This window comes from Mesorhizobium sp. M0292 (assembly GCF_040321695.1).
In the GTDB taxonomy this organism is placed as follows: Bacteria; Pseudomonadota; Alphaproteobacteria; order Rhizobiales; family Rhizobiaceae; genus Mesorhizobium.
The window spans coordinates 57672-286601 of sequence record NZ_JAMYSB010000002.1 but is presented as its reverse complement, the minus strand read 5'-3'; the positions used below and the strand labels follow the sequence as shown (position 1 = coordinate 286601).

The window sequence follows — 228930 nt, the reverse complement described above, 5'->3', positions numbered from 1 at the left end:
TGTCGATGCCGAGCGTCACCGTCTCGCCCATAAGCGGCGTGCCGTCGGGGTCGAAACGGCCGGTGATTTCCTTGCCGCCCAGGCGCAGGACGGCCATGGTCTCCGCGCCTGTCGGCTCGACCAGTTCGACCACTGCATCGATCTGCGCGATGCCCGGCTTGCGGCGCGCAAGGTCGGGATCGAAGCGGTAGATATGCTCGGGACGGATGCCGAGCACAAGCTGTCGCGGCGTGTCGGATGGGAGCGCCTGGACGATCGGCAGGCTGGCCGTCTTGCCGTCGGCGGTCTGCAACACAACAGTGGCGTGACCGCCTTCCTGGCTCAGTTCCGCGGCCAAAAAATTCATCGCCGGCGAGCCCATGAAGCCGGCGACGAACATGTTGGCCGGACGGTTGTAGATCGTGGCGGGATCGTCGAATTGCTGGACCTCGCCCTGGTGCATCACGGCGATGCGCGACGCCAGCGTCATCGCCTCGACCTGGTCGTGGGTGACGTAAACCGTGGTCTTGCCGACGCGGTGATGCAGCTTCTTGATTTCGGTGCGCATGTCGACGCGCAGCTTGGCATCGAGATTGGAGAGCGGCTCGTCGAACAGGAACAGTTTGGGATCGCGAACCAGCGCCCGGCCCATGGCGACGCGCTGGCGCTGGCCGCCCGAGAGCTGTCCGGGCTTGCGCCCAAGCAGCGGTTCGATCTGCAGGAAGGCAGCAACTCGACTGACGGCCTCGTCCTGCTGCGGCTTCGGGACGCGGCGGCTTTCCATGCCGAAGGTGATGTTCTCGCGCACCGTCATCGTCGGGTAGAGCGCGTAGGACTGGAACACCATGGCGATGTCGCGGTCCTTCGGCGGCACCGAATTGACCAGCCTTCCGTCGATGCGGATCTCGCCGGAGGTAACAGATTCGAGCCCGGCGATCATCGCCAGCAGAGTGGACTTGCCGCAGCCGGACGGTCCGACCAGCGCGATGAACTCGCCGTTCCGCGCTTCGAGATCGATGCCCTTCAGCACCTCGACCGCGCCGAAGTTCTTGCGCAGCGATCGGATGGTCAATGTCGACATGCGATGCCCTTCTTGGCGGACGGGACGATCGGCGACAGGAGACAGGCTCCGCTCACTGGATCGCGCCTCACTTGACGGCGCCTCACTTGATCGCCCCTTGGGTCAGGCCACGAACGAAATACTTGCCGCCGAAGAGATAGATCAGCAGCGGCGGCAGCGCGCCGATCAGCACGGCGGCGCTCATGACATCGTAGGCGCGCACATTGGTGCCGCTTGCCGTCAGCGCGACGAGCGCTGCCGTGATCGGCTGTTGCTGCCCGGAGGTGAAGACGACGCCGAACAGATATTCGTTCCAGATGCCGGTGAACTGCCAGATCACCGTGACGATCAGGATCGGCGAGGAGAGCGGCAGAATGATCTTGCGGAAGATGCGCCAGAAGCCGGCGCCGTCGATGCGCGCCGCCTTGATCAGGTCGTCGGGGATGCTGACGTAGTAGTTGCGGCAAAACAAAGTGGTGAACGAAATGCCCTGGATAACGTGGATGAGGACGAGCCCGTAGACCGAATTGCTGAGGCCGAGATTGCCGAGGATGAACGCCCACGGCATCAACGAAATCTGGCCCGGAATGAAGACGCCGAGCAGCATGCAGGTGAACAAAGCTTCCGAACCTCTGAAGCGCCATTTCGACAGGATGTAACCGTTCATCGCGCCGACCGCCGTCGAGATGATCGTGGCCGGGATCGTCATCTTCAGGGAGTTGTAGAAGTTGCGCTGCATGCCCTCGCAGGTGCCGCCGATGCAATAGGTGCTCCAGGCCTGGCCCCAGGCATCGAGGCGGAAGCTGCGCGGCAGCGAGATCAACCCGTTGCGCGCGATCTCCTGCTGGTCGCGGAATGAATTCAGCACCACCACCAGCAACGGGACCAGGTAGATCGCCGCGAAGACGACCAGCAGCCCATAGATGGCGAAGCGGGTGAGAAAATGCCGGCGCGACGCGACTGCGGCAGCGCGACGGTCGAGCGACTGGTCCAGGGAGACGTCAGCCATGGCCGGCTTCCTTGCGCCGGCGCCAGACCACCCAGAATGAATAGGGCACCAGCACCACGGCAACAGCGGCAAGCATCATGATGGCGGCGGCCGCACCTTCGCCGATCTGGCCGCGTTGGAACATCAGGTCATAGACGTAGATGGCGGGGAAGGTGGTCGAGATCCCCGGGCCGCCCTTGGTCAGGGCCGCCACGAGGTCGAAGGTCTTGATGGCGAACTGGATCTGGATGACGGCGACCGCCAGGAAGATCGGCGCAATGGTTGGCAGAAGCACCTTGCGATAGATGCGGAACGTCGATGCGCCGTCGATCTGCGCGGCCTTGACGAGGTCCTGATCCACCGAGCGCAGGCCGGCCAGGAACAGCGCCATGGCAAAGCCCGAGGCCTGCCAGACACCGGTGATGATCACCGCGTAGATCGCATAGTGCCGGTCGCTGGCGAGTGCGAAACTGAAGCTCGCCCAGCCGAAACCGCGCACCATGGCCTGGATGCCGTCGGTCGGATTGTAGAGCCAGCTCCAGACCGTGCCGGTGACGATGAAGGAGACGGCCAGCGGATAGAGGAAGATCGTGCGCCAGGCCGCTTCGCCGCGCACGCGCTGGTCGATCAGGATCGCCAGCAGCAGTCCCACCGCCATCGAGCCGACGATGTAGAAAGCGCTGAAGAAAAACAGGTTGTTGTAGGCGATGTTCCAGCGCCGGTTCGCCCACAGCGACGCGTAGTTGTCCAGGCCGACGAAGCCGTAGGTCGGCAGCAGCGAGGAGTTGGACAGCGAGATATAGAGCGTCCAGCCGGTGAACACGAAGACGTAGACGAAGCTCGCCACGAGAGAGGGGCCGAGCACCAGCAAGGGCATCGCGGAGCCCAGCCGCTCGCGCCAGGGGCGGGCGGGCGCCGGTACCGACAGGATCAGGTCGTGATTTGACATTCAGAGCACGGAGATTGGCAGAGCACAGGACTGGCGGAGCGCGGGACCGGGATGGCGGATGGCCGGGTGCGGATGGCGCCCGGCCATTGCCATCTATTTCTGTGCTTCCGCCGCGTCGGCCATCGCGTTGGCGCCATCCTCCGGCGACATGTCCGGCGTCGCCACGAACTCGGTAATGGAGTCCATGATCGCGCCGCGCATCTTCTGCGGGATGGTCATGTTGTGGGCCATCGAGCGGACCAGTGTGCCGTCCTTGATCGAAGCCTGGAGATCCTTCTGCGAGAGCTGCTGGCACGGATTGAAGCCCTTCGACAGATCGATATCCAGGCGTGCGGGGATCGAGCCCTTGGCCTGGTTGAAGACCGTCTGGAAGTCGGGCGACAGGATCAGGCTGGCCAGCAGCTTCTGGCCGTCGATGTAATCCTGGTCCTTCTGCTTGAAGAACACGACCGAGTCCGAGTTGAGGATGAAGCCGGGTTTGCCCCAATCGGTCGGCGCCTGGGCGCAGACATAGTCGGTGCCTTCCTTGAAGCCGGCGGCGGTCAAAAGGCCGATCGTCCAGTCGCCCATGATGTGGAACGCCGCGTCGCCCTTGCCGACCAGCGCCGACATCGAATCCCAGTCGCGGCCGACCATGCCCGGATCCATGTACCTGCTCGTCATCAGGCGCATCTGCGTGAAGGCCTTGACCATCCCCGGGCTGCGCATGGACTCGACATCGCCTTCGACGAAGGCCTTGCGGTAGAGATCGATGTCCTGGCCGTAGAGCACGACCTCGAACACCGTCGAATCCGTCCAGTCGGCGGTCGAATGCGAGATGCAGATCTTGCCTGTGGCGACGATCTTGTCGCAGGCGGCATTGAACTCGGCCCAGGTCTTCGGCATTTCCGCCACGCCGGACGCTTGCATGACCTTGGGCGAGGCCCAGAGCCAGTTGATGCGGTGGATGTTCATGGGTGCGGCGACCCATTTGCCGGTCGGCTTCATCACCGGAAGCAATTCCGGCGCCACCACTTTCTCCCACCCTTCCGAGGCCGCCAACTCGTCGAGATCGGCGGTCATGCCGGTCTCGTTCCATTCGGCGATCTCAGGGCCTTTGAGCTGCACGGCAGGCGGGGCATTGCCGGCGATCACGTCGGCGCGCAGCTTGGCCAGCGTATTGGCGGTGTGGCCGGCAATCGAGGTCTGTTCCCATTTGCCGCCCTTGGCCGTGAACATCTCGCCGAGCTTGGCGATCGCCTGGGCGTCCGATCCGGTCGCCCATTGGTGCAAAAGGTTGGTCTTGGGCTCGGCGAAGGCTGTTCCGGCGAAAAATGTGCACGCAGCAGCGGCCGCAAGCGCGGTCATGACGGACTTCATCGTTTCACTCCCATATCGTGTTGCACGGTTCGTCTCGACCGCTTATGGCCGCGGTTTGAAGCCGCCGCCGGCGAGATGCGTCAATCTCGAGTTCTTTCCAAGATGACATATTGGAGCTATCAGTCAACGATGTTTATGTTGAGCTATGACAAAACCTTCGCTTAGAACCTGGCTGATCGACAGACCCTCCGCGTCGCCGGAGAGCATGATCGTGCGCTGCCTGAGCGAGCGCGGCGCACTCTCGGCGTTGCAGATCGCACGCGCCACCGGTCTGGCGCGCTCGACGGTGTCAACCGCGCTTAACGGCTTGAAAAAGTCTGGAATGGTGATCGAAGCCCCGACCAGCCGCGACGGCATCAGAGGCATCGGCAGGCCAGCCGCGGCGGTGACGCTCAATCCGACAGCGGGCACCTGCGTCGGCATTCACCTGGCTCTTCAGCAGATACGGCTCATCGTCGCCGATGTCTCGCATTCCGTCATTGCCGAACAAAATATTCCAATGGCGCTGGACTACCAGCCGCAACAGGCGGCCCAGGCGGTCAAATCGGCGATTGCCCAATCCTACAGGGAAAACGGTCTGCCGGTAGCGGGGCTCCTGGGGGTTGGTGTCTCCGTCTCCGGCCCTGTCAGCCGCGATGGAGTGGTGCTGCGCGCAAGCATGGTTCCAACATGGGCCGGCGTCAACATACGAGATGTGTTCGGACCCGTCCTGGAACAGCCGATCTTCGCCGACAATGAGAGCAACTGCGCGGCCATTGCCGAGCTGATGTGGGGTGCGGCCGTCGGCCAGGACGATTTCGTGCTGTTCAAGATCGATCTGGGTGTCGGCGGCGCCATTGTCCAGCATGGCCGGCTGGTGACGGGCGTCGCCGGCGGCGCCGGCGAATTCGGGCACATCAGCATCGATCCCGGCGGCGACCTTTGCCGCTGCGGCAATCGCGGATGCCTGGAGCTCTACGCGAGTTTTACCCGGCCGCTGGAACAGATTTCGCGTGTCGTTGGGCGGCAAGTCACCATGGACGATGTCATCGCCATGGCCGAGCAGGGCGACGTCAGGGCGTTGCGGATGATCGAGGATACCGCCGAGATCGCCGGCCGGGGTCTCGGCCTGATCGGCTCGGTGCTCAATCCGCCGCTTATCATCATCGGCGGCCACATGGCTTTGGCAGGGGACATTCTGTTGACGCCGCTGATCGCGTCCTATGAACGCCACACGCTGATCAAGTCCCGGGATGTCGCTCCCGCGCTGCGCACGCGCATCATCGTTGGCAGGCACACCGAGAACGATGCCTTGCTGGGCGCGGTCGGCCTCGTTTTGAGACACCAGACGAAGGAACTGTCGCTGGGGTGATCGTCAGGACCTGCCTGTGCTTGTTCAAGTCAATTGCACGTGTCGGCAGCCTTGAGCGCTTCGGCGCGGGACGATTTGGGCAAATCCGCGATCCGCCGGACAGAAGCGTAAAACCTCGGATAGTCGCCGGAACACAGGTCGAACAAGCGAAGAAAGGCCGGAACCTGTTCACCGTAGACAGAAGTTGCGGCGAGCTTGGCGTTGTTGATCGGGGCAGCGAACCAGGCGTCGTATCCCCGGTATCCCGCCCAGTGCCTGTCGCGCATCCGCCGATAGCGCGCCCGCATCCTCTCGATCGCGGCTGCCTTGGCAGTCGCCATCTTTTCCGGGGTGCGGGGACTACCATAGACCTGCCTTAGCTCGTCGCGCGTCTTCGCCACCAGTCCAAGAAAATCGGCGCTGCGCTTGCGGTCGGCTTCGTATCGGCGCAATCCGGCCCGGTCGCCGGCGGCGCGGAGCCATTTCCTGACGCCGCTGGTTTCGACGGCAACGGCGAACGCCTCGTTGAATGCGGAATCGCCATCCACATAGAGGCGCTGATGCGCCAGCTCATGAAAAACAAGGCTGGCGAGATAGGTGTCGTCCTGACGCAGCATGGTGCTCAGTAGCGGGTCACTCGACCAGCCAAGCGTGGAATAGGCGGTGACGCCCGAGACATAGACGTCCAGCCCCTGTCTTTGAAGTTCGACTGCGTTCTCAGTCGCGGATTTCCGGGAGAAATAGCCCCTGTATGGAACGCAGCCGAAGACCGGAAAGCACCATGTTCGTGGCGCAAGCGAGAATTGCGGCGCGGCAAAAACGGCCCAGGTCACGGCATCGCGATGGATGTCGACATAGCTGCGGTAGCTGCTGTTTTCGGGCAATGCCAGCTCATCTGTCGCAAACCGTCTTATGGCGCTGGCCGACGTCAATTTGGCGCGCAATGCCTCGGGCGTCGAAGGATCACGGATGAGTTTTCCAATATTTTTGCGGGCGGCCATGATCTGCGCGTGACCCTGCAACGACTGCGCGTAGTAGGAAATGCTCGTGCAGCCGGTCGCCCCGGACGCCATGACGACCGCGGCAAGCATCCGAAGAACGCGCTTCACTGTTTGCCCACCTTGCCCATCTCCCCATGCAGCAACGTCCTGGTCCCCCCTCAAACAGGAGGCACCGGTTTCCGTCAAGAGCTGCAGGGGCAGGGGGTGACACCGACCTGGGCAGGGGCAATGCGGGCATTCGCCTAGGATTGACGAAAGTCCACCGCAGGGCGGAGCGGGCGAGATACGGACCGTCCGTCGAGACGCGGTTCCCCCAAGCTGCCGCGCGCTACTGGTCCGAAAACTTCACGCTCACGCCGCGCTGGCGAAAATAAGCCTGCATCAACTTACGGCCCGAGCGGTTGTTCTGGGCCAATTTGGCCGGATCGAACACCGCCTGTTTTGCGCCCTCTCGTGTCAGCGCAGCCTTGAGCGTCGCGATATGGGCGTCGATGTCGGCATTGTCCGCCCGCAGCGAGGCATAGATACTTTCGGTCGCTTCGGCCACAGTCGGTTCGCTCACAGATGTCGTCCTTTGGTTGGTTGGGCGGCGGCTTTACCACAGATTTGCGGCTCCGACGATATCGACTGAACCGTCAGAGCACAGCGCCCAGGGCGCAAAACCGCAAAACGTATGTATTCGGCCCTGCTAAACATTGCCCGGCAGGCGAATGGGTCTAACTATCGCTAGGAAACGGGGGGAATCACGTGGCTGCCAATCGTCGAAACGACATCTCATCGTCCGAGGGGGGGCTAGGACGGATTCTTGCGGCAGGCAATGCCCATCCGCGCACAGCTCTGCCTACCGTGGCAACCATCGTCACGACAGTAGCTGCGCTGTATTTCGGTCGTGAGGTGTTCCTTCCCATTGCCATCGCGCTGCTTTTGACCTTTGCTCTGGTGCCGATGGTCTCCGCACTGAAGCGTGTCGGCTTGCCTCGGCTGCCCGCAGTGCTTCTGAGCGTGATTGGCGCATTCGCGGCCCTGGGCCTGTTCAGCTTCATTGTTGCGACCCAGGTAAGCGAGCTTGCTCAGAACATTTCCGTCTACCAGACAAACATTCTGACCAAGGTGCGTTCCCTCAAGGAGACGGGCGTTGGTGGCGGCATAATTGCCAGGCTGAGCGGGGTGATCGAGCGTGTCGGTCAGGAGATCGACAAGCAGGATGTGGCGCCGCCTGCGGCCGACAAGCCCCGGCGCGAGCCTGTTCCCGTCGAGATCGTCGCCCGCGAGAGACCTCTGGAGGTATTGCAGAACATCATCGGACCGTTGATCAGCCCGCTGGCATCAGCTGGCCTGATCATCATCGTCGTCATCTTCATGTTGCTTGAGCGCGAGGATCTGCGCGACCGGTTTATCCGCCTCGTCGGCTATGGCGACCTCCATCGCACAACGCAGGCATTGCAGGATGCCGGCAAACGGGTTGGCCGCTATCTGATCATGCAATTGGTGGTCAATATCGTCTACGCGATACCAATCGCGATTGGCCTTTGGGTGCTCGGCATTCCCAACGCGCTGCTGTGGGGGTTGCTGGCACTGGCGCTGCGCTTCGTTCCCTATATCGGCCCTGTTATCGGCATGCTGCTGCCCTTGTTTCTGGCCTTGGCGGTTGCGCCCGGCTGGTCGCTGGTGCTGTGGACCGCCGCACTGTTTGTCGTCATGGAATTGGTAACCGGCAACGTCATCGAACCGTGGCTCTATGGCTCGCGCACGGGACTTTCTCCTTTGGCAATCATCGTTGCGGCAATTTTCTGGACATGGTTGTGGGGGCCGCTCGGCCTGGTCCTTTCGACGCCGCTGACAGTTTGCCTCGTCGTCCTCGGGCGACATGTTCCGCAGTTCGAATTTCTCGACGTCCTGTTTGGCAACGAGCCCGTCCTTGAAGCTCACGCCCGGCTCTATCAACGGCTCCTGGCCGGCGATCCCGACGAGGCAACTGACCATGCCGAGGAGATCCTCGAGGAGAAGTACCTGATCGATTTCTACGACACGGTCGCCATTCCTGCTCTCCTGTTGGGCGAGCAGGACCGCATGCGTGGCGTGATGGGCGATCAACAGCGAAGGCAGGTGGCGGCGAGCGCCCAAATTCTTGTGGCAAATCTTGCCGACGATGCACAGGAAGAGGCAAGCGAGGAAGATGCGCCGACAACCATCTCGGAAGGGAGCGCGAGCAAGGAAACAGATGGCGTCGAAGAGGAAGAGATCGAGCTGCCCGACGGCAAGGACATGTCGGTGCTTTGTGCCGGCGGTCGCGGCGAACTCGACGATGCCGCTGCCGCCATGCTCGCTCAGGTGCTGGAGGTGCAAGGTGCTACGGTGGCGAAGGCCAGTTTTGTCGATATGGAGCCGGCAGGTATTCGTCGTCTCGAACTAGAGGCGATCGACACCGTCGTGGTCGGTTTCCTGAACCGGGATTCGCTCAAGCATGCCCGCTTTCTGGTCCGCAGACTGAAGCGCGCCAAGGCAGGTTTGAGAATTGGGATTGTGTTCTGGTCAGACGCGGAGCAGGGCGATGTCGGGCAAGAAAGGCAAGCTTTGGCCGCCGACATCAGCGCCGATTTCGTAGCGCACGGCATGGTCAACGCTGTGCTTGGCGCACTTTCTCCAGCGCCGGCCGTTCCCCTCAAAGTCGTTTCGAAACGCCGCGATCGACGCCGTCCGGCCCCTCGAAAACGGATCCCGGCCCAGGCAACGGCCGCAACAGCCTAGCCGCACCGCCATGTCTCAGATTGCCGCGCCGGCGCTGGAATGCCTGGTGAGACGGCAAGATCGTCCCCCACTCGCAAGCCATGGAACAATCTCGCGGCCTTGCGGTTCCTAACATCGAAGGAGACCCCCCATGCTTAGATTCCTTATCCGCCTTGGCGCGATCTATGCAGCGTTCCAGATCGGCAGAGAGTTCGGCCGCAAGGAGACCGAAGTCGTGCTCCTGCCGCCGCCCGTTGACTACGAGCGGCACCCGACGTCAAGAAACGAAACCGAGTTCGGAGAGACATAGGACTGCTCAATCTGTCCGGTCGATCTGGCCCATGCTGGCGCGCGGGGCGCATTATCGTGCGAACGGACCGGCCACTTGGCTGTGCCAGGATCGATCCTCGCAACGCACTAAGCCGCTATCTCTGCCGTTCAAACGCGGCACAGCGAGGTTGACCGTGCGTCGAGGAATGAGTCTCTCGCAGATCTTGGCGTTGAGCCGATGGAGAAGGCATGATCAGCACGGGCAAGGCACGACCCTAAGAAAGTGGAAGGGAAGAAGCACTGGTGCTGTCAATTGCCAGGGAGACCGGCATCACCGAGGATCACGGGCGCGAACTTGTTCGCCTGATCGGCACCGGCCGCAATTCGCTGCTCCGTGAGGCGCGGCAGCTGCTCCGGCAGCGCCTGGCTAATTTAGACCAAAGGTGCTCAGAGCACGGCTATCCCGTCGCCTTATGCTGCCCGGCGGTCATCGCTTTGAGAGCCCGGACCACCTCTGCAGGTCCGGCTGGTTTCATCACTCTTACGCCAGACGAGAACGCTTCGGGGGTTTCCTCGATCCCCAGGCCGGAATAGACGATGAAAGGAACCGCCCGCCCTGCCAAGGTTTTTGCCGCGTCAACAGCCTCGCCGTCCGACAGCCTGACGTCCAGGATCGCTGCGGCGGGGGTATGGTCCGCAAGAAAACGTTTCGCCTGGGAACATGTCGCCGCCAATGCCACGGCAAAGCCCGCCTCCGAAAGAGTGGACTCCATATCCAGTGCTATCAAGGCTTCGTCGTCGACGACAAGGACCAAGGGTTTGCCCATGCGCGGATGATCGCACGTTTGTAGATGGAAGACGAGTCGAGGCTACGACCCTTCGGGTCCGGTTCCCGTACGCAGCGGGTCGAGATCGCGAGCAATGGGAACCAACTGATCCAAGCCGCATTATATTTGGTTGGACTGGACAAGGTGTTTGGGATGCATGAAGCAACACAGGCGACTGTTGTCGCCTTCGAAAACCCGGGAGTGTCCAGCAATGACAGTCTGGATTTCGATTACAAGGATTTCTTCGAAAACGGCGCCGTTGCCCTCCATCTGGTGAACGCAAACGGCGTGATCGTGCATGCCAACCAGGCTGAGCTCGACCTTCTCGGCTATCCCGCAGAGGACTACCTCGGTTGCCACATCGCCGAGTTCTATCCCGACCGGGACGTCATAGAGGACATTTTGGGTCGCCTTGCCAATGGCGAGAAGATCGTAAGATATCCGGCGCGATTGAGGGCCAGCGATGGATCGATCAAGCACGTCGAAGTCACCTCAAGCGGACATTTCCGGGACGGCAAGCTGATCAACACCCGGTGCTTCACGGTCGATGTAACCGACTTGGTACACACCCGCTCGGAGCTCAGGCAGCATGACAGTACCTATCACCAGATACTCGACGGCCTACCCGTCGCCATTTACACGACCGATCAGGATGGGACGATCACCTACTACAACCGCGCCGCGGCCGATCTGGCAGGCAGGGAGCCTGAAATCGGCAAGGATAAATGGTGCGTGACGTTCAAGCTGTTCACTGCCGACGGCAAGGAATTGCCGCACGATGAATGCCCGATGGCCATCGCGCTCAAGGAGAATAGGCCGGTCCGCAATCAGCAAGCTGTTGCGCAGCGTCCCGATGGATCGTTTTTTCCGTTCCTGCCCTACCCGACACCGCTGCGGGACGAGCACGGCGCTCTGATTGGCGCCGTCAACATGCTGCTGGACCTGACGGACCGCCAACGCGCGGAAGAAACCAGGCAGCACCTGTCGGCGATCGTGGAATCCTCATTTGACGCTATCGTCAGCAAGGATCTCAACACCATCATAAAAAGCTGGAACCAGGGCGCCGAACGGCTTTTCGGCTATACCGCCGACGAAGCGATTGGCAGGTCGGTGACCATGCTGATCCCCGAAGACCATCAGGACGAGGAACCCCGCATCCTCCGACGCATTCGCCGCGGCGAACGCGTCGAACCATTCGAAACGACCCGCCAGCGCAAGGATGGCAGCCTGGTTCCGGTTTCGCTGACGATATCGCCCGTGCGTAACGCAACTGGGCAGATCACCGGCGCATCGAAGATAGCGCGAGACATCACGTCGACGAAGGAGAATGAGTATCGCATCCGCATGCTGATGCGCGAGGTCAACCACCGGGTGAAAAACCAGTATTCGGTCATCCTGTCGATGATCCGGGAGACCAACAAGCGATCGGAGACGCCAAAACAATTTGAAACCCAGGTGCGCGAGCGCATCATGGCGTTGTCACGATCTCACGACCTGCTTGTATCGGCGGATTGGAAGGGTGCCACGATCAGCGACCTCTTGGCGGCCCAGGTCGAGCCTTTCCCGCGGGGGGATGTGATCGAAATGTCGGGCCCATCATTGGTGCTCAGTCCCAACGCAGTTCAGTATCTCGGGATTGCCTTCCACGAACTGGCGACCAACTCGGCCAAATACGGCGTGCTCTCAGGGGACAAGGGCCGGATTTCGGTCACATGGGGCATCACCGGTTCCGGTGCTTCGAGGCTCTTTCACCTCACCTGGGCCGAATCCGACGGTCCGCAGGTTCAGACTGTCGGACAAGGTGGCTTTGGAACCGTCGTGCTGAAGCGGGTTGCGCCCGCAGCGGTCAGTGGGCAGGGAAATCTTGAACACGGTCCGCATGGCATAACATGGAGCTTGGAAGCGCCTTTGGCTTCCGTGGCAGCTTCTGCCGTCCATGAAGCTTAGAAGCACGAAGCAGCCCGGCGACGAGCATTCGTCAATTGGAAGCCCTTGATGCGGCCTTCGTCGAGCGGAAACCCCGTTTCCGCTAAAGATCGCCAGAGCCATTGCTAAAGTCGACAGAGCAAATCACCGGCAGAGGGCGCATTTCGTTGCACGGAACGGGACAGGACCGGCGTAGCCAGAGGCGAGGTAACTATGGACATCGACGAGTTCCGTGCGACCCTTCAGGGAGTAGAGCCCCCGGCGAATCTTGGGATGGCGCTCCACGCTCTATGGTGGGATAGACAGGGCGATTGGGAGCGGGCGCATGAGTGTGTGCAGGCCAACGAATCTGATCCGGCCTCTGTATGGGTTCATGCCTATCTGCACCGCAAAGAAGGCGACCTTTCTAATGCAGCCTACTGGTACCGCCGCGCCGGGCAGCCTGTGGCAACTGGCAAGCTAGACGCAGAGTGGGAGTCGATTACAGAATCACTTCTTGCAGGATAGTGAGGGGTCGCCCAAGGGGCAGCCTAGCGCCTCATCGCCCCCGTAGAGGCGAAACTCACCTCCGCCCGATGGGATCGGCTGGAGCCCAGGAGGTCCGAACGTTTCCGCATAAATTGATGCAGCGAGATTGTTCTCGCGATTCCGTAAGGTCTCTGTTTAATAAGCTATATCTAATATTGACTACTTTCTGTCGCTCAAAAGTCGCAGACTTCATTTTACTGATCACCGTTAGCTTCTTGGTAGCTCTCATGACTATAAACCTCTTGCGGGCGAATAGCTTTCATGCTGCCTTCGCGCACTCAGGAATCAGGAAGCTTAGGCATGGCGGAGCGGATTGCGCGTGATGGGTTTTGGGTTTTGCATCTCGCGCGCTTGCCGCAAGTCGTGTCGCTTCGCTCCAGCACTTCCGCCTTGATGATCCTAACTGTTGCCCTTGCGCTGAGCGCCGCGCCGGCTCGGGCCGATGGCGGCAATGGTAGCAGCGCAGGCGCTGGACAAGGTGGCGTTGACGGCGCGCTCGCGAGTGCCTCGGGTCAGAATGCCGCCAATGGCGCGACCGCTGGTGGCGGTGGTGGCGGCATTGACCTCACGACGGGTGACGGGGCGCCAGGAGGATCGGGAGCGGTAAGTGGGACAGCCAACAACCCAAATGGCGTTGCCGGTGCCACTGGTGCTACGGGTCTGGTCATCTCGACAGACGGGACCATTGCAACCAGCATCAGCGGCGGGGCCGGCGCTTTGGGCTCCCCTGGCACGAATGGCGTCGTCAGGAGCGGCGGCGGTGGCGGTGGCGGTGTGGGCGTCAGTGCCACGGCCGACGTTACAGTCACTGGCACAGGATCGGTGAGTGGTGGCACTGGCGGCCGAGGTGGGACCAATGGCAACAGCGGCAGCGGTGGTGGCGGCGTCGGCATATTCTCGTCCGCAAACGTGTTTGTAGAGGCGGGCGGCAGCGTTACCGGCGGCACGAGTCTCTCCACAATTGGGGTCCAAGCAGGTGGTGGCGGCGGCGCAGCTGCCATCGTCCTGATGGGCGGCGGGACAATCCAGAACAGCGGGAATCTGCTCGGGGGTGCCGGTGGAAGAACAGTTCTCGGCGGCGGTGGGGACGGTGGCGCCGCTGTTCTGCTGCTTTCAGGTGGAACCGTCATCAACAAGCTAGGTGCGACGATCGTTGGCGGCAGTGGCGGTCAGGGCTCCTTGGCAGGCGGCGATGGCGCCGCAGGGATCAAGGGCGCCAACATCGCGGTCATCAATGCGGGTACGATCAGCGGCGGTGCCGTCGGCACCGGTGGCGGAACGCCGGCAGCCGGCAAAGCCATCCAGTTCACCGGCGGCGTCAATTCGCTGGAGATTCAGGCCGGCTCCACCATCGCAGGCAATGTGGTCGCTTTCAGCGCCGCGGATACATTCAAGCTGGGTGGCGATATCAGCGCCAGTTTCGGTGTGTCGCAGATCGGCGCTGGCGCCAAATATGACGGGTTTGGGTTCTACGAGAAAACCGGAAACAGCACCTGGACCCTAACGGGGACGACAACTGCCGTCACGCCTTGGACCTTGTCCGGCGGGATCCTGCAGATTTCGAACAATGACAATCTGGGCGCCCTCTCGGGCGGCTTGACCTTCGACGGCGGCACGTTGCGCACGACCACCAGCTTCGCCACCAATCGCAATGTCCTGATCAATTCGACCGGCGGGTTCGACACGGTGGCAGGCACGCAGTTGGACGTGTCAGGCCAGGTGACCGGCACCGGCACACTGGTCAAGAGCGGCGCCGGCACCCTCAACGTCACCAATTTGTCCAACAGCTATACGGGTGGCAACATCGTCAATGCAGGAACGCTTGCCGGCAACACCGTGGCGATCCGTGGCGACATCCTGGACAACGGCGCTGTCTCGTTTCTCGACCTCGGCCCCCACACCTTCGGCGGAAATATCTCCGGCTCGGGCAGCGTCGACATCGAAGGCTTCGGCACGCTGACGCTGACCGGTGCCAACACCCACAGCGGCGGCACGAAGGTCGGGACCGGCAAAAGCATCTCGGTCGCGTCGGACCAGAATCTGGGTGCCGCGACGGGCCTGCTGACACTCGACGGCGGCGAACTCGGCACGACAGCAAGCTTCGCCATGAGCCGCGATGTCAACCTCACTTCCGCCTATGGCTACTTCCGCGCGGCGGCGGGTACGACGCTGACCGCCAATGGCGAGCTGAGCGGCGTGGGCGGCGTCTACAAGGAGGGCGCCGGCACCCTGGTGCTCAAGGGCGACAGTAACTATTCCGGCCGCACCACCGTCGACAGCGGCAAGCTTATCGTCGAGGGCTCGCTCGGCAGCACCGAAACGACGGTCAACAGCGGCGGCACGCTGGGCGGCTCCGGCTCGATCGGCGGCGCGGTGATCGTCGCCGATGGCGGTGTGCTGGCGCCGGGGTCCAGCCCTGGCACGCTTACGGTCGGATCGCTCAGCCTGAGCTCCGGTTCTATGCTCGACTACGAGCTCGGCCAGGCGGGCATTGTCGGCGGCGGTGTCAACGACCTGATCGAGGTGACCGGCGCGCTGACGCTGGACGGCAGCCTCAACATCACCGATGTCGGCGGCTTCGGGCCTGGCGTCTACCGGCTAATCAATTATGGCGGCGCACTCACCGACAATGGTCTCGAGCTCGGCAATCTGCCGGCCGGTGTCACGGCCGCCGACCTGACGGTGCAGACCTCCGTCGCCAACCAGGTCAATCTCGTCAGCAGCGTCGGCACCGACTTGCTCTTCTGGGATGGTGACGCGGCCGGCAATGCCAACAATGATCTGGTCGACGGCGGCAACGGCACGTGGACGGCGACAAGCCTGAACTGGACGACGAGCACCGGCCTGGTAACTGGCGCGATGAAGCCGCAGCCCGGCTTCGCCATCTTCCAGACGCTCGGCGGCACCGTCATCGCCGACGGCAGCGCCGGCGCGCTTGCGATTACGGGCATGCAATTCGCCGCCGATGGCTACCGCATCGAAGGCGACGCCATCACGCTTGATGGCGCTGGCGGCGAGAGCATCATTCGGGTCGGCGACGGCACGGTGGCCGGAGCAGGTTACACCGCCACCATCGCCTCCGTGCTAACCGGGACCAGCAGCCTGACCAAGACCGATGCGGGCACGCTGGTGCTGTCCGGCGCCAACACCTACACGGGCGGCACCACCGTCCTGGGCGGCGTGCTATCTGTTTCAGCCGACAACAATCTCGGCGTTGCCGCTGGCGGCCTAACGCTCTCCGGCGGGACGCTGCGCAACACAGCGGCGTTCAGCTCGGCGCGCGACGTCACGCTTTCGTCGGCCGGCGGCACCTTCGACACTGTGGCCGACCTGACCTTGTCCGGTGCGATCTCTGGCGCTGGCAGCCTTGCCAAGACCGGCGCCGGCACGCTGACGCTTACGGGAACGAACAGCTATGGCGGCAACACGTTGGTCAGCGCTGGCACGCTGGTCGGCGATGCAACCTCGATTCGTGGCGACATCGGCAATTCCGGCACTGTCGTGTTCGACCAGGCGGCGGACGCCAGCTTCGCCGGCGATATCTCCGGCACCGGCGCAATGATGAAGGATGGCGCCGGCGTGCTGACGCTGTCAGGCACGTCGCTGCTGGACTGGACCGTCAATCAAGGCGGCCTCGTCTCGGCAGCCGAGCGCTTCGGTGGCGATGTCGCGATCGGCGCCGGCGCCTCCTTCACATTCGACCAAGTCGCCTCCGCCAGCTATGCCGGCGTGTTCTCGGGCGCCGGTACGTTCATCAAGGACGGCCAAGGCACGCTGCTGCTTGCGTTGGACAACTCAGGCTTTACCGGCGCCACTACGGTCAGCGGCGGCACGCTTGCCGCGGGCGCTGCGAACGCGTTCAGTTCCTCCTCGCAGTTTTCCGTCGCCTCGGGCGCCACGCTCGATCTTGCCGGCACGTCCCAGACGATTGCGGGGCTGAGCAACGCCGGAACGGTGCGCATCGCGGGTGGCGTCCCAGGCGACACACTTACCGTAAGCGGCGACTATGTCGGCAATAGCGGCGCCGTCGTTCTCAACGCTGCGCTCGGTGGTGACGGTTCGCCGACAGACATGCTGGTGATCGCCGGCAACACGTCAGGGACGGGTACCCTTCAGGTCGTCAATTTCGGCGGGTCGGGCGCCCAAACGGTCGGAGGCATCAAGATCGTCGACGTCGGCGGCGTCTCGAACGGCAGCTTCTCGCTCGACGGCAATTATACCTTCGAAGGCGATGCAGCGGTCGTCGCGGGCGCCTATGCCTACAGGCTTTACCAAGGCGGCGTCAGCACACCGGCCGATGGCGATTGGTATCTGCGCTCGGCCCTGGTCAACGGCGATCCCGATCCGCAGCCGCTCTATTCGCCCGGCGTGCCGCTGTACGAGGCCTATGAAGGGGTGCTGCAGGCGTTCAATGAACTGGGCACCATGCAGCAACGCATTGGCAATCGGTCGTGGGGCGAGGGTGCTACGCCGCAAGGTGCGGACCTGCCAGGCCAGGGCTCGGTCGACGGCAAGGCGATATGGGCGCGCATCGAAGCTGCCCATGCCGAGATCAAGCCGGAGACGTCGACCTCCGGCACGAACTATGATGTGACCACCTGGAAGCTGCAGGCCGGCGTCGATGGCCTGCTGCACGAAAGCGACGCCGGTACCCTGATCGGAGGGATTACGGCCCACTACGGAACCGCGTCGTCGGACGTCTCCTCGATCTTCGGGGCAGGGTCGATCGCTGCCACCGGCTACGGCGTCGGCAGCACGCTCACCTGGTTCGGCAGCGGTGGCTTCTACGTCGACGCGCAGGCCGAGGCGACATGGTATGACAGTGACATCCGGTCGGCCACGCTGGGCACCACGCTTGCGGACGGCAACAACGGTTTCGGCTACGGACTGAGCGTCGAGACCGGACAGAAGATCGCCCTCAACGGCAACTGGTCGCTGACGCCGCAGGCCCAGCTTGCCTATTCCTCGGTCGACTTCGACACGTTCACCGACCCGTTTGGCGCCGTCGTGTCGCCCGGCAGCAGCAACAGCCTCGTCGGCCGGCTCGGCCTCTCCGCGGACTATGAAGACCAGTGGGTGGACGATGCGGGGCAAGTCAGCCGCACGCACATTTACGGGCTCGGCAACCTTTACTACGACTTCCTCGACGGAAATGATGTCGATGTGTCTGGCACGAAACTGGTCAGCGAAAATCAGGCGCTGTGGGGCGGTGTCGGCCTTGGTGGCTCGCTGAGCTGGGCGGACGGTCGCTACGCCGTCTTCGGAGAAGGAACAGCGCGGACAAGCCTCAAGGATTTTGGCGATAGCCACGCCCTGGGCGCCAAGCTCGGGTTCGCTGTGAAATGGTAGCGGCGATCGAGATGGACATGTCGACCTTGGCTTGAGCGTCGTGTCCGGCACGGTTATGGATCCGGACTTGCGGGCCACCCGGCTCGTCGGCCCTCGGACGTTTCCTTACCGGCTGCCGGCATCAAGTACCAGGCTCGAATCCGAAGCACCCTGGCGCTCGATCACAGGGATGCCAGCGCGCTGGACATGCGCTCCAGCCCTTGGCGCAACAGGGGACGCGGGCAGCCGACATTCAGGCGAATGAAGCCTTCGCCGCCAGGCCCATAGACGCGGCCGTCATAGAGATTAACCCCGGCCCGATCGACAAAGAATTTCTGAATTCCACCCACTCGGCCATCGAGCGCGCACGCGTCCAACCACACCAGAAACGATGCGTCGGGCCGCATGGGCGTGATGCCTGGAAGGTGTTCACCGGCGAACTCGCAAACCAGATCGATGTTGCCGGCGATGTAGCGCGTGAGTTGGTCGAGCCATGCCGCGCCGCTGCTGTAAGCAACCTCCAGGGCCAGGCGGCCGAAAAAGTTCGCATTCACCATGAATGACGCCTGCATTGCGGCAAGAAGCGCCTCGCGGCGCTTTTTGCTGGCTACCGAAATCGTTGCCGAAGGAACCCCGGCAAGATTGAAAGTCTTCGTTGGAGCGGTGCAGATGAACGATTTCTCCGCAGCATCTTCCGAGATGGAGGAGAAGACGATGTGAGGACGATCCGACAACCTTATGTCGCAGTGAATGTCGTCCGATATGACCAGGATCCCATGGCGCTCGCAGACGTCGTTGAGCGCCGCCAATTCTTCGCGTGTCCAGGCCATTCCGGCAGGGTTGTGAGGATTGCACAGCAGGAATGCCTTGGCACCGCCGGCCGCCAGTTTCTCGAAATCCTCCAGATCGAGTTCATATCTGTTGTTCCGCAGCCTCAGCCGGTTCGTAAGCAGAACCCGCCCGTTTCCCTGAACAACTTCGAAATAGGGCGAGTACACGGGCGACTGCACAATGACGCCGTCACCGGGCTTGGTGAAGGTTCGCAGTATCGCAGCCACCGACGGCATAATCGCCGGCGCGGGAAGCAAGGTCTCCAGTTTCGGCGACCAGTTGTGCCGGTGCGCGAACCACGATTGCACGATCTCATAGTGGCGCGGATCGCGGCGTGTGTAGCCGTAAATGCCATGCTCCGCGGCCTCGCGCAGTCGCGCGATGACGGTTTCTGGAGCGCGGAAGTCCATATCCGCCGTCCACAGCGACAGCAGGTCCTGGCCCTCGACCTGGGGAGAGAACTCGTCCCACTGGTTGGCCCATTTGACGGATCCGAACTGCTGACGGTCGTGGATCTGGTCGAAATCTATTCCCGCGATATGTCGTTGCCCAAGCGCCGATGCGGGCGTGTCTGCACAAGCCATTTGATAGTCACCTTGCCGCGGGCATTGCTTGCGGCATCATCAGCGCCTCCTAGGATTTGTGGCCACGCGCCAATTCGCGCTCCACAGATTGCGAGTAACGCGACATGCCGAAGCAAAAGCTCCAGTAGACCAGCCCCGCAAAGAGGTAGCCGGTTGATGAGATCGTCGGGCCTGCCCAGTTCGGATCGACGCGCGCCGTTTCGACGGCCTTCAGAAAATCCGCGATGCCGACGACGGCGACCAGAGTCGTGTCTTTGAACAGACCGATGAAGGTCGAGACGATGCTCGGTATGACGATCGTCAACGCCTGAGGGAGGACGATCAGGCGCATCATGTCGAAGTAGCCGATCCCGAGCGCCTTGGCCGCTTCGTATTGGCCCTTCGGGATCGCCTGAAGGCCGGCTCTCACGACCTCGGCCATATAGGCGGACGAGAACAACGCTATCGCGATGAGCGGGCGCAACAGACGATCAGGCGTCAGATAATCCGGGACGAAGAGCGGCATCATGAAGTTCGCCATGAACAACACTGTGATAAACGGCACGCCGCGGACGACTTCGATGAACGTGACGCAAACCGTCTTGACGAAAGGGAGTTCCGACCTGCGTCCAAGCGCCAGGATAACCCCGATCGGAAGCGAGAAGACGATACCCACGGTCGACATCAGCAACGTGATCAAGAGACCGCCCCAGAGCGTCGTATCGATGACAGGCAAATGAAGCCAGGCAACGCCGCGCACGAGAACGAACGCGGCCACGGGGTAGACGAGGAAGAACAGCAACGCCGCCACTTTGCGCCGCGGAGCCTTCGTCCACAGGAGCCAAACGATGAGGATGGCGCCGATCGCCTGCGCAAGGTCCACCCGCCACCGCTCGGAAACCGGATACGCGCCGTATCGCAGGTAGTCGAACTTCTCGGCGATGAAAGGCCAGCAAGCCCCCTGGCTGTTCGCACGGCAAGCTTCGTGGCCGCCGCTCCAGACCGCGTTGAAGATCGCAAAGCTCAGGAAGTGATGCAGCAGCCACGCGGCGAGGAGGACAAAGCATATTGTCAGCGCGCCTGAAGACGGCGTCGAAAACAGGTTCTTTTTCATCCAGCTCACTGGACCCGGTCGAACGTCCGCGGGAGGCGCCATGGCTGGTATGAGCGCGCTGATGTCAACTGGCGAACGCATGGACTGATCGCTCATCCGTCACCTTTCAACAATTGCAAAATGTCGGTTACACGCGTTCATGACCAACGACGTGGCAAGGGAGATGACGAGATAGACCGACAGGGTAATCGCCATGACCTGGACGGCGGCTCCGGTCTGATTGAGCACCGTGCCGGCAAAGATCTGAACGAGGTCGGGATAGCCGATGAACACGGCAAGCGACGAGTTCTTGATGAGGTTGAGATACTGGCTTGTCAAAGGGGGAATGATGATGCGCAGCGCCTGGGGAACGACGACCAGACGAAGCGTCTTGCCCGGCGCCAGCCCCAGCGCATGCGCAGCCTCGGTCTGGCCCTTTGGCACTGCCTGGATTCCACCTCGCACGATCTCGGCGATGTATGAACCGGTGTAGACCGACAGACCGATCAGGAGAGCGGCAAACTCCGGATAGAGCTGATGCCCGCCTTGAAAATTGAAACCCCGCAGCTGCGGAGCGACGAACGAGACCGGCTCGCCAGCCGCCAGGAAAAGGACCAACGGAAATCCTGTCAAGATCGCCAGACTGACCAGAAGCACCGGCAGCTGCTTGCCCGTCCGTCTCTGGACGCTCCTGGCGCGAAACCAGAATGCAACGCAGCAGGAAATGGCCGCAACGAATGCCAGGCCCACCAGACCCGCTCCCGGATGCAAATGAATCTCCGGAACGATGAGGCCGCGATTGTTGAGGTAGATGCCGCCGGGAATGGCGATGGACGCCTTCGGCGAGGGCAACGGCTTGAGGACGGCGTTGTACCAGAACAGCAGCTGCAGCAATAACGGAACATTGCGCACAAGCTCGACATAGGCGGTCGCCACCTTCGAAACGATCCAGTTCGGCGACAGGCGGGCAACGCCGATGACGAAGCCAAGCAAGGTCGCAAACAGGATTGCGAGGACACTGACGTAGAGGGTGTTGACCACTCCCACCCAGAACGCCTGACCGTAGCTGGACAATGCATCGTACGGTATCAGGGTTTGATTGATGTCGAAGCCGGCAGACTCATTCCAAAAGTCGAATGAGAGCGGAATCCCCCGGACCCGCATATTCGATGCAGTCTGCATGCCGATGCCCAGGGCCAAGGCCAGCAGGCAGCCGGCGAGCAAGAGCTGGTAGAAGATGCCCCGCACCTTCGTATCGTGCAGCGACAACCTCCTGCGCGACGGCGCGGGAAGCGACAAATGGGACATGGGCTGTTCCTATCGGGTCCGTGCAAGGCGCTGACGGTAACACGCCAGCGCCTTGCAACCATGCCTTTGCCTAAAGCGCGTCGCCATTGAACGGACTCAGGCGACGCGCTTTAGGGTCTTCGTTATGCATGTCGTGTCTCAAAACCGGGGCCATTTTTGAGCGACATGCGTTAGCGGATCGGCGGAGCGTATTGAACGCCGCCTTGGTTCCAGAGCGCGTTCATGCCGCGCTCCATTTTCAGCGGCGAATCCTTGCCGACATTGCGATCAAACACTTCGCCGTAATTGCCGACCTGCTTGATCACCTCGACCGGCCAGTTATCGCCGAGCCCGATGTCCTTGCCTATGCTGCCGTCCACGCCAAGCAAGCGGCGGATGCTGGGGTTGTCCGACGATTTCATGGCATCGACGTTCTTGGAGGTGACCCCGTATTCCTCCGCGGCCACCATGACGTAGAGCGTCCACTTCGCCACATTGAGCCACTGGTCGTCACCCTGCCGCACGGCCGGGCCAAGCGGCTCCTTGGAGATCAGCTCGGGAAGAACAATGCTGTCGTCCGGCTTGGCCATGCGAAGCCGCGACGCGTTCAAGGTGGAGGTGTCTGCGGACAAGACGTCGCAACGTCCCTCCTCATAAGCCTTCACTACAGCTTCCTCGTCTGCGAAACCAACCGTCGTGTACTTGATCGACTGCGAGCGAAAATAATCGGCAAGGTTCAACTCGGTCGTGGTGCCCTGGGTGACGCATATCGATGCGCCGTCAAGTCCCTTGGCTGACGTGATATTGTCCGCCTTGCGCACCATGAACCCCTGGCCGTCATAGAAATACGTGCCGGCAAACAGTATGCCTAGCGACGTATCGCGGGACGATGTCCAGGTTGCGTTGTGGGCGAGAATGTCGATCTCTCCCGACTGCAAGGCGGTGAAGCGATCCTTTGGCGTCAATGGGATTAACTTGACCTTTTGCGCGTCCCCGAGCACGGCAGCGGCCACGGCGCGACAATAATCGACGACAAATCCGGTCCATTTGCCTTCATTGTCGGGAAGGCTGAAGCCAGCCGTGGCCGAATTCGTGCCACAGGTCAGCACGCCATTTTTCTTGACATTATCGAGGGTTGCGGACCACGCCGAGGAGGCGGTGCACGCGATGGCGAGGGCAAGTAGGCCCTTGAACGTTGATCTCATTTCGGCATTCCCCTGTTATTGTTGAAGGGAATGTGCTCTCCAGCCCAAGTATTCGTCAAATCGATTGTTCTCATGGTGAAAATGAGCGCTGCTCATAGTTGCGAAGCACTCCCAGCTGAAAAGCGGTTGAGTGGTGAAGCAGCGCGCGCGACCTATTTTACGGCCGACCCCGGTGCTCCGACGGTGCCTTGGTGTCTCTTGCTCCGCGATTCGTTGTAGATTCCCACGATGATTTCCCGGAGCCACCTGGTTCCCGGGTCATTCGCCATCTGGCGGTGAACAATAAGCCAGGCATTCACATTCGCTATCGGAAGGGGTGGCGGGACCAACGTCACCTCACTCCTCTCATCCAGCATTTGCAGGATGGCATCACCGCAATGGGTAATCAGTTCAGTGCCGCGAAGCGCCCAGGGCAGCACCGGATAGTTCGAGATGGTCGCAACGACATTGCGGCGAAGACCCATCTGTTTGAGGGCGGCATCCGCGAGGCCTTCCGCCAGGCCATCTGCGGAAATCTGGAGGTGAGAACTGGCCAGATAGGTTTCCAGCGTCATTGCGCTTCTGGCGATCTTGCTTCCGCTCCACACTGCGCAAAACAATCGGTCCTGGCCAAGCTCCACCTTCAAGAGACCTGGGTCATCGCGTATCGCTGCTCCCGTCAGCGCGCAGTCAACTTGTCTCAGATAGACCGATGAACCGATTTCGGGTCCGTTTGCGGGAATGACGTTCAGCGTAGCGCCAGGAGCTTGCCTGGAAAATTCTCGAATGAGGCCCGGGATGAAAACCATGGCATGATAATCTGTAAGTCCAACGCGAAAGTTGCGCCGCGTCGTTGCTGGATTGAAGATCTGATGCCGGTCGATCGATGCGCGGATCGTTGCGAGTGCGGCGGAAATATTCGACAGCAGCTCAACTGCCCGGGGAGTCGGCCGCATCTCGCCGCCATCTCTGGTGAACAATTCATCCCGCAATAGATACCGAAGCTTCGACAGGGAGTGGCTTACAGCTGATTGTGTTCTGCCCAATTCGGTAGCCGCCCGCGTCACGCTCCTTTCCCGCATCATCACGTCAAAGACCCGCAATAGATTGAGGTCGATATCGTTATAATTCATGGAATTACCTCATCTGCGACCTGAGACCGCACCAGGCGGCACTAACGCGTTGGTTGCGACGGTGACAGATGGGGCACGAAGAGTGAAGACAGAGGTCCGGCTACGCCTTTGAAACTCTGGCGGTTGAACAGGTGACGGCGACCGCCGGATCGCTCCGCGGCATTTCTGAGCCTGGCTTGGCGAGCAAGCCGGCAATCCGCCATGAACCCAGGGCGAGCATGTGAAGTAAAGTCAGCCGCACCCGCTGGGTGGGAAATCGCAGGCGGTTTCATTGGCTTGATAATGGCGGAGAGAGCGGGATTCGAACCCGCGTTACGGTCTCCCGTAAACACACTTTCCAGGCGTGCGCCTTCAACCACTCGGCCACCTCTCCGTCCTTGCATTCGCGCCGGCCGGTTTTGCCACGCGGGTTGGGGAGATGCATCCCTTTGGGATTTGCGGGAAGACCCGCTTGATGGACACCGCCAACCAGCGGATGCCCTTCCCGGCGCCCGTCAATCAAACAGGCGCGGGGCTCATCTAGTCGATCCGGCGCCGAATGCCAAGCCATAACGGCAGTCTATTCGCTTTGCCGGCCATGCATCGTTTCGCGGGGCGTTGAACGGCTCCGCTTCTAAGGCGCTTCGGTTCTGAATGGTGTGCACGGGCAAGGCGGCAGGGCCGGCCGCGCTTGACTTCGCCCCTCGCCACCTGTCGAGTGCGGCGGAGGCTTTGCGGGGGCAACGTCCAGACATGACATCGAGCAATGAACAGCCGGCCAGCGGAACGCCGGCCGGAGGCATGCCAGGCGGGCTGACGCCCGCAGGGCGTCCGGACAGCGGGCTCTCCTTCGTGCCCGTGGTCTGGCTCCTCTTCGTCATGGCATGGTCGGTCTACTGGCTGGTCTCGGCGCGGTGGCTGTTCGAGAGTTCCGGCCTGCCGGACAGGGTCTTCTATTTCGTGCTTGGCGGACTGGCCTTCGACATCGTCACCATCGTGTGGGGGCTTTATCTGCTCGGCCTCGCCTTAAGCCGTTCCGCGCGCTTTCCGCGTCATTTCACCATCTGGCAGATCACCACCATCGCCTGGCGGCTGGCCGAGCAGGTCTATGCGCTGACCGTGCCCGATTTCACCGTCTCCGCCAGGGAGCTTGCGATCGCCGCCACCGAAATCGTCATCGGCCTGTTTTGCATTTACCTGCTGCGCCGCCGCGACGAGGCCAAGGCCTTTTATGCAAGGGCGGAAGCGCAGGCACCGTCAGCCTTTAGTTCGATCGTCGCCGCGCTGGCCGGCATCACCCTCGGCGCCGTCGTCGGCACTGTCGCCGGCTTCGCGCTCGGCGCGGGGATCGCCGAAGCCACCGACATCAGCTGTTTCGAAGGCGGCTGCGGCTACTTCGCCGTGTTCATCGGCCTTGCCGGGCTGGTGGTCGGGGCCATTGGCGGCGGCGTCCTCGGCGTCTGGCTCGTCCATCGGCGGAGCCGAAAGGTGGCCATATAGGCGGGCGATAGGCTTCAAATTCGCGTATGGCGATTGCACGCCGGGCGTGCGCATTCTATTCCTCGCCTTTGACCGGAAGGTCCTCGGGAGGAACTTGAGGACCGGGGAAGATTTCGATGTTGCGTTTTTTGTTTCGCCTCGCGGCCATGATCGCACTCTCGGTCGCCGTCATCATGGCCGTGCTCGACGCGACGCGCTCGGTGGCGGCTTCCACATTGGTCATGACGCCGCTGAATTCGAGCTGGCTGGCGGTTTCGCCCGACACCCGCGCGGCCTTCGAGACCTTCGTGCGCGCCAAGGTCAATCCGATGATATGGGATGGCGGCATCGCCTGGGTGCTTGCCCAGCCGGGGTTTGCCGTGTTCGCGGTGCTTGCCTTCATCCTCTATGCGATCGGCTACCGGCGCCGGCGGCGCGGCGGAGAATTCGCGCCGGGCTGATGGGTTGTGCCGGCGGACTTGCGACGACAACGCGGCAATCGTCCACAGCTGTCACCGCATTGGGCATGTTTTTCCAACGGGGGGCATGCTTTTCCAAAAGGTCAAAATTCCGCGTGAATTTTGTTTCGGGCCGTGCGAGATTGCCTTGAGCGGGAGGGGAGTACACTCCTGGCTGATGCCGCATGCCTGCCGGAGAACCGGGCAGGCGGACGGCGCGTAACGGAAAAAAATAACCGACAGGGTGTGGATCACATGAAACGTATCGTTCTCGGCCTCCTGGCCGCAACCGCAATGGTTCTTCCGGCTTTCGCCGCGGATGTCCAGCCGGCCATCCTCTACGATCTCGGCGGCAAGTTCGACAAATCCTTCAACGAGGCTGCCTATCACGGCGCCGAAAAGTTCAAGACCGAGACCGGCACCGCCTATGTCGAGTTCGAAGTGTCGAACGCCTCGCAACGCGAGCAGGCGCTGCGCCGCTTCGCCGAGGACGGCCGCAACCCGATCGTCATGGCCGGGTTTGCCTGGGAGGATGCGCTGAAGGTGGTCGCGAAGGAATATCCCGATCTCAACTTCGCCATCATCGACGATGCCGTCGATATGCCCAATGTCCGCTCGCTTGTGTTCAAGGAAAACGAAGGCTCCTATCTCGTCGGCATCCTGGCGGCGATGGCCTCGAAGTCCAAGAAGGTGTCCTTCATCGGCGGCATGGACATTCCGCTGATCCGCAAGTTCGAATGCGGCTATGTCGGCGGCGCCAAGGCGGCCGGTGCGACCGATGTCATCCAGAACATGACCGGTGACACGCCCGCGGCGTGGAACGATCCGGCCAAGGGCGGCGAGATCGCCAAGACACAGATCGACCAGGGCTCCGACGTGGTCTATGCTGCGGCCGGCGGCACCGGCGTCGGCGTGCTGCAGGCGGCGGCGGATGCCGGCAAGCTCGGCATCGGCGTCGATTCCAACCAGAACGGCCTGCAGCCCGGCAAGGTGCTGACCTCGATGCTGAAGCGCGTCGACGTGGCCGTTTACACCGCCTTCATGGACGGCAAGAACGGCACCTTCAAAGGCGGCCTGCAAAATCTCGGCCTCAAGGAAGGCGGCGTCGACTACGCCATGGACGACAACAACAAGGCGCTGGTCACCGACGAGATGAAGGCTGCCGTCGAAAAGGCCAAGGCCGACATCATCGCCGGCACGATCCAGGTGCACGACTACACCGCCGACAACGCCTGCCCGTATTGATTGATAAGAATTCGCTTACGAACCGCCGGGTGAAAGCCCGGCGGTTTTGTTTGAGGGCTTTAAAGGACGTTGAGGATTGGCGGAGGTCTCGGCGACGTCCGATCTCCCCCCTTGCGGGGGAGATGCCTGGCAAGGCAGAGGGGGGTGCTGTCCCTCGGCCTAACAGCCAATTACGGTTCATTCTGGAGCCATTCAGGTTGGCGATCCTTCACACCCCCCTCTGGCCTGCCGGCCATCTCCCCCGCAAGGGGGGAGATCGGCAGTTCCGGCGTTGCGGGTCCTTCTTCGCAAGAATCCATATGCGATTGCCTTGGACGTCAGGGCAGAAGCGCACCGCCGGTCGACAACAAGCCCAAGAGATAACCCAGCGCAAACACCACCATCAGCGTAATGGCGATAGCGAAGCCGCGTCGGCCACCGAGCGAATGCACGCCGACGCCATAGGGCTTCCGCTCCAGTCTGCCGATCACCGGCTTCGCTTCGTCGTGGCCGACCACACGCATCTGCGGCAGTTCGGCGATGCGTTGCGAGATCAGCCGCCAGCGATCGCCGTCGCCCGAGGGCCGCCCCGTGCGGTCGAAGACATGCATGCGCTCGGCCAGCCGCATCACCGTGTCGCGGAAGGCGGGATCGATCTCCAGGTCGCGCTCGGCACGTTCGCGGTCGCGATCGTTCATCAGGCCAAGCACATAATCGCCCGCCCGCGCAACGCGGTCGCTTTCACCGGCCATAGGCTTCTCCTTGCTACCAGTGCGGCGGTTTGGTTATCGGCACGTCGGGTGCCGATTGTTCCTCCAGAGCCATGAAGCGCCCGGTCAGGGCATCGAGCTTGCGCTGCATGCGTTCGATCGCCGTCCACTGTTCGGCGATCTGGCCCGACAGTTCCTCGATGGTTTTTTCCTGCTCGGCGGCGCGGATTTCCAGCGTCGTCAGCCGGTCGACAGGCATGATCATTCGAAACTCCCCAGGTCCTGGTGCACGCAGTTGCAGCATGATGCGACTGTTGAGCCTTGCATATTAGTGAATGTGAAGGTCTGCGGCCACGTTCGAAATTGACAAGCGCACCGGGATTTGTCGAGAGTGGCCACTGCGCCGCCAATTGGCACGGGTGGGGCATCATGCTAGGCGTTTTGACCAAGCGATAAAAAAATAAGAGTGGGACAGGCTGCATGGCGCAAGCCGCAATCGAACTGATCGGCATCAACAAGAGTTTTGGCGCCGTTCGCGCCAATCGCGACATCAATCTGGAGATCGCACGCGGCACCATCCATGGCATCGTCGGCGAGAACGGCGCCGGCAAGTCGACGCTGATGTCGATCCTCTATGGCTTCTATCAGGCCGACAGCGGCGAGATCCGCGTCGGCGGCAAGCCGGCGTCGATCAAGACCTCCAACGACGCCATCGCGCTCGGCATCGGCATGGTGCATCAGCACTTCATGCTGGTCGACAATTTCACCGTGCTGGAAAACATCATCCTCGGCGCCGAAAGCGATGCGCTGTTGAAAAAGAGCATCGCCAAGGCGCGCTCCGAACTGGAGCGGCTCGAGCGCGAATACGGGCTGGAAGTCGATCCCGACGCCATCATCGAGGAATTGCCGGTCGGCCTGCAGCAGCGTGTGGAAATCCTCAAGGCGCTTTATCGCGGTGCCGAAATCCTGATTCTCGACGAGCCGACGGGCGTGTTGACGCCGGCCGAGGCCGACCATCTGTTCCGCATCCTCAGGCAATTGAAGGACCAGGGGAAAACGGTGGTGCTGATCACCCACAAGCTGCGCGAGATCATGGCCATCACCGACAATGTCTCGGTCATGCGCCAGGGCACGATGGTGGCGACGCGCGAGACCAGCAAGACGACAGTCGGCGAACTGGCCGAACTGATGGTCGGACGGCGCGTGCTGCTGCGGGTCGAAAAGGGCGAGACGGAGGCCGGCGCGGTCAAGCTCGCGGTCAAGAACCTGACGGTGAAAGACCAGCGCGGCGTCACCATGGTCGACGACATCTCCTTCGATATCCACGCCGGCGAGATCGTCGGCATTGCCGGTGTCGCCGGCAACGGCCAGTCCGAACTGCTCGAGGCGATTTCCGGCATCAGGCGCGCGGTTTCCGGCTCGGTGATGCTCGATGGCAAGCCGATCGACCTGACCGGGGCCGCCGATCCCGGCGAGTTGCGCGACCGTGGGCTCGCCCATGTGCCGGAGGACCGCCATCATGTCGGCCTGGTGCTGGCCTTCGAGGAGAACGAGAATTCGATCCTCGGCTACCATGACGACCCGCGCTACCTCAAAGGGCCGTTCCTCAACATCGACGCCATCATGACCGATGCCAAGGACAAGATCGAGAAATACGACATCCGTCCCGGCAATCCGCGTCTGAAGACGGCGAATTTCTCCGGCGGCAACCAGCAGAAGATCGTGCTGGCGCGAGAAATGGAGCAGGATCCCGGTGTTCTGATCGTCGGCCAGCCGACGCGCGGCGTCGATGTCGGCGCCATAGAATTCATCCACAAGCGGCTGATTGCCATGCGCGACCAGGGCAAGGCGGTGCTGGTGGTGTCGGTCGAGCTCGACGAGATCCGTTCGCTGTCGGACCGCATCCTGGTGATGTTTGCCGGGCGCATCGTCGGCGAACGTGGCCCGGAGGCGACCGAGGGCGAGCTTGGCCTGCTGATGGCGGGCGTCGATCGCCAGGAGGCGGCAGAGTGAGCACGCCTTACGCCAAACTGCCGGCCTGGGCCGATTATGGGCTGATCCCGCTGATCAATCTGTCAGTGGCTTTCATCGTTGCCGGTTTCGTCGTCATGCTGGTCGGCGAAAACCCGTTTCGTGCCGCCGTCATCCTGGTCGAGGGCGCTTTCGGCAAGGGAACCGGCATTGCCTTCACGCTGTTCTATGCCACCACCTTCATCTTCACCGGCCTGTCGGTGGCGGTGGCCGCGCATTGCGGCCTGTTCAACATCGGGACGGAGGGCCAGGCCTATATTGCCGGCCTTGGCGTGGGCGTGGTCTGCCTCGCCTTCGACACTGTGCTGCCGTGGTGGCTGACCTTTCCGCTGGCGATCGTCGCCGGAGCCGCCGTCGGTGCGCTGTGGGCGCTGATCCCGGCCTATCTGCAGGCCAAGCGCGGGTCGCACATCGTCATCACGACCATCATGTTCAACTTCATCGCAGCCTCGATCATGGTCTACCTCCTGGTCGGGCCGTTGAAGCCGGCGGCGTCGCAGGCGCCGCAGACGCGCAACTTCCTCGCCGGCGCCGAACTGCCCAAACTCAACTGGATCATCGAACTGTTCGGCGCCAAGATCCGCTCGGCGCCGTTCAACATCTGCTTCCTGCTGGCGCTGCTCATGGCATTCCTGGTCTGGCTGCTGATCTGGCGCACCAAGCTCGGCTACGAGATGCGCACCTATGGCCACAGCCCGAAAGCGGCGCGCTATGCCGGCATTTCGGAGACCCGCATCATCATCATCGCGATGATGATTTCGGGCGCGCTGGCCGGCATGATGACGCTGAACCCGGTGATGGGCGACCAGCACAATGTGGCGATCGATTTCGTCTCCGGCGCCGGCTTCGTCGGCATCGCCGTGGCGCTGATGGGCCGACTGCATCCGGTCGGCATCGTGCTGGCGGCGATCCTGTTCGGCATGCTCTACCAGGGCGGCGCCGAACTTGCCTTCGAAATGCCGGCGATTTCCCGCGACATGATCGTCATCATCCAGGGTTTGGTCATCCTGTTTGCCGGTGCGCTGGAGCACATGTTCCGGCCCTACGTCCAGGCGCTGTTCGCCTCGTTCAGTCCAAGGTCGGTCGGCATCGAAGCGGTCAAAGGGAAGGGCGCCTGAGATGGACGTCTTCATCGCCATCGTGCAGATCCTGGACTCGACCATACGCCTGTCGGTGCCGCTGCTACTCGCTTGCCTCGCCGGCCTCTATTCGGAACGCGCCGGCGTTTTCGACATCGGGCTGGAAGGCAAGATGCTGGTCGGCGCCTTTGCAGGTGCGGCCGCCGCTTCGGTCTTCCATTCGGCCTTCCTCGGTCTCGGCATGGCGATCGTGATGTCGGTCGCCTTTGCCCTGGTGCACGGCTTCGCCTCGATCACCCATCGCGGCAACCAGATCGTCTCCGGTGTGGCCATCAACTTCGTCGCCGCCGGCTCGACCATCATTCTGGGCCAAGCCTGGTTCCAGCAGGGCGGGCGAACGCCGGCGCTGCAGCCGGGCGAGCGTTTCGAGGCCATCACTCTGCCTGGTGCTGCCGCGATCCACGACGTGCCGATCATAGGGCCGATCTATTCCGAGCTGCTCTCTGGCCATTCGATCCTGGTCTATCTCGCTTTCGCCATGGTGCCGTTCACCTGGTGGGTGTTGTTTCGCACCCGCTTCGGCCTGCGCCTACGCGCCGTCGGCGAGAACCCGGCCGCCGTCGACACCGCCGGCATTTCGGTCGCCTGGCTGCGCTACCGGGCCCTGATCTGCACCGGTGTGCTGACCGGCATTGCCGGCGCCTACCTCTCGATGGTGCAGAATGGCGGCTTCGTGAAGGACATGACCGCGGGCAAGGGGTACATCGCACTGGCGGCGCTGATCTTTGCCAAATGGCGACCGGTGAACGCCATGTTCGCCTGTCTTCTGTTCGGCTTCCTCGACGCGGCGGCGATCCGCCTGCAGGGTTCGCCGCTGCCGTTGATCGGCAAGGTGCCGGTGCAGTTCATGCAGGCGCTGCCCTATGTGCTGACCGTGATCCTGCTTGCCGGCTTCATCGGCAAGGCGATCCCACCGCGCGCCGGCGGCGTGCCTTATGTCAAGGAACGTTGATCCGGGCGCCCAGGAGCACTGTGTCGAACATGCGGCTGGTGCTCGAAAGGCGCCAGGAAAACGCAAATGGCCGGGTTTTGACCACGATCGTCGGAGAGAACGTCTAGATGTCGCATGATCTGTTCGAAGCCGCGCAGGAGGCCATGGCCAAGGCCTACGCGCCCTATTCGAAGTTTCCGGTGGGTGCGGCGTTGCGCACCGAAGACGGCCGTGTCTTCACCGGCGCCAACATCGAGGTCGCGTCCTATCCGGAAGGCTGGTGCGCCGAGACCACGGCGCTCGGCCATTACATCATGGGCGGCGGCGGCAAGATCGTCGAGATCGCCGTCATTGCCTCGCGCATGGCCAAATGCTCGCCCTGTGGCGGCTGCCGGCAAAGGCTGGCGGAGTTCTGCCGGCCGGACACGAAGCTCTATCTTTGCGACAACACCGGCGTGGTCGAGACCGTGACGATGGGCGACATGCTGCCCTACGGGTTTCGTGGCGACATTTTGAAGTGAGAGTTGGCTGATATGAAGGAAGCTCTGGACCACCTCGTTGAAAGGCTGGACGGGTTGGCGCCGACAACGGCGATGGTGCTGGGGTCGGGCCTTGGCGGGCTTGTCGACCAGGTCGAAAATGCCGTGCGCATCTCTTATGCCGACCTGCCGGGTTTCCCCCGCAGCGGGGTGACTGGCCATGCCGGCGAGGTGGTCGCGGGGCTTTTCGCCGGCACGCCGGTGCTGATGCTGTCCGGCCGCGCCCATTATTACGAGCACGGCGTTGCTGCGGCGATGCGGCCGGCGCTGGAGGTGCTTGCCGGCATCGGCATCACCAAGCTGATCCTTACCAATGCCGCCGGCTCGGTCGATCCCGACATGCTGCCTGGATCGGTGATGCTGATCACCGATCACATCAATTTCTCCGGCTCCAACCCGCTGATCGGCGAGCCTAGCGACCGCCGCTTCGTCGGCCTGACCGAAGCCTATGATGCCGGCCTGCGCGCGGCGATCGAACGGGCGGCGAAGGCGACAGGGACGGCGCTGCACAAGGGCGTCTATATGTGGTTTTCCGGTCCGTGCTTCGAAACCCCTGCTGAAATCCGCATGGCGCGCGTCATGGGCGCCAATGCGGTAGGGATGTCGACCGTGCCGGAGGTCATTCTCGCCCGCTTCCTTGGGCTTCGCGTAGCCGCCTGTTCGGTGATCACCAATCTCGCCGCCGGGATGACCGGGGCGGAACTGTCGCACCAGGAGACCAAGGACATTGCGCCGATCGGCGGCGCACGGTTGGCGACGATCCTTGCGCATGTGTTCCAGGATGGGTTGCCGGAGCTGAAGGGCGACGCCTGATGCTTCCCCAGGAAATCATCCGCCGCAAGCGCGATGGCCAGAAACTGTCGGCGCAGGAGATTTCGGCCTTTGTCGCCGGCGTGACTTCGGGCAGCGTCTCGGACGGTCAGGTCGGCGCCTTTGCCATGGCGGTGTTCTTCAACGGCATGAACCGCGACGAGGCGGTGGCGCTGACGCTCGCCATGCGCGATTCCGGCGATGTGCTCGACTGGTCGGACCTGCCGGGTCCGGTCACCGACAAACATTCGACCGGCGGCGTTGGCGACAATGTCTCGCTGATGCTGGCGCCGATCGTCGCCGCTTGCGGCGCCTATGTGCCGATGATATCCGGCAGGGGCCTTGGCCATACCGGCGGCACGCTGGACAAGATGGATGCCATCCCGGGCTATATCAGCCAGCCGGATATCGCGCGCTTCCGCAAGACGGTGCTCGAGACCGGCTGTGCCATCATCGGACAGACCGCCGATCTCGCGCCCGCCGACCGTCGCCTCTATGCGATCCGCGATGTGACCGGAACGGTGGAATCGGTGCCGCTGATCACTGCTTCTATTCTGTCGAAGAAACTCGCGGCCGGCCTGCAGTCGCTGGTGCTCGACGTCAAGGTCGGCAATGGCGCCTTCATGGAGAAGTCGCGCGACGCGACAGCACTGGCCAACAGCCTGGTCGAGATCGCCAACGGCGCCGGCCTGAAGGCCTCGGCGCTGGTCACCGGTATGAACGAGCCGCTGGCGTCGGCGGCCGGCAACGCGGTCGAGGTGCGCAACGCCGTCGATTTCCTCACCGGGAGGCTCCGCGACAAGCGACTGGAGGATGTGACGCTGGCGCTGGCCGCCGAGATGCTGCAATCGGCAGGGCTGGCGTCCTCCAATCAGGACGGTCTCAGGCGCGCGGCCGAGACGCTGGCCGGCGGCCGCGCGGCAGCCGCCTTCGCGCGTATGGTCGCAGCCCTAGGCGGTCCCGCCGATTTCGTCGAGAAGCCGGAAAAATACCTGCCGAAAGCGGCGGTGGAGTTTGCGGTCAAGGCGACAGGCAACGGTTTTGCCACCGCTATTGCCACCCGCGATATCGGCCTTGCTGTGGTCGGGCTCGGTGGCGGGCGCACGCGGCCGGACGACAGGATCGACCATGCGGTCGGCATCACCAGGCTGCTGCCGCTCGGCGCCGAGGTGCGGGCCGGCGAGCCGCTGGCGCTGGTCCACGCCCGCACGCAAGTGGAGGCCGAAGCGGCCGCAGCCGCCGTGCTTTCGGCCTATACGATCGGGGCGTCGAAACCAGCCACCGACAAGACTGTCATCCGGCGCGTGCTGCCGCGCGGGTAGCGGAACGCGCTACTGCACCAGCAACAGTGTGCCGTTTTCGACCTGGTATTTTGCCAGCCGCTGCAAAAAGCTCATGCCAATGAGGTTGGTGCGCAGAGCCTTGTCGTCGAGCACTACCGCCTGGACGTTGTCGACGCTGATCTTGCCGATCTGCAGGCGATCGATGTTGACCACGGCGGCCCTGATCGCGCCATTGGCGGTGTTGACCTGCTGGTTGAAGTCCGACGGGTTGAGCGAGATGCCGATGCGGCGCGCCGTCGAGGTGTTGATGGCGACCAAAGTGGCGCCGGTGTCGATCATGCCGTCGACCTGGCGGCCGTTGAGCTTGAAGGCGGAGGTGAAATGGCCGCGCTCGTCGGCCGCCACCAATACTTTGCGCCCAGTGGGCAGCGGTGCGGCCGGCTTATCGGGAACCGAGGCGAGGCTCAGCTCGGGCTGCGGTTGCGGCTTGCCGGCGACGTTCGACTTCAACAGGTTGTCGAGAATCTGCGGGTTCGACTGATAGACGATCGGGATCGATGCCGACGTTCCGGCGAACACGCCCAGAATGAGAAGCTTGCGCAGCATGAACGGACCTTCGTGAAGGCCCATTCTCGTGCGCACATGGTGTTTGCCGCTTTAACGCCAACCCGAAACCGCGGCTTTGCGTAAACGGGCGGTAAACGACTGGATGCCAGCTGGCCTTGCCAGCCGCCGTCATTTGGTTCCGTACATGCGGTCGCCGGCATCGCCGAGGCCGGGCATGATGTAGCCCTTCTCGTTGAGCTGGCGGTCGATGGAAGCGGTAAAGACCGGGACATCCGGATGCGCCTTGGTGAAGCGCTCGATGCCTTCTGGCGCCGCCAGCAGGCAAAGGAAGCGGATGTTGGTGGCTCCGCGCTCCTTCAGCTTGTCGATGGCCGCGATGGCCGAGTTCGCGGTCGCCAGCATCGGATCGACGACGATCACCAGCCGGTCGGCGAGATCGCTCGGCGCCTTGAAGAAATATTCCACCGCCTCCAGCGTTTCGTGATCGCGGTAGAGGCCGACATGGGCGACGCGGGCCGCCGGGACCAGGTCGAGCAGGCCTTCGAGCAGGCCATTGCCGGCGCGCAGCACCGAGGCGAAGACCAGCTTCTTGCCTTCCAGCGTCGGCGCTTCCATGGTTTCCATCGGGGTTTCGATGGTCGTCGTCGTCAGTTCGAGGTTGCGGGTGACCTCGTAGCCGAGCAGCAGCGAGATCTCGCGCAGCAGTCGCCGGAAGCCGGCGGTCGACGTCTCCTTCTTGCGCATGATGGTCAGCTTGTGCTGGACAAGCGGGTGGTCGACGACGGTGACGCCCTGCATGGGTTGCTCCAGTGAATGGTGAATAGTGAATAGTGAATAGTGAGCAGGTTTGCGAGTCCCGATGGATCGATCATTGCCGTTGACAGGCCGAACCGCCGGCAAACCAGTCACCAGTCACCTCTTCGCATCGAGCCGGGCAAGCAGCGCGCTTTTCGTCTTCCTGTCGACGAAAGCCGCTTCGATCGCCGTCCTGGTGACGGCGGTCAAAGCTTTTTCATTCATGGAGAAATGCTCGGCGGCGATGTCGTATTCGCGCTTCAGCGAGGTCCAGAAATAGGGTGGGTCGTCGGAGTTCAGCGTCACCTTGCAGCCGGCCGCCTGCAGGGCAGGCAAAGGGTGATCGGCGAAACTGTCGTAGACCTTGAGCGCGATGTTGGAGCCGGGGCAGCATTCGAGCACGATGCCCTCATCGGCGATGCGGCGCACCAGGTCGGGATTTTCGATGGCGCGCACGCCATGGCCGATGCGCGAGGGGCGGATGTGGTCGAGTGCGGCCTGCACCGTCTCCCAGCCGGTCAACTCGCCGGCATGGATGGTGATGCCAAGACCCGCTTCACGGGCGATCTCGAAGGCCCTGACATAATCCTCCATCTCGCCCATGCGTTCATCGCCGGCGACGCCGAAGCCGGTGACCAGCGGATTTCCGCAGCGCGCCGCAAAGCGCGCCGCCTGCTCGATCGACTCGACGCCGACATGGCGTACGCCGGTGACGATCATGCGGCCCTCGATGCCGGTCTTGGCTTTGGCGCGCAGCATGCCTTCGCCGAGCGCATCGGTATAGGCCTTGGGCGACAGGCCGGCCCTGACGGCATGGTCGGGCGAGGTGAAGACCTCGGAATAGATGGCGCCGTCGCGGGCAAGGCTGGTCAGATAATGGTCGGCGAGGCGGGCATAATCCTCCTCGGTGCGGAACAGGTCGGCGGAAAAATCATAAGCCGCCAGGAACGAGGTGAAATCATGCCAGACGAAGGAGCCGTTCTGGATATAAAGCGAGGTGTCCTTGCCGTATTTCTGCGCCTGACGGATGACGAGTTCGGGCGCCGCTGCCCCCTCGATGTGGCAGTGCAGTTCTGCTTTCAAAGGCATGCAGTTATCCCGTCTCATCAGTCCAGGCCGTAAAGCCCACCACCTGGAAGCGCGGCCGAACACCGCGCCTTAAACAATAGCGCCCGCACCATCGATCGGCTATGGTCCCGCCGGTTTTATGACGGATCAAAATAATGTCAGTTGAGAGAACCACGGCCGCGGGCGGCATGGAAACCTCCTATGGTTTCAAGAAGGTAGGGCCAGGCGACAAGCAGCCTCTGGTCAATGAGGTTTTCCACAAGGTGGCGAACCGCTACGACCTGATGAACGACCTGATGTCGGCCGGGCTGCACCGGCTGTGGAAGGATGCCATGGTGACATGGCTCAATCCGGCGAAACGTCCGGGCTGGAAAGTGCTCGACGTGGCCGGCGGCACCGGCGACATCGCCTTCCGCATTGTAGACGCCAGCCATGGCAACACGCATGCCACGGTGCTCGACATCAACGGCTCGATGCTTAGCGTCGGCCGTGACCGTGCGGAGAAAAAGGGCCTGTCCGGCAACACCGATTTCGTCGAGGCCAATGCCGAGGAACTGCCTTTCACCGATAGCACCTTTGACGCCTACACCATCGCATTCGGCATCCGAAACGTGCCGCGCATCGATGTCGCGCTGACGGAAGCCTTTCGCGTGCTGAAGCCCGGCGGACGGTTCCTGTGCCTGGAGTTTTCCGAGGTCGAGATGCCGCTGCTGGACAAGGTCTACGAAGCCTGGTCGTTCAACGCCATTCCGCAGATCGGCAAGATGGTGACGGGCGAGGGCGAACCCTATTCCTACCTGGTCGAATCGATCCGCAAATTTCCCAATCAGCAGAACTTTGCTGCCATGATCACCCGCGCGGGCTTCGAGCGCGTGTCGTTCCGCAACTATTCCGGCGGCATTGCCGCCCTGCATTCGGGCTGGAAGCTTTGAGGCACCACAGTTTGCAGCAGCAGGGTAGGCGATGAGCAGCGTCGGCGCCGCCTTTCGGCTCGCACGGGCCGGCTGGGTGCTGGTTCGCGAAGGCGTGATCGCAGCATTGCCGGGCGACGAACTCGGCGGCCTGCCGAAATTCGGCTGGCGCATGGCCCGGCTCTTCACCCGCCGCCGCGCACTCGCTTATGAGCGCAGCGACCGGCTGGCCAAGGCGGTGGTCCGGCTCGGACCCTCCTACGTCAAGCTCGGCCAGTTCCTGGCGACGCGGCCCGATGTCGTCGGCAACGACATGGCGCTCGACCTCGCCATGCTGCAGGACAAGATGCACACTTTTTCGCAGGCGGAAGCGGTGGCGGCGATCGAGGGCTCGCTCGGGCGCAAGATCGGCGAACTCTATACGCAGTTCGGCGGGCCGGTCGCGGCGGCCTCCATCGCCCAGGTCCATCCCGCGCAGGCCATGCATGACGGTGTCGATACCAAGGTGGCGGTGAAGGTGATCCGGCCTGGCGTGCGCCGCCGCTTCTTTCAGGATCTCGAAAGCTATTTCCTCGCCGCCCGGCTGCAGGAGAAATACATCCCGTCGTCGCGCCGGCTGCGGCCCGTCGAGGTGACCGAGACGCTGGCGCAGACCACCAAGATCGAGATGGATCTGAGGCTCGAGGCGGCAGCGCTTTCGGAACTTGGTGAAAACACCAAGGATGACCCGGGCTTTCGCGTGCCGTCGGTCGACTGGGAGCGCACCGGGCGCGATGTGCTGACCATGGAATGGGTCGACGGCGTCAAGATGAACGACATCGCCGGCCTCGCTGCGGCGGGCCACGATCTGAAGGCGATCGCCACCAACCTGATCCAGTCGTTCCTGCGTCACACGCTGCGCGACGGCTTCTTCCATGCCGACATGCATCCAGGCAATCTGTTCGTCGAGGCCAATGGCAATATTGTCGCCGTCGATCTCGGCATTGCCGGACGGCTCGGCAAGAAGGAGCGCCGGTTCCTCGCCGAAATCCTCTACGGCTTCATCACGCGCGACTATCTGCGCGTCGCCGAGGTGCATTTCGAGGCCGGCTACGTGCCGCGCCAGCACAATGTCGCGGCTTTCGCGCAGGCCATTCGCGCCATCGGCGAGCCGATCCATGGCCAGCCGGCTGAAACCATCTCGATGGCGAAGCTTCTCACGCTGCTGTTCGAGGTCACCGAACTGTTCGATATGGCCACGCGGTCGGAACTGATCCTGTTGCAGAAGACCATGGTGGTGGTCGAAGGCGTCGCACGCACGCTCGACCCGGCCTTCAACATGTGGAAGACGGCCGAGCCGGTGGTCGGCCAGTGGATCGCCGGCAATCTCGGGCCGAGCGGCCTGCTGATGGACGCGCGCGACGGCGCCAAGGCGCTGCTGGCGCTGGCCCGCCAGGCGCCCGATCTTGCCGCCCGCACCGAGCGGCTGTCGCGCGAGATCGATTTTATGGCGGAGCACGGCCTCCGCTTCGACGAGGCGACATCGCGCGCCATCGGCAAGGCCGAAGCCCGTTACACCCGCTCGGGCCGGCTGGCGCTGTGGGTGATCGCGCTGACGCTGGTTTACATCGCGTGGAAGCTGCTCTGATCGCTTGCAACGCTAGCAACGGTGGTGCTAGCGTTGCAGTCGCGCTATTGATGTCGCGGAGCAAGTCATGGGCACCATTACTGTCCGCAATCTAGCTGACGACGTGAAGCAGAAATTGCGTGAGCGCGCTGCGGCGCGCGGGGTGTCGATGGAGGAAGAGGCGCGTGATGCGCTTGCCAAGAGCGTGCTGTCGGCGGAAGCCGGCATGCCCGCGAGCGAAACCCTCTATGCAACAATCCGCCGCTTGGTTGAGCCTCATGGAGGTTTTGACATCGATCTGCCCCAGCGAGGTCAATCCACAAAAACGCACAAAACCCTCGACGGCAAGCGCATCCTGCTGATCATCGGCGGCGGCATCGCCGCCTACAAGGCGCTCGACCTGATCCGCCGGCTGCGCGAGCGCGGTGCTGGCGTGCGCGTGGTGATGACATCGGCCGCGCAGGAATTCGTCACCACGCTTTCGGTCGGCGCGCTTTCGGCCGACCATGTCTTCACCGAACTGTTCGACCGCAATGACGAGCACGATGTCGGCCATATCCGCCTGTCGCGCGAGGCCGACCTCTTGGTGGTGGCGCCGGCCACCGCCGACCTGATGGCCAAGCTCGCCAACGGCCATGCCAACGATCTGGCCTCGACGGTGCTGCTCGCCACCGACAAGAAGGTGCTGATGGCGCCGGCGATGAACCCGAAAATGTGGTCGCATGCCGCGACGAGCCGCAACCGGGCGACGCTCGCCAAGGATGGCATCGCCTTCGTCGGCCCGGCCAAGGGCGAGATGGCGGAAAGCAACGAGGCGGGCGAGGGCCGCATGGCCGAGCCGCTGGAGATCGTGGCAGTGATCGAGGCACTGCTCGACAGCAGGCCGAAGCCGCTGGCCGGCCGCAGGATCATCGTCACCTCGGGGCCGACGCATGAGCCGATCGACCCGGTGCGCTACATCGCCAACCGCTCTTCGGGCAAGCAGGGCCATGCGATTGCGGCAGCGCTGGCAAGACTGGGCGCGGATGTACGCCTGATCTCCGGTCCGGTCAGCATTGCCGATCCGGCCGGCGTTGTGACGACACATGTCGAGACCGCGGCCGAGATGAAGGCGGCCGTCGAACAGTTGTTGCCGGCGGACGCCGCGGTCTTCGTAGCTGCCGTCGCCGACTGGCGCACCGCTGGCACGGCCGGCGAGAAGATCAAGAAGGTGGCGGGCCAGGGCCCACCGGCGCTGCAAATGGTCGAAAACCCCGACATTCTCGCCAGTGTCGGTCATCACGGGCAACGGCCGGGGCTGGTTGTCGGCTTCGCCGCCGAGACGCAGGACCTGATTGCGAATGCCGAGGCCAAGCTGAAGAAGAAGGGCGCCGATTTCATTGTCGCCAACGATGTCTCGCATGAAAGCGGCGTCGGCCCCACCGGCGTCATGGGCGGCGACCGCAATAAGGTGCGCATCGTCTCGAAGGACGGTGTCGAGGAATGGCCTGAGATGGGCAAGGGCGAGGTGGCGGCGCGGCTCGCCGCGCTCATCGCCGAGCGTTTGCAAGCCTGAGCGGCCGCCGGTTCCGCAATCGGGCAGGCCATGGTCTTGCAAGCAGCCTTGTGGCCGAGGGCATTTGACGCCGACAGCGCCGGCGGAATGCTGTCGCCAAATTCTCGATCGGCCGTGCCCTCAGCCTGGCGCCAGTTGCGGCCGGCGTGCCGCCAAAGCCATCTTCAACGCCGCCAGGCAACCGACAATGCCGAGTGGCACGAAGGCCAGGTACAGCCAGCCGGCGACGTGCGCTGCTGCCTCGCGGTTCAGTCCGTCCGAAAAGCCGCTGGCATTGGCGATGATGCCGGCCATGGCGGCGCCCACGGCGTAGCCGATGCGCTGCATGGTCGGCACGGCGGCCGAGGCGATCGTCTGCTCGCCGTCGCGGGCCGAGGCGACGATGATGCGGGTCAGGAAGGGCCATGACACGCCGAAGCCACCGCCTTGCAACAAAGCGCAGAGCAGGATCAGCGGGATCGAGCCGGCGGGGATGGCATAGGCGAAACCCGCGAGGCCGGCTGCAATCATCAGCGCGCCGATGACGAGGATCTGCCGTTCGCGCTGCAGCGGCGCATTGGCGACGGCGATCGACAGGATCGACCAGGCGATCGATTCGGCGGCGATGATGTAGCCTGTGGTCAGGATCGGGATGCCGTGCAGCGTGGTAAGCAGAAGCGGCCCGTAGATGGAAAAAGAGACTGTCGCCACCGAGAAGGCGGCAACCATGGTCATGCCGCTGCCGACCGGCGAGCGCCATGAGAACAGGCCCGACGGGAACAGTCGCGATTGCGGCTTCATGGCGTCGACGAAAACGAACAGCGCCAGGCCGGCGAGGCCGAGGGCCAGCAGCAGCGACGAGCGCAGCAAGGCGACGTCGACGCCTGCGGTGGCGATCAGCACGACGGCGATGGCGAGGCAGCCAAGTGCTGCATAGGGGAAGGGCGGCGATGTGCCGGCGGCGGCCTGCGGCTTCGCCGCTTCCGGCGTGTTCAGGACGATGAAGCTTGCCGATGCCATGGCAATGCCACCCAGCACGAAGACGCCGAAGGCCCAGCGCCAGGACAGGAGCTCGACCATGATCGCGCCGAGCATCGGGCCGCTGAATGCGGCGACGCCCCAGATCGCCGACATTATGCCGAACAGCTGTGGCCAGATGCTGCGGTTAAACAGCCGCTCGACCGAGACGAAGGCCAGCGACACCAGCGCACCGCCGCCGAGACCCTCGACCAGACGGCCGCCAAGAAACACCGGCATGGACGGCGCGGTGGCGCAGATCAGTGCGCCCACGGCATAGAGCAGGGCGGCGACCGTGACGTTGGAGCGTAGAGCGACATAGCTGACCAGCCGCCCGGCCGCTGCGCCGGCGACAATGGCGCCGAGCTCGTAGACGGCCAGCGACCAGCCGACGAACTGCACACCGGCGAGGTCCCCGACCATGGCCGGCATGACCGTCGCCACCATCGTCTCGTTGGTGGCGTGCAGCAGGATGCCGAGGCTGATGAAGCAGAAGCGCGCGAGGTCGCCGCTTGCCCACAATGCCCGCCAGTCGACCTTGTTGCTGGTGATTCCAGTCATTCTTTTACCCTGCCTTTGCATATCTCGATGCCGGCGCATGGCGCCAGAAGCCAGTCAGGCTTTCCGGCGGGGCCATGCGCGCTGTTTCAGTCAGGCGAGTTGTAAAACCTCAAGCGCAGTTGAGCTCAAGTGGCTTTTTATCGAAGTGCAAACGGTCGAGATTGGCCGGAAGCCTCTCCGCTTGATGCGCCGGTCAGTTCTCAATGCTGCGCAGCTGAAACTGGCTGACGCCGATCGCAATGTTGATACCGGTCTGCGTCTGCAGGCTGAGCGGCTGCAGGGTGAAGGCCTGCGAGGAGCCGCCGACCAGGAGATTGGCGCCGGCGCCGACCGCCGCGGTCACTTCGGCGCTGGCGCCGATATAGTCGCCGGCCAACGCGCCGGGCGCATAGATGTTCCTCAGCGGCGTCAGCACCAGCCATTGCATGACGGTCTGCTTGGTGGTGCCGATGTCGAGCCCGTATTTGTTGACGGCGCCGAAATAGGCTTCCGGCGAAAAGCTCTTGTCGGCCGGCGTGAAGGTGCAGCTCAGATCCTTGCTGGAGCCGAAGATGAAGCCGGTGCCGCCGCCGATGGCGCAATCGAGCACACCGAGTTCGATACCCTGGCCTTGCGCTTGGGCCTGGGCGGTACAGATGATGGTGATAGCGGCGGCGATGGCTGGTTTCAGCACGGCGGATCCCCCAAAAAGCATGCGGCGCGAAACAGTAACCTGTTCCGCGCCGCGCGTAGAGGGATCAGTCGATCCTTATTTGCCCATGCTTATTTGAACGAGTGGATCAGCTCCAGGGAGGTCACGGCGACCGCTACATTGACGCCGGTCTGCGCCTGGACGCTGAGCGGCTCCAGCACAAAGGCGCCGTCCAGCCCGCCGACCAGCAGATTGGCGCCGCCGCCGGTCACCACGCTCGCCTCGGCGTTGACGCCGTAATAATGGCCGGCAAGGTCGCCCTCGTCATGGCCGCGGGTGGCGGCCAGAACCGCCCACACCAGCTGGCCCTGATGCGTCTGGCCGAGATCGACGCCGAGCTTGGAGATCATCCCCGTGTATTTCTCGGACGGCCCATGGTGATAAGGGCGGAACGTGCAGTCGACGCCCTTGTTCGACGTGATGACGTAACCGACGCCGCCGTCGATGGTGCAATCGAGCGTGCCGAGCTGAAGCTTGCCGGCGCTGGCGGGAACGGCAAGCAGCGTCGTGGCAAGTGCCGCGGCACAGATGATTTTCTTGATCATGGGTCAGTCCTTTCGAAAATGCCTTCAACAACGGTTGAATGGCCCGGAGCGTTCCGCTGAAAACTTGGCGCGATCAAGGCAGGGGTTAACGCTTTGCCCCTGGTGGTTAAGATTGGGTGATAGTGGGGTTTTCTGGATACGCAATCTCAAGGGGAAGCGCTCTGCGCTTTCCCTTGGGAGAAACCGCTCACGCGGCGCACTGCATCAGGAATAGAACGTTGTTATAAAAGGCCGCCGATGGCGGCGCGCCGGCTGCATCTCAGCCGGCGGTGGCGCCCGATGTGCGCGACAGGCCGTCCTTGGCCGGCTGGTAGGTCGGGTCGAGATGGACGGCTTCGCGGTAGGCCTTCGAGGCCTTGACCTTGTCGCCGCGGCGCTCGTAGATCAGCGCCTGGTTGGACCAGGCTTCGGCGTTCTTGCCGTCGAGCTTGATGGCCATGTTGAAGTCGGAGAAGGCGTTGTCCTCGTCATTCATGGCGAGATAGGAGAGGCCGCGGCCGTTATAGGGTTCGGCCGCGTCCGGCGCCAGGGAGATGGCGGTCGAGAAATCCTCGATGGCAAACTTGTGCTGGCCCTGGCTTTGATAGATCAGGCCGCGATTGTGATAGGCGCGGGCATCCGTGGTGTCGAGCTGGATCGCCTTCTGGAAATCGTTGAAGGCCTGCTGGGTCTGGCCGGCCTTGCGATAGAGGTTGCCGCGGCCGATATAGGCGGCGTCATAATTTGCATTGATCTGGATCGAGCGGTTGTAGTCGGCAAGGGCGGCCGCCTGGTTGCCGAGGAAGCGCTGGATCAGTGCCCGGTTCGAATAGGCCTGGTAGAAATTCGGGTTGAGCTGGATGGCGGTGTCGAAATCCTTCAGCGCCGCCTGGTACTGGCCGCCACGGCCATAGGCCGAGCCGCGCACATTGTAGCCTTCCGGATCCTGCGGATTGCGCTGGATCACCGCCGACAGCGAGGAGATGTTCTCGCTTGAGCCTTGCGCCTTGTCGATGTTGTTGAATTCGCCGGTCGGAACGCTCTGGCAACCGGCAAGCACCAGGCCGGACATCAGGGCTGCCGCCAGGGCCAAACCGCGCATTGTGGTTTTGCGCTCTACGCCGATTGCGTTCATGTCTGCCCTGTCCTCACTTCAGCCGCGCCGTCCAGGTCCCCCTCCGGGCCGGGTCACAGATTGTCGTAACAAAATCTAGAACGCCGTTTGCGCGTTCAAGGGAACGGCCTCCAACAGAATGGCGGCGCTCCAAACAAAAAGGTGGCGGCGATTCCGCATCGCGCCACCTCAGAGTATCCTTCGAAAAGGACGAAAAATTGGCGTCAGAACCGCGGCGGACGCGGAGCACCACCAGGACCACCGGCGGCGCCGGCAGCAACCGGGCGCGGCGTCATCGGCAGCAGGCCTTCGCGCTGGGCGCGCTTGCGGGCCAGCTTGCGGGCGCGGCGAACGGCTTCGGCCTTTTCACGGGCGCGCTTCTCGGAAGGCTTCTCGTAATGGCCGCGCATCTTCATTTCGCGGAAAATGCCTTCGCGCTGCATCTTCTTTTTGAGAGCGCGAAGCGCCTGATCAACGTTATTGTCGCGGACGAGTACCTGCACGGGCAATCCTGTCTTTCGGGTTTGATATCAACAGGCAAGTGACCATAGCCACATGCCTCCGCGGCGCTTTACACCACGAATTGTGGCGGCTGATAGCAGAATCAGGCCGCGCTGTCCACACTGGAAATGAAGGACAACCGCCAATTTGCCACGGCAGCCCCGAGATAGGGCGCCAACTAGGCGCTGGCCAGATGGAGCCGTGCGAAATCCTCGAAGAATTCGCCGTAATCGCAGGTAATTTCCTCGCCGGCTGATATATCTCGAGTGGCGGTGGCGCCGCCATATTGCGAAAAATCCGTGTTCGGCCGCTCGGCGTGGTTCATGAAGCGGCCATTATCGACTTCATAGACCATGAAGCCGGGACGGTCGGGGCTCGGATAGGCATAGCGGTCGAGCAATTCCTTGAGGTGCGGCGGCGCCGCCTCGTATTTGTCCGTCGGGATCAGCCGGTCGAAATCCGGATCGAGCCGCCAGATCGAGGCGCCCTTCCTGATCGGCTCGGCGGCGAACACGCCGACGCCTTCGATTGCGCTCTGGGCGACATAGGTCCTGATCAGCAGCATGTCCGTCCTCCTCACCCGAAACCGAATCGCCAAATCGCGAGGAAAAAGCAAGTCCGGTTTCGGGTTCTATGGCTGATCGGCGCGGGCGATGACCCGCGAAATGCTTCACGTCCGGGTGATCGAGACGCCGCCATCGGCAAACAGCGCCGATCCTGTGGTGAAGCTCGACGCATCCGATGCCAGGAAGAGCGCAGCGCGGGCGATCTCTTCAGGCACAGCGACACGTTTCAAGGCATGCAGGTTTTCCACGAAAGCGCGTGATTCCGGCGTCTTGAATGTTGCCGACGGGGTGTCGGTGCCACCCGGCATCAGCGCGTTGACCCGCACGCCCCTGGGGCCGTATTCGGCGGCCAGCACCTGCGTCAGGCCGATCAGTCCGGCCTTGCTGGCGGCATAGCTGGTCATGCCCGGCATGCCGACTGTGTGACCGACGAAGGTCGAGGTGAAGATCAGCGATCCGCCGCCGCGTTCGACCATCGCCGGCACCTGGTATTTCGCGCCGAGAAAGGCGCTGGTCAGATTGGCGTCGAGCGTCTCGCGCCATCCGTCCAGCGACAGTTCCGAAATCGGACCCATCGTTCCGACGGAGCCGACATTGTTGAAGGCGATATCGAGCCCGCCGAATTTTTCGACGGCGAGATCGACGAGGGCTTTTGCATAGGCTTCGTCGCGGACATCGCCGGCAAGCGCGACTGCCGTGCCGTCGGCGTCCTCGATTTCGACGACCAGCGCATCGAGTTCGGCCTGGCGGCGGGCGGCGATGACGACCCTGGCGCCTTCTTCGGCGAAGAGTTTTGCGGTGGCGCGGCCGATGCCGGAACTGGCGCCGGTGACGATCGCTATTTTATTGGTGAGTGCGAACATTTTTTGCATCCTTTCATCGCGCCGGCTGTGCCGGCACCCGGGATGTTGATCGCAGTTCGGGACGGTGCTAGCCACCCGATACGTGCTCGACTTGCTGAATAGCTTCGCAGCGGCACAAGCGCCGCGCGCCGGACTATTGCTTCAGCAGCCAGCCGAGGCGATCGAGCGAAAATGCGTAGCTGATGGCGATGAGCAGCGTGATGACAACGCCCGTGGTTGTGTGACCGGCGGCATAGAATCCGGCTGCACCGCCAAACAGGATGGCCAGTTCAAGCACCAGCCTGACTGCGCCTGGTACAGGAACCGGCGCGCGTCCGGACCGGCTCGGATCGCCGCGCACCGCGAAGGTTCCCCACAGCGCAGCTGCAATGAACGGCAAGGCCAAGGCGAAGAGCCAGCGCCACCATCCGCCGGAGAGGCTCCAGCCGGCAAAGCCGAGGCCAAGCAAGGCGGCAAGTTCCAGCAGGAAACGCAAGGTTAGATTCCACCAGGCGTTGCCCATATCCGTCCTCCAGAGTCTCGCGATCGCCAGTGTGTCCGAACGCAGCCATGCCTGCCAGCCCGGGCAGGTCTTTTCCACCGCGGCGCAAAACGGCAAGCGCCGTCGCAAACAGCGCAAGGGTGGAAGCGCCGTTTCGCTAGTGATACACCTCGCGCGCCGGGGCTGCGTAAAATACCCCATCGCCATTTGCGAGGCTGGAACGTTGAAAAAATATTCGGTATTCGCCATCGCCCGCGAGGCCATGCGCGGCCACAAGGGCTGGGAGGAACAATGGTCCTCGCCGGAGCCGAAGAAGGAATATGACGTCATCATCGTCGGCGCCGGCGGTCATGGCCTGGCCACCGCCTACTATCTCGCCACCGTGCACGGCATCACCAATGTCGCGGTGCTGGAAAAGGGCTGGCTAGGCGGCGGCAACACCGGGCGCAACACCACCATCATCCGCTCCAACTACCTTTACGACGAGAGCGCCGGCATTTACGACCATGCGCTGAAGCTGTGGGATGGGCTCTCCCAGGAACTCAACTACAACGTCATGTATTCGGCGCGCGGCGTCATGATGCTGGCGCACAATGTGCACGACATCCAGGTGCTGAAGCGCCATGTCCATGCCAACCGTCTCAACGGCATCGACAATGAATGGCTGACGCCTGAGCAGGCGAAGGAATTCTGCCCGCCGCTCAACATTTCCAGGCAGGCGCGCTATCCCGTCGTCGGCGCCGCCTTGCAGCGGCGAGGCGGCACGGCGCGTCACGATGCGGTGGCCTGGGGCTATGCGCGCGGCGCTTCGGCGCGCGGCGTGCACATCATCCAGAATTGCGAGGTCACCGGCGTCAAGCGGGCGGCCAATGGCGCGGTCATGGGCGTCGACACGACGCGCGGCTTCATCGGCGCCAAGAAGGTCGGCGTGGTGGCTGCAGGCCACTCCTCGGTGATCATGAACATGGCGGGCGTGCGCATGCCGCTGGAAAGCTATCCGCTGCAGGCGCTGGTGTCGGAGCCGGTCAAGCCGGTGGTGCCTTGCGTGGTGATGTCGAACACGGTGCACGCCTACATCTCGCAGTCCGACAAGGGCGAGCTGGTGATCGGCGCCGGCACCGACCAGTATGTCTCCTATTCGCAGACCGGCGGCCTGCACATTTTGCAGCATACGCTGGACGCCATCTGCGAGATGTTCCCGATCTTCACCCGCATGAAGATGCTGCGCTCGTGGGGCGGCATCGTCGACGTGACGCCCGACCGTTCGCCGATCCTGGCCAAGACGCCGGTATCAGGCCTCTATGTCAATTGCGGCTGGGGCACGGGCGGCTTCAAGGCAACGCCCGGCTCAGGCCATGTCTTTGCCCACACGATTGCCAAGGACGATCCGCATCCGATCAACGCGCCCTTCACCATCGAGCGCTTCCGCACCGGGCGCCTCATCGACGAGGCAGCAGCGGCGGCGGTGGCGCACTGATGATGGTGGAACTGGCTGTAGCGGTGCCGCTGGTGCTGGCGGGGGAGCAGGACCTGTTCCATTTTCCGTCACCGGACGAGGTGCGGACGCAGCCGATCAGCCGCGCCGGCAACGAAGCCAATTGGCCGTTTTCGATCGACGCCGGCATTCTGGCATGCGTGTGGAGCGGTGGCCAGAAGGTGGTCATCTTCATGGAGAACAGGCCCTCCGATCTCGGCGAGGACGACACATTCGATGCGCGCAGCGTCATCGTAACGACCGATCCGTTTCAGCTCACGATCGGCAACATGGCGTATCGCGAGCTGTTTCGCCCCGCCGCAAGTGTAGAGGAGCGCATTCGGCTCGTCGCGCCTTTTGCGGCGATGGGCCAGAGGCTTTGCAACCAACCGGCCGGCGCGCATGTCGGCCACGGCGAATTGTAGGAACGAACGATAATGCTTCTCATCCGCTGCCCCTATTGCGAGGAAGAGCGCCCGGAGCTCGAGTTCCGTAACGCCGGCGAGGCGCATATTGCGCGTTCGGCCAACATGGCGGGCGAGAGCGACGACGACTTCGAAAAGTTCTTCTTCATCCGCTCGAACCCCAAGGGCATCATCTATGAGCGCTGGCGCCACATCCATGGCTGCGCGCGTTTCTTCAACGCGGTGCGCGACACCGTCACCGACAAGTTCGTCATGACTTACAAAGCCGGCGAGCCGAAACCGTCCAAGCTGCCCAAAAACTCCAACGAAATGGCTTCCAAATGAGCGGCGCGTTCCGCATTCCGAGCGCCGGCCGTCTCAGCCAGGCCAAGACCGCGCGGTTCTCTTTCGACGGCCAGTCTTACACCGGCATCGAAGGCGACACGCTGGCCTCGGCGCTGCTTGCCAATGGCGTGCATCTGGTGGGACGTTCGTTCAAGTATCACCGTCCGCGCGGCTTCCTGTCGGCCGGAGCGGAAGAGCCAAATGCGCTGGTCGAGGTCAAGCGCGACGCGGCACGCAAGGCGCCCAACATCCGCGCCACGGTGCAGGAGCTCTATGACGGGCTCGTCGCCAACTCGCAAAACCGCTGGCCGTCGCTCGCCTTCGACGTCGGCGCGGTCAACGATCTGGCATCGCCGCTGTTTTCGGCCGGTTTCTACTACAAGACCTTCATGTGGCCGAAGGCGGCCTGGAAGAGTCTCTACGAGCCGAAGATCCGCGCCGCGGCGGGTCTCGGCGTTTCGCCCGACAAGCCAGATCCCGACCATTATTCCTCGCGCTATGCGCATTGCGACGTGCTGGTGCTGGGCGGCGGTGCGGCCGGCATCGCGGCAGCGCTTGCCGCTGCCGAAACCGGCGCGCGTGTCATCCTCGTCGACGAGCAGGCCGGCTTCGGCGGCAGCCTGCGTTTCGAGAGCGGCGCCAGGATAGACGGCCATGACGGCTTTGGCTGGGCGCAAGCAGCGGTAGCCAAGCTTGCCGCCATGGACAATGTCCGTGTGCTCTCGCGCACGACGGCGTTCGGCTATTACGCGCAGAATTTCGTCGGCCTGGTCGAGCGGGTCAGCGACCATCTGCAAAACCCCGGCCACGATTTGCCGCGCGAGCGCCTATGGCAGGTACGCGCCAAGCGCGTGGTGCTGGCGACCGGCGCCATCGAACGCCATATGGTGTTTGCCGACAATGACCGGCCCGGCATCATGCTGGCCTCGGCGGCGCGGACTTATCTCAACCAGTACGGTGTCGCGGTCGGCAAAAATGTCGGCGTCTACACCGCCAATGACTCGGCCTACTCCGCCGCGATCGACCTGAAGAAGGCCGGCGTCAACGTGGCGGCGATCGTTGACCTGCGCGACCATCCGACCGGACCTGTGATCGACGAGGCGAGGGCGCTCGGGATCGAGGTCAATTTCGGCCGCGCGGTGATCCGCGCCGGCGGCAAGTTGCGCGTGACCTCGATGACGGTGCAGCCGAAGAATGGGGGCGGCGAGCGCACCATTCCGGTCGACGCCATCCTGATGTCGGCCGGCTGGACGCCGTCGGTGCATTTGTTCTCACAGTCGCGCGGCAAGGTCGCCTTCAATGACGAGACCAAGCGCTTCGTGCCGGGCATCTATGCGCAGGACTGCGTTTCGGTCGGCGCCTGCAACGGTACGGATGGGCTCTCGGCGTCGATCGACGAAGCCTATGCGGCCGGCGCCAAGGCGGCGAAGGATGCGGGCGGCAAAGTGGCCAAGGGCGTTAAGCCGAAGGTCGACGCGTCGGAAAGCTGGTCGCGCGGCATGCTGGGCGCGGCGCCCGGCGCCGGGCCGGACAAGACGGTCAAGGCCTTCGTCGATTTCCAGAACGACGTCACCGCCAAGGACATCCGCCAGGCGGTGCATGAAGGCATGCGCTCGATCGAGCACGTCAAGCGCTTCACCACCAACGGCATGGCGACCGACCAGGGCAAGACCTCCAACATGCACGGCCTGGCGATTGCCGCCGAGACGCTGGGCAAGCCGATCCCCGAGGTCGGGCTGACCACGTTCCGCGCACCCTATACGCCTGTCACTTTCGGCGCGATCGTCAGCCATTCGCGCGGTCCGCTGTTCGACCCGACACGCAAGACCGCGATCCATCCCTGGGCGGAAGCTCAAGGCGCGGTGTTCGAGGATGTCGGCCAGTGGAAGCGCGCCTGGTATTTCCCCAAACCCGGCGAGGACATGCACAAGGCGGTCGACCGCGAATGCGTCGCTGTGCGCAGCAATGCCGGCCTGTTCGATGCCTCGACGCTGGGCAAGATCGAAGTGGTCGGACCGGATGCGGCCAGGTTCATGGAACTGCTCTACACCAATCCATGGGAGAAGCTGGAACGCGGCCGCTGCCGCTATGGCATCATGCTGCGCGAGGACGGCTTCATCTATGATGACGGCGTCGTCGGCCGACTGGCGCCGGATCGTTTCCATGTGACGACGACAACCGGCGGCGCGCCGCGCGTCATGAACCACATGGAGGACTATCTCCAGACCGAGTTCCCGCATCTCAATGTCTGGCTGACGTCGATCACCGAACAATGGGCGGTCATCGCCGTGCAGGGGCCGAAGTCGCGCGACATCATTGCACCGCTGGTCGAAGGCGTCGACATGTCGGACGAGGCGCTGCCGCATATGTCGGTGCGCGAAGGCAAGATCTGCGGCGTGCCGACCAGGCTGTTTCGCATGTCGTTCACCGGCGAGCGCGGTTTTGAAGTCAACGTGCCGGCCGATCACGGCCAGGCCGTCTGGGAAGCGCTGTGGGCCGAGGGCCAAAAGCATGGCGCGACTGCCTACGGCACCGAGGCGATGCACGTGCTGCGCGCCGAAAAGGGCTACATCATCGTCGGGCAGGACACGGACGGTACGGTGACGCCGAACGATGCCGGGCTCGACTGGGCGGTCGGCAAGAAGAAGACCGATTTCGTCGGCATTCGCGGCCTGACGCGGCCCGATCTGGTCGCCAAGGGCCGCAAGCAGCTGGTCGGCTTGAAGACCAAGGACCCGAAAGTGGTGCTTGAGGAAGGCGCGCAGATCGTCGCCGACCCGAAGCAGGCGATCCCGATGAAGATGATCGGTCACGTCACATCCAGCTACTGGTCGGAAAATTGCGGTCGCTCGATCGCGCTGGCGCTGGTTGCCGGCGGGCGCGACCGGATGGGCGACACGCTCTATGTGCCGATGCCGAACGGGATGATCGAAGTGGAGGTTACCGGCATGGTGTTCTTCGACGAGACGGGAGGGCGCCTCAATGGCTAAGGCTGCTGCAAAGAAGACGGCCCCAGCTGCAGCGCCGTCGGTCGAGCGCCGCCCGGCCCTGGCTGAACGCGTCGTTTCCGCAACGGATGTCAAGGTCGAGGTGCTGCCGCCGGCGGAGCGCATGTCGCTGCGCGCGCCGGAGGCTTCCGTCGCGGCGCTGTCGAAGGCGCTCGGCCTGACCTTGCCGAAGCAGCCGAAAACTTCGGCGTCGAAGACAGGGCGCACGGCGCTGTGGCTTGGCCCTGACGAGTGGCTGGTTATCGATGAGGCTGGCAAGGATCCGCTGGCCGATCGTGCTGGGGTTGCCGCATTGCATTCGGCGGTCGGCATCTCGCACCGCAACGTCGCCTTCGCCGTCACCGGCCCGGCGGCTGCCGCCGCGATCAATGCAGGCTGCCCGCAGGATTTGTCGCTCGAGGCTTTTCCGGTGGGCGCGGCGTCGCGCACCATTCTCGGCAAGTGCGAAATCCTGCTGTTGCGCACGGCAGCCGACGCTTTCCGGGTCGAGTGCTGGCGTTCCTTCTCGGACTATGTCTTTACTCTCCTGTCGGAAGCAGCCAGCGACGCGGCGGCGTAGGAACGTTTGACGGGTCAAGCCGTTCTGCTTCCCCCATCAGGGAGAACATACGATGCCGTCGAAAGCGCCGCCGAAGTCAGCTGGCAAGACGTCCGCCGTGCGCTCACTCGAACATGAGCAGCATCACGAGGTGACTGCCGAAGAAGAGGAACTCGAGGAAGGCCTCGAGGACACGTTTCCGGCCAGCGATCCGGTGTCGATCACCTCGACCGCCATCCCAGGCGCGCCGGCAAGACCCGGCAAGGCCAAGACGGTGCCGGGTCGCAAACCGCGCAAGAAATAACCCGTTCGGCTACGCCAGGTTTGAACTCAGGAAAAGCCGACTTGCGCTGAGGAAAAAACGGGCGGCCGGGATTATCCTGCCGCCCTTAAATTAGTCGTTGTGCTGTGGTCGAGCCCGATCAACTTAGAACGTGCTCGGCACGATCCATGGGTTGATCTCGATGCCGAGACGCGGGCTCTTGGCCTTGACGTCGGACTTTTCGACCGAGCCGGTCACGGCGCAATCGAGCTTGGCATTGGTCGTGGTGTCGACGCAGGTGGCGGCGGGGGCCTGCTTGGTCGAGTGTGTGTTGTTGGCGGCGAAAGCCGAGCCGGAGAGAGCCAGCACGGTGGCGAGGGCGAGAAGGGTCTTGTTCATGTCAGTCTCCATCGGTTAAACTTTTTTCGTACATGTACGATACAACGTACACATACGTCCACCGAGATGGGTTTTCAAGTCGAAAAACGTACGCGTACGACAAATTTTTTTGAATGCCGAAAATTGCGGCGCACTGACACAGCCGAAGCTGTCAGGCCGGACGTTGAATTGGAGGGGCGGGGATGCTCAGCAGTCGACCGGGGTCTCGGTCAGCGGCGGCACATTCTGGGTGCTGAGCGTGGCGAGTGTGAAATCGCACATCCGCGTCACGAAAGCCTGTGGATCGCCGAAGGGGTAGAACGGGAACGTGATCAAAAGCGAGATGGTGCCGTGGCCGACTGCCCAAAGCATGGTGGCGATGGCGCGCGGATCGCCCTGCAGCTTGCCTGCAGCAACGCAGGCCTCGACCCTGGATATCAGCGCTTTCATCGCCGGGTTGGCCTCTTCCATGTCCTCATAGCTTCTGCCTTCCGGCAGCTTGGTCTTTTCGGTCATGAACACGGTGCGGTATTCGTTGGGATTGCCGAGCCCGAAGGCAGCATATTCGGTCATCACCGCACGCAAGGCCTCGATCGGATCGTCGGAAGGATGCTCCTCGATGCGGCGGGCAAGTGTTTCGAAGGCATCCTCGGCCAGCGCAAACAGGATGTCTTGCTTGTCGGCGAAGTAGGAATAGACCGACATCGGAGCATAGCCGACCCGCTTGGCCAACTTGCGGATGGTCAGGCCTTCATAGCCCTCTTCCTTGACGAGCTTGTGGGCTGCGTCGAGCAATTCGGAACGCAGTTCGGCTTTTTGTTTTTCGCGGCGTTTCTGGACGCTCAGTGGCAAGACCCGGTGCCTTTGGTTGGTTGTGCATGGCTAAATATATACGCTGTACGGAAACGGGCAAGGGCGCTGCCAGGGACATCAAAAAGCGACCCTCAAGCTATCTCTCGAATAGTCGTGTCCGTTCTGGTCTATTTCGCCAGCATCTATGTCACAGCATGTGTAACATGGGCGCTCGCAGGCAACATCGGACCGTTACAAACAAAGCCTATCTGGCGGCTCTGCAAGAAATTTCGGTTTTGGGGGGCCTCTATGGCTGCGATAGAGCTTTCGTCCGGGCTGCCGGGCGCACATCCACTTTCTCATGGCGCCAGGCTGGCGCTCAGGCGAGTCGTGATAGTCGCATGGCTGGCGATCGCAATCGGCTTCGCCATGGAAGCGCTTATTCTGACTGCCGGATTTGCGGCAGGTTCGCACCCGGCCCCGACCCAGGTTCTGATCGACTTGGCGCAAGGCGTGACCTGGTCATTCTTCGTCTGCGCCGGCGTCAGCCTCGGCACGGCGATCACCAAGGTGCGAGCCTCGCTTGGCGGCCTGATCGCCATGATCTCGGGGCCGCTGGCCATGGGCATCGCCAAAGGTACGCAAAAGGTGATGGTGAGCGCGCTTGATGTATCGGCAAAGCCCGTGATCCTGTCGCTCACCACGCTCGGTATGTTGCGGGCGATCGAGTATGGTTTGCTGGGCTGGATGCTGGCTTCGCTCGCATCCAAGGAAGAACCTCGCTCGCTGCATTTCATGCTGGCGGGTGCCTTGGCCGGCGCGGTGTTCGGCGGCGGGATCACGGCGCTGACGATCGAGACTGCCGCAGCCAAGGACATTGCGCTGGCATTGCCGCAGGCTGTCGCCACCGGCCTCATTGAGATCGTGTTTCCGATCGGATGCTCGCTGGTCGTCTACATCGCCCTGCAAGTCAGCCGGCACATGAAGTTCATTTCCAGCGATGCGCGCTAGAGCCGGATGATTTCAGGTCGAATTGACCTCAAATCTGAAACCGGCTCTAATCAAATAGATAGAGCATGATGTCGTCCGAAAACCGCTTCACACTTTTCGGCATCATGCTCTGTCTACAGACGGTGATCGGTTTGCGTCCTGTTTCCAGGCCGGTTGCCACCACCTCCGTATGGGCTTGCTCCCCGGTCGGGGAACGGAACTGATCCGATCTGTCATCAAATCGCGCCGACCACAATATCTCATTGTCGAGTCAGGTTCGGTCGATCAGGTTGGCGGAAAGGTGCGACAGCAGCTTCACCGCTTCGCCATAGGTTTTTGCCTTTTCGGGATTTGAGGCGTTGCCGTCGAGCGCCCGCTTGTAGACACCCTGGCAGATGGCCGCCAAACGGAAGAAGGAGAAGGCGAGGAAGAAGCTCCAATTGTCGATGCCGCCCAGCCGGCGCCGCCTGCAATAGGCCGCGACATAGGCTTCCTCCGAGGGCAGGCCGAGGGCGGCGCGGTCGACGCCGCCAAGGCCGCGAAAGCCTGAGGCGTGCGGCAGCCGCCATTGCATGCATTGATAGGCGATGTCGGCGAAGGGATGGCCGAGTGTCGACAGTTCCCAGTCGAGAACCGCCAGCACTTTCGGCTCGCTGGGCGCGAAGATCATGTTGTCCAGCCGGTAGTCGCCATGCACGAGGGATATCCGGCCGTCATCGGTCGGCATATGCGTCTCCAGCCAGGCGATCAGCCGGTCCATGTCGGCGACCGTGCCGGTCTCCGAGGCGCGGTACTGGCTGGTCCAGCGTGCCAGCTGGCGTTCGAAGTAATTGCCGGGTTTGCCGAAATCGCCGAGCCCGACCGCCTCGACATCGACATCGTGCAGGGCCGCAAGCGTGGCGTTCATAGCATCGTAGAGGGCGGCGCGCTCATCGTTGCCAGCGGCCTCCGGCACTGCCGGATCCCAGAAGATGCGGCCGTCGAGAAAGTCCATGACGTAGAACATGCGGCCGATCGGCGTCGCCTCCGCCGACAGATGCAGCATCGCCGGCACCGGCACGGCGGTGCCGGCCAGGGCCTTCATGACCGTGAATTCGCGGTCGACCTGATGCGCCGATTTCAGCAACTGGCCCGGCGGCTTGGCGCGCAGGACATAGCGGCCGCTGGCCGCGGTCAGCAGATAGGTCGGGTTGGACTGGCCGGACTTGAATTTTTCGATTGCGGAAAGTCCGGCAAAACCCGGGATGTGCAACTCGAGATAGGGCGCAAGTTCTGTCTGATCCAGCGCATTGGCGTCGCCGCTCATGCGGTCTCCGGCTCACGCTCCATCAGCGTCAGCGTCAGCCAGCGCGCGGTCAGCGCCGGCTTCTTCGAGCCTTCGATCTCGATGGTCACGTCATGCGCCGTCTGCACCCAGCCCGACGGCCTGACCTTGACGTCGGCCAGCACGAAGCGGGTGCGGATGCGCGCGCCGGTCTTCACCGGCGCCAGGAAGCGCAGCGAATCGAAACCGTGGTTGACGCCCATCTTGCCCTTTTCCAGCGGCGGCATGGTCTCGAAGGTCATCGCCGAGAGCAGCGACAACGACAGGAAGCCATGCGCGATGGTGCCGCCGAACGGCGTCTCGTTTTTGGCCCGCTCGGGGTCGCAATGGATGAACTGGTGGTCGTCGGTGGCGTCGGCGAACTGGTCGATCATGGTCTGTGTGACCTCGCGCCATGGCGAGACGCCGACTTCCTTGCCGACGCTGGCCAGAAGCACATCGAGACTGATCGGTTCCACTGCGGTGTCCTCCCCTCGCCGCCGACCGCGGCTCATTCCTTGAACAGTGTCAGCCCATGCTGCACCGACTGCCCGCCGTCGATCGGCAGGATGGCGCCGGTGACATAGGAACCGGCACGGCTGCACAAATAGAGCGTTGCGCCGCCGATGTCATCCGCCACGCCGATACGGCCGATGGGGACATGGCTGCCGACATGTCTGGCCTTTTCGTCGGTGCCCGTGGCAAAGGCGGTCATCCGGCTCTGGAAGGGACCGGGCGCGAAGGCGTTGACGGTGATGCGCCGCGCCGCGAGTTCGATCGCCAGCGTGCGCGTCAGGTGGTGAACGGCGCCCTTGGACGCGGTATAGGAATAGGCGTCGTCGGCCAGCGGCTGCGTGCCCATCACCGAGCCCAGATTGATGACGCGAGCCGGATCGGCATCGCTGGCCGCGGCTTCCAGCAGCGGCAGCAATTCGCGCGTCAGATGAAAGACGGCGGTGACGTTGACGGCGAACACCTTGGCCCAGCCGCTATAGGGAAAATCCTCCAGCGAGGCGCCCCAGGATATGCCGGCATTGTTGACGAGGATGTGCAGCTTCTCGGTGCGCGCCTTGACCTCGCTGACCAGCGCGGCAATGCCTGCTTCGCTCGAGACGTCACCGGCGAAACCTTCGGCACTGCCGGAGCCGCCGAGCCCGTTCAACTCAGCGGCGACCTTGATGCAATCCTCGCCCTTGCGCGAGGCGATCATCACGGTAGCGCCGGCTTGGACCAAAGCGGTCGCCACCATGCGGCCGATGCCGGTCGCGGCTCCCGTCACCAGCGCTGTCTTGCCGGCGACTGAGAACAGTTCTTCCAGATAGCTCATCGCAATTCCTCCGCGCCTCTCTGCTCACGGTCTGGGGCGAAAGGGCTCGCGTTGACAAGGCTACCCGAAGTACGGTCATCGTTGCCACGGGTAAAGTGCCCCAGATGCGTGAAAGGGTTGGAGACCGATGGCGGACATGAATCTCGGCATGACCGAGCGGCTGAAGCCGATCCACGCCCGCGTCGCCACCATGGTGCGCGATGAGATCATGCCGCTCGATCATGAGTTTTTGAGCGAGGTCGGCAAGGGCGGCGACCGCTGGGTCTACACCGCGCGGCAGACCGAGATCCTCGAAGGGTTGAAGAAGACGGCCAAGGAGCGCGGTCTGTGGAATTTCTGGCTGACCGGGTCCGAGCGCGGCTACGGGCTCTCGACCGTTGAATATGCCTATCTCGCCGAGGAGATGGGCAAGGCGCATCTCGGCGCCGAGACCTTCAACTGCTCGGCGCCCGACACCGGCAATATGGAGGTGCTGGAGCGCTATGGCTCGGAGGATCACAAGCAGGCATGGCTGGCGCCGCTGCTCGAGGGGAAAATGCGCTCGGCCTATCTGATGACCGAGCCGGACGTCGCTTCCTCCGACGCCACCAACATCGCCATGCGCTGCGAACGGCGAGGCGACGACTATGCACTCAACGGCGAGAAATGGTGGGCGTCGGGGGCCGGGGACCCGCGCTGCGCCATCTACATTGTCATGGTTCGGACCGGCGGCGAAGCCGAGCCGCAGCACCGCCGCCATTCGATGATCTTGGTGCCGTCCGGTACCAAGGGCGTGACCAAGCTGCGGCCGATGCAGGTTTATGGCGACGACGACGCGCCGCATGGCCACATGCATCTTCGCTTCGACAATGTGCGGGTGCCGGCCGGAAACCTGATCCTCGGCGAGGGCAGGGGGTTCGAGATCGCCCAGGGGCGGCTTGGCCCCGGCCGCATCCACCATTGCATGCGCGCCATCGGCCAGGCCGAAATGGCGCTGGAGCTGCTGTGCCAGCGCTCGGTGCGCCGCGAGGCCTTCGGCCAGCCATTGGCCAAGCTCGGCGCCAATTTCGACATCATCGCGGAGTGCCGCATGGAGATCGAGATGGCGCGGCTGCTCTGCCTCAAGGCGGCGTGGATGATCGACCAGGGCGATGCGCGCGCAGCCGCGCCCTGGATCAGCCAGATCAAGGTCATCGCACCGCGCGTCGCGCTCAAGGTCACCGACGAGGCAGTGCAGATGTTCGGCGCGCAAGGCATCAGCCAGGACACGCCGCTGGCACGCTCATGGACGCATCTGCGAACCCTGCGCCTCGCCGACGGGCCGGACGCCGTGCACCGCCGGCAGGTGGCGCGCACGGAGCTCAGGAAATACACGCAGGAAAAGGTCTGAGTGGATGAAAACCCTCATCGCCCGCGATCGCGCCGCTCGGCCACCTCGTCTATGCCGACAATCTGAAGGAGCTGGGTCGGCTGGCATCGCGCCGGCAAGGTTCGGCCGGTCATCGAAGGCACTTATCCGCTGGCCGATGCCGCCGCCGTGGTGACGCGCGTGCTTGGCCGTGGCGCATCCGGCAAGCTCATCCTCAAACTGTAAGGAGCCCCGCCATGGCGATCCCCTCAGACATGAAAGCACTGCTGCTGACCGGCGACGGCTACACCAGGACGCCCTCCGGCAGTGCGCTGGAGGCGATGGAGCCGTATCTCAAGCTTGGCAGCATCGGCGTGCCGACGCCCGGACCGAGCCAGGTGCTGATCAAGGTCAGCCTCGCCTCGATCAACCCGTCCGACGTCATGTTCATCAAGGGCCAGTACGGTCAGCCGCGCGCCAAGGGCCAGCCGGCCGGCTTCGAGGGTGTCGGCACGGTCGTTGCCAGCGGCGACGAGCCCTATGCGAAAAGCCTGATCGGCAAGCGCATCGCCTTCACCACAGGCGTCACCAATTGGGGCGCCTGGGCGGACTATGCAGTTGCCGAAGCTGCCGGCTGCATTCCGCTGCTCGACACGGTCCGCGACGAGGATGGCGCGGCGATGATCGTCAACCCGCTCACGGCGCTCGCCATGTTCGACATCGTCAAGGAGACGGGCGAAAAAGCCTTCATCATGACCGCCGGCGCCAGCCAGCTTTGCAAGCTGATCGCGGGTCTCGCCAAGGAGGCTGGGTTCCGGCCGATCGTCACCGTGCGCCGCGACGAGCAGATTCCGCTGTTGAAGGAGATCGGGGCTGCCCATGTGCTCAACGAGAAGGCGCCGGATTTCAAGGCAGCACTACGCGATGTGGTCAAGGCCGAGCAGCCGCGCATCTTCCTCGATGCCGTGACCGGGCCGCTGGCCTCGGCGATCTTCGACGCCATGCCGAAGCGCTCGCGCTGGATCATCTATGGACGGCTCGATCCGGACACCACTGTCATCCGTGAGCCCGGCCAGATGATCTTCCAACACAAGCACATTGAAGGCTTCTGGCTGGTCGAATGGATGCGCCAGTTCCGCGACAAGCGCTGCCCGGCGATCATGGAAGCACAGAAGCGCTTTTCGGATGGGCGCTGGTCAACCGACGTGACGGCGGTGCTGCCGCTGGATGAGGCGATGGCGAAGGCCCCGGCGGAGCTGGCCAAGCCGAACGGGAAGGTGTTTATTAGGCCGTGACTTTCTACCCTCCCCCTTGTGGGGAGGGTCGACGAAAGAGCAATTTTGCTCTTTCGTCGGGGTGGGGGTCTTGGCTCCTACCTCTGTTATTCGCGGGAGCGCTGGACCGACGTTAGTTGGCGCTGCACCCCCACCCCGGACCTGCGGTCCGACCCTCCCCACAAGGGGGATGGTAAGCGGAGCTACTCCGCCGGCTCGACATTGGCGTACGCCGCTTCCTCAAGCTCCCGCTTCAGCCTCGCTTCCTCATGCGTCTTCGGCGTGACGAAGCGGCCGAGCAGGAGGTAGGCGACCGGGGTCAGGAACAGCGTCGAGACGGTGGCGAGACCCAGCCCGCCGACAATGACCCAGCCGAGCGCGATGCGCGCTTCGGCACCGGCGCCGGCGGCCAGCACCAGCGGGACCCCGCCGAGAATGGTGCAGATCATCGTCATCATCACCGGCCGCAGGCGGATGATCGAGGCCTGCTCGATCGCCTCGCGCACGCCGAGGCCGCGGTCGCGCAGCTGGTTGGCGAATTCGACGATGAGGATGCCGTTCTTGGCCATGACGCCGACCAGAAGCACGAGGCCAATCTGGCTGTAGGCATTGAGGCTGGTGCCTGACAAAAGCAGCGCAAAGATTGCGCAGGCAAGGCCGAGGGGGACCGTCGCCATGATGATGACGGCGCTGACGAAGCTTTCGAACTGGGCGGCGAGCACCAGGAGGATGATGACCAGCGCGAAGCCGAAAATGGTGATCATGGCGCTGTTGGTCTCGCCGAGCGTCGCGGCTTCGGCCAGCGGCAGGACGCGGCTGCCCGGCGGCAGCAGCGGGGCGGCGATCTGCTCGGCAACGCCGAGCGCGTCACCCAGTGCGAAATTGCCGTTCAGGTTCGAGGTGATCGCCACCGAAGGCTGCTGCTGTTCGCGGGTCAGCGACGGCGGCACGGCGCGCTCGGTCAGCGTGGCGATGGTCGACATTGGCACGAAGCGGCCGTCGGCGGTCTTCAGGAAGATGTTTTCCAGATCGGTCGGATCATTGATCGGGTTGGTGGTCGAGACCAGCTTCACGCCATAGCTGCGGTCGGCGATGTAGACATCGACGACATCGTTGCCGTCGAGCATCGCCTGCAAGGTGTTGGCGAGACCCGATATGTCGATGCCGAGATCGGAGGCGCGCTCGCGGTCGATCGCCACCGCCAGCTGCGGCTGCGTCGGGTCGATGGAAAGCCGCGGCGTCTGGAAGCGCGGATCGGCCTGCATCCGGGCGATGATCTTCACCGCCGCGTCGCCGAGCGCCTTGCGGTCGTTGCCGACCAGCGCGAATTGCAGGCCGTTGCCGGCGCCGCGAATGCCGAGGCTATTGGCCTGCACCGGGAAGATGCGCACGGATGGCACCTGCCGGGTCAGCTGGCTTATCTGCGCCATGATCTCCTGCTGGCTGCGCGTGCGCTCGTCCCACGGCGCCAGCGTCATCACCATGAAGCCGGAATTGTAGGCGCCGTTCTGGCCGGCGTTTTCGAAGGTCGAGACGATCTCGCCGGAATCGCGCAGCGGCTGGATCAGCCGCTCGATCTTCTGCATCTGCTGCGTGGTGTAATCGAGGCTGACGCCTTGCGGCGCGTTGATGCGCAACAGCACGACGGCGCGGTCCTCGCTCGGCGTCAGTTCCTGGCGGATGGTGCCGAACAGGCTGAAGGCGACGCCCGCAAACAGCACCGCAACCAGCAGCACGATCCACGGCGCGCCGAGGCAGGCATGCAGGGCGCGCTTGTAGGCCGCGTTCAGCGCGCCACCGACGCGCGCGCCAATGCCGTGACCGCCTTCATGGTGGAGCGATGCGCCGGTCAACATGCGCGAGGCCAGCATCGGGCACAGCGTCAGCGCCACCACGCAGGAGAGCAGCACCGACATGGCGAGGACGAAGCCGAATTCGCGAAACAGGCCGCCGGTCTGTCCCGGCAGGAAGGAGATCGGCACGAAAACGGCAACGAGCGTCAGCGTCGTGGCGATGACTGCGAAGAACACTTCTTGGGCGCCGAGCACGGCGGCGGCACGAGGCCCCATGCCTTCGTTGCGCCGTCGCACGATGTTTTCCAGAACGACGATGGCGTCGTCGACGACAAGGCCGGTTGCCAGCACCAGCGCCAGAAGCGTCAGGATGTTGATGGAGAAGCCGGCGAGATAGATGGCGGCGATGGTGCCAATCATGGCGACCGGCATTGACAGACCAGGGATCAGCGTCGCGCGCCAGTCGAGCAGGAAGATGTAGATGACGATCAGCACCATGGAGATCGACAGGCCGAGCGCGATCTCGACCTCGTGCACGGCGCCGTTGACGAAGACTGCGTCGTCGCTGGTGATCTTGATCGACATGCCCTTGGGCAGGTTTTCCTGCAGCTTGGCGACGGCTGCCTTCACTCCGGTGGAAATATCCAGCGTGTTCGATTCCGCCTGGCGGATGATGCCAAGGCCAATGCCGGTCTTGCCGTCGGAGCGCAACGAGGTCTGGCCGATGTCGGGACCGAGCGTGACGGTGGCGACGTCGCGGATGCGCGTCGTGCCGCCGATGATGATGTTTTCGAATTCTTCCGGCGTCGTCACATCGGCCGTGGTGCGGACGATGAGATCCTGGTTGGTGGTGGTGATCGAACCGGCTGGTGAATCGAAAGCGACCGAGGCAAGCGCTGCCCTCAGATCGGCCACAGTGAAGCCGAGGCTGGCGAGCTTGTTCTGGTCGACATCGATGCGGAAGATCTTGTCGCGGTCGCCATAGACCTGAACGTCGGCGACGCCAGGCACGGCAGCCAGTTCGTCCTCGATCTGGTCCTGGACGATCACCGTCATGTCCTGCACCGACATGGTGTCGGAGGTGACGGCCAGTCGCATCACGGCATCGGAATTGGCATCGGCCTTGACGATGCGCGGCGGGTCGGCGGTCTCCGGTATCATGTTGGCGACACGGCCGACCGCGTCGCGCACGTCGGAGGCGGCGACGTTCAAATCGACGCCGTCGTTGAACTCGATGGTGACGCGGCTCTGGCCGAAGGAAGAGGTCGACGAGATCGACTTGACGCCGGAGACGCGGGCGACCGCGCCCTCGATGGTGTCGGTCAGTTCACGGTCGACGGTTTCGGCGGCGGCACCCTCGAAGGCCGTCGACACGGTGACCACGGCGCGGTCGACATCGGGCAGTTCGCGGATTTCGACGCCATAGAAAGCGGCAAGGCCGGCCACTGCGATCAGCGTGTTCAGCACGAAGGCCATAACCGGCCTGCGGATGAAGAGTGCGGTGAAGCCGGTTTCGCTGGCGGTGCTGACGGGTGCAGTCATGAGCCTTCGGCAGCTTCCGCGGCGCGCTGATCCTGGCCGGCGATGCGGACCGCGCCGCCTTCGCTGACGCTCTGGGTGCCTTCGGTGACGACCATGTCGCCATCCTCGATCTCAGCGTCGATCAGCACCGTCTCAGTGTTGCGCTGGATGATGCGCACGGGAACGCGCCTGGCCTTGCCGTCCTCGACCTGCCAGACATAGGCGCCGTCGGAACCCCACAGGATTGCCAGCGGGCTGACGGCCGGATAGGTGTCGCCGGGGAAGCGCATGGTGATGCCGAACGACATGCCGGCGCGCAGCGAATCCGCCGGATTGGCGATTGCAGCCTTGACCAGCAGGGTGCGGCTCTTTTCGTCGATGTGGTTGTCGATGGCCGACACAGTGCCGGTATAGGCCTTGCTCGGATTGGCGATCGGCGTCGCCGACAGTTGCGCGCCGACCTTGACGGCGGCGGCGAAGCGCTCGGGCACCAGGAAATCGACCAGGATGGAGGAGCGGTCGTCAAGCGTGGCGATCGCCGACTGGCTGGTGACGTAATTGCCGGCCGATATCGGCAGGATGCCGACCGTGCCGGCGATAGGGGCGACGATCGAACGACGCTGCAAGGCGAGTTCGGCATCCTGCAGCGCCAGTTTGGCGCCGGCCAGCACCACTTGGGCATCGGCGACGGCGACCGGGGTCGCGGCGTTGGAGGCCCTCAATGATTTCACCCGCTCGAGCTTGTCCTGGGCATCCTGCAAGGCAAGCTTGGCACGATCTTGCGAGATCACCTCGGTCTCGGAATCGAGAACAGCGATGATCTGCCCCTTGTCGACGCGGGTGCCGGATTGGACGAGAAATTCAACGAGGCGCCCAGAGCTGTATGGGTTGACCGTCACCGAGGCGTTGGCGCGGCCGGTGCCGATCGCCTGCAGGCGATCGTTGATGGTGGCGGTGGTCGCCGGCAAGGCGACGACATTTGCCGGGCGGCCGGCAGCGTTGCGGCCGCCTGCCTGTTTTGTCGTGTCGACCGCACCGGTTGTGGCGGGCGCCGAAGCATAGGTCCAGTCGATGCCCCAGCGTGCTAGAACCTCCGGCGCGCCCGGGAAGAATCGCGCCCAGGCGAGGACAGCCGCGACCAGGATCACAAGCGCAAAAACGATCTGTTTCCAGGCGGCCATCGACACTCCGGTTGGCAAAACGTCTACCGGTTTCGCCAAGCAAAAAAACGCGCAGCGACGCACCCGGTATGTGCGAAGCCGCCGCAATATCATGGCTTTATGGCAATTCTGCCGCTTCCATGCACATTAAATCTGCGTAATTTTGCGCACCTGCGGCGGGGATTGAACGTGTCAGCGCAGGCTTTCGAGGTCGCGGATGCGCCTGGCGCTGTCGGCCTCGAGCTGCCTCGTGACGGCGCCGATCAGCGTCTCGGCGACAACGAACAGAGCGGCCGAAGAGTCCCACGCCGAAGGCACGGCGGTGCGTCCGGCAATGACATGGCGGGCAAAGCGGGCGATCGGCGATAGCCACTGGTCGGTGAACAGCACGATCTGAACGCCGCGCTGATGCGCGGTCTGGGCAAAGCGGACCAGACTGTCCTGGTAGCGCCTGATGTCGAAGATCACCAGCACGTCGCGCTTGCCCATGTCGATCAGCCGGTCGCGCCAGATGCTCTCCTGGCCGGCAAGGTGATAGACATCGGGCTGGATGATGGCGAGGTGGGCGGCCATGTAGCGTGCCAACGGATCGGTGAAGCGGCCGCCGATCAGGAATGTCTTGCCGCGCCGGTCGGCAAGCCTTGCGGCGATGTCGGCAAGCTGTCTGTCGGAGAGATGCCTGAAGGTCTCGCGCATATTGTCCAGCGTCGCCTCCAGCATTGGCGATACTGCACCGCTTGGGGAGGCCGGGTTGAGCGTGCGCGATGCCGGCGACTGCAATTGCGCCGCCAGTTCGTCCTGCAGCGCCGACTGGAATTCGGGATAGTTCTGGAACCCCAGCCTGGAGACAAAGCGCAGGATGGTCGGCGACGATACGCCGGCGGCGGTCGAGAACTCGGCGACCGTCTTCAGCCCGATCAGCGGATAGTTCGCAATCAGTGTCTGCGCGGCGCGGCGCTCGCCGGCCGGCATCGTGCCGATGCGGTCCGAAATCAGTTCGGCAATGCTGGAAATCATCGTTTTCCCCACCCCTGAGCCCGTCCAGACCGCTTCCCCGAAATCGCGTTGACAAAGCCGGACAAACTGTATGAAATCATCCACAGGGACGCAATGAGGCAAAATACGTAACATAAGATACAGCGCTCCCCAGGGGACGGCAGACTATGGAGAGAGCACGGCCCGCCAGCCTTGCATCGTCTGATACCGTAGGGGTGACGAACCCCGGCGGGTCCAGCCCTTTCGTGCTGACCTGCGACCACGCTTCCAACTTCCTGCCGTCCGAATTCGGCACGCTTGGCCTGCCGGCCGAGGACCTCTCCCGCCACATCGCCTGGGACCCCGGCGCGCTGCCGGTGGCGCGCCGCATCGCGACCGCCCTCGATGCGACGCTCATCGAAACCCGCATCTCGCGCCTGATAATCGACTGCAACCGTCCGCTCGAGGCACCGGACCTGGTGCCGCCGGTAAGCGAGACGACGGCCATTCCGGGCAATGCCGGCCTGTCGGACAGTGAGCGCGCCGAGCGCATCGCTTTGTCGTGGCGGCCGTTCCACGACACGATCGCATCGATCATCGACGACCGGCAGGCGCGTGGGCAGGACACCCGGCTGGTGTCGGTGCATTCCTTCACGCCGGTCTACAAGGGCAAGAACCGGCCCTGGCATATCGGCATCATCCATGATGACGACCGCCGGCTGGCGTCGCCGCTGATAGCGGCGCTGCAGCGGCTCTCCGGCGTCACTGTCGGCATCAACGAGCCCTATTCGCCGGCCGACCGCGTCTATTTCACTTTGGAGCGCCATGCACGCTCGCGCGGCCTTGCCTGCGCAATGATCGAAATCCGCAACGACGAGATCTCCGGCGAGACCGGGCAGCGGAAATGGGCGGATCTGCTCACAGGCATTTTTTCTGACCTGGAACCCGAGGAGGCCAAGGGTTCCCGGCGACACGCAATGGGAAAGTCAGTTCAATCGGCCAGCTAGAAAAACAGGGGACGAAAATGGCAGGACCGGACAAATCAGACGCTGAAAGATCGGAGGATGTAAAAACCCTCCATAGCATGGGCTATGCCCAGGAGTTGGCTCGCCGCATGAGCGGCTTCTCGAATTTCGCAATTTCCTTTTCGATCATTTGTATTCTGGCGGGCGGCATCACGTCCTTCCCGCTGGCCATGGCGACCGGCAGCGGCTTCGAGGCGACTGTCGGCTGGGTCATCGGTGGCGTCTTTGCACTTGTCGTTGCCGCGTCCCTTGGCCAGATCGGCTCGGCCTACCCAACGGCCGGCGGTCTCTACCACTGGTCGTCAATTCTCGGCGGGCGCGGCTGGGGCTGGGCCACGGCCTGGATCAACTTGCTCGGCCTGGTCTTCGTCGTCGCCTCGGTCAATGTCGGCGTCTACGCGCTGTTCAAGGACCTTGTCTGGTCCGGCGTGTTCGGCAACGACGTCTCCGCGTGGGGCTATCAGGAGCAGGTGATCGGCGTTGTGATCATCACGGTCGCACAGGCGCTGATCAACCATTTCGGTATCAGGCTCACCACCATGCTGACGGATTTCTCGGGCTACCTCATTCTGGTCGTCGCCGTCGTGTTGACCGCGATGTTCCTGATCTGGGGCGCAAGCTGGGATTTCTCGCGGCTCACCACCTTCGTCAATAACACCGGTGATCCAGGCGCAGGCTACGTTCCGACCGCACGGACGGCACTCGTCGCCTTCCTGATCGGCCTGCTCTACCCACTCTACACCATCACCGGCTTCGACGCTTCGGCCCACACGTCCGAAGAGACCCACAATGCCCGCGTGGCGGTGCCGCGCGGCATGATCCATTCGGTCCTGTGGTCGCTGGTGTTCGGCTTCGTCATGGCCGTTTCGTTCGTACTGGCCAGCCCCGATCTGGCAGCGACGGCCAAGGATGGCGCCAATGCCTGGTTCAATCTCTTCAACAACCTGCCGGCACCATTCCTGCTGAAGAGCATCATTGCCATCGCAATCGTGCTGGCGAACTTCATCTGCGCTCTCGCCGGACTGACGTCGACCTCGCGCATGATCTTTGCCTTCGCGCGTGACGGCGGCCTGCCCGGTTCGTCGGTGTGGAAAACCGTCAGCCCGACATGGCGCACGCCGGTGGCGGCAATCTGGCTCGGAGCGGTGCTCGCGGTCGCAGCGACATTGTACTCGCCGGCTTTTGCCGCACTGGCGGCCGGCTGTGCATTGTTCCTCTACGTGTCCTACGCCATGCCCGTGGCCGCCGGCCTGCTTGCCGAGGGCAAGAGCTGGACCGAATTCGGCCCGTTCCGCCTCGGCATCTGGTCCAAGCCGTTCGCCGTCATCACGGTGCTTGGCGTTCTGGTGCTGATGTATGCCGGCATCCAGCCGCCCTTCGACATCCTGATCAACTATGCCATCGGCCTGATCGTTCTGCTCGTGGTGCTGTGGTTCGGCATCGAATCGCGCCGCTTCAAGGGCCCGCCGATCGGCGCCGACATTGCTCGCCGCGCTTCGGAGATCGCGGCCGCGGAAGCAGCCGTCGGCCAGACGGCAGGCTAACAGCAAAGACGAGATGCTCCGGCCGGCGCAAGCCGACCGGGGCAGGGCCGGCCAGCTAAGAACGCAAAGGGGACTACAATGGCAGCACCGGGTTATTCAGACACAGACAAGGCGGAAGACGTAAAGCACCTCCATTCCATGGGCTACGCCCAGGAACTTGAGCGGCGGCTAAGCCGCTTCTCCAACTTCGCCGTTTCCTTCTCCATCATCTGCATCCTGTCCGGCGGCATCAATTCGCTAGCGCAGGCAACGTCGGGCGCCGGCGGTATCGGTATCGGCATCGGCTGGCTGGTCGGCTGCTTCGTTTCGCTCACCTTCGCGGTCGCCATGTCGCAGATCAGCTCGGCCTATCCGACGGCCGGCGGCCTCTATCACTGGGGTTCGATCCTCGGCAATCGCGGCACCGGCTGGGTGACGGCCTGGCTCAACCTGCTCGGCCTGATCACCGTGCTTGGCGCCATCAATGTCGGCACCTGGACGTTCTTCATCGGCGCCTTCGGGCCGACGCTCGGCATCGAGGGTACGCTGACCAATCAGATGATCTTCCTGGTCATCATCACTGGCGCCCAGGCCCTGATCAACCATCTCGGCATCAAGCTGACGGCGAAGTTGACCGATTTTTCGGGCTACCTGATCTTCTTCGGCTCGATCCTGATTGCGGTCGTCTGCCTGTTCTCCGCCGAGACCTGGGATTTCAGCCGGCTCTTCACCTTCCACAACTACTCGGGTGAGGCCGGCGCCAGCGTCTGGCCGTCCGTCTCGAACGCCTGGGTGTTCGCTCTCGGCCTCTTGCTGCCGATCTACACCATCACCGGCTACGATGCTTCGGCACACACTTCCGAGGAAACCATCAAGGCGGCCTCATCGGTGCCGCGTGCGATGGTGATGTCTGTTATCTGGTCGGCGGTCTTCGGCTATTTGTTCCTGGCCGCCTTCGTGCTGATGATCCCCAACATGGACGACGCCGCCAAGCAGGGTTGGAACGTGTTCTTCTGGGCCTTCGACCAGCGCGTCAGTCCCGGCCTCAAGGAGTTCGTCTACCTCGTCGTGTTCATCGCCCAGCTGTTGTGCGGCCTCGCAACCGTCACCTCGGCTTCGCGCATGATCTTTGCCTTCTCGCGTGACGGCGGCCTGCCGGGCTCGTCGGCACTGGCCAAGGTCAGCCCGACCTATCGCACGCCAGTGGCGGCCATCTGGACGGCGTCGGTCCTGTCGGTGCTGTTCGTTTGGGGTTCGACGCTGGTTTCGGTCGCCGGCACTTCGGCCTACACCATCGTCGTCTCGTGCACCGTCATCTTCCTGTTCCTGTCCTTCACCGTGCCGATCGTGCTCGGCATGGTGGCCTGGGGCACGCCGAAGTGGGACAAGATGGGACCGTGGAACCTGGGCCGTGGCATCTTCATGCTGTTCGGGGTCCTTTCCATAGTGTCGATGATCCTGATCTTCATCATCGGCATCCAGCCGCCGAACGACTGGGCGCTGTACATCACCGTCGGCTTCTTCATCCTGACGGCGATTGTCTGGTTCGCCTTCGAGCGCAATCGCTTCCAGGGCCCGCCGCTGGGCGACATCATCGCGGCGCGTCAGGCAGCGATCAAGGCTGCCGAACAAGCTGTCGGCGAAACCGGCCACTGACGTCACCATCATGGCCATGGCCGGCGTGCAGCCGGCTATGGTTTCGTCCTCAACGACCAAGCACTGGAGTGCCAAAGGAATGGCCGGAAATTTCTCGTTCGATCAGTTGAAGAAAGCGGTCTCCAGTGGCGAGATCGACACGGTGCTGGCCTGCATCGTCGACATGCAGGGGCGGCTCGCGGGAAAGCGTTTCCTGGCGCAGTACTTTGTGGATTCTGCTCATGACGAGACGCATGGCTGCAACTATCTGCTCGCCGCCGACATCGATATGGAGCCGGTGCCGGGCTACAAGGCGGCAAGCTGGTCGAAGGGCTATGGCGACTTCGTCATGAAGCCGGACCTTGCCACGCTGCGGCGGGTTCCGTGGCTGGAAAAGACCGCGCTGGTGATCTGCGACGTGCTCGACCACCACACCCATGACGACCTTCCGCATTCGCCGCGCGCGATGCTGAAAAAGCAGGTCAAGCGGCTCACCGAACGCGGCTATATCGGCTACTTCGCCTCCGAGCTCGAATTCTACCTGTTCAACGAGACCTACGATTCCGCCCGCAAGAAGCACTGGCAGGGGCTCGACACCGCGTCGCCCTATATCGGCGACTACCAGATCGGCATCACCACCAAGGAAGAAGGCGTCATGCGCCGGCTTCGCAACGAGATGGAAGCGGCGGGCATTCCGATCGAAAACTCCAAGGGCGAATGGGGCCCGGGGCAGGAAGAGATCAATGTGCGCTATGCCGAGGCGCTCGACATGGCGGACCGCCACGTCATCCTGAAGAACGGCGCCAAGGAGATTGCCGAGTCCGAAGGCAAGTCGATTTCCTTCATGTCGAAATACAATTACGGGCTCGCCGGTAATTCCAGCCACATCCACAATTCGCTGTGGAGCGCCGATGGCAAGACGCCATTGTTCTTCGACAAGAAGGCGGACTGGACTTTGTCCACGCTTGGCCAGCAATGGGCGGCTGGGCAACTGAAATATGCCAGGGAGTTTACCTGGTTCCTGGCGCCCTACATCAACTCCTACAAGCGCTTCCAGGCCGGCACCTTCGCACCGACCAAGATCATGTGGAGCGAGGACAACCGCACCGCCGGCTTCCGCCTGTGCGGTGAGGGCACCAAGGGCATCCGCATGGAATGCCGCATCGGCGGCGCCGACCTGAACCCCTATCTCGCTTTCGCGGCGCTGATCGCCGCCGGCCTTGCCGGCATCGACGAGAAGCTCGAACTGCAGAAGCCGTTCGTCGGCGATGCCTACCAGGCCTCGCGCCTGCCGGAGATCCCGAAGACGCTGCGCGACGCCACCGAGACGCTGGCCAAGTCGAAGATGCTGAAGCAGGCGCTCGGCGACGATGTGCTCGAACATTATGTCCACACCGCAAAGTGGGAGCAGTTCGAATACGACCGCCGCATTACGGATTGGGAACTGCACAGGGGGTTCGAGCGGTATTAAAACTTTATACAGCTTTAATGTTGACAATGTAGTGAAGTTAGTACCATATGGTACCTGTAAACTGCAGTGCGCTACATTGAGGAGTTTGCAATGTCCAAATATGCGCCGCTCAAGGACTTTCTCATTGCCCAAAATGTCGATCGCATTCCGATGTCATTCGCCGAAATCGAGAGAGTGCTCAATCTGCCGCTGCCCGCATCGAAGCAATACCCTGCATGGTGGAGCAACAATCCGAGCAACAATCCCATGACAAGGGAGTGGCTTGAGGCTGGGTTCGAGACCGAATCCGTCAATATAGGGAGTGGGAAACTGGTATTTCGCCGCGTTCGCAAAGTACCCATTTCGGCGCCGCCCAGTGGTAGCGTGCCTGCCGCGCCAAAGGAGGCGCGCGCGGATCGCCACCCCGGTTTTGGTTTCATGAAGGGCCTGATAACAATCGAAGCCGGATTTGATATCACCAAACCTTTCGATGACGAGCCATGGGACCGGGGCTATCTGGGCGGTGAGGCTGACGCGCGTGACGGCAAACTTGCGGTGCGTAAATGAGCGAAGAGCCAAACCTGCTTCTGGATACATGTGCGATGATCTTTGTCGCCAACGATAGTCTGATCGATCCGCACGCAAGCCGGGAGATTTCGGAAGCGGCCTATGACGGCCGTCTGTATCTTTCGCCGATGTCGGCATGGGAGATCGGAATTGGCGTAGCCAAGGGCCGGCTCAATCTGCCATTGGCGCCACTCGACTTCGTGGAGCGATTCATCGAGCGAATGTCGGCGAAGCTCAGCGCTATCTCACCAGCCATTCTGATTGCGTCATCCAACCTGCCCGGTCCGCCTCATGGTGATCCCATGGATCGGATACTGATGGCAAGTGCGAGAGCGTTGGACATGGTTCTGGTGACGCGTGACGAGCCCATCCTTCGCTATGGCCGCAATGGCCATCTGCGCACCCTAGCCTGCTAACTTGGAGTATCCTTTGGAAACCGTAAAACTCAAATCGCCCATCGATGGTTCGATTTACGCCGAGCGGCCGATCGCGACCGACCAGGCGATCAATGCCGCGGTCGAGCGCGCCAAGGCGGCGCAGGAGAAGTGGGCGCTGACGCCGATCGTCGAGCGCGGCAAATTTATGCTGGCGATGCTCGAAGCGCTGGTCGCGATGACCGACGAGATCGTGCCGGAGATCGCCTGGCAGATGGGGCGACCGGTGCGCTATGGCGGCGAGTTCGGCGGCGTCAGGGAACGCACCAATTACATGGTCGAGATCGCTGAAGCCGCGCTGAAATCCGTGCCGGCATCCAACCCGAAGGACGGCTTCCGACGCTATGTGAAGAAGGATCCGCTCGGCGTCGTCATGGTGATCGCGCCGTGGAACTATCCCTATCTGACCGCCGTCAACACCATCGTGCCGGCACTGATGGCCGGCAATACCGTTATCCTCAAACATGCGGCGCAGACGCTGCTGGTTGGCGAACGGTTCCAGCAGGCGTTCGACAAGGTTGGGCTGCCCAAGGGCGTGTTCCAGAATGTCGTGCTGAACCATGCCCAGACCGAGAAGCTGCTCGGCTCGGGCAAGATCGACCATGTCAATTTCACCGGTTCGGTCGGCGGCGGCCGCGCCATCGAGAAGGCGGCGGCCGGCACCTTCATGACGCTCGGGCTCGAACTCGGCGGCAAGGATCCGGCCTATGTGCTGCCCGACGCCAAGCTCGACCATGCGGTGGCCAATCTGGTCGACGGCGCCTTCTACAATTCCGGCCAGTGCTGCTGCGGCATCGAGCGCGTCTATGTGCATGAGAAGGTCTACGACCAGTTCGTCGAAGGTTTCATCGCCGAGACGAAGAATTATGCCGTCGGCAATCCGCTAGAACAGGCGACGACAATGGGGCCGATGGCGCAGGCGCGCTTTGCCGACCTGATCCGCGAGCAGAAGGCCGAGGCGCTGCGCAAGGGTGCAATCGCACACATCAATATGAAGGTGGCTAACGACAAGGCCGGCTCGCCCTATCTCGCGCCGGAAGTGCTGACCGGCGTCGACCACCAGATGAGCGTCATGCGCGAGGAAAGTTTTGGCCCGATCGTCGGCATCATGAAGGTGCGCAACGACGAGGAGGCGATCGCGCTGATGAACGACAGCCCCTACGGGCTGACCGCTTCGATCTGGACCGACGATATCGAGCATGCGGTGGCGATCGGCGACCGCGTCGAGACCGGCACCGTGTTCATGAACCGCTGCGACTACCTCGATCCGGCGCTGGTCTGGACCGGCGTCAAGGACACCGGCAAAGGCGTCGCCCTTTCGGCGCTCGGCTACGACAATCTGACCCGGCCGAAATCCTTCCATCTGCGCGAAGCCATCTGATTTTTTGAAAGACAAGACATGTCCAAGCTGATCTCCAAATGGAACTACCCGACCACCGTCCGCTTCGGCGCCGGGCGCATCAAGGAACTGCCTGAGGTGCTCGCTGCCACCGGCATTAAGCGGCCGCTTTTCGTCACCGATCCGGGGTTGGCGAAACTGCCGGTCGTCGCTTCGACGCTGAAAATCCTCGACGACGCCAAGGTATCCTATGGCGTGTTCTCCGAGGTGAAGCCGAACCCGGTCGATTCCAACCTCACCGCCGGCATCGCCGTGTTCAAGAAGGGCAAGCATGACGGCGTCATCGCCTTCGGCGGCGGTTCAGCGCTCGATCTCGGCAAGCTGATCGCGTTCCAGGCCGGCCAGACGCGACCGATCTGGGACTTTGAGGATGTCGGCGACTGGTGGACGCGCGCCAATTCGGATGCCATCGCGCCGATCATCGCCGTGCCGACCACTGCCGGCACAGGCTCGGAAGTCGGGCGTGCCGGCGTCATCACCAATGAGGCGACGCACACCAAGAAGGTCATCTTCCATCCGAAGCTTTTGCCGGCAATCGTCATTGCCGATCCGGAACTGTCGGTCGGCATGCCCGGCTTCATCACCGCCGGCACCGGCATGGATGCGCTGGCACATTGCCTCGAAGCCTATTGCGCGCCGGGCTACCATCCGATGGCCGACGGCATTGCGGTGGAAGGTGTGCGCCTGGTGTTCGAGAACCTGCCCAGGGCCTACGCCAAAGGCAAGGACCTTGTCGCGCGCGCCCACATGATGAGTGCGGCCGCCATGGGTGCTGCCGCCTTCCAGAAGGGTCTTGGCGCCATCCACTCGCTGTCGCATCCGATCGGCGCGCTCTACGACACCCATCACGGCATGACGAATGCGGTGTTCATGCCCTATGTCTTGGCCTTCAATCGCGACTCCATCGAGGAGCGGATTGCCCGGCTCGCTGCCTATTGCGGCATCAAGGGTGGCTTCGACGGCTTTGCCAAAGCGATCATCAAGCTGCGCAAGGAATTGAAGGTGCCGCATGCGCTGCCCGATCTGATCAAGGGGCTCGACATGGACAAGAAGCGCAAGGGGCTGATCGCCGACATGGCGGTGGTCGATCCGACAGCCGGCGGCAACCCGGTCAAGCTGACCAAGAAAGCAGCGCTGACGCTGCTCGAGAACACTATCGCCGGCACTGTCTGAGGCGGTTTCTGCGCCGGACGTGATCTAAAAACGAAGGGAAAGGAAGGGCAAGGGGGCAAAAAGCAAGGCAATAAACCATTAGCCGGGAAATTAAGTCGAGGCTAATTGCTACAGCCGGTTAAAAAGAGTTAACTTTTCGTACCGCCGGGGGCCAGTTTCAAAAAGCTTTCATCTGGCTGTCATATGAAACCGATACCGCATCGCAGGCGTCCAGGACGCCAGTTCAACGGAGAGAACACATGTTCAAGTTCACAGGGAAAGTGCTTTCCCTTTCGGCCGTCGCCCTCATGGCGACCTCTGCTATCTCGTCGGCCCAGTCCATGGATGAACTGGTTGCCGCTGCGAAGAAGGAAGGCCAGCTCACGACAATCGCGCTGCCGCATGACTGGTGCGGCTACGGCGCCGTCATCGACGGCTTCAAGGCAAAGTATCCTGAGATCACCATCAACGAACTCAACCCCGATGCCGGCTCCGGCGACGAGGTCGAGGCGATCAAGGCCAACAAGGACAACAAGGGCCCGCAGGCGCCCGACGTCATCGACGTTGGCCTGTCCTTCGGCCCGACCGCCAAGGCTGACGGCCTGATCCAGCCCTACAAAGTGTCGACCTGGGACTCGATCCCCGACAGCGCCAAGGATGCCGATGGTTACTGGACCGGCGACTACTATGGCGTGCTATCCTTCCTGGTGAACAAGGACCTCGTCAAGGAAGCGCCTGCTGACTGGGCTGACCTGCTGAAGCCGGAATTCGCCAACACCGTGGCGCTTGCCGGCGACCCGCGCGCCTCGAACCAGGCCATCCAGGCCGTCTACGCGGCCGGCATTTCCGGTGGTGCGGCTGCCGGCGAAGCTGCTGGCACTGCTGGTCTCGACTTCTTCAAGAAGCTTAACGCCGCCGGCAATTTCGTGCCGGTCATCGGCAAACCGGCGACCCTGGCACAAGGCCAGACGCCGATCCTGGTGACCTGGGATTACAATGCACTTGCCGGTCGCGACACGCTGAAGGGCAATCCGCCCGTCGACGTCGTCGTGCCCAAGACCGGTGTCGTTGCCGGCGTCTATGTGCAGGCGATCAGTGCTTTCGCACCGCATCCGAACGCTGCCAAGCTCTGGCTGGAGTATCTCTACTCCGACGAAGGCCAGATCGGCTGGCTGAAGGGCTATTGCCACCCGATCCGCTTCAACGATCTTGCCAAGAACGGCAAGCTCCCGGCGGACGTGATGGCCAAGCTGCCGCCGGCCGAGGCTTACGCTGCCGCGGTGTTCCCGACGCTGGACGAGCAGGGCAAGGCAAAGGAAGCCGTCACCAAGAACTGGGATGCCGTCGTCGGCGCCAACGTCAAGTAAGGCTTGAAACCAACCGGGCGGCCTCGCGGCCGCCCGGTGTTCCTCGGAGACGGTAGCCGGCGCATGACAGATATCTCGCTTTCCGATCACGCAGTTGCCGGGAAGACCGCGCCCCCCAGCGAGGCGCGTGCAATGCGACTGCCGACGCAATGGCTCGGCGTTGCGCCATTCTTCATCTTCGCCATCATGTTCCTGATCCTACCCACGCTCTATCTGATGCTGGGTGCATTCCAGAACGATGCCGGCGAATTCACGTTCGAAAACATAGCAGCACTGGCGCAGCCATCGATTGTCGCCGCCTACTGGATCTCGCTCAAGGTCAGCCTTTCCTCGTCGCTGATCGGCGCCTTCGCAGGTCTCGGCATCGCCATCGCCATCGTGCGCGGCGGCCTGCCGGAGTGGATACGTTCGGCGACGCTGACATTCTCCGGCGTGGCTTCCAATTTCGCCGGCGTACCGCTGGCCTTCGCCTTCATCGCCACGCTCGGACGCCTCGGTCTCGCCACGGTGCTGCTCAACACCGTGTTCGGCCTCAACATTTATGCGCACGGCTTCAACATCCTATCGTTCTGGGGCCTGACGCTGACCTATGTCTATTTCCAGATTCCCCTAATGGTGGTCATCATCACGCCGGCGATCGACGGCTTGAAGAAGGAGTGGGGCGAGGCTGCGGCGACGCTTGGCGCCACCCAGACGCAATACTGGCGCATGGTGGTCATCCCGGTGATCTGGCCGAGTTTCCTCGGCACGGTCATCCTGCTCTTCGCCAATGCCTTCGGCGCCATCGCCACCGCCTATGCGCTGACCGGCTCTTCACTCAACATCGTACCGATCCTGCTCTATGCGCAGATACGCGGTGACGTGCTGCACAATGCCCATCTCGGCTATGCGATCGCCTTCGGCATGATCGTCATCACCGGGCTGGCCAATGTCTTCTACATTTGGTTCCGGACGCGCTCGGAGAGGTGGCTGAAATGAAGTCCGGAAAATTCTGGGCCTGGGTCGTCTTCGGGCTGGGCGCGGCCTATTTCTTCATTCCGCTGATCGCGACGGTGGAATTTTCCTTGCGCATGCGGCGCGGCGCTTATTCCTTCGACGCCTATCAGATCGTGCTTGGCGACCCTCGTTTTCAGGCGACCTTTGGCTACTCAGTGCTTGCCGCCATCTTCACCATCATTCTGGGCGTGTTGATCGTGGTGCCCGCCGCCTACTGGATTCGACTGCGCCTGCCGCAACTGCGGCCGATCGTAGAGTTCATCACGCTGCTGCCGCTGGTCATTCCCGCCATCGTCATCGTCTTCGGCTATATCAGGATGTACGGTTCGAATTCGCCGCTGCCGTTCCTGGCGACCGACATGGGCACAAATGCCTTGCTGGTCATCGGCTATGCAATGCTGGCGCTGCCCTACATGTATCGCGCGGTCGATACCGGACTGCGCACCATCGACGTCAGGACGCTGACCGAAGCGGCGCAGATCCTTGGCGCCGGTTGGGGCACGATCATTGGTCGTGTGATCCTGCCCAATGTGCTGATCGCCGTGCTGTCGGGCGCCTTCCTTACCTTCGCCATCGTCATTGGCGAATTCACCATGGCCAGCTTGCTCAACCGGCCCGCCTTCGGCCCCTATCTGCAAAACGTTGGCGCCAACCGCGCCTATGAGCCGGCGGCGCTTGCCATCATCGCCTTCGCCATCACCTGGGGCTGTATGTCGCTGATCCAGATCCTGTCCCGTTTCGCGCCGAGATCGGCGAACCGCCCGAACTGATCGACAAAGTACTGATCGAAAGAAAAAGCCATGGCCGAACCATTCCTCTCCATCCAGCATGTGCGAAAATCCTTCGGCGCCACCACCGTGGTCGAAGATTTCAATCTTGATGTCGAGCCGGGCGAGTTCGTATCCTTCCTTGGGCCATCGGGTTGCGGCAAGACCACCGTGCTGCGCATGGTCGCCGGTTTCGAAGAGCCGTCGGCGGGCAAGATCGTCGTCGCAGGCAAGGACATCACGAGGCTAAAGCCCAACCAGCGCAATGTCGGCATGGTGTTCCAAGCCTATGCGCTGTTCCCCAACCTGACGGTGGCGCAAAACATCGGCTTTGGCCTGAAGGTCGCCGGCATGCCCAAGGCGGACATCGACAGACGCGTGGCCGAGATGCTCGACATCATCAAGCTGCCGCAGATGGCCGACCGCTATCCCTACCAGCTCTCCGGCGGCCAGCAGCAGCGCATCGCGCTGGCGCGTGCCATCGCGCCGAAGCCGAAGCTGCTTTTGCTCGACGAGCCGCTGTCGGCGCTCGACGCCAAGGTACGTGTGTCGTTGCGCGAGGAAATCCGCTCGATCCAGAAGAAGCTCGGCATCACCACCATCTTCGTCACCCATGACCAGGAAGAGGCGCTGTCGATCTCCGACCGCATCGCGGTGATGTATGGCGGCAAGGCCGAGCAGGTCGGCACGCCGTTCGAGATCTACAACCGGCCGGCGACCAAGTTCGTCGCCAACTTCGTCGGCACGCTGAACGTGCTCGAAGGCAAGGTCACTGACGCCGCGGCCGGCACGGTGCAAGTCAACACGCAGGAAGTCTCGCTCAAGGGCAAGCTCAACGGCTCGAAGTCGGGCGACACGCTGTCGCTGGCGCTGCGTCCCGAGGCGATCTCGCTCGGACGCCAGCCCGGTCGCGATTCAAGCCTGTCGGGCGAAATCTCCGAAGTGCACTTCCTCGGCTCGGTCATTCGCGTTCGCGTCGGCATCGGCGGCAACACGGTGTCGCTCGACACCTTCAACAGCCCGGCAACGCCACCGCCGGCTGTCGGCGAGAAGGCCGACATATCGTTCTCATCGAGCGATATGCTGGTGCTGCACTAGCAAATCAGCATCCTGGGGCGACCGAGGCGGTCGATTCAAGCTGGCGCGATGAACGGCCGTATCATTGCCGGACCCCGAGTGCTGGATAATCAACAGCATCTTGCCATCCAGCCACTGCCCATGATGCCGCTTCGCCGCTACGATGGGCCATGGCGCTATTCGAACTTACCCTCATCCTGCTTCTGGCTGCCGTCGCGCTGACGGCGCTGTCGCGGCGGCTGGAAATTCCCTATCCGTCCCTGCTGGCTCTGGCCGGCGTCGCGATTGCCTTCGTACCCGGTGCGCCGACGATCGAGATCGATCCGGAGCTGGCGCTTGCCCTGTTCATCGCGCCGGTGCTTCTCGACGCCGCCTATGACACGTCGCTGCGCGACCTCAAGCGCTACCGGCTGTCGCTCGCGCTGCTGGCGCTAGGCGCCGTGGTCTTCACCACCGTGGTGGTTGCCTTGGTCGGCTGGAAGATGGCCGGCCTGCCGATCGCGGCGGCAATCGCGCTCGGCGCCATCGTCGCGCCACCGGATGCGGTGGCCGCATCCGCCGTGCTCAGCCAGTTCAAGGTACCGCACCGCATTACCGCCATCCTGCAGGGCGAGAGCCTGCTCAACGATGCCACGGCGCTGCTGATCTACCGGCTGGCGGTTTCGGCGGCGCTTGGCACGATCATGCTCAGCAACGCCGTTCCGGTGATCCTGCTGGCAACGATCGGCAGTGTGATCGCGGGCTATCTGTTTGGCCGCGTCTCGCTGCTGTCGCTCGGCCGCATCGAGGATGCGGCGAGCAGCACGGTGGTGCAGTTTGCCGGAACCTTCGCCGTGTGGATCATCGCCGACAGGCTGGGCCTTTCCGCCATCATCACCATCGTCGTCTATGCCATGACCATTGCGCGCAGGGCGCCGCGCCAGTCGTCGGCGAGACGCCGCGTCAGTACCTATTCGGTCTGGGAGTCGGCCGTGTTCGTGCTCAACGTGCTGGCTTTCGTGCTGATGGGCCTGCAGGCACGCACGATCGTTGGCAGGCTGGCCGGCGACGGGCAAGGCGAAGCATTCCTTTTCGCCGCAACGGTGCTGGTCGTCGTTATCGTCGCGCGCCTTGTCTGGGTGGCGAGTTACGTCGCGATCATCCGGTGGCTTGCCCGCTTCGGCAGCCAAGAGGCAAGGCGGGAATTGCCGACATTCGGCGGCGCCGTCATTGTCGGCTGGTGCGGCATGCGTGGGTTGGTGACGCTGGTGGTCGCCATTGCGCTGCCGGCCGATTTTCCCGGCCGAGACCCGATCGTGCTTGCCGCCTTCGCGGTGGTGCTGGGCACGCTGGTGCTGCAAGGCATGACGCTGAAGCCGCTGCTGCGCTGGATCAACTTCGACCCCGATAGAACCGTCGACAATGAGGTGGCGCAAGCGCGCGTCGCCATCATGCAGGCAGCACTGGACGTGCTGAGCCGCAAGACATCTGCGGCCGCCGCCGTCGTGCGCGAACAGTATGAAGCGCAGCGCCTGATTGCGGAAAACCCGGAGGACGCTCAGGCCGCGACCGAATACGACCGGCTGCGCCTCTATGCCATCAACCGCCAGCGCGACACGCTCGAGGAGTTGCGCAGCAACGGCACGATCGGCGACGAAGCCTACCACCGGCTGGAGGAAGAGATCGACTGGGCCGAACTGGCGGCATCGCCGGCGGGCCGGTTCCAGCCGCTGACCACATCATAGACGCTGGCCCAGTTCCGCCGTCGTGCCGGTACATTGCAACCCATCTGCCGAACCGCTACTGCCAAAGCGAAATTGAGCCGGATAAGCAATGAAGCTGGTCAGCTACAACATCCAGTACGGGTTCGGCGGCGATGGCCGTTACGACCTTTCGCGCTGCACCAAGCTGGTCGACGGCGCCGATATCATCGCGCTGCAGGAGGTCGAGCGGCATTGGCAGCGCACCAATGAGGACGACCAGCCGGAGGTCCTGTCCAAGCTGCTGCCTAGCTATTACTGGGTCTATGGCCCGGCCTTCGACATGGACGCCAGTGAGCAGCGCGACGGCCGGGTCGTCAACCGCCGCCGCCAGTTCGGCACCATGCTGCTGTCGAAGCTGCCGATCGCCTGGTCGCGGCTGCACGCGCTGCCCATGCGCCGCACGCTGCGGCCGCTCAACACGCGCAACGCCGCGCTCGAATGCATGATCCGCACGCCGGCCGGACCGGTAAGGGTCCTGTCGCTGCATCTCGCCCATATCGCGGCGGAGGAGCGTCTGGAGCAGATCGACTATCTCTTGGCCGAGCATCGCCGCGCGCCGTCCGAGGGCGGCCCGTGGAGCGGCGCGGACGATGAGCCTTCGCGCAACTGGACCAGTGGCGAGGCCGAGCCGGAAAACCCGACAGCTGCGATCTGGATGGGCGATTTCAACATGGAGCCTGGCAGCGCCGAATACAGCCGCATCGTCGGCAGCACGCCCTATCATCGCGGGGCAGCTTATCTCGACGGCTTTGTTGATGCCGCTGCCGTCGCTAGCGAGCCGGCTGCCGATTTCCACACCCATGTGAAAACGATCGACGGGAAAGTGGCAAAACGCCGGCTCGACCATTGCTTCGTCGGCGGTATGTTCGCGGACCGTGTGCGCTCGGTCAGTGCCGATATAGGCGAGATCGCTTCAGACCATTTTCCGGTCCGGATCGATATCGATCTCGAAACGCCTTTGAGCTCAGGAGATCGGTGAGCCCTCGATGACGCTTTTCGTCTTCTTCGCGGTGCTAGCCGCCGCCGCCATGCACGCGATCTGGAACGCGCTGGTCAAGGTCCATCTCGATCGCTTCCTGTCGATCACGCTGATGACACTGGGCATGGGGTTTGCCGCGCTTTTCGTGCTGCCCTTCGTCGAGTTTCCGAAGGCCGAAGTGTGGCCTTTCATCATCGCCTCGGTGATTTTCCACATGGGCTACCGGACTTTCCTGATCGGCGCCTACAAGGCCGGCGATTTCGCCCAGACCTATCCGCTGGCGCGCGGCACGGCGCCGCTTTTGACGTCCCTCGGCGGCGTTGTCGTGGTGCAGGAGATGCCGGCGCCTTTCGCCATCCTCGGCATCCTGCTGCTGTCGGCCGGCACGTTGGTGATGTCGTTTCGCGGCGGCGCGCATCTGGAGCGGATCAATGTGCGGGCGGTCGGCTTTGCGCTCGGCACTTCGATCTTCATATCCAGCTACACGCTCTCCGACGGCAGCGGCGCGCGGCTGGCCGCAACGGCAACGAGCTATGCCGCATGGCTGTTCATCTGCGATGCCACGTGGGCGCTGGTGCTGTGCCTCATCTTTCGCGGGCCCAAGGCGCTGCCCGTGCTGGCGCGCGACTGGAAGGCAGGCCTGTTCACCGGCGTGCTCAGCGGCGCGGCATACTGGATCGTCATGTGGGCGATGACCAAGGCGCCGATCGCCTCGGTGGCGTCGTTGCGCGAGACGTCGATCCTGTTTGCCATGATGATCTCGGTTTTCGCGCTCGGCGAGAAGATGACAGGCTGGCGCGGCGCCGCCGCGCTCGGCATCGTCGCCGGTGTCGTGGCCCTCAGACTGGGCTGAGAGCCTGATACTTCAGCCGAGCACCGTCATCACCTGTCCGCGCCGTTCCGTACTGAAGCGGATGACGACGATGATGCAGACGGCGACCACGCCGGCAAACAGCGCCAGCGCGTAGCCATAGCTGCCTCCAGACGTCTCGGCGATGCCGGCCTGGTAGGGACCGCCATAGGACGCCGCGAGATTGCCGGCCTGTGGTAGATGAAGCCGGGCAAGGTTGCCCGCACGGCGCCGGGCGACAGCTCGTTAAGATGCACCGGGATGACGCCCCAGGCGCCCTGCACCGCGACCTGCATGACGAAGGCGCCGATGGCCAGCATGAACGGTGTCGAGCTGAAGGCCCAGAGCGGAATCGAGGGCAAGGCAATCAGGCAGGCGAGCGTTATCGCGTTGACGCGGCCGATCTTCTCCGACAGTGCGCCGAACGCCAACCCGCCGACGATGGCGCCGATATTGGCGACGATGGTGATCCAGCTCACCGTGTGCGGGTCGAAGCCATGCTGCTTCTTGAGGAAGGTCGGGTAGAGGTCCTGCGTGCCGTGGCTGAAGAAATTGAAGAACATCATCAGCACGACCGCATAGACGGCGACGCCCAGTGCTTCCGCAGCGTTTCAAGAAGGCCAGGTCTGACGGATTTCTGCGCCTCGACGAAGGCCGGCGATTCCGGCACATGCGAGCGGATGAAGAGCACGATCAGTGCCGGCAGGAAGGAGAGCAGGAACATGGCGCGCCAGCCGATCGTGTAACCGCCGATCGTCTGCTCGTAAAGCACGCCGTAAACCACGGCCGCCAGAAGGTAGCCGGTGGGATAGCCGCATTGCAGGATGCCCGAGACCATGCCGCGGGCACTGGGCGGAATGGACTCCATGGCGAGCGAACTGCCCAGCCCCCATTCGCCGCCCATGGCGATGCCGAACAGAGCGCGCAGCGCCAGGAAAATGCCGAGATTGGGCGAGAAGGCAGCCAGCGCGCCGATCACCGAATAGCTGACGATGTTGAGCATCAGAATGGGCTTGCGGCCATATTTGTCGGCCAGCCTGCCGAAGAAGAAGGCGCCGATGAAGCGTGTCGCCAGCGTCAGGAACAACGCTTTGGAGACTGCCGGGACGTCAGTGTTGAATCAGGTTGCGATATCGGTGAGCAGGAACGTCAGAAGGAAGAAATCAAAAGCGTCGAGCGTCCAGCCGAGGAAGGAGGCAAGGACGGTTTTCTTCTGCTGCGCGGTGAGAGCCACGACGTTCCTCCTAAACGCCCCCGGGGAACGATATGTTCCTTGGGGCGCAAAAGAGAACAGGCGTCAGCCGGCTTTCGAAAGAAGCGCGGTCACTTTTTCGTAATGTCGAGATCGAACACCATCAGCCCGTCGGTGCCGCCTTCGAGCGCTGCGACCAATCGGGCGCCGGCGCGCTGATGCGCTTCATGCACGAGATAGGCGTCGCGGGCGGCGGCATCGCGGAAGTCGATGGTGAAGGCATGGCTGAAGCCGCGCGCGAACGGCTCCGGGCTGACATTGGTGCTGAAATGGACCGTGTCCATGCCGTCGACAACGGAGCGCAGTGCTTCGAGATCGGCGTGGATTGCGGTGCGCTCGGTGGCGGGCACATCGCTGCGGAAGCGTACGAAGACGCAGTGTCTGATCATTGGTTCGTTCTCCCAAGTGGCTATGCGGCCCGATTGCCGGAGAACACCGCCGGCGGCAGCGGCTCGCGGCCGAGGATGATGTCGGCGCCTTTTTCGCCGACCATGATGGTCGGCGCATTGGTGTTGGAGGAAGGCACGCGCGGCATCACCGAGGCATCGCAGACGCGCAGGCCCTCGATGCCGCGCAGGCGCAGGTCCGGTGTGACCACCGCCATATCGTCATGGCCCATGCGGCAGGTGCCCACGGGGTGATGGTCGGTCTTGGCGGTGCGGCAGGCATAGTCGATCAGCTCGTCGTCGCTGGCGAGCGATGGTCCGGGCAGCACCTCGCGCAACACGTAAGGTGCAAGCGCCTTCTGCCGCATGATCTCGCGCGCAAGCCTGAGGCCCTTGATCGACATGGCGCGGTCATAAGGGTCCGACCAATAGTTGGGATCGATCAGCGGGTGGTCGGCCGGGTCGGCGCTGCTCAGCCGCACCGTGCCGCGCGAGCGCGGGCGCAGGAAGGCCGAGTTCAAGGTCACGCCGGGGTTCTTCAACCTCTCGACGCCGGCCTCGATGCCGGAGCCGAGTCCGAGGTGGAACTGGATGTCGGGCGAGGCGGCGGTCGGATCGGCGTACCAGAAGCCGCCGGTCTCGAACAGGCTGGAGGCGACCGGCCCTTTCTTCAGCAGCAGATACTGCAAGCCGGCCCACGCGGTGCGGTGCAGCTTGGCGTAGTTGTCATAGGTGTGGTCGCCGGTGCATTCGGCGATGACGAACAAATCGAGATGGTCCTGCATGTTGGAGCCGACACCGGGCAGATCATGCACCGGCGTCACGCCGACCGATTTCAGGTGATCAGCCGGGCCGATGCCCGACTGCATCAACAGCTTCGGCGAACCGATGGCGCCGGACGAGACGATCACTTCGCGCTCGGCGCGCATGATGGTCTTCTCGCCGCCGGGTTTGTCAACGATCTCGACGCCGGTGGCGCGGCCTTTCTCGACGACGATGCGGGTGACCAGCACATCGGTTCGGACCGTCAGGTTCTTGCGGGCGCGGATGGGCTTCAAATAGGCGACCGAAGCGGATGAGCGCCGGGCGTCCTTCTGGGTCAGCTGGTAGTAGCCGACGCCTTCCTGGCTAGCGCCGTTGAAATCCGGGTTGAAGGGGATGCCCATCTCTTGGCCGGCGCGGAAATAGGCCTCGCAAATCGGCAGCGGCGAAATCGGGTTCGACACGCCGAGCGGCCCCTGGTCGCCGTGAAAATCGTTGGCGAAGCGCTGGTTGTTCTCGGCGCGCTTGAAATAGGGCAGCACGTCGCGATAGCCCCAGCCCGCGAGGCCCTCTTCCTTCTCCCATGCGTCGTAGTCGCGAGCGTTGCCGCGCGTGTATATCTGGGCATTGATGGACGAGCCGCCGCCGACCACCTTCGCCTGCGTATACCAGAAGACGCGGTCCTGCATGTGCCTCTGCGGCACAGTCGACCAGCCCCAGGAAGCGATGCCCTTGGTCATCTTGGCAAAGCCCGCCGGCATGTGGATGTAGGGGTGCCAGTCCTTGCCGCCGGCCTCGAGCAGCAGCACGGAATTCGCTGGATCCTCGCTCAGCCGGTTGGCCAGAACGCAGCCGGCCGGGCCGGCACCTACGATGATGTAGTCGGTCATAACTCTATCCACCTACAGTCGAGGCACGGAGAGCGCGCCGTCGACATTGATAATCGAGCCTGTGGAAAAGCCGAGCTTGCCGGCGGCAAGCGTCGCCACCACGGCGCCGATGTCCGATGCTTCGCCCCAGCGTTTTGCCGGCACCAGGCCGCTGTCGATAAGCGCGTCGTATTTGGCTGATACGCTCGCGGTCATGTCGGTGCGAATGATGCCGGGCCGCAGTTCGAACACGCCGATGTTTTCCGGCGCAAGCCGTAGCGCCAGGTTCTTCACCCACATCGAAAGGCCGGCTTTCGAGATGCAGTAGTCGGGGCGTTCCGGCGAGGCCATATCGGCGCTGACCGAGGTGATGGTGATGATCGAGCGCGGATGATTGCTGGGAGCCGCCAGCATCGCCTTGGCGACGGCCTGGCTAAGGAATACGGTGCCGCGCAGATTGATGCCGAGCGCACGGTCGAAGTTTTCGGGCGTCAGTTCCAGCAGGTCGCCGCGCACCACGGCGCCGACGCCGGCATTGTTGACGAGGCAGTCGATGCGGCTGAAGGCACGTATGGCGGCGTCGACGAGGGCCGTGTGATCCTCGAGGTTGGCGATATCACAACGGACATAGGCGAACTCCGCACCCCGTGCGGTGATGTTGGCGGCCAGTTCGTCCGGCGCTTGTTCGGCAAGGTCGGCGATCAAAATGTCGAAGCCGTCCCCGGCCAGCGCCTCGGCGCAGGCGAGCCCAATGCCGCGCGCACCGCCGGTGACGATTGCTGCGGGGCGGGTCATGCCGCGAGGTCCGTTCGGCGAATATGCTCGGCCACGCGCAGCGCCTGTGCCGCAATCGACAGCGCCGGATTCACGGCGGCCGAGTTCGGCAAAAAACTGGCGTCGACAACGAACAGGTTCGGGTGGTCGAAGGCGCGGCAGAAAGGGTCGAGCGGCGACGTCGCCGGGTCATCGCCCATTTTCACCGTGCCGCACTGGTGCGAGGGCGTGCGCTTGTCGAAGGGACGCGACAGCACGATGGGATAACCGCAGGCGCGGAAGTTCTCACGCATCACCCTGGTCAGCCCGTCCAGCGACTGCATGTTGGAGCGCCGCCATTGCATGACGATGTCCTTGCCGTCGACCATGATGCGGCTTTCCGGATCGGGCAGATCCTCGCACATCAGATACCAGTCGACGGCGCGACCGGCCATGTAATCGAGCGCGAATTTCGGCACGCGTTTGACGTTGGCCTTCAACATGTTGCCGTCGATCTTGCCGAGCAGTTGGACGTTGCCGAGCGGCTTGCCGCCTTTGCCGTCGGAGAGATAGTAGTCATTCAGCATCAGCGTCTTCTGGTAGACGCTGTCGTTCCTGCGGCGCGGATCGATCGCCAGCATGGCGCTCGAATTATGGTTCATGAAATTGCGGCCGACCTGGTCGGAGCGGTTGGCGAAGCCTTTGCCATCTGGTGAAGGCGAGCGCAGCAGGATGACGGCGGAATTGACCGCGCCGGCGGACAGGATGACCAGCTTCGGCGCGACTTTCTTCAGCTCGCCATTCTGACGGTAGTGAACGGCAGCGATGCTTTTGCCGTCGGACGACGCTTCGAGATATTCGACATGGCAGCCGGTTTCGAGTCGGATATTGCTGTCCTTAAGTGCAGCCGTCAGCGGTCCGGTCTGCGCATCGACCTTGCCCTGGGCGGTGTTGGGGAATGCGTCCCAGCCGGTCTTGCCCTCCTTCAGCCAGGTGTCGATGTCGACGCCGAGCGGCAGCGAGGCGGGGTGCAGGCCCAGTCCCTTCAGCTCGGCGCGGGCGCGCGCAATCGGCGCTTCGTCGGGCACCGGCTTGAAGGCATAGGGGACCGAGTGGAACGGTTCGGTCGGGTCCTCGCCAAGTGAGCCGCGGACGCGAAACAGCTGCTCGGCTTTCGAATACCAAGGCTCGAATTCATCGTAGGAAAACGGCCATGCTGGCGAGACGCCACCGAAGTGCTCCACGGCGGCGAAATCCTCTTTGCGGTAGCGGATCAGCACCGCGCCGTAGAATTTCGAATTGCCGCCGACATAGTAGTAATTGCCGGGGTTGAAGGCGGCGCCGCCGGGCTCGCGCCACATCTCCTTCGGACGGTAGTGGCCGTCGACGAAGATGGAGCGCGTGTCGCGGGCATGCGGCGTTGCCGTCAAGGGCTCGCCGCGCTCCAGCATCAGGACCGAGGCGCCGCTGCCCGCCAGACCGGAGGCGATCGTAGCGCCGCCGATGCCGGAGCCGATGATGACGATATCGGGGCTGACCATCTCGATCAGCGGATGCGGTGTTCGGTCGCCGGATCGAAGAACACGGCCTTGGTCAGGTTGAAGGCGAGCGGCGTGCTGGTGCCCGGCTGGATGTTGGCGTCGGCCCGCAACCGCGCCACCACGCCCTTGCCGCCGAGATTGGTCACCGCGAAAGTATCGGACCCTGCCGGCTCGACCACTTCGATGTGCAGGTCGGCAGTGGCAATGTTGGAGGCGTTGCGTTCCGCACCTTCCGGATCGGTCAGCGCTTCCGGGCGCACGCCGAAGATGATCGGCTTGCCCTGGAATGCCGAAAGACCCGCCGGCGCGTTGGCCATCGGCAGCGTGATCGGCTCGCGCGCCTCGCGCTCCAACACGACGGACAGCGCATTTCCCGACGTGGCAATGGTCGCCGGGATCAGGTTCATCGCTGGCGAACCCATGAAGTCGGCGACGAACAAATTGGTCGGGTTGTTGTAGATCTCGGCCGGGGTGCCGAACTGCTGCACCTCGCCGTCGCGCATGACGGCGATCTTGGTAGCCAGCGTCATCGCCTCGATCTGGTCGTGGGTGACGTAGACGATGGTTGTGCCGGTGGTGGCATGCAGGCGCTTGATCTCGATGCGCATGTCAACGCGCAATTTGGCGTCGAGGTTGGACAAAGGCTCGTCGAACAGGAACAGCTTGGGGTCGCGCACCAGCGCCCGGCCCATGGCGACGCGCTGGCGCTGGCCGCCGGAAAGCTGGCTCGGCTTGCGCTGCAGGAGGTGGCCGATCTGCAGGACCTTGGCCACCTTGTCGATCGCCTTTTGGCGTTCGTCGGCCGGCACGCCGCGCATCTCCATGCCGAAGGAGATGTTTCCGGCCACCGTCATGTTCGGATAGAGCGCATAGCTCTGGAACACCATGGCGATGTCGCGCTTGGATGGGTGCAGATCGTTGATGGCGCGGCCGTCGACGCGGATTTCGCCCTCGGTGATCTGCTCCAGGCCGGCAATCGTGTTGAGCAAGGTGGACTTGCCGCAGCCGGACGGGCCGACCAGCACCAGGAAGCCGCCCTTTTCGAGCTCGACATCGATGCCCTTCAGGATCTCGACATTCCCGAAGCGCTTCTTCAGCCCATCAATTTCCAGAAAAGCCATCAGATTATCCTTTGACCGCGCCCGCCATCAGGCCACGCACGAAGTAGCGGCCGGCGACCACATAGACGAGAAGGGTGGGCAGGGCTGCGATCATCGCCGCAGCCATGTTGACGTTGTATTCGACGACGCCTGTCGAGGTGTTGACGACGTTGTTGAGCGCCACCGTCATCGGCATCACGTCGCCGGAGCCGGCATAGGCGGAGGCGAACAGGAAGTCGTTCCAGATGTTGGTGAACTGGTAGATCACCGTCACCACGATGATCGGCAGCGAGTTGGGCAGCATGATGCGCCGGAAGATCTGGAAGAAGCTTGCCCCGTCGATCTGCGCCGCCTTCACCAGCTCGTTCGGAAACGCTTCGTAGTAATTGCGGAAGAAGAGGGTGGTGAAACCGATGCCGTAGACGACGTGAACGAACACCAGGTTCACGGTCGGATTGCCAAAGCCGAAGGTGAAACCGGTCGCGTTCTGCAGCTTGACGCCGAACCGGCCCAAGCTGCCGAGGATCGTTGCCATCGGCAGCAGTACCGACTGGAACGGGATGAAACAGGCAAACAGCATCAGCCCGAACACCAGCGTCGCCCCGCGAAAGCGCCATTTGGTCAGCACATAGCCGTTGAGCGCGCCGAGCAGGGTCGAGATGATGACTGCCGGAACCACCATCTTGATCGAGTTCCAGAAATAGCCCTTCATGCCGACGCAGGTCAGGCCCGAGCAAACTTCGCTCCACGCCTTTATCCATGGGTCGAAGGTCGGCGCCTGGGGCAGCGCCAGCATGTTGCCGTTCTGGATCTCCTCCATGGTCTTGAACGAGGTCACCAGCATGACGAACAGCGGCATCAGGTAGAACAACGCAAACAGCGCCAGCAGTCCGTAGATGACGATGCGGTTCAGGGTCTTGGTGCTCATGCCGCTAGAGGCCTGGCGGGCAGGGGTGGCAACGGCGCTCATTGCGGCTTCTCCCGCAGTTCCGAATAGAGATAGGGCACGATGATGGCGACGATGGTCATCAGCATGATCACGGCACTCGCCGAGCCGACAGCCATTTCGTTGCGCTTGAACGTGTACTCATACATGAAGTTGGACGGCAGCCAGGCCGAGCCACCGGGGCCGCCGCTGGTCAGCGCCACCACCAGATCGTACGACTTGATGGCGAGGTGGGCGAGCACGATGAAGGCCGACAGGAAGATCGGCCGCAGCAGCGGAATGACGATGCGGCGGTAGAGCTGGAAAGTAGTGGCGCCATCGATCTGCGCCGCTTTCATGATCTCACCGTCGATGCCGCGCAGGCCGGCCAGGAACATCGCCATGATGAAGCCGGAGGCTTGCCAGACGCCGGCGATGACCACCGTGTAGATGACGAAATCCTTGTTCTTGATCCAGTCAAAATGGAAGCTCGTCCAGCCCCATTGATGCAGGGTCTGCTCAAGGCCGAGGCCGGGATCGAGAAACCATTTCCAGGCGACGCCGGTAACGATGAAGGACAGCGCCATCGGGTAGAGATAGATCGGCCGCAACACGCCTTCGCCGCGGATCTTCTGGTCGAGCAGGATGGCCAGGAACAGGCCGAGCGCCAGGCACATGGCGATGTAGAGAAAGCCGAAAATGCCCATATTGACGATCGACGTGTACCAGCTCGATGGCGGGTCGGAGTCGAACGTCCAGCCCCATAGCCGTAGGTAGGCGCGCGGTCCGGTGATGACATAGGACGGAAAAGTCTTGGAATTGGTGAAGGACAGATAGACCGTCCACAGGATGAAGCCATAGACGAAGACGATGGTGATGGCGAAGCTCGGCGCCAGCACGATCTTCGGCAGCGCGTCCTGCAGTCGCGCGCGCACCGAGGGGCGCGACCGCTCCGGCGTCAGCTTGATCTGGGTTGTCGCTACACTGCTCATGAGGCTCCTCCCGTTTCGGGTTGTCCGTGCTCTGCCGTCAGGCGGCAAGGCGACCCCGTGCATACGGGTCTCTGGTCGGCATGGTGTTCAAGAGCGTTTTCACCGTTTCACGGAAACGGCGAACCTCTCTAACTCTTTCTTTTACGCAATTCCGGCCGGAAAACCGCTCACACTTTTCCTGGAATTGCGCCAGCTGGCCAATCCTTAGGTGAAACCTTCCCCGCCGAAGCGGGGAAGGTGTGTTTCTGGCTAGCGCTTACTTGGCGTCGTCGATCGCCTTTACCAGTTCGGTCACGGCTTCGTCCGAGGTCTTGATCTGACCATGGACGAACTTCGAAACGACGTCCTTGTAGGCATTGGCGACTGCCGGAGGCGCGCCATAGCCCTGGGCAAGCGAGCCGAACAGTGTGCCGCCTTCGTTGGCAGCCTTCAGGTCGGCGATGCCCTTCTTGCCGCACGCGTCGAAGTCGGTGTCCGGAACGTCGGTACGGGCGGGAACCGAACCCTTGACGACGTTGAAGGCCGACTGGAAGCTCTTCGACAGGGTGGCGGTGGCCAACGCGACCTGGGCGGCCTTGCGGTCGTCCGGAACGTTGAACATGCCGAACATGTCGGAGTTGTAGACCACCGAGCCTTCCGTGCCCGGGAAGCGATAGCACAGGAAGTCGGTGCCCGGCGTTTTCTTGGCGGCGTTGAACTCGCCCTTGGCCCAGTCACCCATCACCTGCACCAGGGCATCGCCCTTGATGACCATGGCGGTGGCAAGGTTCCAGTCGCGGCCCGAGAAGTTCGGGTCGACATAGGTGACGAGCTTGGCGAGGTTATCGAACGACTTCTTCATCGTGTCCGACTTGAGGGACTCGTCGTCGAGGTCGTTGAAGGCCTTCTTGTAGAACTCAGGTCCGCCGGTCGACAGCACGACCGAGTCGAACATGGTGGCTTCCTGCCAGTTCTGGCCGCCAAGGGCGAGCGGAATGACGCCAGCCGCCTTGGCTTTGTCGAGCAGGGCGACGAAGTCGTCGAAGGTCTTTGGCTCGGTGCCGCCGATCTTGTCCATCACCGCCTTGTTGATCCACAGCCAGTTGACGGAGTGGACGTTGACCGGAGCAGCGACCCACTTGCCGTCATAGACGGAGAACTTCTGCAGGGCTGCCGGAACCGACTTGTCCCAGCCTTCCTTCTTCGCCGTCTCGGTCAGGTCGCCCATCACGCCGGCCGCCGCATAGTCGAGCACGGTGTAGCCGAGCATCTGCGACGCGGTCGGGTAATTGCCGGCCGCGACCATCGCCTTCAGCGCAGTCATGGCGGCGTCGCCGCCACCACCGGCCACCGGCACGTCCTTCCAGGCATAGCCTTCCTTGGCAAGGTCGCCCTTGAGGACGTTGAGAGCAGCCGCTTCGCCGCCCGACGTCCACCAATGCAGCATCTGCACTTCCTTGACGTCCTCGGCATGGGCCGAGAAAGCAAAGGCCGTCGCCAGAGCCGTTCCGATAAGCAGTTTGCGCAACATGTTCTACCTCCCTTGTTGCATTACACGACCGGTGGAAGCCCCACCGGGTTCTTCCAAACTCAGCCGACCCACCAACCGGTGCGCTGGCCGCGATGAAACTGGATTGTCTTTTCCTCGGTATAATCCTCGACAGCGCGTTTGCCGAGTTCGCGTCCGATGCCGGACTGCTTGTAGCCCCCGAATGGCAACTCGGGAAAGCCTTCCATGAATGTGTTCACCCAAACGGTCCCCGAACGCACACCACGCGCCACCGACATACAAGTGTCGATGCTGGCGCTCCACACCCCTGCAGACAGACCATAGGGCGTGTTGTTGGCGATGTGCAACGCCTTTTCAATCGATCCAAAAGTCAGCACGGAGAGCACCGGGCCAAACACTTCCTCGCGCGCAATAGCCATGTCTTCGGTAACGCCGCGGATGATGGTCGGATCGAGGTACTGGCCGGCATTGGACGCCAATTGGCCGCCACCGGTATAGACATTGCTGCCGTCTTTTGCTGCCGCCACGACGTAATCCGCCACCTTGGTCAGATGGTCGGCGGAAATCATCGCGCCAACCTTGGTTCGGTCGTCGAGTGGGTCGCCGACCGTTACCTTGGCGGTCAGGGCCTTGACAGTGGAGAGGAAATCGTCGGCGATGGCTTCATGCACGATCAGCCGGCTGCCGGCATTGCAGCATTCGCCGGCGTTGAAGAAGCCGCCGAACACTGCTGCGTCAGCGGCCGCCTCGAGATCGGCATCGGGGAAGACGATCTGGCCGTTCTTGCCGCCGAGCTCCATCGAGACTTTCTTCAGCGACTGCGCGGCGGAAGCCATGGTCATCTTGCCGACGCGGGTAGAGCCGGTGAACGACACCATCTCGACCAGCGGATGGCTGACCATCGGCCCCCCGACATCGGCGCCGAGGCCGGCCAGGATGTTGACGACGCCCGCGGGCAGGCCGGCCTGCATCAGGATGTCGCCGAGCACGAAGGTCGAGGCCGAGGTCATTTCGCTCGGCTTGACCACCGCGGTGCAGCCGGCGGCGAGCGCGAAGGGCAGTTTCTGGCTGACGATCAGGAACGGGAAATTCCACGGGGTGATGATCGAGACGACGCCGATCGGCTCGCGCAGCACCACGCCCAGCATGGCGTCGCCGAGATTGGCGTAACTCTCGCCGTGCAGCGTGCGGGCGAGCGAGGCGGCATAGCGCCAGATGTCGACGGCGCCGCCGATCTCGCCGCGCGCCTGGGCGATCGGCTTGCCGGATTCCAGCGCATCGAGGCGGGCGATGTCTTCGAGCTGGGCCTCGATCAGGTCAGCCGTCTTGAGCAAGATCGCGGCGCGCTCGGCCGCCTTCGTGCGCGGCCACGGGCCGGTCTCGAATGCCTTGTGCGCGGCCTGCATGGCCGCCTCCACCTCGGCCTCGCCGGCCTGCGCATAGCGCGAAACGGTGAAGCCATGGCCGGGGCTGTTGCGCGCAATCGTGCGGCCGTCACGGGCATCGACATGCTTGCCGTCGATCAGGAGCTTGTAAGCCTTCGGCGCCTTGGACGCCTCGGCCGGCATGGAAATGTTGAGCGGTGCGTTCATCATGCTTTCTCTAGGATCTTGAAAAGGCCGGCTTCTGCTTGGCCTTGAAGGCGCTCACGCCGGCTTTGAGGTCGCCGGTCAGCGCAACGAAGCCGCTGGCGAGCGCCTCGGTGGCGGCCGCACTTTCCTCGCCTTCGGCGACTGCGATCATCAGCTTGGCGGCTTCGGTTGCGAGCGGCCCGCGCCCGGCGATTTTTTCGGCCCAAGTCCTGGCCTCTGCCAGCGCCTGGCCGGTCTCGACCACGCGGTCAACGACGCCGAGGGCAAGCGCGTCGGAGGCGGCAAAGAGCTCGCCGCCGAGTGCCATGCGGCGCACGATCTGGGCCCCAAAGCGGCGCACGGCGCGCTGCGTGCCGGACCAACCGGGGACGACGCCGATCGATGTCTCGGGAAAGCCGAGCTTCACCTGCGTTTCGGCGACACGGAAGTCGCAGGCGACCGCCAGCTCCAGCCCGCCACCCAGCGCATGGCCGGAAAGCACCGCGATGGTCGGCTGCCGCAGCCGCGCCAGTCGGTCGAAGACACGGTGGCCGTAGCGCACCCATTGCACCTGAAAGTCGGCAGCGCTCATTTGTGCCCAGGCCTCGACGTCGCCGCCGGCGCAAAAGCCTTTGCCTTCGCCGCGGATCAGCACGACGCGCACGCCTTCAGCCATTTCGGCTTCGTCGAGCGCTGTCTCGAGCGCGCGCAGCATCAGAATGTCCAGCGCGTTGAACTTCTCCGGCCGGCGCAGCGTGACGATGCCGATGGCGCCGTCCTGCTCGAAGGTGACGAGGCGCTCAGCCATGCGCGCCTCCGAGCGAAGCGCCACCATTCAGCGACAGGCCGATCGGCCGGTCCTGATAGAGAGCCGCCGGCGTGACCTTGAGATCGTTGGCGATGCCGAGCGGAATCTCTGACTGCGCCAGCACATCGCGTTCGAGGTCGATGCCGGGCGCCAGTTCCGTCACCATCAGACCGTCCGGCGTCAGCTTCATCACGCAGCGCTCGGTGACGTAGGTGATGTCCTGCCCTTGCGCGACGGCGCGCTTGCCGGAGAAGGAGATGTGTTCGACCTCGTTGACCACCTTCTTGACCTTGCCTTCTGCATCGATGCGGATGCCGCCATCGGCGAGCGACAGTTTTGCGCCGGCATTGAAGAAGCCGGAGAAGACGATCTTTTTCGCCCGTGCCGTGATGTCGACAAAGCCGCCGGCCCCGGCGGTGACATGTGGCCGGGCCGAGAGTTTCGACACGTTGACGGAGCCATGGCGGTCGATCTGCAAGAAGGAGAGCAGCGAGGCATCGAAGCCGCCGGCCTGGAAATAGATGAACTGGTGCGGCGAGGGCATGATCGCCTCGGCGTTGGAAGCGCAGCCGAACTTGAAGTCGAGCAGCGGCACGCCGCCGACCGCGCCCTGCTCGATCACCCAGGTGACCTTGCCGTGCTGGCCTTCCTCGAGAAGGATACGCGGCACATTGGCCGAGATGCCGAAGCCGATATTGACGGCCATGCCATCGCGCAACTCCATGGCGACGCGGCGCGCGATTACTTTCTGGATGTTCATTTCGGCGTTGCGAAAGCTTGACAGCGGGCGGAAGATCTCGCCCGAAATCGCCGGGTCGTAAGGCGTCAACGTCGTCTGCAACTGGTCCGGCGCCACCACGATGTGGTCGACCAGGACGCCGGGCACGCGCACGTCATGCGGCTTCAGCGTGCCGTTCTCGACGACGCGCTTGACCTGCGCAATGACGATGCCGCCATTGTTGCGGGCGGCGAGCGCCTGTTCGAGGCCGCCCAAATAGGCGCCTTCATGCTCGTAAGTGAGGTTGCCGCGCTCGTCGGCGGTGGTGGCGCGGATGATCGAAACGTTGGGCACGATCGAGCGGAAATAGAGCCATTCCTCGCCGTCGAACTGCTGCACCGAGACGATCGGCTCGCTTGCAGCCTCATTCATGGCGCAGCCCTGGTGGCGCGGGTCGGCAAAAGTGTCGAGGCCGACCTTGGTCAGCACGCCCGGCCGCTTGGCGGCAGCTTCGCGGTGCATGTCGAACAGGATGCCGGACGGCACATTGTAGGCGGCGACCGAATTGTCGCCGATCATCTTCCATATCTGCGGCGGCTCGGACGAGGAGGGGCCCGAGGGATAGGAGCCGCAGAGCGTGCGCTTCAACAGGCCAGGCTTAGCCAGATGGTCGATGCCCTTGATGCCATACATGTCGCCGGCGGCGATCGGATGCAGCGTGGTGATGTCTTTCGGATGGCCTTCAGCGTCGAAGCGCTGGCCGATGGCAGCCAGCACGGCATCCGGGCAGCCGAGGCCGCTCGATGACGAGACGGAGACGGTCATGCCGTCCTTGATGAGGCTGGCGGCCTGCTGAGCGGAGACGAGCTTGCTCACTTGGCGCTCCCGAGTTTCGGCTCGATGGCAACCGCCTTGCCGGATTTCCCGGACAGCAACGCTGCTTCGGCGCAGGCTAGTGACCAGACGCCGTCCTCGCCGGTTGCGGAAGGCTGGCCCGCGCCGCTAATAGCGGCATGGAACTGGCGCAGCGACCTGACGTAGAGGTCTTCGCGGTCGAAGCTCAGTTCCTCCTCGCCCTTGGCGGTGCGTAGCAGCACCGAACCGACCGGCTTCTGCGTCATCACATTTTTAGCGATCAGCGAGCCTTCGGAACCATGCACCTCGAAGCCGGTATCGGCGAACTTCGTGGTGAAGCCTTCATGCGACTGGGCAATCAAACCGGACCTGAAGCGCCAGATGCACATGGCGCCGTCTTCCAGCCCGCTGCCGGCCATGCCGGCCGACTGGGTGAAGGCCGAAATCTCGATCGGGTCGTCGCCGAGCACGAAGCGCAGCGTGTCGGCATCGTGCACGGTGATGTCGAGCACCACGCCGCCGCCGGCTTCCGGTTTGGTGATGCGCCAGCCCTGCAGGTTCTCCGGCAGATAGACGGCATGGAACACACGCGCGGCAATCGGCTTGCCGATGCGGCCGGCTGATATGGCGTCGCGCATGGCGCGGTGGGCGCCGGCATTGCGCAGATGATGGTTGGTGCCAAGCACCACGCCGGCTGCCTTGGCGGCGGCGACCATGGTGCGCGCGTCGGCGCTGTTCAGCGCCAGCGGCTTTTCGCACAGAACATGCTTTCCCGCCTTGATCGCGGCCAGCGCCTGTTCGAGATGCAGTTCATTGGTGGTCGAGATGTAGACGACGTCGATGTCGGCGCCGAACAGGTCGTCCAATGTCGAGACGGCAAGCGGAATGTTCTGTTCCGCGGCATAAGTCTTGGCGCGCTGCGGGCTGGAGCTCATCACTGCGGCGACTTCGCCACCCTCCTGCGCACGGATGGCGTTGATCATGAATTGCTTGGCGATCGTGCTGGCGCCGATCAATCCCCATCTGACGCTCATGCCGCGTCTCCGATTCCTGCTGATGTGTCCTGGGCGCGGCGATCGGGACCGCAGCTGTCCCTGACGACCAGATTGACCGCGCCGACATGGTCCTCGGCATGGGTGATGCGCGACTGGATCATCTTCAGCATGACGTGAGCGGCGCGTTCACCGAGGCCGGGTGTGTCGACCGAGACGCTGGTCAGCGCCGGCATATAATGCTCGGCCTCGACCACGTCGTCGAAGCCGACGACGGCAAAGTCCGCGCCGGGCTCCAGCCCGCGCTTGCGCAGCGCCAGCATGACGCCGAAGGCGACCGCGTCGTTGAAGCACAGCGCCGCCGTCGGCGGCTCGGCCATGGCAAGGGCGGTTTCCAGGCACGCGATGCCGCCCCTGCGGCTGGTCTCGCCTTCGACGACAAGCACGTCGCGCCTGGCAATGCCCAATGTTTCGCAAGCTTCACGAAAACCGCCCAGGCGCTCCTGATAGACGACCAGGTCGGAGGTGCCGCCGAAGAAGGCCAGCCGGCGATGGCCCTTGCCGATCAGATGGGCGGCGGCGAGATACGCGCCGCGATGATTGTCAGGCGCGATCACCGGGATGCGGCTGTCCGGCAGGCGGCGCATGGCGAAGACGACCGGCACGCCCGCCATCTCGAGGCGACGGAAGGCGCCCGGCGTGGTGCCGCGCGCCGGTGACACGATCAGGCCTGCGACGCCCTGTTCCATCAGCGACTTCAGCACTTCTTCCTGGCGCACCGGGTTCTCCGCGGTGTTGGCGATGAAGGGCACGATGCCGGCTGACTGGAAGACGCGCTCCATGCCGACCGCCAGTTCGGCGAAAAAGGGGTTGGTGAGATCGTTGATGACCATGCCGATGACGTTGGAATGGGCTTTGCGCAGATTGGCGGCGCCGCGGTTGTAGACATAGCCGACATCCTCGATCGCCTTGCGAACCTTGACCGCGGTTTCAGGCCGGATCAGCCCTGAGCCTTGCAGCACAAGCGACACCGTCGATTTGGACACACCAGCCTCGCGGGCGATGTCCAGGATCGTTGCCTTGGCCCGGCTGGCCATGTCGGTGGTTTCCTCCGCTTAAATGGGCAAATCTATTGGAACGTTCTAATCACTCTGCCAACCGAGAGTCAATCGGGATTCTTGCGGAGATCGAAAAGGTGATGAATGTGGTTCCTAGCAAGGACTCTTGGCCTTCTTCGGCATTTGGACCGGTTCAATCGCCGCAATCATAAAGGTTCTTGATTTATTGGAACGTTCCATTTATAGGATGCCGAAAACGGAGGTTGCCATGGATATCACCCTGCCTACGCAGAATGGCGGCCGCGTCAGCTACAAGCTCGCGGGCAGTCCGGTCGAGCCCGTAATCGGTGCGGTTTTCCCGCGCATCGCATATGCCGCCGCCCATGTCGTCGCCGATCCTTTCGCGATGACCGACCCCTGGTCGAAGCCTGCGGTCGATTGGGACAAGACGATGGCGTTTCGGCATCATTTGTGGCGGCTTGGCTTCCGCATCGCCGAGGCGATGGACACCTCCCAGCGCGGCATGGGTTTCGACTGGGCGAATGCGCAGGAATTGATCCGCCGCTCGATCGCCGAGGCGCGCAGCGTCGAAGGCGCAGACCTCGCCTCGGGCGCGGGCACCGATCATCTGGCGCCGGCTGCTGCCAGAACGCTCGACGATGTGATCGCCGCCTATGAGGAGCAGTTCACCTTCATCGAAGGCGAGGGCGGCAACGCGATCATGATGGCCAGCCGGGCGCTGGCGGCGGTCGCAAAAGATCCGGACGACTATATCAGGGTCTACGATCGCATCCTCAGCCAGGCATCCGGCAAGGTCATCCTGCACTGGCTGGGCGACATGTTCGATCCGGCGTTGCAGGGATATTGGGGCAGCGGCAATTTCGAGGCCGCGCTCGACACCGTCGTCGCCATCATCGAGCGCCATGCCGGCAAGGTCGAGGGGATAAAGATTTCCCTGCTCGATGCCGGCAAGGAAGTTGCCTTGCGCAACCGGTTGCCGGAAGGCGTCGTCATGTTCACCGGCGACGATTTCAACTATCCCGAACTGATTGCCGGCGACGGGAAGCGGCACTCGCACGCCTTGCTCGGCATATTCGACGCCATCGCGCCGGTCGCCAGTGCGGCGCTCGCGAAACTGGCTGACGGCGACCGCGCCGGCTTTGACGCGCTGATGGCGCCGACAGTGCCGTTGTCGCGCAAGATCTTCGAGGCGCCGACGGAGTATTACAAGGCCGGCATCGTCTTCATTGCCTGGCTCAACGGCCATCAGGACCATTTCGCCATGGTCGGCGGCATGCAGTCGGCGCGCGGCATCCTGCACTATGCCGACATCTTCCGCCTTGCCGACCAGGCAGGGTTGCTCGCCGATCCCGAGCTTGCACTGGCCAGGATGAAGCATTTCTGCGCGGTTGCAGGTGCCTGAGAACGACACAATCGCTGGCTGAAACCTGTCCCCCGTATGGGGGATTTGCGTTCTCGCGCCAAATCTGTATTCGGTTGCCGGGATTGGATGCGGACGGAGCGGCAATGACGGAAAAAGTGGCGCTCATCACCGGGGTTACCGGGCAGGACGGGGCCTATCTCGCAGAATTGCTTCTGCAGAAGGGCTATATTGTCCATGGCGTCAAACGCCGCTCGTCCTCGTTCAACACCAAGCGCGTTGACGACATCTATGTCGATCCGCACGAGCGCGGTGCGCGTTTCTTCCTGCATTATGGCGACCTGACCGACGCGACCAACCTTATTCGCCTGGTGCAGGAGACACAGCCCGGTGAGATCTACAATCTCGGCGCCCAGAGCCATGTCCAGGTGAGTTTCGAGACGCCGGAATACACCGGCAATGCCGATGCGCTGGGAACACTCAGGCTGCTCGAGGCGATCCGCATCCTGCGCCTGGAGAAGTCGGTGCGCTTCTATCAGGCATCGACGTCGGAGCTTTACGGCAAGGCGCGCGAGGTCCCGCAAAGCGAGGCGACGCCCTTCCATCCGCGCTCGCCCTATGCCGCGGCCAAGCTTTACGCCTACTGGATCACGGTCAACTACCGCGAGGCTTACGGCATGTTCGCCGCCAACGGAATCCTGTTCAACCACGAAAGCCCGACACGCGGCGAAACCTTCGTCACCCGCAAGATCACGCGGGCCGTCGCCTCGATCCATCACGGCCTGCAGGACACGCTCTATCTCGGCAATCTCGACGCCAAGCGTGATTGGGGCCATGCGCGCGACTATGTGGAGGGCATGTGGCGCATTCTGCAGCACAGCGAAGCCGACGATTTCGTGCTGGCGACCGGCGAGGCGCATTCGGTGCGCGAATTCGTCGAGCTGGCGTTTGCCGAGACCGGCCGCACCATCCGCTGGCAAGGCGAGGGTGTCGATGAAGTCGGTGTCGATGCCGGTTCGGGCACTGTCCTGGTGCGCATCGATCCGCGCTATTTCCGGCCGACCGAGGTCGACCTGCTGCTCGGCGACCCCGCCAAGGCCAAAGCCAGGCTGGGGTGGTCGCACACGACCGGCTTCAGGGATCTGGTGGCGGAAATGGTGCAGGCCGATCTGGCGCGCACCGCCGGCGGCACGCGGCAGAACAGCCGTTCTGCGTGAGGCAGGTTCATGGATGCGACCTTTGATCTGAAAGGCAAGCGTGTCTTCGTCGCCGGGCATCGCGGCATGGTCGGTTCGGCCGTCGTGCGCCGGCTGGCGAGCGAGGACTGCGAGATACTCACCGTATCGCGCGACAGGCTCGACCTGCTCGACCAGGCAGGGGTGCGGCGCTGGATGGCCGAGCACAGGCCGGATGCGGTGGTGATGGCGGCCGCCAAAGTCGGCGGTATCCTGGCCAATGACCGGTTCCCTGTCGATTTCCTGCAGCAAAACCTGGTTATGCAGGGCAATGTCATTGACGGCGCCTTTCGCAGCGAGGTCGGCAAGCTTTTGTTTCTCGGCTCGTCCTGCATCTATCCAAAGCTCGCGCCGCAGCCGATCAGGGAAGACGCGCTGCTGACCGGTCCGCTCGAACCCACCAATGAATGGTATGCGATCGCCAAGATCGCCGGGCTCAAACTGTGCCAAGCCTATCGGCGCCAGCATGGCGTCGACTACATCTCGGCGATGCCGGCCAACCTTTACGGTCCTGGCGACAATTTCGATCTCCAGTCCGGCCATGTCGTGCCGGCCCTGATGCGAAAGGCGCATGCGCTGGCGCTGAGCGGCGGCAACAGCCTCGAGGTCTGGGGCTCGGGCACGCCACGGCGTGAATTCCTGCATGTCGACGACGCCGCCGATGCCTTGGTCTGGCTGTTGAAGAATTATGCCGGCGACAGCCACGTCAATGTCGGTTCGGGCGAGGATGTCACCATTGCCGAGCTTGCCCAGACCGTCGCATCGGTCGCCGGCGTCGAGGCTGATATCGCCTTCGATACGACCAAGCCAGATGGCACGCCGCGCAAGTTGATGGATGTTTCGCGACTGTTTGCAACGGGATGGCGCCCGCGCTACGCACTTCGCGGTGGATTGGAACAGACGTATGCGTGGTTTCTCAACCATGTTGAGAAGGGTGATGTCCGCCTCGGCGCGGCCTGATTCCAATTTTCCTTGAACCATTTCGCTGCCGCCCGCGACCAAGCGGTGTGTAGCAAACACGGTCCATCAAGGAGAACGTCAATGTTTATCACTTCAAGAAACGCATTTCTCGCCGCCATCGCGGTTTCGGTGCTGGCAGGGTGTCAGACGGCACCGCCGAGGGAATGCGAGAAGACCAAGCCCGGTATCACCTACAACGGCAAATGCTGCGGCATCGGCACCCCGTGCCGTGAAGGCAGCAACGCCCCTCATGACAAGCCCGACAGGCCCGATCCGCGGCCGCAATGATCCGCGAGCCTGAAACGTCCCGGCACGTGCCGGGACGTTTCGCCCTCCGACAGGGTGGATTTACGGATCGGAAGGCCGCTACCCGGTTCCTTGCTGGCCGGCATTTGAGTACGAAACGGGACGGCGGGGCAGTAGACGATGCGGTCGCGCAGATCGCGCGAAAACTTCCCGCCGGATCTGTACTTCAAGGGGCTGTTCGACTGTTCGAAGGGAAGGTCCTGGAGAAACTCAGATTTCGCTTTCCGTCGATGGGAGGATGCTACTAAAAAAAATTCGAGATGCTCTTGAACTCATTTGGGGCGCCTCCTAATTCGATTTCCGCCAAGGCCATAAGGCTCGGCAAAAAATGGCGGCGCCGCACGGGGCGGCGTCCTTGTACCCATGTTGCTTCAAGGAGGATGTGGCTATGAGAACCTTTGATACCCTCTATCGGACCACCGTCGGTTTCGACCGGCTTTTCGACATGCTCGACAGCGGCACGCGTCCAGACTGGCCGCCCTATAACATCGAGAAGGTCGACGAGAACGATTACCGTATCTCGATGGCCATCGCAGGCTTCAGCCAGGATGAGGTTGAGCTGACCCAGCATGGACCCGAACTGGTCGTGGTAGGCCAGAAGGCTGATGATCAGAGCGGACGCCAGCTGCTGCACCAGGGCATCGCCTATCGCAGTTTCAGGCAGACGTTCAAGCTTGCCGACCACATGAAGATCAAGGCAGCCAAACTGGAGAATGGCCTCCTCTCGATCGACATCGTCCGTGAGATTCCCGAAGAGCTGAAACCGCGCCGCATTAGCATCGGCGTCGGCGACACGCCAACGGCCGCCACTCAGATCACGCAAGACACGGACCGCGCGCGTAAAGCCGCGTAATCCTGTCGATCTGTCACACTTTGAACTGCGGGTCCGCCTCCCGGTTCCGGCCGGGAGGCTGTGATTGCGGAGAAACGAAGATGATCACTGCAGGACGTACTGGCGCGCCTCTGTCGCGCGCCTGCAGTTGGCCTGGACCGCGCAAACCATGAAACTCAATGGTTCGTTCAATTTGGAGGATCATATGAACGATCGGATGTTTGACAGCGCCGTTTTCGTGAAAAGCGGCGACAACCTTGTTCAGGAAATCACGTGTCTCGAGGACGCTCTGGAGTTCCTCTATGAATGGCCGAAGGACAGGCGCGGCCCCATTCACCAAACCGCATTGCGGGCCTGCCAGCGAGCTTTCGATAGCGATTATCCGCTTTCCGCAGCCAGAGAAGCGTTCAGCGGTTTTGCGAAAGCAGCCAGAATCCTTGAGGAAGTATCCACGACAATGCCGTGGATGATGGGCAGAGGTGGCGAAGGCGGAGGAGTGACTGCCTAAAGCGCGTCGCGCTGAAACCGATTCATGCGACACGCTTTAAGTCTTTGTTTTGATGCATGTCGTTGTCCCAGAACCGCGGCATACTTCTGGGTGACATGCATTAGGAAAGGAGGTCATGATGCTATCGAAACCTTTTGAAAAGCCAGTCCGGGTGTGGGTGGGATTGGGCTTTCCCCGCCAACTCAACACGGTCGCGGATGCTTATCAATTCGCAGCCGAATGGTGTGGCAACAGCCCGGAGCAGAGAGCTGCTATTCGCGCTTGCAAAGCCGCTCTGATTGGTGATGTGGAACCCGAGACAGCACGAGGCGTCTTCGTCGCGTTCGCTCGCAAGAAGGATATTCTTATGGAGGACGGCATCGAGCCTGCGCCTTCAAGGACGCTAAGTCCGCACCACGTCTAAAGCGCGTCGCGTTTGAACGGACTCAGGCGACGCGCTTTAGGTCTTTGTTTTTATGCATGTCGTCGTCTCAAAACCGGGGCCACTTTTGAGCGCCATGCATTAGAATGTCCACAAACACGAGGCGGCTGCCACAAGCGGTGGCCGCCTTACCGGCTAAGTTGTCGAAGGGGTGCGCCAAAAACGGGCTTGGCTAAGTTATTGAAAGGATGGTGGGCGTGACAGGGATTGAACCTGTGACCCCTGCAATGTCAATGCAGTGCTCTCCCGCTGAGCTACACGCCCATCCGAAGCCGCGCATACACCATTTTTGGTCCAGCGCGTCAATAGCCGGAAAAGGGAAAGAAAGGCTCGTTTTGCCGCGCCGCCGACGAAGCGGCGAGATCACACTGTGCGCGCTTCAGGCGGCCTGAAGCATTTTTTCGACCTCATTGACGAGATCGCGCAGGTGGAAGGGCTTGGACAGCACCTTGGCGTCTTTCGGCGCCTTGGAATCGGGGTTGAGCGCGACGGCCGCGAAACCGGTGATGAACATCACCTTGAGGTCGGGATCGATCTCGGTGGCGCGGCGGGCGAGTTCGATGCCGTCCATCTCCGGCATGACGATATCGGTCAGCAGCAGGGAGAAAGGTTCTTCGCGCAGCCGCTCGTAGGCGCTGGCGCCATTGTCGAAATCGCTGACGTGATAGCCGGCCCGCTCCAGTGCCTTGACCAGGAACCGGCGCATGTCGTCGTCGTCTTCCGCCAGCAGAATGCGTGCCATCTTGTCCCGTCCGAATCACCCCAGCCGAGCCTGCCGTCCGGCAAGCCCGTTAACCATCCTGTATATGAGGAGCTGACGGTAAACATCAAGTGAACGTTGGCTGCATTAATCCTGATTTGACGGGGTTCCTGACATGCCGAAATGCTGGACATGCGGCCGATGAGGTGGCAGTTTCCCATCATGATGCATTGCTGTTTCCGGGTTCGTTCAAATTGACGACGGCAGCCGAAGATTTTTCGGTCGTTCCACCCTTCGAAATCCGATCGGGCGCCGAGCAGCGCGTTCCCTTCGTCTTCAACTCACCGCATAGCGGCCGCTATTATCCAGACCGCTTCCTGGCCATGGCGCGGCTCGACCGGAACGCCATCCGCCGCTCCGAGGACTGCTATGTCGACGAGCTGTTCGGCGGCGCGGTGGCGCTGGGCGCGCCGATACTGGCGGCGAATTTTCCGCGCGCCTACCTCGACGTCAACCGCGAGCCCTGGGAACTCGACCCGCGCATGTTCGCCGAGCCGGTGCCGTCCTTCTGCAACATCCGCTCGGCGCGCGTTGCCGGCGGGCTCGGCACCGTGCCCAAGCTGGTGGGTGAGGGGCTCGACATCTATTCCGGCCGTCTGCCGCTGGCGGAGGCCGTCCAGCGCATAGAGGCGGTCTACAAACCCTATCACGAGACGCTGAAGCGGCTTTTGACCAGAACCCATGCCAGGTTCGGCTATGCCGTGCTGATCGACTGCCATTCGATGCCGGCGAGCATCAGGGTGGGCGACAGCGGCCTGCGGCCGGATTTCATCGTCGGCGACCGTTTCGGCATCTCGGCCACGGCGGCCCTGACCGAAACGGCGATCGGCCTGCTCATCGGCATGGGCTACACCGTCGCCCACAACAAACCCTATGCAGGCGGTTTCATCACCGAGCATTACGGCCGGCCGGCGCGCCACCTGCATGCGCTGCAGATCGAGGTCAATCGCGGCCTCTACATGAATGAGCGGACGTTCCAGAAATCGGCCGGCTTCGATGCGCTGGCCGACGATATGGCGCGCTTTTCGGCCGACCTGATGGCGATGCCCGACCACCACTTCGTCGACCTGCCACTGGCCGCCGAATGACGCCGGAGCGGCGGCTGTTCATGCAATCCCGCGCTGGCCATCCCGCAGCGTAAAAAAAGACCGCATCGTTTGCACGACACGGTCGAAGTCTAGGGAGGAAACGCCCAAGGAGGGCATGGACAGGAAAACCTGTCCGAGAACAAATTTATTGTGCGATGCACAAATGTCAATCGATCCCACGCTTTTTTAATTCACTCTGATGTGAAAATGCGTTTCGATGGTCCCGATGTGTGACATTTCGGCAACGCTGATGTCTCTGATAAATCGATAAACCGGCTTGTTTTGGCGGGAAAGTGCCGCCAGACCGGTTGGCACTCTGCAATGCGGGAGAATCACGTGGACATCAGCATCGATTTCATGCGCCGGATCGCGCAAGCGGCGGCGGCTGAAACCCTGCCGCGTTTCCGCGCACAGGGCGCGGTGGCCAACAAGGAAAAAGGCAGTTTCGACCCGGTCACCGAGGCCGACCGCGAGGCCGAGCGCGCCATCCGGGCGCTGATCTCGGCTGAGTATCCCGATCACGGTATCCTCGGCGAAGAACATGGCAGCGAAAACATCTCCTCAAGGCATGTCTGGGTGATCGATCCGATCGATGGCACCCGCGCCTTCATCTCAGGCTTGCCGGTGTGGGGAACGCTGGTCGGATTGACGGTCGACGGTGACGCCGTCGCCGGCATGATGGCGCAGCCCTTCACCGGCGAGCTGTTCTACGCCAACGCTTCCGGCTCCCACTACGAAGGCCCCGGCGGGCCGCGGAAGCTGTCGACCCGCAAGAGGACGAAGCTTGACGAGGCGACCTTGTTCACCACCACGCCGGCGCTTTTCAAGGGCGAGGCGCGCACCCGCTACGACGCGTTCGAGAAACAGATCCAGCTCGCCCGCTACGGCGCCGATTGCTACGCCTTTGCCATGATTGCCTCGGGCAGCGTCGACATCGTCGCCGATCCCGGATTGAAACCCTACGACATCGTGGCGCTGATCCCGATCATCGAAAAGGCCGGCGGCGTCGTCACCACATTCGAGGGCGGTCCGGCGGAAAAGGGCGGCGACATCCTGGCCGCCGCAACGCCGGAGCTTCACGCGGCTGCAATGGCAGCCTTGCGCGGCTGATAGTCGACCCGATCAGCGCGGCTTGATCGAGCGCTGGAATTCCGCCGGCGTTCGCCCGTAGACCTGCCTGAACGCTGAGCTGAAATGACTGTGGCTGGAGAAGCCGAGGTCCAGGCCGAGCGTGGTCAGATTGTCGTAGCAGCCAAGCAGGTCGAGCGCGCGCGCCAGCCGCAGGCGCAGATGGTAGCGATAGAGCGGCATCGCCTCGACCTGCTGGAAAACCTGCGTGAGATAAACCGGTGATACCCCGACTTCAGCGGCGATCTCGGCCAGCGTCCAGCGCCGCGAAAGATCCGAGGACAGGACGAGCTTGGCGCGATCGACCAGCTTCTGCCGGCCAGCGCTGGCGCCGGCGGCATGCGAGGTGCGCTCGCCGAGGGAGCGCCGCACCAGCGTCAGCGCCAGGGTTTCGGCCTCCAGCGTTTCGGCAATGTTGCGGCTCAGGCTGTGGCGCAGCACCGCCACCAGCGCCTGAGCCCGCGGGTCGATGCGGCGGCGCTGACGACGAAACGCCACGGCGCTGCCCGAGCGCAACTGCTCCTTCGGCGTCAACTCCTGCAGTTGCGCCTCCTCGACAACGAGATCGAGGCAGGAATCGCCACCCTCGACGGGATGGCTGATCCGGTAGCCTTCGGCGTTGTTGAAGAACAACAACTGGTTGGCTTCGGCGACCGCATCGTTGCGGCCGACATGGCGCACGAAGACGCCGCGGTAGGGAAACACAAGATGCGTGGCAGCGGTGCACTCTTCTTCGCTCTTGTGCCGGCATTCGCCGCTGCAGAGGACATCCCTCATCCTGACGGTGCCGGTGTCCAGAAGCGTCTGTACCGTGAACTGCGACATGGTGAGCTGAGACATGGCCGTTGCATTCTACCCTTGCGCCGAAAGCTGCTCCGGCACATTAGGCGATTGGCTTGTCCAAACCTGTCAGGAGACTTCACCTGTCAGGCCCTTCGTGCGGCCATGGCTCAGTCCCACAAACGGCGCATGTATTCGCAGTGAGCGTCGCTGCGCGACAGGCCGATGTCCTTGAGCTGTTCGTCGGTCATTTCGAGCAAGGCAAGGCGGCTTCGGCGCCTTTCCAGTTGACGGCCGATCCAGTTGGCCGCCGCGATGCCTTGTGTCCGCAAGGACCGCCGGAACGTCGCGGTTTGAGTTGTCGGCTGATGTGCGAGGCATTGCGCTGCATGATCGGGGCGCATCGCTCAGGCTTCCCCGTTGCCGGCCACTGATGCGCCGGCTTCGTTCAGCGCAATCGCGCATTCCTCACAGCAGACCTCGACGGTCTTGCCGCCGACCTTGACGCGGATCGGATTGGCGTCCAGCTGGCAATCGCAGGCAGCGCAGGTTTTCTCGGTCATGACGTCATCTCCTTGGCGTTCGGTTCGACACGGAGAGATGAGCATTCCGGGGCGGCACCGGCTGTCAGAATCTTTAGCTCTTTGTGTGCTGCCGGCGCTGCTCCTGACAGAAGGCTGTCAGCAGGCGCAAGCTCAAGGCGCCGTAACATGCAGCGCCGGCGGCATCAGGCTGTGGGGTCGTCGTTGCCGGGTATGAAGGCGTCGAAGGCGGCGAGCAACTGCTCGCGATAGACATCGGCCTCCTGCAGGATCTCGTGTTTCGAGCCATCGATCATCAGCAGCGAGCCGAGGCGCAGACGCCTGGCGTAGGCTTCCACGGCCTTGGTCGAGACGACCTGATCGGCGCCGGCGGCGATCATCAGCAGCGGCACCTGGATCCTGGCCATGAAGTCGGGCTCGCTGATGGCTTCGCCTGCCTTGATTGCCGCCTGCAGCCAGCGGATCGTCGGCCCGCCGAGCGCCAGTTGCGGATAGTGCTCGTAGATTTTCGTGTTGCGCTGATAGCGCCCGGGGTCCGATGTCACCTTGTTGAGGGCGAAGGGCAGGGTTTCCCTGGGACGCGGACCCCAGGCGGCGTAGAGCCGACCGAGGCCGAGAAAGCACAATACCGAGCAGACGCGGCGCGCCGTTTTTGCCGACACGGGCGAGTCGGGCACCGTCAGGAAAGGCGCAATCAGCACCATTCGACGCACCCGGTTGACCATCGACGGCGCCGCGAGCAGCGCGATCACGGCGCCCATCGAATGGGCGAGGATGTAATACGGGCCGCGGCAGTCGGGCAGCACGATGTCCTCGAAGAACTGTTCGAGGTCGCCGGTGTAATCGTAGAAGGAGCGGACATAGCCGCGTTGCGGGTCGGCGATCAGCCGGTCGGAATCGCCCTGGCCGCGCCAGTCGAGCGTGGCGACGCCGAGGCCGCGGTCGGTCAGGTTGCGGATGGTTTCGAAATACTTCTCGATGCACTCGTTGCGGCCGGGCAGCAGCACGACGGTGCCTTTCAGCGGCCGAGTGACCGCGGCAAACAGGCCGTAGCGGATCTTCTTGCCGTCGCGCGTGGTGAAAAAGCCGCCGGCGACATTTTGCGGCGGCGGATTGCCTGGCGTGGGATGGAAGAGATCCGTCATTAGGCGCTTGCGTCTTCGTGGTGTCTCACCCGGCAGGGCGTCGGCATGGTGATAGACGCCAATGGATGAAAAGCAAAGGGAGGACGCCAAGGGGGCGGACGAACGACAAGCAAGGCCGGAAGCAGCCTGCGGCGGCGTGCTTCCGGCCTCTGTCGATCCGGGAGGAAGGGACGTTACACCCGGTCGGCCTCGTCGCGGCGCTTTCATCCGGCGCCGCCTGGTTCTTTATCCTGGGGGCACTCTAGCGCCGGCCGGCTGAACGGGCGCCGAAGCAGCGGTTCATCTGCCGTTCATCGACGCCTCGATTGGCGCTCTTCAAAAATCCTTGAAATGAGCTTTTGCGCTCCCCAAATGTCGGATGCAGCCGCCGATGTCGGGGCTGCTGGTCCACCCGAAACGCCTTTCCAGGGTTTCGCACCGGCCACACGCAAACATGTTGCTCAACAGGAGAACACCTCATGCGTCACGTTGATTTTTCCCCGCTCTATCGCTCGACCGTCGGCTTCGACCGCCTGTTCACCATGCTCGACTCGCTGGCCCAGCCCGATGGCGCGCAGACCTATCCGCCCTACAACATCGAGCGCACCGGCGAGGACGCCTATCGCATCTCGATGGCGGTTGCCGGCTTCTCGGACGAAGAGATTTCGATCGAAGCCCACCGCAACGTGCTGACCGTCAAGGGTGAGCGCAAGGAAGAGGGCAATGGCGAAGGCTCCGAGCTGCTCTACCGCGGCATTGCCTCGCGTTCGTTCGAGCGCCGCTTCCAGCTTGCCGACCATGTCGAGGTCGTCGGCGCCACCCTGAAGAACGGCCTGCTTTTCGTCGACCTTAAGCGCAACATCCCCGAGGAGCTGAAGCCGCGCAAGATCGCGATTACCGCCTCTTCGGCCAACGCCAAGCAGATCGAGGCCAAGAACGCCGCGTGATCAAGACGGCGGCGTCACAACGCCCAAGGTTGAAAGCGTCTCCTCCCGAGACGAAAGCGGCGCCGCGAGGCGCCGCTTTTTTTCGCCGCAGCCTCTGTCACCCCAACCGAAGAGTTCTGGCTCTTTTGCGGCGGGCGCCGTCTTCCCATGAAGGGCGATGTCTGATCTTTCGGCTGATTTTTCCCTGGCCCTAACGGCAACCATTGCGGTGACCTTCCTGCTGGCCGGCATCGTCAAGGGCGTTACCGGTATGGGACTGCCGACGTTGGCGATGGGGCTGCTGGGCACAATCATGCCGCCGGTCGCCGCGGCTTCGCTGCTGATCGTGCCGTCCTTCGTCACCAATATCTGGCAGCTGTTTGCCGGCCCGAGCTTCGGATGGATCCTCAGGCGGCTGTGGCTGATGATGGTCGGCATCGTCGCCGGCACGCTGGCCGGCTCATGGCTGCTGGCCAGCGACAATGTCAAATGGACGACGGCCGGCCTCGGGGCGGCGCTGATCGTCTATGCCGTCTATACGCTGCTGGCGCGGCAGTTGACGGTTCCCGCGTCAGCCGAGCGCTGGTCGTCGCCCATCGTCGGTTTCCTTACCGGCATCGTCACCGGCGGCACCGGCGTGTTCGTCGTGCCCGCTGTACCTTACATTCAGGCGCTGGGCTTGAGCCGTGACGATCTGATCCAGGCGCTCGGCCTGTCCTTCACCGTGTCGACGATCGCGCTCGCTGCCGGCCTTGCCTCGCACGGCGCGTTCCAGGTCGGGCATGTCGCCATGTCGTCGCTGGCGGTTGCGCCGGCCTTGCTCGGCATGTGGCTCGGACAGTTGCTCCGGCAGCGGATCAGCCCGGCGACCTTCCGGCGCTGGTTTCTTATTTTCCTGATCTTGCTTGGCCTCGAGCTTTTGGCGCGGCCTTTCCTTGCTTAGCGACCGGTGCCGGTTGCGAGAACGGCCTCGACGTTTTGCCGGTGGACGGGCTCGTACAGCGCGAAGTACTCGACCGCGCCCGTGGCGAACATGTCGGCGCCGAAGGTTTTCAGATCCTGCTTCGCAAGATCAGGCTCATGCCGGCAGCGAAGCAGTTTTTGAACGTAGGCTTGCGTGGCGGCGATGAGGCCTTTGTCGTAGCCGCCTCGCTCAATCGCTTCGAGCGAGCCGTGATTGGGCAAGATGCGGTCTATCGGCCACCCGCTCATGCGTTCGAGATCGACCAGATGTTGCGCCAGCCGATCCGCCTCGCTGACATAGGTGATCGGATCCTCGAGCGTGTCGCCCGCCAGCAGCAGGCCGTTCCCAGGCATGAACAGCACCGTGCCGTCATGGCTGTGGATTTCGACCTGACGCAGCTCGACGGCGATCGATCCAACGGTGAGGTCAAGACCGCCTTCGAAGGTCCTGTTCGGCAGCACGAGAGGCTTGATCGGTGGAACACTGCTTTCGATCTCCGCCCGGTTGTTCGCGAGCGCCGAGGCGGTGAGCGTGTTGGCGATAATCTCGCAATCCTGAAACACCTCATTGCCGGCAATATGATCGTCATGCCAGTGGCTGAGCACGACCCGGATCGATGTTGCGCCCATGTCTTCGAGCGTCTGCCTGATGAAGCGCGCGTGAGGCAGCGAAATATGCGTGTCGTAGACAAGCGCCTGCGAGCCATCGACGATCGCATAGGGGCAGATGCCGAGGGCATAGGCGCCGTCGTCCAGCCAGTTCGGCTCGTCCGACCAGGCGCGAACGCCGTCAACGCGGCCATCATAGAAGCCGAGCACGTTTGGCGCCGGGCGAACCAGCCGCATGGTTGAGCCGAGAGGTGGCTTTGTCATTGGCGCGGTCTCGCGGGTTCAGGCGATCATCTGCCCGAAGCGATCGACCTCATCTGAAGTCGTGGCAAAGCTCGTGACGAAGCGATAGAGCAACTCGTCGTCGCCGACATGGCCGTCGAAGCCGTGCGGCCTGTGCCAGTCGTAAAAGGCGGCGCCGAGGGATTGCAGCCTTTCGGCTTCCGCCTTTTTCATCACCGCGAACACCTCGTTGGCCTGCGGCAACCAGGCGAGCTTAGCCGTTGCCGAATCCTCGATCGCAGCCGCCAGGCGCGCGGCCATGGCATTGGCATGACGGGCCATGTCCAGCCACAGACCGTCCGTGAAGTAGGCGTCGAACTGCGCTGCGATGAAGCGCGACTTGGAGAACAGCTGTGCGGCGCGCTTGCGCAGGAAGGACAGCTCCTTGGCGCGGTCTAGATCGAACAGCACCACCGCTTCGGCGCACCAGCAGCCGTTCTTGGTGCCGCCGAACGAGACGATATCGACGCCGCGCTTCCAGGTCATTTCGGCCGGCGTCGTCTCAAGCGCGACCAATGCGTTGGCAAAACGGGCGCCGTCCATATGCAGCGGCAGGGAAAAGCGTTTGGCGATCTCCGAAATGGTGGAAATGTCGTCGAGCCCGTACACTGTGCCGACTTCGGTCGATTGGGTGATCGAGACGGCCGTCGGGCGTCCCCAATGGACGATTTCGGGTGCGAAACGGGCGACGGCCCGTTCAAGATTGTGCGGGTCGATCTTGCCCAGGGCGCCGTCGACAGCATGGAGACGCGAGCCGCCGCTGAAATATTCCGGCGCGCCGCATTCGTCCTCGATGATGTGCGATTCGCGGTGCGCAAAGGAAATGCCGCCGGGCTTGTTGTAAGCGGCCAGGGACAGCGAGTTGGCCGCCGTGCCGGTAGCGACGAAGAACACCGCGACCTCGCGTTCGAAGATCTCGCTGAAACGCTGGTAGACGGCGCGGTCGAGATCGCCATCGCCATAGGCGGTCGAAAAGCCGCCGGCGTTGGCTGACAGCCCGGCGGCAATGTTGGAATGGACGCCCGCCCAGTTGTCGGATGCAAAGAACATCAGGAAAGTCCCTGTCTGGTTGAGAAAGTCTGGTTGCGACAAGAGCGCGACCATGGCCGTTTCGGGGTTTGACGCGCAAGGGCCAAGGGCTGAAAAAGCGGTAAAGCCAAAGGCGATCACGAAGGAGTGCCGGGACCGAAATTTCGTTTCGACAGCGCCCGACGTAATTTTCTGTCGCCAAACGTCCAAGAATTTGGTGAATCGGTCTTGTGTACGCCCAGGATTTCTGACATAAAAATTTAGGACAGTAGTGCTGTCTTATTTTGTCGCACAAGTCAGGCTGGATTGGCGTATCATTTGGGCCACTCCGGCCGTTGCCGCGAGCGACGGGTAGACGGCTCGGCTGTGGCCTGTACGATACCGGATACGAACCGGCGGTGCACCGCACGGTCCGCCAAGGATTTCGAAAAGACGTGCCGCAAGATGAGAGCGGAAGCCAGTCGCTTCCCAAGGTAGACCAGCGCCCCAAATGCTAGACGTGCAAGGGGCCGGAACGGAGGACAGGACGATGACGGAACTGACGCCATCTGCGATTATCGGCCAGGCCGCGCAGACGAAAGCGGCAGCCGTTAAAAATACCGTTCTGACCAAAGAAGGCCAGACCACCAACGGCCTGACCACCAATGGCATGGCCGCGCAGGGTCTCTACGATCCGCGCAACGAGCATGACGCGTGCGGCGTCGGCTTCATCGTCAACATGAAGAACGTGAAGTCGCACCAGATCGTCAAGGACGGGCTCTTCGTGCTCGAAAACCTGACGCATCGCGGCGCTGTCGGCGCCGATCCGCTGATGGGCGACGGCGCCGGCGTGCTGGTGCAGATTCCCGATCATTTCTTCCGCGAAGAGATGGCGGCCCAGGGCGTCGAACTGCCGGCGGCAGGCCAATACGGCGTCGGCCACTGGTTCATGCCGCAGGATGCGGCACTGCGCGCGCATATCGAAGAGATCATCGCCGAATCGGCGCAGTCAGAAGGGCTGCCGCTGCTCGGCTTTCGCGACGTGCCGGTCGACAATTCATCGCTGTCGAAGGCGCCCGATATTGCGGCCTCCGAACCGTTCCATCGCCAGGTCTTCATCGGCCGCACATCGGACATTCCAGATGACGAGGAATACGAGGCCAGGCTGTACCTGCTGCGCAAGGTGATTTCCGGCCGCATCTACGCAGAGAACAACAACAAGGATATCGGCGCCTACTGTGTGTCGCTATCGGCGCGTACCATCGTCTACAAGGGCATGTTCCTGGCCTACCAGGTCGGCGCCTATTACAAGGATTTGTCGGATCCGCGTTTCGAGACCGCGCTGATCCTCGTCCACCAGCGCTTCTCGACCAACACCTTCCCGTCATGGAAGCTCGCGCACCCCTACCGCATGGTCGCGCATAATGGCGAGATCAACACGGTGCGCGGCAACAACAACTGGATGGCGGCGCGCCAGGCCTCGGTCGATTCCGAACTGTTCGGCAACAACATCTCCAAGCTGTGGCCGATCTCCTATGACGGCCAGTCCGACACGGCGTGCTTCGACAATGCGCTCGAATTCCTGTTCCAGGGCGGCTACAGCCTCAGCCACGCCATGATGATGCTGATCCCGGAAGCCTGGGCCGGCAACAAGCTGATGGATGCCGATCGCAAGGCTTTCTACGAATACCATGCAGCGCTTATGGAGCCGTGGGACGGGCCGGCCGCGGTCGCCTTCACCGACGGCCGCCAGATCGGCGCCACGCTCGACCGCAACGGGCTGCGGCCGGCGCGCTACATCGTCACCGACGACGACCGCGTCATCATGGCGTCAGAGGCCGGCGTGCTGCCGGTGCCGGAGGAGAGGATCGTCAAGAAGTGGCGGCTGCAGCCCGGCCGCATGCTTTTGATCGACCTCTCCAAGGGCCGCATCATTTCCGACGAGGAGATCAAGTCGGAGATCGCCACCAGGCATCCCTACAAGACCTGGCTCAACAACACGCAGCTGATCCTCGAGGATCTGAAGCCGGTCGAGCCGCGCGCGCTGCGCAAGGATGTCAGCCTGCTCGATCGCCAGCAGGCTTTCGGCTACACGCAGGAAGACACCAAGCTGTTGATGTCGCCGATGGCGACCACCGGCCAGGAAGCCGTGGGTTCGATGGGCACCGACACGCCGATCTCGGCGATGTCGGACAAGTCGAAGCTGCTCTACACCTATTTCAAACAGAATTTCGCCCAGGTCACCAACCCGCCGATCGACCCGATCCGCGAGGAGCTGGTGATGAGCCTGGTGTCGTTCATCGGGCCGCGGCCGAACATCTTCGACCTGGTCGGCAATTCGCGCCGCAAGCGGCTCGAAGTGCGCCAGCCGATCCTGACCAATGGCGATCTGGAAAAGATCCGCTCGATCGGCCACACCGAGGACCGTTTCGACACCAAGACCATCGACGTCACCTACGGGTCGAGCGAGGGCGCTGCCGGCATGCAGGGCGCGGTCGAACGTCTGTGCGAGCGGGCGGAAGCCGCTGTCGCCGGCGGCTATAACATCATCATCCTGTCCGACCGCCAGGTCGGTCCCGACCGTATCGCCATTCCGGCACTGCTGGCGACGGCTGCCGTGCACCACCATCTGATCCGCAAGGGTCTGCGCACCGCGGTCGGCCTGGTCGTGGAATCCGGCGAGCCGCGCGAAGTGCATCATTTCTGCTGTCTCGCCGGCTACGGCGCCGAGGCGATCAACCCCTACCTTGCCTTCGATACGCTGCTCGACATGCACAAGCGTGGCGAACTGCCGGCTGAGGTTGACGCCTACGAGGTGGTCTCGCGCTACATCAAGTCGATCGGCAAGGGCATCCTCAAGGTGATGTCGAAGATGGGCATCTCCACCTATCAGTCCTATTGCGGCGCGCAGATATTCGACGCCATCGGGCTGAAGTCGGATTTCGTCGAGAAGTACTTCACCGGCACAGCGACGCTGATCGAAGGTGTCGGCCTGGACGAGGTCGCGGCCGAGACGCTCAGCCGCCACACCGACGGTTTCGGCAACGATCCGGTGCTGCGCAACAGCCTCGAGGTCGGCGGCGAGTACATGTACCGCATGCGCGGCGAAGCCCATATGTGGTCGCCCGACGCCGTCGCCACCTTGCAGCACGCCGTGCGTCAGGGCTCGTGGGAGACGTTCAAGGAGTATTCCGCGCAGATCAACAGCGAGACGGCCCGTGCCCAGACCATACGCGGCCTGTTCAGGATCAAGCTTGCGGAAGAGACCGGCCGCAAGAAGGTGGCGATAGAGGACGTGATGTCGGCGGCCGATATCGTCAAGCGCTTCTCGACCGGGGCGATGTCGTTCGGCTCGATCTCGCGCGAGGCACACACGACGCTGGCGCGCGCCATGAACCAGATCGGCGGCAAGTCGAACACCGGCGAGGGCGGCGAAGAGGCCGACCGCTATCTGCCGCTGCCCGGCGGCAGCAAGAACCCCGAACGTTCGGCGATCAAGCAGGTCGCCTCGGGGCGGTTTGGCGTCACCGCCGAGTATCTCGTCAATTCCGATGTCATGCAGATCAAGGTCGCGCAGGGCGCCAAGCCCGGTGAGGGCGGCCAGCTGCCCGGCCACAAGGTCGACGCCACCATCGCCAAGGTCCGGCACTCGACGCCTGGCGTCGGCCTGATCTCGCCGCCGCCGCATCACGACATCTATTCGATCGAGGATCTGGCGCAGCTGATCTACGATCTGAAGAACGTCAACCCGGCGGCCGATGTCTCGGTAAAGCTGGTGTCGGAAGTCGGTGTCGGCACGGTCGCGGCGGGCGTCGCCAAGGCGCGCGCCGACCACATCACCATCTCCGGCTATGATGGCGGCACCGGCGCGTCGCCGCTGACCTCGCTCAAGCATGCCGGCAGTCCATGGGAAATGGGCCTTGCCGAGACGCACCAGACGCTGGTGCTGAACGGGCTGCGCTCGCGCGTTGCACTGCAGGTCGATGGCGGCTTGCGCACGGGGCGCGACGTCATCATCGGTGCGCTGCTCGGCGCCGACGAGTTCGGCTTCTCGACCGCGCCGCTGATCGCGGCCGGCTGCATCATGATGCGCAAGTGCCACTTGAACACCTGCCCGGTCGGCGTCGCGACGCAGGACCCGGTTCTGCGCAAGCGTTTCAAGGGCACGCCCGAGCATGTCATCAACTTCTTCTTCTATGTTGCGGAAGAGGTGAGGGGGCTGCTGGCCGAGATGGGCTACACCCATATCGACCAGATCATCGGCGACAGCGACCTGCTGGAAAAGCGCGAGATGATCCAGCATTGGAAGGCGCGTGGGCTCGATTTCGGCAAGATGTTCTTCAAGCCGGACGCGCCGCATGAGGCGGTGCACTGGACCGAACGGCAGAAACACCCGATCGACGATGTACTCGATCGCAAGCTAATCGAACTGGCGAAGCCCGCGCTCGAAAGCAAGCAGCCGGTCAAGATCGAGGTCGACATCCGCAATGTCGATCGCTCCACGGGCGCCATGCTGTCGGGCGAAGTCGCCAAGCGCTTCAGGCACAAGGGCCTGCGCGAGGACACGATCCAGGTGAAGCTGACCGGCACCGCCGGCCAGTCGTTCGGCGCCTTCCTGGCGCGCGGCATCTCGTTCGATCTCGTCGGTGCGGCCAACGACTATGTCGGCAAGGGCCTGTCGGGCGGACGCATCGTCATCCGGCCGCCGGAGGAGTCCAGGATCGTCGCGGCGGAATCGATCATCGTCGGCAACACCGTCCTCTATGGCGCGACCGAGGGCGAGGCCTATTTCGCAGGTGTCGCCGGCGAGCGCTTCGCGGTGCGCAATTCGGGCGTCGCCGCCGTCGTTGAAGGCGTCGGCGATCATGGCTGCGAATACATGACCGGCGGCATCGTCGTCGTCATCGGCCAGACCGGTCGCAACTTCGCTGCCGGCATGTCGGGCGGCGTGGCCTATGTTCTGGATGAGGCCGGCGATTTCGCCGCGCGCTGCAACATGGCGATGGTCGAGCTGGAGCCGGTTCCGGAAGAAGACGATCTGATGGAAAGGCTGCTGCATCATGGCGGTGACCTCGACCACAAGGGTCGCGTCGACGTCTCGGGCGACATGACCACCCATGACGAGGAACGGCTTTACCAGCTTATCTCGAACCACGTCCATTTCACCGGTTCGGTACGCGGCCGCGAGATACTCGACGACTGGACGACCTTCCGGCCGAAATTCCGCAAGATCATGCCGGTCGAATACCGCCGCGCGCTGATCGAGATGGAACGCATGCGCATGGGCGTGGCGGCGGAATAGGTTTTTCGACTTGCCGGGAGGCGCAGGCTTCCCGGCGGAACTTTCAGCGACAGTTTGACCTCGGATGCAAGGTTGCCACGGCTGCCTCAAGGGGTTAACGGGTGCGAAAACCGCACCATCTGGACAGCAGGAACTGGACTATGGGCAAGGTAACAGGCTTTCTCGAAATCGACCGGCAGGTGCACAAGTACCAGCCGGCCTCCGACCGCATCCGGCATTTTCGTGAATTCACGCTGCCGATGTCGGACAAGGAGGTCGAGAAACAGGCGGCGCGCTGCATGGATTGCGGCATCCCGTTCTGCCACGGGCCGACCGGTTGCCCGATCCACAACCAGATCCCGGACTGGAACGACCTCGTCTACAATGGCGACTGGGACAATGCGATCCGCAACCTGCATTCGACCAACAATTTCCCCGAGTTCACCGGCCGCATCTGCCCCGCGCCCTGCGAGGAAGCCTGCACGCTGAACCTCGAGGACATTCCGGTTGCCATCAAGACTGTCGAACAGGCAATCGCCGACAAGGCTTATGAAACCGGCCATATCCGGCCTTATCCGCCAGAGAAGAAGACGGGCAAGCGGGTCGCTGTCATCGGCTCCGGCCCGGCAGGGATGGCGGCGGCGCAGCAGCTTGGCCGCGCCGGCCACGAGGTCAGCGTTTATGAGCGTGAGAGCCGTCCCGGCGGGCTGATGCGCTACGGCATTCCCGACTTCAAGATCGAGAAGCACTATATCGACCGCCGCATCGAGCAGATGCAGGGCGAGGGCGTGACCTTCCATTGCGGCGTCAATGTCGGCGTCGACAAGCCGGTGGCAGAGTTGCTCGCCGGATACGATGCGGTGCTCTATTGCGGCGGTTCGGAATCGCCGCGTCCGGCCAACATTCCGGGCGACGATCTCGGCGGCGTCTATGACGCCATGCCCTATCTGGTGCAGCAGAACCGTCGCGTCGGCGGCGAGCCGATCCAGTCGGTGGCCTGGCCGTCGCATCCGATCATCGCCGGCGGCCAGCATGTCGTCGTCGTCGGCGGCGGCGATACCGCGTCCGACTGCGTCGGCACCGCCTTCCGCCAGGGCGCTGTGCGCGTCACCCAGCTCGACATCCGCCCGCAGCCGCCGGAGAAGGAAGACAAGCTTTCGGTCTGGCCTTACTGGGCGACCAAGATGCGCACCTCGTCCTCACAGGCCGAAGGTGCGGAGCGCGAATTCCAGGTGGCGACGCTCGAATTCATCGGCGAGGACGGCCAACTGACCGGCGTCAAATGCTGCGAAGTCGACGAGAAGCGCAAGCCGATCGCCGGCACCGAATTCGTCATCCGTGCAGACCTCGCCTTCATCGCCATCGGCTTTGCCGGACCGGCTGCCGCCGGCGTCGCGAAAGAGCTGGACGGTGAGATGAAAATCACCACCGACAGCCGCCGTTCCCGCAATGTCGAAGCCAACGATCGCGACTACAAGACCAGCGTCGACAAGCTCTACGCCGCAGGTGATGTGCGCCGCGGCCAGTCGCTGGTTGTGTGGGCGATCCGCGAAGGCCGCCAGGCCGCGCGCTCGATCGATGAAGCGCTGATGGGGTCGACGGTACTCCCCCGTTAACGGTTGATCGCCGTCGTCGTATCCGTCGCGGCAGCGGCCTTGGGCGGCCACGAGAAGTCGTCGGCGCGGCCGGGCGAGGCCTCGGGCGCCTTGCCTTCGAGGATTAGTTTTTCGCCGGGCAGATCCGGATTGGCTTTCGGCGCCGCCGCCGCACCGAGAAGTTCAGTACCGCCGTCGAGCGCCGGATCGTTGAGCAGCATCGGAACGGTGCGGTCGACCACGATCGGGGCGGCGGGCAGCGACGGCGCCTCGACCGGGGCGCCGGCCGGTGCGGCAGCCGTCACCACGCTTCCCGGCGCTGCCAGGCCGAGGATCTTGGCCAGCGGCTTTTCGGTGTAGAAGGCGAGCTTTCGCTTGCCGGCTTTCGAGACGTTGATGCCGTCGTCGGAGCGCAGCCGCACGGCCTGGCCGTTAATGTCGGGGCCGGTCGAGACAAAGGCGCCGTTCTCGTCGACGAACCCATCCCAGACATCGACGAATTCGCCGCCGTTCTTCTCGGCAGCCGAGTGGTAGATGTCGTTGAATGCCAGCATGTCGGAGGTCATCTTCGGCGTCTTGAAGGCTGGCATGCCGACCCACAGATAAGGCACCTTGGTCGCCGCCAGTGCCTTTCCCAAGGCTTCGGTCCGGCGTTCGTATTCCTTGGTCCAGTTCTCGGAGCGCGGCTGCTCGCGCACATCGTTGACGCGCATCTGCTGGCGGTCGTTGGAGCCGAGCATGACGACGACCACGGAGGGTTTTTCGGTCTCGACCAGCGATTTGACCTGTTCGGGCCAGTTGTAGACATCATCGCGCACGAAACCCGAAGAACCGTTGGCGCGCTCGACGATTCTGACGTTGGCATTGTCGGCAAAGGCTGTTTCGAGGCCTTCGGCCAGGCCGTTGGCCATGAAATCGCCGATCACCAGAATGACGCGGGCATCCGGTGTCTTCTCGACAATCGGAGCGGAAGGTTCAACGGGTGCACGGGGCTTCTTCTTGACCTTCGGCTTTGCCTTGCGGACGTCGAGCGGCGGCTCGATGCGTTCGCTGCGGCGCGGGAACAGAAGGTCGCGCAGCGACCAGCCGCGGTTCTGCGGTTGCTCCTGCGCCAAAGCCGGTGTGTGGAAACTGCCGGCGACCCCCGTCGCCAGGACGACGATGGCCAGAATGAGGATCGGCAAGCGGAAAACGATCACACGGATACGCGCTGCCGGAACCAAGCACCCTCTCCATCACTTGGTGCATGGCCCTCGCAGGGGATCATGCACAGACCGATGCTACGGCATCCCTTGCGCGTCGCAGATGCGCGCTGCCGTCGCCGGCTCTATTTCTTTCTGAGCCATTTGAGCACTTCCATGCTCGGATACCCGTCTTGGGTCAAGCCGACCGTTGCCTGATAGGTCATGATGGCGGTTTTCGTACCGTCACCGATCTTGCCGTCGAACTTGCCGTCGTAAAGTCCGTGCTGCGAAAGCCGCTTCTGCAACTCCTGCCTTTCCTCGAAGGACAGTTTGGTGAAAGGCCGCTTCCAGTCCTGCACCAGACCATTAGAGCCGGCGATTTCGTCGGCAAGAAGGCCGACGGCCAGGGCATATTTGTCGGCGTTGTTGTAGGCCTTGATGACGGAGAAGTTCTTGATCATCAGGAATGCCGGTCCGCCGCGGCCGTCCGGCACTTTCAGCGTCGCCTTGTCGGTTGCGTTCTTGAACGGCTTGCCATTGGCCCTGGCGACGCCGAGCGCCTGCCACTGCGCCAATGTCTTCGAGCCGGCAGGCAGTTTGCCGGCCGGAATGGTGACCTCGTAGCCCCAGGTCTTGCCGCCCTGCCAGCCATTCTTCTTCAGCAGATTGGCTGATGTCGCCAACGCATCGGGGATCGAATTCCAGATGTCGCGCTTGCCGTTGCCGTCCATGTCGACGGCATAATGCTGGTAGCTGGTCGGGATGAACTGGGTCTGGCCCATGGCGCCGGCCCAGGAGCCCATCAGGTGGCTTTCGTCGATGTCGCCGGTCTGCAGGATTTTCAGCGCCGCGACCAATTGGGTGCGGGCGAATTTCGAACGCTTCGGGTCGCCATAGGCGAGGGTTGCCAGCGAGCGGATGACATTGCGCATGATGTCGTCGCGCTTGAGGATCTCGCCGTAATTCGATTCCATCGACCAGATGGCGAGCAGGATGTAGCGGTCGACGCCGAACCTCGCCTCGATCCGTTCCAGCCACGGCTTCCATTTTTTGGCCATCTGCTGGCCGACGGCAACGGACTGGTCGTGGACGCGGTTGTCGAAATAGTCCCAGGCAGGTGCGGTGAATTCGGGCTGGGTGCGTGCCTTTTCCAGCACCACCGGGTCGGGTTCATTGATGCCCCGGAACGCCCGGTCGTAGACCGCGCCGGAAACGCCGCCCGCCACGGCGGTGGCGCGGAAGCCGACGACCCATTGCCGAAACCCGGCATCGGCGAAGGCCGGTCCGGCCGGCATCAGCAAGGCGAGCGAGAGGCTGGCCGCCGTCAGCACGCTGGTAAAGAGTTTTGCGGCACTGCGAACGGACATATTTTCCCCTTTCTCTATCTCAGGAAAGACCATTCATCGCCGAACCGGGTTAGCAATTGGTTTACCATAGGCGGCGCCTGGAACGAAAAGACACCTGGATGCTTTACCGGTTGATGTTTCCCTCAATGGCCCGATAATCCCCAATTCCGGCGCGAAAATGTCGCGAGGCGGGATTGCCGGGCACGCCCTCAAACGGATAATTGACGCATGAAACGAGTTCGCAAGGCAGTTTTCCCAGTCGCCGGTCTCGGCACACGGTTTCTCCCGGCCACCAAGGCCATTCCCAAGGAGATGTTGACCGTCGTCGACCGGCCGGTCATCCAGTATGTCGTCGATGAGGCGCGCGAGGCCGGCATCGAACATTTCATCTTCGTCACCGGCCGCAACAAGGCGGTCATAGAAGACCATTTCGATATCCAGTTCGAGCTCTATGATACGCTGGCACAGCGCGGCAAGGACGATCAGCTGGCCCGCTTGCAGCGGCTGCAGCCGGGCCCGGGGCAGACCTCGTTCACCCGCCAGCAGGTGCCGATGGGTCTCGGCCACGCCGTCTGGTGCGCCCGGGAACTGGTCGGCGACGAACCCTTCGCGCTGTTGCTGCCCGACATGATCATGCAGTCCGAAAAGAGCTGCATGAAGGCCATGGTCGAGCTCTACGAGGAGACCGGCAACAACATCATCGCGGTGCAGGAATGCGATCCGGCCGAAACCCACAAATATGGCATTGTCGGCCGCGGCGAGGACACGCATCACGGCTTCCGCATCACCGAGATGGTCGAAAAGCCGAAGACCGGCACCGCGCCGTCCAATCTCTACATCAACGGCCGCTACATCCTGCAGCCCGAGATTTTCAAGATCCTCGAAAGCCAGGAAAAGGGCGCCGGCAACGAGATCCAGCTCACCGACGCGATGCTGAAGCTGGAAAAGCAGCAGCCCTTCTTTGGCTACCACTTTCAGGGCCGCACCTTCGATTGCGGCTCGCCGGAAGGCTTCGTCGAGGCCAATGTCGCCTTCGCGCTGTGGCGCAGCGACATGAACGAGAACATGGCCGGCGTCATCCGCACGCTGCTCGATGAGATGAAGCCGTCCGAGCGTCGCGGCGCTGCTTTTTAGCTACCGCTGCAGCTTCAGCCCCAAATAGATGCTGTTGGCGGTGTAGTTGCGCCCGGGCAGATTGCTGGTCAGCTTTTCGGTGCGGGCGCGGCTGGTGAGGCCGACATAGCGGTTCAGCCACCAGGTCAGCCCGGCCTCTGCACTCAGCGTCATGTCATGGCCGTCGGAGCCGGTGTAATTGCGCCAGTCGAGCCCAAGGGCTGCGTTGCCGGTCAGGTCGGCGCGGATCTGCCGCTCGCCGGTGAGGCGGCCGGAATAGAGGATGTCGCCGCTCTTACCGGCATTCGTCGTGCCTTCGACCGTGGTTCGCCCGGTGAGGCCGATGATGGTACCGCGCTCGGGCGACCATTTGAGGTCGGCATTGATGGTGGCTCCCGAAATCGCCTCCAGGTTCTTGTCGTCGATCGCCTCCCTCAGCCAGCCGGCCGAGAACTCACCCTTGAGCTTCTCGCCCATGTCGACTTCGATACCGGCGCGCGCGCCAAGCCGGGTCGAAGAGCGCTCGAAGCCCTTGTTGTCGATCCGTTGGTCATATACCCGGCGGCCGAGCTCAATCTCAGCAAAGGGCGTCAGAGCCGGGGAAATTTCATAGCCGGTCCGCAACGTTGCGGTGTAGAGCGTGTTGTCCTGGTCCTTCTGCGACAGCGAGGTGCCATCGGTAAGTTCGGCATCGCCATAGATGTCGTGGGAGACGGCGCCGGTCAGCGCAAAGCGCATCTTGCCGACGTCCTTCTCGACGCCGAGGCTGCCGTCGACCGTCTGGCGGATCGGCTGCGATTTGACGCCGGCAATGGCGTCGGGCGCGGAGGCCGATTCCGGTGCAATCTCGTAGCCGAGCTTGGCGATGGCGCGCAGTTCATTGTCGAGGTCGACATTGTACGTGCCTTGGATACGGCCGCGTGCCTCATTGATCTTCTGGCCCGAAATGGTGTTGCGGAAATTACCGTAGCCGTCGATGACCGCCGAATTCTCGCGCCAATCGGAGGCGGCGGAGAAACGCAGCGCCGTTTCGGACAGCACCGCCGACTTGCCGCCAGCGCTGGAATCGGCGTTCGACGTGACGGCAACGCCCTGCTCGAGCGCCGGCCGCAGCAGGAACGAGCCGACCTTGATGCCGGTTGCCGCGTACGGGTCGTCCTCGAGCTTCTTCTTCAGGCCCTCGATGGCGTCGGTGCGCTCGGCGCCGGGGTCGAGCTTTCGTCGGTCGACGCCGTCGACGGTGAGGACACGGCGGTTGGCTATGTCCTGATCGGCGTCGCCTGCCGCAGTGCCGTCCGGAGTCGTTCCGGTGGTGGTCTGGTCCGTGGCTTTGCCAGGCTTCTTCTTGTCGGCAGCCTTGGTTTTGTCCTTGGCCTTGTCTGCATCCGCGTCGGCGCGTTGCTTTGCCGTCGACGGGCGGCGTGGCAGGACGGTTGGCGGCTTGTCGGCGAACGAATCGTCGATGGTCGCCGGCGGGTCGAAAATGCTGTTTGCGCCGGCCTGTGACGGGTCGGTGTCATCAGGCAAGGCGCCATCGCTGGCCGGCACATAAGCGGTTGGCGTGTTTCCCGTGGGGGCGGTGTCGGCAGGGGCGGGCTTGACCTGCGTGTTGGCCTTGCTCAATTGCCTGGCCCGGCGCTGCTGGTCGGACAGGATCGCCGATTCCGAAACTTCGCCGCGCAGCTCGGTCTCCTGGGCATGAAGCGCAGTTGGCCGCAGCAAAGCGAGCACGCTCGTCGCCAGAAGCAGAGCGCAAAACGCTCTGCCCGTTCGACCTTTTTTCTCTTGAGGTTGGGCCCGCGACATCGTCACCACTGCTTGCGCGGCGCAAGCGCGCCATACTTACCGAACCGTAAACGGGGATGGTTAACGGAGGGTTGAAGGGGTGCCTGTCGGACATGGCTGGACGGCAATTCTGTTGGACAGGCGAACGGCAAAGCGCTAATCGCATCAGCCATGCATGCGGGATCCCAAGAAAAGAAGCCTTTGGAGGCTTCGATCGCCTCGGCGCTGAGAACGGTAGCCACGGAACAGGCCGGCGTGGCGGCATTGGCCGCCGCGCTGGAGAACGAACTGGCCGAACCTTTCGCCCGCGCCGTCGACATGGTGTCGCGCATCAATGGCCGCGTCATAGTCACCGGCGTCGGCAAAAGCGGCCATATCGGCACTAAGATCGCGGCCAGTCTGGCTTCGACCGGCACGCCTGCCTTCTTCGTCCATCCGGCGGAGGCCAATCATGGCGACCTTGGCATGATCGCCAGAGACGATGCCATCATCGCCATGTCATGGTCCGGCGAGAGCAGAGAATTGATGGGCATCGTCGCCTATTCCAGGCGCTTCTCGATCCCGCTGATTGCGATTACCGCGGGCGCGGCCTCGGCGCTGGCGCGCGCGGCCGACGTGGTGCTGCTCCTGCCGTCCGTGCCGGAAGCCTGCCCGCACGGCCTGGCGCCGACGACATCGACCCTGCTGCAACTGGTGGTCGGCGATGCGCTGGCTATAGCGCTGCTCGAAGCGCGCGGCTTCACGCCCGACCATTTCCGCACATTCCACCCCGGCGGCCAGCTCGGCGCCAATCTCACGCAGATCCACGAGATCATGCATGTCGGCGAAAGGCTGCCGCTGGTGGCTTCCGGCACGGGCATGCGCGAGGCGATCCTCGAATTGTCGAACAAGGGCTTCGGCTGCGTGGCGATCGCGACGGCGGATGGCGCGTTGGTGGGCATCATCACCGATGGCGACATCAGGCGTCACATCGGCAGCAATCTCATGGAAATGAGCGTCGATCAGGTGATGACGAAAAAGCCGAAGACGGCCACACCGGACACGCTGGTGGCGACGGCGCTGCAGATTATCAACAATTCGGCCATTACGAGCCTGATGGTGGTCGAAGGCAGGCGGCTCGTGGGACTGGTTCATCTGCACGACCTGCTGCGCATCGGCGCCGCCTGAAAAAATCAAAGGACGCGTCGCGTTCGGGAAGCCCTACGCGACGCGCCCTGATTTTCCGGATCGAAAGCGCCATGCGCTTTCGAAATGTCAAACAGCCTCGACGGTCAGTTCCAGATCGGTGTCGGCCGAACTGACGACGCGCACCTGCGTGCCGGCCGGCAGGTCGGGACCGGAGACGCGCCACAGCGTGTCGCCGAGCTTGATGCGGCCGCGACCGTCCTTGATCGGCTCGGCCAGCGTTGCCATCCTGCCGACCAACTGCGCGCCGCGCCGGTTGAGCAGCGGCTGATCACTCGGGACATTACGCCCGCCGACTAGTTTCTTGCCGACGAAGGCCGAGACCAGCGACAGCGCCAAGAAGGCGAGGACCTGGACTTCCCAGGCCCAGAAGCTTGCGTCCCAGATGAGCAGGGAAATCACACCGATTACCAATGCGGCGATGCCGATCCACAGCATGAATATTCCTGGCGCGATGACCTCCATCACCAGGAGGACGAAGCCCAGAACCATCCAGTTCCACGGACCAAGTTCGGAAATGATGCGGTCAAACATGGGCGTGCGCTCCTACTTCCTGTGGAGCATGATCTTTTCCGAAAACCGGTTCCCACTTTTCGGGATCATGCTCGCGACCTCAGTTCTCGTCAGGTCTCAGTTCTCATTCGGGCGAACCACCGGAGGGCGGCCTGCCTGCCTGGCGGCGCCGGCGGTGCCTTCGCTGCGGAACACCTCCCTGGCGATCTCGCTTATGCCGCCGAGCGTGCCGATCAGCGCCGAGGCTTCCATCGGCATCAGCACGACCTTGCTGTTGTTGGCGGTACCGATCTTGCCCATCGCTTCGGTGTATTTGAGCGCCACGAAGTAGTTGAGTGCCTGCACGTCGCCCTTGGAGATGGCTTCCGATACAACCTGGGTGGCTCGCGCTTCGGCCTCGGCCGAGCGTTCGCGTGCCTCGGCGTCGCGGAAGGCGGCTTCCTTGCGGCCTTCGGCCTCGAGGATCTGCGACTGCTTGAGGCCTTCGGCGGCGAGGATCTGCGCACGCTTGTTACGTTCGGCCGTCATCTGACGACCCATCGATTCGATGAGGTTGGCCGGCGGATTGATATCCTTGATCTCGACGCGGGTGATCTTGATGCCCCACGGATGCGCCGCTTCGTCGACGACGCGCAGCAGGCGCTCGTTGATGGCGTCGCGGTTCGACAGCAATTCGTCGAGGTCCATCGAGCCCATGACGGTACGGATGTTGGTCATCGTCAAATTGAGAATGGCGTTCTCCAGGCCGGCGACCTGGTAGGCGGCCTGCGCCGCATTGAGGATCTGGTAGAAGGCGATGCCGTCGACGCCGACAATGGCGTTGTCGCGCGTGATGATTTCCTGGCTCGGAACGTCGAGCACCTGCTCCATCATGTTCATCTTGGCGCCGATGCGGTCGACGAACGGCACGATGAGGTTGAGGCCGGGGCTTAGTGTTTTGGTGTAACGGCCAAAGCGCTCCACCGTATAATTATAGCCTTGCGGGATTGTCCGGATGCCTTTGATAAGAAGCACCAATACCAGAAAGGCAAGCGCACCAATCGCAATACCGAAACCACTGAAGTCCATTTGAATCTCCCTCAGATGCCGGCCATGGCGTTGATTCCATGCAACCGACTTCACCAAACACTTAGGTGTGTTTCAATAATGTTACAATCAGGTGATCGCTGATTATTAGTGCATGGAATAGCGCAACTGCGGCGATCGATCGCCGCAACGTGGCGGCCTCAGACCCAGCCCGACAGCTCGCGCCGCACCATCGCCTCGATCACCGCCATGCCCTCGGTGCTGTCGTTCAGGCAAGGGATATGGGCGAATTGCTCGCCGCCCGCATGATGGAAGGTCTCCGCCACTTCGCGGCCGATCTCGTCCAGCGTCTCGATACAGTCGACGGAAAAGCCGGGATTGACGATGGCGATCGATTTCACGCCGTCCTTCGCCAGTTTCTCGACCGTCTTGTCGGTGTAGGGCTGCAGCCATTCCTGGGCGCCGAAACGCGACTGGAAGGTGATGATCAGCTTCTTTTCATTCCACCCCAGTCGTTCACGCAACAGCCGTGTCGTCTTCTGGCAGTGGCAGTGGTAGGGGTCGCCCTTCTCGAAATAGGGCTTCGGGATACCGTGATAGGAGGTGATGACCACCTCGGGCTCGAAGTCTAGCGTTGCCAGATGCCGTTCGATCGAATGGGCGAGCGCCTCGATGTAGACCGGCTCGTCATAGTAGGGCGGAACACTGCGCACGGCAGGCGCGCGGCGCATCTTCATCAAGGCGCGAAACAGCTGGTCGTTGGCGGTCGCGGTGGTGGTCGCGGAGTATTGCGGGTAGAGTGGGAACGACAGGATGCGGTCGCAGCCTTGTTCGACCAGCCTTTGAGCGACGCTCGCGGTCGAGGGGTTGCCGTAGCGCATCGCCCAGTCGACCACGACATCGGGTAGGTCGATGAGCGCTGCGGCCAGCTTTTCGCTCTGCGCGCGGGTGTAGGTGCGCAGCGGCGACTCGTTCCTCTCGCGGTTCCATATCCTGGCGTAATTGGCGCCGGACTTGTTCGGTCTCGTGGTCAGCACCAAGCCGTAGAGGATCGGATACCAGATCGCCTTGTTGAGCTCGATAACGCGCGGATCGGACAGGAATTCGCGGAGATAGCGCCACATCGGCTTGAAATCAGTACCGTCCGGCGTGCCGAGATTGACCAACATGACGCCGATCTTGCCTGCCTTTACCGGCGGATGTCCGGCCGGCAGCGGGTCGAGCGCTTTCGCGGCTTTGGGGTCGACAGGCGTGGAAAGCGTCATGAAGGTCTCCCGACACCGCGAAACCGACGATGTCGGGCGAACCTAGCAATGTGGCGCGAGTTTTCAATGCCGCGTCTGGCCGCACCTTACCCTGAAAGCCAAAAACCCGCCCGTTTTGCCGGACGGATTTTGTTGGTCGCAAGCGCGAAGCGAGGTTACTTCGCCGGAATGGTCAGGGTCGCGCCGACCGGAAGCCGGCGTGGCTCGTAGCCTTTGTTGGCCTCGGAGATCACCTTCCACTTGGCGCCGTCGCCATAGGCCTTCTTGGCGAGATCCCAAAAGGTATCGCCGGCGACGATGACATGGCTGGCTTCGGCCGGGGCGGCGTCAGCCGGCTTTGCCGGAGCAGGTGCGGCTTCAGCCGGTTTTGCCGGTTCGGCCGGATTCGGCGTTGCCGGGGCGGTTTCCGCCGGGACAGTCGGCGGCGTGGTGGTGATGTCGCCGGAGCCTGCCGGCAATGCGGGCATCGCCGGCTCCGCCGGTGCAGCCTCGGCCGGTTTTGCCGGTTCCGCTGGAGCAGGTGCCGGTTCGGCTGGTTTTGCCGGCTCGGCGGCCGGGGCAGCCGCTACGGTTGCGGCAACCTCGGTGATGCGGCCGTCGAGCTTGGGCGTGTAGGGCCGGTGCGCGGCGAGATAGTCGGCAACCACCTGTTCGAGGCCGGGGCCGTAATCATAGGCGTTCTTGGCCTTCTCGGCGAAGACCTTGTAGCCGTCGCCGCCCTGGCGGACATAGTTGTTGGTGGCGACCAGATAGTCCTTGTCCGGGTTGATCGGCGCCCAGGCGCCGCCTTCCATCACCTCGACCGACTTGACGCGGCCGGCATTGGGCGCGACCGACTTGTCGAATGAGTATTTCAGACCTGCCACTTGCGGGAAGCGGCCGCCGCCGTCCTCGACCTGGCTGACGCCGTTTTCCAGCCCGGCAACCAGATCCTTGCCGGAAATCTGGAAGGTCGCCAGCGTGTTCTGGAACGGCAGCACGGTCAGCACCTCGCCCATGGTGACGGTGCCTTTATCGATGGAAGCACGCAAGCCGCCGCCATTGGAGACGACGATCTCGACGCCCTGTCCCTTGACACGGTCGAGGATGGCGTCGGAGACGAGGTTGCCCATCGCGCATTCCTTGGTGCGGCAGCTTTCGCGGCTGCCGTCGATGGCCTCGGTGGTCTCGGCCACTTCCTTGTTCTTCAGCGCCTCGATCGGCGCACCGAGTTCCTTGATGCGGGCAAGAACGGCCGGATCGGGAATGATCGACTTGTCGAGGAAGATCGGGTCGCCGCTGGCTTCCTTGACGTTGCCATTGTCGTCGAACACGACCTTGAATTCGCCGAGATATTTCGAATAGGACGCGGCCTGCACGACAGGCACCCTGGAGCCGTCGGGGTTGTCGACCATCGTCGGATAGGGGCCTTCCGCCTTCGGGTCGGTGTTGGACAGAAGCGAATGGCTGTGGCCGCCGACCACCACATCGATGCCCGGGATCTTGGCGATGACATCGCGCTCGCGCCTGTAGCCGATATGGGTGACGGCAATGATCTTGTTGACGCCTTGCGCCTTCAGCTTCTCGACCTCGGCGGTGATCGACTTGACGTCGTCCTCGATGGTAATGTTGGGGCCGGGAGAGGCGAGTTCCGGCGTGTCGTTGGTCACGGCGCCGACAATGCCGATCTTCTGGCCGCCGATCTCAAGCACAATCGACGGCTTGATCTTGCCTGCGGCGCCGGACTTGTCGTTGGGCACGACATTGGCGCTGACGATCGGGAACTTCGCCTTGTCGAGATAAGGCACCAGCGCGCTCTCGCCATCGTCGAATTCGTGGTTGCCGAGCGTCACCGCGTCGGGCTTGATCTGATTGAGGAATTCCTCCTCCGCCGTGCCCTTGTAGGTGATGTAGAACAGCGATCCCTGAAAGCTGTCGCCGGCATTGAGCAGCAGCACGTTCTGGCCTTCGAGCTTCTTGCGCTCCTGTGCGATCGCGGTGACCAGCCGGCCGGCGCCGCCGATGCACTCACCCTTGGTCTCTTCCTCGGCCGAGCAGGTCGACTCGTATTTGTTGTTGCCTTCGATGCGGCTGTGCCAATCGTTGAAATGCAGGATGTTCAACGTATAGTCGGCAAAGGATGGTGCGGCCGACAGGCCGAGTGTCGAGGCAGAGAGGGCGGCAATGGCGGCGAGCTTCTTCATCTTCGTCTCCCGGATATGATCAAAGGCGTTTAACGCTCTTGCCCGACTGCAGGATAACAGCCAGCATTTCGGGTATGTTCACATCGCGGTTGTGGCGATGCAAGAAGAATCAGGGCGGATAACCGGCATCGGTTTGCCGGCATAAAAAAGGCGGCGGCATCGCGCCGCCGCCATCCGCAAAGCCGCATGGGAAAGGTTCAGCCGCGCCTGGTCAGCACGAAGTTCTGCCCGGCGGAGCTGGTGCAATTCAGCTGGTTTATGGACACCAGCAGGCAGTTGAAAGCGATTGGCTGCTGCCGGATCAGCGAGGTTCCGTTGATCTCGACCGAGGTGGCGCCGGTCTTGGTGTAGCTGCCGTCAGCGAATTTCTCACCGGTCTCCGCCGAAACGGTGGTGAAGACGCCGCCGTTCAATGTCGAGACCGCCTTGCCTTCTGCGTTCAGCCATGAGCCTTCGACGCCTCGCGCCTGCGATGAGATCGGTGGCCCGTCGGAGCCGCCGGTGGTGCAGGCGGCAAGCATCGTCGCAAGAACGCCCGCCGCGCCCGCAGAAAGAATTTTGCGCGCAATCGTCATATCAAATCCTCTCCTGACGCATCGGCCCAATCGTCAAACGACGTTTTGGAGAACACGATGTGCGTGGCCTCAAGTTTCCAGAGCCGTCCCTCGTGCGTCCAAATGGATGCACACTGCTCTCGTCCGCATCCCTTCAATCGCCCGATTTCCGGGCGATTGCAAGGCAGTGAGGCAGGGGTATGGAACCGCTATCGAACGAGGATGTTGCGGAATTGCCACGGGTCGCTTTTGTCGAGGTCCTCGGGAAACAGGCCCGGACGGTTATCGAGCGGCGTCCAGTCGGTGTAGTAGCCCTTGACCGGTCCGAGATACTGGGACTGCACTTCCAGGCAGCGCTTGTAGTCCATCTCGTCGGCCTCGACGATGCCGGCTTCCGGGTTTTCCAGCGCCCAGACCATGCCGGCGAGCACGGCCGAGGTGACCTGCATGCCGGTAGCGTTCTGGTAGGGCGCCAGCTTGCGGGCTTCGGCCAGCGACAGCTGCGAACCGTACCAGTAGGCGTTCTTGGCATGGCCGTAGAGCAGCACGCCAAGCTCGTCGACGCCGTCGACCAGTTCGTTTTCGTCAAGCACATGGTGGACCGGCTGCGGCTTGCCGGCAGCGCCGAACATTTCGTGCAGCGACAGCACGGCGTCGTTGCAGGGGTGATAGGCATAGTGGCAGGTCGGGCGGAATTGCACCTTGCCCTTCTTACCGCGCACGGTGAAGAAGTCGGCGATCGAGATCGCCTCATTGTGCGTCACCAGGAAACCGTATTGCGCGCCCGGCGTCGGGCACCAGGAGCGCACGCGGGTGTTGGCGCCGGGCTGTTCGAGATAGATCGCAGCCTTGGAGCCATGCTTGTGCTCCTTGCCGTTCTTCGGCATCCATCTCTCATGCGTGCCCCAGCCGAGCTCGGCCGGCTGCAGCCCTTCCGAGATGAAACCCTCGACCGACCAGGTGTTCCAGAACACGTTCATCGGCTTCGGCTTCTTGGTGCGCTGGGTGTCGCGCTCGGCGATGTGGATGCCCTTGACGCCGGCCTTCTTCATCAGCTTCGCCCAGCCGTCACGGTCGTCCTGCGCGGGTTCGGAAAACTCGAGGCCGAGGTCGCCGGCAAGGTTCAGCAGCGCCTGCTTGACGAACCACGAGACCATGCCCGGATTGGCGCCACAGGTCGAAACCGCGGTAGCGCCGCCGGGCTTGTCGTGCTTCTCCTTGATCAAGGCTTCGCGCAGCGCGTAGTTGGTGCGGCTGGCATTGTCGGCCTTGGCGTCGAAATAGAAGCCGAGCCACGGCTCGACGACGGTGTCGATGTAGAGCACGCCGAGCTTGCGGCAGAGCCGCATCAGGTCGACCGAGCCGGTATCGACCGACAGATTGATGCAAAAGCCCTGGCCGCCACCATTGGTCAAAAGCGGCGTCAGCAGCTTCTTGTAGTTCTTCTCGGTCACGTGCTCCTGGACGAAGGCGATGCCGCGCTCGTCGAGCAGCTTGCGGTCGGTGTCGAGCGGGTCGATGACCGTCATGCGCGACTTGTCGAATTTGAAATGGCGCTCGATCAGAGGCAGCGTTCCCCGTCCGATCGAACCAAAGCCGATCATCACGACAGGGCCGGTGATTTCACCGTAAACGGGCCAGTTTTCATTCGCCATTTTATCGAGCACTCCTTCAAGCAACGCGCCAAAACGGCCGTTCGACCGCCGCGCGACAAACCATAGATCATTGTCACAATAAAGCGAAAAGCAGGGATAAGGTTAGTTCCCGACGGCGCAGATGCGCCTACGGTTCGAGCAGTTTCGCGAATTCCGGTGTGAACAGCGCTTGTGCTTCGGAGACCGGCATTTCAACGAGATGGTCGCCGCAAGCCTGGATGACGTTGGGCAAACCTTGCAGGCCGAAGACCAGAACCTGCCTGTCGCCATCGCGTTTCAGGCTGGCGCCGAGATAGTCGCCGATCAAATCGTCGATGCCGCATTCGGCCTCGTAATCCACCTCGGTCTGGTCGCTGGGCTTCTTGCGCTTCTCCTTGACGAAGGTGGCCAGCGAGGGGCCTGGCTTGCCGTCGACCGTATCGGAAAACATGTCCTGAAGGGTAAGCAAGGCGCCACGGCGCACGTCCATGACATAGGCGTCGGAATAGTTGTTCGGATGCGCACCGCCGCAATAGAGGCTGCCGGATTCCGACCAGCTCATCAGCTTCGGCGTCAATGACGTAACTTTGGACGTCGTGTCTTCATAGCCGCCAAGCGAATCGTCGTCCATGCCCTCCATCGGCGGCCCGTCGTGGAAACCGGCATATTGCAGCGCCGCGCACGTCAAGGCGCTGAGGCTGTCATGCCAATGGCGGTTCTGCAGCAAGGCATTGGCGGCTTCGATCGGCGCACTGCCGGCGAGATCGACGATGCGCGGCCTGGCGAATTTGGTGCGCGGATCGGTGACATAGTTGTAGGCTGCATCCGGCCAACCTTCCTTGGCGTCTGCCTTGGGCGCGAAATCCAGCTTGAGATAGTCGTAGGGCGATGCCGCCATGATGATCGGCGCATCGTCACCCGAGAATGTCATGTCGGTGAAATCATAGAGATCGCGTGGCGTCGTCGCCGGCGTCTCCGTCTGGGCACGGCTGGCGATCCTTGTCAGCTTCAGCGGCAGGGTCTTTTTGGCCGTCCAGGTGCCTTCCAGCGTCTTGCCCTTGTCGGCGGAACTCAACCGCCAGACGGCGCCGATGGGTGGAGCCTGGCCGTCGCCGCACTTCTTGGCATCGCAGGCTTCTTCCTCGGCCAATTGAAAGGTGGCGCCCTTGCTCGACTTCGCCTGCAGAGGAATATCGACGCCCTTGGAGCGGTAGAAATAGCGGCCCGCCAGTGCCTCTCCAGCCGTCGCCGGATCACCGGTAAACTCGACGACGATGTCGATGTTGCCGAGCTTCCCCGCATAGGTCACCGGTTCCGCATGCGCTGTTGCCGGCAACGCCAGGAATGCACCGAGCAGGACGGCTAGCTTCAGAGCATGTCGGACCATCGTCACTCCTGAGCCATGGTTTGCAGGCGTTGCACCAGCCGGTCACGGTCTGATGTCATCCCCTTGTAGTCGAGTTGAGCCTCATCCAGCGCCTGCAATTGCGCCGCGAAAGAGGCGGCAAGCGTTGCCCGGTCGGGATGCCGCGCCAGCACTTTCAGCGGGTCGAGATGGATGCGGATGGTGAACAGGATGTCGCGCGACAGAGGCAGTTTGCGCAGCGTCTGGCGCTCGACGCGGATGAAGGCCTGGGTGTTGACGTCGCCGTCGGGAAATCGCGAGGGGCGCCTGGTGGCGCGGTCGATGCGCTCGACATTGGAGAGCGGATGATAGAGCGCGTCGTCGGCCTGGATCGACCAGTTGAAGCGTTCGACAGCCTGACCCTGCAGGCCGTCGAACATGCGGTTGATGAGCTCGGCCGGCCTGGTGCCCGGACCGAAGCCCGGCACCGGTGCGTGGATCTGCTGCAGCGGCCGGCCGAATTTTTCGACCAGCGACCAGGATGACGGGAAGCACAGCGAGCCGGCGGCGAGTCGCCAGCCGGTGTCGTCACGGCGCATCAGGATCAGGTCTTCCTGGACGAGCAGCGACGCTGCGACCAGCGGGGCATCGGGGAAGGTGGCGTCAGAGTCGGCTTTGGCGCCAATGACCTCAACCCCGGCATTGGTGCGCCGGTACATCCCGGGAAATGTCGACAGCAGATGTGCTTCGATGAGGCCGCGCACTTCGCGCTGGGCGTCGCGCGTGCCGTCTTCCTCGACAAACACCTTGTCGGGGATTTCGGCATACAGCCGGCGCTTTTCGGCGAGATGGTCGAAGAGATACCGGTCGACCTCGATCCACTTGTCGAGTTCGAGCGGCTTCAGCCCGATGGTGAAGAGCTTTGAGGAGCCATCATAGGGCGTGTGCGTGGGCTGACGAGAATTCATGCTTCGCTAGAAAGTGTCCAATGCCGGCGGTTATTCTCGCAGCCGCTTCGTATCAGGCCAATGTTGCCGGGATCAAGCCGCGCAGAGAATTGCCGACGAACAGTGTTTTGGCGGATTTCAACTCGTCATAGCTGTAGATCGCCTCCTGGGCGCGGCCTTCGTCCAGCAGCTCGGCGCGCAATACGCCAGGCAGCAGCCCGCAGTCGAGCCTGGGTGTCATCAGCATGCCATCACCGAAATCGGCGAAGACGTTGGTGATGGTGCCTTCGCAGATTTCACTGCGCTCATTTGCGAGCAACACTTCGTCGGCCTGGGTGATCAGATATTCGGAGCGGGCGTGAGTGTAGACTTGCCGCCGGCCGGTCTTGTGGCGCAGCAGCGTGTCGGTGGAGGAGAGCCGCACCCGTGCCAGCTGCAGCCGCCAGACCTTGTCGGCGGCGAACGGCTCATAGGGCTGGACCGAGGCGGTCACTTCGCCATTGCGCTGCAGGACGAGCCGGGTGCGCAGCGCCTTTTGCTGCGCCCCGATAGTATTCGCCAGCACCTCGCCGATCCGCTGCGGATCGCAGGCAAAGCCGAGTTCTTCCGCCGAGCCATAAAGGCGCGCGAGATGGCGTTCGAAGCGCAGAAAGCCCTGGCCGGGCTCCCAGCGCATCGTCTCGATCAGCTCGAAATCGGCGGTGTCCCCGTCGCGAAGCGCGCCTTCAGCAGACACTCCTGATACTCCTCTTGCGCCGTCGAATCGAAGACGACGCCGCCGCCGACATTGTAAACGGCCTCGCCACTGGAAAAGAGCGATATGGTGCGGATCGCCACCGAAAAGCGCATCATGCCGGCAGGCGCGATCCAGCCGATGGCGCCGCAATAGACGTCGCGCGGTGTCTCTTCCAGCTCGTGCAGGATTTCCATGGCGCGGATTTTCGGTGCGCCGGTAATCGAGCCACAGGGAAACAGCGCGCCAAAGATTTGGCGGATGCCGAGATCAGGCAGAAGCTTCGCCCGCACACGGCTCACCATCTGATGGACGGTCGGGTAGCTCTCGATGCGGAACAGTTCCGGCACTTCCAGCGTGCCGATCTCGCTGATCAGGGAGATGTCGTTGCGCAGGAGATCGACGATCATCCGGTTCTCGGCCTGGTTCTTTTCATCGCTGCGCAAGAAGGACTTCAACCGCGCGTCCTCGGCCTTGGTCGCGCCGCGCGGTGCGGTGCCCTTCATCGGATGGGTTTCGATCATGCCTAAGGCATCGATCTCGAAGAACAGCTCGGGCGAACGCGACAAGACGATGGGATCGCCGAGCGAAATCAGTGCGCCATACTTGACCGGCTGGCGTCCTGTCAGTGCGTCGAAGGCAGCAAGCGGATCGCCCGACCATTGGGCACGGACCGGAAAGGTCAGGTTGCCTTGGTAGCAATCGCCCTTGCGGATGTGGTCGTGAAGGCGCGCGAAGCGTTTGGCGTAGTCCTGAGCGGACCAACTGGCCCTGGCGTCGAAGATGGGGCCATTGGTGGCCGGCGCATCGTTGCGCGGCACGGCCTCTTCGGCCGGAGCATCGAAGACACCCAGACAAACCAGTGGCGCGCGCCGGCCTTCAGGCAACAGCGGCACCAGTTTCGGTTCGAGCAGATAGCCCGCTTCGTAAGAGAAATAGCCGGCCAGCCATTTGCCGGCATCGCTCGCCGCCTGCGCGGCCGCCAGCGCCGGCAGAAAATCCTTGGCATCATACGCAATGATGATGTCGGCCGGGTGGTCGAAGACCAACTGACGGCCGCTTTCATCGTTGCGGAAAATGGCAGAGGGCAGGGGCATGGGGCTCGGGTACTGCGGTCGATGACGCCAGAACCGCTCTATATGGGGGCCGGGCGGCGTGCAATCGAGGGAGCGGCGTCGCAGGGCGCAAAGACAGTGGCGAATGCAAAAACAAAGACGGCGCCCGAAAGCGCCGCCTTCTGGTTATTTTGCCGATGACGGATCAGCTGTTGTTGGCGGTCCCGGCGCTCGGGAATTGGCGTGCGAACTCCTTTTCGTCGCCGGCGGCAAGCAGCTTGGCCTGCTCGACCCACTTTTCGCGGGCGATGCGGCCGTCGAAATTCAGCGTGTCCTCGATGCGCTTGACGTCGGCCGCGGTCCAGCCGGCGATCTGCGCGTAGGTCGTGACGCCAAGGCCCTTGAGCAGTTTGTCGTTGACCGGGCCGATACCGATCAGGCGGCGCAGATTATCGGCCTTCCCAGCTGCCGGGGCGGCCTTCTTCGGGACGGCGGCGGGCTTTGAAGCAGCGGCTTTGGGCGCGGCCTTGGCGGCGGCAGGTTTGCTGGCCGCTGGTTTTGCGGCCGCGGATTTGGCCGCAGCTGGTTTGGCCGCGGCGGGTTTGGCGGGGGCCGGTTTCGCGGCCGGGGCGGACTTGGCCTTTGCCGCTGTCGATACCAGCGCCGCCGGCGCCGAACTTGAAGGCTTGGCGGATGGAGCTGATGTTTCACGCAGCCGGCGTTCGAGATCGGCGCGGGTCTTGCCGCAGGCGTCGAGTTCGCCAGTCAGACGATCGGCGTCGGCGCGCAGTCTGTCACGCTCGCTGCGGGTGCGGTCGAGATCGCCGCGCAGGCTGTCAAGTTCGCCGCGCAGCCGGCCCCAGATAAACCAGCCAACCAACACGCCTACAAGGAACGCCAGGACAATGTAAAAGAAGGTCATCGTCTCTCTCCAGTCGGATCCGTCCGCCGCCGTCCCAAGTCATGACCTTGGCAGATCGGATCATCCAATGTGGTTCGGCGGCTCAGGGAACAGCCGGTCTGTCGTCGACTGTCGTAGTTCGGCTTTGCCGCCCATTGCCAACCGTCGCTGTCGCATCCGCCAGGCCGCTGCCATGGGCCGGGATGCTGTCCGGCCTTAAGCCGCGCGCCCGGCTGAGCTTCGGTCGGAAAGCTATCATACGGCTTCGGGAAAGCTAACGGAAAATTTCGCCGGAGAGTTATTCAAGAACAGGTATTTAGAACAAGAACAGCGCTGCCGTCACATGCATTCCGGCTAAACTGTTCTGCGATTCAGCAAAGTCGAGACCGCTGCGGAACCTGTCACTCTGCGCCATCGGTCCAATGGGTGCGCGCATTAACTGTCGAGCGCTTCCAACTCGTCGATCAGGCCGCCGATCACGCCAAGCCCGATCTGCCAGAAGGCGGGGTCGGTGGCGTCGAGGCCGAAGGGGGCGAGAAGCTCCGAGTGATGCTTGGTGCCGCCGGCGCGCAACATCTCGAAATACTTGTCCTGGAAGCCATGCTCGGCGTTCTGGTAGACCGCGTACAGCGAGTTCACCAGGCAGTCGCCAAAGGCATAGGCGTAGACGTAGAAGGGGGAGTGGACGAAGTGCGGGATGTAGGTCCAGAAGACCTCATAGCCCTCGCGCAGCTTGATCGCCGGCCCCAGGCTTTCTGCCTGCACCTCGAGCCAGAACTGGCCGAGCTTGTCGGAGGTCAGTTCGCCGTTCTTGCGCTCTGCATGCACCTTGCGCTCGAACTCGTAGAAGGCGATCTGGCGCACGACCGTGTTGATCATGTCCTCGACCTTCTGGGCGAGCATCGCCTTGCGCTCGCGCTTGTCGGTGGTCTGGTCGAGCAGCGAACGGAAGGTCAGCATCTCGCCGAATACCGAGGCCGTCTCGGCCAACGTCAGCGGCGTCGAAGCCATCAGGGCGCCCTGGCCGCCGGCCAGCACCTGATGCACGCCGTGGCCGAGTTCATGCGCCAGCGTCATCACATCGCGCGGCTTGCCCATGTAGTTGAGCAGCACGTAAGGGTGCGCCGAAGGCACGGTCGGATGGGCGAAGGCGCCGGGCGACTTGCCGGGCCTGACCGGCGCGTCGATCCAGTTGCGGTCGAAGAAGACGCGGGCGATCTCCGCCATATCGGGGGAAAAGCGCTGATAGGCCGACAGCACGGTGTTCCTGGCGTCGTCCCAAGGGATCACGGCCTGCGGCGTCTCGGGCAAGGGGGCGTTGCGGTCCCAGTGGTTCATCACCTCCATGCCGAGCCAGCGCGCCTTCATCGCGTAGTAGCGATGCGACAGGCGCGGATAGGCTTCGCGCACGGCCGACGCCAGCGCATCGACCACGCTGCGCTCGACACGGTTGGCGAGATGGCGTGAATCGGCGATGTCCTCGAAGCCGCGCCAGCGGTCGGAAATCTCCTTGTCCTTGGCCAGCGTGTTGGTGATCAGCGTGAAGGTGCGCAGGCTCTTGCGGAAGGTTGCGGCCAGCGCTTCGGAGGCGCGGCGGCGGACCTCCCCATCGGCGTCCTGGAGGCGGTTCAGCGCCGGCTCCAGCGTCAGTTCCTCGCCGTCTATGTCGAAGCGCAGATCGGTCATCGTCTCGTCGAACAGCCGGTTCCAGGCACCGCGTCCGGTGATCGATTTCTCATGGAACAGCTGCTCGACCCGGTCCTCGAGCTGGTAGGGCTTGTCCATTCTGAGGTCGAGCACCCAGGGGCGGTAATGGGCAAAGCCGGCGTCGGCGGCGAGGGCTGCTTCTAGCGCCTTGTCGTCGATCAGGTTCAGCTCCAGCGCGAAGAACAAAAGATGCGCGCTGGCGTCGGTCATCTTCTCCTGGATGTCGCCATAGAGCTTTGCGCGCTGCGGATCGGCGGTGTTGCCGGCATAGATCAGGCCGGCATAGGAGACGATGCGGCCGATCAGTTCCTCCAGCGCCTCATAGGCTGTCAGCGCCTCGCCAAGCCTGCCGGCGCTGCCGCGCTCGGCCTCCGCAGCCAGCGTGCCCTTCCAGCGGTTCTCGAAGGCGACGGCATCGGCCGCCGCCTTGGCAAGGTCGCGCTTCAGTTCGGGCGCCTCCATGCCGGAATAAAGATCGGCGAGATTCCATTCCGGCAGGTCGCCGAGTTCCGCCGCGCCCTGACCGGACGCTACCGCCGCAAGCTGCCGACCGAGAATCCTGCTCATCAACAATTACCTTCTGGAATCAAGGGGAAAGGACAAGCCGGTCAAATCCTAAGGAATTCATTCACCGGGTTTTTTGAAACCTTGTTTAGAACCCTGTGCCAAGATGATCCATGGGAATTTCCCAGGCGGGCAACTCAAATCAGTCATGACAGGTTCCATTCTTATAGTCGATGACGATCCCGTGCAGCGCCGGCTGCTCGAGGCGGCGGTGACGAAATTCGGCCACAGCGCCATCGTTGCCGATGGCGGCGAGGCCGGTCTGAGCGCGCTTGACGGACCCAATGCGAGGGATATTTCGGCAGTCATCCTCGACCTTGTCATGCCGGGCCTCGACGGCATCGGCGTGCTGAAGGCGATGCGCGAGCGCGGCATCACTGTTCCCGTCATCGTGCAGACTGCGCAGGGCGGCATCGAAACGGTGGTTTCGGCGATGCGCCACGGCGCTTTCGATTTTGTCGTCAAGCCGGCGTCTCCCGACCGGCTGCAGACCGCGGTCGGCAACGCCCTCAAGGTCGAGGCGGTCGAGGACGAGGTCAAGCGCACGTCGCGGCGTCGCGGCGGCCACCTGACCTTCAAGGACATGATCACGCATAGCCCGGCGATGGACCGGGTGATCCGCCTCGGCCAGAAGGCTGCGGCCTCCAACATCCCGATCCTGATCGAGGGCGAATCGGGCGTCGGCAAGGAATTGGTGGCGCGCGCCATCCAGGGCAGCGGCGAACGCCGCACAAAACCGTTCGTCACCGTCAATTGCGGCGCCATCCCCGACAATCTGGTCGAATCGATCCTGTTCGGTCACGAAAAAGGTTCGTTCACCGGCGCCACCGAAAAGCACACCGGCAAGTTCGTCGAGGCGCATTCGGGCACGCTGTTCCTGGATGAGATCGGCGACCTGCCGCTCGACGTGCAGGTCAAGCTGTTGCGCGCCGTGCAGGATGGCGAGGTCGATCCGGTCGGCGGCCGTTCCACCGTCAGGGTCGACATCAGGCTGATCTCGGCCACGCACCGCAACCTTCTGCAGCAGGTCAAGGACGGCAAGTTTCGCGAGGACCTGTTCTACCGGCTCAACGTTTACCCGATCGTCGTGCCGCCGCTGCGCGACCGCCGCGACGACATCCCCTATCTGGTCAAGCATTTCATGGACAAGGTGGCGCCGGCGGGCAATCGCCTGCACGGCATCTCGGATGCCGCACTGGCCATGCTGCAGGCCTATGACTGGCCGGGAAACATCAGGCAACTGGAAAACGCCGTGTTCAGAGCCTCGGTGCTTGCCGAAGGAGATGTGCTGACGACTGACGAATTTCCGCAGATCCGGGCGCAGGTCGACGGCACCGTCAATCTCGACGCCGATGCGTCCTTGTCGGACCCCGGAATGGCCTCGAGCACCGAATTGCAAGGCGATGGCGCGCAGACTGATGACGCCGGTACTGCAGCTGCCGAGCTCGCCCCTCCGGCGAGGCTGCTTCAGCGTTTCGGCACATTGAGGGCGCTGGACGAGCGTGGCAATGTGCGTGCGCTGGCCGATGTCGAACTCGAAATGATCAAGCTCGCCATCGACCACTATAACGGCCAGATGAGCGAGGTCGCACGGCGTCTCGGCATCGGCCGCTCGACGCTCTACCGCAAGCTCAAGGAATACGGCATCGACCCGGAAACCGGCCGCCTCGACCGCCTTGCCTCCTGAACGCCGAATTCCACAGCTTGCCAACGCAAGGCCGGGACCAGCTTGCCATGCCACATCCGGCGCTGCATAAGGGGTTGGGGCGGGAATATGGCTGATGCGACGCCGTTGTTCACGCATTAAGGCCAGCGGTAACAGATCGTGTAGCGCGAAAAGGCTGAATCTTGATCTAAACCAGCAGTTTACCAAGAAATCCTGTGTATTATTTTTGACGGGATATCGCCACGGTGTTACCGCATTTCGGCTTCAATAAGCGATGATTAACCATTAGGATCGATATTCGGATGTAAGAACCACGCATCCGTTTGGACAAATCCGGGGACAAACGGCAGCCTGCAAGGCCTTTTGATTTGAACAAAGTCGAACGACACAGAAACGGGCGGCGCGATCACATGGGCGTCTGGCCGAGATGGCTGGCAGCGGTGATCGTTGCGTTCGCTTTCCTTGCCGCTACTGCTGCCGGCGCCAGCGCTGAAACGCGCTCGCTCAAGCTCTATCACCTCCACACGCACGAAAAGGCCGAGATCGTCTACAAGCGCAATGGCCGCTACGATCCGGCAGGCCTCAGGAAGATCAACATCATCCTGCGCGACTGGCGTCGCAACGAACCGACCAAGATGGATCCGCGCCTGCTCGATCTGGTGTGGGAAGCTTATCGGCAGGCCGGCGCCACCGACTATATCCAGGTCGTTTGCGGCTATCGCTCGCCGTCGACCAATTCGATGCTGCGCAGCCGCAGCCGCGGTGTCGCCAAGGAAAGCCAGCATATGCTGGGCAAGGCGATGGACTTCTACATTCCGGGTGTGCCGCTGAAGAAGCTGCGCAACATCGGCCTGAAGATGCAGGGCGGCGGCGTCGGCTACTATCCGTCGTCGGGTTCGCCCTTCGTCCACATGGACGTCGGCAACGTGCGGCACTGGCCAGGCATCAGCCGCCAGGAACTGGTCAGCCTGTTTCCCAATGGCAAGACGCTGCATGTGCCGAGCGACGGCAGGCCGTTGCCGGGTTATGACCAGGCGCTCGCCTCCTACAAGGCGCGCAAGGGCGCCGGTTCTCCTGCCATCATGATGGCCAGCGCAGGCGGCAGCACCAAGAAATCCGGTGGCTTCCTGTCCGCTTTCTTTGGCGGTGGCGGCGAAGACGAAGCCGACGACAGCGCCGATGTCGCTACCGCCGCGCCGCCGCCGAGAAGCGTGAAGCCGGTGCTGGCTGCCACGAGCAACAACAACAGCAATCTGCCTGGCATCGCGATCGTGTCGCCGCAGAACGCCAAGCGCGCCAACATTCCGCAGCTTGCCGACGACAGCGCTGACGATTCGGAGCCGCAGGACACGCCGGAGACGATCATCGCCGCGCTGCCCGCCAAGGAAGTGCCGCTGCCCGCTTTCGCACCGCGGCCGAAGGCTGATGTCGGCGCGCAACAACCTGAGACCGTGCCGTTCGGCGTGGCCGATGCCACTACCGAACAGACGGTGGCGACGGCGCAGGCGCCGGCCAATGTGCCGTTCGGCACGGCCGATGCGAGCAATGCCGACCAGGGGGCCGATCAAGCTGCCGCTCCGGCGCAGGTCGCGGTCAACGTCCCGTTGCCGACCTGGCGTCCCGACCGCTCTTCGCCGCCGGCTGAGCTTGCGCCGCAGGACAAGGGCGTTCTGCTGGCGCTGGCCGATACGGCTGCCCACAAGCAGACCGCAACCGACGCGTTCTCGGTGCTGCCGTCGCAGCGTCCGGACGAGGTCAAGGCGGTTCTCGAACAGGCCAGCGCCGCCGATACAGCCGGTGCTACCGACGACTATCAGGTTGCGTCGCTCGAGCCTCGCTCGGCGTTCAACGATCCGTCAGGTGTCGATGCCGCATCGCCGCGCGGTGCTATTGCTGCCCGTCACGCCGGTACCGATCCAGCCTCGGTGATCGGCGCCGGCGTCAAGACGACACGCAAGGAAGCCAGGGCTTCGGCCCGCGACCTGAAGCCAGGACCGAAGGCAGTGGTGGTGGCAGCCGAACCGCAGGCGGCGCGCTGGGCGCTGAGCAGCGGCGACAACATCGCCACCGTTTCCAGCCCGACGACAGCGCCGCGCTATGCCTACAACATCGTGCATACGCCGCCGAGCGAGGTCTACACCGCAGGCTTCCAGGCGGACAACCAGATGGCCGATGCCAACCGCTTCACCGGCAATGCCGTGAAATTCCTTTCGGTCGCCCGCTTCCAGACGAAGTAAGAGCTCGACGGGGTAAACATCGAAGCCGCGCTGGGCAACCCGCGCGGCTTTTTGCTGTTGGCGAATCTCCAGCGCTGGCTTCTAGCGTCCCGGAATGCTAACCACCAGCCTGCATCCCGCTTCGTCTAATGGTAGGACAGCGCCCTTTGAAGGCGTGAATCGAGGTTCGAGCCCTTGAGCGGGAACCAAAATCTCAACGCGTAGCAAACCCGGTCGGCGCAGCTGGCGGGTTTTTGTGCCGAGTGCAATTCCGGGAACACTGTGATTTTCCCGGGAAAGCGCGGAGCGCTTCCCTTGGGATTGCGCAAAGACAAAGTAGCGGAGGTTATTTTCCGAGCTTGCTCGCGGTCTGTGCGAGCGCCTCGATCTCATCCCACTTGCCGGCCTTGACCAACTCGTCCGGCGCCACCCACGAGCCGCCGACGCAGATAACGTTGGACAGGCTGAGATAGTCGGCCGCGTTCTTGGCCGAGATGCCGCCGGTCGGGCAGAATCTCACGTCGGCCAGCGGCGAGGCAAAGGCCTTCAGCGAGGCGATGCCGCCGGATTGTTCGGCCGGGAAGAATTTCAGGAACCGCAGGCCGGCCTCGCGGGCAGCCATGATCTCGCCGGGCGTGATGGCGCCGGGCAGCAAGGGAACGTCGCTGTCCTTGGCCGCCGCCAGCAACTCTCGCGTGATGCCGGGGCTGACAATGAATTTCGAGCCAGCGGCCGCTGCCTCGTCGAACTGCTTGGCATCGAGAATTGTGCCGGCGCCGACAATGGCGCCCTCGACCTCACCGGCGACGCGGCGGATCGCTTCCAGCGCATCGGCGGTTCTCAACGTGATCTCGATTGCCGGCAGGCCGCCGGCGGCCAGCGCCCGGGCGAGCGGGACGGCGTCCGCGACATTGGCGATCTTCAGCACCGGAATGACCGGCTGGCCATTGAGCAGCGACAGGAGCGTTTCGGTCTTGCTGAGCATTGGCTTGTCTCTCCCTAGGTGATTTCAACCGATTAGCAGAAGGCCGATTCCGAGTCCACGAAACCCGGCCTGCCGCGATGTCACATGTCGGCCAACGAGCCTGCTGGCGAATACCGACAAGGTGTCTTTAGCTCTGCCTTGAATCCGCTTTGACCACGGTTTAGTGGCTTGGCGATGACCAACCATGAACCCGTGCGCGTCGCTGCGCTCTACAAATTTGCGAGGCTGGGCGACTTCGATGCGCTGCGGGTCTTGCGCGCGCCACTTGCCGCCTTCTGCTGCGGGCGCGGCATCAAGGGCACATTGCTTCTGGCGCAGGAAGGTATCAACGGCACGGTCGCCGGCAGCGAAACCGACATAGCCGACCTGATCGCTTATCTCGAGGCCATCGAGGGTCTTGCCGATCTCGAGGTCAAATACAGCACTGCCGCCGAAATGCCGTTTCATCGCATGAAGGTGCGGCTGAAGCGCGAGATCGTCACCATGGGCGTCGAAGACCTCGACCCGGCGACGGGTGCGGGGACCTATGTCGCGCCGGCCGACTGGAACGCGCTGATCTCGGACCCCGGCACCATCGTCATCGACACTCGCAACGCGTACGAAGTGTCGATCGGCACGTTCGAGGGCGCGGTGGACCCGCGCACGTCAAGCTTTCGCGAATTCCCGGCCTGGGTGGAAAAACACCGCGACCAACTCGACGGCCGCAAGGTCGCGATGTTCTGCACCGGCGGCATCCGCTGCGAAAAGGCGACGGCCTATGTGAAGTCGCTCGGCTTCAAGGATGTGTTCCATCTCAAGGGCGGCATCCTCAGATATCTTGAAGAGGTCCCGGCCGAAGACAGCCTGTGGCAGGGCGAGTGTTTCGTCTTCGACGAGCGGGTCTCGGTGTCGCATGGGTTGACCGAAGGCGAGGCCGAACTCTGCCGCGCCTGCCGGCATCCGCTGACGCCGGAGGACCGGCTGTCGCCGCATTTTTCCACCGGCGTGTCATGCCCGCATTGCTACGAGGCACGCTCGGATGAGGATCGCACCCGCTATGCCGAGCGCCAGCGCCAGGTCGAACTTGCGCAGGCGCAGGGCAGGGGACATATCGGCAGTTAAGTGCCGCCGACGCCCTGACTGGATCACCACACGACAGAATAGCGGTCGATCACCCACAGCCATGTGCCGTCGGCCTGCCGGCGCGCGACCTCTGAGGTTATCGAGCCGTCGGCAAGCCTGGTCGACGTCAACGCGAGGTCGCCGTTAATGGCCGCCGGGCGCTGCTCGCCGCGCTGGAACTTTCGTCCGCTCGCGGCAAAGGCTTCGAACAAAGCGCGGATCGCCTCGTGGCCACGCGTCAATTCGGCTGCTCCGGTGTCGATGACGGCATCGGGTTGGAACAGCGCCACCATGCCGTCAATGTCTCCGGCCCACTGCCGGTCGATCAACAAACGTTCCAGATCCTGCGGATCGCGCGCCGGTTCCCGGCCAGGTTGATCGGTCACGGCAAGGTTCCTCCCTCGGCAATGCCGCGGCGACATTAGCGCAAGCCGAGGCCGGTATCGACACACCGATCACCGATTTGCGGCATTGCCGGCGCCGATAGTAAAGCGCGTCTCCGTCATTGTAATGTCAGTGTGCGGGACCTACCTCTGCAACGTCCAAAACCTGCCCGTTCACGTTTGGCGCGGGCCCTTTTCTGGAGGCACCATGTTCGACCCCAAGAAGCTTCTCGACAATCTGCTCGGCTCGCAAGTTCCCGGCACAACCGGCACCGTTCGCGACAAGGCCGGGCAGGCTGTGCAGATGGCCAAGGACAATCCGCTGGCCGCCGGTGCGCTGGCTGCGGTGCTGCTTGGAACCGGCACGGGACGGCAGGTCACCGGCACGGCCGTGAAGCTCGGCGGACTGGCTGCGATCGGCGGTCTCGCCTACAAGGCCTACCAGAATTACAAGGCCGGCAATGCACCCGAGCAGGCGCCGGCGGCCGGCCAGCCGGAATTGCTGCCGCCGCCCGCCGACACCGGCTTTAATCCTTCACAGGCGCCACAGGGGGAGGACGAGTTCACGCTGACCCTGGTGCGGGCGATGATCTCGGCGGCCAAGGCCGATGGCCATGTCGATGACGCGGAGCGCCAAAAGATCGCCGGCAAGCTCAGTCTGGCCGGCATCGGCACGGAAGCGGAAAAGTTTCTGATGGCGGAGCTGGACAGCCCGCTCGACCTCGATACGCTGGTCGCCGGCGCCAAGACCGATGAGCAGAGGCTCGAGCTCTACACGGCGTCGCGACTGACGATTGACCCCGATACGCGCGCCGAACGCGGCTATCTCGACCTGCTCGCCGGCCGGCTCGGCCTGCCGGATGCGCTCGTCGATCATGTCGAGGCGACGGTGTCGGCGGCCAAGGTGCCGGTTCCGTCAGGCACGGCGCCGAACCCGCGCTGGTAGACAACGCAGCCGCGCGCCTGGGGCAGGGGGGCCGAGGCCGGAAAAATGCGTTAACGTCTCGTTTACCGAGGAAGCGCATGATTTTAGTCAGTCGGATCGGCTTTTCCTCCTCCCAAGCCCGGTTCAGATCAGGGGGCGGTCGCCAATGACCGCCCTTTTTGTTGGACCGATCACATAAAGCGCGTGGCGCTTCATGTTTTTGTCCTGGTGCATGTCGTTCTCTCAGAACCGGGGCCACTTTTGAGCGACATGCATTAGTGTCCGGCTTGCCATGATCGCCCTCATTTGCGATGGGTCGGTGCATTCGGATGCACCCCGATCTGTGCCGGGGATGCGCGGCGCGCAGGAGCAAAATCCATGACAGCCCTCACAGAGAAAACCGCCATCGTCACCGGCGCCGGCACCGGCATCGGCAAGAGCGTCGCCACGGCGCTGCTCAAGGCGGGCTGGAACACGGTGTTTTGCGGCCGCCGCAAAGCGGTGCTCGACGCCGCCATTACCGAAGCCGGGAAAGCGGACGCCAAGGCGCTGGCAGTTGCCTGCGACATCAGCAAGGCCGGCGAAGTCGATGATCTGTTCGAGACGGTGGCCGCAGCCTTCGGCCGCGTCGACCTGCTCTTCAACAATGCCGGCATGAGCTACAAGTCGACGCCGATCGACGAGATACCGGTCGAGGTTTGGAACGATATTGTCGGCGTCAATCTCACCGGATCCTTCCTGTGCGCCCGCGCCGCCTTCGGCGCCATGCGCAAGCAAAAGCCGATGGGCGGCCGCATCATCAACAATGGCTCTGTGTCGGCCTATGCGCCACGGCCGGGCTCGGTGCCCTACACCGCGACCAAGCACGCCATATCGGGGCTGACCAAGACGCTGGCGCTCGACGGCCGGCCCTATGATATCGCCTGCGGCCAGATCGACATAGGCAACGCGCTGACCGATATGGCGCATGCCATGACGGTCGGCGTGCCGCAAGCCAATGGCACCATCGCCGCCGAAGCGGTGATGGACGTCCAGCGCGTCGCCGACGCCGTCGTCCACATGGCCAGCCTGCCGCTCGACGCCAACGTGCTGTTCATGACGGTGATGGCGACCAAGATGCCGTTCGTGGGGCGTGGGTGAACAGCCGAAGGCCTACTTCTTCAAAAACGCCTCGATCCGCTCCAGCGCGTGCAAGATGTTCTCTTCGGAATTGGCGTAGGAAAGCCTGATGTAGCCTTCGCCGAGAATGCCGAAATCGGGGCCGCCGATCAGCGCCACGCCGGCCTCCTCGAGCAGTGCCGAGGCGAGCTTCTTGGCCTTCCAGCCGGTCTTCGAAACATTCGGGAAGGCATAGAATGCGCCTTTCGGCGTAATGCAGGAGACGCCGGGCAGCGCGTTCAGCCCCTCGACCACGATCTTCCTGCGGTTGTCGAAGGCGCGCATCATCTTGTCGACATCGTCCTGCGGGCCGTCGATGGCGGCGATGCCGGCGAACTGGCTCGGCGCGTTGACGCAGGACCAGCAATTGACCGCCAGCTTGCGGACCTTGTCGTAGAGATGCCCGCCCTTGTCGCCATTCGGCCAGATCGACCAGCCCATGCGCCAGCCGGTCATCGCCCATGTCTTCGACCAGCCGTTGAGCACGATCAGCCGGTCGCGAATTTCCGGAAAATTGAGCAGCGAAAAATGCGTCTCGCCGTCATAGGTCATGACGTCGTAGATTTCGTCGGAGAGGATAGCGACCTGCGGATGCGCTTGCAGCCCCTCCACCAACTTCTCGATCTCGGCGCGCGGCGTGACGCCGCCGGTCGGGTTGGCCGGTGAGTTGAGGATTAGCAGTCTGGTCTTCGACGTGATCAGCGCCAGCGTCTCTTCTGCCGAGAAGGCAAAGCCGTTCTCCTCGCGGATCGGCACCGGAATGGGCGCGGCGCCGGTGAACTCGATCATCGAGCGGTAGATCGGAAAGCCTGGGTCTGGATAGAGGATCTCGGCGCCGGGTTCGCCGAACATCAAGATGGCCGCGAACATGGTCGGCTTGCCGCCGGGCAGGATCATTACATTCTCGGGCGAGACTTCGACGCCGGTAGTGGTCAGCGTGCGCCGCACCACCGCTTCGCGCGTCGCCAGCAGGCCATTGGCCGGGGTGTAGCCATGGTGGCCGTCGCGCAGCGCCTTGATCGCGGCCTCGACAATGTGCTGCGGCGTTTTGAAGTCGGGCTGGCCGATGCCGAGATTGACGATGTCGCGGCCCTGTTGAGCCAGTGCAGTGGCGCGCGCCAGCACGGCAAAGGCGTTTTCCTCGCCGAGGCGGTCGAAGGCCGAAATCGTGTGGAGCATTTTTCCCGTCCGTGTGGTTCTTGCTGTTAGGTCGCGTTTTTGTGAGCGTCTGCTCACAAAAGTCAAACGGATTGGAGTTTTGCGTGTCGGAAAATCTCAAAGATTGGCAAGCGCGTCCGCGGCCCGAGCGCAAGCCCATTGACGGCCGCTATGTCCGGCTCGAACCGCTGAGCGCCGAAAAGCACGGCGATGGGTTGTACGAGGCGTCGTCCGTGCCCGACATCGATGGACGCTTTGCCTGGCTGCCCGACTACCCGCCGCAAACCCGCGCCGATTTCCAGCCATGGCTGGACAAGGTCGAGGCGAGCGAGGATCCGCTGTTCTTCACCGTCATCGACAAGGCCAGCGGCAAGGTCGCCGGGCGACAGACGCTGATGCGCATCGATCCCACCTATGGCGTCATCGAGATCGGCAACATCTATTGGGGGCCGCTGATCTCGCGCAAGCCGGCAGCGACCGAGGCGCAGTTCCTGTTCATGAAGTATATTTTCGACGGGCTCGGCTATCGCCGCTACGAGTGGAAATGCAACAACCGCAACGAGCCGTCAAAGCGCGCGGCGGAACGGTTCGGCTTCAAGTTCGAGGGCATTTTCCGCCAGCATCTTGTGGTCAAGGGTGAAAACCGCGATACCGCATGGTACTCGATCATCGACAAGGAATGGCCGGCGCTGCGCAAAGCCTATGAGGCATGGCTCGATCCCGCCAATTTCGATGGCGAAGGCCGGCAGAAGCGGCGGCTCGAGGATTTCCGCGCCGAGTTCGGCGCGTAACAGGAGTTTTTTCCGATGGCGCACAGCCATGATCATGGTTCGCATGCTGGGCATGGCGCCGGCCACGTGCATGGCTCGACCGACAAGAAGCGTGTGCTGATCGCAGCCTGCCTGACCGCCGGCTTCATGGTGGCCGAAGTGCTTGGCGGCCTTTTGACGGGATCACTGGCGCTGCTGGCCGACGCCGGCCACATGCTCGCCGACTCGATCGCGCTTGGCCTTGCCTGGTACGCCTTCCATCTTGGCGGGCGGCCGGCGACGGTGCGCCTCACCTACGGCTTCGGCCGAGTCAAGACGCTGGTTGCCTACACCAACGGCATTGCCATCTTCGCGATTGCGCTGTGGATCGTCTACGAAGCCTGGGGCCGGCTGATGACGCCGGCGCCGGTGCTGGGCGGGCCGATGCTGGTGGTGGCGATCGCCGGCCTTCTGGTAAACTTCGCCTCGTTCTTCGTGCTGCATGGCGGCGACCGCGACAGCCTCAACATGCGCGGCGCCATCCTGCATGTGCTGGGCGACCTGCTCGGTTCGGCGGCGGCGATCGTGGCGGCGCTGGTCATCCTGGCCACCGGCTGGACGCCGATCGACCCGATTCTGTCGGTGCTGGTCTCGGTGCTGATCCTGTCCACCGCATGGTCATTGATGCGCGAAGCCGCCCACGTCCTTCTCGAAGGCGTACCGGCAAGCCTCGACCGCGACATCATCGCCAAGGACATTGCCGGCACCGTCAAGGGCGTGCGCGAGGTGCACCATATGCATGTCTGGTCGCTGGACGGCTCCAGCAACATGGCGACGCTGCATGCCTGCCTCAACGATGGCGTCGATCCGCACCAGGCGGTCAGCGCCATCAAGAAGCGGCTCGCCGCCGAACACGGCATCAGCCACGCGACGGTCGAACCGGAATTCGGCCAGTGCGCCGACAGCCATGACGAGCACGATCATGACCACGACCATGGTGCGCCACCGCATCACGGCCATTATCACTGACAGGGAATTTCATGGCATTGGCATCCGAGTTGACGAGTTCCCGCTGTGGCGGGACGGCATGATGGATCGCGACACGCGAAACGCGCTGATTGCCGCAGCCTGGATCATGCTGCTGTTCGGCATCGCGGCGTTCTATCTGCCGACCGTGATGCTGGCCGTCGGCAATGTCTCGACCGTGCTTGCCGGCATCGTCGGCATCGCCTTCGTGCTGGCATTCTTTCTGGTGTTCTGGTTGCGGGGTCGCAGCCAGAACAAGGGCAAATAAGAGGCTTTGAAATGCGCATCCTGATTACTGGCGCCGCCGGCATGGTCGGCCGCAAACTTGTCGACCGGCTGGCCAAGGACGGCACGCTCAACGGCCGCAAGATCACCGGGCTCGACCTGCACGACATCGTGCCGCCGCAGGCGCCGGCGATGGACGGCGTCAGCATCGCCACGCATACGGGCGACCTTGCCGACGCCGGTGCTGCCGAGAGCCTGGTCGCCTCACGCCCCGACGTCATGTTCCATCTCGCCGGCATCGTGTCGGGCGAGGCGGAGGCGAATTTCGATCTCGGCTACCGCGTCAATCTCGACGGCACACGGGCTCTGTTCGATGCGGTCCGGCTGGCGGGCTTTTCGCCGCGTCTGGTCTTCACCTCGTCGATCGCGGTGTTCGGCGCGCCGTTCCCCGATGTCATCCCGGACGACTTCCATCCGACGCCGCTGACCTCCTACGGCACGCAGAAGCAGATGAGCGAAGCGCTGCTGGCCGACTATTCCAGGCGCGGCTTCTTCGACGGCATCGGCATAAGGCTGCCGACCATCTGCGTGCGGCCCGGCAAGCCGAACAAGGCGGCGTCAGGTTTCTTCTCCGGCATCATCCGCGAGCCGCTGAGCGGCCACGAGGCGATCCTGCCGGTGCCGCGCTCGGTGCTGCACACCCATGCCAGCCCGCGCTCTGCGGTCGGTTTCCTGATCCATGCCGCCGGGCTCGACGGTGCCGCTGTCGGGCCGCGCCGCAACCTTACAATGCCCGGCGTTGCCGTCACCGTCGGCGAGCAGATCGAGGCGGTGGAGCGCACTGCAGGCGCCGAGGTGGCGAGCCTGATCCGTGAGGAGCCCGACGAAACGATCTGGGCGATCGTCAAGGGTTGGCCGACGCGCTTCGAGGCGCGCCGTGCAAGGGACCTCGGCTTCAGCGCCGAAAACAGTTTCGATGAAATCATCCGCGCTCATATCGAGGATGAGCTGGGCGGAATGATCGCGGGTCAGGCCTGACCCGCCGAGGTCACACAGCTCCGGACAGGCTCGCCGACAACAGCAACAGCCCGAACAGGAAGACGAAGGCGGCGCCGCCGATTTCGACGACTGTGTGGATGCGGTTGCCCATGCGGCCGTCGCCGGCGAAATAGACCGCCCAGTTCTTGGCGGTGACTGCGATCGTTGCCAGCGCCGAGACTGTGATGGCGGTTCCAATCGACATCGCCAGCACCGACAGCAGGCCGCCGAGCCACAGGCCGTTGAGCAAAGCGAAGCTCAGCACAATCAGCGCGCCGGAGCAGGGGCGGATGCCGACGGCGGCTACAGCCGACCAGGCCGTGCGCCAGTCGAAGCGGTCGCCCGACAGCAGCGCCGGATCGGGCGCATGTGAGTGGCCGCACGTATCACAGACCTCGCCGGCTGGGTGATCGTGAGCGGCGTGATCGTGATGAGCGTGGTCGTGATGGGAATGATCGTGTGTGTCGTGGTCGTGCGCAGCGTGATCGTGATGATCATGCGAATGGTCGTGATGCACATGCAAGGCATGCGAATGCGCATGCGCCGCGTGGCTGTGAGCGGCATGCGAATGGCCGCCATGGGAATGACCGGCGTGGGCTGCCGACAGGCTGTAGGCGGGCGCCCTGCCGAACCAGCGCTGGACCGTGGGCCCAAGCTTGCGCCACAGCAGCCAGGCGCCGAACAAAGTGACGAAGACATAGCTCATGATCTCCATGAACCAGGCTGCGTCGGTCATCGAGATCGCGGTGCCGCGCAGGACGAAATAGGCAAGCAGCATCACCAGGATCGCGGTCAGGCCCTGCAGCAGCGCCGAGACGAAGGACAGCAGGATACCGCGCCTGAGCGCCACTTCATTGGCCACCATGTAGGACGAGATCACCGCCTTGCCGTGGCCGGGGCCGGCGGCGTGGAAAATGCCGTAGGCGAAGGACAGGCCGATCAGCAGCCACATCTTGCTGCCGTCCTCGCGCATTGCTTTCATCGCCGTGGCCAATGCGCGGTAGAATTCCTGCTGGCGCAGATTGATCCACATCAGGATGTGGGCGAACGGGCCGGTGGTGGGCGCCATGCCGTCATTGACACCGATGCCGAGTGAGCTCTGGGCATGGGCCTGCCCGAGAAAGTGCGTCATCAGCAGGGCAGCGGCCACAAGGCCGAATGCCAAACGCAGGGACGGTTTCATCACCGGATCTATCCTTCTGGCGGGCAATTCAGTTCGAGCTTGGTGGCGAAGATCTTGCTCATGTCGGTGCCTGTCGGGTCGTTGAAGAACGCGTCCGTCAGGGTCTTCTGGTTTTCCTTGATCGCCTCGTCTGGATCAGGCCGGATGACGCTCTTGGTGCAGTTCGAGGGCAGGCCTTCCACCGTGATGTTGCTATCCTCGGTGAAGTCGATCGCTGTGTAGAAGGTTGGATCGTAGACGCCGAAATCGATCTTGCCGGCGAGCTTGATCGGCACCTTGGGTTCGGATTCGAACAGGATGATCAACTGGTCGTTGTCAAAATTGGCCATCAGATGCGGTGGCGGCGTCATAGGCACGTCCTTGCCGTCGACGGTGACGAGCTGGAAATAGTTGAATTCGGCCAGCGAGGCATGAACTGTGTCGGCGACATCCTTCAGCTCCTTGTCGTCAAGCTTCAGGTCGGAGTTCTTGTCGAACTCCATCATCACCGTACTCGAAAACAGATCATCGAAACGCCAGAGGTGACGCAGCGCTTTCACACTTTGGTGATCCGGAGAGAGGATCACGTCGAGGCGGGCCTCGGCGAAGACATGAGGATGCGCGCCAGCCGCTCCGACGGCGGCAAAAGGCGCCGCCAAGGCCGAAGCCAGCATGATTGCGTGCCGTTTCAGATGCATTCTCGGTCGCTGTTCCATCGGCCTCGGAGAGATTTCGAGAGGTTACCAGAAACGGGGCGAAATTGGGACCGCGGCACGGCAAGACCGGGTCAGGCGCTCTCGCGGTTCTTGAACCACTGCACCAGAAAATCGACGAAGACACGGACCTTGGCCGGCAGATAGCGGCGGTGCGGGTAGACGGCGAAAATGCCGCTGCCCGACTGGATGCGGTCGTCAAGCAAGGACACCAGCAGCCCGGATGCGAGGTCGGGTGCGGCGATGAAATCCGGCAGGATGGTGAAGCCCAGACCGGACACGGCGGCGGCTCGCGCGGCCATCGGGCTGTTGACCTCGATCGGACCCGATACGTTGACACTGACAGACTCCTCGCCATCGCCCCTGAAGCGCCAGTTGGCGAGCGAGCGGCCATTGGTGTCGACGATGCAGGGCAAGTTGGCGAGATCCTGCGGGCGCGTCGGCTTGCCGTGCTTGGCGATCAGCTCCGGCGAGGCGCAAAGCTTGATCGAAAACGGCCCCAGGCGGCGGGCGATCAGCGATGAGTTCTCCAGGCGCGAGATGCGCACGGCAAGATCGAAACCTTCCTCGACCAGATCGACAAAACGGTCGTCGAGATGGATGTCGAGCACGATGTCGGGATGCTGCTTGGCGAAGTCGATCAGCGACTGGCCGATCGGTGCATCGGCAAAGGTGCGCGCCGCCGACAGCTTGATCCTGCCGCGCACGTCACCGGAGGATTCGCGCACGGCGTCGGCTAGGCTGTCGACCTCGCGCACGATTTCCGAAGCGCGGCTGTAATAGGTATGGCCGGCCTCAGTCAACGAGAACTGCCGCGTGGTGCGGTTGAGCAGCAGCGCGCCGAGTTCGTCCTCGAGTTCGCGCACATATTTCGACAGCAGCGCCTTGGAGCGACCGATCTTGCGCGCGGCCGCCGAAAAGCCTTCGGCCTCGACGACGTCGATGAAGGCGCGCATGCGGGTCAGTGTATCCATCATCAGGCCTTTCGTGCCGCATCGAGAATTCGCCGGCCGAGCCGTATCAGGGCAATGTCGCTGCCGGGAGGGCCGAGCAGCGAGAGGCCGAAAGGGGCACCGTCAACCGAGCCCAGCGGCAGGGTGATTTGCGGAAAGCCTGACAGACCCGAAAGGCACAAAAGATGCAAGGCCCTTTCGCGGTAGGCCTGGAGCTGCTGCGGCTCGCTTTTGACCAGAGGTGCGGGGCCTGGAACGGTGGGCAGGACAAGAAACCCGTCCTGGCCGAGCAGCGCGGCTAGCTCGGAGCGGAACGTCAGGCGGCGCACCGCCTCGGCGCGCGCGGTCTTTTCGTCGATCGTGCGGCCAAAACCAAAGCGCTCCTCGACGCCCGGCCCGAGATCGCGCTCGCCAGAAATGATCCAGGCGCCATGCTGCTGCCAGGCCTCGGCGGCCTGGAGGCGGCGAAAGCACCAGTAGAGCTCGTCGGGGAAGGAGGCGAAGCTGTACTCTTCCGGCGCCGGCTCACCGATAAGACTGGCGGCCAGCGCTCTCATCCTGGCATATTCGGCTGCCTCGGCGGGGCCGGCCACGAAAGCGTCCAGCCAGCGGATCGAAAGCGGCCGGGTGAGCGGATATGGATGCGGGTCGCGGCCGAGCAGCAATTTGCCGATCGTCTCATAGGTCTCGATGTCGTCGGCGAACCAGCCGAATGTGTCGAAGCTCGGCGCCAGCTTCATCGTGCCTTCGAGCGAAATGCGGCCATGCGTGGTGCGCAGCCCGATCAATCCGCAAAAGCTCGCCGGGGCGCGGATCGAGCCGCCGGTGTCCGACCCGGTAGCGATATCGGCAAGCTTGCCGGCCACCGCCGCCGCCGAGCCTGACGAGGAACCGCCGGTGACGCGATCGGGAGCGGCCGGGTTCACCGGAAACGGAAAATGCGCGTTCTGGCCCATCAGCGAGAAAGCGAACTCGTCGGTCTGCGTCTTGCCGATGAAGCGCGCGCCGGCGTCGAGAATCATCTGCACGGCCGGTGCCGTGCTGGACGCGGCATGCGCCTCGTCGAACTTCACCAGATTGCCGCAACCGGTGCGGTAGCCGGCGACGTCGTAAATGTCCTTTACCGCCAGCCTGAGCCCGGCCAGCGGCCCCAGTTCCGCATTGGCGACCGGCATGCGGCGCAGGTCAAGAAAGGCGTTGAGCGGGCCGTGCGTGCCTGGCATCGTTCGATATCCGTATACAGTAGGCCCAGCATTGTTCGATGCCGGAAATTTTACAACCTGGGATACGATTTTTATTGATTGTGAAATCTTTCGATCTTATATCGCGCTTGCCCAAAGTCGCACGTGCCTGTGGGTGTCCGCCGATCCTCGAATGGTGAGGGAAATCGGTAAGGTAACTGGAGCTAACCCCTCCAGTCGGTCTAGCGGCCAACCGCCAGCCCGAGGACACCTTGAAGCAACGACGGTGCGGGCCTTTCTGGTGTTCTGCCGGTCGTCCAAAGACCGGGGTTACTGAAGAGGCACACCTTCATTGCCGGCAGTGCGGACGGGTCTCCCATCCAAGCCAAGGCAGACAAAGCGAACCGAGGCCGGGCAAGGCCAAGGTTCACCGCCGCGAGACGGCGTTTCATGGTTCCGGGGTCTCCACCGGCTGGTTCCATGAATTTCCGTCCCGCCTTTGTTTGACCGCGCGTCGCGAGGCCGAGAGCCCGCGTCCGCAGCCTTATTGCGCGCCGCAAGGCGTTAATGGAGAGACCCCGATGGCCACTCAGCGCATCCTCGACTTCCTCGCCACCCGACGTCCGTCCGGCCCCTGCCTCGTCGTCGACCTCGATGTCGTGCGCGACAATTTTCGCGCCTTCGAAAAGGCGCTGCCCGATTCCCGGATCTACTATGCGGTGAAAGCAAATCCGGCGCCGGAAATCCTGCGCCTGCTTGCTGCGATGGGCTCATCCTTCGACACCGCTTCCGTTGCCGAGGTCGAGATGGCGATGGACGCCGGTGCGCCGGCGGACCGTATCTCCTTCGGCAACACCATCAAGAAGGAGCGTGACATTGCACGCGCCTACCAGCTCGGCATTCGGCTGTTTGCCGTCGATTGCGTCGAGGAAGTCGACAAGATCGCCCGCGTCGCTCCCGGCGCCCGCGTGTTCTGCCGCGTGCTGACCGACGGCGAAGGCGCCGAGTGGCCGCTGTCGCGCAAGTTCGGCTGCGTGCCGGCGATGGCCGTCGACGTGCTGCGCCATGCCAGGACGCTCGGCCTCGACGCCTATGGCGTGTCGTTCCATGTCGGCTCGCAGCAGACCGACCTGGCGGCGTGGGACCGTGCGCTGGCCGACGCCAAGAAGGTGTTCGCCACGCTCGCCGATGAAGGCATCGTCCTCAAGATGGTCAATATGGGCGGCGGTTTCCCAACGCGCTACCTCAGGGACGTGCCGGCGGCCCAGGCTTACGGCCAGGCGATCTTTTCGGCGCTGCGCAAGCATTTCGGCAATGCCATCCCGGAGACCATCATCGAGCCGGGCCGCGGCATGGTCGGCAATGCCGGCGTCATCAAGTCGGAAGTCGTGCTGATCTCCAAGAAGGCCGAAAACGACAATGTGCGCTGGGTGTTCCTCGACATCGGCAAGTTCGGCGGTCTGGCCGAGACGATGGACGAGGCGATCCGCTATCCGATCGTCACCCGCCATGACGGCTCGGAGACAGCACCTTGCGTGCTCGCCGGCCCGACCTGCGATTCGGCCGATGTGATGTACGAGAAGACGCCGTATCCGCTGCCTCTGTCGCTGACCATCGGCGACGATGTGCTGATCGAAGGCACCGGCGCCTACACGACCACCTACTCGGCGGTCGCCTTCAACGGCTTCGAGCCTCTCCGATCCTACGTGATCTGACGGCTTCGGCCTTCAGATCACCTCAGACGGACGTTTGCGTCCGCTCGGGTTCGCCTGTGGAACAAGCTCCGCTCGTGAAGGATCGCGGAAATGGACATTGTAAATTACATTGACGGCATTGGATTCTCCCCCTCGAGGGGGGAGATTGCCGGCGCCATTCCCATCGTCGCCGAAACTGCGGCAGACATTGCATCGCGTGAAGCGTTGCTCGATCGCGCCATGGGGCCGATGCGGCGCAAGAAATCGTCGGAGAAGCTGCGGCGTGGCCGCCGGCCTTCCGAAGGTCTCGCTTTTGTCGTGCGGGATGCCGCCGGCGCGGTTGCCGGCACGGTGCGGCTGTGGGACGTACGTCTGGGCGAGGGCGGCCCGGGAGCACTTCTGCTCGGACCGCTCGCCGTCGATCCGGCGCTGAAGAACGCCGGCATCGGCTCGGCGCTGATGCGCCATGCTTTGGCCGAGGCCGCGCGTCTCGGCCATGCCGCGGTGCTGCTGGTCGGCGATGCGCCTTACTATGGCCGCTTCGGCTTCTCGGCGGAGAAGACCGGCGCGCTCGCCATGCCTGGTCCGTACGAGCGGCACCGCCTGCTGGCGCTGGAACTGATCGATGGTGCGCTCGACGGCGCGCGTGGCACGCTGAGGGCTGCAGGTCGCAAGCTCAAGGCACAGAGGCTGTCGCTGGCCGCCTGATTGTCCAAAAACAAACGCCGCCGGTCCTTTGCATTTCAGCGAGGGCGGCGTTTTGTTTTTGCGAAGGGCTCAGCCGATCAGTTGGCTGAGCGCCATGGCGACCGACATATCGCCTTCGACCTTTATCTTGCCGGACATGAACGCCATGGTCGGGTTGAGGTCGCCGGCGATCAGCGAATCCAGATCGTCGAGCGACAGCTTTATGGTGCAGTCGGTCGGCGCGTCGGTGGTCGAGACGGTTGCGCCGTCGATGACGATGACGCCGTTGCTGCCGGTATCGAACTTCACGGAATGTTCGAACCCGGCGCTCGCCACGCGCGACCTCATCTTCTCGGCAATGTCCTGAACGCTCATGACTGTTCTCCTGGTCTCGTTGCGTTTTGCCGCGCTTCAGTGACCGGCCTCCGCCGAAGTCACTGTCTCGCGCGTACCGCGATCCGGGTCGCTTGGCGCATATAGCTTCGAGTTGACGTAAACGTCAACGCGCGATGCGTCATCTCGTTTCAGTCGGAAGGAATGCGGCAGAGAACATTCGCCGTGCGACGAAGGTTAGTGTTCAGCACCGGGCTTCGCCGCCTCGGCCTGGGCCGATTCCGCCGGGGCCGGTTCGGTCGGCGTGGCCGGATCCTTGCGGCGGCGCATGGCGTTGTCGCGGATTTCGTCCTTGGTCAGGAAGTTGACCTGGTCGATCAGCACTTCATGCACCAGGTCGGCGCCGACGCGAGCGTTGACGGTGTCGCGTATGGCCTTGCGGAAGGCATCGAGATCGATGGTTTCCTTCTTGGTGAAGTCGATCTGAGGATTGGAGTAGAGATAGGAATACACCTGATCGGTCATCAGCGCTTCGGCCGGGATCGACATCTTCTTTATCTCGGCCGGCTCGACCGTGTAGACGAGCTTGGTGAGGAAATAGCCGTCGATCTTGGAATCGCGGATCAGCGGCACCGAGATGATGTCGGTCTTGACGTAGTCGAGGCCACCCAGCATCGGTTTCGGCGTCTCGCCGACGCCGCGCTCACCGGCCGCCTGGAACGAATAGAACACCGCGCCAAGCGTGGCGGCGCAGATCCAGATCGCGGCGGCGATGAATTTGATCACCGGTTGTTCCCGCCTGTTGCCGAGATCATCAGCTCGCCCAACCGAATTCGCCGGCCGAGTATGTGCCGTCGGCTTCGGCGCGCTGAATGGCGTTCTTCAACAGCGTGGCGACTTCGTTGACCGCGTTGAGGTGGGCGAGGATTGCAGCCTCGTTTTTCGCGAGCTTCTGGCGCAGCCGCGCCAGACTGTCGCGATGCTGTTCCAGGAATTCGATCTCGTTGGCGCCCTTCATGGCGCGGGTCAGCTCATAGAGGTAGCGGCTCTTGCGGGCGTTGGAGGCCTTGAGGTCATAGCTGGTGTCGTTCTTCAAACCGGCCGTCTCTTCCTCGACCGCTTCCTCGATGCGGCCGATGATGGCGGCAAGGTTGCCCGGCCGTGCAAACGGGATCGGCGCTTCGGACGTACGCGCCGGCAGGTTGGAAGAGTATTTTGAAAAATCGGCCATTGAAAATCCTGGTCTAGATCTTGATTTCGGTTTTGATGGTCGTCTCGTCGCCGGTCATCGACCGTGCGGCCTTGCGCTGCAATTCCTCGACCAGCGAGGTGGACAGCCGGGTCTGCTGGTCGATCTCGGTCTTGTGCGGCCCGGTTGACACCGGGCCGATCGGCACGGTGCGCTTGCCGTCCTTGTAGTGGTCGGCGAGCAGCGATTTGGCGATGCCGATCCCTCCGCGCTCGGCCATGACGTCGGCGACACGCTCGGCAAGCTGCGATTTCCACATGTCGCCGGCCAGCCCCTTGCCGTAGACGCCCTCTGTGTCCTTGGGCAGCATGTTCTGGATGAAGGTCTGCAAGACCATCGCCTCGAACTTCTTGAACTTGCTGGCGGGATCGGCATTTGCGGCGGCCTTGTCGGCGGTGGCGCGCGACAGGATCGAGCCGGCATCGACCGAAGCAGCCATGTCGACAGAAAAATTACCGCCAACGCCGTTGGCCCGCTTGGCCAGCGCGGCACGGGCAGCCTCGATATCCGCCGGGTCGACGGCTCGGGCAACATCGAGAACGATGTCGCTGGGTGGAGAAATCGCCAAGAAAGTCCGCCTCTTTGCCGGGTTTCCTGAGCGACCATGCCGCAGCAAGCTTGTGGCAGGCTTGCCGGCTCGAAATCCTTCGCCGGATGCTAGGCCATTGCTATCAGCAGCGGCAACTCCGGCTGGGTCGATGCGATCTGGTCGTTTGCGGTGGGCGCTGCCGGCGTCGCCATGGTCAGATCGTAGGTGGCGTAGGCGCAGAGGCCGAACACGGCGCCGTACACCCAACACAGCCCGCCGCACGGAACGAAACCGAACGCCGTCCGCAGGTGACCCGGCTCTAACTTCCGATTATTCCTGCCCTCGCCTCTGCGCGATCAGATCGAGCCGGTCGCGGTCGGAGCGTTCGCGTTCGTCCTGTCGGCGCACGTCCTTGTAGGCGCGCTCGACCATGTTGGTGCGCGCCGTCGCAGTGGCGATGAGCGTGACCTCCTGCCTGGCGCCTTCCAGGCTCGCTTCCTGCCGGACCAGCGCATTGGCGATGCGGCGATGGTAGAGGTCAGGGAACAGCACCGCCATCGACTGGTCGGCGTCGAAATGCTGGACAAGTTCCCTGGCCTCGGTTTCGGCGGTTGCCGCTGCCGCCAGGAAGGCCGCATGGCGCGTCTCGTGCAGGGCCTTCAACTGCTCCTGCACCTTGACCAGTTTCTTCAGCCGTTCCTTGCGCGTGCTCATCTCACCTCGCCAGCGTCAGGTCGACAAAGCCGTCGACGAACAGCGACAGCATGGTGCCGATGGCGAAGTAGAAGATGATCATGCCGCCGGCGATGACGAAAGGCAGCGAGATAAAATAGACCGGGATCTGCGGCGTCAGCTTGTTGACGAAGCCGATCGTCAAATTGACGAGAATGGCATAGGCGATGAACGGGCTGCCGAGCCGGATGACCAGGAAGAAGGCGTCCGACACCGTGTCGGTGAGATCGACCAGGGCGGCCTGGGGATTGAAGAAGACGTTGACCGGCGCCACCGTGTAGGAGGCGACCAGAGCGCGGATGATCTCGTGGTCGAAATCGAAGACGAAGAGCAGCAGCAACGCTGAAAACGAGATGATGGCGGCGAGAGCCGCCTGCGGTTCTGGCTCCTCGATGGCGGGGCCGCCGGTGCCGCCATAGCCGATCAGCATGGCGATGGCCGAACCCATGAAGCGCAGAGCCTCCATGTAGAGCCTCGTCATCGCGCCGATCAGCCCGCCGACCAAAAGTTCGGAGATGATCATCGGCGCCAGCACCTGCGGACGCGCATCGACGAAGGGAAAGATCTTGTCCCACAGGAAGGCGAGCAGGCCACCGGTGGCGGCGATCGACACGAACAGCCGGACCTGGACCGGCACGCGGGCGCTGGACAGGCCCGGCATCAGCATGAAGCAGGCGCCGATGCGACAGAAGGCGAGGAAGGCGGCGATGACGACGCCTTGCGACAGTATGTTCACGAGATCGTCCCGAGCACCTTGATCTCGACGCCCTTGGCGATTTCGACATGGGAGAGAACGGGAAGCGTCGTGAACAGGCGCTCGATGATCATGCGCACATAGGGGCGAGCATCGGGCGCGGTGACGAGGACAAAACGCTCGCCGGCCTCGAGATGCTTGCGGATCGCCTTGGTCGCGTCCTGGCCGAATTCCTCCAGCTGGCGCGGGTCGATGTCGAATTCGCGCACCTCGCCCTTGGCGTCGCGCTTGAGGCTCTGGTGGAAGGCGAGGTCCCAGCGGTTGCCGAGGCGCAGCACCTTGAGCATGCCGCCCTCGGAGAGATCGCCGCAGATCTGCTGGGCCATGCGGATGCGGACATGCTCGACGATCTGCTCGGTGCGGCGCACATGCGGCGCGATCTCGGCGATAGCCTCGATGATCAAATGCAGGTTGCGGATCGATACGCGTTCGGCCAGCAGCAATTTCAGCACCGCCTGCAGGCCGGGATAGGAGATGTGCGAGGTGCAGATCTCGTCGGCGAGCTTGCGGTATTCCGGATCCTGGCGCTCGAGCAGCGCCTTCATGTCCTTGTAGGACAGAAGCTGCGGCAGGTTGTTGCGGATCACCTCGGACAAATGGGTGAGCAGCACCGACATGTTGTCGGCAAAGGTATAGTTCTCACGCTTCAGATCCTCGGCGAAGGTTTCGAGCACCGAGAAGGCGCGCATGCCGAAGGCCGGCTCGCGGATTTCCTCGCCGGGAACGTCGGGCAAATCCCGGTTCCCCAGCAGCACCATGATCTCGCCGACGCGCATCTGGTATTCGGCGACGACGGTGCCGTGGACCTTGATCTGATAGCTTTTCGGCGGGATGCCGAAATCGTCGGCGACGCGCACTTCCGGCACGACGAAGCCGTATTGCGTGGCAAATTTCTTGCGCATCTTGGCCATGCGGAACACCAGTTCCTGATGCGACACCAGCAGCCGCGTCGACAGCTGCTTGCCGATCAGAAGCTCGATCTCGGCGGTGGTCAGCGAAGCCTTGACCGAGTTCTTCTCTTCCTCGACCTTGTTCGCCTTCTCCAGATCCTTGATCGCTTCGGCGGCGGCAGCCTCGCGGTTGGCGCGCATCGGGATGACGTAGCCAAGACCGGCCATGCCTGCAGCCAGCGTGAAGAACGGGAAGAACGGCAGGCCGGGCATCAGGCCGAGCAGGACGAGCAGCGAGGCCGCGACATAGAGCGCGCGCGGATGCGCGCCGAGCTGGCCGAACACCGCCTGGTTGGTCGAGCCGCGCGTGCCGCCCTTGGACACCAGCAGGCCGGCGGCGAGCGAAACGATAAGCGCCGGGATCTGGGTGACCAGGCCGTCGCCGACCGACAGCTTGATGAAGACATCGGCGGCTTCGCCCATGCCCATGCCGTGCCTGATGTAGCCGATGGCGATGCCGCCGACGATGTTGATGGCGGTGATGATGAGGCCGGCAATGGCATCGCCGCGCACGAATTTCGAGGCGCCGTCCATCGAGCCGAAGAAGGACGATTCTTCCTCGAGTTCTCTGCGGCGCAGTTGCGCTGTCTTGTCGTCGATCATGCCGGCGGACAGGTCGGCGTCGATCGACATCTGCTTGCCGGGGATAGCGTCGAGGGTAAAGCGGGCGCCGACTTCGGCAATACGGGTGGCGCCCTTGGTGATGACGATGAAGTTGACTACGATCAGGATCATGAAGACGATCAGGCCGATGACGAAATCGCTGGCCATCACCAGTTTGGAGAAGCCGGCGATGACATAGCCGGCGGCGTGCGTGCCCTCATTGCCATGCGACAGGATCATGCGCGTGGTGGCGATGTTGAGCGACAGCCGCAACATGGTGGCGATGAGCAGCACGGTCGGGAAGGACGAGAAATCGAGCGGCCGCTGGATCCACAGCGCCACCATCAGGATCAGCACCGACAATGCGATCGAGAAGGCGAGGCCGATGTCGATGAGGAAGGCCGGGATCGGGAGGAACAGCACGGCCAGGATGATGACGATGCCGATGGCGAAGAAGACATCGCGGCCGTTCTTGGCCACTGTTCCTGTCGCTAAGCTTTCGCTGACTGCCATGTCGTCCCCAATCACAAGCCTGCCGAGCACGCGACAGCCCTTCGAGCCTAACCGGTCAAGCTTGCGCGAGGGTGGGAGGACTGGTTAGTTGCCAGGACGACAGAGGCCTTGAGGAGAGAGATCATGCTGGTGATCATCGGCACCATTCGCTTGCCGGCGGAACGGCTCGACGAGGCAAGGCCGGCCATGCGGCGCATGATACTGGGCAGCTGGGCGGAGCCCGGCTGCATCGAATACTCCTACGCGCAGGACGTGCTCGACGCCGGGCTCATCCATGTAATCGAGGTGTGGAGCGACAGGGCCGCGCTCGACGCGCATTTCCGCTCGCCTCACATCGCCGATTGGCGGGCGAGCTGGGCATCGCTCGGCATAGGCGAGCGCAACCTCATGCTCTACGAGGCCGGCGAGCCGAAGCCGATCTGAGGACCGGGCACAGTCAAGAAGGCGTAGGCCCAAGAAAGTCTAGCAGGCGTTGACCTGTCTGCAGGACCATCCGCCGCCATCGGTATCGTGGCAGTCTTCATAGCTGCCGTAGCAGGTGTTCGTCGAATTGCGATACCAAGGGTAGCCGCCAGGACAGCAAACATCTTGTTGTGCAGTCTGGATAAATTCCTTTGCCGGCCGGCTTTGGTTTTCCGGATTGCCTCCCGCCAAAAAAAGAGACATCGGGTGTGACACAACAGACCTAACCGGCATATCCATGCTTGAATTGCTCACCGCAGACGAGCTCAAAAAAATCATGCCAACAGCTAATGAAAAAAATCCCCGCGCACTCATCTTCTCCTCCTTGAGGGAAATGGAGACGGCCAAAAATAACACAGCTGCGTCGATTGCGTAAGCGATCGCTCATATACCTCGACACGCTCGCGGGGAATTGAAGCGGGGCGGCAAGCCTGACTGCGCCTCAGCGCCAGAATGGCGCCGCAAGCAGCCGGCATTATGTCGGCGTGCTGATCGTCGCCGAACTGCACAGCGATCCGTCCGATGGTGAGACGCCGGTGCTGGCCCTGGCCAAATTCCGGGATGCGGTGCTGGTGCCGACCATGAACGTCCAGTCGGCCGCCGAAACCTTCCAGCGCGTCGTCGCCGAGGAACTGGCGGTGGTCGAGGATTTCGACAACCGGGTCGTTGTCGGGCTTTTGACCAAGGGCCATCTGATGCGACGCTACGCCGAGGAACTCGACAAGGCGCGGCGCGACCTGTCGGGCGAAGAACAGGCCTCAGCCGGCATTTTAAAATGTCCCGGCGCTTGCCACGTGTACAGTGTCACTGTACAAATTGTTCAGTGGGAGAAAAAGACGGGATGAGCACCGACCAGGCTCCGGTCAAGAACGGCGTCGCCTCGACGGCGACGCATGCCCATCAGATGCTGGGCCAGCGGCTGAAGAGCCTGCGTCTCGGCCGGCGGCTTTCGCTGCGCGAACTCGCCGAGCTGACCGGGACCAGCGCCAGCTTCATCAGCCAGCTCGAGCGCGGCCTGACCGGCGCCAGCACCGCCTCGCTCAACCAGATGGCCTCGGCGCTTGGGGTGAGCGTGGCGATGCTGTTCGAGGATAGTGCCGCCGGGCAGCGCGGGGTCTTGCTGCGCAGCGAGCGGCCGAGCCTGCCGCCCAGCGACGGCTGCCGCAAGATGCTGCTCTCGCGTCCCCCTTTAAGCGACATGGAAGTCTATGTCGGCGAGTTCGAAATCGGCGGCTCGACCGGCCCAGCGCTCTACACCCATGGCGACGCGCACGAGATGCTCGTCGTGCTGCGCGGCATCGTCGAGGTTTCGCTCGGCGATGTCAGGCATGTGCTGGAAGAGGGCGACAGCATCGAATACGCGACATCGACAGCACATCGCTCAGAGAACATCGGCAGTGGCCGAGCCGAGGTGATGTGGATCATTGCGCCACCGACTTCGGTGCGCGCCGAACTCGATCAATACAGGGCCTGGAAACCGCTCGCAGCCAGGTAGGTTCAATCCATGCGGGTCAAATGGGAGAACAATAATCATGCTGAAAACAAGACATCTTGGCCTTGGCGCCGTGCTGGCGCTCGGCGTTCTGGCAACCGCAGCGTTCGCGCAGGAAAAGCCTGTCGCGGGTGAGGTCAAGGAAGGCTCGCTCAAGGGCAAGACGCTGACGCTCGTCTCCTATGGCGGCATCTACCAGGACGGCCAGGCCGCCGCGCTCAAGGAGTTCGTCGAAAAGTCCGGCGCCACGCTGCTCAATGACGGGCCGACAGAGATCGCCAAGCTGCAGGCGCAGGTCGAATCCGGCAACGTCACCTGGGACGTCGTCGACACCGCCGACCTGCCGCCTTACGTCTATTGCGGCAAGCTGTTCCAGAAGCTTGATTTCAGCAAGCTCGACGTCTCCAAGGTGCCCGAGGGCCAGGTCGGCGAATGCTCGGTGCCGGCCATGAACTACGGCGTCGTGCTGATGTACAACAAGGAGAAGTATGGGGATAACCCGCCCAAGAACTGGGCCGATTTCTTCGACACGGCAAAATTCCCCGGCACGCGCGCGCTCGACGGTTCGGGCGACCCGACGGGCGGCCTGCTGGAGCAGGCGTTGAAGGCGTCTGGCGGCGACCCGAAGGCGATGACGGTGGCCGACATCGACAAGGCCATCGATGTCATCCGCAAGCTCGGTCCCGACACGATCTATTGGAAGACCGGCGCTGAATCGCAGCAGCTTGCCGAATCTGGCGAAGCCGACATGCTGATGATGTGGACCGGACGTGCCATGACGGCGGTGAAGAACGGCGCCAAATATGCGCCGGCCTGGCAGGACTGGCTGGTGGTGATGGACCAGATGACCATTCCGGTCGGCGTCAAGGATACGGATGCGGCTTATGCGCTGCTCAATGCCTATCTCGGCAAGGGGGCGCAGGAGATCCTGGCGCAGCAGACCTCCTATACGCCGATCAACAATGACGCGCAGCCCAAGGTCGATGCGTCGGTCGCCGCCTTCCTGACCAACACGCCCGAGCGCCAGAAGCAGGGTTACAAGCAGAACATCAAGTTCTGGGTCGAGAACTTCCCGGTGGCGCAGGAGAAGTGGTCGGCGCTGATGGCAGGCAACTGAACAGCCAAGTGAGAGCCAGGCCGTGAGCGCGTCCGAACCCATCGCCCAACCCGCCGCCCATGCGCGGCCGGGTCGGGCATGGCCGTTCGCGCTCACGGCGCCGGCGCTCATCCTGCTTGTCGCGGTGATCGGCTACCCGCTGCTCACCATCGTACTGCGCAGCCTGTCGGAACCTGAGTGGGGGCTGCGGAACTATGCCTGGTTCTTCGGCGCGCCGGTCAACCTGACAGTGCTGCAGCGGACTTTCGTCATTTCGGCCTGGGTGACGCTGGTCTGCGTCATCGCGGCCTATCCCTATGCCTATCTGATGACCGCGGTCGGGCCGCGCGTCCGGCTGGTGCTTGTGCTTTGCGTGCTGATCCCGTTCTGGGTGAGTGGTGTGGTGCGAACGCTGTCATGGGTGATCCTGCTGCAGGATTCGGGCGTCATCAATTCGTTGCTGCGCTCGGTCGGGTTCGGCGGCGTCAAGCTGATCCGCACCCAGACCGGCGTTGTCATCGGCATGGCGCAGGTGCTGTTGCCGTTCATGATCCTGCCGCTCTATTCCGTGATGCAAGGCATCGACCTCAGGCTGATGCGTGCGGCGCAAAGCCTCGGTGCGCGGCCGTCGCGCGCGTTCTTCACCGTCTATCTGCCGCTGTCGCTGCCCGGCGTCTATGCCGGCGCGATCATCGTCTTCATCCTGTCGCTCGGCTTCTACATCACGCCTGCTTTGCTCGGCGGCCCGCGCTCGACCATGCTGTCGACGCTGGTGCAGACGCAGGTGCTGAGCCTGCTGCAATGGGGCAGGGGCGGCGCCATGGGCGTCGTTCTGCTGGTCACCACCTTCGTGCTGCTGGCGCTGGCAGCACCCGTGATGCGGTCCAGGCATCGGGAAGCGGGGCGGCGCTAATGGAGATGAAGCCGCTCACCCGCGTTCTTCTCGGGCTCGTCTGCCTGCTGGTGGCGATATGGCTGGTGGCGCCGACGCTGGTCGTGGTGCCGATGTCGTTCAACGAAAACAAATCGCTGGCGTTTCCGCCGCAAGGCTTTTCCTGGCAGTGGTACCAGAATTTCGCCACCAATCCGGACTGGTCGAACAGCTTCCTGAACTCGCTGAAAGTCGCCTCCATCGTTGCCGTCGTGGCAACGGTGCTCGGCACGCTTGCCGCCTTCGGCCTCGACCGCATGAAGGCGCGGCCGGCGAACCTTTTGCGTATGCTGATGCTGACGCCGATGGTGGTGCCGGGCGTGGTGCTGGCGATCGGCATCTATGCCGTCTATCTCGACACGCAGCTCGTCGGGACGCTGCTCGGCTTCGTGCTGGCCCACACCATCCTTGCGCTGCCCTTCGTGCTGATCGCGGTCTCGGCCAGTCTCGAAGTGTTCGACCGCCGGCTGGAGACAGCCGCAGCCAGCCTGGGCGCCGGCGCACTGACCACGTTTCGCACGGTAACGCTGCCGCTGATCGCGCCGGGCGTGCTCTCCGGCCTGCTGTTCGCTTTCGCCACCTCGTTCGACGAGATTGTCGTGTCGCTGTTCATCACCAACCCCTATCTCAAGACATTGCCGGTGCAGATTTTTGCCTCGATCACGCGCGACGCAGATCCGACGGTGGCGGCTGTCGGCACGATCCTGCTTTTCGCGACCACGATCCTGATCGGCGGCGGCATGCTCCTTCTTGGCCGCGAGCGGAAAGGACGCCAATGAATCCGAAGCCGACAAGCAAGGGCGCGGCGATCGATCTCGAAGCGATCAGCAAGGCCTATGGCGGCTTCAAGGCGCTGGACGGCGTGTCGCTGCGCATCGAGCCCGGCGAGTTCATGACGCTGCTCGGCCCCAGCGGCTCGGGCAAGACGACGACGCTCAACGTGATTGCCGGTTTCACCGATGTCACCAGCGGCAAGCTTCTGGTCGGGGAAAAAAGCGTCGTCGGCGTGCCGGCGCACAAGCGCAACATCGGCGTCGTCTTCCAGCATTACGCGCTGTTCCCGCATATGAGCGTCGGCCGCAACGTCGCCTATCCGCTGACGCTGCGCGGCGTCGACCAGGCGACGCGGCAGACACGCGTGGCAAGGGCGCTCGACATGGTCAAGATGGGCGATTTCGCGCATCGCTATCCCAGCGAATTGTCGGGCGGCCAGCAGCAGCGCGTGGCGCTGGCGCGCGCCATCGTCTTCGACCCGCCGCTGCTCCTGATGGACGAGCCGCTCGGCGCGCTCGACAAGAAGCTGCGCGAATGGCTGCAGCTCGAGATCAAGCGCATCCACCGCGAGCTCGGCACCACCTTCGTCTATGTCACGCACGACCAGGAAGAGGCGCTGGTGCTGTCCGACCGCGTCGCCGTGTTTAACCGCGGGCACATCGAGCAGGTCGGCACCGGCCGCCAGCTCTATGACGAGCCGGCAACGCTGTTCGTCGGCCGCTTCATCGGCGATTCCACCGTGCTGCGCGGCGAGGCGCGCAGCGATGGCAACAGCACCGCGCTGAGCATCGCCGGCGAGACGGTGACGGTACCGCGTAAGCTGTCGGGAGAAGCCAGCCCGGTGATGCTGCTGCGTCCCGAAAAGCTCGCGATCCGAAGAGCCGGCCAAAGTGCTGCCAATGGCGCCAACCGCCTGTCGGGGACGATCGCGGAAGCCATCTATCTCGGCTCGGAATCGAAATACGAAGTTAAGCTCGCCGACGGCTCGGCCGCGATCGTGCGCTCACCGCTGACCGGCGAGAGTTTTGGCCTCGGCGACAAGGTCGAGCTCTGCTTCGACGGCAGCGACGCCAAGCTGCTGGCGGACGACGCAAGCGCCGACACCACACTCACCTGATTCCATCTGGCCTGATCCCATCTGGCCTGATCTCATCTGAAAGTCATTCCATGCAAGCCAAGCGCAACGGCGACATATCGTTCTGGTATGCGGATCTGGGGGCGGTTCCCGTTCCGCGCCCGTCCTTGCCTGGAAACATCGAGGCCGATGTCGCCATTGTCGGCGCCGGCTATACCGGCCTGTGGACCGCCTACTATCTGAAAAAGGCGAAGCCATCGCTGCGCGTCGTGATCGTCGAGCGCGAATTTGCCGGCTTCGGCGCTTCGGGGCGCAATGGCGGCTGGCTGTCGGGCGGCTTCAGCTGGTCGCGCGAAAAATATCTCAAGACATCGAGCCGCCAAGGCGTGATGGCGATGCAGGCGGCGATGGCAGGCTGCGTTGATGAAGTGATCCGGGTCGCGACCGAGGAAGGCATCGACGCCGACATTCGCCGCGTCGACAATCTGACGGTGGCCACCAACGCAGCGCAGTTGGAGCGCGTGCGCGAAGAATGCGAGACGATCCGTTCCTGGGATGTCGACCCGAACCGCGTCGAGATGCTGGACGCCGCCTCAACGCGCACGCGCATCAACATCCGTAACGTCATGGGCGGCTTCGTCGTCCATGGCCAGGCGCGGGTGCAGCCGGCCAAGCTGGTGCGCGGGCTTGCCGATGCCGTCGAGCGGCTGGGCGTGCCGATCTATGAGAAGACGACGGTGACAAGCATCGCCAAGGGCAGCGTGACGACAGACCGCGGTACGGTGCAGGCGGAGACGATCATCCGCGCGACCGAGGGTTTTACATCAGGCATCCCCGGCGAGGAGCGGACCTGGCTGGCGCTCAACAGCGCGCAGATCGTGACTGAGCCGCTGCCTGCCGACCTGTGGCGCGACATCGGTTGGGAAGGGCACGAACTGCTCGGCAATGCGGCGCATGCCTATTGCTATGCCCAGCGCACGCGTGAGGGACGCATCACGATGGGCGGACGCGGCGTGCCTTATCGCTACGGCTCGCGCACCGACGTCAACGGCCAGACGCAGCAGGCCACGATCGACCAGCTGCACACGATCCTGACGACGCTCTTGCCGCAGACCAAGGGATGCCGCATCGATCACGCCTGGTGCGGCGTGCTCGGCGTGCCGCGCGACTGGTGCACCACGGTCGGCCTCGATCCCGCGACCCGCATCGGCTGGGCCGGCGGCTATGTCGGCCTCGGCGTGTCCAGCTCCAACCTTTCGGGGCGCACGCTGGCTGACCTTGTTCTCGGGGCAAACACCGAGCTGACGAAGCTGCCCTGGGTCAACCGCAAGGTCAGGCCATGGGAACCGGAGCCCTTCCGCTGGCTGGGCGTGCATTCGATGTACCAGCTTTATCGCATTGCCGATGGCCGCGAGGCGGCAGGGCTTGCGCGCACCTCGAAGCTGGCCGCGTTGGCCGACAGCATCACCGGCCACTAAAGCCATTTGTTCTCACGCAATTCCGGGGCAGACCCCTTTCCTGGAATTGCTCTTATCCATGGAGCTAGACTTGATCGATCTTTCGACCTTCCACGATCTCGCCAAGGCCGAGATCGGCGCGTTCTCTCCTAAGCCAAGCTCGATTGAAGGCGATCAGGTCGAGGCCGTGCGCTCGTTCTTTCAATCGCCTGACGGGACTGTCGATGTCGGCATCTGGGAATGCACGCCCGGCCGCTTCACCGCCGATCGTTCGGACTCGTCGGAGATCTGCCACATCATTTCGGGGCGCGTGGAACTGAGCCGCATCGATGGCGAGGTGCGGGAACTCGGTCCGGGCGATCTCCTCGTCCTGCCGCAGGGCTGGAAGGGCGAGTGGCTGATACGCGAGACCACGCGCAAGCTCTACATGATCCAGAGCGCCGGCTGACCGGCGCTACGGCTATGGCGAGCTCAGTGATCGATCGGCCCCTTCGGCGAGACCAGCGCGGTGCCGGCGGTCGTCGGGCGCTCGATCAGGCGGCGCACGCGCGGCGGTTCGTCGCCGCTGTGCAGCGCCCGCACCCGCTCGCCGACGACGGCGTCGGCATGGGTGGCGCGCCGGTTGTGGCGGATGTATTCCAGCCAGGTCGGCGTGTGGTAGTGTTCGATCCAGACTGCGGGATTTTCTAGGTCGCGAGCCAGCGTCCAGTTGCGGGCGCCGTCGCGGCGGCGGATGCGCCCGCGCTCGGCCATGGTGGCGAGGAATTCGGGTACATCTTCGTCGCGGATAATGTACTCTATCATGATGGCGATGGGGCCGCTGCGCGGCTTCAGGTCGAGGCCGAGATGCGGCTCCTTGAAGCGGTTGAGCGGGTCGAGGTTGAGAGTCGTCTGCTGCGGCAGCGGCAGGAACAGGCCGATGGCGCCGCCAACAAGCATCGCGATGGCCGCCGCAATCAGCGCGGTTTCGGCGCCATGCGCATCGGCAACGACGCCCCAGATCCAGCTGCCCAGCGCAATGCCGCCGAAGGTCGCCGTCTGGTAGACCGACAGCACCCGGCCGACGACCCAGCGCGGCGTCGACATCTGCACCGTGACGTTGAAATGCGACAGCGCGATCACCCAGCAGGCGCCGCCGATGAGCAAACCCGCCGCAGTCTGCCAGGCATTGAGGCTGATGGCGGCATTGAAGGCGCAGACGGCAAAGCCGGCGAAGGCCATCCGCACCATCGTCTCGCTGGACAGCAATTGTCTGAGACGCACGCTTATCAGCGCGCCGCCGACGGCGCCGATGCCGAAGGCGCCGAGCATGATGCCGTAGGTCAAGGCATCGCCCTTGACGACGTCGCGCGCCACCAGCGGCAGCAGCGCCAAAACCGCGCCGGCGCTGAAGCCGAAGGCGGAGCCCCTGACCAGCACCTTGCCGATGTTGGGCGACATGGCGACATAGCGCAGGCCGGCGCCCATGGCGGCGCCCAGCGTCTCGCGCGGCAGCGTCGAGACCGGCAGCTCCGGCTTCCAGCGGAAGAGCACGATGATGAGACCTATATAGCTCAGCGCATTGGCGGCGAACGCAGCAGCCGCACCAGCGGCGGCAACGATGATGCCGCCGATCGCCGGGCCGACGCTGCGTGTCAGGTTGAAGCCCAGTGAATTGAGTGCAACCGCGGCCGGCAGCTTGTTGCGCGGCACCATGTCGCCGACCGATGCCTGCCAGGACGGGTTGTTGAGCGCCGTGCCGCTGTCGATTAGGAAGGTGAAGGCAAGCAGCGTCCACGGCGTCATCCAGCCGTTCCAGGTGAACAGCGTTAGAAGTGCAGAGACGACCAGCATGAAGATTTGGGCGATCAGCATCACCTTGCGCCGGTTGAAGCTGTCGGCGATGGCGCCGGCGACGAGTGCAAACAGCATGATCGGCAGAGTGGCCGAGGCCTGGACCAGCGCCACCTGATAGGGCGACGTGGCGATGGTGGTCATCATCCAGGCGGCGCCGACGCCCTGGATCAGGCCACCGAAATTCGACACCAGGCTGGCCGACCAGACGGCGCGGAAGATGCCGTGCCGGAACGGCGCCAGCGCCGAAACGCGTTCGCTGTCCGGCTCGTCATCGATCATCAGACCTGTCCCACCTTAACGTGCTGGTTTCGTCCGCGGGGACGACAATCATGGCATCCGTTTGAAATAGAGCACGACATCCAAAAGGGCGAACGCGTCTTCGAAAAAGATCATGGTCCAACAACAGGATAGCAAGGCGAAAATACGTCAGCCGGGAATGGTCCGCTACCCAGAGCGATGTTCTCATTGGTCCACTGCGCGGGGCTGTCGGCCGCGCGCGAAGTCAGCTTCTGTCCCGGGCAGCGGTATGCAAGGCTTCGGTCAGCGTGCCTGTCGTCTCGCCGCCGGCGTGAAGGCGCAGGAAAAGCTCCATGCCGACAAGCCGCAGCCTGGACGGTTGCTCGCGCCGCGCCAACTGGACCATGTCCTCCAAATTCGCGGCGGGCCATTTCAAGGCATCGCGCAGGAAACCGCCGCGTAGCAAAGTCTCCGTGCCGGCCGAAAATTGCGACGACATCTCGAAGCCGATCTTGCGCGCCTGGACGTTCTGGCGCGGAATATGCTTTTCAGCGACCTTTCGCAAAAGCCATTTTCCTGTTTTGTCGCGGTATTTCTGCCGCCTCGGCAAATGGATGGCGAAGTCGATCAGGCGGTTTTCCAGGAACGGGACCCGCAGTTCCACGGACGCCGCCATGCTCAGCCGGTCGTGCCGGTGCAGGATGTCCTGCAGATGCGAATAGAGGTCGTAGAGGCAACTACCGAGAAAGGCGCGATCCGCGGGCGGCATAACCGGCTCCAGGCGGTCGAAGATCTCGGTTTGCAGAAAATTCAGCTCCGGCGACAAAGCACGCAGGACCATGCTGCGATCCATTTGTGAGTGGCTTCCAGCCGAGACCTTGTAGGGGGCATGACGCTGTTGCTCGAATCTCCGGTCGAGCGAGCGCTTCGAATGGACCAGGCGCCGGGGCCACGACCAGGAACGCCACTTCTTCATGCTCAAGGCCTGCAAGGGGTAGCCGCCAAACAATTCGTCTGCGCCTTCGCCGGTGAGCAGCACCTTGACGCCATCGGCCCGGCATCGTTCGGCAAGCGCCAGCAGTGCGACATGGCTGGCGTGCCAGCCATCGCTTTCAAGATGCCAGATTACCCTTGGCCAAAGTTCGAAAAACCGGTTCCTGTCGACCGGCACCCGGCGCAAGGGCACGCCGACATGGCGGCCGGTGCGTTCGGCGTCTTCGGCCTCGCTGTTGCCGAGCTGCGGGTCGACGACATAACCGTGGACTTCCGGCCTGAACCGCTTTGCCAGCGCCGTTATCAGGCCGGAATCGACACCGCTGCTGCAGGCGGTGGCAACGCTGGTATCGGCGATGCAGTGAAGTCCGACGCTGTCCTTGAGCAACGCCTCGAGCGTCGCCATGTGTTCAGCATCAGCGGATGCATCGCCGGTAATGCGCGCGGTCTCCAGCACGTCCAGCACATGCCAGAAGCGGCGCTTCTCGATAACGCCATCGGTGATCTTCCACAGGCCGGCGGGCGGCAGGCGCTCGATGCGGTCGAACAGGCTGTAGCTGGAATCGCGGCTCTGCCAGGCAAGCCGCAAGGTGATCTCGCGGCTGTCGATGTCGCGCGGAAAACCGTCGCAGGCGAGGATCGCCTTGTCCTCCGAGGCGAACAGGATTCGCTCCGGCGTGTCGGCCACCGACATCGGCTTGATTCCAAGACGGTCACGCGCAAGCCACAGCGCACTGCTGCGAGCGTCGAAATAGGCGAAGGAAAACATCCCGTCGAACAGCGGCACGGCTTTTTCGGGACCCCAGTGATGCAAGGCTTCGAGAACCACTTCGGCATCGCAGATGGTTCGAAAGACGACGCCTTGCGCCTGCAGCGTTTCGCGCAGCGAGCGGTAATTGTAGACCTCGCCATTGTAGACGAGAACGCCATCGCCGGAAGAAGTCAGCATCGGCTCACGGGCGGCGGGCGAGGGATCGATGATGGTAAGCCGGCGGTGACCGAGCGCCAGCCGATTGTTGTGCCAGCTGTCATGATCGTCGGGGCCGCGATGTACCAGCGCCTGCATCATGCTGGCGACATCCGACAGGTCGTTGGCGTCGATCGGGTTTCGTTTGCGCCAGACGCCGGCTATTCCGCACATGGCCTGCCGGTGAGTTCTGCCTGAGTCATGGCCTGCAATCTAGCCGGAACACAGCCGCCTGCAAGCGCTGCCTAGAACCCGTTTTCGATGCGTTCGAAGATGACGTTGGTGAAGGCCGATATCTGGCTGCCGATGAACGGACCGGTCAGCGCCACGACCAGCATGATGGCTACGATCTTGGGTACGAAGGTCAGGGTGATTTCCTGGATCTGGGTCAGGGCCTGGATCAGGGCAATGCCGATGCCGACCACCATGGCGACCAGCACCACCGGCGCGGAAGCAACAAGCACCGTCCATACCGCGTACTGGACGATGTCGAGTGCGTCGGCCTCGTTCATGTGAGCGCGCCTCTATGGAACTGTCTAGCTGGCCGGCTTTATCGAAACGCCCGCGCCGACCGGCACTTCGGTGCCGTTCTGCAACACGGCGATCACGCCGTTGCTTGCAAGCTTGACCGAGGCCACGACGCCGGTCGTCTTGCCGTCGGCCGAGGTGATCGAGCGGCCGATCAAGGCATCGGCCTGCGACAGCGCCGAGGACTGCATGATCTGGTCGAGCTTGGTGTTGGTCTGCACCGATTGCTCTACCTGCGAGAAGGTGGCGAGCTGGGCGACATACTGCGTCGAATCCATCGGTTTCGTCGGATCCTGGTTCTTCATCTCGGCGATCAACAGCTTCAGGAACGACTGGTAGTCGACCGCTGTCTTCGACGTCTGCTGGGTGCCCTGGTTGGCGCCCGTGGGGATCGTCGTCGTCATGTCCACATTCATCAGTATTGTGCTCCCACGGCCAGCGGGCGCTTCGCACCCTGAACATCGTCATTGCCGCCAAGTGCGCGGCGTTCGAGCGGATAAAGCGCACGGATAGCCTTCAGCGCTTCATAGATATGGTCTTCGCCGACCATGCGGTCGATCTGCTTCAGCGCGCCACTGATCTGCTCATCCTCGAAGCTTGCCAAAAGCAAGGGCAGCGAGCGGCGGAACATGGCGCGCGCCTCGATGGCGCCGGCCGGGTTCATCAGCATCACCTGCAGGATGAAATAGAGCTGCTTGAGCGGCGTCAAGGCATCGTCGGCCTGGATGACATGGTTCTCGAGCAGGAACTGTACGTCGTTCATCAGCTCGACGGTGACCTTGCGGTCGACGCGGATGACGGCGCCGTTGATGTAGATCTTCTCGTTCGGCTTCAGCGATATCTTCAGCGTGTTGGTCATTGAATGCCGTCCCGAATGATCTGGGACACTTCGATCAGCCCTTCGAAATTGTCGGTGCGGCCCTGGCGGATGTCCTCGGCCTCGCGCAGCAGCCACAGGCCGATGGAGATGAGGTTGGCGCGCAGTTCCTTGGGCAGGACATTGTCGCTGGAACCGAGATCCTCGACGAAGGTGGTCCAGACCCGGTTGGTGAAGTGCAGCGCTTCGACCGCCTCCATCGAGGTGTGGCCGACCGCCGCCGCCGCCGCCAGCATTTCGATCGAGCGGGTCAAAAGCTGCCGCTCGCGATCTTTCGCATCGGCAACGGAGTCGGTCTGGATGTCGGCGTAGGAGAATTGGTACATCGTTTGGCTCTACCGTTGCGGTTGAGATTGTCAGGTCAGGTAGTTCAGCAGGCTCATCTGCTGCAGGCGCGCGGTCAGCGCGAAGGACGTCTCGATATGCTGCGTCAGATCCGCGACGCGGGTGGCTGCCTCGGCGGGGTCGACGCCTTCCAGATCAAGGATATGGCGCTCGAACAGGTCGACCTGCGTCTTCATGCGGTCGCTGGCGTCGGAGACCCGCTTCTCGGCAAGGCCGGTCTCGGCCTGCAGTTGCCCTAGCCCGCCCAGCGCCTCGCCGACCATCGCCTGGGCGCGGCCGACAACGGTGGTCTTCGCCGCCTGGCTGATATTGCCGGACAGCAGGCCGGTGATCAGGGCGGAAGCCATGGCGAGCTTGCGGATGCTGTCGTCATTGGCGCTGGCCGAGGTTTGGGTGGTTTCGCCCAGCGAAATGCGGCTGACGATCTGCTGGTCGGTGGCGTTCGACCAGTTGGCCTGCCAGCCGGAGCCCATGAACTGCGGCAAGACATTGCTGGTGATGAAGCCGTCCATCTGGGCGGCGGTGATGTTGGCAGCGAGCGGATCGGCCTGCGTGAAGCCGAAATACGACGAGAAGGAAGCGTCGAACGCCGCCTTGGCCGGCGAGCCCGCGGCGGTGAAATCGTCGATCGGCTTGACGTCGGTGTTGGTGCCGGCAAACAGATATTCGCCGTTGACGCTGGCGTTGAGGATAGAGGTCATCTGCTGCACGGCGGCCTTGCCGGCTTGCTGCGTGATGGTGCTCGAGGAATTGCCGGCGGCGGTCAGTGCGGTCAGCAAATTCTGCGCAGTGTCGGAAAGCTGGCCAAGCGCAGCCTGCGTCGAGGACAGCCGAGCGGTGACCAGCGAATTGGAATCGATGATGACGTTCAACCGGTCGAGGTCGCGCGAGAAGGTGACCGCCTGCGAGGTGCGCGCGCCGAGCGCCAGACCGACATCGGCGACGGTGCCGGTCGTCGATTCCTTAGTGGCTTTGACCAGTTCGCCCTGCATGCGCATCTGCTGATAGCGCGCGGCGTTGGAGAGAGCGGCTGAGGAGACGGATGTGGCTTTCATGGCTTATCCCACGGCATCGAGCAGGGCCGACAGCATGTCGTCGACGGTTTTCATCATGCGCGCCGAGGCCTGATAGGTGTGTTCGAGGTCGAGCAGCAGCGACATCTCCTGGTCGACATTGACGCCGGTGTCGTTGGACAGCGCCTCGGCGGTGCGCGATGCCAGCGCTTCCTTGGCGTCTGCATTGCTCGAGGCCTGCTGGCGCTGGCCTTCGAACCAGCCAATGGCATTGGCGGCGTAGTCGGAGACGCTGGACGTCACGGTGATGCCGGCCGCAGCGTCGAAAGGCATCGGCTTGTCGAGCTTGTCGCCATAGCCGATCAAGAGCTGCGAATAGGAGGCGTTGCCGGCGGTGTTGGCGATATAGGCCGCACCATTGGCGCCGCCGTCGCGCAGCAGCACCGGATTGCCGCCGACGCTCGAGTCCATTGCGGCGTTGACCTTGATCGAGCCGGCAAGCCCGTCGATCAGCGTGCCGGCGGCCGGAATGGCGGGCGCACCCGACCAGGTGAACAGGCCGGTTCGGTCGGGCTGCGAAGGTGCTGTTTCGGCAAAGGCGGTGATGAGGCCGCGCGCCACTTCGTCGAGCTGGCTCTGCATCGTCGCCGCGACGCCGTCGCGCAAGGTGATGAGCCCGGCGAGCTTGCCGTCGGCGCTGGTGTTGCCGCCAGCCCCGGCGCTGACCGGCACATTGTCGATGTAGATGGTGTTGCCTGGTGTGCCGGCCGTGTAGCCCGCCGACGGGGTGAAACTTACCGAGCGCGGAATGGTCTCGAACAGTGTCGTGCCATCCTTGGTGGTGATGACCATGTCGTTGTCGCCACGCGTGAAGGTCGACACCGGCACATAGTCCGCGATCTTCTTCAGCAAAGCGTCGCGCTGGTCGAGCGCGTCGGATGCGTCGGTACCCGAACGGGTTGCGGAGATGACCGCCTTGTTGGCGTCCTGGAACTGACTAAGCAGCGAGTTGAGATCGTTAACCGCCGTTGATATCTCGCCATCGGCCTGGGTGCGGAAATCCTGGATCGCGTTGGTGCCGTCGTTCAGAGCGCGCACCACCTGCTGGGCCGCGTCGATGACGCTGGAGCCGAGGTTCTGGTTGGATGGCGTAGCGGCGTAAAGCTGCAGCGCGTTCTGCAGCTTGCCGATCGCGGTCGAGGCAGAGGAGGCGTTGTCGACGCCGTTGACGGCAACGGCGAGGCGGTCAATTCCGCTGTAAAGCGTGCTCTGGCCGCTCCATGCCGATTGCGCGCTAAGGTTCTGGCGAAACAGCAGGGCGTTGGTGGCGCGCTGGATCTCGACCGAGCGGGCGCCGGGCGCGCTGCTGACGACGACCGCCGTGCGGCGGGCATAGTCGGGGTTGCTGGCGTCGGCAATATTGCGGGAAAGGACGCTGGTCTGCTTCGATGTGGTCTGAAGCGACTGTTGGGCTATGGTCAATGCGGAAGTCAGCGACATGCGGGTCTTTCACGAGGCCAGTGGGGAGGGGATGACGTCTCTGCCCTGTCGGCGGCGTCGGCGTTCGGAAACCTGCAATTCCAGACCACCCCGGCCGGTTTGCCGGTGTGGCCTTGAATTCGAAATCCGCGCACCGCGCTGCTCTGGTTTGGGTTCATTCCCCTGGCGCCCGTCGTTTATCTCTTCAGGTTGACAAGGACATCCATGAGGTCGGAACCGGTCTGGAACACTTTCGAGTTAGCGGTGTAGCTGCGCTGCGCCGCGATCATGTTGGTCAATTCCTCGGCGATATCGACGTTGGAATTTTCCAACGCGCCGGAGATGATGCTGCCGAGCTTGCCTTCATTGGCGAAGCCGATGCGCACGGTGCCGGAGTCGGTGGACTGCGCATAGACATTGCCAGGCAGTGCGGTGAGGTTGTCGGCGCTCTGGACGTCGGCCAGTGGGATCTTGAACAGCGGCTTGGTCGAGCCGTCCTGATACTGGGCGTAAATGACTCCGTCCTCGCCGATCTGGATCTTTTCGATCGTGCTGGGCGCGTTGCCGTTGACCTTGGCTTCGGAGACCGTGAAGCCGGTGCCGAGCTGAGTCAGCTTGGACAAATCGAGGTCGAGCGACGCACCGCCCGGTACGGGGATGGTAATCGAATCGACGGCGCCGGTGAGTTTGCCGGTGGTGGTGTCGAAGGTCAGGTTGGCCGTGGCCAGCGCGCCGCCCGTATAGGGAAAGGATGTGCCCGGCGTCGCCTGGGACTGGTCGAACACAGAGACCGACCAGGTGCCGGTCCCGGTGTTGGTGAAATAGAGGTCGAGCAGCTTCTTGTTGCCGAGATTGTCGTAGGTGACCATCGAGGATTTCGACGTGTATTCCGCCGTCGGGCTGTTGGTGGACGGCAGCGGACCGGCGGGCGGCGTGGCGCCGGCCGGCAGATTGGCGTTGAAGTTGCCCGCGGTGCTGGGCGTCGCGGTCATTTCCTGGTCGGAGATCTGGACCGGCACCAGCCCTTCGAAACCGTTGGCGGTGGCAGCCGGTGTGCCGTTGGCGTAGCTGTAGGCCATCAGCTGGTAGCCGGCGGCGTTGACCAGTCTGCCCTGAGCGTCGGGAACGAATGCGCCGGCGCGGGTGAGGAAAGGCGTTCCGCTGGGGTCCTGGACGACGAAGAAACCGTTGCCGTTGACCGCAAGGTCGGAAACCGAGGTCGTGTACTGCAGCACGCCCTGGGCGCTGATGGCCGAGCGGATGGTGGTGTTGACGCCGCCGGAATTATAGGCGCCGCCGACCTGCGGCATGATCAGCGTCGAAAACTCGGCCGAGGATCGCTTGTAGCCGGTGGTGTCGGAATTGGCGATGTTGTCGGCTGTGGCCGAAAGGCGGTTGGCCTGCGCGTTCATGCCGGAAACGCCGGTCCGCATCATTCCGTAAAGGCTCATCGAACGTCTCCTCAATGCCCAACATCGTTGGGCCCATCTGTGGTCGCGAGGATATAATTTCTGTCTTGCGCGAGGCTGGCGCAGACCGCCATCAGAACACCAGCCGGTAGCCGAGGAAGCGCTTGGAATCTATCGGGTCCTGACCAAGCTTTTCGCGCAGTTTCTTGCGCAATTTGGAGATGTGGCTCTCGACCACGTTCTCCTCGACCTCTTCGTCGAAGATGCCGTAGATGGCGTTGAAGACCTGGGTCTTGGTGACGCGGCGTCCGCGGTTGCTCGCCAGATATTCGAGGATGCGGCGTTCGCGGCGCGGCAGAGGCAGCGGCTGGCCATCGATCTCGGGATCGCGGCCATCCATGAAGATGCGCATTGCGCCGATCTCGGTGTAGCTGACGTCCTCATGGGCGCGGCGGCGGATGGCGGTGATGCGGGCCAGGATCTCCCGGATATGGACCGGCTTGCGTATGACGTCGTCGACCCCGCTCTCGAACAGCCGCAGCGTATTCTCGAGCGAGTGCTGTTCGCTCAGCGCAATGACCGGAGCGCCGGTGCGGTCGCGGATCTGGCGTGGCGAGATGGTGCCTTCGCGGCAGTCGCCGATGAGGAAGGCTCGGACCGATCGCAAATCCGTGTCGGCGGCCGATGTCACCCACTCGCCGAATTCACCGGACGCGAAGCCTGCACAGGCGACGCCCTCACGATCGAAAAGTGAATTATAGCCTTCAGTTACGAGCTCACGCTCGTCAACGATTACAATCATCGGCCCCGCCTCCGAATCAGATCATCTGCCCCGTGGGAAGAGCCGTAACCGGTGCCGGGAATCCTGAACAACCATCATTTCTTGTAGCTATTTTCTTGGGAGTTATTTCGAGTTTCGAAATAACCGCAATCAGGAGGTTGTATCGTTGGTTGCCGAACGGGTGACGTGGCACGTCACCCGCCGGGCGTGGATTTGCAGCCGTTCGCAAGAGATGATTCACCTAAGGGTTGCAAAAGTTGCGGGCGTTCGGGGTCCATTTGCCGAAGCCGGCGGCGACCATATTGGCGATGACGCGGCAGACATAGAATTTCTGCGCGGGGTCATTGTCGGGGCCGGCGTGGTAGCGGGCGACGGCCATCGACCAGCTGACATGACGCGCATGCAGGCTGGCCAGGAAGCGCGCGGCATAGTCGACATTCTGGCGCGGGTCGAGCATGTCGTCGACGCTGCGGAAATGCGCGGCGTGATAGTGATGGTTGATCTGCATGCAGCCGAGGTCGATCAGCGTCTTGCCCTCACGTCGGGCTGCTTCGAAGGCGGCCAGGGCCTCAGTGCGGCTCTTTGGAAATACCGCTTTTCCCTCTATATTCAATGCGTTAGGTTGCAAGCTACCCTTCTTGCCGGTCTCGGTCAGCCCGACCGCATAGAGGATGCCGGCGGGCACGCCATAGCGGTCGGCGGCACGCAAGATCTCGGGCTCGCAAGGGTTGGTGGCGGCGGTGGCCGGCTTGGTGGCGAGGCTAGATAAACATATCGTCGCCAGCGCGCTCGCGAGCAGGCGCGCCAGCGCGGCCGAATTCCTGGGCATCGTCATTGCGGTTTCTTCCCGACTGCTGGCCGCCCGAACCCGTATTGTTGCCGCTCGAGTTTCCGGGCTGAAAAGCGGACTGGTCGCGGCCTTGCGGCATTGGATGCGAGTTCGCTGCATCGCTGCGGGCCGCTGCGTGGATCGCTATCGAGGGTTGCAGGATGGTGACCTTGTCGACATCGAAGCCGAGCCCGCGCAACGACTTCACGATGGCGTCGCTGTCGGTGGCGAGACGGCGGTAAGCCTCATGGGTTTCGGGCTTCAATTCTATCGAAAGTTGTTCTCCGGAAAGCCTGAGACTGGCGGTGACCATGCCGAGCTCTGCCGGGTGAAGCTCGATCTTCAATATATGTGTCGGAACGGCAACAGAACCGGCCGTCTGGGCGGTCGTCGACGGCGTCGAAACCGCTTGCCGCAGGCCGTTATCCGAAGCCAGCGCGTCGATAAGCGCCGAAGTCGTTTGGTTTATCGGACTATGCGCGGGCGCGGGGAAGCTCTGTTCGGCGACAATGTCGACGCGCGCAGCGAATGGCGGCTGTTTTCCCTGTGTGGACGATGCCGCGGAATGGGCTCCATCGACGGACTTCGCCGACGGCGCGGACCGTTTTGCCGCGGGTGCCGAAACGTCGCTTGCCGTCTGGTCCGCCGGTAGAGGAGGCGTCGGACCATCCTGGTGCGGCAGTTTGCCGGACTGGAGCCCGATCGCGGGCAGCTTTTGCCCCTGATCCTGTGCGGAAACGCTGGTACCGGGCTTGGCCCGTTCCGATCGCGTCGTCGTGTCGAGTCTGTTGTCAATGCCGGACGCTGCGCGGTGTCTCTTCAGAGGCGACGTCTGTGCAGAAATGGCCTCGCCAGCGGGCGCCGGTTGCCCAGTCTGTCCATTCGTCGCGATGCCGTTCCCGCTTGTCCGGACCATTGAGAAATGCCTGATATCGTGCAACGCCAGCACCAGTGGCAAATGATCCTGCAGCGATCCTGCATCCGCGTCTCGTCCGGCCACCTCAGCGTCCTTGGATGGTTTGTCCGGGCCACTATCGGCATGTTCTTTTGCGGCCTTGCCGGCAGCGGATTTCGTCCCCGTTTTGCCAGACTGGGTGTGTGGGATTTCGCTTTTGCCGGGACCGGCAGGGCTGCGTTTGGCCCAATGCGGCTCGTGCGATGCGGCCTCAATTGCTCCCTGGCCTATCGGTGTCGGCGCATCGTCGTCGCCGCGCACCATGTCGCCGAAGCTTTTGTCGCCGCCCTTGGCGTTTGAGGCCGACTGCTTCGATCCGGCGTGCGCGGGAGCCGGCAGGGCCTGGCCAACATTGGTGGTCATTTCGGGGCTGCTCCAAGCATCTGGTCGATCAAATCGAGCTGGCGACGCGTCCTCGCCATGGCGGCGTCGGTGGGATCGGTAGGCTCTACTGCGGCGGGGGCCGGCACCGATGCCGGCACGACCGGAGCCGCATCGCTGGCCGAGGCGACTGCAGGCGTTTCCGCCGCCTTTGCCTCTGGCGTGCTTGGTGCCTGCGCGGCCGGTTCACTTGCCGCCTTCGGTAGGTCGGTTGCGGGCTGTTCACTCGACGTTGTGGCGGCTGGCTGTTCCGGCATCGCGCCTTCGACCGGCGGCAGCTCTGGCTCGTCGGGTCTTTCCACTGCCGCGGTCTTGACCGGCTCCTGCCTGGCCGCGGCAGGTGCGGGCTTTTCGGTAGGCAGCGGCGCCGGCGGGGCGATGACTTCACCCGCCACGGCCTGCGCGGCATCGAGCAGGTCGCGGTCGCTTTGCGAAAGCTGGTTGCGATCGATCTTGTCCAGCTTGGCGCGGACCTCGCCGATGGTGCCGGACGTTACCGTGGACAGGCTGGAATAGAGCTGGGCGCGCGGATCGTCCTGATTGTGGATGCCGTCGCGGCCCCGTTCAGCCCTGGCCGAGGCAAAGGCGGAGAGATCGGCAAAACCGTCGATCGCGGCGCGGCGGGCGATGCGCAGATAGATCACCTTCTCGCGTTCTGGATCCATCATTGCGGTGATGTCGGCGAGCTTGTCCTGGCTGATCGCCATGTGCAGCGTGATGACGCCGGAGACGAAGGCGTCGGCGAACTGGCTGGCATAGGGCGAATAGAGGTAGTCTTCGACGTATTGGGTTGAGGCAAGCGCGAAACGCGCACCGTCGCCTTGCGCGGCGGCGATGCCGACCGAGCGGCGCAGCGCTGCTTCCTCGACCAGCGTGCCGGGGCTGAGCAGGCGAGCATCGTCGAGCAGCGCAAGCGCGCTGACCGGTTGCTCGGTGGCGAGAAGCGAGCCTTTGACCAGCGCCAGAAAGGCACCGAGATCGGGGGGCAGGGTCATCGGATCGATCGGCTTCAGCGCCTCGATCGCAGCCGCCGGCCTGCCGTTCAGATAATCGACAATGCCCTTGGCGATGGCCAGGCTTTGCGGGTCGGCCTTGGCGCGCGACACCGCCGCCTCGACGGTGACGGGGTTGCCGCCACTCATGCCATAGACCAGCAAAGCGCGAAAATTCTTCGGGTCGCTGAAATCATCTGCGTCCGCCGCGCGCAGCCTTGTGTCGGCCATTTCGAGCAGCTTGGCCTGCATCGGCAGCGCGGCGTGATCGCCGGCGGCTATGCGGTCCTGCACAAGCTGCAGCGAGCGCACCAACTGATAGGGCTGCAATGCGTCCTCGGCGAAGGCCGATGGCGGATGGACAGCGCTCAGCAGCAGCAGCCCGACGGCGCGGCCGATAATGGCGGCGCGCCTCATCCGTCGGTCGCCATCAGGATTTCGATGCGGCGGTTCGCTGCAGCCATCGGGTCGGCGGCAATTTTCGGTTCGCGATCGGCGAAGCCGGCGACCTCGGTGATGCGGCGCTCGTCGACGCCGCCGCGCACCAGCATGTAATAGGCGGAATGGGCGCGCGCCGTGGACAGCCGCCAATTGTCGTAAGTGTCGCTGCGGAACGGCCGCGCATCGGTGTGGCCGTTGATGCTGATCGTGCCTTTCTGCTCGTTGACGATGCGGCCGATCTTTTCCATCGCCAGCACCAGTTCACGCCTAGGCACCGCCGATCCGATCTCGAACATGCCGAAATCGAACTGGTCCGTGATCGAAATGACGACACCCTTGTCGGTAGCTTCGACGGAGACGCCATCGTGCAATTTGTCGCCTGGCTTGAAGGCCTCGGCCAGTTCCTGCTTGACCTGCGCCGCGGCTTTAACAGTGGCGGCCGTCGGCGCCTTTTCCGCGGCTTCGGGTTTGGGTGCGGGTTGTGCTTCGGCGGCTTCGGCCTTTGCAATCTGGGCCTTCGCTGCTTCAGCCTTGGCCTCTGCCTTGGCTTCAGCCTTGGTCAGCGGCTTATCGGAAACGGATTTCGCCAGCGGCTCGAGCGGCGCCGCGGTCACTGGCGGCGCGGCCGGCACGGCCTTCACCTCCGCCACTTGCGTCTGTGCCGCCTTGGCACCCGGCTTCAGCGGATCGCCTTCGATCTTGGTGCGTTCGGCGGTGGCTTCGGCGCCTGGTGCAGCCACCTGCTGCGACCAGAAATCCGGCGCGAACGGGTCGCGGTAGGATTGGCCGCCGGATGCGCCGGTAGCCGGGCCGGACGCCTGCGCGCCGCCATCGCCCTTCTCGCTGACATTTTGCATGACGCCGGTGTCGGTGGCGATTTCCGACAGCACCGCATAGGGATCGGCAAACAGATGCTCGTCGGAAAGATCGGTCTTCGGCGCCGATTCCTTCGATTGCTTCTTGTCGGAAGTGCCAGCGCCGCCGACGCCGTCCTGTCCGGCCTTGCTGGTCTTGTCCCGCGGGTCGTCGGCCGTCAGCCCGACCTTGCTCGGGCCATCGCCGAGATCTTCGAGGCCCTTGCGGCTGGCGTTGCGATCGACCAGCTTGACCGGGTTGAAATAGCTGGCAACGGCGGCCTTGGTCTGCTCGTTGGCGGCGTTGATCAGCCACATGACGAGGAAGAAGCACATCATGGCAGTCATGAAATCGGCAAAAGCAATCTTCCAGACGCCGCCGTGGTGGGCGTCGTCGTGGTCGTCGTGATTGCGCCGCACGATGATGATCTCGTGCCTGGGCTCAGCGGCGTCGGCAACGCTCATGACGTCCACTCGTTCATAAGAGGGCCCTCGCTCATGACAGGGCCTCCGACAAGGCGGCCGACCATTCGGCAATGCGGGTTTCGAACACCGCCTCGTCAATGGCGACGGTAAGGTCGAAGCCGGGTGCCTCGACGAAATCGAGATTGGCCGCGCGTGGGCCGAGCGAAGCCTTCAGCGTCTCGAACAATGACAGCGGTCCGCGCACGGCGATGCGCACCGCCTCGCTGTCGCCGACGGCTTCGCGGATCGTGCCGGCAAGGGCTTCCAGCGAACGCTTCTGCAGATCGTCGCTGACAAGGCCGCCAATGATGCGCGCAATGGTGGCGCCGACGAGGTCGCTGACCTTGGCCTCCATGATCTCGATACGGGCAGTGACGACCGCGCCGACATCGCCGCCGAAAGTTTCCAGAAAGGCCTTTGCTTCATCGGCGTTGGCCTGTCTCTGTGCCTCGAGCGCTGCCTGGTGGGCGATGGCAAGGCGGGCTTCAAGGGCGGCTTCGGCATCGATGACCGCTTCGGCGATCAGCGCGCCGATGTCGGCCTGCGGCGCCGACGTCTCCGGCCTTGGCTCGGCCATGGCCGCGAGCGAGGGCTGGCCGGCACGCTGGCTGCGTGCGCCGAAATCCGGCAAAAGGTCGAAAAGCGCTGCCGAGGCCATGGTCTATACCGCTGCTTCCTGGGCCGCCCATTTGCGCAGGATCTGCGCGGTGCGCTCCTCATTGATGTCGACCATGCGGGCAAGCCGCTCCTGCGGCGCCGGCCTGATCTTCTGACGAAGATCGTCGAGTGGAGTCGGGCCTGGGCGGCTGCCGGGCAAGGCAGCCGGCGCCGGGTCGGCGCCGGCGGCTTCGGGTGTCGGCAGTGAACGCTGGACGTCGTCGAAGCTCGGACCGGCAAGTGCCGGCGTCGGCCGCGCGCTCAGCGCGGTGGCCATTGGCCTCAGGCCGAAGAAGGCGACCAGGAACACCACGACGATGAACGCGCCGGCGTTGATCATCGTACCGGCATGGGTTCCGATCGACGCCATTATGCCCGGCTGTTCGACCGGCTCGCCGTCCAGCCCGTCGATGAACTCGACCGCCGAGACATCGATGATATCGCCGCGCTTGTCGTCGAAGCCGGTGGCCGAGGCGACCATTTTCTGGATGTCGGCGACGCGCTTGGCGATCTGTTCGGGTGTGGCGTCCTTGCCGAGGATGGTCATCAGCCGCTGCTGGTTGACGACGACGGCGATCGACATCTTGGTGACGGAATAGCCGTTGGAGACTGTGGCGATCTTCTTGGAGTTGATCTCGTAATTGGTGATCTCCTCCTTGCGATCATTCTCCGATGACGTCTGCGGACCATCGGTGCTGTTCGCCTGGGTCTCGGGCAGGTTCTGCTCGACGGTGGCCGGGGTCGAGGCCTGCCTCTGATTGCTGTTTTCGTTGGCGCGCACCGACTGCACGGAACGCTCCACGCGTGACTCCGGATCGAAGATCGTCTCTTCGGTCTGGCGGGTGTCGGTGTTGACATCGGCCTTGACGCTGGCGCGGAAATTGTCGGGGCCGAGATAAGGCGTCAGCGCGCGGCGGATGTTGTCGCCGATCTGCGCCTCGACGGTCTGCTCGACGCCGAGCGTGCGGGCAGCACTTGTGTTGGAGGGATCGTCGCCGGCGGCGAGAAGGTTGCCGTTGGAATCGAGCACGGTAACCTTGTCGGCCGACAGGCCCGGCACGGCGGCGGCGACGAGATGGCGGATCGACATGGCGCTCTTTTCGGCGTCGATGCCGGAATAGCGGATGACCACCGAGGCGGAGGGTTGCTGTTCGTCGCGGCGGAAATTGGCGCGCTCGGACATGACGATGTGAACGCGGGCGGCCTTGATGCCGGATATCGACTGGATGGTGCGGGCGATCTCGCCTTCCAGCGCGCGCACGCGGGTGATCTGCTGCATGAAGGAGGTCAGGCCAAGAGAACCGACATTGTCGAACAGTTCGTAGCCGGCATTGGCGCTGGTCGGCAGGCCCTTTTCGGCGAGCAGCATGCGCGCCTGCGCGGTGGTGCCGGCCGGCACCAGCACGGAGGTGCCGTCGGAGCCGACGTCGAAGCCGATGCCGGCTTCGCCGAGCACCAGGCCGATCTGGTTCACGTCGGAGCGATCGAGCCCGACATAGAGCGTCTCATAGGCCGGGCGGTTGAGATAGACCGAGCCGATGCCGATGACGGCCATCACCAATGCGGCAATGCCGGCCAGCATGGCAAGGCGCCTGACGCCAAATGCCCTGAGATTCGAGATGATGCTCTGGATCTGTTGCGGCACGATTCAAGCGCTCCCAGCATGATATTCCGTGGGAACACTAGACCGCGAAGCTTGTGCGAAGATGATAGAGCATGTCGCCCGGAAGTGCAGCGGTTCCGGGTCAACGACATGCGTCAAAACACAGCCACAAAGCGAAAGGGCCGCGCTGTCGGCGCGGCCCTTCAATTCAAGAAGGAGAAAGCCGGGTCAGGCTTACTGCTTGAACAGCGCCAGGATCGACTGCGAGTTGCCGTTGGCGATCGACAGCGACTGGATGCCGAGCTGCTGCTGGACCTGCAGGGCCTGCAGCCGCGTCGATTCCTTGTTCATGTCGGCGTCGACCAGCGCGCCGACGCCCTTGTCGATCGAGTCCGACAGGTTCGACAGGAAGCTCTTCTGGGTATCGATGCGCGACTTGGCGGCGCCGAGATAGGCAGCGCCCGTGGACAGCTTGGCAAGCGCCGTTTCAACGGCGCCAAGTGCGGTGTCGATGGCTGCCGGAAGGACCTGGGTTGTGCTGGGATCGAAGAAGGTCGTCGCCAGCAGAGCGCCGACGATGCCGCCGGTGCCGGGAAGATCGAGGACCTGCGTGTCGGCCGCCTTGACGTCGATGGTGTCGATGGCGACGGTCGTGCCGGTGCGGTTATAGGACGCGACGATCTTCAGGTCGGAGGTCGCGGCAGCGTCGTTCTGCAGCAGGTTCGAGCCGGCATAGGAGGCGTTGGTGACCGACGACTTGATCTGGTCCTGGATAGCTTTGATCTCAGTGGCGATCTTCTGCTGGTCGTCCTTGCTGGCGCTGCGTGCAGTGACCAGCTTGGCCTTGATCAGGTCGACCTGGTCCTTGATGTCGGTGATGGCGGTGTAGGCGGTATCGACCTTGCCGGCGCCGAGGCCAAGCGCGTCCTGAACGGCCGAAAGCGCCTTGTTGTCGGACTTCATCGTGGTGGCGATCGACCAGTAGGCGGCGTTGTCGCTGGCGGTGGCGACGCGGTAGCCGGTCGAAATGCGTGACTGGGTGGTTTCAAGCTGCTTGTTGGTGTTGTTCAGGCTCTGCAGCGCGGTCAGAGCCGAAGCGTTCGTCATGATGCTAGCCAAGATATTTACCCCTTTTCAAACACTGGCGTGTCCCGAACACGCCGGATCAACTTCATCAAGGGGGTAGGCATAAGCCCATCGACCGTATGGTCTGCCCGCCATGGAATGGTTAACCATGACTACCGGGATATGGTTAACGGCCTGTTAAACCAAGCCATTCAGGGCGCTGGCCAAGAGCAAAAATCGGCAGCCATTTAGCAAGACAATCAACAGCCGCAAAAAGAAATGGGCCGCGCTGTTGGCGCGGCCCGACGGATGGTGTCAGTCGTAATGTCGAGAGATCAGCCGCGGAAGAGCGACAGGATCGACTGCGAGTTGCCGTTGGCGATCGACAGCGCCTGGATGCCGAGCTGCTGCTGGACCTGTAGGGCCTGCAGACGGGTCGATTCCTTATTCATGTCGGCGTCGACCAGAGCGCCGACGCCCTTGTCGATCGAGTCCGACAGGTTCGACAGGAAGCTCTTCTGGGTGTCAATGCGCGACTTGGCGGCGCCGAGCGAGGCAGCGCCGGTGGACAGCTTGGCAAGCGCGGTTTCAACAGTGCCGAGCGCGGTGTCGATGGCGGCGGGGGTAACCGCCGTGGTGCTCGGGTCGAAGAAGGCAGCGGCGAGCAGGCCGCCGACGATGCCGCCCGTGCCGGCGACATCGAGAACCTGCGTATCGGCAGCCTTGACGTCGATGGTGTCGATGGTGACAGTCGCGCCGGTACGGTTGTAAGCCGCAACGATCTTCAGGTCGGACGCAGCGGCAGCGTCGTTCTGCAGCAGGTTCGAGCCGGCGAAGTTGGCGTTGGCGACCGAGGACTTGATCTGCGCCTGGATGGCGTTGATTTCGGTCGCGATCTTCTGCTGGTCTTCCTTCGAGGCGCTACGGGCAGTGACCAGCTTGGTCTTGATCAGGTCGACCTGGTCCTTGACGTCGTTGATGGCGGTGTAGGCGGTGTCAACCTTGCCGGCGCCGAGGCCGAGGGCGTCCTGCACGGCCGAGTTGGCCTTGTTGTCGGACTTCATCGAGGTCGCGATCGACCAGTAAGCGGCGTTGTCGGAAGCGGTGGCAACGCGGTAGCCGGTCGAGATGCGGGCCTGCGTCTGCTCGAGGGATTTGTTGGTGTTGTTCAGGCTCTGCAGCGCGGTCAGCGCCGAGGCGTTCGTCATGATACTGGACATGGCTACTCGTACCTTGATTTTTACAGGGTGTTTTTGACATACCGGCTTTTCCGGTATGACGGAGCGGCATCATGCCAATGATCGTGAGACCCGATCACCCGCCATCTGCGAGCAATATGCGGGCAAGTCCCTACCAAAGGACTAAACGGGACGGTTAACCGGAAATATATTGCATAAAATTTTAGCAAGGCGCCAAGGGCGCGCGGACGGTCAGGTGAAGGAGCGCACCAGGCTGCCGACAAGCAGGTTCCAGCCGTCGATGAGGACGAAGAACAGGATCTTGAAGGGCAGCGAAACGACGGTCGGCGGCAGCATCATCATGCCCATGGCCATGGTGATGGTGGCGACGATCAGGTCGATGACGAGGAACGGCAGCACGATCAGGAAGCCGATCTCGAAGCCGCGGCGGATTTCGGAGATCATGAAGGCCGGAACCAGGATGCGCAGGTCGACGGTGTCCCTGGCAACGACCTGGCCGCGTTCGCGGGCGAGATCGGCGAACAGGTCGAAGTCCTTGTCGCGGACATTGTGCAGCATGAAGGTGCGGAACGGGTCCGAAATCTTTTCGAACGCCTCGGTCTGGCTGATCTGGTTGTCCATCAGCGGCTTGACGCCGGTGTTCCAGGCCTGGTCGAAGGTCGGCGCCATGACGTAGAAGGTCATGAACAGCGACAGCGAGATCAGGATCAGATTGGCCGGCGTCGACTGCAGGCCGATGCCGGCGCGCAGGATCGAGAAGGCGATGACGAAGCGGGTGAAGCTCGTCACCATGATCAACAGGCCCGGCGCCACCGACAGCACGGTGAGCAGACCGAACATCTGGATGATATAGCCGACGGTGGCGCCGTCGGCCTTGCCGATGCCGCCGAGATCGAGCTGCTGGGCGGCGGCGACAGAGGTGGCGGCGACGACGATCGCGGCGGCGAGGACGAGTTTTCTCATTCGAGCAGCAATGTCCTGATCAGAACCTGTTTGGCATGGCCACCGCTGCGGATTGCGGCGCGCTCCTCGAGGTCGGCTTTCAAATGCTGGTAGCCGCTGGCGCCTTCGATCTGATGCATCTTCAGGGTGCGGACCATGGCAAGCAGGTCCTGGTGAATGCTTTCGGTAAGTTCCGGCGGCTGCGGCGCATCGTAGACCACCGACGCTTCCAGCCTTATCCAGGTGTCAGCAGGCGAAGCCAGATTGGTGGTGATCGGCGCCAGCTGGACAAGCGTCGGCCCCGTGCCGGGAGCATGTTCGGCCGCCTTGCTCGGTTGCTCGGCATTGGACTGGTTCTCCGGTGCGGCGGGCACAGGCACCGGTCCCCCGACGCCCTTCAGATAGCCGCCGGACATCCAGCCCATGCCGATCGCGGCGCCCGTCACCGCCAGCAGCATCGCAAGCTGGATGACAAGCGACGGGCCCTTTTTTTGCTGAACCTGTTCGACATTTGCCACGGCGCCGTTCTCCAGTCCTAAAAGGGGAGGACTTGGTCGAGGATCTGCTGACCGTAAGCGGGCTGCTGGATTTCGCTGACGCGGCCGCGGCCGCCATAGGAGATGCGCGCCTCGGCGATGCGTTCATAAGAGATGGTGTTTTCAGCGCCGATATCGGATGGACGCACCATGCCGGCGATGGTCAGCACCCTGAGCTCGTAATTGACGCGCACCTCCTGTGAGCCCCGGATCATCAGATTGCCGTTGGGCAGGACTTCGGTGACGACGGCGGCGACGTTGAGCTCGAGGTTCTCCGAGCGCTTGATTTCGCCGTCCGCATTGGTTTCGGTGGTGGAGCTCAGCCCCGCGTCGCCCTTGCCGCTGGTGGTGGCACCTTCCCATCCGAGGTTGACGTCATAGCCGAGCTTGCGCCCGGCGGTGCGGCTGCGGTCGTTCTGGTTCTTGAAGTTGGCCTTGTCGTTGAGCTTGATCCTGACGGTGAGGATGTCGCCGTCGCGCAGCGCGCGCGGGTCGGTGAACAACCGGCTCTGGCGATCATCCCACAGCGAGAATTTCTTCACCGGCGCGGGTGGCGTTTCGGGATAGGAGTAGGGCGCATTGACGCTGCCGGTAATGCCGGTGCCAACCGGCGACAGCGCCGGCTCCCTGCCGATCTCCCTGGGGTCGGAGGCGCAGCCGGCAAGTGAAGCGGTGGCGACCAGGGCGAGTATATGCGACTTCATGACGGGTCTACCCTTCGCGCCGCGCTGGCCATAATGCCGGTGAGCGTGGCTGCCGCCTTCTGGTCCATTTCGTTGAGAATGACGCCGGCCTTGCGCGAATCGAGTTTCATCAGGATGGCGGCGGCGAGATCGGCGTTGACCATGGCCAGGCGCTCGGCCGCGGCATCCGGTTTCATGCCGGCATAGATCTTGACGACGCCATCCTCGGCGCGGGCCAGGAAGACTTCACGCCGCTTCAGCCATTGCTCGTATTCGGCGCGCTTGTCGTCCAGCGCCTTCATGCGGAGGTCGATGCCGGCCTGCAGCTGCTTCAGTTCTTCGGCCTGCAGCGCGTAACGGCGGTCGCGGGCGGCGTCGGCGATGTTGGAGCAGAAGCGCTGGATCTCGCTTTCATCGGGCACCTTCTCGCGGACCAGCTGCTGCACTGCCGCCGGCTGTTGCCCGCCAGGCAGAACCTGCCGCACCGCTTCTTCCGCGCGGACAGTGCCGCCGGCAAGGACGGTGGCGGCGATGACGCAAGCTGCCAAGGCTGCGCTGCGTCGGTGCTGCTTTTGGGAAAAGAAATCGATCATCGGCATGGCCTATTGGAGAACCAGATCGGCCTGCAAAGCGCCGGCCGACTTGATGCCTTGCAAAATGGCAATGATGCCGTCCGGCTTGACGCCGAGACGGTTGAGGCCCGACACCAGCGTTTCGAGGTTCGGTCCGTCGAGCACATTGACGCGGGCGTCAGGCCGCGTGGCGTCGATGGTGGTGAAGGGTTCCTCCGCTGTCACGCCCTTGGAGAACGGTTCCGGCTGGACGATCTTCGGCTGTTCGGTGATGCGCACGGTGAGCGTGCCGTGGCTGATCGCCACCCGCGAGATCTTGACCTCGTTGCCGATGACGATGGTGCCGGTGCGTTCGTCGATGACGACGCGTGCCGGCGTGTCGGTCTCGACCACCAAATTCTCGATCTCGGCGTAGAAGCGCGCCGCCGAAACATTCTTCGGCCGCCTGATCTGCACGGTACGTGCATCGCGCTCCGCCGCCACGCGCATGCCGAAGCGTTGCGAGGTGTAGCCGTTGATGGCGTCGGCGATGCGAACGGCAGTGGAGAAATCGGGGTTGCGCAATTGCAAGGTGAGCAGCGCCTGGTCCTCGAATTCGGCGCGCACAGTGCGCTCGACGATGGCGCCGTTGGGCACGCGGCCGGCCGTCGGCACGCCCTGCGTCAGCTTTTCGGCATCGCCCTGGGCAGTGAAGCCGGAAACGATGACCGAGCCTTGCCCGACAGCATAGATTTCGCCATCGGCCGCCTTCAGTGGCGTCATTATCAGCGTGCCGCCGGCAAGCGATGTGGCGTCGCCCATCGAGGAGACGTCGATGTCGATGCGGGCGCCCGACTGCACGTAAGGCGGCATGTTGGCGGTGACGATGACGGCGGCGACGTTCTTGGCCCGCGCGCTGCCGCCTTCGGTGGCGATGCCGAGATTTTCGAGCATGGCGCGGATCGACTGTTCGGTGAAGGGCGAATTGCGCAGGCTGTCGCCCGATCCGGCGAGGCCGATGACGAGGCCGTAGCCGACGAGCTGGTTGTCGCGCGAAGCCTGCAGCTGCGCAATGTCCTTGATGCGCGATGCGACCTGGCCGGGTGGCAGAGAGCTTGGGCCGTTGGAGACCCTGAACATGCGGTTGGTGGTGGCCGGATCATATTCGGGATCGACAAAGGCGCCGCCATTCTGGCCGGCAAGATCGCGCTTTTGCTTCGGCGTAAGACCGTCGGCCAGCGCCGGCTGCAGGCCGACAACGGTCGCGAGCAGAAGGGCAGCTCCGCGTCTCATGACGCGCTGACCCGGACGGTGCCGTCCGCCATCACCGTGCCGGAAAAGATCTTGCCGCTGTCTGTGTTGCGGACCTTGATCAAATCGCCGGCGGCACCCGGCTGCAGCGACACCGCCGTAGCCGAAATGGTGAGGTCGTCGGCGATGAAATAGACCTGCACGGCGGCGCCCTGTTCGACCAGCCAGGCGTCGCGGATGGCGGCGGCCGGGATGTAGCGGCCGGGCAGCAGCGTGCGCTTGGCGACCTTGCCCTGGAGTTCCATGGCCTGCGTGGCGACCGCATCCGGCCTGTGCTTTCCGGGGAGCAGCGTCACCGGTTTCAGCACGCCGGTGTCGATCATCTCGCCGGGATAAATGACCCGGTTGGGGATCAGAACGATCTCGCCGGTTGCCTGACTGCTCGCGACGTGGGTGCTGGTCTGCTGGTCTGCGCTCTCCTGGGCAAACGCCGGCACACCGCCGGCTACCAGCGCGAGCATCAGCGCGGTGCGGCAAAGCGCGGAGCGGGAGGCCGGAGAGAGCATCAAACCTTACCTGATGTTCTTGGACACGACGGAGGCCATGTCGTCGGCGGCCTGGATGACCTTGGAGTTCATCTCATAGGCGCGCTGCGCCGAGATCAGCTCGGTGATTTCCTTGACAGGATCGACGTTGGAGGCCTCGAGATAACCCTGCTCGACCGAGGCGAAGCCGGGATCGCCGGGCACGCCGACATTGGCCGGGCCCGAGGCCGGCGTTTCCTGGAACAGATTATCGCCGAGCGGCGCCAGGCCGGCTTCATTGGCGAAGTTGGCGAGTTGCAGCTGGCCGAGCAGCTGGAGGTCGGTCTGGCCGTCGATGCGGGCAAAGACCTGGCCGGTCTTGTTGACCACGACTTCGATGGCATCGGTCGGCACGGTGATGGCCGGGATGACATTGGCGCCGTCGACGGTCACCAGCTGGCCGGTGGCGTTGGTGTTGAAGGCGCCGGCGCGGCTGTAGAGTGTGCCGCCGTCGGCGCCCTCGATCTGGAACCAGCCTCGGCCGGTCAGCGCCATGTCGAAACTGTTGCCGGTCGAGGTCAGTTCGCCCTGGGTATGGACGTTGCGCACCGCCGTCGTCTTGACGCCAAGGCCAATCGACACGCCTTCCGGCACCAGCGATGAATTGGAGCGGTTGGGCACGCCCTGCGTGCGGTCGACCTGGTAGAGCAGGTCGGAGAATTCGGCGCGCGCGCGCTTGTAGCCGGTGGTGTTGATGTTGGCGATGTTGTTGGCGATGACTTCCAGATTGGTCTGCTGGGCATTCATGCCGGTCGCTGCGATGGCGAGTGCTTTCACGGCAAGTCTCCTCAGATGCCCATACGGCTGATTTCGAGATAGGCGGAGACGACCTTGTCGCGGATGGCGATCGTGGTCTGCAGGGCCTGCTGGGCGCTCATGACGGCGTCGACGACCTGGCGGGTGTCGGCGTCGCCCCTCAGCGCCTGGATCGACACCTGCTCGGCATTCTGCAAGGTGTTGACGGTCTTTGAAGCAGCCTGGCTCAGCGCTTCGGCGAAGGTGGTGCCGATTTCGCTGCCGGCCATCGGCGCCCTGGTGCCCTGGAACAGGTCGGTCGTGGTATCGGCGCCGCCGATCTCCGGCTTGAGGGGAAGCGATCCGATACCGCCAATGCCGCTGATCATTACTGGTTCCTCATCAGGTCGATGGTCATGGAGATCAGATCACGCGCCTGCTTGATGACCTGAAGGTTGGCTTCGTAGGAGCGGTTGGCTTCGCTCATGTCGGCCATCTCGACCAGCACGTTGACATTGGGCATCTTGACGTAGCCCTTGTCGTCGGCGGCCTCGTTGCCGGGCTGGAATTCGACGGGAAAGTCGCTGGGGTCGCGGTCGATGGAGTTGACCTCAACTGTCGTGCCACCCGAGGCACGGTCGAGTTCCGAGACGAAACTGATGGTCTTGCGGCGATAGGGGTCAGCGCCCGGGGTGTTGCCGGTCGACTGCGCGTTGGCGAGATTTTCCGAAACGACGCGCAAACGGTCAGACTGGGCGCTGAGGCCGGACGCGGCGATCTTGAGGGCTGAGGTCAAGGCGTCCATTGTCAGCTCTTCACCGCCATCATCATCATCGAATGGAAGGCCTTGACGATCGCGGTGTTGAGCTCGAAGGAGCGGCGGACCTCGCCGGCCTTCATCAGTTCGTTCTCGACCACCACCGTGTTCTTCGAGGGCATGATGGCGCCGGTCGTCTCTTCTGGCTTGACCGTGAAGCCGGCATTAGTGGCGGCAGTGCCGAGGTGGCCTGCCTGGGTGGCGGTCAGCGACACTGCCGTGCGGTCGAGCACCTTCTCGAACGGCTCGACATCGCCGGCGGTGTAGCCGGGCGTGTTGACGTTGGCGATGTTGCCGGCAATTGCGGACTGCCGCACCGACAGCCATTGCGACTGCTTGGCGGCGAGATCGAAAAGGTTGATGGGCTCCATGGGGATCTCCAGGCTGGTACGTACAAGACTAGGCTGCCAGTCTTGCGCGGACCTTGCGCGGGCCAGGCGTAAGCCGGTGTGCCGCTATTTGGAGAGTTCGATCACCTGGTCGGTGCTGGTGACCATGACCCACTTGCCGCCGCGTTGCTCGATCGACGAGACGACGCTGGAGTCAGGCAGCTTCGAGCCGCGCTGGACAATCCACAGGCCGGCATCGTCCTCGATCATGGCGCGGCCATTGGCGACATGAACCATGCGAAATTTGGGATCCGCCGGGAAGGGCTGCTCGTCGACGCCGGGAGGCTGGGTCTTGTCCTCGGGGTCCTGCAGCGTGCCGGTGGCGAACAGGTCGACATCGGGAACATCGTTTGCCGTCAGCGGCTGACCGCTGTTTTCCATCTGCGAACCGCCGCTGACCCGCCCTGCATTGGTGCCGCTGCCGCCGAACTTGATCGCCTGCACGCCGAACTGGTCCTGATTGAAGAAGATATACCAGGGAAACAGCGCGCAGATCAGGCCAAGCGTGATGCCGAGCGCGGCAAAGACGATATCGCTGCGGCGGTCGGATTTCTTGTCGAGCCTGGGATATTGCGGCCTTGGCGGCTGCGGCCATTCGGTGACCGGGAACAGCCCGTCGAGAAGCGAGTCACGACTGGTCTCGATCGCTTCTTTGGGGCCGGCGCGAGGGGTCCTTGGCAATTCAGGCTTGACGACGCTGGGCAAGGCAGGCTCGGCCAAGCGAGGCACAGTGGACTCGGCTACGCTGGCTACCCTGGGCAAGAATGGCCTGGCGGCCCTGGCCAGAATGGCCTCAGCCTTGGCGGCCTTGTCGAGATCGGCCTTTGCCCTGACAGCTCTCGCTTCGTTGGCCCGGGCTTCCTCGGCGGCACTGGCCTCTGCGATCATCTCGCGCAAAAGCCGCTCGGTGTACTGAAGCTCAGTCTCCTGCATCGACACTTTGCTTGCCTTTCAGATGACGGGCGAGGTCGGAGAATGCGTCGCTCGAGGCGCGATCCCTGGGCGACTGCGTCAGCGCCTCGTAGATCAGCGGCACCTGGCGCACGGCAATATCGAGCTCGGCATCGGCGCCGCCCTGATAGGCACCGAGCAGGCGGATGTCGCGGGTGTCCTCGAAGCGCGAGATCATCGATTTCAGCCTGGTCACCAGCATGCGTTGCTCGGGGCTCCATGCCTTGTCGGCGAGGCGCGAGATCGACGACAGCGGATTGACCGGGGGGTAGCGGCCCTGTTCGGCAATGGCGCGGTCGAGCACGACATGGCCGTCGAGGATGCCGCGTACCGAATCGGCGACCGGGTCGTTGTGGTCGTCGCCGTCGACCAGCACCGAGATGATGGCAGTGATTGATCCCTGTCCTTTGATACCGGGGCCTTCAGCGCCCGGGCCAGCGCGTTCGAGCAGCTTGGGCAGATCGGTGAAAACCGAAGCGGGATAGCCGCGGGCGACCGGCGGCTCGCCGGTGCCGGTCGCTACCTCGCGCAGCGCATGGGCAAAGCGGGTAATTGAATCCAGCACCAGCAGCACGCGATGGCCCAGGTCGCGAAAATGTTCGGCAACGCGCATGGCGGTATCCGGCGCGCGCCGGCGCATCATGGCGCTCTCGTCGCTGGTAGCGACGACGGCGACCGTCTTGGCCATGCTCTCTGCGCCGATCGTGTCTTCGAGGAATTCGCGTACCTCGCGGCCGCGCTCGCCGATCAGCGCCACGACCACGGTGTCGAAGGCGTCGGCGCCGGCCAGCATAGCGAGCAGCGTCGACTTGCCGACGCCGGAACCGGCAAAGACGCCGAGGCGCTGGCCGAGGCAGAGCGGCGTGAAGATGTCGATGACCTTGACCCCGGTCGTGAAGGCGGTGCCGACGCGCTGCCGCGCCATGGCGCCGGGCGTTGTGCCGTCGCCGCTCGCAGCCTCGCCGATCCTGATCAGCGGCGGACCGCCGTCGATGACGCGGGTCAGCGCGTCGATGGCGCGCCCGCGCCACGAAGCATGCGGCGTTACCGTCAGCGGGCCGCGGCGAAACACGGCGTCGCCGATGCCGGCGTCGGCGCTGCGTTCGAAAGGGGCGATGACGACTTCGTCGCGGCCGATCCTGACGATCTCGCCGCGGCGCGTGCCGGCATTGCCGCGCTGTTCGACGAGGTCGCCAAGCCTGGCGACTTCAGACAGGCCGCGCACCTTGTAATGCGTTGGCGAAACCTCCGAAACACGGCCGCCGCGCCGCAGCAACGTCTCGGTGTCATCGAAGCGGCGCCAGATCCGCTCCAGCGCAGCCAGCCGGTTTTCCGGTGCTGTCTCCGGTTGCCGTTCAAGCGCGCGTATCGATGATTTGCTGCTCGACATGCTGCTACGACTTGGAGCCGAGCGTCTTGATGGCGTCGTCGGTCGAGGCATCGGTCTGGCGCATCAGCGCCGCCGTGTTCTCGAAGGCGCGCTGGACCATGATCAGGCGCGTCATCTCCAGCACCGGATTGACGTTGGATTCCTCGACATAGCCCTGCGCGACGCCGAGATCGGAACGGTCGGTGACCGGCTCGGGCGCACGCGCGGGCACGATGCCAGAATTGCCGTAGCGGACGAAGTTCGGACCGGGGTCGAAATTGAACAGGCCGATGGCGCCGACAAGCTTGTCGCCCTGGCGCAGCGAGCCGTCGGCGCCCGCCTTGGGCGGACCGTCGCGCGGGTCGAGCTGGATCGGCGCGCCGCCGGCATCCAGCACCGGATGGCCCTCGAGCGACATGAGTTCGCCGTTCTCGTTGATCGAAAACCGTCCGTCGCGCGTCATCACGATGCCGGCCGGAGTGTCGATGCCGAACCAGGCATCGCCCTGGACGGCGAAGTCGAACGGGTTGCCGGTCTGCGTCATCGCGCCATGGGCGCCGGACAAATAGGTCTTGCCGGAGGACGCGAAGGACACGGACTTGGGACCTGTGCCGGAGACGACATCCTCGAACTTCACGCCGGTGGCGCGAAAGCCGATGGTCGAGGCGTTGGCGACATTATCGGCGATGGTGTCGAGACGGCGCTCAAGCGCGATCTGCGAGGAAAGGGCGACGTAAAGGCTGTCCTGCATGGTGTTCTCAGAATCTCAGTTTCTGCATGGCCATCATCAGATCGGTCGAGATGCCGACGGTGGTCGGCTGCGCAAACAGCACACCGATCGATGTCTGGGCGGTCGAGGTCGGATGATTGATTTCCCAAAGGCTGGTGAAGCGGGTGAGGAATTTCTCGAGCTTGGCCGGGTCGGTGAAATCGGTGAGGTCGAGCTTTGCCTCGAAGGCCTGCGCCTGCTTGTCGATATCTGCGGCAGCGAAGGAATCGGGCAGGCCGATGGCGGTGCGTACCACGCTGGCCAGGGCCGTGTCGGCCAGCACGTCGTACCAGTTGGTGATGGTCGAGGCCTTGCGCTCGAAATAGAGCGCCAACCGCACGCCCTCATTGGTCTTGCCGGCGTCTTCTTCCAGGGTCTGGCGCATGTATTTGTCGACCACCGGCTGCTGCGACGGGCTGCGGGTCGTTGCCGCTTCGCCGTAGGCCTCGAAATTCAACGAGGTGGCGAGCCTGGCATAGGCCTTGTTGGAGAGCTTGTTGGCGACACTGGCGGGATCGCGGACACCGCCCTCAAGGACATCACGGACGAGATCCTTGTTGGTGGTCGCCGGATCGAGCCCGCTTGCGGACAGAGCATAGTTATAAAGGCGGCTGTCGGCCATCAGGTCGTCGACCGATTTCACCTTGGTGATGTTGGTGAGGTAGTAGCTGGTCTCGGCCTGGACGGCGTCCGCATTCGGCTTGATGAGGCCAAGACTGGACTCGGTCGTGTAGAGCTTCGGCGTGGTCTTCAGCACCGCGTCGCGCGTGGTCGTCTGATCGCCATACTGGGCAAAATCAAAGGCGCTGACGAAGTTGGCGTAGCTCTTGTCGGTCAACAGGTTGGCGGGACTCAACGGATCGGTGACGCCGCCATTGACCATGGTGCGGATCTGCTTCGTCGTCTGGGTCGATGCATCAAGCCCATAGGCAGCCATGGCGACGGTCAGCAGGCGCTTGTCCTTCAGCAGGTCTTCGATGGACTTCACCTTGGAGATGTTGGCTGCGTAGTAGTCGGCCTCGCCCTTGATGTATTGCGCGGTCGGCTTGACGAGCAGCAGCCCGGTCCCGCCGATCACAGCTTTTGGGACCGCCTGCTGGACGGCGTCGCGCGCCGTTGCCTGGTCGCCATATTGGGCAAAGTCGAAAGCCGCGACGAAAGCCGCATAGCCCTTGTTTGTCGACGTGTTTGCGGGGCTGTTCGGGTCGGTGACGCCGCCTTCCAGCATGGCCCGCACGGTCGCAGCCGGCTCGGCGTCGGCGTCGAGGCCGAAGGCGGCCATCGCATAGGTGAGCAGGCGATCGTTGCCCATCAGGTCGTCGATCGATTTTACGTTGGAGATGTTGCTCAGGTAGTACGAGGTTTCGCCCTTGTAGTAGGTGAAGCCGTTCTGCGAAGGGCCGACCGAGACCTGGAGGCCGTAATTGTTGGTCACGCCCTGCTGCGCCGAATTGTAGCTCGTGGCATTAGGGCCCAGGGCGGCGAAATTGAAGGCCGACACGAACTCGGCATAACGCTTGTCGCTCAGTTTGTTGGCGAAGCTGTCGGAATCCGACACCCCTTCCTTCAGGGCTTTGACCATGAAGGCCTTGGCGTAGGCCATGTCGCCGAGACCGAAAGCTTTCATGGCATATTTGAACAGCCGGTCGTTCTTGACGAAATCGTCGATCGATTTCACGCTGCCGATGTTGGCGAGATAATAGTCGGTGTCGCGCTTGGTGATCGGCTCCGCCTCGATGCGGTCGATCGCCTTGGGGATGTCCCTGGCGATGAGCTGGTAGCTGGTAAAAGTGCTCAACACGACATGCCTCCGGTCGCAGCTTCAAAAGCAAGACTATGCGGACTTGCTTGCGCGAGGCTGAATCGCCTCACTTCGCTTGATTCAAGCCTCACACAAGGCACGGGGGCTATCGGTTAGGCCTGACGTGATGCGGAAGGATCTGGCGTGGGCATTCTGATCGGACTTGTGGTGACGCTCGGCTGTGTTCTCGGCGGCTTCATGGCCATGGGCGGCCATCTGCATGTGCTGATGCAGCCTTGGGAAGCGGTGGTCATCTGTGGCGCCGCACTCGGCACCTTTCTCGTCGCCAACCCGATGAAGACGGTCAAGGACACCGGCAGGGGTATCCTCGAAGCGTTCAAGCAGGCGGTGCCGAAAGAGCGCGACTATCTGGAGACGCTGGGCGTGCTGCACAGCCTGATGCGCGAACTGCGCTCGAAGTCGCGCAGCGAGGTCGAGGCGCATATCGACAATCCGGAGGAGTCGGCAATCTTCCAGGCGTTCCCGACCGTGCTCAAGAACCACGACCTGACGAATTTCATCTGCGACTATTGCCGCATCATCATCATCGGCAATGCCCGCTCGCATGAGATCGAGGCGCTGATGGACGAGGAAATCCAGACCATCAAGTCCGACAAGATGAAGGCCTACCACGCGCTGGTGGCAGTGGGTGACGGTCTGCCTGCGCTCGGCATCGTCGCCGCCGTGCTCGGCGTGGTCAAGGCGATGGGCGCGCTAGACCAGTCGCCCGAAATCCTCGGCGGCCTGATCGGCGCCGCCCTTGTCGGAACCTTCCTCGGCATCTTCCTGTCCTATGCGGTGGTCGGGCCGGTCGCCACCAAGATCAAGACGGTGCGCGAGAAGAAGAACCGCCTCTATATCATCGTCAAGCAGACGCTGCTTGCCTACATGAACGGCGCTCTGCCGCAGGTGGCGATCGAGTTCGGCCGCAAGACCATCTCGTCCTATGAGCGGCCGACGATCGATGCCGTCGAGCAAAGCACGATGAACACAGCTTCCGCCGAGAAGAAAGCGGCTTGAGCCATGCATGACGACAGACAGGACCGCACGCCGTCATGACAAGTCCTGGCAGCCCCTCGCAAGCCCGCTCGCTGATCATCGAGCGTCTGGTCGGTGACAGCGGTGAGGCCGCTCACGTCATCGGCACCGGGCGCTCGATGGGGGAGCGCGCACTGCCGCTGCTGCAGAAGAGCCTGGCCGGCGAGCTCGGTGCACCGGTCACCGTCGACCTGCGCACGGTCGAGATCAGCCGTGTTCCCGATGCCCGCACGAATGCCGGCGATGCCTTTGCCATGGCCATCATAGCATCGCCGACGTCTTCGGATGCGATGACGCTGGTGGCTGATGCGCCGGCCATCGCCGTGATGGTGTGCGCGCTGTTCGGCGGCGATCCGGATCAGCCGGTTTCGCCGATCGAGCGCGCTCTGTCGCAGATCGAGACCGATGTCGCGACCACGGTCTTCCAGGAAGTTGCGCAGGCGTTGAACGGATCGGGCCGGCGCTCGCTCGAGCTGCGGCTGCCGGTGCCGCGGGCGCTTTCGGGCAGCGAAGCCAAGCGCCGCGTGCTGCGCGATGGCGCGGCGGTGCGCATCGTCTTCGGCATCTCGACGCCGACCGACAGCGGAACGGTCACGGTGATGATCCCGCAGCGCATCCTGCTGGCCACACGCGGTATCGCCGATGTCCACGACAGCGAAGGCACGACCTCCGACTGGCGGGCACGTTTTTCCGAAGAAGTGATGCGCTCGACGGTGACGCTCGAAGCGACCATGCCGCTGGCCCGCCTGACGCTCGGCGACCTCGCCGGCTTCGAGCCGGGCCAGATCATCGAGCTCGAGGAGACGGCGCAGTCCCAAGCCAAGCTGAGCGCGCGCGACAAGACGCTGTTTGTCTGCGAGTTCGGTAAACTCGGGCAGAACTACACCGTCCGGATCAGGCATCCTTACGATGCCGGTCAGGATTTTATCGATGGGCTCATGCCGGGCTGACGCCGGGCAAGCCCAAGCATTTGGAGACGACTGATGGCCAAGACCAAGGTGGAAGCCAATATCGACCAGCCGGACGAACAGCTCGACCGCGCCATCGAGGAATTGCGCGGTGTCCTCCAGGAGGAGGAAAAGCGCCCCGACGCCGCCTTGCGGGCTGCCACGTCCGGCGCCAATTCCAACATCATCATGAGCATCCCGGTCGATGTGCAGATCATCCTCGGCAGTACGGAAATGCCGGTGTCGGACCTGATGGCGCTGCAGAAGGGCTCGACGGTGGCGCTTAACCGGCGCATCGGCGAACCGGTCGATGTCGTGGTCAACGGCCGCAAGATCGCCCGCGGCGAGATCACCGTGCTGGAAAGCGATCCGTCGCGCTTCGGCATCAGGCTGACCGAAATTATCGCGGCGACCAAGGGCGCTTGAGCAATGAATGACATGCGGTCTCAGCAGGAGCGGATGCCATGACGACGCCGGTGACGCTCACGCGCCCGCAAAAGGCCGCCGCCATCCTGGTGGCGATGGGCAAACCTTCGGCCAGCCGGCTGCTGAAATTCTTCAAGCAGGAAGAACTGAAGGCACTGATCGAAGGGGCGCGGCTGCTGCGCACCATTCCGCAAAGCGATCTTGAACGCATCGTCGCCGAATTCGAGGCCGAGTTCACCGAAGGTGCGGGCCTGCTCGATTCCGCCGACCGGATGGACACGATCCTCAATGAATCGCTGTCGCCCGAAGAGATGAGCGCCATCATGGGCGACAAGCGCTTCGAGGTTGCGCCGGAAGGGCCACCGCCGATCTGGCCGGAGCTGGAAAAGCTCGAACCGACGCGTCTGGGCACATTCCTTGCCGCCGAGCATCCCCAGACCGCGGCCATGGTGCTGTCGAAGCTTGCGCCGCAAGCCGCCGCCAACATTTTGCTGACCATGGAAAAGCCGATGCGCAGCGAGATCATCAAGCGCATGGTGACGATGGCGACCATTCCGGACGCGGCCACCAGGATCATCGAGAACCAGCTGCGCGCCAGCGTGCTGGCGCAGACAGCGACCAAGGACATCTCGGCGGGACAGGCGCGCGTCGCCAGTATGCTCAACGAGATGGACAAGCCTCAGTTGGAAGAGGTCATGCAGGATCTGGAAGAGGCCGGCACGCCGGACCTCGGCGGTGTCCGCTCCAGGTTGTTTGCCTTCGACGATCTGCCGCTTTTGACGCAGAAGGCGCGGGTGCTTCTGTTCGACGGGCTGTCGACCGAACTGATTACGCTGTCGCTGCGCGGTGCACCACCCGCATTGACGGAATCGGCGCTCTCGGCGATCGGCGCACGGTCGCGGCGCATGATCGAGTCCGAGCTCGGACAGGGCTCGGAAGGCATTCAGCTTGCCGACATCATGACGGCGCGCAAGAACATCGCGGTGGCGACAATCCGGCTTTCGCGCGAGGGGGCTTTCGAACTGCCCTCATCGCAGCAGAGCGAAGCGGCTTAACGCCGAGCGCTGAATGGCTGAAGCGGCGGACAAAGACTCCAAAACCGAAGACGCGACCGAAAAGAAGATCCGCGACACCGTCGAACAGGGCAAGCTGCCCCATTCCAGGGAGGCCGCACTTCTGGCGTCCTTCATCGCTATACTGGTGTTCACCGTCTTCTACGCCAAGGACGCGGTCGTCAATCTCGGCATGTTCTTGTCGATGTTCCTGGAGAAGCCCGAGGCGTGGCCGATGGACACCGAAACCGACGTCATCGCGCTCTACAAGACCGTGATGATGGAAATAGGCAACGCCGTCGTCAGCCTGCTTGTGCTGCTGGTGGTGGCCGGCATCGGCGCCTCGGTGCTGCAGAACATGCCGCAAGTCGTCGGCGAGCGGATCCGGCCGCAACTGTCGCGCATCTCGATAGCCAAAGGCTGGACCAGGATGTTCGGCATTCAGGGCTGGGTCGAGTTCCTGAAGTCGCTGGGCAAGCTCGGCTTCGCCAGCATCGTGCTCTACTTCACGCTATCGCAGGACTACCGCCAGCTCCTGGCCGGCATGATCACCAACCCCGTCGCTTTCGGCCTCGTCATCAAAAGCATCACCGTCGACATATTGGTGGCGATCGTCTTCGTCATGGGGCTGATCGCGGCGGTCGACGTCGTCTGGTCGCGCTTCCACTGGAAGCAGGATCTGCGGATGACCAAGCAGGAGGTCAAGGACGAGTTCAAGCAGTCCGAGGGCGACCCGATCATCAAGTCGCGGCTGCGCTCGCTGGCGCGCGACCGGGCGCGCAAGCGGATGATGACGGCGGTGCCGCGCGCGACGCTGATCATCGCCAATCCGACGCACTTTTCCATCGCGCTCAGATATGTTCGCGACGAGGATTCAGCGCCCCTGGTGCTGGCCAAGGGCCAGGACCTTGTGGCGCTCAAGATTCGCGAGATTGCCAAGGAGCACAACATCCCGATCTTCGAGGACGTGGCGCTCGCCCGCTCCATGTACAAGCAAGTTTCGGTTGATAGCGTGATCCCGTCGCAATTCTACCAGGCCGTCGCCGAACTGGTGCGGATCGTCTACTCCAAAAAGGCTGAGCGGAGACAAATTTCATGAACCGCCAACCGCACGCAAAATCCCGCGAACTCATCGTCGCCAAGGCCATCGAGCAGGTGGTCGACGAGTTGCGGCTGATCGATGTCGCCGACTACATCGCCTTCATCCGGCTTGAGCATTTCGCTTGCCTGTCGGATCTGGTGGATTCGGCGGTGGAGCTTTTTTTCCTGCCGGGCACGCTCAGGCTCGGCCATGGCGGCGAGGCACATGTCGACTGGAGCGGCAGCCCGCGCATCGTGCTCGATCTCGAGCTTCGGCCGCCGGGCGTCACCGTCTATTTCCAGCTGACGCTGAGCGAGGAGAGGTCTTCGGTCGCGGTCAACTATGTGTCGTTCGAAAAGCCCGGCGAGGACCCCGAGCACAACACCGCCTTGCTGGAGACGGTGATCGAAGAGGCGCGCATTCGCCGGACCGAGCCGCTCGCCTATCGCTGATCTTTTGTCTTATCCCAATCGCCGGACGCAACTCGGATCACTCGATCAGCCCCAGGCGCAGCGCCTTGGCCACCGCCTGGTTGCGGTTGACCGCGTTGAGCTTCTGCGTCGACTGGGTGAGATACTGGTTGGCGGTGTGGACCGACAGCTTCAGCAGCCTGGCGATCTCTTCGCTGGTGTTGCCGTTGGCGGTCAGCTTCAGGCACTCCAGTTCACGCTTGGAGATCGACCGCATCCGGCCGGCATCGTTCGGACGAATGCGGGCGACGGCGGCGAACAGCGAAAAACAGCGGGCGTGGATTTCGTAGAGCGTGTCCTCCGGCAGAGCGATCGTCGAGCCGAGGAACACCACCAGCCCGCAATGGCCGCGATCGGCATGGACGGGAAAGGCAATGCCGTTGGTGCCCGGCGCCAGCGGCGCCGTCCGCTCCGCCCAGGCGAGGTTCTGGAAGACGGCGTCCGAGCCGGCGATGCCGTCATCGGCCCACCAGCGCGGCGCTGTCGAGGCGCCGCTGTGGCGCACCATCTCCTCGCCATTGGCGCCGGCGATGAACTTGGTTGTCACCGCAGTGGCTGGATAGTCGGAATCGAAGCTCGGCACCAGGCGCGCCCGTTCCGGCGAGGGGCTGACGAAATAGAGGCCAAACGCCGACGCGTTGATGTCGACGGCGATCCAGCGGCAGCGGCGCACCGCGTCCGGGATGGTAACGGCATGGTGCGTCTCGGAACCGATGGAGAAGGCGCCGAACGGATTGCGCTGCTCGTTGAAAAGGGCTTCGGCCGCCGCCTTGATGTCAGCGTGTTTCAAATGATGCCGCTCCTGATCGCCGTGGCGATGGCCATCGCGCGGTTCGAGGCCGCGAATTTCTGGATGGCGTGGGTGATGTAGCTGTTGACGGTGTTGGACGAGACCCCGAGGATCACTGCGACCTCATCGGTGGTTTTGCCTTCAGACACCCAGAACAGGCATTCGCGCTCGCGGTCGGACAGCGGGTCCTGCATGGCGACGGCGGCGATCAATTGCGGGATGGCGGACAGCGCGTAACAGCACTTCAACTGAGCCTTCATCAGCGCCGGCTGGTCGATACTGCCGGCCTCGGCCGCCGAGAAAAGCGCAAACAGCCGCTGGCGGCCGACATTGAGCCGCAACGAATAGACTTCGGCATGTCCAAGCACGTCGAGCAGGCGCGCCTCTTCGCCTGTGAGCAGTCCGCCGGCGTCGGGTGCCGCGGCGGCGACCAGGGGCCTCGGGCGGATGCCAGGTGCAACGGTCAGCGGTCCCTGGGCAAGGCCGGCGATCAGCCGCTTGCCGATCAGTTCAATGGCGTCGAAGATCCAGTTGGATGAGACGATGCGGGCGTCGTTGCGGTCCTGGTCGTGGACGATGGCGACGAGCATGTAGCTGTCGGCGCCGATCTCGGCGGCAAGCTGCATGAAAAAGGAGGTGAGATCGCCGCGCGATTCAAGGCGCGAGCCTAACGTATCGGATTGGAGAAGCGCGGCGGAACTGCTCATTGGATGCTTTGGTTGTATGTCATGGCCGGAGTCTTTTCTTGAGCCCGGACGCTGGGGTTAGCAGCGGCCGAACTTGAAGACGCATCACGTTTACGAAGCACTCACACGGCGCGGCGGTCGCGCTGATCGCCGAATCCATTCAGGGAACGCGAAGCCGTCCGCGTCTGGTGCCGGTCATTGGCCGGAACTTAAGACTTTGGGTGGTCGCCGCGCCCCCCAAGGACCGGCTGATTCGGGTCTAATCTACCCGCAGATGAATCCGACATCAAACGCGATTTGACAAAATCAATATTATTGGACTCAAGCGACTCAGGGGCGGCTTCCGCGGCCTTTTCCGCCGCAAAAGGCCTGAAACGCCGACACGAAAAAGCCAGAGGGTGTTGCGATACTGCCGTATCGAGGGCCGATCGATTCCGATAGGGTCTCGGCAGCCGGCAGGGGTGGGCATCCCTTCGGTCATACGGCGGATTTGGCGGCGCTTGCTCGCGGCCATCAGCATCGGGGGTCATGATGAAGCAGGTTTTCCTGGCGTTCACGGTGGTGCTTGCGGTTCTTGCCGGCATGGAAGCGCCCGCCAAGGCTGAGCCGACCGTTACCTATGCGCTCTACAACGGGCTGCAGGTGGTGCTGGTGCCCGACCATCGCGTGCCGAAGGTGGTGATGAACCTGCGCTACCGCGTCGGGTCGATGAATGAACCCGCGGGACGCTCGGGCTTTGCGCATCTGTTCGAACATCTGATGTTTTCCGGCACGCCGGCCTGGCCGAACGTGTTCGGCGCGCACGCCGCGCTCGGCAACGAGATCAATGCCTGGACCACCGAAGACGGCACCGTTTATTACGTCGACGGGCTGTCGTCGTCACTGCCGATGATCCTGTCGCTGGAGGCCGACCGCATGGCCAATCTCGGCCGCTCGGTGACTCAGGCCAAGCTCGATCTGCAGCGCTCGGTGGTCAAGAACGAGATGCGCCAGAACGTGCTCGACAAGGCCGGCGCATCCGGCTGGGAAGCTTTCTGGTCCGGGCTGTTCCCGAAGCCGCATCCCTATAGCCGCATGGTCATCGGCTCGGTCGCCGATCTTGATGCGGCGACGCTCGACGATGTCAGAGGTTTCTTCAACAGCTACTATCTGCCCAACAATGCGGTGCTGGTGCTGGTCGGCGACTTGGAGATCGACGACACCAAGGCGCTGATTGCCGACACGTTCGGCCGCGTGGCGCGCGGCGCCGATGTGGCGCGGCCCGCCGTGCCGGAACCGACGCAGGCCCGGCTCAAGCTGGTGCTCGAGGATCGTGTGCCAAGCCCCATCGTCGTGGTCGGCTTCAGTGGCCCGGTGGCGCAGTCGCCCGACAATGGTGCGCTCAGCATTGCCGCCGAACTGCTCGGCAACGGCGAATATGGGTTTTTGCGCAACCGGCTGGTTTCGCAGTTGGGCATTGCCACCTATGCCAGCGCGAGCTGGACCGGCGGTCTGCTCGGTGGCCGCTTTACCTTCGAGGCGGGTGCCGCCGAAGGTGTGGCGCCGGAAGCGCTGGAAAGCGCGATGAAAACGGCGTTTGCGGATTTCCTGAAGACCCCGCTCGATCCGGTCGATGTCGAGCGTGCGCGCACCGGCATCTTGCAGGCAGCGCGGCTCGACAGCGAAGCACTGAAGGATCGCGCCGGCGTCGTCTCCTACAATGCCGACGTGCTCGGCGATGCGCAGAGCGCGCTGGTCGACGACCCGCGGGTGAAGGACGCCAGCGTGGCGGGCGTCGAGGCAACGATGAAGCGGCTGTTGAAACCGGAAGACGCCAGCATACTGGTGCTGAAGCCCGGCCCGCGCGGCGGCTATCCCGATGCACTGATCGGGTCGTCCGGCACACCGCAGCCGTTCACCGCGCCGGAGCGACCGGCGATCGACATTCCGAAGCATGCGGCCGGGCAAGCGCCTTCGGCAACACTGCCCGCCATGGAAACGGCGACGCTCTCGAATGGCATCAAACTCGTCCACTACACAATGCCGGAAGCGCCGATGGTGTATGTCGCGGCCAGTGCCGCCGGCGGCTGGAACAGCGTGCCGGAAGGCAAGGAGGGATTGCTGGAGCTTGCAGCAAGCATGGCGACACGCGGGGCCGCCGATCGCGGCTCGGCTGATTTCGCCAAGGTGGCCAGCGACATCGGCGCCGGCGTCGGCCACCAGGCCGGAACGCTGACCACGATGATGACGCTTGGCGTGCCGCCGGAAAAGCTCGACCAGGGTATTGGCCTGCTCGCCGACGCGGTGCTGAAGCCTCGTTTCGACAAGACCGAATGGACGGTGCTGATGGCGCAGACAGTCGATTGGCTGAACGGCCGCGAGGCGGATCTGCCCGGCGTTGCCGGCCGCGTGGCAAAGGCGACGCTGATCCCGCAGGTGCCGGGCAAGGCAGCGGTGGACTGGTCGGCAAAGGCGCTGGCCTCGATCTCGCTCGACGGGGCGAGGGACGCGTTCAAGGCGGAGTTCACGCCGAAGGCGGTGACCTTCTACAGCGTCGGCCCGATGCCGGTCGCGACCGTCACCGCCAGCCTTGAAAAAGCATTCGGCGCGTGGACAAGCGACACCGCCGGCTATGCCGTCGAGCCGTCGCCGGCGGCGCATTTCAACGGGGGACAGAAAGTGCTGCTGGTGCCCGAACCCGGCGCCAGCCAGTCGGCGCTGTTCGTGGCGCGGCCGGCGCCCGGCACCGACGAGAGCGAGCGCGCTGAATCGACCGCGGTCTCCAACCTGCTTGGCGCCGATTTCTCCAGCCGGCTGAATTCGGTGATCCGCGAGGAGAAGGGCTACTCCTATGGCGTGTCGAGCTATCTGATGAGCCCGATGAAGGCCGGCTCGGGATTGGTCGTGGCAACCACCGTCGAGCGCGCCAACACCGGGCCGGCGATTACCGAAATCCTGAAAGGATTTGCCGGCCTGACCACCTTGCCGGTGGCGCAGGACGAAGTCGACCGCACGGTGACTGTCTATCGCCGGGCGCTGGCTGGATCGGCCGAGACGTCGGCTGGTCTGTTCTCCTCGCTGATTGGCGCGGTCGGCAGCGGATCGACGCTGGAGGACCAGCAAACCCGCATGGCGGCGCGCACAAAGCTGACGCTCGATGCGGTTCAGAAACAGGCGCTGGCCCTGGCGTCGCTCGATCCGTCGCTGATCGTGGTGGCGGGCGACCCCGATGTGGTGATGCCGCAGCTTGCCGCGATCGGCCTCAAGGACGTCGAGATCGTCAAGCGTGACGAGGCTGGTGAAGAGACGGCGATGCGGGCGCTCGATCTTCTCGGGGGCAATCGCCAGGCGCCGCTGTCGGCCTCGCCGTGGCGGGTTGGCGATGGCGGCACGACACGGGCGGTGCATTCCTGTACAGGCGATAGGGACTGCGGCGCGCAGATCCACGCCGACTGATCGATACGAGGCGGCCGCCGGCCGCGTTTAAATCTTGGGCAACTTTGTTTCGGGGGAAACGATGAGCGATTCATTTCGGGAAGTCACATCCGTCTCGTGGTTCGGGCGGATCAAGCGCGCGGTCGGCGGGGTCATCTTCGGCCTTATCCTGATCGTGCTGATGGTGATCGGGCTGTTCTGGAACGAAGGCCGCGCCGTGCAGACGGCGCGCTCGCTGGCCGAAGGTTCTGGAGCGGTGGTTTCGGTCGGCGCCGACAGCGTCGATACCGCCAATGACGGCAAGCTGGTTCATGTCAGCGGACTGGTGACGGCGGACAGCGGCCTGGCGGATCCGGATTTCGGCATCGCCACGCAAGGGCTGCGGCTGTCGCGCAGTGTCGAGATGTATCAGTGGAAGGAAGAGTCCAAGTCGGAGACGACCAAGAAGCTCGGCGGTGGCGAAGAGACGGTGACCACCTACAGCTATTCCAAGGTGTGGGACGACAGCCAGATCGACTCGTCGGACTTCAAGAAGCCGGACGGCCACCAGAATCCGCCCATGGAAATCCACGGCCGGACCTTCCAGATTCCTGAGGGCAAGCTTGTCGCCTTCGATCTCGATACGCCAGTGCTGGACCGTATCGAGGGTGACAAGGACTATTCGCTCTCAGCCGACCAGTCGGCGGCGATAAAGGCTGCCTATACCGGAACGAAACCGCTCAGCATCGTCGATGGCAAGATTTTTCTCGGCAATGACAACACGACGCCCGCTTTGGGTGACTATCGAATCGGCTACGAACTGGCGCCGCTGGGCGTGATCAGTATCATCGCGCGCCAGGCCGGCAGCCGCTTCGAGCCCTACCAGACGCAAGCCGGCGATGCGCTGCTGATGGTCGATACCGGCAACGTCCCGGCCGAAAAGATGTTCGCCGACGCGGTCAGCGCCAACACGCTGATCACCTGGCTGCTGCGCGGCGCCGGCTTGCTGTTGCTGACCATAGGCTTTGCGCTGTTCCTCAGCCCGATCGGGGTGATCCTCGACGTCATACCCTTCCTCGGCAGCATGGCGCGGATGGGCACCGGCATCATCGCCTTCGTCCTGGCGATCCTGGTCGGCACGGTGACGATTGCGATTGCCTGGTTCTGGTACCGGCCGTTGCTGGCGGTGGCCATCCTGGCGGCAGGCGTGATTGCGGCGGTGATTGTCTACCGCATCGGCCGGTTGCGAAGGCCAGCCGTTCCGGTGGTTGCACCCAACCCGGCTGCGGCCGCCTAGATGGTCGGGGCGGCCGGAGCCGCCCCATATCTCTTTGGCGCAATTCCGGCCGGAAAACCGCCTCACACTTATCCTGGAATTGCTTTCTTATTTGTCCTCGAAGCCGGTGAGCACGCCGACGGCGTTGATGCCGATCTCCTCGACGGCGTAGCCGCCTTCCATCACGAACAGCGTCGGCAGGCCGAGCTTGGCGATGCGATGGCCGATCTTCGGATAGTCCGGGCTTTTCAGCTTGAACTGGCTGATCGGGTCCTTCTCGAAGGTGTCGACGCCAAGGGAGACGATGACGATATCGGGGGCGTAGGCGGCGAGCTTGACGCAGGCATCCTCCAGCGAGGCGTTCCAGGCGTCCCAATTGGTGCCGAAGGGCATGGGATAATTGACGTTGAAACCTTCGCCGGCGCTGGCGCCGCGTTCATCGGCATGGCCGAGGAAGAACGGATACTCCACCATGGGATCGCCATGCAGGTTGAGAACCTGCACGTCGGCGCGTTCATAGAAGATCTCCTGCGTGCCATTGCCGTGGTGATAGTCGACGTCGAGGATCGAGACGCGTTTTGCGCCCTGATCGAGGAACCACTGCGCGGCGACCGCGGCATTGTTGATGTAGCAGTAGCCGCCCATGAACCCAGCACCGGCGTGATGGCCGGGCGGGCGGCAGAGCGCGAAGGCCGACCGCTCGCCACCCTTGACCAAGGCCGCCGCCGTCAGCGCCACGTCATAGGATGATTTGATGGCGGTCCATGTGCCTTCGACGAAGGTGGCGCCGGCGTCGAAGGAATAGTAGCCGAGCAAGGCGTCGACGCGCTTGGGTGGCACGTCGCCGCGCAGGCCGCGCGTCGGCCAGGTGAAGGGCATCGCCGTGCCCTCGAAGCCGGCGGCCTTCCACGCCGGCCAGACGGTCGGCAGGAAGTCGATATAGTCGGCCTTGTGGATGCGCTTGGCGGCTGTGAGATCGTGCTCGACCGGTCCGATGATCGGCCCCAGCTTCTCGCTCTCGACCCGCGCCTTGATGAACTCGGCCCGCGACGGCTTTTCGAAACCCGGCACGATTGCCGACGTGACCAGTTCCATCTGGCCGGCATGGCCGGCATGAAGCGGCGAATAGACAGTCTTCATGAATTTCCTCTCGAAATAGCGAAATCAGTCAAGGTTGAGATAGGGGGTGACCAAAGCGAGCCACATTCTTTCCACATCGTCCTCGATGAGGTCGTATGTCTTGCGATCCCGCTTCAACCCCACAAGCCGGCAGGCGTGCCCGACATCCATCATCAGCACGCCGAGCCGGCTGGCGATCTTGTCTTCAAGGGCCGGGTTCACATGCTGCAGCCATGCGGCGTAAAGCGCGATGATCTGCTCGTCATATTCGTCTTGGATCGGCCTGAGGTCGGCATTGCCGGATATCGCCTCGATCACCGGCATCAGGGTGGCGTTTTCGAGATATATTCTGGAGGTATCGATGAAGAGCTTGCGCACCTCCTGCCGAAACTCGTCGCGGTTGGTGGGTGGGGTGACCTCGATGCGCCTGGCGATCACCTCGGGAAACGACGACAGCCAGCGCCGGGCGAGGTCGAGGAGAATGGCTTCCTTGTTGGGAAAGTACTGGTAGACCGAACCGACCGACAGGCCCGCGCGCCGGGCAATGGCGAGCGTCGTCGGCGTCTTGGTTCCCTGCTCCCGCGTCAGGATCAAAGCCGCGTCGAGTATCCGGTCGACCACCTTGCTCGACCGTTCCTGCCGCGGCTGCTTGCGCGGTTCGAGCGCCATCCTGGTTTCGCGGCTGAGACTGCGCTTCACGGATTGATGCCTTCGTTCCCTGCCGGTTTCAACACAGGTCCCGGTCTCAACATTGGCGTGGTGTGTTGTCCACAATACATTCGAAATTCGGCACGTTGACAAACGCGAATAATTAGTCGCATTCTTTTATCCACGCTGTTTTGAGAGATCACAAGGGGAATTTCGAAACAGCGCACTGGCATCAGTTTTCGTCCGATAACGCCGCTCCAGCGGAGTGGCAGCTTGTCGGACAAGAGGGTTGTCGGTCTCAGCCAGTCGTCAAAAGCGCGGAGTCGCGATGTCTGTCACGGGTGCGGGTCAAAATGCTGATCTGATCGTCATCAATGGTCGCGTGCGGACCATGGACGATGACAATCCCGCCGCCGAGGCGATTGCCGTCAAGGACGGCGCCATCATCGCCATCGGCAACCACGCCGCCATCGAAAAACTCAAGGGAACGACCACAGAGGTGATCGACGCCAAGGGCGGTTCGGTCCTGCCCGGTTTCATCGAAGCCCACATGCATCTGTTCTCGGGAGGGGCCGAGCTCGCGCATCTTCAACTCGGCGGTATCCATGGCTTCGAGGCGCTTCAAAGCGCCATCCGCGACTACGCCACGACGTGGCCCGAGGCGAAGATGCTTGTGGGACAGGGCGTCGACTACACCGTGCTCGGCGACGAGCGGGTGACACGCCATCATCTCGACGCCATCCTGCCCGACCGCCCCTTCTGCATGGCGGCACCCGACCACCATACGATGTGGGCCAACACCAAGGCGTTGGAGATGGCCGGCATCCTGAAGGGACGCACGCTCGGTCCGGGCAACGAGATCGTGATGGGTGACGACGGCCTGGCCGCGGGCGAATTGCGCGAGGGCGAGGCCTTCGGTCCGGTGCTCGACCTTGCCGGCGAAAGCCGGGTGCGGCTGGGGCTGTCGACCGGCGGTGAGCCCGACCCAATGCCGTCGACCGCCGAGCGGGCCGCTGACCGTGACATCATGCGGCGCGGGCTTGCATGGTGCGCGCGCCACGGCATCACCTCGATCCAGAACATGGACGGCAATCTCTACCAGCTCGAACTGCTTTCCGAGATCGAGGCCGAGGAGGGATTGCCCTGCCGCGTCAAGATCCCGTTCCACTACAAGAATTTCATGACGCTCGACATGCTCGAGAAGGCGTCCGTCATGGCCGAGCGCTACCACAGTGAGTGGCTGTCATCGGGCATGGTCAAGGTGTTCTATGACGGCGTGCTCGATTCCTGGACCGCTGTTATGGTCGAACCCTATGCGGATCGTCCCGACTGGGTCGGCGAGCCGCTGTTCACGCCGCAGCAATTTATCGATCTCGCCGTGGCTATCGACAAACGCGGGCTGCAGATCGCGGTGCACTCGATCGGTGACGGCGCGGTGCGCGCAGTGCTCGACGGTTACGAGGCGGCGCAGAAGCTCAATGGCAAGCGCGACAGCCGGCACAGGGTTGAGCACATCGAGGTCACCACAGCAGCCGACGTGCCGCGTTTTGCCGAACTCGGCGTCATCGCCTCGATGCAGCCGTCGCATCCGCCCGGCGCCATGGATTTTCCACTGGAGCCGACGGTGTCACGCATCGGACCGGCCCGCTGGCCGCTGAGCTATGCCTGGCGCACCCTGAAAAGCGCCGGCGCCCATGTCGTGTTCGCCTCGGACTGGCCGGTGGCGGCGATCGACCCGATCCTGAGCATTCAGGCGGCAGTGCAGCGCAAACCATGGGCAGAAGGCGATCCTGACCAGAGTTTCTCGCTGCAGGAAGCCATTGCCGCCTACACGGTCGAGGGCGCCTATGCCGAGTTCGCCGAGCATCGCAAAGGCGTTCTGAAACCCCGCTATATGGCGGATCTGGTGGTTTTGTCGGCCGATATCGAGAAGACGGCGCCGGCCGATCTACACAAGCTGCGGCCGGTGACGACGGTCTGCGGTGGCAAGGTCACCTACCAGGCCTGACAATGGCATGCGGCTTGCACAGCTTGCCGCTTGCAAGACGAAATGACCGACTGAACTGTGATTCAATGCCGGACTTGCCAACCTACCGGCCGTGTGGTCACATCGAACAGGGGAAAAACTCCGCCAGCAAGAGCGGGGTCAACAGTGAGGCGTATCGTGCCGGAAAAACCGGATCGGAATGCAATTGAAGTCGTAAACGTCAGTAAAATTTTCGGATCGGGTGAGGGGCAGGTCGCTGCCCTCGATACGGTCTCGGTATCTATCCGCGAGAATGAGTTTTTTACACTGCTGGGACCATCCGGCTGCGGCAAGACCACGTTGCTGCGGCTGATTGCCGGCTTCGACTTTCCAACCGCCGGCGAAATCCTCCTCTACGGCCAGGACATCGCGCCGTTGCCGCCCTTCAAGCGACCGGTCAACACCGTCTTCCAATCCTACGCGCTGTTCCCGCATATGACGGTCGCCGACAATATCGGCTTTGGCCTGGAAATGCTGGGCAAGCCGAAGGCCGAGATCAAGGCGCGCGTCGCCGAGATGCTGAAACTGGTGAAGATGGAGGCGCTGGCGGGCCGCCGCACCAGCCAGATCTCCGGCGGCCAGCAGCAGCGCGTGGCGCTCGCCCGGGCGCTGGCGCCGCAGCCCAAGGTGCTCCTGCTCGACGAACCGCTCTCGGCCCTGGACTACAAGCTGCGCAAGGAAATGCAGATCGAATTGAAGCGGCTGCAGCACGAGACGGGCATCACCTTCATCTTCGTCACCCACGACCAGGAGGAAGCGCTGACCATGTCGGATCGCATCGCGGTGATGTCGTCGGGCAAAATCCTGCAGGTCGGCTCGCCGCGCGACATCTACGACCGGCCGGCCGAGCGTTTCGTCGCCGACTTCATCGGCGAGTCGAACTTCCTCAAGGCGGATGTGGTTAGCGCGACTGGTGGCCGGGCGACGGTGAAGCTGCCGTCTGGTGTGGAAATCCCAGCCTCGCTGCCGGAAGGCTTCAGCCCCAGCGGCAAGGTCACCATCGTCGTGCGTCCAGAGCATGCGCAGTTGGGCACGGCCAGCCCGAGCGCTTCGCTGTCCGGCACCGTCGAAAACATCGTCTATCTCGGCACCGACACGCACTTCCATCTGCGCCTTGCCGGTGGCGAGCCGTTCATCGTGCGGCGTCAGAACAGCCGCGGCGCCGGTGACGGCTTCGTGCAGGGCGGCCAGATCGGCATCACGATCGGCAACGACGCCGCGCAAGTGCTGAAGGACTGATCATGGCGACCGCGGAACAAGTCGCCAAGGCAGCGCAGCGACGCGATGTGCGCGACCGCTGGCTGCTGTCAGCGCCAGCCTTGCTGGTGATCTTCCTCGCCGCGACCGGCCCCTTGCTGATCGTGCTGATCTACTCGTTCCTGACGCCTGGCCCCTATGGCGATGTGAAGTGGCAGTTCTCGCCCGATGCCTGGCTGTCGGTGTTCATGGAACGCGACATTTTCGACGATACGCTTTCGCTTGCGGCAGCGCATGTCACCATCTTCTGGCGCTCGATCAAGCTGGCGGTGATAACGACGATCGCCACTTTGGCATTGGGGTTTCCAACCGCCTATTTCATGGCGACGCGCAGCGAGAAAACCAGGGATCTCTGGCTGTTCCTGATCACCATTCCGTTCTGGACCAACCTTCTGATCCGCACCTTCGCCGTGCTGCAGATCATCCGCAACGAAGGCATCATCAACACCATCCTTATCAAGCTTGGTATCGTCTCGGCGCCGGTGCAGATCCTCTTCACCGACACGGCGATTCTGATCGGCATGGCCTATGTCTATCTGCCGCTGATGGTGCTGCCGATCTATGCCAGCATGGAGAAGCTTGATTTTCGCCTCGTCGAGGCGGGCTACGACCTCTACGCGACCCGATTCAAGGTATTGCGGAAGATCATTTTCCCGCTGGTCAAACCCGGCGTCATTGCCGGCTCCATCCTGGTCTTCATTCCAGCCCTTGGCGCCTATGTGACGCCGAGCGTGCTTGGCGGCGGCAAGAATATGATGCTGTCCAACCTGATCGAATTGCAGTTCGGCCAAGGCCGCAACTGGCCGCTCGGCTCGGCGCTGTCGATCACGGTGATGATCATCGTCATGGTGGCGCTGCTTGCCTATGTGCGCAATGCCGGCAAGTCGGGGGTGCGGCATGGCTAAGAACTTTTCCATCAAGCACCAGACCGGCTTCACGGTGATCGCTGCGACCTGTTTTATCGTGCTCTATCTGCCGATCATCGTGCTGGTCGCCTATGCCTTCAACGCGGCGAACTCGACGTCCGAATGGGGCGGCTTTTCGATGCGCTGGTTCCAGTCGGCTTGGCAGAACGTGCAAGTTATCGACGCGACGCTACGCTCGTTCCAGATCGGCGCCGTCGCTGCGGTGTTGTCGACAATCTTTGCCACCATGGCCGCGCTCGCCACCACGCGCACCGCGTCCTATCCGGGCCTCACCTTCAAATATGCGGCGATCAACCAGCCGCTGATGGTGCCCGAGATCGTCACCGGCGTGGCGCTGCTGATCTTCTTCTCGCGCATCAAGATCTTCACCGGCTATTCCGGCATTGGCTATCTGATCGCCGCGCACACGGCGTTCTGCATCCCGTTCGCCTATCTGCCGATCCGGGCGCGGCTGGAAAACATGGACCTGACGCTGGAGCGCGCGGCCGCCGATCTGTACGCGACGCCTTGGAAGACCTTCCGCCGCATCACGCTGCCGCTTTTGTGGCCCGGCATACTGGCCGGACTGATGCTGGCATTCGTCATCTCGCTCGATGACGTCGTCATCACCGAGTTTGTCAAATCGGGCGGCCAGGATACGCTGCCCACCTACATGCTCGGCCAGATCCGCCGCGGCATCACGCCTGAGATCAACGCGATATCGACCGCCTTCCTGCTGCTTTCGGTCGCGATCGTCACGTTGTTTTTCTTCGTCAGCAGGAAAAGAGACTGAACCGACAAATGGGAGCTAAAACCATGAACTGGAAAACAACGACAGCCGCCATGGGGTTGGCGCTGCTCGCAACGACGAGCCTGGCCAGCGCCGATGGCGAGCTGAACATCTACAATTGGGGCAACTATACCAGCCCCGACGTGATCAAAAAGTTCGAAGCCAAATACAACGTCAAGGTGACCATCACCGATTACGATTCCAACGATACGGCGCTCGCCAAGGTACGCCAGGGCGGCACCGGCTTCGACATCGCCGTTCCGTCGCAAACCTACGTGCCGATCTGGATCAAGGAGGGCCTCGTGCAGGAGACCGATCCGGGCAAGATGGAGAACTTCAAGAACGTGGCGCCGGAATGGGCCAATCCAGACTTCGACCCCGGCCGCAAATATTCCGTGCCGTGGGCGCTGGGCACCGTCGGCGTCGTCGTCAACACCGATGCCTACAAGGGACCAGCCGACAGCTGGGGCATCATCTTCAACACGCCGGACGAGCTGAAGGGCAAGACCAATGTCGTTCCCGAGATGAATGACGTTATCTTCGCGGCGATCAAATATGTCGGCGGCCAGCAGTGCACCGACGACAAGACGGTGCTGAAGAAGGTGCGCGACACGCTTGTCGCGGCCAAGCCAAACTGGATCGCCATGGAATACAACACCATCGAAAAGATGGGCGCCGGCGACTTCAAGGCGACCAGCGACTGGAACGGCTCGGCGCTACGCCAGCGGTTGGCCAATCCGGCCATCCACTACAATTATCCGAAGGAAGGCTACGGCCTGTGGAGCGATAACGTCGTCGTTCTCAAGGAAGCCAAGAATGTCGAGAACGCCAAGCTGTTCCAGAACTTCATCATGGATCCGGAAAACGCGGCCGGCCTCTCGGCCTTCCACCGTTACGCAAACGCCATTACCGGCTCGGACAAATACATGCCGGCCGATATGAAGGATGCGCCGGAAGTCGTCATTCCGGAGGCTGCGAAGGCACAGGGCGAATTCCAGAAGATGTGCGCGCCTGAGATTCAGGACATCTACACCAAGATCTGGACCGAACTGCAGAAATAACCGCAGTCTGACAGACCCGGCGGCATGCGCCGCCGGGTCTTTTCTTTTCCGGAATGGCTTTCATGGACTCCTATCGCAACAGCGATCCTCGGCCGCCGATCATGCAGGGCTCGCCGCCTCAAATGGTGCTGCCGAAGCTCGACTGGGACCGGCCGCCATGGAATCGCTGGGCCTTCCAACACATCCGCGAATTCCTGCCGACCATCGAGGTCTGGCGCGGTAATGGCCATCGCCATCGTCTTGAGCGCGCAGAGACCGATCTCGACGCGCTGCCGGTGGAAGACAGCAAGGGCCGTCCGACGACGCTCGTTGGCCTGCTCGACGAGACCTACACGGACGGCTTCCTGGTGCTCAAAGACGGCAAGGTCGCCTATGAGCGCTATTTCAACGGCATGGCCGAGCGCACGCTGCATCTGTCGCAGTCGATGGCGAAGTCGGTAACAGGCACCGTGTTCGGTATTCTGGTTGGGCGCGGCTTGATCGACCCGGCCAAACCGGTGACCGCCTATCTGCAGGAGCTCGGCGCGACCGGCTGGGACGGCGCCAGCGTGCAGCATGTGCTTGACATGACGACGGGTGTTCGCTTTTCCGAGGAATACACCGATCGCTATTCCGATATCGGCCAGGTCGATGTCGCCACCGGCTGGAAGCCGGTGCCGCCGGACAGCGATCCGGATTTCCAATGGCCGCCGCATCTGTTCGAGTTGATCCTGCAGCTGAAGGACAAGGTGCGGCCGCATGGCGCCGCGTTCGAGTACCGCTCGATCGAGACCGACGTGCTTGCCTTCATCATGGAGCGGGTCACCGGTAAACGGCTGGCGCAGTTGGTGTCCGAGGAGCTGTGGCAAAAGCTCGGCGCCGACGAGAGCGCCTGCTTCACGGTTGACAGCGCCGGCTATGCGCTGGCCGATGGCGGCTTCAACGCGACGCTGCGAGACTACGCCCGCTTCGGCCAGTTGATCCTCGACAATGGCCGCGGCATCGTGCCGGCCGACTGGATCGAGGCGACGCGCAACGGCAGGCATGCGCCGGATTTCAATCCGAGCCTGCCGGAGGGCAGCTACCGCAACCAGTTCTGGATCGAAAACCCGCGCTCACGCGCACTGATGTGCCGGGGCGTGTTCGGGCAGATGATCCATATCGACTGGGACACCGGCATGGTCGTGGTCAAGCTTTCAAGCTATCCGGATTTCAGCAATGTCGCCTATTCGGTGGCAACGCTGAAGGCGGTGCACGCCATCGCCAAGAAGCTTGGTTGACCCACAACAAATCATCCCTCCGAGGAAACGTTCATGACTGGCAAGACTGCGTTCGAGATCCGCTACGGCTTTGCCCGTAATGAGGTGCTGCTCTCCAACTGGCGCGAAAACCCCTTCAACCGCTGGTCATTCCAGAACCTTGGCGAACTGGTGCCGACCGCTCCCGTGGGGGCGACGCCGGGAAGCGTCGAAGCGCCGGTGCGGGACCTGAGCGGCCTGCTCGGCGAAAAGGTTTCGATCGCCAGCGCCCCGGAAACGGTGGCCGAATTCCTCACACGTTCGAGCAGCGACGCGCTGACGGTGCTGAAGGCTGGCAAGGTCATCGGCGACTGGTTTGCGCCCATTATGGATTTCGGCGCCCGTCACATCGTCTTTTCGATCAGCAAATCGGTCACCGCCATCATCGCCGGCATATTGGAAGGCGAGGGCGTGTTCGACACGGAAGCGCCAGTGACGGCCTACATTCCGGAAGCCGCCGGCTCGGCCTATGCCGATGCAAGCTGCCGGCATGTGCTCGACATGAGCGTCAGCCTCGATTTCGAGGAGGCCTATCTCGATCCCGAAAGCGCCTTTGCCCGTTACCGCCGCGCGACGCTGTGGAATCCGGGCGGCGGCACTGAAAGCTTGCGCGAATTCATTCTGACCTTGCAGCGGCTCGAAGAACCGCATGGCAAAACCTTCCGCTACCGTTCGCCCAATTCCGATCTGCTCGGCCTGCTGCTCGAACGAGCTTCCGGCCAGCGCTTCCCCGACCTGATGCGCGAGAAACTGTGGCTGCCGCTGGGTGCTGTCAGCGAGGCTTCGATCGGCGTCGACATGGAAGGTACGGCGCGCACCGCCGGCGGCATTTCGGTGACGCCGCGCGACCTGGCGCGTATCGGCGAGATGATGCGGCAGGGCGGCACGGCCAATGGCCGGCGCATCGTGCCGGAAGGCTGGGTGCGCGATACGACCGTTGCCGGCGGCAGCGCGGAGGCCTGGCAGCGCGGCACGATGGTGCATCTGTTCCCGAAGGGCCGCTATCGCAACAAGTGGTACCAAACGGGTGCGGCAAACGGTGCTTTCTGCGGCATCGGCATCCATGGCCAATGGCTCTACGTCGATCCGAAGACGGAAGTGGTGATTGCAAAAATGGGGTCGCAGCCGGTGCCTGAAGATTATCCGCTCGAACGCGAGATCGTTGCCTTTTTCGAGGCGCTGAGCGGGATGGTCTGAGGACGAGCCAAGGCAAGGCGCTTTCCTGTGGACCTCTTTGACGCTTGAGAACACTGCGGTTGGCGTGACGGACATCAGCGCCTATGGTCGCCGCTCTTTGCGACAGGGACCAGCATGGCAGCAGACAGCAAACGCATCGCATCCATCATCGCGGCAGAGATCGGGGCGCGGCCGGAGCAAGCATCAGCAGCTATAGGGTTGCTCGATGAGGGCGCGACGGTGCCGTTTGTGGCGCGCTACCGCAAGGAGGTCACCGGCGGGCTCGACGACACCCAATTGCGCGACCTTGCCGAGCGATTGGCCTATCTGCGCGAACTCGATGCGCGCCGCGATACCATTCTCGGTTCGATCCGCGAGCAGGGCAAGCTGACCGAGGAACTTGAGGCCAAAATTGTGGCTGCCGCCACCAAGGCTGAACTGGAAGACATCTACCTGCCCTACAAGCCCAAGCGCCGCACCAAGGCCGAGATCGCCCGGGAGCGCGGGCTGGGGCCATTGGCGGAGGCTATTTTGGCCAACCGGTCGTTGGTGCCCGCCGAGGCGGCGCTGGCTTATGTGACCGAGGATTTGACCGACGCCAAGGCCGCACTGGAAGGCGCACGCGACATCCTGTCGGAACAGTTCGCGGAAAATGCCGATCTGGTCGGCAAGCTTCGCACCTACATGAAGGAGCGCGCTTTCATGCGTGCCCGTGTCGTCGACGGTAAGCAGGAGGCCGGGGCGAAATTCTCCGACTATTTCGAGCATGTCGAGCGCTGGGCCAATGTTCCGAGCCACCGTGCGCTGGCCATGCTGCGCGGCCGCAACGAAGAGGTGTTGTCGCTCGACATAGAGGTCGATGCCGACGATGCCTCGCCGGTGAAGCCGGTCGAGCGGATGATCGCCAATGCCTACGCCATCGGCGGCAGCCTGCCGGGCGACCGCTGGCTGATGGAAGTCGTCGGCTGGACCTGGCGGATCAAGCTTTCGCTGCACCTGACGCTCGATTTGATGCGTGACCTGCGCGAGCGGGCGGAGGAAGAGGCGATCCATGTCTTTGCACGCAACCTCAAGGATTTGCTGCTGGCAGCGCCCGCCGGATCGCGGCCGACCATGGGGCTCGATCCCGGCATCCGCACCGGCGTCAAGGTCGCGGTGGTAGATGGCACCGGCAAGGTGCTGGCGACGACGACGGTCTATCCATTTCCGCCGCGGAACGATGTGCGCGGCACGCAGGCGGAACTCGCCAAGCTCATCCGCCTGCACAAGGTCGAGCTGATCTCGATCGGCAACGGCACCGGCAGCCGCGAGACTGAAAAGCTGGTCGCCCACATGCTGTCCGACATGCCTTCGGATGGTGGGCCAAAGCCGCTCAAGGTGATCGTCAGCGAAGCCGGCGCCTCGGTCTATTCGGCCTCCGCGACAGCGGCGGCTGAGTTTCCCGGGCTCGACGTGTCGCTGCGCGGTGCGGTGTCGATCGCCAGGCGCCTGCAGGACCCGCTCGCCGAACTGGTCAAGATCGAGCCGAAATCGATCGGCGTTGGCCAGTACCAGCATGATGTCGACCAGTACCGGCTTGGCCGCTCGCTGGAGGCGGTGGTGGAGGACGCGGTGAATGCTGTCGGCGTCGATCTCAACACCGCCTCGGCGCCGCTTTTGGCCCGCGTGTCAGGCCTAGGCGCGTCGCTTGCCGATGCCATTGTCGCGCATCGCGATGCGACCGGGCCGTTCGCCAGCCGCAAGGGACTGCTCAAGGTGGCGCGGCTTGGACCGCGCGCGTTCGAACAATCCGCAGGCTTCCTGCGCATTGCCAATGGCAGCGAGCCGCTCGACGCCTCG

General features: G+C 63.2%; 213 protein-coding genes, 3 tRNA genes and 1 pseudogene (2 of these 217 running past the window's edge). 94 read left to right on the top strand and 123 right to left on the bottom strand.

Features of this window, described 5'->3' with window-relative positions; translation table 11 throughout:
- The 4 genes from NKI96_RS04180 to NKI96_RS04165 form a co-directional block, all read right to left on the bottom strand.
- Nucleotides 1–1060, bottom strand: the 5' portion of a protein-coding gene (locus tag NKI96_RS04180; protein ID WP_352666732.1) for an ABC transporter ATP-binding protein. 47 nt of this gene lie to the left of the window's left edge; only the first 1060 of its 1107 coding nucleotides appear in the window; it begins with the start codon at nucleotides 1058–1060; the stop codon falls past the left edge of the window.
- Nucleotides 1061–1142: 82 nt separating this feature from the next.
- Nucleotides 1143–2048: a carbohydrate ABC transporter permease gene (locus tag NKI96_RS04175; RefSeq protein ID WP_023671100.1), complete on the bottom strand. Its 906-nt coding sequence runs from the start codon at nucleotides 2046–2048 to the stop codon at nucleotides 1143–1145.
- Nucleotides 2041–2976, bottom strand: coding sequence for a carbohydrate ABC transporter permease (locus NKI96_RS04170; protein ID WP_023700958.1), 936 nt, complete (start codon nucleotides 2974–2976; stop codon nucleotides 2041–2043). The genes NKI96_RS04175 and NKI96_RS04170 overlap by 8 nt, the downstream gene beginning before the upstream one ends.
- Before the next feature lie 93 nt (nucleotides 2977–3069).
- Complete coding sequence (locus NKI96_RS04165; protein WP_352666736.1) at nucleotides 3070–4335, bottom strand: ABC transporter substrate-binding protein; 1266 nt, start codon at nucleotides 4333–4335, stop codon at nucleotides 3070–3072.
- A 211-nt stretch (nucleotides 4336–4546) separates the two neighbouring features.
- Between NKI96_RS04165 and NKI96_RS04160 the strand changes: the two genes are divergently transcribed.
- Nucleotides 4547–5686 (top strand): ROK family transcriptional regulator, encoded by a 1140-nt coding sequence (locus NKI96_RS04160; RefSeq protein ID WP_352666739.1) that lies wholly within the window; start codon nucleotides 4547–4549, stop codon nucleotides 5684–5686.
- A gap of 29 nt (nucleotides 5687–5715) precedes the next feature.
- On the opposite strand, the gene NKI96_RS04155 is transcribed toward NKI96_RS04160, so the two are convergent.
- Nucleotides 5716–6756, bottom strand: a complete 1041-nt coding sequence (locus tag NKI96_RS04155) for an aminopeptidase (protein WP_352762566.1) — start codon at nucleotides 6754–6756, stop codon at nucleotides 5716–5718.
- A 238-nt stretch (nucleotides 6757–6994) separates the two neighbouring features.
- Nucleotides 6995–7228, bottom strand: coding sequence for a hypothetical protein (locus tag NKI96_RS04150; protein ID WP_023686482.1), 234 nt, complete (start codon nucleotides 7226–7228; stop codon nucleotides 6995–6997).
- Between the two features lie 185 nt (nucleotides 7229–7413).
- On the opposite strand from NKI96_RS04150, the gene NKI96_RS04145 reads away from it, so the two are divergent.
- Together NKI96_RS04145 and NKI96_RS04140 are read left to right on the top strand one after the other, a co-directional pair.
- Entirely contained in the window at nucleotides 7414–9414 is a 2001-nt protein-coding gene (locus NKI96_RS04145; protein WP_352803030.1) for an AI-2E family transporter, read from the top strand.
- A 130-nt stretch (nucleotides 9415–9544) separates the two neighbouring features.
- A complete protein-coding gene (locus tag NKI96_RS04140; protein ID WP_023726519.1) occupies nucleotides 9545–9703 on the top strand; it encodes a hypothetical protein in 159 nt (52 codons plus the stop codon).
- 418 nt (nucleotides 9704–10121) lie between these two features.
- Here the strand turns inward: NKI96_RS04140 and NKI96_RS04135 are convergent, their stop codons facing one another.
- A complete protein-coding gene (locus NKI96_RS04135; protein WP_352769006.1) occupies nucleotides 10122–10490 on the bottom strand; it encodes a response regulator in 369 nt (122 codons plus the stop codon).
- A gap of 153 nt (nucleotides 10491–10643) precedes the next feature.
- On the opposite strand from NKI96_RS04135, the gene NKI96_RS04130 reads away from it, so the two are divergent.
- From NKI96_RS04130 to NKI96_RS04120, 3 genes are all read left to right on the top strand, one after another.
- Nucleotides 10644–12437, top strand: a complete 1794-nt coding sequence (locus tag NKI96_RS04130; protein WP_352769003.1) for a PAS domain S-box protein — start codon at nucleotides 10644–10646, stop codon at nucleotides 12435–12437.
- A 192-nt stretch (nucleotides 12438–12629) separates the two neighbouring features.
- The gene (locus NKI96_RS04125; protein ID WP_023704064.1) at nucleotides 12630–12923 is read left to right on the top strand and encodes a hypothetical protein; all 294 of its coding nucleotides are present in this window, start codon (nucleotides 12630–12632) and stop codon (nucleotides 12921–12923) included.
- A gap of 321 nt (nucleotides 12924–13244) precedes the next feature.
- Nucleotides 13245–18293 (top strand): autotransporter outer membrane beta-barrel domain-containing protein, encoded by a 5049-nt coding sequence (locus tag NKI96_RS04120; protein WP_352803028.1) that lies wholly within the window; start codon nucleotides 13245–13247, stop codon nucleotides 18291–18293.
- Between the two features lie 161 nt (nucleotides 18294–18454).
- Here NKI96_RS04120 and NKI96_RS04115 read toward each other — a convergent pair whose 3' ends face one another.
- The 6 genes from NKI96_RS04115 to NKI96_RS04090 form a co-directional block, all read right to left on the bottom strand.
- Nucleotides 18455–19687, bottom strand: coding sequence for a MalY/PatB family protein (locus NKI96_RS04115; protein ID WP_352803025.1), 1233 nt, complete (start codon nucleotides 19685–19687; stop codon nucleotides 18455–18457).
- A gap of 49 nt (nucleotides 19688–19736) precedes the next feature.
- On the bottom strand, nucleotides 19737–20861 hold the full coding sequence (locus NKI96_RS04110; protein WP_502900248.1) for an amino acid ABC transporter permease: 1125 nt from the start codon (nucleotides 20859–20861) through the stop codon (nucleotides 19737–19739).
- A gap of 18 nt (nucleotides 20862–20879) precedes the next feature.
- Nucleotides 20880–22007 carry an amino acid ABC transporter permease gene (locus NKI96_RS04105; protein WP_352803022.1) on the bottom strand — a complete coding sequence of 376 codons (1128 nt, stop codon included), beginning with the start codon at nucleotides 22005–22007 and terminating at the stop codon, nucleotides 20880–20882.
- A gap of 230 nt (nucleotides 22008–22237) precedes the next feature.
- Nucleotides 22238–23251 carry an amino acid ABC transporter substrate-binding protein gene (locus tag NKI96_RS04100; RefSeq protein ID WP_352803020.1) on the bottom strand — a complete coding sequence of 338 codons (1014 nt, stop codon included), beginning with the start codon at nucleotides 23249–23251 and terminating at the stop codon, nucleotides 22238–22240.
- Nucleotides 23252–23403: 152 nt separating this feature from the next.
- On the bottom strand, nucleotides 23404–24363 hold the full coding sequence (locus tag NKI96_RS04095; protein ID WP_352803018.1) for a LysR family transcriptional regulator: 960 nt from the start codon (nucleotides 24361–24363) through the stop codon (nucleotides 23404–23406).
- Nucleotides 24364–24646: 283 nt separating this feature from the next.
- Nucleotides 24647–24736, bottom strand: a tRNA-Ser gene (locus NKI96_RS04090).
- A 359-nt stretch (nucleotides 24737–25095) separates the two neighbouring features.
- Here NKI96_RS04090 and NKI96_RS04085 point away from each other — a divergent pair.
- From NKI96_RS04085 to NKI96_RS04075, 3 genes are all read left to right on the top strand, one after another.
- Nucleotides 25096–25842, top strand: coding sequence for a hypothetical protein (locus tag NKI96_RS04085; RefSeq protein WP_352803015.1), 747 nt, complete (start codon nucleotides 25096–25098; stop codon nucleotides 25840–25842).
- A gap of 116 nt (nucleotides 25843–25958) precedes the next feature.
- Nucleotides 25959–26282: a hypothetical protein gene (locus NKI96_RS04080; RefSeq protein ID WP_023683176.1), complete on the top strand. Its 324-nt coding sequence runs from the start codon at nucleotides 25959–25961 to the stop codon at nucleotides 26280–26282.
- 252 nt (nucleotides 26283–26534) lie between these two features.
- Nucleotides 26535–27524, top strand: coding sequence for a BMP family lipoprotein (locus NKI96_RS04075; RefSeq protein ID WP_023683177.1), 990 nt, complete (start codon nucleotides 26535–26537; stop codon nucleotides 27522–27524).
- Nucleotides 27525–27841: 317 nt separating this feature from the next.
- Here the strand turns inward: NKI96_RS04075 and NKI96_RS04070 are convergent, their stop codons facing one another.
- Both NKI96_RS04070 and NKI96_RS04065 read right to left on the bottom strand, forming a co-directional pair.
- Nucleotides 27842–28255 (bottom strand): hypothetical protein, encoded by a 414-nt coding sequence (locus tag NKI96_RS04070; protein WP_352803012.1) that lies wholly within the window; start codon nucleotides 28253–28255, stop codon nucleotides 27842–27844.
- Between the two features lie 13 nt (nucleotides 28256–28268).
- Nucleotides 28269–28475 carry a SlyX family protein gene (locus tag NKI96_RS04065; RefSeq protein ID WP_196813821.1) on the bottom strand — a complete coding sequence of 69 codons (207 nt, stop codon included), beginning with the start codon at nucleotides 28473–28475 and terminating at the stop codon, nucleotides 28269–28271.
- Between the two features lie 218 nt (nucleotides 28476–28693).
- On the opposite strand from NKI96_RS04065, the gene NKI96_RS04060 reads away from it, so the two are divergent.
- The 6 genes from NKI96_RS04060 (at nucleotide 28694) to deoA (ending at nucleotide 34985) form a co-directional block, all read left to right on the top strand.
- Entirely contained in the window at nucleotides 28694–30226 is a 1533-nt protein-coding gene (locus tag NKI96_RS04060) for an ABC transporter ATP-binding protein (RefSeq protein ID WP_023698756.1), read from the top strand.
- Nucleotides 30223–31362 carry an ABC transporter permease gene (locus tag NKI96_RS04055; RefSeq protein ID WP_023686470.1) on the top strand — a complete coding sequence of 380 codons (1140 nt, stop codon included), beginning with the start codon at nucleotides 30223–30225 and terminating at the stop codon, nucleotides 31360–31362. Before NKI96_RS04060 ends, NKI96_RS04055 begins: the two co-directional genes overlap by 4 nt.
- Before the next feature lies 1 nt (nucleotide 31363).
- A complete protein-coding gene (locus NKI96_RS04050; RefSeq protein ID WP_023683182.1) occupies nucleotides 31364–32335 on the top strand; it encodes an ABC transporter permease in 972 nt (323 codons plus the stop codon).
- 107 nt (nucleotides 32336–32442) lie between these two features.
- On the top strand, nucleotides 32443–32835 hold the full coding sequence (gene cdd / locus NKI96_RS04045) for a cytidine deaminase (protein WP_023683183.1): 393 nt from the start codon (nucleotides 32443–32445) through the stop codon (nucleotides 32833–32835).
- Between the two features lie 12 nt (nucleotides 32836–32847).
- Complete coding sequence (locus tag NKI96_RS04040; RefSeq protein WP_023733523.1) at nucleotides 32848–33666, top strand: purine-nucleoside phosphorylase; 819 nt, start codon at nucleotides 32848–32850, stop codon at nucleotides 33664–33666.
- Entirely contained in the window at nucleotides 33666–34985 is a 1320-nt protein-coding gene (gene deoA, locus NKI96_RS04035; RefSeq protein WP_352803009.1) for a thymidine phosphorylase, read from the top strand. Before NKI96_RS04040 ends, deoA begins: the two co-directional genes overlap by 1 nt.
- A gap of 9 nt (nucleotides 34986–34994) precedes the next feature.
- On the opposite strand, the gene NKI96_RS04030 is transcribed toward deoA, so the two are convergent.
- From NKI96_RS04030 to NKI96_RS04020, 3 genes are all read right to left on the bottom strand, one after another.
- On the bottom strand, nucleotides 34995–35552 hold the full coding sequence (locus NKI96_RS04030) for a TIGR02281 family clan AA aspartic protease (RefSeq protein WP_352803006.1): 558 nt from the start codon (nucleotides 35550–35552) through the stop codon (nucleotides 34995–34997).
- Between the two features lie 129 nt (nucleotides 35553–35681).
- Nucleotides 35682–36311: a uracil phosphoribosyltransferase gene (upp, locus tag NKI96_RS04025; protein ID WP_023671129.1), complete on the bottom strand. Its 630-nt coding sequence runs from the start codon at nucleotides 36309–36311 to the stop codon at nucleotides 35682–35684.
- Between the two features lie 114 nt (nucleotides 36312–36425).
- Nucleotides 36426–37397: an adenosine deaminase gene (locus NKI96_RS04020; RefSeq protein ID WP_023704052.1), complete on the bottom strand. Its 972-nt coding sequence runs from the start codon at nucleotides 37395–37397 to the stop codon at nucleotides 36426–36428.
- Between the two features lie 134 nt (nucleotides 37398–37531).
- On the opposite strand from NKI96_RS04020, the gene ubiE reads away from it, so the two are divergent.
- The 3 genes from ubiE (at nucleotide 37532) to coaBC (ending at nucleotide 41448) form a co-directional block, all read left to right on the top strand.
- Nucleotides 37532–38308: a bifunctional demethylmenaquinone methyltransferase/2-methoxy-6-polyprenyl-1,4-benzoquinol methylase UbiE gene (gene ubiE, locus NKI96_RS04015; RefSeq protein ID WP_023695616.1), complete on the top strand. Its 777-nt coding sequence runs from the start codon at nucleotides 37532–37534 to the stop codon at nucleotides 38306–38308.
- A 31-nt stretch (nucleotides 38309–38339) separates the two neighbouring features.
- Entirely contained in the window at nucleotides 38340–39914 is a 1575-nt protein-coding gene (gene ubiB, locus NKI96_RS04010; protein WP_023671132.1) for a 2-polyprenylphenol 6-hydroxylase, read from the top strand.
- 67 nt (nucleotides 39915–39981) lie between these two features.
- Nucleotides 39982–41448 (top strand): bifunctional phosphopantothenoylcysteine decarboxylase/phosphopantothenate--cysteine ligase CoaBC, encoded by a 1467-nt coding sequence (gene coaBC, locus NKI96_RS04005; RefSeq protein ID WP_023695617.1) that lies wholly within the window; start codon nucleotides 39982–39984, stop codon nucleotides 41446–41448.
- A 120-nt stretch (nucleotides 41449–41568) separates the two neighbouring features.
- Here coaBC and NKI96_RS04000 read toward each other — a convergent pair whose 3' ends face one another.
- The 8 genes from NKI96_RS04000 to NKI96_RS03965 all read right to left on the bottom strand — a co-directional run bounded on the left by NKI96_RS04000 (nucleotide 41569) and on the right by NKI96_RS03965 (nucleotide 47766).
- Nucleotides 41569–43005, bottom strand: coding sequence for an MFS transporter (locus NKI96_RS04000; protein ID WP_023686463.1), 1437 nt, complete (start codon nucleotides 43003–43005; stop codon nucleotides 41569–41571).
- 193 nt (nucleotides 43006–43198) lie between these two features.
- The gene (locus NKI96_RS03995) at nucleotides 43199–43678 is read right to left on the bottom strand and encodes a DUF992 domain-containing protein (protein WP_023671135.1); all 480 of its coding nucleotides are present in this window, start codon (nucleotides 43676–43678) and stop codon (nucleotides 43199–43201) included.
- Between the two features lie 89 nt (nucleotides 43679–43767).
- Nucleotides 43768–44241 carry a DUF992 domain-containing protein gene (locus tag NKI96_RS03990; RefSeq protein ID WP_023671136.1) on the bottom strand — a complete coding sequence of 158 codons (474 nt, stop codon included), beginning with the start codon at nucleotides 44239–44241 and terminating at the stop codon, nucleotides 43768–43770.
- Between the two features lie 259 nt (nucleotides 44242–44500).
- Nucleotides 44501–45355 (bottom strand): tetratricopeptide repeat protein, encoded by an 855-nt coding sequence (locus NKI96_RS03985; RefSeq protein ID WP_023686462.1) that lies wholly within the window; start codon nucleotides 45353–45355, stop codon nucleotides 44501–44503.
- A 203-nt stretch (nucleotides 45356–45558) separates the two neighbouring features.
- On the bottom strand, nucleotides 45559–45837 hold the full coding sequence (rpsU, locus tag NKI96_RS03980; protein WP_023671138.1) for a 30S ribosomal protein S21: 279 nt from the start codon (nucleotides 45835–45837) through the stop codon (nucleotides 45559–45561).
- Nucleotides 45838–46013: 176 nt separating this feature from the next.
- Complete coding sequence (locus tag NKI96_RS03975; protein WP_023686461.1) at nucleotides 46014–46400, bottom strand: SET domain-containing protein; 387 nt, start codon at nucleotides 46398–46400, stop codon at nucleotides 46014–46016.
- Between the two features lie 105 nt (nucleotides 46401–46505).
- Complete coding sequence (locus NKI96_RS03970; RefSeq protein WP_023671140.1) at nucleotides 46506–47264, bottom strand: SDR family oxidoreductase; 759 nt, start codon at nucleotides 47262–47264, stop codon at nucleotides 46506–46508.
- Nucleotides 47265–47397: 133 nt separating this feature from the next.
- A complete protein-coding gene (locus tag NKI96_RS03965; RefSeq protein WP_023671141.1) occupies nucleotides 47398–47766 on the bottom strand; it encodes a YrdB family protein in 369 nt (122 codons plus the stop codon).
- Nucleotides 47767–47968: 202 nt separating this feature from the next.
- On the opposite strand from NKI96_RS03965, the gene NKI96_RS03960 reads away from it, so the two are divergent.
- The 6 genes from NKI96_RS03960 to NKI96_RS03935 are packed head-to-tail and all read left to right on the top strand — an operon-like array spanning nucleotide 47969 to nucleotide 53818.
- Nucleotides 47969–49222: a sarcosine oxidase subunit beta gene (locus NKI96_RS03960; RefSeq protein WP_023686460.1), complete on the top strand. Its 1254-nt coding sequence runs from the start codon at nucleotides 47969–47971 to the stop codon at nucleotides 49220–49222.
- Nucleotides 49222–49644, top strand: a complete 423-nt coding sequence (locus NKI96_RS03955; RefSeq protein WP_023686459.1) for a hypothetical protein — start codon at nucleotides 49222–49224, stop codon at nucleotides 49642–49644. Before NKI96_RS03960 ends, NKI96_RS03955 begins: the two co-directional genes overlap by 1 nt.
- Before the next feature lie 12 nt (nucleotides 49645–49656).
- Nucleotides 49657–49968, top strand: coding sequence for a sarcosine oxidase subunit delta (locus NKI96_RS03950; RefSeq protein WP_023683197.1), 312 nt, complete (start codon nucleotides 49657–49659; stop codon nucleotides 49966–49968).
- Complete coding sequence (locus NKI96_RS03945) at nucleotides 49965–52958, top strand: sarcosine oxidase subunit alpha (RefSeq protein WP_023814643.1); 2994 nt, start codon at nucleotides 49965–49967, stop codon at nucleotides 52956–52958. The genes NKI96_RS03950 and NKI96_RS03945 overlap by 4 nt, the downstream gene beginning before the upstream one ends.
- Entirely contained in the window at nucleotides 52951–53535 is a 585-nt protein-coding gene (locus NKI96_RS03940) for a sarcosine oxidase subunit gamma (RefSeq protein WP_352803001.1), read from the top strand. Before NKI96_RS03945 ends, NKI96_RS03940 begins: the two co-directional genes overlap by 8 nt.
- 52 nt (nucleotides 53536–53587) lie before the next feature.
- Nucleotides 53588–53818 (top strand): hypothetical protein, encoded by a 231-nt coding sequence (locus tag NKI96_RS03935; protein ID WP_023691851.1) that lies wholly within the window; start codon nucleotides 53588–53590, stop codon nucleotides 53816–53818.
- A gap of 123 nt (nucleotides 53819–53941) precedes the next feature.
- On the opposite strand, the gene NKI96_RS03930 is transcribed toward NKI96_RS03935, so the two are convergent.
- Nucleotides 53942–54175: a DUF680 domain-containing protein gene (locus tag NKI96_RS03930; RefSeq protein ID WP_023671148.1), complete on the bottom strand. Its 234-nt coding sequence runs from the start codon at nucleotides 54173–54175 to the stop codon at nucleotides 53942–53944.
- Between the two features lie 186 nt (nucleotides 54176–54361).
- Nucleotides 54362–55006, bottom strand: a complete 645-nt coding sequence (locus tag NKI96_RS03925) for a TetR/AcrR family transcriptional regulator (RefSeq protein WP_023671149.1) — start codon at nucleotides 55004–55006, stop codon at nucleotides 54362–54364.
- Between NKI96_RS03925 and NKI96_RS03920 the strand changes: the two genes are divergently transcribed.
- Nucleotides 54932–55957: a hypothetical protein gene (locus NKI96_RS03920; RefSeq protein ID WP_352803164.1), complete on the top strand. Its 1026-nt coding sequence runs from the start codon at nucleotides 54932–54934 to the stop codon at nucleotides 55955–55957. The two genes, NKI96_RS03925 and NKI96_RS03920, sit on opposite strands and share 75 nt — an antisense overlap.
- 250 nt (nucleotides 55958–56207) lie before the next feature.
- On the opposite strand, the gene NKI96_RS03915 is transcribed toward NKI96_RS03920, so the two are convergent.
- From NKI96_RS03915 to NKI96_RS03905, 3 genes are read right to left on the bottom strand one after another with little or no spacing between them, the layout of a single operon-like run.
- Entirely contained in the window at nucleotides 56208–57242 is a 1035-nt protein-coding gene (locus NKI96_RS03915) for a phosphotransferase family protein (RefSeq protein WP_023740930.1), read from the bottom strand.
- Nucleotides 57239–57754: a MaoC family dehydratase gene (locus NKI96_RS03910; protein ID WP_280790892.1), complete on the bottom strand. Its 516-nt coding sequence runs from the start codon at nucleotides 57752–57754 to the stop codon at nucleotides 57239–57241. Before NKI96_RS03910 ends, NKI96_RS03915 begins: the two co-directional genes overlap by 4 nt.
- The gene (locus NKI96_RS03905; protein ID WP_023710918.1) at nucleotides 57751–58566 is read right to left on the bottom strand and encodes an SDR family oxidoreductase; all 816 of its coding nucleotides are present in this window, start codon (nucleotides 58564–58566) and stop codon (nucleotides 57751–57753) included. The genes NKI96_RS03910 and NKI96_RS03905 overlap by 4 nt, the downstream gene beginning before the upstream one ends.
- A gap of 127 nt (nucleotides 58567–58693) precedes the next feature.
- Here NKI96_RS03905 and NKI96_RS03900 point away from each other — a divergent pair, with 127 nt between their 5' ends.
- Both NKI96_RS03900 and NKI96_RS03895 read left to right on the top strand, forming a co-directional pair.
- Nucleotides 58694–59935, top strand: a complete 1242-nt coding sequence (locus tag NKI96_RS03900) for an acyl-CoA dehydrogenase family protein (protein WP_023691847.1) — start codon at nucleotides 58694–58696, stop codon at nucleotides 59933–59935.
- 215 nt (nucleotides 59936–60150) lie between these two features.
- Complete coding sequence (locus tag NKI96_RS03895) at nucleotides 60151–61188, top strand: zinc-binding dehydrogenase (protein ID WP_352802997.1); 1038 nt, start codon at nucleotides 60151–60153, stop codon at nucleotides 61186–61188.
- Between the two features lie 182 nt (nucleotides 61189–61370).
- Here the strand turns inward: NKI96_RS03895 and NKI96_RS03890 are convergent, their stop codons facing one another.
- The 3 genes from NKI96_RS03890 to NKI96_RS03880 all read right to left on the bottom strand — a co-directional run bounded on the left by NKI96_RS03890 (nucleotide 61371) and on the right by NKI96_RS03880 (nucleotide 66658).
- Nucleotides 61371–64502 (bottom strand): efflux RND transporter permease subunit, encoded by a 3132-nt coding sequence (locus NKI96_RS03890; protein ID WP_023704042.1) that lies wholly within the window; start codon nucleotides 64500–64502, stop codon nucleotides 61371–61373.
- Nucleotides 64499–65662, bottom strand: a complete 1164-nt coding sequence (locus NKI96_RS03885; RefSeq protein ID WP_023691844.1) for an efflux RND transporter periplasmic adaptor subunit — start codon at nucleotides 65660–65662, stop codon at nucleotides 64499–64501. The genes NKI96_RS03890 and NKI96_RS03885 overlap by 4 nt, the downstream gene beginning before the upstream one ends.
- 171 nt (nucleotides 65663–65833) lie before the next feature.
- Nucleotides 65834–66658: a MurR/RpiR family transcriptional regulator gene (locus tag NKI96_RS03880; protein ID WP_023671160.1), complete on the bottom strand. Its 825-nt coding sequence runs from the start codon at nucleotides 66656–66658 to the stop codon at nucleotides 65834–65836.
- Between the two features lie 146 nt (nucleotides 66659–66804).
- Between NKI96_RS03880 and NKI96_RS03875 the strand changes: the two genes are divergently transcribed.
- The 15 genes from NKI96_RS03875 (at nucleotide 66805) to NKI96_RS03805 (ending at nucleotide 83582) form a co-directional block, all read left to right on the top strand.
- Nucleotides 66805–67623: an N-formylglutamate amidohydrolase gene (locus tag NKI96_RS03875; RefSeq protein ID WP_023691843.1), complete on the top strand. Its 819-nt coding sequence runs from the start codon at nucleotides 66805–66807 to the stop codon at nucleotides 67621–67623.
- A 17-nt stretch (nucleotides 67624–67640) separates the two neighbouring features.
- Complete coding sequence (locus NKI96_RS03870; RefSeq protein ID WP_023691842.1) at nucleotides 67641–69185, top strand: amino acid permease; 1545 nt, start codon at nucleotides 67641–67643, stop codon at nucleotides 69183–69185.
- Nucleotides 69186–69263: 78 nt separating this feature from the next.
- Nucleotides 69264–70820: an amino acid permease gene (locus tag NKI96_RS03865; protein ID WP_023691841.1), complete on the top strand. Its 1557-nt coding sequence runs from the start codon at nucleotides 69264–69266 to the stop codon at nucleotides 70818–70820.
- A 79-nt stretch (nucleotides 70821–70899) separates the two neighbouring features.
- Nucleotides 70900–72270 (top strand): glutamine synthetase family protein, encoded by a 1371-nt coding sequence (locus tag NKI96_RS03860; RefSeq protein WP_023691840.1) that lies wholly within the window; start codon nucleotides 70900–70902, stop codon nucleotides 72268–72270.
- 90 nt (nucleotides 72271–72360) lie between these two features.
- On the top strand, nucleotides 72361–72816 hold the full coding sequence (locus NKI96_RS03855) for a DUF7662 domain-containing protein (RefSeq protein WP_023691839.1): 456 nt from the start codon (nucleotides 72361–72363) through the stop codon (nucleotides 72814–72816).
- Complete coding sequence (locus tag NKI96_RS03850; RefSeq protein ID WP_031196520.1) at nucleotides 72813–73232, top strand: type II toxin-antitoxin system VapC family toxin; 420 nt, start codon at nucleotides 72813–72815, stop codon at nucleotides 73230–73232. The genes NKI96_RS03855 and NKI96_RS03850 overlap by 4 nt, the downstream gene beginning before the upstream one ends.
- A 13-nt stretch (nucleotides 73233–73245) precedes the next feature.
- Nucleotides 73246–74631, top strand: a complete 1386-nt coding sequence (locus NKI96_RS03845; RefSeq protein ID WP_023691838.1) for an aldehyde dehydrogenase family protein — start codon at nucleotides 73246–73248, stop codon at nucleotides 74629–74631.
- Between the two features lie 18 nt (nucleotides 74632–74649).
- A complete protein-coding gene (locus NKI96_RS03840; protein WP_023691837.1) occupies nucleotides 74650–75822 on the top strand; it encodes an iron-containing alcohol dehydrogenase in 1173 nt (390 codons plus the stop codon).
- 239 nt (nucleotides 75823–76061) lie between these two features.
- Nucleotides 76062–77168, top strand: coding sequence for an ABC transporter substrate-binding protein (locus NKI96_RS03835; RefSeq protein ID WP_023671169.1), 1107 nt, complete (start codon nucleotides 76062–76064; stop codon nucleotides 77166–77168).
- Between the two features lie 63 nt (nucleotides 77169–77231).
- Nucleotides 77232–78146, top strand: a complete 915-nt coding sequence (locus NKI96_RS03830) for an ABC transporter permease (RefSeq protein WP_023671170.1) — start codon at nucleotides 77232–77234, stop codon at nucleotides 78144–78146.
- Nucleotides 78143–78934, top strand: a complete 792-nt coding sequence (locus tag NKI96_RS03825) for an ABC transporter permease (RefSeq protein WP_023671171.1) — start codon at nucleotides 78143–78145, stop codon at nucleotides 78932–78934. The genes NKI96_RS03830 and NKI96_RS03825 overlap by 4 nt, the downstream gene beginning before the upstream one ends.
- A gap of 30 nt (nucleotides 78935–78964) precedes the next feature.
- Complete coding sequence (locus NKI96_RS03820; RefSeq protein ID WP_023686439.1) at nucleotides 78965–80029, top strand: ABC transporter ATP-binding protein; 1065 nt, start codon at nucleotides 78965–78967, stop codon at nucleotides 80027–80029.
- Nucleotides 80030–80178: 149 nt separating this feature from the next.
- Nucleotides 80179–81732, top strand: a complete 1554-nt coding sequence (locus NKI96_RS03815) for a cation:proton antiporter (RefSeq protein WP_023695635.1) — start codon at nucleotides 80179–80181, stop codon at nucleotides 81730–81732.
- A gap of 88 nt (nucleotides 81733–81820) precedes the next feature.
- Nucleotides 81821–82729 carry an endonuclease/exonuclease/phosphatase family protein gene (locus tag NKI96_RS03810; protein ID WP_023671173.1) on the top strand — a complete coding sequence of 303 codons (909 nt, stop codon included), beginning with the start codon at nucleotides 81821–81823 and terminating at the stop codon, nucleotides 82727–82729.
- A 7-nt stretch (nucleotides 82730–82736) separates the two neighbouring features.
- On the top strand, nucleotides 82737–83582 hold the full coding sequence (locus tag NKI96_RS03805; protein ID WP_352802993.1) for an EamA family transporter: 846 nt from the start codon (nucleotides 82737–82739) through the stop codon (nucleotides 83580–83582).
- Between the two features lie 12 nt (nucleotides 83583–83594).
- Here NKI96_RS03805 and NKI96_RS03800 read toward each other — a convergent pair.
- The 14 genes and pseudogenes from NKI96_RS03800 to NKI96_RS03735 form a co-directional block, all read right to left on the bottom strand.
- A pseudogene (locus tag NKI96_RS03800) lies at nucleotides 83595–84813 on the bottom strand (MFS transporter).
- Between the two features lie 89 nt (nucleotides 84814–84902).
- Entirely contained in the window at nucleotides 84903–85220 is a 318-nt protein-coding gene (locus NKI96_RS03795) for a Dabb family protein (RefSeq protein WP_023683219.1), read from the bottom strand.
- A 20-nt stretch (nucleotides 85221–85240) separates the two neighbouring features.
- Nucleotides 85241–86869 carry a GMC family oxidoreductase gene (locus NKI96_RS03790; RefSeq protein ID WP_023671177.1) on the bottom strand — a complete coding sequence of 543 codons (1629 nt, stop codon included), beginning with the start codon at nucleotides 86867–86869 and terminating at the stop codon, nucleotides 85241–85243.
- Nucleotides 86870–86881: 12 nt separating this feature from the next.
- Nucleotides 86882–87643: a 3-ketoacyl-ACP reductase gene (locus NKI96_RS03785; RefSeq protein WP_023825182.1), complete on the bottom strand. Its 762-nt coding sequence runs from the start codon at nucleotides 87641–87643 to the stop codon at nucleotides 86882–86884.
- Nucleotides 87640–89142, bottom strand: coding sequence for a GMC oxidoreductase (locus tag NKI96_RS03780; RefSeq protein WP_352802990.1), 1503 nt, complete (start codon nucleotides 89140–89142; stop codon nucleotides 87640–87642). Before NKI96_RS03780 ends, NKI96_RS03785 begins: the two co-directional genes overlap by 4 nt.
- A gap of 5 nt (nucleotides 89143–89147) precedes the next feature.
- Nucleotides 89148–90263: an ABC transporter ATP-binding protein gene (locus NKI96_RS03775; protein WP_023671180.1), complete on the bottom strand. Its 1116-nt coding sequence runs from the start codon at nucleotides 90261–90263 to the stop codon at nucleotides 89148–89150.
- Nucleotides 90264–90267: 4 nt separating this feature from the next.
- Nucleotides 90268–91212 carry a carbohydrate ABC transporter permease gene (locus tag NKI96_RS03770; protein WP_023704034.1) on the bottom strand — a complete coding sequence of 315 codons (945 nt, stop codon included), beginning with the start codon at nucleotides 91210–91212 and terminating at the stop codon, nucleotides 90268–90270.
- A complete protein-coding gene (locus NKI96_RS03765; protein WP_023832915.1) occupies nucleotides 91209–92159 on the bottom strand; it encodes a carbohydrate ABC transporter permease in 951 nt (316 codons plus the stop codon). The genes NKI96_RS03770 and NKI96_RS03765 overlap by 4 nt, the downstream gene beginning before the upstream one ends.
- 256 nt (nucleotides 92160–92415) lie before the next feature.
- Nucleotides 92416–93669: an ABC transporter substrate-binding protein gene (locus NKI96_RS03760; protein ID WP_027049809.1), complete on the bottom strand. Its 1254-nt coding sequence runs from the start codon at nucleotides 93667–93669 to the stop codon at nucleotides 92416–92418.
- A gap of 59 nt (nucleotides 93670–93728) precedes the next feature.
- Complete coding sequence (locus NKI96_RS03755; RefSeq protein WP_023686432.1) at nucleotides 93729–95240, bottom strand: aldehyde dehydrogenase family protein; 1512 nt, start codon at nucleotides 95238–95240, stop codon at nucleotides 93729–93731.
- A gap of 10 nt (nucleotides 95241–95250) precedes the next feature.
- The gene (locus tag NKI96_RS03750; protein ID WP_352802987.1) at nucleotides 95251–96027 is read right to left on the bottom strand and encodes an enoyl-CoA hydratase/isomerase family protein; all 777 of its coding nucleotides are present in this window, start codon (nucleotides 96025–96027) and stop codon (nucleotides 95251–95253) included.
- On the bottom strand, nucleotides 96020–97621 hold the full coding sequence (locus tag NKI96_RS03745; RefSeq protein ID WP_352802984.1) for an acyl CoA:acetate/3-ketoacid CoA transferase: 1602 nt from the start codon (nucleotides 97619–97621) through the stop codon (nucleotides 96020–96022). The genes NKI96_RS03750 and NKI96_RS03745 overlap by 8 nt, the downstream gene beginning before the upstream one ends.
- The gene (locus NKI96_RS03740) at nucleotides 97618–98634 is read right to left on the bottom strand and encodes a Gfo/Idh/MocA family protein (protein ID WP_352802981.1); all 1017 of its coding nucleotides are present in this window, start codon (nucleotides 98632–98634) and stop codon (nucleotides 97618–97620) included. Before NKI96_RS03740 ends, NKI96_RS03745 begins: the two co-directional genes overlap by 4 nt.
- Complete coding sequence (locus tag NKI96_RS03735; protein WP_352802979.1) at nucleotides 98631–99689, bottom strand: LacI family DNA-binding transcriptional regulator; 1059 nt, start codon at nucleotides 99687–99689, stop codon at nucleotides 98631–98633. Before NKI96_RS03735 ends, NKI96_RS03740 begins: the two co-directional genes overlap by 4 nt.
- A 229-nt stretch (nucleotides 99690–99918) precedes the next feature.
- Here NKI96_RS03735 and NKI96_RS03730 point away from each other — a divergent pair, with 229 nt between their 5' ends.
- The 7 genes from NKI96_RS03730 (at nucleotide 99919) to NKI96_RS03700 (ending at nucleotide 105275) form a co-directional block, all read left to right on the top strand.
- The gene (locus NKI96_RS03730) at nucleotides 99919–101073 is read left to right on the top strand and encodes a dihydrodipicolinate synthase family protein (RefSeq protein WP_352594573.1); all 1155 of its coding nucleotides are present in this window, start codon (nucleotides 99919–99921) and stop codon (nucleotides 101071–101073) included.
- A 104-nt stretch (nucleotides 101074–101177) separates the two neighbouring features.
- Nucleotides 101178–102248 carry a GDP-mannose 4,6-dehydratase gene (gene gmd / locus NKI96_RS03725; protein WP_023740953.1) on the top strand — a complete coding sequence of 357 codons (1071 nt, stop codon included), beginning with the start codon at nucleotides 101178–101180 and terminating at the stop codon, nucleotides 102246–102248.
- Nucleotides 102249–102257: 9 nt separating this feature from the next.
- Entirely contained in the window at nucleotides 102258–103226 is a 969-nt protein-coding gene (gene fcl, locus NKI96_RS03720; protein ID WP_352802976.1) for a GDP-L-fucose synthase, read from the top strand.
- Nucleotides 103227–103307: 81 nt separating this feature from the next.
- Nucleotides 103308–103514: a hypothetical protein gene (locus NKI96_RS03715; protein ID WP_352594578.1), complete on the top strand. Its 207-nt coding sequence runs from the start codon at nucleotides 103308–103310 to the stop codon at nucleotides 103512–103514.
- A gap of 406 nt (nucleotides 103515–103920) precedes the next feature.
- The gene (locus NKI96_RS03710) at nucleotides 103921–104385 is read left to right on the top strand and encodes an Hsp20 family protein (RefSeq protein WP_023671192.1); all 465 of its coding nucleotides are present in this window, start codon (nucleotides 103921–103923) and stop codon (nucleotides 104383–104385) included.
- A 64-nt stretch (nucleotides 104386–104449) separates the two neighbouring features.
- Nucleotides 104450–104872: a DUF982 domain-containing protein gene (locus tag NKI96_RS03705; protein ID WP_348625649.1), complete on the top strand. Its 423-nt coding sequence runs from the start codon at nucleotides 104450–104452 to the stop codon at nucleotides 104870–104872.
- Nucleotides 104873–104987: 115 nt separating this feature from the next.
- Nucleotides 104988–105275, top strand: a complete 288-nt coding sequence (locus NKI96_RS03700; RefSeq protein WP_245260022.1) for a DUF982 domain-containing protein — start codon at nucleotides 104988–104990, stop codon at nucleotides 105273–105275.
- A gap of 207 nt (nucleotides 105276–105482) precedes the next feature.
- On the opposite strand, the gene NKI96_RS03695 is transcribed toward NKI96_RS03700, so the two are convergent.
- Nucleotides 105483–105557 (bottom strand) — tRNA-Val (locus NKI96_RS03695).
- Nucleotides 105558–105672: 115 nt separating this feature from the next.
- Nucleotides 105673–106035, bottom strand: a complete 363-nt coding sequence (gene cpdR / locus NKI96_RS03690; RefSeq protein ID WP_023671195.1) for a cell cycle two-component system response regulator CpdR — start codon at nucleotides 106033–106035, stop codon at nucleotides 105673–105675.
- 164 nt (nucleotides 106036–106199) lie between these two features.
- Between cpdR and NKI96_RS03685 the strand changes: the two genes are divergently transcribed.
- Together NKI96_RS03685 and hisN are read left to right on the top strand one after the other, a co-directional pair.
- Nucleotides 106200–107141: an N-formylglutamate amidohydrolase gene (locus NKI96_RS03685; protein ID WP_023710935.1), complete on the top strand. Its 942-nt coding sequence runs from the start codon at nucleotides 106200–106202 to the stop codon at nucleotides 107139–107141.
- A 336-nt stretch (nucleotides 107142–107477) separates the two neighbouring features.
- Nucleotides 107478–108251, top strand: coding sequence for a histidinol-phosphatase (hisN, locus tag NKI96_RS03680; protein ID WP_023671197.1), 774 nt, complete (start codon nucleotides 107478–107480; stop codon nucleotides 108249–108251).
- Nucleotides 108252–108263: 12 nt separating this feature from the next.
- Here hisN and NKI96_RS03675 read toward each other — a convergent pair whose 3' ends face one another.
- The 4 genes from NKI96_RS03675 to NKI96_RS03660 form a co-directional block, all read right to left on the bottom strand.
- On the bottom strand, nucleotides 108264–109094 hold the full coding sequence (locus tag NKI96_RS03675; protein WP_352803158.1) for a helix-turn-helix domain-containing protein: 831 nt from the start codon (nucleotides 109092–109094) through the stop codon (nucleotides 108264–108266).
- Nucleotides 109095–109219: 125 nt separating this feature from the next.
- Nucleotides 109220–109453: a DUF1127 domain-containing protein gene (locus NKI96_RS03670; RefSeq protein ID WP_023671199.1), complete on the bottom strand. Its 234-nt coding sequence runs from the start codon at nucleotides 109451–109453 to the stop codon at nucleotides 109220–109222.
- 3 nt (nucleotides 109454–109456) lie between these two features.
- On the bottom strand, nucleotides 109457–109612 hold the full coding sequence (locus NKI96_RS03665; protein ID WP_023704021.1) for a hypothetical protein: 156 nt from the start codon (nucleotides 109610–109612) through the stop codon (nucleotides 109457–109459).
- Nucleotides 109613–109776: 164 nt separating this feature from the next.
- A complete protein-coding gene (locus tag NKI96_RS03660; RefSeq protein WP_023704020.1) occupies nucleotides 109777–110736 on the bottom strand; it encodes an alpha/beta fold hydrolase in 960 nt (319 codons plus the stop codon).
- 458 nt (nucleotides 110737–111194) lie between these two features.
- Between NKI96_RS03660 and NKI96_RS03655 the strand changes: the two genes are divergently transcribed.
- Nucleotides 111195–111662 (top strand): Hsp20 family protein, encoded by a 468-nt coding sequence (locus NKI96_RS03655; RefSeq protein ID WP_023671202.1) that lies wholly within the window; start codon nucleotides 111195–111197, stop codon nucleotides 111660–111662.
- A gap of 157 nt (nucleotides 111663–111819) precedes the next feature.
- The gene (locus NKI96_RS03650) at nucleotides 111820–112584 is read left to right on the top strand and encodes a sulfite exporter TauE/SafE family protein (RefSeq protein ID WP_023701029.1); all 765 of its coding nucleotides are present in this window, start codon (nucleotides 111820–111822) and stop codon (nucleotides 112582–112584) included.
- Here NKI96_RS03650 and NKI96_RS03645 read toward each other — a convergent pair.
- Nucleotides 112581–113477 carry an MBL fold metallo-hydrolase gene (locus NKI96_RS03645; RefSeq protein WP_352802972.1) on the bottom strand — a complete coding sequence of 299 codons (897 nt, stop codon included), beginning with the start codon at nucleotides 113475–113477 and terminating at the stop codon, nucleotides 112581–112583. The genes NKI96_RS03650 and NKI96_RS03645 overlap by 4 nt on opposite strands.
- A gap of 18 nt (nucleotides 113478–113495) precedes the next feature.
- Nucleotides 113496–114545, bottom strand: a complete 1050-nt coding sequence (locus tag NKI96_RS03640) for a threonine aldolase family protein (protein WP_023728416.1) — start codon at nucleotides 114543–114545, stop codon at nucleotides 113496–113498.
- A gap of 508 nt (nucleotides 114546–115053) precedes the next feature.
- Here NKI96_RS03640 and gltB point away from each other — a divergent pair.
- Nucleotides 115054–119805 carry a glutamate synthase large subunit gene (gene gltB, locus NKI96_RS03635; protein ID WP_352802969.1) on the top strand — a complete coding sequence of 1584 codons (4752 nt, stop codon included), beginning with the start codon at nucleotides 115054–115056 and terminating at the stop codon, nucleotides 119803–119805.
- A gap of 140 nt (nucleotides 119806–119945) precedes the next feature.
- Entirely contained in the window at nucleotides 119946–121400 is a 1455-nt protein-coding gene (locus NKI96_RS03630; RefSeq protein WP_023671207.1) for a glutamate synthase subunit beta, read from the top strand.
- On the opposite strand, the gene NKI96_RS03625 is transcribed toward NKI96_RS03630, so the two are convergent.
- Entirely contained in the window at nucleotides 121397–122602 is a 1206-nt protein-coding gene (locus tag NKI96_RS03625; protein ID WP_352510377.1) for an SGNH/GDSL hydrolase family protein, read from the bottom strand. The genes NKI96_RS03630 and NKI96_RS03625 overlap by 4 nt on opposite strands.
- 104 nt (nucleotides 122603–122706) lie before the next feature.
- Nucleotides 122707–123930, bottom strand: coding sequence for a lytic murein transglycosylase (locus NKI96_RS03620; protein WP_023695707.1), 1224 nt, complete (start codon nucleotides 123928–123930; stop codon nucleotides 122707–122709).
- 207 nt (nucleotides 123931–124137) lie between these two features.
- Here NKI96_RS03620 and galU point away from each other — a divergent pair, with 207 nt between their 5' ends.
- Nucleotides 124138–125043, top strand: coding sequence for a UTP--glucose-1-phosphate uridylyltransferase GalU (galU, locus tag NKI96_RS03615; protein ID WP_023828227.1), 906 nt, complete (start codon nucleotides 124138–124140; stop codon nucleotides 125041–125043).
- Here the strand turns inward: galU and NKI96_RS03610 are convergent, their stop codons facing one another.
- A complete protein-coding gene (locus tag NKI96_RS03610; RefSeq protein ID WP_031201344.1) occupies nucleotides 125044–126828 on the bottom strand; it encodes an outer membrane beta-barrel protein in 1785 nt (594 codons plus the stop codon).
- A gap of 150 nt (nucleotides 126829–126978) precedes the next feature.
- Here NKI96_RS03610 and NKI96_RS03605 point away from each other — a divergent pair, with 150 nt between their 5' ends.
- The gene (locus NKI96_RS03605) at nucleotides 126979–127974 is read left to right on the top strand and encodes a KpsF/GutQ family sugar-phosphate isomerase (protein ID WP_023671954.1); all 996 of its coding nucleotides are present in this window, start codon (nucleotides 126979–126981) and stop codon (nucleotides 127972–127974) included.
- Nucleotides 127975–128061: 87 nt separating this feature from the next.
- Here the strand turns inward: NKI96_RS03605 and NKI96_RS03600 are convergent, their stop codons facing one another.
- The 12 genes from NKI96_RS03600 to NKI96_RS03545 all read right to left on the bottom strand — a co-directional run bounded on the left by NKI96_RS03600 (nucleotide 128062) and on the right by NKI96_RS03545 (nucleotide 142422).
- Complete coding sequence (locus NKI96_RS03600; RefSeq protein WP_023701036.1) at nucleotides 128062–128526, bottom strand: NfeD family protein; 465 nt, start codon at nucleotides 128524–128526, stop codon at nucleotides 128062–128064.
- A gap of 96 nt (nucleotides 128527–128622) precedes the next feature.
- Nucleotides 128623–129573: an SPFH domain-containing protein gene (locus NKI96_RS03595; RefSeq protein WP_023701037.1), complete on the bottom strand. Its 951-nt coding sequence runs from the start codon at nucleotides 129571–129573 to the stop codon at nucleotides 128623–128625.
- Nucleotides 129574–129731: 158 nt separating this feature from the next.
- Entirely contained in the window at nucleotides 129732–130796 is a 1065-nt protein-coding gene (gene hemH, locus NKI96_RS03590; protein ID WP_352802963.1) for a ferrochelatase, read from the bottom strand.
- A 155-nt stretch (nucleotides 130797–130951) separates the two neighbouring features.
- Complete coding sequence (locus NKI96_RS03585) at nucleotides 130952–132979, bottom strand: 5'-nucleotidase C-terminal domain-containing protein (protein ID WP_352802960.1); 2028 nt, start codon at nucleotides 132977–132979, stop codon at nucleotides 130952–130954.
- A gap of 197 nt (nucleotides 132980–133176) precedes the next feature.
- On the bottom strand, nucleotides 133177–133554 hold the full coding sequence (locus NKI96_RS03580) for an Omp10 family outer membrane lipoprotein (RefSeq protein ID WP_023671949.1): 378 nt from the start codon (nucleotides 133552–133554) through the stop codon (nucleotides 133177–133179).
- 188 nt (nucleotides 133555–133742) lie between these two features.
- A complete protein-coding gene (locus tag NKI96_RS03575; protein WP_352802957.1) occupies nucleotides 133743–135188 on the bottom strand; it encodes a homospermidine synthase in 1446 nt (481 codons plus the stop codon).
- Between the two features lie 127 nt (nucleotides 135189–135315).
- On the bottom strand, nucleotides 135316–136554 hold the full coding sequence (locus tag NKI96_RS03570; protein WP_352802954.1) for a hypothetical protein: 1239 nt from the start codon (nucleotides 136552–136554) through the stop codon (nucleotides 135316–135318).
- Between the two features lie 2 nt (nucleotides 136555–136556).
- The gene (locus NKI96_RS03565; protein WP_352802952.1) at nucleotides 136557–137480 is read right to left on the bottom strand and encodes a heme-dependent oxidative N-demethylase family protein; all 924 of its coding nucleotides are present in this window, start codon (nucleotides 137478–137480) and stop codon (nucleotides 136557–136559) included.
- A gap of 52 nt (nucleotides 137481–137532) precedes the next feature.
- On the bottom strand, nucleotides 137533–138195 hold the full coding sequence (locus NKI96_RS03560) for an aminotransferase class IV family protein (protein ID WP_031199162.1): 663 nt from the start codon (nucleotides 138193–138195) through the stop codon (nucleotides 137533–137535).
- The gene (locus NKI96_RS03555) at nucleotides 138144–139289 is read right to left on the bottom strand and encodes an aminodeoxychorismate synthase component I (RefSeq protein ID WP_352802949.1); all 1146 of its coding nucleotides are present in this window, start codon (nucleotides 139287–139289) and stop codon (nucleotides 138144–138146) included. Before NKI96_RS03555 ends, NKI96_RS03560 begins: the two co-directional genes overlap by 52 nt.
- Before the next feature lie 163 nt (nucleotides 139290–139452).
- Nucleotides 139453–140169: a helix-hairpin-helix domain-containing protein gene (locus NKI96_RS03550; protein WP_023751323.1), complete on the bottom strand. Its 717-nt coding sequence runs from the start codon at nucleotides 140167–140169 to the stop codon at nucleotides 139453–139455.
- 414 nt (nucleotides 140170–140583) lie between these two features.
- Nucleotides 140584–142422, bottom strand: a complete 1839-nt coding sequence (locus NKI96_RS03545) for a M3 family oligoendopeptidase (RefSeq protein ID WP_023725178.1) — start codon at nucleotides 142420–142422, stop codon at nucleotides 140584–140586.
- A gap of 145 nt (nucleotides 142423–142567) precedes the next feature.
- Here NKI96_RS03545 and NKI96_RS03540 point away from each other — a divergent pair, with 145 nt between their 5' ends.
- From NKI96_RS03540 to NKI96_RS03530, 3 genes are all read left to right on the top strand, one after another.
- The gene (locus tag NKI96_RS03540; RefSeq protein ID WP_023820662.1) at nucleotides 142568–144106 is read left to right on the top strand and encodes a sigma-54-dependent transcriptional regulator; all 1539 of its coding nucleotides are present in this window, start codon (nucleotides 142568–142570) and stop codon (nucleotides 144104–144106) included.
- A 389-nt stretch (nucleotides 144107–144495) separates the two neighbouring features.
- Complete coding sequence (mepK, locus tag NKI96_RS03535; protein WP_352802947.1) at nucleotides 144496–146322, top strand: peptidoglycan L,D-endopeptidase MepK; 1827 nt, start codon at nucleotides 144496–144498, stop codon at nucleotides 146320–146322.
- A 114-nt stretch (nucleotides 146323–146436) separates the two neighbouring features.
- Nucleotides 146437–146510 (top strand) — tRNA-Gln (locus tag NKI96_RS03530).
- 137 nt (nucleotides 146511–146647) lie between these two features.
- Here the strand turns inward: NKI96_RS03530 and NKI96_RS03525 are convergent.
- Nucleotides 146648–147286: a 2-dehydro-3-deoxy-phosphogluconate aldolase gene (locus NKI96_RS03525; RefSeq protein WP_352802945.1), complete on the bottom strand. Its 639-nt coding sequence runs from the start codon at nucleotides 147284–147286 to the stop codon at nucleotides 146648–146650.
- Between the two features lie 174 nt (nucleotides 147287–147460).
- Here NKI96_RS03525 and trhO point away from each other — a divergent pair, with 174 nt between their 5' ends.
- Nucleotides 147461–148387 (top strand): oxygen-dependent tRNA uridine(34) hydroxylase TrhO, encoded by a 927-nt coding sequence (gene trhO / locus NKI96_RS03520; protein ID WP_352802944.1) that lies wholly within the window; start codon nucleotides 147461–147463, stop codon nucleotides 148385–148387.
- Between the two features lie 23 nt (nucleotides 148388–148410).
- Here trhO and NKI96_RS03515 read toward each other — a convergent pair whose 3' ends face one another.
- Nucleotides 148411–148773: a YybH family protein gene (locus NKI96_RS03515; RefSeq protein ID WP_023701047.1), complete on the bottom strand. Its 363-nt coding sequence runs from the start codon at nucleotides 148771–148773 to the stop codon at nucleotides 148411–148413.
- Nucleotides 148774–148978: 205 nt separating this feature from the next.
- Here NKI96_RS03515 and NKI96_RS03510 point away from each other — a divergent pair, with 205 nt between their 5' ends.
- Nucleotides 148979–149716 (top strand): tellurite resistance TerB family protein, encoded by a 738-nt coding sequence (locus tag NKI96_RS03510; protein ID WP_352802941.1) that lies wholly within the window; start codon nucleotides 148979–148981, stop codon nucleotides 149714–149716.
- Nucleotides 149717–150073: 357 nt separating this feature from the next.
- A complete protein-coding gene (locus NKI96_RS03505; protein WP_023710952.1) occupies nucleotides 150074–150835 on the top strand; it encodes an SDR family oxidoreductase in 762 nt (253 codons plus the stop codon).
- Nucleotides 150836–150847: 12 nt separating this feature from the next.
- Here NKI96_RS03505 and NKI96_RS03500 read toward each other — a convergent pair whose 3' ends face one another.
- Nucleotides 150848–152032, bottom strand: coding sequence for a pyridoxal phosphate-dependent aminotransferase (locus tag NKI96_RS03500; protein WP_023701048.1), 1185 nt, complete (start codon nucleotides 152030–152032; stop codon nucleotides 150848–150850).
- 83 nt (nucleotides 152033–152115) lie between these two features.
- Between NKI96_RS03500 and NKI96_RS03495 the strand changes: the two genes are divergently transcribed.
- Genes NKI96_RS03495 through denD form a run of 4 tightly spaced genes read left to right on the top strand, consistent with a single transcriptional unit; the run spans nucleotide 152116 to nucleotide 155049 of the window.
- Nucleotides 152116–152802: a GNAT family N-acetyltransferase gene (locus NKI96_RS03495; RefSeq protein ID WP_023701049.1), complete on the top strand. Its 687-nt coding sequence runs from the start codon at nucleotides 152116–152118 to the stop codon at nucleotides 152800–152802.
- 15 nt (nucleotides 152803–152817) lie between these two features.
- Nucleotides 152818–153789 carry a cation diffusion facilitator family transporter gene (locus NKI96_RS03490; RefSeq protein WP_352802938.1) on the top strand — a complete coding sequence of 324 codons (972 nt, stop codon included), beginning with the start codon at nucleotides 152818–152820 and terminating at the stop codon, nucleotides 153787–153789.
- A gap of 58 nt (nucleotides 153790–153847) precedes the next feature.
- A complete protein-coding gene (locus tag NKI96_RS03485) occupies nucleotides 153848–154054 on the top strand; it encodes a hypothetical protein (RefSeq protein ID WP_023686390.1) in 207 nt (68 codons plus the stop codon).
- An 11-nt stretch (nucleotides 154055–154065) separates the two neighbouring features.
- On the top strand, nucleotides 154066–155049 hold the full coding sequence (gene denD, locus NKI96_RS03480; RefSeq protein WP_023733467.1) for a D-erythronate dehydrogenase: 984 nt from the start codon (nucleotides 154066–154068) through the stop codon (nucleotides 155047–155049).
- Between the two features lie 10 nt (nucleotides 155050–155059).
- Here the strand turns inward: denD and NKI96_RS03475 are convergent, their stop codons facing one another.
- From NKI96_RS03475 to NKI96_RS03460, 4 genes are all read right to left on the bottom strand, one after another.
- Nucleotides 155060–156232, bottom strand: coding sequence for a nickel/cobalt transporter (locus tag NKI96_RS03475; protein ID WP_502900247.1), 1173 nt, complete (start codon nucleotides 156230–156232; stop codon nucleotides 155060–155062).
- An 8-nt stretch (nucleotides 156233–156240) separates the two neighbouring features.
- A complete protein-coding gene (locus NKI96_RS03470; protein WP_023695722.1) occupies nucleotides 156241–156909 on the bottom strand; it encodes a DUF1007 family protein in 669 nt (222 codons plus the stop codon).
- A gap of 89 nt (nucleotides 156910–156998) precedes the next feature.
- Nucleotides 156999–157898, bottom strand: a complete 900-nt coding sequence (locus NKI96_RS03465; RefSeq protein ID WP_023671925.1) for a LysR family transcriptional regulator — start codon at nucleotides 157896–157898, stop codon at nucleotides 156999–157001.
- Between the two features lie 2 nt (nucleotides 157899–157900).
- Entirely contained in the window at nucleotides 157901–159100 is a 1200-nt protein-coding gene (locus tag NKI96_RS03460; RefSeq protein WP_023695723.1) for an amidase, read from the bottom strand.
- Between the two features lie 539 nt (nucleotides 159101–159639).
- Between NKI96_RS03460 and odc2 the strand changes: the two genes are divergently transcribed.
- Complete coding sequence (gene odc2 / locus NKI96_RS03455) at nucleotides 159640–160773, top strand: ornithine/lysine decarboxylase (protein ID WP_352802935.1); 1134 nt, start codon at nucleotides 159640–159642, stop codon at nucleotides 160771–160773.
- A 90-nt stretch (nucleotides 160774–160863) separates the two neighbouring features.
- On the top strand, nucleotides 160864–161460 hold the full coding sequence (locus NKI96_RS03450; RefSeq protein ID WP_023728392.1) for a GNAT family N-acetyltransferase: 597 nt from the start codon (nucleotides 160864–160866) through the stop codon (nucleotides 161458–161460).
- 69 nt (nucleotides 161461–161529) lie between these two features.
- Here NKI96_RS03450 and NKI96_RS03445 read toward each other — a convergent pair whose 3' ends face one another.
- From NKI96_RS03445 to flhA, 8 genes are all read right to left on the bottom strand, one after another.
- On the bottom strand, nucleotides 161530–161814 hold the full coding sequence (locus NKI96_RS03445; RefSeq protein WP_023683274.1) for an SCP2 sterol-binding domain-containing protein: 285 nt from the start codon (nucleotides 161812–161814) through the stop codon (nucleotides 161530–161532).
- A 195-nt stretch (nucleotides 161815–162009) separates the two neighbouring features.
- Complete coding sequence (locus NKI96_RS03440; protein ID WP_352802932.1) at nucleotides 162010–162558, bottom strand: hypothetical protein; 549 nt, start codon at nucleotides 162556–162558, stop codon at nucleotides 162010–162012.
- A gap of 28 nt (nucleotides 162559–162586) precedes the next feature.
- Entirely contained in the window at nucleotides 162587–163003 is a 417-nt protein-coding gene (locus tag NKI96_RS03435; RefSeq protein WP_023671919.1) for a hypothetical protein, read from the bottom strand.
- A gap of 13 nt (nucleotides 163004–163016) precedes the next feature.
- Nucleotides 163017–163589: a rod-binding protein gene (locus tag NKI96_RS03430; protein ID WP_023671918.1), complete on the bottom strand. Its 573-nt coding sequence runs from the start codon at nucleotides 163587–163589 to the stop codon at nucleotides 163017–163019.
- Nucleotides 163590–163678: 89 nt separating this feature from the next.
- The gene (locus tag NKI96_RS03425) at nucleotides 163679–163813 is read right to left on the bottom strand and encodes a hypothetical protein (RefSeq protein ID WP_023691742.1); all 135 of its coding nucleotides are present in this window, start codon (nucleotides 163811–163813) and stop codon (nucleotides 163679–163681) included.
- A gap of 67 nt (nucleotides 163814–163880) precedes the next feature.
- Nucleotides 163881–164264: a hypothetical protein gene (locus NKI96_RS03420; RefSeq protein ID WP_023691741.1), complete on the bottom strand. Its 384-nt coding sequence runs from the start codon at nucleotides 164262–164264 to the stop codon at nucleotides 163881–163883.
- Between the two features lies 1 nt (nucleotide 164265).
- Nucleotides 164266–165018 carry a flagellar biosynthetic protein FliR gene (gene fliR / locus NKI96_RS03415; protein WP_023691740.1) on the bottom strand — a complete coding sequence of 251 codons (753 nt, stop codon included), beginning with the start codon at nucleotides 165016–165018 and terminating at the stop codon, nucleotides 164266–164268.
- Nucleotides 165015–167102, bottom strand: coding sequence for a flagellar biosynthesis protein FlhA (gene flhA / locus NKI96_RS03410; RefSeq protein WP_023671908.1), 2088 nt, complete (start codon nucleotides 167100–167102; stop codon nucleotides 165015–165017). The genes fliR and flhA overlap by 4 nt, the downstream gene beginning before the upstream one ends.
- A gap of 123 nt (nucleotides 167103–167225) precedes the next feature.
- Between flhA and NKI96_RS03405 the strand changes: the two genes are divergently transcribed.
- Nucleotides 167226–167525 (top strand): putative quinol monooxygenase, encoded by a 300-nt coding sequence (locus NKI96_RS03405; protein WP_023691739.1) that lies wholly within the window; start codon nucleotides 167226–167228, stop codon nucleotides 167523–167525.
- 39 nt (nucleotides 167526–167564) lie between these two features.
- Here NKI96_RS03405 and NKI96_RS03400 read toward each other — a convergent pair whose 3' ends face one another.
- Entirely contained in the window at nucleotides 167565–167879 is a 315-nt protein-coding gene (locus tag NKI96_RS03400) for a hypothetical protein (RefSeq protein ID WP_155921527.1), read from the bottom strand.
- A 170-nt stretch (nucleotides 167880–168049) separates the two neighbouring features.
- Between NKI96_RS03400 and NKI96_RS03395 the strand changes: the two genes are divergently transcribed.
- Genes NKI96_RS03395 through NKI96_RS03360 form a run of 8 tightly spaced genes read left to right on the top strand, consistent with a single transcriptional unit; the run spans nucleotide 168050 to nucleotide 174837 of the window.
- Nucleotides 168050–168409: a hypothetical protein gene (locus NKI96_RS03395; protein WP_023807235.1), complete on the top strand. Its 360-nt coding sequence runs from the start codon at nucleotides 168050–168052 to the stop codon at nucleotides 168407–168409.
- Entirely contained in the window at nucleotides 168406–169059 is a 654-nt protein-coding gene (locus NKI96_RS03390; protein ID WP_027049833.1) for a helix-turn-helix domain-containing protein, read from the top strand. Before NKI96_RS03395 ends, NKI96_RS03390 begins: the two co-directional genes overlap by 4 nt.
- Before the next feature lie 37 nt (nucleotides 169060–169096).
- Nucleotides 169097–170173, top strand: a complete 1077-nt coding sequence (locus tag NKI96_RS03385; protein WP_023686368.1) for an extracellular solute-binding protein — start codon at nucleotides 169097–169099, stop codon at nucleotides 170171–170173.
- A gap of 22 nt (nucleotides 170174–170195) precedes the next feature.
- Complete coding sequence (locus NKI96_RS03380) at nucleotides 170196–171065, top strand: ABC transporter permease (RefSeq protein WP_352666925.1); 870 nt, start codon at nucleotides 170196–170198, stop codon at nucleotides 171063–171065.
- Entirely contained in the window at nucleotides 171065–171862 is a 798-nt protein-coding gene (locus NKI96_RS03375; RefSeq protein WP_023683284.1) for an ABC transporter permease, read from the top strand. The genes NKI96_RS03380 and NKI96_RS03375 overlap by 1 nt, the downstream gene beginning before the upstream one ends.
- Nucleotides 171859–172974, top strand: a complete 1116-nt coding sequence (locus tag NKI96_RS03370; RefSeq protein ID WP_023683285.1) for an ABC transporter ATP-binding protein — start codon at nucleotides 171859–171861, stop codon at nucleotides 172972–172974. The genes NKI96_RS03375 and NKI96_RS03370 overlap by 4 nt, the downstream gene beginning before the upstream one ends.
- Before the next feature lie 50 nt (nucleotides 172975–173024).
- On the top strand, nucleotides 173025–174410 hold the full coding sequence (locus NKI96_RS03365) for an NAD(P)/FAD-dependent oxidoreductase (RefSeq protein WP_023695740.1): 1386 nt from the start codon (nucleotides 173025–173027) through the stop codon (nucleotides 174408–174410).
- 58 nt (nucleotides 174411–174468) lie between these two features.
- Nucleotides 174469–174837, top strand: a complete 369-nt coding sequence (locus NKI96_RS03360; RefSeq protein WP_081725355.1) for a cupin domain-containing protein — start codon at nucleotides 174469–174471, stop codon at nucleotides 174835–174837.
- Nucleotides 174838–174860: 23 nt separating this feature from the next.
- Here the strand turns inward: NKI96_RS03360 and NKI96_RS03355 are convergent, their stop codons facing one another.
- From NKI96_RS03355 to NKI96_RS03200, 32 genes are all read right to left on the bottom strand, one after another.
- Nucleotides 174861–176504: an MFS transporter gene (locus tag NKI96_RS03355; protein ID WP_023671898.1), complete on the bottom strand. Its 1644-nt coding sequence runs from the start codon at nucleotides 176502–176504 to the stop codon at nucleotides 174861–174863.
- 223 nt (nucleotides 176505–176727) lie between these two features.
- A complete protein-coding gene (gene asnB, locus NKI96_RS03350) occupies nucleotides 176728–178596 on the bottom strand; it encodes an asparagine synthase (glutamine-hydrolyzing) (protein WP_023691732.1) in 1869 nt (622 codons plus the stop codon).
- Nucleotides 178597–178667: 71 nt separating this feature from the next.
- Nucleotides 178668–178934: a flagellar biosynthesis protein FliQ gene (fliQ, locus tag NKI96_RS03345; protein WP_023671896.1), complete on the bottom strand. Its 267-nt coding sequence runs from the start codon at nucleotides 178932–178934 to the stop codon at nucleotides 178668–178670.
- A gap of 24 nt (nucleotides 178935–178958) precedes the next feature.
- A complete protein-coding gene (flgD, locus tag NKI96_RS03340; protein ID WP_023671895.1) occupies nucleotides 178959–179366 on the bottom strand; it encodes a flagellar hook assembly protein FlgD in 408 nt (135 codons plus the stop codon).
- Nucleotides 179366–179809: a flagellar biosynthesis repressor FlbT gene (gene flbT, locus NKI96_RS03335; protein ID WP_023671894.1), complete on the bottom strand. Its 444-nt coding sequence runs from the start codon at nucleotides 179807–179809 to the stop codon at nucleotides 179366–179368. Before flbT ends, flgD begins: the two co-directional genes overlap by 1 nt.
- Nucleotides 179806–180153, bottom strand: coding sequence for a flagellar biosynthesis regulator FlaF (flaF, locus tag NKI96_RS03330; protein WP_023671893.1), 348 nt, complete (start codon nucleotides 180151–180153; stop codon nucleotides 179806–179808). The genes flbT and flaF overlap by 4 nt, the downstream gene beginning before the upstream one ends.
- Nucleotides 180154–180183: 30 nt before the next feature.
- Nucleotides 180184–181227, bottom strand: coding sequence for a flagellar hook-associated family protein (locus NKI96_RS03325; protein WP_352802927.1), 1044 nt, complete (start codon nucleotides 181225–181227; stop codon nucleotides 180184–180186).
- Nucleotides 181228–181230: 3 nt separating this feature from the next.
- Entirely contained in the window at nucleotides 181231–182685 is a 1455-nt protein-coding gene (gene flgK, locus NKI96_RS03320) for a flagellar hook-associated protein FlgK (RefSeq protein WP_023686357.1), read from the bottom strand.
- A gap of 176 nt (nucleotides 182686–182861) precedes the next feature.
- Nucleotides 182862–184115 carry a flagellar hook protein FlgE gene (locus NKI96_RS03315; protein ID WP_023691731.1) on the bottom strand — a complete coding sequence of 418 codons (1254 nt, stop codon included), beginning with the start codon at nucleotides 184113–184115 and terminating at the stop codon, nucleotides 182862–182864.
- 91 nt (nucleotides 184116–184206) lie between these two features.
- Nucleotides 184207–184875: a response regulator transcription factor gene (locus NKI96_RS03310; RefSeq protein WP_023740983.1), complete on the bottom strand. Its 669-nt coding sequence runs from the start codon at nucleotides 184873–184875 to the stop codon at nucleotides 184207–184209.
- A gap of 220 nt (nucleotides 184876–185095) precedes the next feature.
- Nucleotides 185096–185683 (bottom strand): transglycosylase SLT domain-containing protein, encoded by a 588-nt coding sequence (locus tag NKI96_RS03305; protein WP_502900246.1) that lies wholly within the window; start codon nucleotides 185681–185683, stop codon nucleotides 185096–185098.
- On the bottom strand, nucleotides 185616–187001 hold the full coding sequence (fliK, locus tag NKI96_RS03300; RefSeq protein ID WP_023817294.1) for a flagellar hook-length control protein FliK: 1386 nt from the start codon (nucleotides 186999–187001) through the stop codon (nucleotides 185616–185618). Before fliK ends, NKI96_RS03305 begins: the two co-directional genes overlap by 68 nt.
- Nucleotides 186998–188428, bottom strand: coding sequence for a MotC family chemotaxis protein (locus tag NKI96_RS03295; RefSeq protein ID WP_352802920.1), 1431 nt, complete (start codon nucleotides 188426–188428; stop codon nucleotides 186998–187000). Before NKI96_RS03295 ends, fliK begins: the two co-directional genes overlap by 4 nt.
- Nucleotides 188425–189771: a MotB family protein gene (locus NKI96_RS03290; RefSeq protein ID WP_352802917.1), complete on the bottom strand. Its 1347-nt coding sequence runs from the start codon at nucleotides 189769–189771 to the stop codon at nucleotides 188425–188427. The genes NKI96_RS03295 and NKI96_RS03290 overlap by 4 nt, the downstream gene beginning before the upstream one ends.
- 31 nt (nucleotides 189772–189802) lie before the next feature.
- Nucleotides 189803–190429: a hypothetical protein gene (locus NKI96_RS03285; protein WP_023701073.1), complete on the bottom strand. Its 627-nt coding sequence runs from the start codon at nucleotides 190427–190429 to the stop codon at nucleotides 189803–189805.
- 3 nt (nucleotides 190430–190432) lie between these two features.
- Complete coding sequence (fliF, locus tag NKI96_RS03280; RefSeq protein ID WP_352802914.1) at nucleotides 190433–192073, bottom strand: flagellar basal-body MS-ring/collar protein FliF; 1641 nt, start codon at nucleotides 192071–192073, stop codon at nucleotides 190433–190435.
- 192 nt (nucleotides 192074–192265) lie between these two features.
- Entirely contained in the window at nucleotides 192266–193150 is an 885-nt protein-coding gene (locus NKI96_RS03275; RefSeq protein WP_023683302.1) for a flagellin N-terminal helical domain-containing protein, read from the bottom strand.
- 281 nt (nucleotides 193151–193431) lie between these two features.
- Nucleotides 193432–194316, bottom strand: coding sequence for a flagellin N-terminal helical domain-containing protein (locus NKI96_RS03270; protein ID WP_023683303.1), 885 nt, complete (start codon nucleotides 194314–194316; stop codon nucleotides 193432–193434).
- Between the two features lie 210 nt (nucleotides 194317–194526).
- On the bottom strand, nucleotides 194527–195258 hold the full coding sequence (fliP, locus tag NKI96_RS03265) for a flagellar type III secretion system pore protein FliP (protein WP_023710973.1): 732 nt from the start codon (nucleotides 195256–195258) through the stop codon (nucleotides 194527–194529).
- Nucleotides 195255–195755, bottom strand: a complete 501-nt coding sequence (locus NKI96_RS03260; RefSeq protein ID WP_023673655.1) for a flagellar basal body-associated FliL family protein — start codon at nucleotides 195753–195755, stop codon at nucleotides 195255–195257. Before NKI96_RS03260 ends, fliP begins: the two co-directional genes overlap by 4 nt.
- Before the next feature lie 17 nt (nucleotides 195756–195772).
- Entirely contained in the window at nucleotides 195773–196477 is a 705-nt protein-coding gene (flgH, locus tag NKI96_RS03255; RefSeq protein ID WP_023673654.1) for a flagellar basal body L-ring protein FlgH, read from the bottom strand.
- A complete protein-coding gene (locus NKI96_RS03250; protein ID WP_027049841.1) occupies nucleotides 196474–197055 on the bottom strand; it encodes a MotE family protein in 582 nt (193 codons plus the stop codon). Before NKI96_RS03250 ends, flgH begins: the two co-directional genes overlap by 4 nt.
- A gap of 3 nt (nucleotides 197056–197058) precedes the next feature.
- Nucleotides 197059–198300, bottom strand: coding sequence for a flagellar basal body P-ring protein FlgI (locus NKI96_RS03245; RefSeq protein WP_023683306.1), 1242 nt, complete (start codon nucleotides 198298–198300; stop codon nucleotides 197059–197061).
- Nucleotides 198297–198824: a flagellar basal body P-ring formation chaperone FlgA gene (flgA, locus tag NKI96_RS03240; protein ID WP_352666950.1), complete on the bottom strand. Its 528-nt coding sequence runs from the start codon at nucleotides 198822–198824 to the stop codon at nucleotides 198297–198299. The genes NKI96_RS03245 and flgA overlap by 4 nt, the downstream gene beginning before the upstream one ends.
- A 6-nt stretch (nucleotides 198825–198830) precedes the next feature.
- A complete protein-coding gene (flgG, locus tag NKI96_RS03235) occupies nucleotides 198831–199619 on the bottom strand; it encodes a flagellar basal-body rod protein FlgG (protein ID WP_023686343.1) in 789 nt (262 codons plus the stop codon).
- Nucleotides 199620–199630: 11 nt separating this feature from the next.
- Nucleotides 199631–199966, bottom strand: a complete 336-nt coding sequence (fliE, locus tag NKI96_RS03230; RefSeq protein WP_023673649.1) for a flagellar hook-basal body complex protein FliE — start codon at nucleotides 199964–199966, stop codon at nucleotides 199631–199633.
- Nucleotides 199966–200382: a flagellar basal body rod protein FlgC gene (gene flgC, locus NKI96_RS03225; protein WP_023686341.1), complete on the bottom strand. Its 417-nt coding sequence runs from the start codon at nucleotides 200380–200382 to the stop codon at nucleotides 199966–199968. The genes fliE and flgC overlap by 1 nt, the downstream gene beginning before the upstream one ends.
- Nucleotides 200383–200384: 2 nt before the next feature.
- Nucleotides 200385–200765 (bottom strand): flagellar basal body rod protein FlgB, encoded by a 381-nt coding sequence (gene flgB / locus NKI96_RS03220; RefSeq protein WP_023691724.1) that lies wholly within the window; start codon nucleotides 200763–200765, stop codon nucleotides 200385–200387.
- Between the two features lie 84 nt (nucleotides 200766–200849).
- Nucleotides 200850–201716 (bottom strand): hypothetical protein, encoded by an 867-nt coding sequence (locus tag NKI96_RS03215; protein ID WP_352802911.1) that lies wholly within the window; start codon nucleotides 201714–201716, stop codon nucleotides 200850–200852.
- On the bottom strand, nucleotides 201703–203124 hold the full coding sequence (gene fliI / locus NKI96_RS03210; RefSeq protein ID WP_352802908.1) for a flagellar protein export ATPase FliI: 1422 nt from the start codon (nucleotides 203122–203124) through the stop codon (nucleotides 201703–201705). Before fliI ends, NKI96_RS03215 begins: the two co-directional genes overlap by 14 nt.
- 4 nt (nucleotides 203125–203128) lie before the next feature.
- A complete protein-coding gene (flgF, locus tag NKI96_RS03205) occupies nucleotides 203129–203854 on the bottom strand; it encodes a flagellar basal-body rod protein FlgF (protein ID WP_023683481.1) in 726 nt (241 codons plus the stop codon).
- Between the two features lie 7 nt (nucleotides 203855–203861).
- Complete coding sequence (locus NKI96_RS03200) at nucleotides 203862–205673, bottom strand: DUF1217 domain-containing protein (RefSeq protein ID WP_352802905.1); 1812 nt, start codon at nucleotides 205671–205673, stop codon at nucleotides 203862–203864.
- A gap of 144 nt (nucleotides 205674–205817) precedes the next feature.
- On the opposite strand from NKI96_RS03200, the gene motA reads away from it, so the two are divergent.
- From motA to NKI96_RS03170, 6 genes are read left to right on the top strand one after another with little or no spacing between them, the layout of a single operon-like run.
- Nucleotides 205818–206693, top strand: coding sequence for a flagellar motor stator protein MotA (gene motA, locus NKI96_RS03195; protein WP_023671751.1), 876 nt, complete (start codon nucleotides 205818–205820; stop codon nucleotides 206691–206693).
- Between the two features lie 35 nt (nucleotides 206694–206728).
- On the top strand, nucleotides 206729–207661 hold the full coding sequence (locus tag NKI96_RS03190; protein WP_023703971.1) for a FliM/FliN family flagellar motor switch protein: 933 nt from the start codon (nucleotides 206729–206731) through the stop codon (nucleotides 207659–207661).
- A gap of 33 nt (nucleotides 207662–207694) precedes the next feature.
- Nucleotides 207695–208084: a flagellar motor switch protein FliN gene (gene fliN, locus NKI96_RS03185; protein WP_023683477.1), complete on the top strand. Its 390-nt coding sequence runs from the start codon at nucleotides 207695–207697 to the stop codon at nucleotides 208082–208084.
- Between the two features lie 38 nt (nucleotides 208085–208122).
- Nucleotides 208123–209139 carry a flagellar motor switch protein FliG gene (locus NKI96_RS03180; RefSeq protein WP_352802902.1) on the top strand — a complete coding sequence of 339 codons (1017 nt, stop codon included), beginning with the start codon at nucleotides 208123–208125 and terminating at the stop codon, nucleotides 209137–209139.
- 13 nt (nucleotides 209140–209152) lie between these two features.
- Nucleotides 209153–210235, top strand: a complete 1083-nt coding sequence (gene flhB / locus NKI96_RS03175; RefSeq protein WP_352802899.1) for a flagellar biosynthesis protein FlhB — start codon at nucleotides 209153–209155, stop codon at nucleotides 210233–210235.
- Nucleotides 210232–210669 carry a BspJ family T4SS effector nucleomodulin gene (locus NKI96_RS03170; RefSeq protein WP_023671756.1) on the top strand — a complete coding sequence of 146 codons (438 nt, stop codon included), beginning with the start codon at nucleotides 210232–210234 and terminating at the stop codon, nucleotides 210667–210669. The genes flhB and NKI96_RS03170 overlap by 4 nt, the downstream gene beginning before the upstream one ends.
- Nucleotides 210670–210706: 37 nt before the next feature.
- Here the strand turns inward: NKI96_RS03170 and NKI96_RS03165 are convergent, their stop codons facing one another.
- Both NKI96_RS03165 and NKI96_RS03160 read right to left on the bottom strand, forming a co-directional pair.
- Complete coding sequence (locus NKI96_RS03165) at nucleotides 210707–211477, bottom strand: helix-turn-helix transcriptional regulator (protein ID WP_023686334.1); 771 nt, start codon at nucleotides 211475–211477, stop codon at nucleotides 210707–210709.
- Nucleotides 211474–212184: a helix-turn-helix transcriptional regulator gene (locus NKI96_RS03160; RefSeq protein WP_023683473.1), complete on the bottom strand. Its 711-nt coding sequence runs from the start codon at nucleotides 212182–212184 to the stop codon at nucleotides 211474–211476. The genes NKI96_RS03165 and NKI96_RS03160 overlap by 4 nt, the downstream gene beginning before the upstream one ends.
- Before the next feature lie 507 nt (nucleotides 212185–212691).
- Here NKI96_RS03160 and NKI96_RS03155 point away from each other — a divergent pair.
- Together NKI96_RS03155 and NKI96_RS03150 are read left to right on the top strand one after the other, a co-directional pair.
- Nucleotides 212692–215598, top strand: coding sequence for a M16 family metallopeptidase (locus NKI96_RS03155; protein ID WP_352594697.1), 2907 nt, complete (start codon nucleotides 212692–212694; stop codon nucleotides 215596–215598).
- Between the two features lie 61 nt (nucleotides 215599–215659).
- On the top strand, nucleotides 215660–216853 hold the full coding sequence (locus NKI96_RS03150; protein WP_023814588.1) for a TMEM43 family protein: 1194 nt from the start codon (nucleotides 215660–215662) through the stop codon (nucleotides 216851–216853).
- An 87-nt stretch (nucleotides 216854–216940) separates the two neighbouring features.
- Here NKI96_RS03150 and NKI96_RS03145 read toward each other — a convergent pair whose 3' ends face one another.
- The gene (locus NKI96_RS03145) at nucleotides 216941–217972 is read right to left on the bottom strand and encodes a histone deacetylase family protein (protein WP_023814587.1); all 1032 of its coding nucleotides are present in this window, start codon (nucleotides 217970–217972) and stop codon (nucleotides 216941–216943) included.
- A 24-nt stretch (nucleotides 217973–217996) separates the two neighbouring features.
- Complete coding sequence (locus NKI96_RS03140; RefSeq protein ID WP_023686329.1) at nucleotides 217997–218650, bottom strand: TetR/AcrR family transcriptional regulator; 654 nt, start codon at nucleotides 218648–218650, stop codon at nucleotides 217997–217999.
- A gap of 277 nt (nucleotides 218651–218927) precedes the next feature.
- On the opposite strand from NKI96_RS03140, the gene NKI96_RS03135 reads away from it, so the two are divergent.
- The 8 genes from NKI96_RS03135 to NKI96_RS03100 form a co-directional block, all read left to right on the top strand.
- A complete protein-coding gene (locus NKI96_RS03135; RefSeq protein ID WP_023737690.1) occupies nucleotides 218928–220607 on the top strand; it encodes an amidohydrolase in 1680 nt (559 codons plus the stop codon).
- Nucleotides 220608–220763: 156 nt separating this feature from the next.
- Nucleotides 220764–221864, top strand: a complete 1101-nt coding sequence (locus NKI96_RS03130; protein WP_023699750.1) for an ABC transporter ATP-binding protein — start codon at nucleotides 220764–220766, stop codon at nucleotides 221862–221864.
- Between the two features lie 2 nt (nucleotides 221865–221866).
- A complete protein-coding gene (locus tag NKI96_RS03125) occupies nucleotides 221867–222787 on the top strand; it encodes an ABC transporter permease (RefSeq protein ID WP_023828190.1) in 921 nt (306 codons plus the stop codon).
- Entirely contained in the window at nucleotides 222780–223580 is an 801-nt protein-coding gene (locus tag NKI96_RS03120) for an ABC transporter permease (protein ID WP_023671766.1), read from the top strand. Before NKI96_RS03125 ends, NKI96_RS03120 begins: the two co-directional genes overlap by 8 nt.
- A 23-nt stretch (nucleotides 223581–223603) precedes the next feature.
- Nucleotides 223604–224638: an ABC transporter substrate-binding protein gene (locus tag NKI96_RS03115; RefSeq protein WP_023683465.1), complete on the top strand. Its 1035-nt coding sequence runs from the start codon at nucleotides 223604–223606 to the stop codon at nucleotides 224636–224638.
- Between the two features lie 62 nt (nucleotides 224639–224700).
- Entirely contained in the window at nucleotides 224701–225897 is a 1197-nt protein-coding gene (locus NKI96_RS03110) for a serine hydrolase domain-containing protein (RefSeq protein ID WP_352802893.1), read from the top strand.
- Between the two features lie 33 nt (nucleotides 225898–225930).
- Nucleotides 225931–227112: a serine hydrolase domain-containing protein gene (locus tag NKI96_RS03105; RefSeq protein ID WP_352802890.1), complete on the top strand. Its 1182-nt coding sequence runs from the start codon at nucleotides 225931–225933 to the stop codon at nucleotides 227110–227112.
- Between the two features lie 114 nt (nucleotides 227113–227226).
- Nucleotides 227227–228930 carry the 5' portion of a Tex family protein gene (locus NKI96_RS03100; protein WP_352802888.1) on the top strand. The gene runs 618 nt beyond the window's last position, so 1704 of the gene's 2322 nt are visible here — the first part of the coding sequence; the start codon lies at nucleotides 227227–227229; its stop codon lies off the right edge, out of view.

Coding starts and splice junctions, on each gene's coding strand:
- NKI96_RS03105 (WP_352802890.1), top strand. CDS start 225,931: ATGACTGGCAAGACTGCGTTCGAGATCCGCTACGGCTTTGCCCGTAAT.
- NKI96_RS04120 (WP_352803028.1), top strand. CDS start 13,245: ATGGCGGAGCGGATTGCGCGTGATGGGTTTTGGGTTTTGCATCTCGCG.
- NKI96_RS03785 (WP_023825182.1), bottom strand. CDS start 87,643: ATGACCCGCCCCGCAGCAATCGTCACCGGCGGTGCGCGCGGCATTGGG.
- NKI96_RS03135 (WP_023737690.1), top strand. CDS start 218,928: ATGTCTGTCACGGGTGCGGGTCAAAATGCTGATCTGATCGTCATCAAT.
- NKI96_RS03660 (WP_023704020.1), bottom strand. CDS start 110,736: ATGACGGATCTCTTCCATCCCACGCCAGGCAATCCGCCGCCGCAAAAT.
- NKI96_RS03985 (WP_023686462.1), bottom strand. CDS start 45,355: ATGAACGCAATCGGCGTAGAGCGCAAAACCACAATGCGCGGTTTGGCC.
- flaF (WP_023671893.1), bottom strand. CDS start 180,153: ATGTACCAATTCTCCTACGCCGACATCCAGACCGACTCCGTTGCCGAT.
- NKI96_RS03215 (WP_352802911.1), bottom strand. CDS start 201,716: ATGCAGGAGACTGAGCTTCAGTACACCGAGCGGCTTTTGCGCGAGATG.
- NKI96_RS03765 (WP_023832915.1), bottom strand. CDS start 92,159: ATGAGCAGTGTAGCGACAACCCAGATCAAGCTGACGCCGGAGCGGTCG.
- NKI96_RS03570 (WP_352802954.1), bottom strand. CDS start 136,554: ATGGTCCGACATGCTCTGAAGCTAGCCGTCCTGCTCGGTGCATTCCTG.
- NKI96_RS03310 (WP_023740983.1), bottom strand. CDS start 184,875: ATGATTGTAATCGTTGACGAGCGTGAGCTCGTAACTGAAGGCTATAAT.
- NKI96_RS03815 (WP_023695635.1), top strand. CDS start 80,179: ATGGCGCTATTCGAACTTACCCTCATCCTGCTTCTGGCTGCCGTCGCG.
- NKI96_RS04070 (WP_352803012.1), bottom strand. CDS start 28,255: ATGGCCGGTGAAAGCGACCGCGTTGCGCGGGCGGGCGATTATGTGCTT.
- gmd (WP_023740953.1), top strand. CDS start 101,178: ATGACGGAAAAAGTGGCGCTCATCACCGGGGTTACCGGGCAGGACGGG.
- NKI96_RS03435 (WP_023671919.1), bottom strand. CDS start 163,003: ATGGCCGATTTTTCAAAATACTCTTCCAACCTGCCGGCGCGTACGTCC.
- NKI96_RS03965 (WP_023671141.1), bottom strand. CDS start 47,766: ATGGGCAACGCCTGGTGGAATCTAACCTTGCGTTTCCTGCTGGAACTT.
- NKI96_RS04155 (WP_352762566.1), bottom strand. CDS start 6,756: ATGCTTGCCGCGGTCGTCATGGCGTCCGGGGCGACCGGCTGCACGAGC.
- NKI96_RS03840 (WP_023691837.1), top strand. CDS start 74,650: ATGTCCAAGCTGATCTCCAAATGGAACTACCCGACCACCGTCCGCTTC.
- flgC (WP_023686341.1), bottom strand. CDS start 200,382: ATGGACGCCTTGACCTCAGCCCTCAAGATCGCCGCGTCCGGCCTCAGC.
- NKI96_RS03700 (WP_245260022.1), top strand. CDS start 104,988: ATGATGCTATCGAAACCTTTTGAAAAGCCAGTCCGGGTGTGGGTGGGA.
- NKI96_RS04040 (WP_023733523.1), top strand. CDS start 32,848: ATGAAGGAAGCTCTGGACCACCTCGTTGAAAGGCTGGACGGGTTGGCG.
- fliI (WP_352802908.1), bottom strand. CDS start 203,124: ATGTCGAGCAGCAAATCATCGATACGCGCGCTTGAACGGCAACCGGAG.
- NKI96_RS04020 (WP_023704052.1), bottom strand. CDS start 37,397: ATGCCTTTGAAAGCAGAACTGCACTGCCACATCGAGGGGGCAGCGGCG.
- NKI96_RS03420 (WP_023691741.1), bottom strand. CDS start 164,264: ATGAGCACGCGCAAGGAACGGCTGAAGAAACTGGTCAAGGTGCAGGAG.
- NKI96_RS03875 (WP_023691843.1), top strand. CDS start 66,805: ATGGAGAGAGCACGGCCCGCCAGCCTTGCATCGTCTGATACCGTAGGG.
- NKI96_RS03370 (WP_023683285.1), top strand. CDS start 171,859: ATGAATCCGAAGCCGACAAGCAAGGGCGCGGCGATCGATCTCGAAGCG.
- NKI96_RS03180 (WP_352802902.1), top strand. CDS start 208,123: ATGACGACGCCGGTGACGCTCACGCGCCCGCAAAAGGCCGCCGCCATC.
- trhO (WP_352802944.1), top strand. CDS start 147,461: ATGACCAACCATGAACCCGTGCGCGTCGCTGCGCTCTACAAATTTGCG.
- NKI96_RS03755 (WP_023686432.1), bottom strand. CDS start 95,240: ATGAACGCACCGCTCAACATTTCCATGCCGGCCGAGGCGTCCAAGGCG.
- mepK (WP_352802947.1), top strand. CDS start 144,496: ATGGGCGTCTGGCCGAGATGGCTGGCAGCGGTGATCGTTGCGTTCGCT.
- NKI96_RS03955 (WP_023686459.1), top strand. CDS start 49,222: ATGATGGTGGAACTGGCTGTAGCGGTGCCGCTGGTGCTGGCGGGGGAG.
- fliE (WP_023673649.1), bottom strand. CDS start 199,966: ATGATCAGCGGCATTGGCGGTATCGGATCGCTTCCCCTCAAGCCGGAG.
- NKI96_RS03190 (WP_023703971.1), top strand. CDS start 206,729: ATGACAAGTCCTGGCAGCCCCTCGCAAGCCCGCTCGCTGATCATCGAG.
- NKI96_RS03405 (WP_023691739.1), top strand. CDS start 167,226: ATGCTGGTGATCATCGGCACCATTCGCTTGCCGGCGGAACGGCTCGAC.
- denD (WP_023733467.1), top strand. CDS start 154,066: ATGCGCATCCTGATTACTGGCGCCGCCGGCATGGTCGGCCGCAAACTT.
- NKI96_RS03600 (WP_023701036.1), bottom strand. CDS start 128,526: ATGTTTGACCGCATCATTTCCGAACTTGGTCCGTGGAACTGGATGGTT.
- NKI96_RS03650 (WP_023701029.1), top strand. CDS start 111,820: ATGTCTGATCTTTCGGCTGATTTTTCCCTGGCCCTAACGGCAACCATT.
- NKI96_RS04170 (WP_023700958.1), bottom strand. CDS start 2,976: ATGTCAAATCACGACCTGATCCTGTCGGTACCGGCGCCCGCCCGCCCC.
- NKI96_RS03670 (WP_023671199.1), bottom strand. CDS start 109,453: ATGCGCCCCGATCATGCAGCGCAATGCCTCGCACATCAGCCGACAACT.
- NKI96_RS03270 (WP_023683303.1), bottom strand. CDS start 194,316: ATGTCCAGTATCATGACGAACGCCTCGGCGCTGACCGCGCTGCAGAGC.
- flbT (WP_023671894.1), bottom strand. CDS start 179,809: ATGACCAACACGCTGAAGATATCGCTGAAGCCGAACGAGAAGATCTAC.
- NKI96_RS03525 (WP_352802945.1), bottom strand. CDS start 147,286: ATGCTCAGCAAGACCGAAACGCTCCTGTCGCTGCTCAATGGCCAGCCG.
- fliN (WP_023683477.1), top strand. CDS start 207,695: ATGGCCAAGACCAAGGTGGAAGCCAATATCGACCAGCCGGACGAACAG.
- NKI96_RS03825 (WP_023671171.1), top strand. CDS start 78,143: ATGAAGTCCGGAAAATTCTGGGCCTGGGTCGTCTTCGGGCTGGGCGCG.
- NKI96_RS03610 (WP_031201344.1), bottom strand. CDS start 126,828: ATGTCGCGGGCCCAACCTCAAGAGAAAAAAGGTCGAACGGGCAGAGCG.
- NKI96_RS03555 (WP_352802949.1), bottom strand. CDS start 139,289: ATGCCCCTGCCCTCTGCCATTTTCCGCAACGATGAAAGCGGCCGTCAG.
- flgK (WP_023686357.1), bottom strand. CDS start 182,685: ATGTCGCTGACTTCCGCATTGACCATAGCCCAACAGTCGCTTCAGACC.
- NKI96_RS03950 (WP_023683197.1), top strand. CDS start 49,657: ATGCTTCTCATCCGCTGCCCCTATTGCGAGGAAGAGCGCCCGGAGCTC.
- NKI96_RS03325 (WP_352802927.1), bottom strand. CDS start 181,227: ATGAAAGCCACATCCGTCTCCTCAGCCGCTCTCTCCAACGCCGCGCGC.
- NKI96_RS03145 (WP_023814587.1), bottom strand. CDS start 217,972: ATGAAGACTGTCTATTCGCCGCTTCATGCCGGCCATGCCGGCCAGATG.
- NKI96_RS03780 (WP_352802990.1), bottom strand. CDS start 89,142: ATGGTCAGCCCCGATATCGTCATCATCGGCTCCGGCATCGGCGGCGCT.
- NKI96_RS03125 (WP_023828190.1), top strand. CDS start 221,867: ATGGCGACCGCGGAACAAGTCGCCAAGGCAGCGCAGCGACGCGATGTG.
- NKI96_RS03485 (WP_023686390.1), top strand. CDS start 153,848: ATGATGGATCGCGACACGCGAAACGCGCTGATTGCCGCAGCCTGGATC.
- NKI96_RS04125 (WP_023704064.1), top strand. CDS start 12,630: ATGGACATCGACGAGTTCCGTGCGACCCTTCAGGGAGTAGAGCCCCCG.
- NKI96_RS03665 (WP_023704021.1), bottom strand. CDS start 109,612: ATGACCGAGAAAACCTGCGCTGCCTGCGATTGCCAGCTGGACGCCAAT.
- NKI96_RS04075 (WP_023683177.1), top strand. CDS start 26,535: ATGAAACGTATCGTTCTCGGCCTCCTGGCCGCAACCGCAATGGTTCTT.
- NKI96_RS04050 (WP_023683182.1), top strand. CDS start 31,364: ATGGACGTCTTCATCGCCATCGTGCAGATCCTGGACTCGACCATACGC.
- NKI96_RS03245 (WP_023683306.1), bottom strand. CDS start 198,300: ATGAGACGCGGAGCTGCCCTTCTGCTCGCGACCGTTGTCGGCCTGCAG.
- fliK (WP_023817294.1), bottom strand. CDS start 187,001: ATGACCACCAATGTTGGCCAGGCCCTGCCGGCTCCCGCGCACGCCGGA.
- NKI96_RS03990 (WP_023671136.1), bottom strand. CDS start 44,241: ATGATCAAGAAAATCATCTGTGCCGCGGCACTTGCCACGACGCTGCTT.
- NKI96_RS03835 (WP_023671169.1), top strand. CDS start 76,062: ATGTTCAAGTTCACAGGGAAAGTGCTTTCCCTTTCGGCCGTCGCCCTC.
- NKI96_RS03855 (WP_023691839.1), top strand. CDS start 72,361: ATGTCCAAATATGCGCCGCTCAAGGACTTTCTCATTGCCCAAAATGTC.
- NKI96_RS03775 (WP_023671180.1), bottom strand. CDS start 90,263: ATGGCTTTTCTGGAAATTGATGGGCTGAAGAAGCGCTTCGGGAATGTC.
- flgH (WP_023673654.1), bottom strand. CDS start 196,477: ATGAAGTCGCATATACTCGCCCTGGTCGCCACCGCTTCACTTGCCGGC.
- NKI96_RS04100 (WP_352803020.1), bottom strand. CDS start 23,251: ATGAGATCAACGTTCAAGGGCCTACTTGCCCTCGCCATCGCGTGCACC.
- NKI96_RS03290 (WP_352802917.1), bottom strand. CDS start 189,771: ATGAGCGTTGCCGACGCCGCTGAGCCCAGGCACGAGATCATCATCGTG.
- NKI96_RS03445 (WP_023683274.1), bottom strand. CDS start 161,814: ATGAGCGTTCAGGACATTGCCGAGAAGATGAGGTCGCGCGTGGCGAGC.
- coaBC (WP_023695617.1), top strand. CDS start 39,982: ATGGGCACCATTACTGTCCGCAATCTAGCTGACGACGTGAAGCAGAAA.
- NKI96_RS03355 (WP_023671898.1), bottom strand. CDS start 176,504: ATGATCGATGACGAGCCGGACAGCGAACGCGTTTCGGCGCTGGCGCCG.
- NKI96_RS03160 (WP_023683473.1), bottom strand. CDS start 212,184: ATGAGCAGTTCCGCCGCGCTTCTCCAATCCGATACGTTAGGCTCGCGC.
- NKI96_RS03150 (WP_023814588.1), top strand. CDS start 215,660: ATGAGCGATTCATTTCGGGAAGTCACATCCGTCTCGTGGTTCGGGCGG.
- NKI96_RS03170 (WP_023671756.1), top strand. CDS start 210,232: ATGAACCGCCAACCGCACGCAAAATCCCGCGAACTCATCGTCGCCAAG.
- flgD (WP_023671895.1), bottom strand. CDS start 179,366: ATGAATGTGGACATGACGACGACGATCCCCACGGGCGCCAACCAGGGC.
- NKI96_RS03915 (WP_023740930.1), bottom strand. CDS start 57,242: ATGAGCGGCGACGCCAATGCGCTGGATCAGACAGAACTTGCGCCCTAT.
- NKI96_RS04030 (WP_352803006.1), bottom strand. CDS start 35,552: ATGCTGCGCAAGCTTCTCATTCTGGGCGTGTTCGCCGGAACGTCGGCA.
- NKI96_RS03655 (WP_023671202.1), top strand. CDS start 111,195: ATGCGTCACGTTGATTTTTCCCCGCTCTATCGCTCGACCGTCGGCTTC.
- NKI96_RS03375 (WP_023683284.1), top strand. CDS start 171,065: ATGGAGATGAAGCCGCTCACCCGCGTTCTTCTCGGGCTCGTCTGCCTG.
- NKI96_RS03390 (WP_027049833.1), top strand. CDS start 168,406: ATGAGCACCGACCAGGCTCCGGTCAAGAACGGCGTCGCCTCGACGGCG.
- NKI96_RS04115 (WP_352803025.1), bottom strand. CDS start 19,687: ATGGCTTGTGCAGACACGCCCGCATCGGCGCTTGGGCAACGACATATC.
- flhB (WP_352802899.1), top strand. CDS start 209,153: ATGGCTGAAGCGGCGGACAAAGACTCCAAAACCGAAGACGCGACCGAA.
- NKI96_RS03975 (WP_023686461.1), bottom strand. CDS start 46,400: ATGCTGCTGATCAGGACCTATGTCGCCCAGAGCGCAATCGAAGGCGTC.
- NKI96_RS03820 (WP_023686439.1), top strand. CDS start 78,965: ATGGCCGAACCATTCCTCTCCATCCAGCATGTGCGAAAATCCTTCGGC.
- NKI96_RS03710 (WP_023671192.1), top strand. CDS start 103,921: ATGAGAACCTTTGATACCCTCTATCGGACCACCGTCGGTTTCGACCGG.
- NKI96_RS03460 (WP_023695723.1), bottom strand. CDS start 159,100: ATGCCAGGCACGCACGGCCCGCTCAACGCCTTTCTTGACCTGCGCCGC.
- flgB (WP_023691724.1), bottom strand. CDS start 200,765: ATGGAGCCCATCAACCTTTTCGATCTCGCCGCCAAGCAGTCGCAATGG.
- NKI96_RS03715 (WP_352594578.1), top strand. CDS start 103,308: ATGTTTATCACTTCAAGAAACGCATTTCTCGCCGCCATCGCGGTTTCG.
- NKI96_RS03645 (WP_352802972.1), bottom strand. CDS start 113,477: ATGACAAAGCCACCTCTCGGCTCAACCATGCGGCTGGTTCGCCCGGCG.
- NKI96_RS03735 (WP_352802979.1), bottom strand. CDS start 99,689: ATGGCCAGCCGGGCCAAGGCAACGATCCTGGACATCGCCCGCGAGGCT.
- NKI96_RS04135 (WP_352769006.1), bottom strand. CDS start 10,490: ATGGGCAAACCCTTGGTCCTTGTCGTCGACGACGAAGCCTTGATAGCA.
- NKI96_RS03880 (WP_023671160.1), bottom strand. CDS start 66,658: ATGATTTCCAGCATTGCCGAACTGATTTCGGACCGCATCGGCACGATG.
- NKI96_RS03305 (WP_502900246.1), bottom strand. CDS start 185,683: ATGCCCAGGAATTCGGCCGCGCTGGCGCGCCTGCTCGCGAGCGCGCTG.
- NKI96_RS04140 (WP_023726519.1), top strand. CDS start 9,545: ATGCTTAGATTCCTTATCCGCCTTGGCGCGATCTATGCAGCGTTCCAG.
- NKI96_RS03740 (WP_352802981.1), bottom strand. CDS start 98,634: ATGAGCGTCAGATGGGGATTGATCGGCGCCAGCACGATCGCCAAGCAA.
- NKI96_RS04095 (WP_352803018.1), bottom strand. CDS start 24,363: ATGAATTATAACGATATCGACCTCAATCTATTGCGGGTCTTTGACGTG.
- NKI96_RS03505 (WP_023710952.1), top strand. CDS start 150,074: ATGACAGCCCTCACAGAGAAAACCGCCATCGTCACCGGCGCCGGCACC.
- NKI96_RS03895 (WP_352802997.1), top strand. CDS start 60,151: ATGGCGATCCCCTCAGACATGAAAGCACTGCTGCTGACCGGCGACGGC.
- galU (WP_023828227.1), top strand. CDS start 124,138: ATGAAACGAGTTCGCAAGGCAGTTTTCCCAGTCGCCGGTCTCGGCACA.
- NKI96_RS03970 (WP_023671140.1), bottom strand. CDS start 47,264: ATGTTCGCACTCACCAATAAAATAGCGATCGTCACCGGCGCCAGTTCC.
- asnB (WP_023691732.1), bottom strand. CDS start 178,596: ATGTGCGGAATAGCCGGCGTCTGGCGCAAACGAAACCCGATCGACGCC.
- NKI96_RS03885 (WP_023691844.1), bottom strand. CDS start 65,662: ATGGCCGCCTGGAAACAGATCGTTTTTGCGCTTGTGATCCTGGTCGCG.
- upp (WP_023671129.1), bottom strand. CDS start 36,311: ATGCAGGGCGTCACCGTCGTCGACCACCCGCTTGTCCAGCACAAGCTG.
- NKI96_RS03575 (WP_352802957.1), bottom strand. CDS start 135,188: ATGGCGAATGAAAACTGGCCCGTTTACGGTGAAATCACCGGCCCTGTC.
- NKI96_RS04175 (WP_023671100.1), bottom strand. CDS start 2,048: ATGGCTGACGTCTCCCTGGACCAGTCGCTCGACCGTCGCGCTGCCGCA.
- NKI96_RS03795 (WP_023683219.1), bottom strand. CDS start 85,220: ATGATCAGACACTGCGTCTTCGTACGCTTCCGCAGCGATGTGCCCGCC.
- NKI96_RS03760 (WP_027049809.1), bottom strand. CDS start 93,669: ATGTTGCGCAAACTGCTTATCGGAACGGCTCTGGCGACGGCCTTTGCT.
- NKI96_RS03945 (WP_023814643.1), top strand. CDS start 49,965: ATGAGCGGCGCGTTCCGCATTCCGAGCGCCGGCCGTCTCAGCCAGGCC.
- NKI96_RS04110 (WP_502900248.1), bottom strand. CDS start 20,861: ATGCGTTCGCCAGTTGACATCAGCGCGCTCATACCAGCCATGGCGCCT.
- NKI96_RS03640 (WP_023728416.1), bottom strand. CDS start 114,545: ATGTTCTTTGCATCCGACAACTGGGCGGGCGTCCATTCCAACATTGCC.
- NKI96_RS04080 (WP_023683176.1), top strand. CDS start 25,959: ATGTTGCGTTTTTTGTTTCGCCTCGCGGCCATGATCGCACTCTCGGTC.
- cpdR (WP_023671195.1), bottom strand. CDS start 106,035: ATGGCACGCATTCTGCTGGCGGAAGACGACGACGACATGCGCCGGTTC.
- fliP (WP_023710973.1), bottom strand. CDS start 195,258: ATGAGAAAACTCGTCCTCGCCGCCGCGATCGTCGTCGCCGCCACCTCT.
- NKI96_RS03115 (WP_023683465.1), top strand. CDS start 223,604: ATGAACTGGAAAACAACGACAGCCGCCATGGGGTTGGCGCTGCTCGCA.
- NKI96_RS03810 (WP_023671173.1), top strand. CDS start 81,821: ATGAAGCTGGTCAGCTACAACATCCAGTACGGGTTCGGCGGCGATGGC.
- NKI96_RS03580 (WP_023671949.1), bottom strand. CDS start 133,554: ATGACGATTGCGCGCAAAATTCTTTCTGCGGGCGCGGCGGGCGTTCTT.
- NKI96_RS03675 (WP_352803158.1), bottom strand. CDS start 109,094: ATGTCGCAGTTCACGGTACAGACGCTTCTGGACACCGGCACCGTCAGG.
- NKI96_RS04000 (WP_023686463.1), bottom strand. CDS start 43,005: ATGACTGGAATCACCAGCAACAAGGTCGACTGGCGGGCATTGTGGGCA.
- NKI96_RS03120 (WP_023671766.1), top strand. CDS start 222,780: ATGGCTAAGAACTTTTCCATCAAGCACCAGACCGGCTTCACGGTGATC.
- NKI96_RS03630 (WP_023671207.1), top strand. CDS start 119,946: ATGGGCAAGGTAACAGGCTTTCTCGAAATCGACCGGCAGGTGCACAAG.
- NKI96_RS03860 (WP_023691840.1), top strand. CDS start 70,900: ATGGCCGGAAATTTCTCGTTCGATCAGTTGAAGAAAGCGGTCTCCAGT.
- hemH (WP_352802963.1), bottom strand. CDS start 130,796: ATGACGCTTTCCACGCCTGTCGACCCCAAAGCCGCGAAAGCGCTCGAC.
- NKI96_RS03500 (WP_023701048.1), bottom strand. CDS start 152,032: ATGCTCCACACGATTTCGGCCTTCGACCGCCTCGGCGAGGAAAACGCC.
- NKI96_RS03450 (WP_023728392.1), top strand. CDS start 160,864: ATGGACATTGTAAATTACATTGACGGCATTGGATTCTCCCCCTCGAGG.
- NKI96_RS03110 (WP_352802893.1), top strand. CDS start 224,701: ATGGACTCCTATCGCAACAGCGATCCTCGGCCGCCGATCATGCAGGGC.
- NKI96_RS03400 (WP_155921527.1), bottom strand. CDS start 167,879: ATGAGTGCGCGGGGATTTTTTTCATTAGCTGTTGGCATGATTTTTTTG.
- NKI96_RS03900 (WP_023691847.1), top strand. CDS start 58,694: ATGGCGGACATGAATCTCGGCATGACCGAGCGGCTGAAGCCGATCCAC.
- NKI96_RS03155 (WP_352594697.1), top strand. CDS start 212,692: ATGATGAAGCAGGTTTTCCTGGCGTTCACGGTGGTGCTTGCGGTTCTT.
- NKI96_RS03770 (WP_023704034.1), bottom strand. CDS start 91,212: ATGAGCGCCGTTGCCACCCCTGCCCGCCAGGCCTCTAGCGGCATGAGC.
- fcl (WP_352802976.1), top strand. CDS start 102,258: ATGGATGCGACCTTTGATCTGAAAGGCAAGCGTGTCTTCGTCGCCGGG.
- NKI96_RS03565 (WP_352802952.1), bottom strand. CDS start 137,480: ATGAATTCTCGTCAGCCCACGCACACGCCCTATGATGGCTCCTCAAAG.
- NKI96_RS03850 (WP_031196520.1), top strand. CDS start 72,813: ATGAGCGAAGAGCCAAACCTGCTTCTGGATACATGTGCGATGATCTTT.
- cdd (WP_023683183.1), top strand. CDS start 32,443: ATGTCGCATGATCTGTTCGAAGCCGCGCAGGAGGCCATGGCCAAGGCC.
- NKI96_RS03605 (WP_023671954.1), top strand. CDS start 126,979: ATGCATGCGGGATCCCAAGAAAAGAAGCCTTTGGAGGCTTCGATCGCC.
- odc2 (WP_352802935.1), top strand. CDS start 159,640: ATGGCCACTCAGCGCATCCTCGACTTCCTCGCCACCCGACGTCCGTCC.
- NKI96_RS03315 (WP_023691731.1), bottom strand. CDS start 184,115: ATGAGCCTTTACGGAATGATGCGGACCGGCGTTTCCGGCATGAACGCG.
- NKI96_RS03475 (WP_502900247.1), bottom strand. CDS start 156,232: ATGAAACCGTCCCTGCGTTTGGCATTCGGCCTTGTGGCCGCTGCCCTG.
- NKI96_RS03465 (WP_023671925.1), bottom strand. CDS start 157,898: ATGGATACACTGACCCGCATGCGCGCCTTCATCGACGTCGTCGAGGCC.
- NKI96_RS03890 (WP_023704042.1), bottom strand. CDS start 64,502: ATGACTGCACCCGTCAGCACCGCCAGCGAAACCGGCTTCACCGCACTC.
- NKI96_RS04085 (WP_352803015.1), top strand. CDS start 25,096: ATGACATCGAGCAATGAACAGCCGGCCAGCGGAACGCCGGCCGGAGGC.
- NKI96_RS03905 (WP_023710918.1), bottom strand. CDS start 58,566: ATGAGCTATCTGGAAGAACTGTTCTCAGTCGCCGGCAAGACAGCGCTG.
- NKI96_RS03550 (WP_023751323.1), bottom strand. CDS start 140,169: ATGACCTTCTTTTACATTGTCCTGGCGTTCCTTGTAGGCGTGTTGGTT.
- deoA (WP_352803009.1), top strand. CDS start 33,666: ATGCTTCCCCAGGAAATCATCCGCCGCAAGCGCGATGGCCAGAAACTG.
- gltB (WP_352802969.1), top strand. CDS start 115,054: ATGACGGAACTGACGCCATCTGCGATTATCGGCCAGGCCGCGCAGACG.
- flhA (WP_023671908.1), bottom strand. CDS start 167,102: ATGGCAGTCAGCGAAAGCTTAGCGACAGGAACAGTGGCCAAGAACGGC.
- NKI96_RS03470 (WP_023695722.1), bottom strand. CDS start 156,909: ATGCATCTGAAACGGCACGCAATCATGCTGGCTTCGGCCTTGGCGGCG.
- NKI96_RS03870 (WP_023691842.1), top strand. CDS start 67,641: ATGGCAGGACCGGACAAATCAGACGCTGAAAGATCGGAGGATGTAAAA.
- NKI96_RS03490 (WP_352802938.1), top strand. CDS start 152,818: ATGGCGCACAGCCATGATCATGGTTCGCATGCTGGGCATGGCGCCGGC.
- NKI96_RS03540 (WP_023820662.1), top strand. CDS start 142,568: ATGACAGGTTCCATTCTTATAGTCGATGACGATCCCGTGCAGCGCCGG.
- NKI96_RS03595 (WP_023701037.1), bottom strand. CDS start 129,573: ATGGACTTCAGTGGTTTCGGTATTGCGATTGGTGCGCTTGCCTTTCTG.
- fliQ (WP_023671896.1), bottom strand. CDS start 178,934: ATGAACGAGGCCGACGCACTCGACATCGTCCAGTACGCGGTATGGACG.
- flgF (WP_023683481.1), bottom strand. CDS start 203,854: ATGCAGGACAGCCTTTACGTCGCCCTTTCCTCGCAGATCGCGCTTGAG.
- NKI96_RS03360 (WP_081725355.1), top strand. CDS start 174,469: ATGGAGCTAGACTTGATCGATCTTTCGACCTTCCACGATCTCGCCAAG.
- NKI96_RS03585 (WP_352802960.1), bottom strand. CDS start 132,979: ATGAAGAAGCTCGCCGCCATTGCCGCCCTCTCTGCCTCGACACTCGGC.
- NKI96_RS03865 (WP_023691841.1), top strand. CDS start 69,264: ATGGCAGCACCGGGTTATTCAGACACAGACAAGGCGGAAGACGTAAAG.
- NKI96_RS03930 (WP_023671148.1), bottom strand. CDS start 54,175: ATGAACAAGACCCTTCTCGCCCTCGCCACCGTGCTGGCTCTCTCCGGC.
- ubiE (WP_023695616.1), top strand. CDS start 37,532: ATGTCAGTTGAGAGAACCACGGCCGCGGGCGGCATGGAAACCTCCTAT.
- NKI96_RS03830 (WP_023671170.1), top strand. CDS start 77,232: ATGACAGATATCTCGCTTTCCGATCACGCAGTTGCCGGGAAGACCGCG.
- NKI96_RS03790 (WP_023671177.1), bottom strand. CDS start 86,869: ATGACCGACTACATCATCGTAGGTGCCGGCCCGGCCGGCTGCGTTCTG.
- NKI96_RS04165 (WP_352666736.1), bottom strand. CDS start 4,335: ATGAAGTCCGTCATGACCGCGCTTGCGGCCGCTGCTGCGTGCACATTT.
- NKI96_RS03250 (WP_027049841.1), bottom strand. CDS start 197,055: ATGCCGATGATCGATTTCTTTTCCCAAAAGCAGCACCGACGCAGCGCA.
- NKI96_RS03805 (WP_352802993.1), top strand. CDS start 82,737: ATGACGCTTTTCGTCTTCTTCGCGGTGCTAGCCGCCGCCGCCATGCAC.
- NKI96_RS03730 (WP_352594573.1), top strand. CDS start 99,919: ATGGATATCACCCTGCCTACGCAGAATGGCGGCCGCGTCAGCTACAAG.
- NKI96_RS03910 (WP_280790892.1), bottom strand. CDS start 57,754: ATGAGCCGCGGTCGGCGGCGAGGGGAGGACACCGCAGTGGAACCGATC.
- NKI96_RS03750 (WP_352802987.1), bottom strand. CDS start 96,027: ATGGCTGAGCGCCTCGTCACCTTCGAGCAGGACGGCGCCATCGGCATC.
- ubiB (WP_023671132.1), top strand. CDS start 38,340: ATGAGCAGCGTCGGCGCCGCCTTTCGGCTCGCACGGGCCGGCTGGGTG.
- NKI96_RS03365 (WP_023695740.1), top strand. CDS start 173,025: ATGCAAGCCAAGCGCAACGGCGACATATCGTTCTGGTATGCGGATCTG.
- flgA (WP_352666950.1), bottom strand. CDS start 198,824: ATGCTCTCTCCGGCCTCCCGCTCCGCGCTTTGCCGCACCGCGCTGATG.
- NKI96_RS04130 (WP_352769003.1), top strand. CDS start 10,644: ATGCATGAAGCAACACAGGCGACTGTTGTCGCCTTCGAAAACCCGGGA.
- NKI96_RS03935 (WP_023691851.1), top strand. CDS start 53,588: ATGCCGTCGAAAGCGCCGCCGAAGTCAGCTGGCAAGACGTCCGCCGTG.
- NKI96_RS03545 (WP_023725178.1), bottom strand. CDS start 142,422: ATGAGCAGGATTCTCGGTCGGCAGCTTGCGGCGGTAGCGTCCGGTCAG.
- NKI96_RS03285 (WP_023701073.1), bottom strand. CDS start 190,429: ATGGCCTCGGCAGCGCTTTTCGACCTTTTGCCGGATTTCGGCGCACGC.
- NKI96_RS03385 (WP_023686368.1), top strand. CDS start 169,097: ATGCTGAAAACAAGACATCTTGGCCTTGGCGCCGTGCTGGCGCTCGGC.
- NKI96_RS04060 (WP_023698756.1), top strand. CDS start 28,694: ATGGCGCAAGCCGCAATCGAACTGATCGGCATCAACAAGAGTTTTGGC.
- NKI96_RS03510 (WP_352802941.1), top strand. CDS start 148,979: ATGTTCGACCCCAAGAAGCTTCTCGACAATCTGCTCGGCTCGCAAGTT.
- NKI96_RS03940 (WP_352803001.1), top strand. CDS start 52,951: ATGGCTAAGGCTGCTGCAAAGAAGACGGCCCCAGCTGCAGCGCCGTCG.
- NKI96_RS03295 (WP_352802920.1), bottom strand. CDS start 188,428: ATGAGGCGCGCCGCCATTATCGGCCGCGCCGTCGGGCTGCTGCTGCTG.
- NKI96_RS03620 (WP_023695707.1), bottom strand. CDS start 123,930: ATGTCCGTTCGCAGTGCCGCAAAACTCTTTACCAGCGTGCTGACGGCG.